This is a genomic window from Kitasatospora sp. NPDC059673, from assembly GCF_042734215.1.
Taxonomy (GTDB): Bacteria; Actinomycetota; Actinomycetes; order Streptomycetales; family Streptomycetaceae; genus Kitasatospora.
This window is the reverse complement of the sequence record NZ_JBHWEN010000005.1, coordinates 55356-280053: the sequence shown is the minus strand read 5'-3', so window position 1 is coordinate 280053 and position 224698 is coordinate 55356. Positions and strand designations below refer to the sequence as shown.

The 224698-nt window shown below is 73.2% G+C and carries 210 protein-coding genes, 1 tRNA gene and 3 pseudogenes (2 of these 214 only partly in view); 112 read left to right on the top strand and 102 right to left on the bottom strand.

Features of this window, described 5'->3' with window-relative positions:
* From ACFV18_RS09230 to ACFV18_RS09205, 6 genes are all read left to right on the top strand, one after another.
* On the top strand, positions 1-361 hold the end of the coding sequence (locus tag ACFV18_RS09230; RefSeq protein WP_380480899.1) for a globin domain-containing protein. The gene continues 977 nt to the left of window position 1, outside the view; only the last 361 of its 1338 coding nucleotides appear in the window; its start codon lies beyond the left edge, outside the window; its stop codon occupies positions 359-361.
* 191 nt (positions 362-552) lie between these two features.
* A complete protein-coding gene (locus ACFV18_RS09225) occupies positions 553-966 on the top strand; it encodes a hypothetical protein (RefSeq protein ID WP_380480897.1) in 414 nt (137 codons plus the stop codon).
* 499 nt (positions 967-1465) lie between these two features.
* Entirely contained in the window at positions 1466-3226 is a 1761-nt protein-coding gene (gene ctaD / locus ACFV18_RS09220) for a cytochrome c oxidase subunit I (protein ID WP_380480895.1), read from the top strand.
* A gap of 122 nt (positions 3227-3348) precedes the next feature.
* Entirely contained in the window at positions 3349-3876 is a 528-nt protein-coding gene (locus ACFV18_RS09215) for a hypothetical protein (RefSeq protein ID WP_380480893.1), read from the top strand.
* Between the two features lie 29 nt (positions 3877-3905).
* Positions 3906-4625, top strand: a complete 720-nt coding sequence (locus tag ACFV18_RS09210) for a sigma 54 modulation/S30EA ribosomal C-terminal domain-containing protein (protein WP_380480891.1) — start codon at positions 3906-3908, stop codon at positions 4623-4625.
* A gap of 137 nt (positions 4626-4762) precedes the next feature.
* Positions 4763-5527, top strand: a complete 765-nt coding sequence (locus tag ACFV18_RS09205; protein ID WP_380480889.1) for a sporulation protein — start codon at positions 4763-4765, stop codon at positions 5525-5527.
* Between the two features lie 30 nt (positions 5528-5557).
* On the opposite strand, the gene ACFV18_RS09200 is transcribed toward ACFV18_RS09205, so the two are convergent.
* The gene (locus tag ACFV18_RS09200; protein ID WP_380480887.1) at positions 5558-6730 is read right to left on the bottom strand and encodes a magnesium and cobalt transport protein CorA; all 1173 of its coding nucleotides are present in this window, start codon (positions 6728-6730) and stop codon (positions 5558-5560) included.
* A gap of 516 nt (positions 6731-7246) precedes the next feature.
* Positions 7247-8203, bottom strand: coding sequence for a helix-turn-helix transcriptional regulator (locus ACFV18_RS09195; protein ID WP_380480885.1), 957 nt, complete (start codon positions 8201-8203; stop codon positions 7247-7249).
* A 63-nt stretch (positions 8204-8266) separates the two neighbouring features.
* Here ACFV18_RS09195 and ACFV18_RS09190 point away from each other — a divergent pair, with 63 nt between their 5' ends.
* On the top strand, positions 8267-8656 hold the full coding sequence (locus ACFV18_RS09190) for a VOC family protein (protein WP_380480883.1): 390 nt from the start codon (positions 8267-8269) through the stop codon (positions 8654-8656).
* Between the two features lie 12 nt (positions 8657-8668).
* Here ACFV18_RS09190 and ACFV18_RS09185 read toward each other — a convergent pair whose 3' ends face one another.
* From ACFV18_RS09185 to ACFV18_RS09175, 3 genes are all read right to left on the bottom strand, one after another.
* The gene (locus tag ACFV18_RS09185; RefSeq protein ID WP_380480881.1) at positions 8669-10582 is read right to left on the bottom strand and encodes a serine hydrolase domain-containing protein; all 1914 of its coding nucleotides are present in this window, start codon (positions 10580-10582) and stop codon (positions 8669-8671) included.
* Between the two features lie 151 nt (positions 10583-10733).
* A complete protein-coding gene (locus ACFV18_RS09180) occupies positions 10734-11045 on the bottom strand; it encodes a hypothetical protein (RefSeq protein ID WP_380480879.1) in 312 nt (103 codons plus the stop codon).
* A 93-nt stretch (positions 11046-11138) separates the two neighbouring features.
* Positions 11139-11558, bottom strand: coding sequence for a hypothetical protein (locus ACFV18_RS09175; protein WP_380480878.1), 420 nt, complete (start codon positions 11556-11558; stop codon positions 11139-11141).
* A 9-nt stretch (positions 11559-11567) separates the two neighbouring features.
* Here ACFV18_RS09175 and ACFV18_RS09170 point away from each other — a divergent pair, with 9 nt between their 5' ends.
* Complete coding sequence (locus ACFV18_RS09170) at positions 11568-13238, top strand: sensor histidine kinase (RefSeq protein WP_380480876.1); 1671 nt, start codon at positions 11568-11570, stop codon at positions 13236-13238.
* A gap of 32 nt (positions 13239-13270) precedes the next feature.
* On the opposite strand, the gene ACFV18_RS09165 is transcribed toward ACFV18_RS09170, so the two are convergent.
* On the bottom strand, positions 13271-13957 hold the full coding sequence (locus ACFV18_RS09165) for an aspartate/glutamate racemase family protein (protein ID WP_380480874.1): 687 nt from the start codon (positions 13955-13957) through the stop codon (positions 13271-13273).
* Positions 13958-14135: 178 nt separating this feature from the next.
* Here ACFV18_RS09165 and ACFV18_RS09160 point away from each other — a divergent pair, with 178 nt between their 5' ends.
* A complete protein-coding gene (locus tag ACFV18_RS09160; protein ID WP_380480872.1) occupies positions 14136-14891 on the top strand; it encodes a beta-glucanase in 756 nt (251 codons plus the stop codon).
* 76 nt (positions 14892-14967) lie between these two features.
* Here ACFV18_RS09160 and ACFV18_RS09155 read toward each other — a convergent pair whose 3' ends face one another.
* Positions 14968-15591: a DNA-binding response regulator gene (locus ACFV18_RS09155; protein ID WP_380480870.1), complete on the bottom strand. Its 624-nt coding sequence runs from the start codon at positions 15589-15591 to the stop codon at positions 14968-14970.
* A gap of 178 nt (positions 15592-15769) precedes the next feature.
* Between ACFV18_RS09155 and ACFV18_RS09150 the strand changes: the two genes are divergently transcribed.
* A complete protein-coding gene (locus tag ACFV18_RS09150; RefSeq protein WP_380480868.1) occupies positions 15770-15976 on the top strand; it encodes a DUF6011 domain-containing protein in 207 nt (68 codons plus the stop codon).
* Here the strand turns inward: ACFV18_RS09150 and ACFV18_RS09145 are convergent.
* Positions 15945-16784, bottom strand: coding sequence for an adenosylcobinamide amidohydrolase (locus ACFV18_RS09145; RefSeq protein ID WP_380480964.1), 840 nt, complete (start codon positions 16782-16784; stop codon positions 15945-15947). The two genes, ACFV18_RS09150 and ACFV18_RS09145, sit on opposite strands and share 32 nt — an antisense overlap.
* Before the next feature lie 124 nt (positions 16785-16908).
* On the opposite strand from ACFV18_RS09145, the gene ACFV18_RS09140 reads away from it, so the two are divergent.
* The 3 genes from ACFV18_RS09140 (at position 16909) to ACFV18_RS09130 (ending at position 18810) form a co-directional block, all read left to right on the top strand.
* Positions 16909-17577, top strand: a complete 669-nt coding sequence (locus ACFV18_RS09140; RefSeq protein ID WP_380480866.1) for a TetR family transcriptional regulator — start codon at positions 16909-16911, stop codon at positions 17575-17577.
* Between the two features lie 300 nt (positions 17578-17877).
* Entirely contained in the window at positions 17878-18078 is a 201-nt protein-coding gene (locus ACFV18_RS09135) for a DUF1918 domain-containing protein (RefSeq protein WP_380480864.1), read from the top strand.
* Positions 18079-18114: 36 nt separating this feature from the next.
* Entirely contained in the window at positions 18115-18810 is a 696-nt protein-coding gene (locus ACFV18_RS09130) for a DedA family protein (RefSeq protein ID WP_380480862.1), read from the top strand.
* Positions 18811-19015: 205 nt separating this feature from the next.
* Here the strand turns inward: ACFV18_RS09130 and ACFV18_RS09125 are convergent, their stop codons facing one another.
* Together ACFV18_RS09125 and ACFV18_RS09120 are read right to left on the bottom strand one after the other, a co-directional pair.
* Positions 19016-19759 carry a PIG-L deacetylase family protein gene (locus ACFV18_RS09125; protein ID WP_380480860.1) on the bottom strand — a complete coding sequence of 248 codons (744 nt, stop codon included), beginning with the start codon at positions 19757-19759 and terminating at the stop codon, positions 19016-19018.
* A 32-nt stretch (positions 19760-19791) separates the two neighbouring features.
* Positions 19792-20448, bottom strand: a complete 657-nt coding sequence (locus tag ACFV18_RS09120) for an NADPH-dependent F420 reductase (protein ID WP_380480858.1) — start codon at positions 20446-20448, stop codon at positions 19792-19794.
* 242 nt (positions 20449-20690) lie between these two features.
* Between ACFV18_RS09120 and ACFV18_RS09115 the strand changes: the two genes are divergently transcribed.
* The 3 genes from ACFV18_RS09115 to ACFV18_RS09105 all read left to right on the top strand — a co-directional run bounded on the left by ACFV18_RS09115 (position 20691) and on the right by ACFV18_RS09105 (position 23075).
* A complete protein-coding gene (locus ACFV18_RS09115; RefSeq protein ID WP_380480856.1) occupies positions 20691-21623 on the top strand; it encodes a DNRLRE domain-containing protein in 933 nt (310 codons plus the stop codon).
* A gap of 141 nt (positions 21624-21764) precedes the next feature.
* The gene (locus tag ACFV18_RS09110) at positions 21765-22166 is read left to right on the top strand and encodes a hypothetical protein (protein ID WP_380480854.1); all 402 of its coding nucleotides are present in this window, start codon (positions 21765-21767) and stop codon (positions 22164-22166) included.
* Between the two features lie 405 nt (positions 22167-22571).
* Positions 22572-23075 (top strand): hypothetical protein, encoded by a 504-nt coding sequence (locus ACFV18_RS09105; RefSeq protein WP_380480852.1) that lies wholly within the window; start codon positions 22572-22574, stop codon positions 23073-23075.
* Positions 23076-23089: 14 nt separating this feature from the next.
* Here ACFV18_RS09105 and ACFV18_RS09100 read toward each other — a convergent pair whose 3' ends face one another.
* The 3 genes from ACFV18_RS09100 to ACFV18_RS09090 form a co-directional block, all read right to left on the bottom strand.
* A complete protein-coding gene (locus ACFV18_RS09100) occupies positions 23090-23683 on the bottom strand; it encodes a hypothetical protein (RefSeq protein WP_380480850.1) in 594 nt (197 codons plus the stop codon).
* Between the two features lie 78 nt (positions 23684-23761).
* Complete coding sequence (locus tag ACFV18_RS09095) at positions 23762-23974, bottom strand: hypothetical protein (RefSeq protein ID WP_380480848.1); 213 nt, start codon at positions 23972-23974, stop codon at positions 23762-23764.
* A gap of 86 nt (positions 23975-24060) precedes the next feature.
* Positions 24061-24573, bottom strand: coding sequence for a DinB family protein (locus ACFV18_RS09090; protein ID WP_380480846.1), 513 nt, complete (start codon positions 24571-24573; stop codon positions 24061-24063).
* 240 nt (positions 24574-24813) lie between these two features.
* Between ACFV18_RS09090 and ACFV18_RS09085 the strand changes: the two genes are divergently transcribed.
* Positions 24814-25467, top strand: coding sequence for a DUF1707 domain-containing protein (locus tag ACFV18_RS09085; protein ID WP_380480844.1), 654 nt, complete (start codon positions 24814-24816; stop codon positions 25465-25467).
* Between the two features lie 344 nt (positions 25468-25811).
* Here the strand turns inward: ACFV18_RS09085 and ACFV18_RS09080 are convergent, their stop codons facing one another.
* Complete coding sequence (locus ACFV18_RS09080) at positions 25812-26246, bottom strand: MarR family winged helix-turn-helix transcriptional regulator (protein ID WP_380480842.1); 435 nt, start codon at positions 26244-26246, stop codon at positions 25812-25814.
* A 66-nt stretch (positions 26247-26312) separates the two neighbouring features.
* Here ACFV18_RS09080 and ACFV18_RS09075 point away from each other — a divergent pair, with 66 nt between their 5' ends.
* The gene (locus tag ACFV18_RS09075; RefSeq protein ID WP_380480840.1) at positions 26313-26717 is read left to right on the top strand and encodes a VOC family protein; all 405 of its coding nucleotides are present in this window, start codon (positions 26313-26315) and stop codon (positions 26715-26717) included.
* 29 nt (positions 26718-26746) lie between these two features.
* Complete coding sequence (locus ACFV18_RS09070) at positions 26747-27376, top strand: DUF6629 family protein (protein WP_380480838.1); 630 nt, start codon at positions 26747-26749, stop codon at positions 27374-27376.
* 400 nt (positions 27377-27776) lie between these two features.
* Here the strand turns inward: ACFV18_RS09070 and ACFV18_RS09065 are convergent, their stop codons facing one another.
* Complete coding sequence (locus ACFV18_RS09065; RefSeq protein ID WP_380480836.1) at positions 27777-28451, bottom strand: polysaccharide deacetylase family protein; 675 nt, start codon at positions 28449-28451, stop codon at positions 27777-27779.
* Positions 28452-28816: 365 nt separating this feature from the next.
* Here ACFV18_RS09065 and ACFV18_RS09060 point away from each other — a divergent pair, with 365 nt between their 5' ends.
* Entirely contained in the window at positions 28817-29920 is a 1104-nt protein-coding gene (locus ACFV18_RS09060; protein WP_380480834.1) for a calcium:proton antiporter, read from the top strand.
* A 79-nt stretch (positions 29921-29999) separates the two neighbouring features.
* Here the strand turns inward: ACFV18_RS09060 and ACFV18_RS09055 are convergent.
* The 3 genes and pseudogenes from ACFV18_RS09055 to ACFV18_RS09045 all read right to left on the bottom strand — a co-directional run.
* Positions 30000-30068 (bottom strand): annotated as a pseudogene (locus ACFV18_RS09055) (hypothetical protein); the annotation flags it as partial.
* A 72-nt stretch (positions 30069-30140) separates the two neighbouring features.
* Positions 30141-31982 (bottom strand): glutamine--fructose-6-phosphate transaminase (isomerizing), encoded by a 1842-nt coding sequence (gene glmS / locus ACFV18_RS09050; protein WP_380480832.1) that lies wholly within the window; start codon positions 31980-31982, stop codon positions 30141-30143.
* Positions 31983-32029: 47 nt separating this feature from the next.
* Positions 32030-32335: a hypothetical protein gene (locus tag ACFV18_RS09045; protein ID WP_380480830.1), complete on the bottom strand. Its 306-nt coding sequence runs from the start codon at positions 32333-32335 to the stop codon at positions 32030-32032.
* A gap of 68 nt (positions 32336-32403) precedes the next feature.
* Between ACFV18_RS09045 and ACFV18_RS09040 the strand changes: the two genes are divergently transcribed.
* The 10 genes from ACFV18_RS09040 to ACFV18_RS08995 all read left to right on the top strand — a co-directional run bounded on the left by ACFV18_RS09040 (position 32404) and on the right by ACFV18_RS08995 (position 44850).
* Positions 32404-33492 (top strand): winged helix DNA-binding domain-containing protein, encoded by a 1089-nt coding sequence (locus tag ACFV18_RS09040; RefSeq protein WP_380480828.1) that lies wholly within the window; start codon positions 32404-32406, stop codon positions 33490-33492.
* 192 nt (positions 33493-33684) lie between these two features.
* Complete coding sequence (locus ACFV18_RS09035) at positions 33685-34293, top strand: hypothetical protein (protein ID WP_380480826.1); 609 nt, start codon at positions 33685-33687, stop codon at positions 34291-34293.
* A gap of 199 nt (positions 34294-34492) precedes the next feature.
* The gene (locus ACFV18_RS09030) at positions 34493-35599 is read left to right on the top strand and encodes a hypothetical protein (protein ID WP_380480824.1); all 1107 of its coding nucleotides are present in this window, start codon (positions 34493-34495) and stop codon (positions 35597-35599) included.
* 205 nt (positions 35600-35804) lie between these two features.
* The gene (locus ACFV18_RS09025; RefSeq protein WP_380480822.1) at positions 35805-37244 is read left to right on the top strand and encodes a pyridoxal phosphate-dependent decarboxylase family protein; all 1440 of its coding nucleotides are present in this window, start codon (positions 35805-35807) and stop codon (positions 37242-37244) included.
* 106 nt (positions 37245-37350) lie between these two features.
* Entirely contained in the window at positions 37351-38694 is a 1344-nt protein-coding gene (locus tag ACFV18_RS09020; protein ID WP_380480820.1) for a GNAT family N-acetyltransferase, read from the top strand.
* A gap of 208 nt (positions 38695-38902) precedes the next feature.
* A complete protein-coding gene (locus ACFV18_RS09015) occupies positions 38903-40159 on the top strand; it encodes a MurT ligase domain-containing protein (protein ID WP_380480818.1) in 1257 nt (418 codons plus the stop codon).
* Positions 40160-40464: 305 nt separating this feature from the next.
* On the top strand, positions 40465-41193 hold the full coding sequence (locus ACFV18_RS09010) for a type 1 glutamine amidotransferase (RefSeq protein WP_380480962.1): 729 nt from the start codon (positions 40465-40467) through the stop codon (positions 41191-41193).
* Positions 41194-41470: 277 nt separating this feature from the next.
* Positions 41471-42496, top strand: a complete 1026-nt coding sequence (locus ACFV18_RS09005) for a 6-phosphofructokinase (protein WP_380480816.1) — start codon at positions 41471-41473, stop codon at positions 42494-42496.
* Between the two features lie 72 nt (positions 42497-42568).
* Complete coding sequence (locus ACFV18_RS09000; protein ID WP_380480814.1) at positions 42569-43561, top strand: 2-hydroxyacid dehydrogenase; 993 nt, start codon at positions 42569-42571, stop codon at positions 43559-43561.
* A 335-nt stretch (positions 43562-43896) separates the two neighbouring features.
* Positions 43897-44850: a cytochrome c oxidase assembly protein gene (locus tag ACFV18_RS08995; RefSeq protein WP_380480959.1), complete on the top strand. Its 954-nt coding sequence runs from the start codon at positions 43897-43899 to the stop codon at positions 44848-44850.
* Positions 44851-44946: 96 nt separating this feature from the next.
* On the opposite strand, the gene ACFV18_RS08990 is transcribed toward ACFV18_RS08995, so the two are convergent.
* On the bottom strand, positions 44947-46260 hold the full coding sequence (locus ACFV18_RS08990; RefSeq protein ID WP_380480812.1) for a DUF2254 domain-containing protein: 1314 nt from the start codon (positions 46258-46260) through the stop codon (positions 44947-44949).
* 1011 nt (positions 46261-47271) lie between these two features.
* Here ACFV18_RS08990 and ACFV18_RS08985 point away from each other — a divergent pair.
* Entirely contained in the window at positions 47272-48702 is a 1431-nt protein-coding gene (locus ACFV18_RS08985; RefSeq protein ID WP_380480810.1) for a DUF2252 domain-containing protein, read from the top strand.
* A gap of 11 nt (positions 48703-48713) precedes the next feature.
* Here the strand turns inward: ACFV18_RS08985 and ACFV18_RS08980 are convergent, their stop codons facing one another.
* The 3 genes from ACFV18_RS08980 to ACFV18_RS08970 all read right to left on the bottom strand — a co-directional run bounded on the left by ACFV18_RS08980 (position 48714) and on the right by ACFV18_RS08970 (position 50889).
* The gene (locus ACFV18_RS08980) at positions 48714-49739 is read right to left on the bottom strand and encodes a TIGR03617 family F420-dependent LLM class oxidoreductase (RefSeq protein ID WP_380480808.1); all 1026 of its coding nucleotides are present in this window, start codon (positions 49737-49739) and stop codon (positions 48714-48716) included.
* Positions 49740-49884: 145 nt separating this feature from the next.
* Positions 49885-50508 (bottom strand): hypothetical protein, encoded by a 624-nt coding sequence (locus ACFV18_RS08975; protein WP_380480807.1) that lies wholly within the window; start codon positions 50506-50508, stop codon positions 49885-49887.
* 171 nt (positions 50509-50679) lie between these two features.
* Positions 50680-50889 (bottom strand): SDR family NAD(P)-dependent oxidoreductase, encoded by a 210-nt coding sequence (locus tag ACFV18_RS08970; protein WP_380480805.1) that lies wholly within the window; start codon positions 50887-50889, stop codon positions 50680-50682.
* A 69-nt stretch (positions 50890-50958) separates the two neighbouring features.
* Between ACFV18_RS08970 and ACFV18_RS08965 the strand changes: the two genes are divergently transcribed.
* Positions 50959-51492: a MarR family winged helix-turn-helix transcriptional regulator gene (locus ACFV18_RS08965; RefSeq protein WP_380480803.1), complete on the top strand. Its 534-nt coding sequence runs from the start codon at positions 50959-50961 to the stop codon at positions 51490-51492.
* 72 nt (positions 51493-51564) lie between these two features.
* Here ACFV18_RS08965 and ACFV18_RS08960 read toward each other — a convergent pair whose 3' ends face one another.
* Positions 51565-52800, bottom strand: a complete 1236-nt coding sequence (locus ACFV18_RS08960; protein ID WP_380480801.1) for a serine hydrolase domain-containing protein — start codon at positions 52798-52800, stop codon at positions 51565-51567.
* Positions 52801-52913: 113 nt separating this feature from the next.
* On the opposite strand from ACFV18_RS08960, the gene ACFV18_RS08955 reads away from it, so the two are divergent.
* The 4 genes from ACFV18_RS08955 to ACFV18_RS08940 all read left to right on the top strand — a co-directional run bounded on the left by ACFV18_RS08955 (position 52914) and on the right by ACFV18_RS08940 (position 57882).
* Positions 52914-54068, top strand: a complete 1155-nt coding sequence (locus ACFV18_RS08955; RefSeq protein WP_380480799.1) for a sensor histidine kinase — start codon at positions 52914-52916, stop codon at positions 54066-54068.
* Positions 54056-54700 carry a LuxR C-terminal-related transcriptional regulator gene (locus ACFV18_RS08950; RefSeq protein WP_380480797.1) on the top strand — a complete coding sequence of 215 codons (645 nt, stop codon included), beginning with the start codon at positions 54056-54058 and terminating at the stop codon, positions 54698-54700. Before ACFV18_RS08955 ends, ACFV18_RS08950 begins: the two co-directional genes overlap by 13 nt.
* A gap of 702 nt (positions 54701-55402) precedes the next feature.
* Positions 55403-56224 (top strand): alpha/beta fold hydrolase, encoded by an 822-nt coding sequence (locus ACFV18_RS08945; RefSeq protein ID WP_380480795.1) that lies wholly within the window; start codon positions 55403-55405, stop codon positions 56222-56224.
* A 791-nt stretch (positions 56225-57015) separates the two neighbouring features.
* Positions 57016-57882, top strand: a complete 867-nt coding sequence (locus tag ACFV18_RS08940; protein WP_380480793.1) for a helix-turn-helix transcriptional regulator — start codon at positions 57016-57018, stop codon at positions 57880-57882.
* Positions 57883-58271: 389 nt separating this feature from the next.
* On the opposite strand, the gene ACFV18_RS08935 is transcribed toward ACFV18_RS08940, so the two are convergent.
* The 3 genes from ACFV18_RS08935 to ACFV18_RS08925 form a co-directional block, all read right to left on the bottom strand.
* Positions 58272-59786 carry an IPT/TIG domain-containing protein gene (locus ACFV18_RS08935; RefSeq protein WP_380480791.1) on the bottom strand — a complete coding sequence of 505 codons (1515 nt, stop codon included), beginning with the start codon at positions 59784-59786 and terminating at the stop codon, positions 58272-58274.
* Between the two features lie 209 nt (positions 59787-59995).
* Positions 59996-60559 (bottom strand): hypothetical protein, encoded by a 564-nt coding sequence (locus tag ACFV18_RS08930; protein WP_380480789.1) that lies wholly within the window; start codon positions 60557-60559, stop codon positions 59996-59998.
* A 437-nt stretch (positions 60560-60996) separates the two neighbouring features.
* Entirely contained in the window at positions 60997-61647 is a 651-nt protein-coding gene (locus ACFV18_RS08925; protein ID WP_380480788.1) for a class I SAM-dependent methyltransferase, read from the bottom strand.
* Positions 61648-62223: 576 nt separating this feature from the next.
* Here ACFV18_RS08925 and ACFV18_RS08920 point away from each other — a divergent pair.
* Positions 62224-63399: a hypothetical protein gene (locus tag ACFV18_RS08920; protein ID WP_380480787.1), complete on the top strand. Its 1176-nt coding sequence runs from the start codon at positions 62224-62226 to the stop codon at positions 63397-63399.
* Between the two features lie 8 nt (positions 63400-63407).
* Here ACFV18_RS08920 and ACFV18_RS08915 read toward each other — a convergent pair whose 3' ends face one another.
* Positions 63408-63968, bottom strand: a complete 561-nt coding sequence (locus ACFV18_RS08915) for a TetR/AcrR family transcriptional regulator (protein WP_380480786.1) — start codon at positions 63966-63968, stop codon at positions 63408-63410.
* Positions 63969-64056: 88 nt separating this feature from the next.
* On the opposite strand from ACFV18_RS08915, the gene ACFV18_RS08910 reads away from it, so the two are divergent.
* Positions 64057-65451: an FAD-dependent monooxygenase gene (locus ACFV18_RS08910; protein ID WP_380480784.1), complete on the top strand. Its 1395-nt coding sequence runs from the start codon at positions 64057-64059 to the stop codon at positions 65449-65451.
* 284 nt (positions 65452-65735) lie between these two features.
* Here ACFV18_RS08910 and ACFV18_RS08905 read toward each other — a convergent pair whose 3' ends face one another.
* Together ACFV18_RS08905 and ACFV18_RS08900 are read right to left on the bottom strand one after the other, a co-directional pair.
* Complete coding sequence (locus ACFV18_RS08905) at positions 65736-66356, bottom strand: GNAT family N-acetyltransferase (RefSeq protein ID WP_380480782.1); 621 nt, start codon at positions 66354-66356, stop codon at positions 65736-65738.
* Positions 66357-66503: 147 nt separating this feature from the next.
* Positions 66504-67235: a Clp protease N-terminal domain-containing protein gene (locus ACFV18_RS08900; RefSeq protein ID WP_380480780.1), complete on the bottom strand. Its 732-nt coding sequence runs from the start codon at positions 67233-67235 to the stop codon at positions 66504-66506.
* 203 nt (positions 67236-67438) lie between these two features.
* Between ACFV18_RS08900 and sph the strand changes: the two genes are divergently transcribed.
* On the top strand, positions 67439-68416 hold the full coding sequence (sph, locus tag ACFV18_RS08895; RefSeq protein WP_380480778.1) for a sphingomyelin phosphodiesterase: 978 nt from the start codon (positions 67439-67441) through the stop codon (positions 68414-68416).
* Between the two features lie 131 nt (positions 68417-68547).
* On the opposite strand, the gene ACFV18_RS08890 is transcribed toward sph, so the two are convergent.
* Positions 68548-68961, bottom strand: a complete 414-nt coding sequence (locus tag ACFV18_RS08890; RefSeq protein WP_380480777.1) for a VOC family protein — start codon at positions 68959-68961, stop codon at positions 68548-68550.
* 10 nt (positions 68962-68971) lie between these two features.
* A complete protein-coding gene (locus ACFV18_RS08885; protein WP_380480957.1) occupies positions 68972-69394 on the bottom strand; it encodes a helix-turn-helix transcriptional regulator in 423 nt (140 codons plus the stop codon).
* Between the two features lie 230 nt (positions 69395-69624).
* Between ACFV18_RS08885 and ACFV18_RS08880 the strand changes: the two genes are divergently transcribed.
* Together ACFV18_RS08880 and ACFV18_RS08875 are read left to right on the top strand one after the other, a co-directional pair.
* Positions 69625-69695: transfer RNA gene (locus ACFV18_RS08880), tRNA-Cys, on the top strand.
* Between the two features lie 72 nt (positions 69696-69767).
* Complete coding sequence (locus tag ACFV18_RS08875) at positions 69768-71165, top strand: NADP-dependent succinic semialdehyde dehydrogenase (RefSeq protein ID WP_380480775.1); 1398 nt, start codon at positions 69768-69770, stop codon at positions 71163-71165.
* A gap of 120 nt (positions 71166-71285) precedes the next feature.
* On the opposite strand, the gene ACFV18_RS08870 is transcribed toward ACFV18_RS08875, so the two are convergent.
* Positions 71286-71549 carry a hypothetical protein gene (locus ACFV18_RS08870; RefSeq protein ID WP_380480773.1) on the bottom strand — a complete coding sequence of 88 codons (264 nt, stop codon included), beginning with the start codon at positions 71547-71549 and terminating at the stop codon, positions 71286-71288.
* Between the two features lie 123 nt (positions 71550-71672).
* Here ACFV18_RS08870 and ACFV18_RS08865 point away from each other — a divergent pair, with 123 nt between their 5' ends.
* The 7 genes from ACFV18_RS08865 to ACFV18_RS08835 all read left to right on the top strand — a co-directional run bounded on the left by ACFV18_RS08865 (position 71673) and on the right by ACFV18_RS08835 (position 79561).
* Positions 71673-72311 (top strand): cupin domain-containing protein, encoded by a 639-nt coding sequence (locus tag ACFV18_RS08865; RefSeq protein ID WP_380480771.1) that lies wholly within the window; start codon positions 71673-71675, stop codon positions 72309-72311.
* A gap of 211 nt (positions 72312-72522) precedes the next feature.
* On the top strand, positions 72523-73644 hold the full coding sequence (locus ACFV18_RS08860) for a hypothetical protein (RefSeq protein WP_380480770.1): 1122 nt from the start codon (positions 72523-72525) through the stop codon (positions 73642-73644).
* Positions 73641-74774 carry a hypothetical protein gene (locus ACFV18_RS08855; RefSeq protein ID WP_380480768.1) on the top strand — a complete coding sequence of 378 codons (1134 nt, stop codon included), beginning with the start codon at positions 73641-73643 and terminating at the stop codon, positions 74772-74774. Before ACFV18_RS08860 ends, ACFV18_RS08855 begins: the two co-directional genes overlap by 4 nt.
* Entirely contained in the window at positions 74771-75604 is an 834-nt protein-coding gene (locus tag ACFV18_RS08850) for a hypothetical protein (RefSeq protein ID WP_380480766.1), read from the top strand. Before ACFV18_RS08855 ends, ACFV18_RS08850 begins: the two co-directional genes overlap by 4 nt.
* Positions 75605-75623: 19 nt before the next feature.
* Positions 75624-76211 (top strand): hypothetical protein, encoded by a 588-nt coding sequence (locus tag ACFV18_RS08845; protein WP_380480764.1) that lies wholly within the window; start codon positions 75624-75626, stop codon positions 76209-76211.
* Positions 76204-78021 (top strand): asparagine synthetase B family protein, encoded by a 1818-nt coding sequence (locus ACFV18_RS08840; protein WP_380480762.1) that lies wholly within the window; start codon positions 76204-76206, stop codon positions 78019-78021. The genes ACFV18_RS08845 and ACFV18_RS08840 overlap by 8 nt, the downstream gene beginning before the upstream one ends.
* 217 nt (positions 78022-78238) lie before the next feature.
* Entirely contained in the window at positions 78239-79561 is a 1323-nt protein-coding gene (locus ACFV18_RS08835; RefSeq protein ID WP_380480760.1) for an aldehyde dehydrogenase family protein, read from the top strand.
* 48 nt (positions 79562-79609) lie between these two features.
* Here ACFV18_RS08835 and ACFV18_RS08830 read toward each other — a convergent pair whose 3' ends face one another.
* Positions 79610-80599, bottom strand: coding sequence for an alpha/beta fold hydrolase (locus ACFV18_RS08830; protein ID WP_380480758.1), 990 nt, complete (start codon positions 80597-80599; stop codon positions 79610-79612).
* 140 nt (positions 80600-80739) lie between these two features.
* Here ACFV18_RS08830 and ACFV18_RS08825 point away from each other — a divergent pair, with 140 nt between their 5' ends.
* The gene (locus tag ACFV18_RS08825) at positions 80740-81354 is read left to right on the top strand and encodes a helix-turn-helix domain-containing protein (protein ID WP_380480756.1); all 615 of its coding nucleotides are present in this window, start codon (positions 80740-80742) and stop codon (positions 81352-81354) included.
* A 137-nt stretch (positions 81355-81491) separates the two neighbouring features.
* On the opposite strand, the gene ACFV18_RS08820 is transcribed toward ACFV18_RS08825, so the two are convergent.
* The gene (locus ACFV18_RS08820; protein ID WP_380480754.1) at positions 81492-82013 is read right to left on the bottom strand and encodes a hypothetical protein; all 522 of its coding nucleotides are present in this window, start codon (positions 82011-82013) and stop codon (positions 81492-81494) included.
* A gap of 310 nt (positions 82014-82323) precedes the next feature.
* Between ACFV18_RS08820 and ACFV18_RS08815 the strand changes: the two genes are divergently transcribed.
* Positions 82324-83211 carry a helix-turn-helix domain-containing protein gene (locus ACFV18_RS08815; RefSeq protein ID WP_380480752.1) on the top strand — a complete coding sequence of 296 codons (888 nt, stop codon included), beginning with the start codon at positions 82324-82326 and terminating at the stop codon, positions 83209-83211.
* A 292-nt stretch (positions 83212-83503) separates the two neighbouring features.
* Here ACFV18_RS08815 and ACFV18_RS08810 read toward each other — a convergent pair whose 3' ends face one another.
* Positions 83504-84049, bottom strand: a complete 546-nt coding sequence (locus tag ACFV18_RS08810) for an AAA family ATPase (RefSeq protein WP_380480750.1) — start codon at positions 84047-84049, stop codon at positions 83504-83506.
* A gap of 150 nt (positions 84050-84199) precedes the next feature.
* Between ACFV18_RS08810 and ACFV18_RS08805 the strand changes: the two genes are divergently transcribed.
* From ACFV18_RS08805 to ACFV18_RS08785, 5 genes are all read left to right on the top strand, one after another.
* Positions 84200-85216 (top strand): ATP-dependent DNA ligase, encoded by a 1017-nt coding sequence (locus tag ACFV18_RS08805; RefSeq protein ID WP_380480749.1) that lies wholly within the window; start codon positions 84200-84202, stop codon positions 85214-85216.
* A 132-nt stretch (positions 85217-85348) separates the two neighbouring features.
* A complete protein-coding gene (locus ACFV18_RS08800) occupies positions 85349-85537 on the top strand; it encodes a YegP family protein (RefSeq protein ID WP_380480747.1) in 189 nt (62 codons plus the stop codon).
* A gap of 293 nt (positions 85538-85830) precedes the next feature.
* Entirely contained in the window at positions 85831-86934 is a 1104-nt protein-coding gene (locus ACFV18_RS08795; RefSeq protein WP_380480745.1) for an NUDIX domain-containing protein, read from the top strand.
* Between the two features lie 49 nt (positions 86935-86983).
* Positions 86984-87436: a DUF6188 family protein gene (locus ACFV18_RS08790; protein WP_380480743.1), complete on the top strand. Its 453-nt coding sequence runs from the start codon at positions 86984-86986 to the stop codon at positions 87434-87436.
* 47 nt (positions 87437-87483) lie between these two features.
* Positions 87484-88248 carry an HAD hydrolase family protein gene (locus tag ACFV18_RS08785; RefSeq protein WP_380480741.1) on the top strand — a complete coding sequence of 255 codons (765 nt, stop codon included), beginning with the start codon at positions 87484-87486 and terminating at the stop codon, positions 88246-88248.
* Positions 88249-88351: 103 nt separating this feature from the next.
* Here ACFV18_RS08785 and ACFV18_RS08780 read toward each other — a convergent pair whose 3' ends face one another.
* Both ACFV18_RS08780 and ACFV18_RS08775 read right to left on the bottom strand, forming a co-directional pair.
* Complete coding sequence (locus ACFV18_RS08780) at positions 88352-89050, bottom strand: response regulator (protein WP_380480739.1); 699 nt, start codon at positions 89048-89050, stop codon at positions 88352-88354.
* On the bottom strand, positions 89047-90321 hold the full coding sequence (locus tag ACFV18_RS08775) for a sensor histidine kinase (protein ID WP_380480737.1): 1275 nt from the start codon (positions 90319-90321) through the stop codon (positions 89047-89049). The genes ACFV18_RS08780 and ACFV18_RS08775 overlap by 4 nt, the downstream gene beginning before the upstream one ends.
* 164 nt (positions 90322-90485) lie before the next feature.
* Here ACFV18_RS08775 and ACFV18_RS08770 point away from each other — a divergent pair, with 164 nt between their 5' ends.
* The 6 genes from ACFV18_RS08770 (at position 90486) to ACFV18_RS08745 (ending at position 95825) form a co-directional block, all read left to right on the top strand.
* On the top strand, positions 90486-92105 hold the full coding sequence (locus ACFV18_RS08770; RefSeq protein ID WP_380480735.1) for a serine hydrolase domain-containing protein: 1620 nt from the start codon (positions 90486-90488) through the stop codon (positions 92103-92105).
* Positions 92106-92229: 124 nt separating this feature from the next.
* Complete coding sequence (locus ACFV18_RS08765; protein ID WP_380480733.1) at positions 92230-93432, top strand: DUF5685 family protein; 1203 nt, start codon at positions 92230-92232, stop codon at positions 93430-93432.
* A 32-nt stretch (positions 93433-93464) separates the two neighbouring features.
* Entirely contained in the window at positions 93465-93992 is a 528-nt protein-coding gene (locus tag ACFV18_RS08760; RefSeq protein ID WP_380480731.1) for a GNAT family N-acetyltransferase, read from the top strand.
* Between the two features lie 71 nt (positions 93993-94063).
* Complete coding sequence (locus ACFV18_RS08755; protein ID WP_380480729.1) at positions 94064-94630, top strand: class I SAM-dependent methyltransferase; 567 nt, start codon at positions 94064-94066, stop codon at positions 94628-94630.
* Between the two features lie 34 nt (positions 94631-94664).
* Entirely contained in the window at positions 94665-94823 is a 159-nt protein-coding gene (locus ACFV18_RS08750; protein ID WP_380480727.1) for a hypothetical protein, read from the top strand.
* 96 nt (positions 94824-94919) lie between these two features.
* Positions 94920-95825: a DUF4232 domain-containing protein gene (locus tag ACFV18_RS08745; RefSeq protein ID WP_380480725.1), complete on the top strand. Its 906-nt coding sequence runs from the start codon at positions 94920-94922 to the stop codon at positions 95823-95825.
* Positions 95826-96193: 368 nt separating this feature from the next.
* Here the strand turns inward: ACFV18_RS08745 and ACFV18_RS08740 are convergent, their stop codons facing one another.
* Positions 96194-98077, bottom strand: a complete 1884-nt coding sequence (locus tag ACFV18_RS08740; RefSeq protein WP_380480954.1) for an amino acid transporter — start codon at positions 98075-98077, stop codon at positions 96194-96196.
* A 510-nt stretch (positions 98078-98587) separates the two neighbouring features.
* Here ACFV18_RS08740 and ACFV18_RS08735 point away from each other — a divergent pair.
* The 5 genes from ACFV18_RS08735 (at position 98588) to ACFV18_RS08715 (ending at position 106182) form a co-directional block, all read left to right on the top strand.
* The gene (locus tag ACFV18_RS08735) at positions 98588-99262 is read left to right on the top strand and encodes a response regulator (protein WP_380480723.1); all 675 of its coding nucleotides are present in this window, start codon (positions 98588-98590) and stop codon (positions 99260-99262) included.
* 101 nt (positions 99263-99363) lie between these two features.
* Entirely contained in the window at positions 99364-103044 is a 3681-nt protein-coding gene (locus tag ACFV18_RS08730) for a DUF4132 domain-containing protein (RefSeq protein ID WP_380480721.1), read from the top strand.
* A gap of 210 nt (positions 103045-103254) precedes the next feature.
* Positions 103255-104175: an amidohydrolase family protein gene (locus ACFV18_RS08725; protein ID WP_380480951.1), complete on the top strand. Its 921-nt coding sequence runs from the start codon at positions 103255-103257 to the stop codon at positions 104173-104175.
* A 97-nt stretch (positions 104176-104272) separates the two neighbouring features.
* Entirely contained in the window at positions 104273-105493 is a 1221-nt protein-coding gene (locus ACFV18_RS08720) for a sensor histidine kinase (protein ID WP_380480719.1), read from the top strand.
* Entirely contained in the window at positions 105490-106182 is a 693-nt protein-coding gene (locus ACFV18_RS08715; protein ID WP_380480717.1) for a response regulator, read from the top strand. Before ACFV18_RS08720 ends, ACFV18_RS08715 begins: the two co-directional genes overlap by 4 nt.
* A 31-nt stretch (positions 106183-106213) precedes the next feature.
* Here the strand turns inward: ACFV18_RS08715 and ACFV18_RS08710 are convergent, their stop codons facing one another.
* The 3 genes from ACFV18_RS08710 to ACFV18_RS08700 all read right to left on the bottom strand — a co-directional run bounded on the left by ACFV18_RS08710 (position 106214) and on the right by ACFV18_RS08700 (position 110078).
* Entirely contained in the window at positions 106214-107389 is a 1176-nt protein-coding gene (locus ACFV18_RS08710; protein ID WP_380480715.1) for an alpha/beta hydrolase family protein, read from the bottom strand.
* A gap of 152 nt (positions 107390-107541) precedes the next feature.
* Positions 107542-109014, bottom strand: coding sequence for an RICIN domain-containing protein (locus ACFV18_RS08705; protein ID WP_380480713.1), 1473 nt, complete (start codon positions 109012-109014; stop codon positions 107542-107544).
* 173 nt (positions 109015-109187) lie between these two features.
* Positions 109188-110078: an NAD(P)-dependent oxidoreductase gene (locus ACFV18_RS08700; RefSeq protein WP_380480711.1), complete on the bottom strand. Its 891-nt coding sequence runs from the start codon at positions 110076-110078 to the stop codon at positions 109188-109190.
* A 96-nt stretch (positions 110079-110174) separates the two neighbouring features.
* On the opposite strand from ACFV18_RS08700, the gene ACFV18_RS08695 reads away from it, so the two are divergent.
* A complete protein-coding gene (locus ACFV18_RS08695) occupies positions 110175-110534 on the top strand; it encodes a winged helix-turn-helix transcriptional regulator (protein ID WP_380480709.1) in 360 nt (119 codons plus the stop codon).
* Positions 110535-110601: 67 nt separating this feature from the next.
* Here ACFV18_RS08695 and ACFV18_RS08690 read toward each other — a convergent pair whose 3' ends face one another.
* The 3 genes from ACFV18_RS08690 to ACFV18_RS08680 form a co-directional block, all read right to left on the bottom strand.
* On the bottom strand, positions 110602-112314 hold the full coding sequence (locus ACFV18_RS08690) for a GAF domain-containing protein (protein ID WP_380480707.1): 1713 nt from the start codon (positions 112312-112314) through the stop codon (positions 110602-110604).
* 145 nt (positions 112315-112459) lie between these two features.
* Positions 112460-113239 (bottom strand): RimK family alpha-L-glutamate ligase, encoded by a 780-nt coding sequence (locus tag ACFV18_RS08685; RefSeq protein WP_380480705.1) that lies wholly within the window; start codon positions 113237-113239, stop codon positions 112460-112462.
* Complete coding sequence (locus ACFV18_RS08680) at positions 113236-114120, bottom strand: RimK family alpha-L-glutamate ligase (RefSeq protein WP_380480703.1); 885 nt, start codon at positions 114118-114120, stop codon at positions 113236-113238. The genes ACFV18_RS08685 and ACFV18_RS08680 overlap by 4 nt, the downstream gene beginning before the upstream one ends.
* Positions 114121-114334: 214 nt before the next feature.
* On the opposite strand from ACFV18_RS08680, the gene ACFV18_RS08675 reads away from it, so the two are divergent.
* The 3 genes from ACFV18_RS08675 (at position 114335) to ACFV18_RS08665 (ending at position 116343) form a co-directional block, all read left to right on the top strand.
* Entirely contained in the window at positions 114335-115042 is a 708-nt protein-coding gene (locus ACFV18_RS08675; RefSeq protein WP_380480701.1) for an AAA family ATPase, read from the top strand.
* 53 nt (positions 115043-115095) lie between these two features.
* Entirely contained in the window at positions 115096-115914 is an 819-nt protein-coding gene (locus ACFV18_RS08670) for a hypothetical protein (protein ID WP_380480699.1), read from the top strand.
* A gap of 123 nt (positions 115915-116037) precedes the next feature.
* Positions 116038-116343, top strand: coding sequence for a hypothetical protein (locus tag ACFV18_RS08665; protein WP_380480698.1), 306 nt, complete (start codon positions 116038-116040; stop codon positions 116341-116343).
* On the opposite strand, the gene ACFV18_RS08660 is transcribed toward ACFV18_RS08665, so the two are convergent.
* Both ACFV18_RS08660 and ACFV18_RS08655 read right to left on the bottom strand, forming a co-directional pair.
* Entirely contained in the window at positions 116315-117949 is a 1635-nt protein-coding gene (locus tag ACFV18_RS08660) for a sensor histidine kinase (RefSeq protein ID WP_380480697.1), read from the bottom strand. The genes ACFV18_RS08665 and ACFV18_RS08660 overlap by 29 nt on opposite strands.
* Positions 117950-118299: 350 nt before the next feature.
* Complete coding sequence (locus ACFV18_RS08655; protein WP_380480696.1) at positions 118300-119490, bottom strand: methyltransferase domain-containing protein; 1191 nt, start codon at positions 119488-119490, stop codon at positions 118300-118302.
* Positions 119491-119840: 350 nt separating this feature from the next.
* On the opposite strand from ACFV18_RS08655, the gene ACFV18_RS08650 reads away from it, so the two are divergent.
* Positions 119841-120800: a polysaccharide deacetylase family protein gene (locus ACFV18_RS08650; RefSeq protein WP_380480694.1), complete on the top strand. Its 960-nt coding sequence runs from the start codon at positions 119841-119843 to the stop codon at positions 120798-120800.
* A 42-nt stretch (positions 120801-120842) separates the two neighbouring features.
* On the opposite strand, the gene ACFV18_RS08645 is transcribed toward ACFV18_RS08650, so the two are convergent.
* Genes ACFV18_RS08645 through ACFV18_RS08635 form a run of 3 tightly spaced genes read right to left on the bottom strand, consistent with a single transcriptional unit; the run spans position 120843 to position 123800 of the window.
* Entirely contained in the window at positions 120843-121490 is a 648-nt protein-coding gene (locus ACFV18_RS08645; protein ID WP_380480692.1) for a response regulator, read from the bottom strand.
* On the bottom strand, positions 121480-122787 hold the full coding sequence (locus ACFV18_RS08640; RefSeq protein ID WP_380480690.1) for a sensor histidine kinase: 1308 nt from the start codon (positions 122785-122787) through the stop codon (positions 121480-121482). The genes ACFV18_RS08645 and ACFV18_RS08640 overlap by 11 nt, the downstream gene beginning before the upstream one ends.
* Positions 122784-123800 (bottom strand): hypothetical protein, encoded by a 1017-nt coding sequence (locus ACFV18_RS08635; RefSeq protein ID WP_380480688.1) that lies wholly within the window; start codon positions 123798-123800, stop codon positions 122784-122786. Before ACFV18_RS08635 ends, ACFV18_RS08640 begins: the two co-directional genes overlap by 4 nt.
* A 152-nt stretch (positions 123801-123952) precedes the next feature.
* Here ACFV18_RS08635 and ACFV18_RS08630 point away from each other — a divergent pair, with 152 nt between their 5' ends.
* Together ACFV18_RS08630 and ACFV18_RS08625 are read left to right on the top strand one after the other, a co-directional pair.
* A complete protein-coding gene (locus tag ACFV18_RS08630; protein WP_380480686.1) occupies positions 123953-125041 on the top strand; it encodes a YihY/virulence factor BrkB family protein in 1089 nt (362 codons plus the stop codon).
* A 185-nt stretch (positions 125042-125226) separates the two neighbouring features.
* The gene (locus ACFV18_RS08625) at positions 125227-125583 is read left to right on the top strand and encodes an immunity 51 family protein (protein ID WP_380480685.1); all 357 of its coding nucleotides are present in this window, start codon (positions 125227-125229) and stop codon (positions 125581-125583) included.
* Positions 125584-125685: 102 nt separating this feature from the next.
* On the opposite strand, the gene ACFV18_RS08620 is transcribed toward ACFV18_RS08625, so the two are convergent.
* The 4 genes from ACFV18_RS08620 to ACFV18_RS08605 all read right to left on the bottom strand — a co-directional run bounded on the left by ACFV18_RS08620 (position 125686) and on the right by ACFV18_RS08605 (position 129739).
* On the bottom strand, positions 125686-126099 hold the full coding sequence (locus ACFV18_RS08620) for a transglycosylase family protein (protein ID WP_380480683.1): 414 nt from the start codon (positions 126097-126099) through the stop codon (positions 125686-125688).
* A gap of 661 nt (positions 126100-126760) precedes the next feature.
* A complete protein-coding gene (gene map / locus ACFV18_RS08615) occupies positions 126761-127528 on the bottom strand; it encodes a type I methionyl aminopeptidase (protein ID WP_380480681.1) in 768 nt (255 codons plus the stop codon).
* 385 nt (positions 127529-127913) lie between these two features.
* Complete coding sequence (locus ACFV18_RS08610; protein ID WP_380480679.1) at positions 127914-129005, bottom strand: CU044_5270 family protein; 1092 nt, start codon at positions 129003-129005, stop codon at positions 127914-127916.
* Positions 129002-129739, bottom strand: coding sequence for an RNA polymerase sigma factor (locus ACFV18_RS08605; RefSeq protein WP_380480677.1), 738 nt, complete (start codon positions 129737-129739; stop codon positions 129002-129004). Before ACFV18_RS08605 ends, ACFV18_RS08610 begins: the two co-directional genes overlap by 4 nt.
* 147 nt (positions 129740-129886) lie before the next feature.
* Here ACFV18_RS08605 and ACFV18_RS08600 point away from each other — a divergent pair, with 147 nt between their 5' ends.
* On the top strand, positions 129887-131485 hold the full coding sequence (locus tag ACFV18_RS08600; RefSeq protein WP_380480675.1) for a serine protease: 1599 nt from the start codon (positions 129887-129889) through the stop codon (positions 131483-131485).
* 364 nt (positions 131486-131849) lie between these two features.
* Here ACFV18_RS08600 and ACFV18_RS08595 read toward each other — a convergent pair whose 3' ends face one another.
* Positions 131850-132410, bottom strand: a complete 561-nt coding sequence (locus ACFV18_RS08595; protein ID WP_380480674.1) for a TetR/AcrR family transcriptional regulator — start codon at positions 132408-132410, stop codon at positions 131850-131852.
* 116 nt (positions 132411-132526) lie between these two features.
* On the opposite strand from ACFV18_RS08595, the gene ACFV18_RS08590 reads away from it, so the two are divergent.
* Both ACFV18_RS08590 and ACFV18_RS08585 read left to right on the top strand, forming a co-directional pair.
* Complete coding sequence (locus tag ACFV18_RS08590; protein ID WP_380480672.1) at positions 132527-132982, top strand: DUF1348 family protein; 456 nt, start codon at positions 132527-132529, stop codon at positions 132980-132982.
* A 164-nt stretch (positions 132983-133146) separates the two neighbouring features.
* Positions 133147-133419, top strand: a complete 273-nt coding sequence (locus ACFV18_RS08585; protein WP_380480670.1) for a helix-turn-helix domain-containing protein — start codon at positions 133147-133149, stop codon at positions 133417-133419.
* 123 nt (positions 133420-133542) lie between these two features.
* Here the strand turns inward: ACFV18_RS08585 and ACFV18_RS08580 are convergent, their stop codons facing one another.
* From ACFV18_RS08580 to ACFV18_RS08565, 4 genes are all read right to left on the bottom strand, one after another.
* Entirely contained in the window at positions 133543-134199 is a 657-nt protein-coding gene (locus tag ACFV18_RS08580) for a class I SAM-dependent methyltransferase (RefSeq protein ID WP_380480668.1), read from the bottom strand.
* Positions 134200-134313: 114 nt separating this feature from the next.
* The gene (locus tag ACFV18_RS08575; RefSeq protein ID WP_380480666.1) at positions 134314-134769 is read right to left on the bottom strand and encodes a hypothetical protein; all 456 of its coding nucleotides are present in this window, start codon (positions 134767-134769) and stop codon (positions 134314-134316) included.
* A gap of 248 nt (positions 134770-135017) precedes the next feature.
* Entirely contained in the window at positions 135018-135374 is a 357-nt protein-coding gene (locus ACFV18_RS08570; protein WP_380480665.1) for a hypothetical protein, read from the bottom strand.
* A 237-nt stretch (positions 135375-135611) separates the two neighbouring features.
* Positions 135612-136163: an aminoglycoside phosphotransferase family protein gene (locus ACFV18_RS08565; protein WP_380480663.1), complete on the bottom strand. Its 552-nt coding sequence runs from the start codon at positions 136161-136163 to the stop codon at positions 135612-135614.
* Positions 136164-136263: 100 nt separating this feature from the next.
* On the opposite strand from ACFV18_RS08565, the gene ACFV18_RS08560 reads away from it, so the two are divergent.
* Positions 136264-136446, top strand: a complete 183-nt coding sequence (locus ACFV18_RS08560; RefSeq protein ID WP_380480661.1) for a hypothetical protein — start codon at positions 136264-136266, stop codon at positions 136444-136446.
* A gap of 40 nt (positions 136447-136486) precedes the next feature.
* Here ACFV18_RS08560 and ACFV18_RS08555 read toward each other — a convergent pair whose 3' ends face one another.
* The 3 genes from ACFV18_RS08555 to ACFV18_RS08545 form a co-directional block, all read right to left on the bottom strand.
* Complete coding sequence (locus tag ACFV18_RS08555) at positions 136487-137986, bottom strand: carboxylesterase/lipase family protein (RefSeq protein ID WP_380480659.1); 1500 nt, start codon at positions 137984-137986, stop codon at positions 136487-136489.
* A gap of 101 nt (positions 137987-138087) precedes the next feature.
* Entirely contained in the window at positions 138088-138690 is a 603-nt protein-coding gene (locus ACFV18_RS08550; protein WP_380480657.1) for a LysE family transporter, read from the bottom strand.
* Between the two features lie 125 nt (positions 138691-138815).
* A complete protein-coding gene (locus tag ACFV18_RS08545; RefSeq protein WP_380480655.1) occupies positions 138816-139115 on the bottom strand; it encodes a hypothetical protein in 300 nt (99 codons plus the stop codon).
* Between the two features lie 163 nt (positions 139116-139278).
* Between ACFV18_RS08545 and ACFV18_RS08540 the strand changes: the two genes are divergently transcribed.
* Both ACFV18_RS08540 and ACFV18_RS08535 read left to right on the top strand, forming a co-directional pair.
* A complete protein-coding gene (locus tag ACFV18_RS08540; RefSeq protein ID WP_380480653.1) occupies positions 139279-140538 on the top strand; it encodes an SLC13 family permease in 1260 nt (419 codons plus the stop codon).
* A 288-nt stretch (positions 140539-140826) separates the two neighbouring features.
* Positions 140827-142464, top strand: a complete 1638-nt coding sequence (locus ACFV18_RS08535; protein ID WP_380480652.1) for a sigma-70 family RNA polymerase sigma factor — start codon at positions 140827-140829, stop codon at positions 142462-142464.
* Positions 142465-142604: 140 nt separating this feature from the next.
* Here ACFV18_RS08535 and ACFV18_RS08530 read toward each other — a convergent pair whose 3' ends face one another.
* Positions 142605-143042 carry an STAS domain-containing protein gene (locus tag ACFV18_RS08530; RefSeq protein WP_380480650.1) on the bottom strand — a complete coding sequence of 146 codons (438 nt, stop codon included), beginning with the start codon at positions 143040-143042 and terminating at the stop codon, positions 142605-142607.
* A gap of 287 nt (positions 143043-143329) precedes the next feature.
* Here ACFV18_RS08530 and ACFV18_RS08525 point away from each other — a divergent pair, with 287 nt between their 5' ends.
* On the top strand, positions 143330-144133 hold the full coding sequence (locus ACFV18_RS08525) for a VOC family protein (protein WP_380480648.1): 804 nt from the start codon (positions 143330-143332) through the stop codon (positions 144131-144133).
* Positions 144134-144140: 7 nt separating this feature from the next.
* On the opposite strand, the gene ACFV18_RS08520 is transcribed toward ACFV18_RS08525, so the two are convergent.
* Positions 144141-145493 carry a cryptochrome/photolyase family protein gene (locus ACFV18_RS08520; protein ID WP_380480646.1) on the bottom strand — a complete coding sequence of 451 codons (1353 nt, stop codon included), beginning with the start codon at positions 145491-145493 and terminating at the stop codon, positions 144141-144143.
* Between the two features lie 200 nt (positions 145494-145693).
* Between ACFV18_RS08520 and ACFV18_RS08515 the strand changes: the two genes are divergently transcribed.
* The 3 genes from ACFV18_RS08515 to ACFV18_RS08505 all read left to right on the top strand — a co-directional run bounded on the left by ACFV18_RS08515 (position 145694) and on the right by ACFV18_RS08505 (position 147763).
* On the top strand, positions 145694-146347 hold the full coding sequence (locus tag ACFV18_RS08515; RefSeq protein WP_380480644.1) for a DUF5701 family protein: 654 nt from the start codon (positions 145694-145696) through the stop codon (positions 146345-146347).
* Between the two features lie 109 nt (positions 146348-146456).
* Positions 146457-147398, top strand: coding sequence for a threonine/serine dehydratase (locus ACFV18_RS08510; RefSeq protein ID WP_380480642.1), 942 nt, complete (start codon positions 146457-146459; stop codon positions 147396-147398).
* On the top strand, positions 147362-147763 hold the full coding sequence (locus ACFV18_RS08505) for a hypothetical protein (protein WP_380480640.1): 402 nt from the start codon (positions 147362-147364) through the stop codon (positions 147761-147763). Before ACFV18_RS08510 ends, ACFV18_RS08505 begins: the two co-directional genes overlap by 37 nt.
* Before the next feature lie 43 nt (positions 147764-147806).
* Here ACFV18_RS08505 and ACFV18_RS08500 read toward each other — a convergent pair whose 3' ends face one another.
* Genes ACFV18_RS08500 through ACFV18_RS08490 form a run of 3 tightly spaced genes read right to left on the bottom strand, consistent with a single transcriptional unit; the run spans position 147807 to position 150423 of the window.
* Entirely contained in the window at positions 147807-149222 is a 1416-nt protein-coding gene (locus tag ACFV18_RS08500; protein WP_380480639.1) for a tetratricopeptide repeat protein, read from the bottom strand.
* A gap of 44 nt (positions 149223-149266) precedes the next feature.
* A complete protein-coding gene (locus ACFV18_RS08495) occupies positions 149267-149746 on the bottom strand; it encodes a DUF3291 domain-containing protein (protein WP_380480637.1) in 480 nt (159 codons plus the stop codon).
* A gap of 32 nt (positions 149747-149778) precedes the next feature.
* Complete coding sequence (locus ACFV18_RS08490; protein WP_380480635.1) at positions 149779-150423, bottom strand: helix-turn-helix transcriptional regulator; 645 nt, start codon at positions 150421-150423, stop codon at positions 149779-149781.
* A gap of 160 nt (positions 150424-150583) precedes the next feature.
* Between ACFV18_RS08490 and ACFV18_RS08485 the strand changes: the two genes are divergently transcribed.
* Positions 150584-150829, top strand: coding sequence for a hypothetical protein (locus ACFV18_RS08485; RefSeq protein ID WP_380480633.1), 246 nt, complete (start codon positions 150584-150586; stop codon positions 150827-150829).
* Between the two features lie 393 nt (positions 150830-151222).
* Here the strand turns inward: ACFV18_RS08485 and ACFV18_RS08480 are convergent, their stop codons facing one another.
* Together ACFV18_RS08480 and ACFV18_RS08475 are read right to left on the bottom strand one after the other, a co-directional pair.
* Positions 151223-151882, bottom strand: coding sequence for a zinc ribbon domain-containing protein (locus ACFV18_RS08480; RefSeq protein ID WP_380480631.1), 660 nt, complete (start codon positions 151880-151882; stop codon positions 151223-151225).
* 108 nt (positions 151883-151990) lie between these two features.
* Positions 151991-153331, bottom strand: coding sequence for an NAD(P)/FAD-dependent oxidoreductase (locus ACFV18_RS08475; protein ID WP_380480629.1), 1341 nt, complete (start codon positions 153329-153331; stop codon positions 151991-151993).
* Between the two features lie 359 nt (positions 153332-153690).
* Here ACFV18_RS08475 and ACFV18_RS08470 point away from each other — a divergent pair, with 359 nt between their 5' ends.
* The gene (locus ACFV18_RS08470; protein WP_380480627.1) at positions 153691-155388 is read left to right on the top strand and encodes a TROVE domain-containing protein; all 1698 of its coding nucleotides are present in this window, start codon (positions 153691-153693) and stop codon (positions 155386-155388) included.
* A gap of 57 nt (positions 155389-155445) precedes the next feature.
* Here the strand turns inward: ACFV18_RS08470 and ACFV18_RS08465 are convergent, their stop codons facing one another.
* From ACFV18_RS08465 to ACFV18_RS08445, 5 genes are all read right to left on the bottom strand, one after another.
* On the bottom strand, positions 155446-156384 hold the full coding sequence (locus ACFV18_RS08465; RefSeq protein WP_380480626.1) for a CehA/McbA family metallohydrolase: 939 nt from the start codon (positions 156382-156384) through the stop codon (positions 155446-155448).
* Positions 156385-156440: 56 nt separating this feature from the next.
* Positions 156441-156911 carry an NUDIX domain-containing protein gene (locus ACFV18_RS08460; protein WP_380480624.1) on the bottom strand — a complete coding sequence of 157 codons (471 nt, stop codon included), beginning with the start codon at positions 156909-156911 and terminating at the stop codon, positions 156441-156443.
* 251 nt (positions 156912-157162) lie between these two features.
* Positions 157163-159382 carry an NADP-dependent isocitrate dehydrogenase gene (locus ACFV18_RS08455; RefSeq protein WP_380480622.1) on the bottom strand — a complete coding sequence of 740 codons (2220 nt, stop codon included), beginning with the start codon at positions 159380-159382 and terminating at the stop codon, positions 157163-157165.
* A 101-nt stretch (positions 159383-159483) separates the two neighbouring features.
* Positions 159484-160986, bottom strand: a complete 1503-nt coding sequence (locus ACFV18_RS08450) for an SDR family oxidoreductase (protein WP_380480620.1) — start codon at positions 160984-160986, stop codon at positions 159484-159486.
* A gap of 112 nt (positions 160987-161098) precedes the next feature.
* Positions 161099-161695 carry a CGNR zinc finger domain-containing protein gene (locus tag ACFV18_RS08445; RefSeq protein WP_380480618.1) on the bottom strand — a complete coding sequence of 199 codons (597 nt, stop codon included), beginning with the start codon at positions 161693-161695 and terminating at the stop codon, positions 161099-161101.
* A gap of 104 nt (positions 161696-161799) precedes the next feature.
* Between ACFV18_RS08445 and ACFV18_RS08440 the strand changes: the two genes are divergently transcribed.
* A complete protein-coding gene (locus ACFV18_RS08440; RefSeq protein WP_380480616.1) occupies positions 161800-163191 on the top strand; it encodes an MFS transporter in 1392 nt (463 codons plus the stop codon).
* Positions 163192-163230: 39 nt separating this feature from the next.
* Here the strand turns inward: ACFV18_RS08440 and ACFV18_RS08435 are convergent, their stop codons facing one another.
* Positions 163231-163923: a pyridoxamine 5'-phosphate oxidase family protein gene (locus tag ACFV18_RS08435; RefSeq protein WP_380480615.1), complete on the bottom strand. Its 693-nt coding sequence runs from the start codon at positions 163921-163923 to the stop codon at positions 163231-163233.
* 244 nt (positions 163924-164167) lie between these two features.
* Between ACFV18_RS08435 and ACFV18_RS08430 the strand changes: the two genes are divergently transcribed.
* Both ACFV18_RS08430 and ACFV18_RS08425 read left to right on the top strand, forming a co-directional pair.
* Positions 164168-165031 (top strand): universal stress protein, encoded by an 864-nt coding sequence (locus ACFV18_RS08430; protein ID WP_380480613.1) that lies wholly within the window; start codon positions 164168-164170, stop codon positions 165029-165031.
* A gap of 141 nt (positions 165032-165172) precedes the next feature.
* Positions 165173-165748: a DUF4240 domain-containing protein gene (locus tag ACFV18_RS08425; RefSeq protein ID WP_380480611.1), complete on the top strand. Its 576-nt coding sequence runs from the start codon at positions 165173-165175 to the stop codon at positions 165746-165748.
* Positions 165749-165776: 28 nt separating this feature from the next.
* Here the strand turns inward: ACFV18_RS08425 and ACFV18_RS08420 are convergent, their stop codons facing one another.
* Positions 165777-167450: a PP2C family protein-serine/threonine phosphatase gene (locus ACFV18_RS08420; protein WP_380480609.1), complete on the bottom strand. Its 1674-nt coding sequence runs from the start codon at positions 167448-167450 to the stop codon at positions 165777-165779.
* Between the two features lie 201 nt (positions 167451-167651).
* Between ACFV18_RS08420 and ACFV18_RS08415 the strand changes: the two genes are divergently transcribed.
* The 8 genes and pseudogenes from ACFV18_RS08415 (at position 167652) to ACFV18_RS08380 (ending at position 175224) form a co-directional block, all read left to right on the top strand.
* Positions 167652-168704: a TerD family protein gene (locus ACFV18_RS08415; protein ID WP_380480607.1), complete on the top strand. Its 1053-nt coding sequence runs from the start codon at positions 167652-167654 to the stop codon at positions 168702-168704.
* 178 nt (positions 168705-168882) lie between these two features.
* Positions 168883-169716: a hypothetical protein gene (locus ACFV18_RS08410; protein WP_380480605.1), complete on the top strand. Its 834-nt coding sequence runs from the start codon at positions 168883-168885 to the stop codon at positions 169714-169716.
* Positions 169717-169892: 176 nt separating this feature from the next.
* Complete coding sequence (locus tag ACFV18_RS08405) at positions 169893-170204, top strand: response regulator transcription factor (RefSeq protein ID WP_380480603.1); 312 nt, start codon at positions 169893-169895, stop codon at positions 170202-170204.
* A gap of 66 nt (positions 170205-170270) precedes the next feature.
* Complete coding sequence (locus ACFV18_RS08400; protein ID WP_380480602.1) at positions 170271-170642, top strand: WXG100 family type VII secretion target; 372 nt, start codon at positions 170271-170273, stop codon at positions 170640-170642.
* Positions 170643-170645: 3 nt separating this feature from the next.
* Complete coding sequence (locus tag ACFV18_RS08395; protein WP_380480601.1) at positions 170646-172826, top strand: DUF6571 family protein; 2181 nt, start codon at positions 170646-170648, stop codon at positions 172824-172826.
* The gene (locus ACFV18_RS08390) at positions 172823-173929 is read left to right on the top strand and encodes a hypothetical protein (RefSeq protein WP_380480600.1); all 1107 of its coding nucleotides are present in this window, start codon (positions 172823-172825) and stop codon (positions 173927-173929) included. The genes ACFV18_RS08395 and ACFV18_RS08390 overlap by 4 nt, the downstream gene beginning before the upstream one ends.
* Before the next feature lie 277 nt (positions 173930-174206).
* Positions 174207-174704: pseudogene (locus ACFV18_RS08385) on the top strand (substrate-binding domain-containing protein); the annotation flags it as partial.
* A 127-nt stretch (positions 174705-174831) separates the two neighbouring features.
* Entirely contained in the window at positions 174832-175224 is a 393-nt protein-coding gene (locus ACFV18_RS08380; RefSeq protein WP_380480969.1) for a hypothetical protein, read from the top strand.
* A gap of 120 nt (positions 175225-175344) precedes the next feature.
* On the opposite strand, the gene ACFV18_RS08375 is transcribed toward ACFV18_RS08380, so the two are convergent.
* Together ACFV18_RS08375 and ACFV18_RS08370 are read right to left on the bottom strand one after the other, a co-directional pair.
* Positions 175345-175632, bottom strand: a complete 288-nt coding sequence (locus ACFV18_RS08375) for a DNA-binding protein (protein ID WP_380480599.1) — start codon at positions 175630-175632, stop codon at positions 175345-175347.
* A 127-nt stretch (positions 175633-175759) separates the two neighbouring features.
* On the bottom strand, positions 175760-175975 hold the full coding sequence (locus tag ACFV18_RS08370; protein WP_380480597.1) for a hypothetical protein: 216 nt from the start codon (positions 175973-175975) through the stop codon (positions 175760-175762).
* 140 nt (positions 175976-176115) lie between these two features.
* Here ACFV18_RS08370 and ACFV18_RS08365 point away from each other — a divergent pair, with 140 nt between their 5' ends.
* Genes ACFV18_RS08365 through ACFV18_RS08355 form a run of 3 tightly spaced genes read left to right on the top strand, consistent with a single transcriptional unit; the run spans position 176116 to position 178065 of the window.
* Positions 176116-176535: a GntR family transcriptional regulator gene (locus tag ACFV18_RS08365; RefSeq protein WP_380480595.1), complete on the top strand. Its 420-nt coding sequence runs from the start codon at positions 176116-176118 to the stop codon at positions 176533-176535.
* A complete protein-coding gene (locus ACFV18_RS08360) occupies positions 176525-177403 on the top strand; it encodes an ABC transporter ATP-binding protein (RefSeq protein WP_380480593.1) in 879 nt (292 codons plus the stop codon). Before ACFV18_RS08365 ends, ACFV18_RS08360 begins: the two co-directional genes overlap by 11 nt.
* Complete coding sequence (locus tag ACFV18_RS08355; protein WP_380480591.1) at positions 177400-178065, top strand: ABC-2 transporter permease; 666 nt, start codon at positions 177400-177402, stop codon at positions 178063-178065. Before ACFV18_RS08360 ends, ACFV18_RS08355 begins: the two co-directional genes overlap by 4 nt.
* A gap of 31 nt (positions 178066-178096) precedes the next feature.
* Here ACFV18_RS08355 and ACFV18_RS08350 read toward each other — a convergent pair.
* From ACFV18_RS08350 to ACFV18_RS08335, 4 genes and pseudogenes are all read right to left on the bottom strand, one after another.
* Positions 178097-179118 (bottom strand): annotated as a pseudogene (locus ACFV18_RS08350) (LLM class flavin-dependent oxidoreductase).
* A 295-nt stretch (positions 179119-179413) separates the two neighbouring features.
* Positions 179414-180847 carry a dihydrolipoyl dehydrogenase family protein gene (locus ACFV18_RS08345; RefSeq protein ID WP_380480590.1) on the bottom strand — a complete coding sequence of 478 codons (1434 nt, stop codon included), beginning with the start codon at positions 180845-180847 and terminating at the stop codon, positions 179414-179416.
* A gap of 121 nt (positions 180848-180968) precedes the next feature.
* Positions 180969-181565, bottom strand: coding sequence for a hypothetical protein (locus ACFV18_RS08340; protein ID WP_380480588.1), 597 nt, complete (start codon positions 181563-181565; stop codon positions 180969-180971).
* Positions 181566-181705: 140 nt separating this feature from the next.
* The gene (locus ACFV18_RS08335) at positions 181706-182728 is read right to left on the bottom strand and encodes an ArsR/SmtB family transcription factor (RefSeq protein ID WP_380480586.1); all 1023 of its coding nucleotides are present in this window, start codon (positions 182726-182728) and stop codon (positions 181706-181708) included.
* A gap of 249 nt (positions 182729-182977) precedes the next feature.
* On the opposite strand from ACFV18_RS08335, the gene ACFV18_RS08330 reads away from it, so the two are divergent.
* Both ACFV18_RS08330 and ACFV18_RS08325 read left to right on the top strand, forming a co-directional pair.
* Complete coding sequence (locus ACFV18_RS08330) at positions 182978-183250, top strand: hypothetical protein (RefSeq protein WP_380480584.1); 273 nt, start codon at positions 182978-182980, stop codon at positions 183248-183250.
* A 495-nt stretch (positions 183251-183745) separates the two neighbouring features.
* A complete protein-coding gene (locus ACFV18_RS08325) occupies positions 183746-184039 on the top strand; it encodes a hypothetical protein (protein WP_380480583.1) in 294 nt (97 codons plus the stop codon).
* Between the two features lie 92 nt (positions 184040-184131).
* Here ACFV18_RS08325 and ACFV18_RS08320 read toward each other — a convergent pair whose 3' ends face one another.
* The 16 genes from ACFV18_RS08320 to ACFV18_RS08245 form a co-directional block, all read right to left on the bottom strand.
* A complete protein-coding gene (locus ACFV18_RS08320) occupies positions 184132-184977 on the bottom strand; it encodes a hypothetical protein (RefSeq protein WP_380480581.1) in 846 nt (281 codons plus the stop codon).
* On the bottom strand, positions 184977-189536 hold the full coding sequence (locus tag ACFV18_RS08315; RefSeq protein ID WP_380480579.1) for an AAA domain-containing protein: 4560 nt from the start codon (positions 189534-189536) through the stop codon (positions 184977-184979). The genes ACFV18_RS08320 and ACFV18_RS08315 overlap by 1 nt, the downstream gene beginning before the upstream one ends.
* A gap of 160 nt (positions 189537-189696) precedes the next feature.
* Entirely contained in the window at positions 189697-190128 is a 432-nt protein-coding gene (locus ACFV18_RS08310) for an SsgA family sporulation/cell division regulator (RefSeq protein WP_380480577.1), read from the bottom strand.
* 215 nt (positions 190129-190343) lie between these two features.
* A complete protein-coding gene (locus ACFV18_RS08305; RefSeq protein WP_380480575.1) occupies positions 190344-190895 on the bottom strand; it encodes a YceI family protein in 552 nt (183 codons plus the stop codon).
* 146 nt (positions 190896-191041) lie between these two features.
* Positions 191042-191980, bottom strand: a complete 939-nt coding sequence (locus ACFV18_RS08300; protein WP_380480573.1) for an ATP-binding cassette domain-containing protein — start codon at positions 191978-191980, stop codon at positions 191042-191044.
* A 49-nt stretch (positions 191981-192029) separates the two neighbouring features.
* Positions 192030-192920, bottom strand: a complete 891-nt coding sequence (locus tag ACFV18_RS08295; RefSeq protein ID WP_380480571.1) for a sortase — start codon at positions 192918-192920, stop codon at positions 192030-192032.
* A gap of 65 nt (positions 192921-192985) precedes the next feature.
* Positions 192986-194662: a substrate-binding domain-containing protein gene (locus ACFV18_RS08290; RefSeq protein ID WP_380480569.1), complete on the bottom strand. Its 1677-nt coding sequence runs from the start codon at positions 194660-194662 to the stop codon at positions 192986-192988.
* Positions 194663-194706: 44 nt separating this feature from the next.
* A complete protein-coding gene (gene pstA, locus ACFV18_RS08285) occupies positions 194707-195888 on the bottom strand; it encodes a phosphate ABC transporter permease PstA (protein ID WP_380480567.1) in 1182 nt (393 codons plus the stop codon).
* Positions 195889-195919: 31 nt separating this feature from the next.
* The gene (pstC, locus tag ACFV18_RS08280; protein ID WP_380480565.1) at positions 195920-196930 is read right to left on the bottom strand and encodes a phosphate ABC transporter permease subunit PstC; all 1011 of its coding nucleotides are present in this window, start codon (positions 196928-196930) and stop codon (positions 195920-195922) included.
* A gap of 203 nt (positions 196931-197133) precedes the next feature.
* Positions 197134-199611, bottom strand: a complete 2478-nt coding sequence (locus ACFV18_RS08275; RefSeq protein WP_380480563.1) for a hypothetical protein — start codon at positions 199609-199611, stop codon at positions 197134-197136.
* 292 nt (positions 199612-199903) lie between these two features.
* On the bottom strand, positions 199904-200488 hold the full coding sequence (locus ACFV18_RS08270) for a hypothetical protein (protein WP_380480561.1): 585 nt from the start codon (positions 200486-200488) through the stop codon (positions 199904-199906).
* Between the two features lie 178 nt (positions 200489-200666).
* Entirely contained in the window at positions 200667-201686 is a 1020-nt protein-coding gene (locus ACFV18_RS08265; RefSeq protein ID WP_380480559.1) for a substrate-binding domain-containing protein, read from the bottom strand.
* 354 nt (positions 201687-202040) lie between these two features.
* The gene (locus ACFV18_RS08260) at positions 202041-202421 is read right to left on the bottom strand and encodes a hypothetical protein (RefSeq protein ID WP_380480557.1); all 381 of its coding nucleotides are present in this window, start codon (positions 202419-202421) and stop codon (positions 202041-202043) included.
* Complete coding sequence (locus tag ACFV18_RS08255) at positions 202418-202771, bottom strand: DUF1508 domain-containing protein (protein ID WP_380480555.1); 354 nt, start codon at positions 202769-202771, stop codon at positions 202418-202420. Before ACFV18_RS08255 ends, ACFV18_RS08260 begins: the two co-directional genes overlap by 4 nt.
* Positions 202772-203312: 541 nt before the next feature.
* On the bottom strand, positions 203313-204110 hold the full coding sequence (locus tag ACFV18_RS08250; RefSeq protein ID WP_380480553.1) for a maleylpyruvate isomerase family mycothiol-dependent enzyme: 798 nt from the start codon (positions 204108-204110) through the stop codon (positions 203313-203315).
* 259 nt (positions 204111-204369) lie between these two features.
* The gene (locus ACFV18_RS08245; protein ID WP_380480552.1) at positions 204370-204897 is read right to left on the bottom strand and encodes a hypothetical protein; all 528 of its coding nucleotides are present in this window, start codon (positions 204895-204897) and stop codon (positions 204370-204372) included.
* Positions 204898-205139: 242 nt separating this feature from the next.
* Between ACFV18_RS08245 and ACFV18_RS08240 the strand changes: the two genes are divergently transcribed.
* Both ACFV18_RS08240 and ACFV18_RS08235 read left to right on the top strand, forming a co-directional pair.
* Positions 205140-206201, top strand: coding sequence for a sensor histidine kinase (locus ACFV18_RS08240; RefSeq protein ID WP_380480551.1), 1062 nt, complete (start codon positions 205140-205142; stop codon positions 206199-206201).
* Positions 206198-206842 carry a response regulator gene (locus ACFV18_RS08235; RefSeq protein ID WP_380480549.1) on the top strand — a complete coding sequence of 215 codons (645 nt, stop codon included), beginning with the start codon at positions 206198-206200 and terminating at the stop codon, positions 206840-206842. The genes ACFV18_RS08240 and ACFV18_RS08235 overlap by 4 nt, the downstream gene beginning before the upstream one ends.
* A 61-nt stretch (positions 206843-206903) precedes the next feature.
* Here ACFV18_RS08235 and ACFV18_RS08230 read toward each other — a convergent pair whose 3' ends face one another.
* Together ACFV18_RS08230 and ACFV18_RS08225 are read right to left on the bottom strand one after the other, a co-directional pair.
* Positions 206904-207524 carry a hypothetical protein gene (locus ACFV18_RS08230; RefSeq protein ID WP_380480547.1) on the bottom strand — a complete coding sequence of 207 codons (621 nt, stop codon included), beginning with the start codon at positions 207522-207524 and terminating at the stop codon, positions 206904-206906.
* Positions 207525-208030: 506 nt separating this feature from the next.
* Positions 208031-208900, bottom strand: a complete 870-nt coding sequence (locus ACFV18_RS08225; RefSeq protein WP_380480545.1) for a hypothetical protein — start codon at positions 208898-208900, stop codon at positions 208031-208033.
* A 406-nt stretch (positions 208901-209306) separates the two neighbouring features.
* On the opposite strand from ACFV18_RS08225, the gene ACFV18_RS08220 reads away from it, so the two are divergent.
* The 4 genes from ACFV18_RS08220 to lanL all read left to right on the top strand — a co-directional run bounded on the left by ACFV18_RS08220 (position 209307) and on the right by lanL (position 215074).
* The gene (locus ACFV18_RS08220) at positions 209307-209795 is read left to right on the top strand and encodes a tyrosine protein phosphatase (RefSeq protein WP_380480543.1); all 489 of its coding nucleotides are present in this window, start codon (positions 209307-209309) and stop codon (positions 209793-209795) included.
* Between the two features lie 164 nt (positions 209796-209959).
* Positions 209960-212215: an MMPL family transporter gene (locus ACFV18_RS08215; protein WP_380480541.1), complete on the top strand. Its 2256-nt coding sequence runs from the start codon at positions 209960-209962 to the stop codon at positions 212213-212215.
* Positions 212216-212411: 196 nt separating this feature from the next.
* Entirely contained in the window at positions 212412-212573 is a 162-nt protein-coding gene (locus ACFV18_RS08210; RefSeq protein ID WP_198520389.1) for an SflA family class IV lanthipeptide, read from the top strand.
* A 2-nt stretch (positions 212574-212575) separates the two neighbouring features.
* A complete protein-coding gene (gene lanL / locus ACFV18_RS08205) occupies positions 212576-215074 on the top strand; it encodes a class IV lanthionine synthetase LanL (RefSeq protein ID WP_380480539.1) in 2499 nt (832 codons plus the stop codon).
* 128 nt (positions 215075-215202) lie between these two features.
* On the opposite strand, the gene ACFV18_RS08200 is transcribed toward lanL, so the two are convergent.
* Entirely contained in the window at positions 215203-216480 is a 1278-nt protein-coding gene (locus ACFV18_RS08200) for a glycoside hydrolase family 3 C-terminal domain-containing protein (protein ID WP_380480537.1), read from the bottom strand.
* Positions 216481-216808: 328 nt separating this feature from the next.
* Here ACFV18_RS08200 and ACFV18_RS08195 point away from each other — a divergent pair, with 328 nt between their 5' ends.
* From ACFV18_RS08195 to ACFV18_RS08180, 4 genes are all read left to right on the top strand, one after another.
* Positions 216809-217150, top strand: a complete 342-nt coding sequence (locus tag ACFV18_RS08195) for a hypothetical protein (protein WP_380480535.1) — start codon at positions 216809-216811, stop codon at positions 217148-217150.
* 342 nt (positions 217151-217492) lie between these two features.
* Positions 217493-219451: an ATP-binding cassette domain-containing protein gene (locus ACFV18_RS08190; protein ID WP_380480533.1), complete on the top strand. Its 1959-nt coding sequence runs from the start codon at positions 217493-217495 to the stop codon at positions 219449-219451.
* A 274-nt stretch (positions 219452-219725) separates the two neighbouring features.
* A complete protein-coding gene (locus tag ACFV18_RS08185; RefSeq protein WP_380480531.1) occupies positions 219726-221549 on the top strand; it encodes a putative Ig domain-containing protein in 1824 nt (607 codons plus the stop codon).
* 82 nt (positions 221550-221631) lie between these two features.
* Positions 221632-222300, top strand: a complete 669-nt coding sequence (locus tag ACFV18_RS08180) for a class F sortase (RefSeq protein WP_380480529.1) — start codon at positions 221632-221634, stop codon at positions 222298-222300.
* 114 nt (positions 222301-222414) lie between these two features.
* On the opposite strand, the gene ACFV18_RS08175 is transcribed toward ACFV18_RS08180, so the two are convergent.
* Both ACFV18_RS08175 and snpA read right to left on the bottom strand, forming a co-directional pair.
* The gene (locus ACFV18_RS08175; RefSeq protein ID WP_380480527.1) at positions 222415-223350 is read right to left on the bottom strand and encodes a ferritin family protein; all 936 of its coding nucleotides are present in this window, start codon (positions 223348-223350) and stop codon (positions 222415-222417) included.
* Between the two features lie 255 nt (positions 223351-223605).
* Positions 223606-224235: a snapalysin gene (snpA, locus tag ACFV18_RS08170; RefSeq protein WP_380480525.1), complete on the bottom strand. Its 630-nt coding sequence runs from the start codon at positions 224233-224235 to the stop codon at positions 223606-223608.
* Positions 224236-224454: 219 nt separating this feature from the next.
* Here snpA and ACFV18_RS08165 point away from each other — a divergent pair, with 219 nt between their 5' ends.
* On the top strand, positions 224455-224698 hold the 5' portion of the coding sequence (locus tag ACFV18_RS08165; protein ID WP_380480523.1) for a LysR family transcriptional regulator. It continues 740 nt past the right edge of the window; the window shows 244 of its 984 coding nt (coding positions 1-244); it begins with the start codon at positions 224455-224457; the stop codon falls past the right edge of the window.

Genomic DNA, 224698 nt, shown 5'->3' with positions numbered 1-224698 from the left:
GGTGGGCGGCGGGACGGGGCTGGCGCCGATGAAGGCGCTGGCGGAGGAGTTCGCGGTGGCGCACCGGGCGCGTGGCCGCCGGGTGCGGCTGGTGGTCGCGGCGCGCGGCCGCGAGGAGCTGTACGACTGGCCTTCGCTGGTCGAACTCGCCGCCAACCGTTCCTGGTTGGAGCTGACGCCGGTGCTCGGACCGGACCTGGAGGGACTGGCGGCCCTGCTCCGCGGCCATCAGAGCGTGCCGGGGCTGGCGCTGCTCAGCGGCCCGCCGAGGATGGTCGCCGGGGCGCGTTCGCTGCTGCTGGACGCGGGTGTGCCGGACGACCGGATCCGCTACGACGGCGTGGCCGCCGCCGCGCGCTGACCGCCCGCAGGCGGCCGGTCAGCGCCACCGGGCCGCCATCAGGCCCCGGCGGACGGGGCCGTTCGGCCCTTCCGCCGCCGTTTCCGACTTGGGGACAGTGACACCCAGGTCAACAGGTCAGCGTTGTCTGTGTCCGGCCCGCATTCGGCGGGCCGGTCGGGTTGGGCGTGGGTGCCCGGAGAGGCCGAGCGATGGAAACCGACGAGGTCATGCTGGCTGTCCGGCTCACCACCGCGGACCGGACGCTGCTGCGGCGTCTGGCACACGGGCACCGCGGCGATGTGTCCGAGGTGGTGGCGGACGCCCTGCTGGACGTACTGCCCGCCGTGCTCACCGGCGGCACGCCCCAACTCGCCGACGAGCTGCGCCGGTTCGCGCCCTGCGCGGTGACGGTGTGGCTGCCGCCGGAGCTGGCCGAGCTGCTGCCCGCGCTGGCCGACCGGATGACGGACCTGAGCGGCGTCCGCCCGGGCACCCCGTGCGCGGCGCTGGGCGCGGCGGTCCGGCTGTGGCTGCGCCAGGACCCGGCCCTGCTGATGGCCGGCCTGCGCACGCTGCACGGCGCGGACGCCCGCCACCAGCACCACCATGCGGTCGCGGCCTGACGGCCCGTCCACCCACCTGCGGCGAACTGTCCGCTTCCCCCTGCGCACCCGACGGGCGTCCCTGCGACGCCCGTTCGCGTCCCCGCAGCACCGGCGCCCCGCTCGGCACCTCTCGGCATCCCTCGGCACCCCTCGACGCCCCGTCCCCTCAGCGTAGGGACGGCGCGCATTCGCGCTCTCCCGGCGCCGCGACCTGGTGGCCCGTCAGTCCCTGCCGTCCCCGGGCCGTTCGGCTCGGAGGGGCCCGTGGACCGGGGACGTCGGGCCGCCGGGGGCGGGACCATCGGCCCTGGGACCGCGACCCGTCCACGAACGAGCATGGATCGCCGCCGCTCGGCGAAGGTGCTCCACTCCCCGGAAGCACCCCGCGGACCGGGTGGTCCGGCATTGCGCCGCCGCCCGGTCGCGGGCGTCGCGTCGTCCGTCTCCTGTCATGGCGGGTGACGGCCCGTCGGGCGGTGGCGCCACCAGGTTCGGCAAGGACGAAGGAGGGCGGCCGATGGCTGCCATCGAGGCGAGTCGGGGGGCGGCCGAGGCCGCTCCACGACGCACACCGGGCAGCGCGATAGTGCGGATGCTCACCACAACCGATCACAAGACGATCGGCACGATGTATCTGGTCAGCGCATTCGCGTTCTTCCTGATCGGCGGCGTGCTGGCGTTGGTGATGCGGGCGGAGCTGGCCCGCCCGGGGACGCAGATCCTCTCCAACGAGCAGTTCAACCAGGCGTTCACCATGCACGGCTCGGTCATGCTGCTGCTGTTCGCGATGCCGCTGTTCACCGGTTTCGCGAACTGGATCATGCCGCTGCAGATCGGCGCGCCCGACGTGGCGTTCCCGCGGCTGAACATGCTGTCGTACTGGATGTTCATGTTCGGCTCGCTGATCGCGGCGGCCGGCTTCCTCACCCCGCAGGGCGCGGCCGACTTCGGCTGGTTCGCCTATGCGCCGCTGTCCGACGCCATCCACTCCCCCGGCGTCGGCGCCGACATGTGGATCATGGGCGTGGCGTTCAGCGGCTTCGGCAGCGTGCTGGGCGCGGTCAACTTCATCACCACGATCATCTGCATGCGCGCGCCCGGCATGACCATGTTCCGGATGTCGATCTTCGCCTGGAACGTGCTGCTGACCTCGCTGCTCGTGCTGATGGTCTTCCCGGTGCTGGCGGCCGCGCTGCTCGCCCTGGAGATGGACCGCAAGTTCGGGTCCCACGTCTTCGACCCGATGAACGGCGGGCCGATGCTGTGGCAGCACCTGTTCTGGTTCTTCGGCCACCCCGAGGTGTACATCCTGGCGCTGCCGTTCTTCGGCATCGTCTCGGAGATCGTCCCGGTGTTCAGCCGTAAGCCGATGTTCGGTTACTCGGGCCTGATCGCCGCCACCATCGCGATCGCCGGCCTGTCGGTGACGGTGTGGGCGCACCACATGTACGTCACCGGCCAAGTGCTGCTGCCGTTCTTCTCGTTCATGACCTTCCTGATCGCCGTTCCGACAGGTGTGAAGTTCTTCAACTGGGTCGGCACCATGTGGAAGGGCTCACTGTCCTTCGAGACACCGATGCTGTGGGCGACGGGCTTCCTCGTCACCTTCATGTTCGGCGGTCTGACGGGCGTTCTGCTGGCCGCGCCGGTGCTGGACTTCCACGTCTCCGACTCGTACTTCGTGGTCGCGCACTTCCACTACACGCTGTTCGGCACCGTGGTGTACGCGATGTTCGCGGGCTTCCACTTCTGGTGGCCGAAGTTCACCGGCAAGATGCTGGACGAGCGCCTCGGCAAGATCACCTTCTGGACGCTCACCATCGGCTTCCACCTCACCTTCCTGGTCCAGCACTGGCTGGGCGCCCAGGGCATGCCGCGCCGCTACGCCGACTACCTGGCCGCGGACGGCTTCACCACCCTCAACATGATCTCGACCATCGGCTCGTTCCTGCTCGGCCTGTCGATCCTGCCGTTCCTCTACAACGTCTGGAAGACCGCCAAGTACGCGCCCAAGGTCGAGGCCGACGACCCGTGGGGCTGGGGCCGTTCGCTGGAGTGGGCGACCTCCTGCCCGCCGCCGCGGCACAACTTCAGCAAGCTGCCGAAGGTCCGCTCGGAGTCCCCGGCGTTCGACCTGCACCACCCGGACATCGCCGCCGCCGACTACATCGACAACCACGGCAAGCCGGCACCGCACCTCGGCGACGTCACCCCGGCCCGGTTCGACCTGCCGGAGCGCGAACGCAAGCGGCTCACCACGTCCTCCTCCGAGGACTGACCGTTCCGCCCGCCGCCGGCCCGTCCCCGGGCTGACGGACCCACGACCGCCGTCCCCGCCCCGCCGTATCTCCCGGTCCGGGCGGGGCGGGGACGGCACCCCTCAGCTCTGGAGGACCCGCCATGGCCCACCCCGTCCTGGCCCTCGGCACCGCCGCACTCACCGCCGCCGGCAGCGCCTGGTACCTGCCCGCGCTGCTCGACCTGCGGGCCGGCGCGGACCGCCCGCGCGCCGCCCGCCTGGCCGCCACCGGCTGCCTGCTCTGGTGGTGCGGACTGGCCGCGGCCGCGATCCTGCTCACCACCCCGCTCAGCTGGCACATCCCGGTCGGAGCGGCCCTCACCGGTGCCCTGTCGGGTGCGGCGCTGCGGGTCCTCGCCGCAGCCGAGCGGCGCGCCGACCGGCGCGAGCAGGACCGTGCCTGGGGCTCCCTGCCGTACGACCTGCCCTCCGTCCGCGGCGTGCGTCCCTCCGCCGCGACCGTCGGCTGGGTCACGGGCGGACTCGCCGTGGCCGCCGCGACCGCCGCCGCGACCCTGCTGGCGGGACGCCCGGGGCCGGCCGGTTCCGCCGTGGTCACTGTCGCCGGGTCGGTCGGACTGTGCCTGCTGATCCTGCTGGTCGCCCTGAACCGCACCCGCCCGCACTGAACCCCTTCTCCCCCGAAGGAAGGATCGCCATGGACGTCGCCGAGTCGATCACCCTGCACCCGGCCGGCCTGCCGGGCGAGGCGGCCGCTCTCGCCAGGGCCCGGGTCGCCACCGTCGCGCAGGACGCCTCCGCCCTGGTCGAGGCCGTCCGGATCCGCCTGACCGGCGCACCGGGGCGGGTACTCGCCCAGGTCAACGCCGAGGTGGACGGGCGCCGGGTCCGGGTCCAGCTGGCCGCGCGCGGCATCGGCGAGGCCGCCGACCGGCTCGCCGAGGGGCTGCGCCAGCGCATCCGCACCGTCTCCGCCAGCTGGCGGCCGCGGCCCTGGCCCGCCGCGGGCGACCGCGCGGTCGGTGTTCCGGCGACCGGCACCGAGCACATCGTCCGGATCAAGTCGGCGCCGCTGGTGTGGTGTTCGCCCGACGCGGCGGTCCGCACCCTGGACGCCATGGACTACGACATCCACCTGTTCACCGACCCGGCCACCGAGACCGACGCGGTCGTCCACCGAGTGGGCCCCACCGGCTACCGCCTGGCCCGCACCCTCCCCGCCGCACCCCCGGCGCGCCCCGCCACCCCCCTCACCCTCAGCCCCCACCCGGCCCCGCAGCTGAGCGACCGCCAGGCCGCCACCCGCCTCACCGCCGCCGAACTCCCCTACCTCTTCTTCACCGACCCCGTCACCCGCCGCGGCCGCCTCCTCTACCGCCGCCTCGACGGAGACCTGGCACTGGTCGTCCCGGCCTGAAACCCGGCCGAGACCCCGGCCCGCACCACGTCCAGTACTGCCCGGGCTGGCAGCTCTGACGGTCCGTGCGATGGCAAAGCGCAGGCAAAGTACGATGGTTGCCGTTCGAGACCCGACTCTGTGAGGAGTGCCCCCGGATGGTGTTCAAGCGACTTCTCGGTGCCCTGGGCGTCGGCGGGCCCACCGTCGACACGGTGCTGTCCACCCCGTCCGTCCAGCCCGGCGGCATCGTGCACGGCCAGGTCAACCTGGCCGGCGGCGAGCGCGACGCCGAGATCAACGGCATCACGCTCGGGCTGGTCGCCCGGGTCGAGGTCGAACACGAGGACGGCGAGAGCCACACCGTCCAGGAGTTCACCCGGGCGCAGGTCTGCGGCCCGCTGCGGCTGGCCGCCGGGGAGCGGCGCGCCGTCCCGTTCGCGCTGCCGGTGCCGTGGGAGACGCCGCTGACGGCGGTCGGGGGCCACCACCTGGCGGGCATGGCGCTCGGTGTCCGCACCGATGTGGACATCGCCGGTCAGCTGGACCGGGGGGACAGCGACCCGCTCACGGTGGAGCCGCTGCCGGTGCAGCAGCGGGTGCTGGAGGCGCTGGCCGCGCTCGGCTTCCACTTCCACCGGGCCGACCTGGAGGCTGGCCGGATCCACGGCACCGGCCAAACGCTGCCGTTCTACCAGGAGATCGAGTACAAGGCGGCGCCGCAGTTCGCCCGGCGGTGCAACGAGATCGAGCTGTCCTTCGTCACCGCGCCCCACCAGGTCGAGGTGGTGCTGGAGTTCGACAAGCGCGGCATGTTCCACAGCGGCGACTCGGTGCGCACGTTCCGGCTGGACCACGCCTTGGGTCAGCACGACCTGACCGGCACGGTGGACGGCTGGATCCGCGGCGTCCTCGGCCACTAGAAACCGCCGCCCGGGCCCGGGCCTTCGGAGCTACAGCCAGTCGCGCTTCTTGAAGATGAGGTAGAGGCTGCCGCAGACCAGGCCCATCAGGCCGATCGCGAAGGGGTAGCCGAAGGCCCAGTGGAGTTCCGGCATTTCGTCGAAGTTCATGCCGTAGACGGTGCCGATGAGGGTGGGGGCGAACAGGATCGCGGCCCAGGAGGAGATCTTCTTGATCTCGTCGTTCTGGGCGTGGCCGGCCTCGGCGAGTTGCTTCATCTCCTCGTTCTGGCGCTGGGAGACCAGGGTGGCGTTGACGGTGAGGATGTTCTGGAGCATCTGCCGGAAGCCGTCGACCCGTTCGGCGGCGTAGGTGGCGTGGTCGGCGACGTCGCGGAGGTAGCGCTGGAGTTCCTCGTCGGTGCCGTACTTCTGGAAGCCGGCCTCGAGGGCGCGCATGATCTCCAGCAGGGGGCCGGTGGCGCGCTGGAGTTCGATGACCTCGCGGGAGAGCTCGTAGATGCGGCGGGAGACCCGGGGGTCGCCGCCGAAGACCTCGGTCTCGATCTCGTCGATGTCGTGCTGGAGGCCCGCGATGACGGGGGCGTAGCCGTCGACGACGGCGTCCAGGACGGCGTAGAGGACGGCTTCGGGGCCGAGGGCGAGCAGCTCGGGGTCGGCTTCGAGGCGGCCGCGGATCATCGAGAGGTCGGGCGACTGGGAGTGCCGGACGGTGAGGACGAAGTCGGGGCCGACGAAGAGGTGGATCTCGCCGAAGTCGACCTCCTCGACGTCGTCGAGGTAGCGGGCGGCGCGCAGCACGACGAACAGGGTGTCGCCGTAGCGTTCCAGCTTGGGGCGCTGGTGGGCGACGATGGCGTCCTCGATGGCGAGTTCGTGGAGGTCGAACTTCTCGGCGGCCTCCAGGAGTTGGGACTCGGCGGGGCGGAAGAGGCCGATCCAGGCCATGGTGCCGGGCTTGCCGGGGAGTTCGCGGTAGATCTCGGCGAGGCTGCCGGGGGTCTCTATCCGGCGGCCGTCGCGGTAGACGGCGGCGTCGACGACGGAGCGTTCCAGCGTGACGGGCCCCTGGTCGTCGGCGTTCTGGTCGGAGCGCGGGTCCATGGAGTGTTCGGGGGCCGCGGAGTGGTCGGTGACGAGCCGGGGGCTGCGGCTGAAGGGTCGCTTGCTCGCGCGCACGGCGCGCACACGCCAGTCGGACATGGCGGGTACCTCCACGGGTCTGGGTCCGTCACGCCCGCACGGTGGCGGGGGACGGCCGGCCCCGGGTGGCCCGTCCGCACGGCAGGGCCGGGGAACGCGGGGCGTTCAGCGGGCGATGCGCGGGCGGGGGTTCCGGTGGCCGGGAACGGGTGAGAACTTCCCGGAGCGGGGCCGACTTCGGCCCGGACTACTGCACTCCACGGCTCTCACCTCCTCACCTTCCGGACGCACCCCGGCGTCGCGACCGCCGCCAGTCTAGCCCCGCACTCCCCCACCCACCGGCCCCGGGGGACACCCGCCCGGCCTCCCGGGCCCCGCCGGGCACGCCGCGGCCCGGCCACGCGGGCGCGTGTCCGGGCCGTGCGGAAGAGCGTCAGGCGTCGGCGGGCAGCGGGGCGGCGGGGCCGACCAGGCCGACGGCGCGCAGGTCGGGTGCCGGAACGCGGCGGGGACGGTCTCGTTCAGCGCGGCGGTGTCCTCGGCGATGCGGCTGGGCCGGCTCGCGCCGGGCGTGGATCAACCCGGCGCGTTGTCCTCCAGGAGTTCTTGGGTGCGCCGCAGCAGCGCCTGCCGCACCTCCTCCGGTGCCAGCACCCGCAGGGGTGTCGCGAGGCCGAGCAGGTACCTGGCGAGGCCGTCCGCGTCGGGGCCGCCGATCTCGGCGATGGTGGCGTCGGGGCCGTCCGAACGGTGGGTGCCGACGCTGGGCGGGATCAGCCGCAGCGCCCGGTCGAGCGGCAGCGGGAGCCGGATCGTCACGTGGAGCGGGTAGGTGGCGCGTCCGAGGGAGTCGGCGACCAGCAGCGCCGGGTCGGGCGGGTCGCCGAGTTCCACCGGGTGTCCGGTGGGGCGGATCCGACCGACCCGGTCGGCCCGGAAGGTCCGCCACTCGCCGCGCGCCACGTCCCGGGCGACGAAGTACCACCGGCGCCCGGTGCTGACCAGCCGGTACGGATCGACCTCCCGGACGGTGGCCTTCCCGTCCCGGTCGCGGTACGAGAGGCGGCTGCGCTCGCCCCGCCGGCACGCGGCGGCCAGCTCCAGCAACCGGCCGGGCGCGAGCGGCGGTTCGCCCGGCCTGGGGGTGTGCGCCAGGGCGGCGTCCAGTTCGCCCAGCCGGTCCGCGATGCGCGGCGGCAGGACCTGCCGCAGCTTCAGCAGCGCCGACAGCGCGGCCTGATCGCCTCCGAGTGCGCCGCTGAGCGCGGCCTCGCGCAGCCCGACGGCCACCGCGAGCGCCTCCTCCTCGTCGAGGATCAGCGGCGGGACCCGTGCCCCGGCGCGCAGCCGGTAGCCGCCCCACGGGCCCGCGTCGGACTCGACGCCGTAGCCGAGGTCCCGGAGCCGGGCGATGTCCCGCCGCACCGTGCGGTCGGTGACGGCCAGCCGCTCGGCCAGTTCGCCGCAGGTCCACGAGGGCCGGGTGGACAGCAGGGAGACCAGGCGCAGCAGCCGGGCGGAGGTGGTGAGCACGCCCCGAAGTGTGCCGCACGACCAGGACCGAACCTGTCCTGGTCCGGTCGTAGCGTCTCCCCCATGAGCACCGGAACCACTGAGAACACCTCCGCGATCCGCTATTCCGCTGTCACCTTCGACTGCGCGGACCCGGCCGAACTGGCCCGCTTCTACGGCGACGCGCTCGGCCTGCCCGTCGTGTACTCCACCGACGGGTTCGTCCTGCTCGGCCAGGAGGGCGCGGCCGGCCTCGGGTTCAACCGGGTCGCCGACCACCGCCCGCCCTCCTGGCCGGACGAGTCCGGGGCGAAGCAGGCGCACCTCGAACTGGGCGTCGACGACCTGGACGCCGCGCAGGCCCGGCTGGTCCGACTGGGCGCCGTCGTCCCCGAGTTCCAGCCGGACCCGGACCGCTGGCGGGTGCTGCTGGACCCGGCCGGCCACCCGTTCTGCCTCTCCTGCCTGGTCTGAGCGCGGCCCCGGTCAGCTCAGCAGGGCACCCAACGGGCCGGCGATCAGGTGGTACTGGGCGAGGAAGGCCGTGAACGCGCAGCAGGCCAGCGCGGTCGCGGTCATCGCGAGGCGGCCGGGCAGGCGCCACCAGTGGCGCAGCCAGCCGGCCACCGCGCCGGCGGTGACCGCGAGGGCGGCGAGCGGGAAGGCCGCGCCCCACCAGGTGGGAGCGAGGGCGAGCGGGGTGCCCAGCGGGACGGCCTCCATCATGGCGTTGCCGTCGGAGACCAGGGCCAGCAGTGCGGTGAGGAATCCGGCGGCGAGCAGCCCGGCGAGGGCGGCCGCGGCGCGGGCGGCCTGTGCGGGTCGCGGGTGGGCGGGGCGCCGGCGCAGTCGGCGGCCGAGCGCGGTGGCGGGGACGGCGACGGCCGCGCCCAGCAGCACGGTCAGGGCCACGCCGAGCACGGCCAGGCGCGGGCCGGGCCGATTCCGCCAGGTCAGTGCCCGGTAGGCGGTGGACGGGTTGTCGGAGGAGGTCAACACCCCGTTGCGGAACGCGATTTCGGCCTGCCCGTCGCGTTCCCGGTAGCGGCCGTCCCCGAGCGGCAGCCAGTGCTGTTCGGGGTGCCGGGGGTCGAGCGCGAGGCCTTCGGTGCGCAGGCCGCTGCCCTCGGGGGTGACGGTGACCGAGCCGAACAGTTCCTCGGTGCGCATCAGGCTGTCCCGGCTGACGCGGGCGGCGCGGTACGCCCCGGCGACCTTCCCGGCCTCCGCCGCACTCCCCGGACTTCCGCCTCCCGCAGGCGGCTTCGCGCCGGGGAGGGCGTCGACCACGGCGCGGATCAATTCCTTGCCGTCCCAGTTCGCGGTGCCGTCCACGCCGTCGCCGTTGTACACCACGTAGATGCCGAGGCCCTGTTCGGGCAGCACCAGCAGATTGCCGTGGAAGCCGGGCAGGTCGCCGTCCTTGAACCAGCCGGTGAAGCCGTCGCGGGTCCAGCCCTCGTAGGCGTAGCCCATGCCAGGCAGTGCGGGGTCCTGCCGGTAGTGGATGCTCTGCATCAGGCGGCCGGCGGCGTCGGGGGCGAGTTGGGCGCGCAGCCAGCGGGCCATGTCGGCGGCGGTGGTGAGCCCGCCGGGGCCGCTGGGCGTCCACGGGCCGTACTGGCCGTGCTCCTCCACCCAGCCGTCCGCGCCCTCGGGCCGGTAGCCGTGGGCGGGTTGCAGGCCGTCGGGGTGCGGTTGGGCGAACGAGGTCCGGCCCATGCCGAGCGGGTCGAGGACGCGGGTGCGCAGCTGCTCGGCGAACGGGCGGCCACTGACGCGTTCGACCACCAGCCCGGCGAGGGCGGCGCCGTAGTTGTCGTACGCGACGACACTCCCGGGCGGGCGGACCCGGGCCGGGCGGTGCGCGGCGAGGCTGTCGGCCAGGCTGGAAATCCCCTGCGGCGTGGCGGAGTTGACGCCGACCAGGTCGCTGTCGAAGCCGGCGGTGTGGGTGAGCAGGTGGTCGGTGGTGACGGGGTGTCCGGGGAAGCTGTCGGGGATCCGGTTGGCGGGTGGCAGGTAGCGGTTGACGTCGGCGCCGGGGTCGAGCTGTCCGTCCGTGATCAGCTGGGCGGCGGCCTGGGCGGTGAACAGTTTGGCCAGCGACCCGAGGTAGAAGCCGGTGCGGTCCGGGTCCACGGGCGTGCCGGCGGCAATGTCGGCGACGCCGTAGCCCCGGGTGAACACGCCCCCGTCGGCGCTCACCACGGCGACGGCGGCACCCGGTATCCGGTCACGGCTCAGCTGCGCCGTCACCGTCCGGTCGATCAGCCCCGCCGGCGCGGCGGGTGCGACGGGAGCGGCGGGCGTGGGTGCGGCGGCGGGCAGCAGCGCGGCGGCGGGCAGCAGCGCGGCGGCAAGGGCGAGACCGAGGACGGCGGTTCGGCGACTGATCATGCGTCAACGATCGTCCCCGGCCCGGTGGCCGGTGCAGTGCCTGACGCACCTCTCGGCATGCATTCTGCACATCCCCCACCTGCGGGGCGCACCCCTACAGGACGCACCCCGCCGCACCGGGGTGGCAGAAGGCGCCCGTCCTGCTGGAAGTTCAGATCCCGCCGAACAGAACACAGGTCTTGTGCGGCGACTCGCCGATCCACCTCAAGCACGGGAGCTCGGGTCCGTCCTCACCGTCGTTCCTGAAGTCGTCGCGGCTGCGGAACTCGGTCACGATCCGGTCCCCCTCGACGCGCGAGACCCCGACCTGCTTCCTGAAGTCCACTTTCAGCACGTCGGTCTCAGCGGCCAGGCACTCGATGGCATACCTTTTCGAGACTTCCGGGTGCTTCGCGAACACTGCGGCCACGTCCTCGAAGAACTCCGGGTCCCGTCGCGGCCCACACTTGGCCTTGTGAGTCATGGCGACCTCCTACGTCTCCGTCCTCTCAACTCCGGCTTCTCCCCGGCTGCCCAGCCCGCACCCCACCGGGGCACGCCCGGTCCATCGGGAGTTTCAGACCTTGCAGTAGACGGCACAGGTCTTGTGCGGCGACTCGCCGATCCACTCGCAGCACGCGGGTTCGTCCTCACCGCCGTCGATGAAGTCCTCGCGGCTGCGGAACTCGGTCACGATCCGGTCCCCCTCGATGCGCGAGACCCCGACCTGCTTCGTGAAGTCCACTTTCAGCACCTCGACCTCAGTGGCCAGGCACCGCACGGCATATCTCCTGGAGGAATCCGGGTGCTTCGCGAACACCGCGTCCAGCTCCCTGAAGAACTCCGGGTCCCGTTCCGGCCCGCACTGGGCCTTGTGAGTCATGGCGACCTCCTCGACTCCGTGCCTCCATTCCAGCCTCTCGCCGAACCCGCACCGGCGCGCGCCGCGCCGTCCACCCGCCGCCCGGGGCGCGATCCGGATGATCAACTCGGGCACAATGGCCGGGTGTTCGGGGGAACGAAGGACGAGGACGAGGGCCTGCCCGGCCCGGTGGTGCTGTCACTGGTGCTGCTGGGCGCGATGTTCGGGATGGCCGCGCCGGCCGACGGCGGCTGGTGGCCGGCGCCCGCCGCGCTGGTGGCCCTGGCGGTGCAGGCGGTGCACTGCCTGCCGTGGACGACCCGGCTGCGCGGGGCGTGGACGCTGGCCGCCCAACTGCTGCTCGCCCCCTGGTCGGGCGTGCCGGGGTTCGCCGCCGCGTCGGTGCTGCTGCTGGTCCGCCGGCCGGTGCGCTGGGTGCTGTTCGCCCTGGTGGTGGCGGGCGCGGCGGCCCTCGCGGGGGACGGCGGCTACCGGGCGGCGAACGGCGCGAGCAACGCGCTCGCCCAGGGCCTGACGGTGTACGCGCTCACCCGGCTGTTCCACCTGTACGCCGAACTCCACGCCGCGCGTGACCAGTTGGCGGCCGCGCAGGTCGCGTCGGAGCGGCAGCGCGCGGCCCGCGAACTGCACGCCGCGATCGGCGTCCCGCTGGCGGCGATCCTGCGACTGGCCGCCGACGGGGACGCCGCCGCCGTCGCGGCCACCGCCCGCCGCGCCGCCGCCCGGGTCCGCGCGACGCCCGAACCGCCGCATCCCACGCCCGCGCCGGACGGCCCGATGCCGGCGCCGGTGCTGCCGATCCTGGTCGCCGTCCACCTCGGCTACCTGGCGGTCGGCGTCTTCTCCCTCACCGGCCTCGACCTCAATCCGCTCCAACTCTCCTTCGCGCTGGGGGCGTTGACTCTTGTCACCGGCCTCCAGATCCACCACTCGCTCCCCCGCCCACCGGGCATCCGCCCGCCGGGCCACCAGTGGACGTGGGCACTCCAGTGCATCCTCGCGATCGCGGTGCTGTTCGGGCCGGACGGCCCGCACCCGCAACTGCTCGCCTTCGCCGCCGCGTCCGCGCTGGTCCTGCTGCCGCCCGCCGCCGGCTGGCCCGCGTTCGGCGCGGCCGTGCTCACGGCCGGGACGGTGAGCGGGACGGCGGCCGTGGACGTGGTCACCATCGCGCTGGTCTACTACGGCCTGACGCTGCTCACCACCCTGGTGCACCGGGTCCGCGAGGCCCGCCGGGCACTGGCCGAACTGGCCGTCGCCCGCGAACGGCGACGGATCGCCCGAGACGTCCACGACCTGCTCGGCTCCGGCCTGACCGCCATCGCCGTCACCGCCGAACTCGCCCTCCGCGAACGAAACCCCGGCCACCTGCCGCGAGCCGCCGCACTCGCCGAACGCACCCTCACCGAGCTGCGCGCCATCCCCGCCGACCACACCGAACTCGACCTCGACCGCGAACTCGTCTCCGCCCAGGCCCTGTTGGCCGCCGCCGGAATCGACCTCCGGCTCACCGGCACCCCCGACACCACCCCCGCCACCGCCCGCCCCCTCCTCGCGGCCGTCCTGCGCGAGGGCATCACCAACCTCCTCCGCCACAGCCGGGCCACCCACTGCACCCTCACCCTCCACCCCACCGGCCTCCGCCTCACCAACAACCACCCCCACCCCGGCCCCCACCACCCCGGCCACGGCACCCCCAACCTCACCACCCGCGCCACCCCCCACCACGCCACCCTCACCACCGGCCCCCACCCCCCGAACCACTGGACGCTGGCCGTCACCCTCCCGACCTGACGGCGCGCGAACACCGTCGTAGGTCAGGTGGTTCAGATCGCCGCCGCCACCGCCGCCGCCGCGTGGATCCGGGTGGTGGGAAAGACCGGCACCGGGCTGTCCTCGGCGCCGATGAGCAGTTCGATCTCCGTGCAGCCGAGGATCACCCCCTGCGCCCCGGCCGCCACCAGGTCGGCGATGACCTTCCGGTACGCCTCGCGGGACTCCTGCCGGACCACGCCCATGCACAGTTCCTGGTAGATCACCCGGTGCACCAGCTCCCGCCCGGCCGCGTCGGGCACGATCACGTCGAGTCCGTGCCCGGCCAGGCGGTCCCGGTAGAAGTCCTGCTCCATGGTGAAGGCGGTGCCGAGCAGCCCGACCCGCCGAACTCCCGCCGCCCGTACGGCTTCCGCGGTGGCGTCGCCGAGGTGCAGCAGCGGGATGCCGATCGCCGCGGCGACCTGATCCGCGACCTTGTGCATGGTGTTGGTGCAGATCAGCAGCAGGTCCGCGCCGCCCGCCTCGACGGACTGCGCGGCGGCCGCGAGCAGTTCGCCCGCCGCCTGCCACTGCCCGGTGGCCTGGAGTTGCTCGATCTCCGCGAAGTCCACGGAGTGCAGCACGCACTTGGCGGAGTGCAGCCCGCCGAGCCGTTCCCGGGTGAGCTCGTTGAGCAGCCGGTAGTACTCCGCCGTGGATTCCCAACTCATGCCGCCGAGCAGCCCGATCGTCTTCATCGTGTCACTCTGCCACACCCCGGCCGGCCCGCCGGCCCCACGCCCGCCTGCCCCGCGCCCGCGCACGCCCCCTCGCCGGAGCTCGCACCTCAGTGCGCCGGTGGGTCGGGCGATCGGAGAACGTTTTCGCCGGGAATGCCCCTGGATGAACCAATCGCACGACCCGGGAGAGTGTCCGGTGACCGAAGTGATCCCCCCGAACGGCAGCCCCACCGACCCCACCGCATCTGAACCCGCCGGGCCCGTGGTCGTCTTCGACGCACCGTTCTCGGACCGCTCGCAGTGGGCGGCCGGCACCTCCTCCGCGTACCCGCCCGACGGGCGCAACAGCGGCGACAACAAGCTGGACCACCTGGTGCCGGGCTTCGGTCCGGACGGCGACACCTTCACGGCGGTGCGCGAGAACCCGTTCAGCTGGCGGACGCCGCTGGTGACCACCGAGAACACCCAAGGCGGCTTCGAACTCCGGCCGGAGGACGTACTGGAGGCACAGTGCCTGCTGACGGCCACCCAGGGCACCTGGCCGGCGATCTGGACGTGGGGGCGCGACCTCGGCGGGGGCCGTTCCCAGCCGGGGCACGGCGAGGTGGACGTGCTGGAGTACCACCCGGACCACCCGCGGATGCTGGAGCTGAGCAACCACGTCAACCCGGGCAACCCGGCCTACCTCGACGGGCTCGTCACCCCGGGCACCTGGTTCACCGTCAGCTGCCGCTTCGGCACCCACTCGGTGGTCTGGTCGGTCGACGGCCGGGAGGTGCACGCGGACGGCCAGGGCGTCGGCACCGACTGGTGGGCCTGGATCATCGTCAACCTGTCCGTTTCGGCCGGCCAGTGGGGCCACCTGCGCCCCCGCCCCGACGTCCGCCGGATCTCCTGGCAGGTCCGGGGCCTGCGCGTGCTGCGCGACAGCCCGTCGCCCACAGCGCTCTGACGGACAGCCGGCCGCCCGGGCGGTTCTCCGCGCGGCCACTGCGCACACCGCTCCTGAACACCCGCGACCCACCGTGCTACCGGGCGACCCCGGCGGGCAGCCAGCCGGCCTCGCGGGCGATCCGGACGGCGTCCAGGCGGGTCCGGGCGTCGAGCTTGACCTGGGCGGCGGCAAGGTAGTTGCGGACGGTTCCGGCCGACAGGTGCAGGCGCTTGGCGATCTCCTGCGGCTCGCAGCCGTCCGCCGCCAGCGCGAGCGCCTGCGCCTCGCGCTCGGTGAGCGGGCTGGCGGGGGCGGTGAGGGCGCGGGCGGCGAGTTCGGGGTCGATCGCGGTGCCGCCGGCCGCGACCGTCCGGATCGCTTCGGCGAGCCGCTCCGGCGGGGCGTCCTTCGGCATGAACCCGGTCGCCCCGGCGGCGAGCGCCGCCCGCAGCACCTCCGGCCGCCGGTGCGCCGTCAGGATCAACACCCCGCAGCCGGGCAGCCGTTCACGCAGCGCGGCCGCGTTCGTCAGGCCGTCCGTCCCGGGCATGTCGACGTCCAGCACGGCGACGTCGGGCCGGTGGGCGAGGGCAACGGGGAGGACGTGGTCGCCGTGCCCGGTGTCGGCCACCACCTCGATGTCACCGGCGTCGGAGAGCAACGCCCGCAGGGCGCCGCGCACCAGGTGCATGTCCTCGGCCAGCAGCACTCTCACCATGGCGTCCCGATTCCCCCCGTCGGCGCGAAGCGCCCAGAATACCCGCGCCGCAGCTGACGCCCCGCCGGGCCGCCCAACGGCCCGCTGCCAGCTGAGAACGGGAGGTCGGACGGGAGGTCGGACCCCGTTTTCCGGCCCCCGTCGCACGGCCGCCGGACCGGAATGATGAACTGGAGGGATGAGCACCGACCTGAAAACCATCGAGCCACCGCTGCCCGGGACAGCCGTCGAGCGCCGTCCCGCCCCGGTCGTCCGGTGCCGTCGGTGCCACCGGCCGCTGCGTTCCCCCGAGTCCCGGTGGGAGAAACTCGGCAAGCACTGCGCCGACGAACCCGAGCGCACCCGGGTCTACGTCATCGACCAGGACCAGCTCCCCGGCACCTGACAGCCCCTCCCCCGGAAAGCGTCAGCACATCCGCGAGCTCGCAGCCCGGACCCGTCGCCGGGTGCACCGGCGGCCCGTCCCACTCCGCGCGGCGCTCGCGCTCCCGCACCGCGCCCTCGAACACCGCCGCGCGCACCGCCCGCGCCAACCGCGCCCCCCAGTACGAGCGCGGGCCGCCGAACGGCTCGACGGCCTCACCGGCCACCGGCGTCCGCACGGCCACGCAGATCGCGTCCGACGGGGTGCCCGAACAGTCGTGACCGGCCTCCAGCAGGGCCTGCACCTTCGCCTCGGTGGCCGTCGCCAGCAGGTTCACCAGCCCGGCGTCCGCCACCGCCGCCGGGACCACCGCCAGCACGTTGATCGTCCCGGGGACGTAGGAAGCCTTGGCGGACACCGGAGTTGACGAACCGTCAGATTCGGCTTCGCCGGGCGCGGCCGCCCAGGTCGGTACGCCGATCCCGGTGGTGACCACGGCCGTCACGCCGCCGTCCTCCGCCCAGCTGCAGGCGTCCACCTCCGCGGCCGTCATCAGGCCCACGCCGGGGCCCACCAGGCCCTGCGCGGCGGCGAGTTCGGCCAGGTGCGCGTCCGGGTCGAGGCGCCCGTACCCGGCGCGGACCTGCGCGTTGAGGACCCAGTGGCGCTCGCCCAGGCCGCCGCCGAGCACCCCGGAGCTGACCATCCGCCAACCCGGGCCGGCCCGCCACACCAACAGGTGCCGGCAGCCGCCGTCCTCGATCCGCCCGGCCCGCTGCACCGTCACCGGCCGCCCGTCCACGCCCGCCACCTCCACCACCCGCTCCAACACCACCCGCTCCGGACCGGGGGAACGTTCCCGTCCGCCGTCGAACGGCCACCCAATCACACCGCCCCGCCGACCTGGCACGGGGATTGGCCGCGACGCGACCCGATGCGGCAGAGTGTCCGCCATGACCGCGCAGCCCTCCGCCCCCGTCTCCGCCTCCCGCGCCCCGGCGGCCGGCACCCGCCGCCGCCCGGTGCAGCAGCGCAGCCAGGAGCGGTACGAGCGGCTGCTGGACGCGTGCGCGGGCCTGCTCGACGAGGTCGGCCCGGCGGGGCTGACCACCAAGGAGGTCGCGCTGCGCGCCGAGGTGCCGATCGGCACCCTGTACCAGTTCTTCTCCGGCAAGGAAGGCCTGCTCGCCGCGCTCGCCGAACGCAACCTGGCGTGCTTCCTGGACGGCCTGGCCCGCCGGGTGGACGCCGCCGGACGACCGGGCGTCGCCGAGTTCACCGACCTCGCGGTCGAGGAGTTCGTGACGATGAAGCGCACCCTCCCCGGTTTCGGCCACCTCGACTTCGGCCTGGTCGACGCCGTCCCCGTCGAGATCGACGACCTGCACCTGCTGGACGCCGAGCTCGACAACAACGCGGCCGTCGCCCTGCGCCTGCGCACCATCAGCGGCGAACTGTTCGCCGCGCCCGGCTACGCCCTCGCCCTGCGGGTCGCCATGGAGTGCGCCGACGCCGTGCTCAAGCTCGCCTTCCGCGCCGACCCGGACGGCGACCCGCAGCTGATCGCCGAATGCAAGCGCCTGGTCCGCAGCTACCTCGCCACCCCGCCGGCCGCCGGCTGAGCCGCGGGCCCGAGCGCCCTCGTCACCCTTCGACCGCGTGGCCCGGTGACCACGCCGCCCTTCGCCGCCGCCGTCCTTCGACCGCGCCGCCCGGTGACCGCGCCGCCCCGCACGGGCCAGCCCCGCACGGCCCGGCGCCACGTGGGCGCACCGCCGCACCCGGACCCGCCACCCTGTGACCGCGCCGCCGCACACCGTGGGCTGACCGGTTCCGCCATTGCACGGCCCGGAGCGCCGCCGCACAGTGGAATCAGGGGCTCGCCCCCGTCCCACCGGTACCGCCGAACCGCAGGAGCAGCGATGCAAGCCACAGTGGGAGACCACGTTCACATGTACAGCAGGTCGGTCGGCATGCACGACCGCAGGGGCGAGATCGTCGAGGTGCGCGGCACCGACGGCGAACCGCCGTACCTGGTCCGCTTCGAGGACGGCCACTCCGGCCTCGTCTACCCCGGCCCCGACTGCGTCGTCGAGCACCGGCTCGCCGAGGAGCAGCGCTGATCCCGGGCCACGGCCCGGTGGGAGGAACGGTCCGCCTTGCCCCCGCCCCTGCCGGGCCCACTGGCCCAGCTCGCCCCGCTGCTGGACGACTACGGCTATCTGGCGGTCGGCGTCCTGGTATTCCTCGACAACTGCCTGATCCCGGTGCCCGGCCAGACCATCCTGGTGCTGGCCGCCGTGTACGCGGGCGCGGGGCGGCTCTCGTTGCCGGTGGTGCTGACCGTCGCGGTGCTGGCCGCGTTCGCCGGTAACGCCCTGGCCTACCTGATCGGCCGCACCGGCGGCCTGGCATTCGTCCACCGCTGGGGGCGCTATCTGCGGCTCACGCCGGAACGGATGGCCCGCGCCGAGGACTTCTTCCGCCGCCGCGGCACCCTGGTGGTCACCGGCGCCCGCTTCGTGGACGGGCTTCGCCAGACCAACGGCGTGGTCGCCGGCACCACCGAGATGCCGTTGCGGCGCTACCTGCCCGCCAACGCGGCGGGCGCCGCGCTGTGGGCGGGCGTCTGGGCGATGGTCGGTTACTTCTCGGGCAGCAACATCACCGTCCTGTACCGGCAGGCCGTCCGCTACCAGGTTCTGCTGCTGGTCTCCGTCCTTGCCGTGCTCGCCCTGCTCGCGACCCGCGCCTGGCTGCGCCACCGCCGCCGCCCACCACAGGACACCGCGGGCCGGATCCCGCACCAGGACAACGGCGAGGACGTCCCGGCCGACGGCAACGGCCACCGCTGACACGCCCTCGGACGTACTCCGGTGCGGGTGGACGCCCTGCTCGCCGTACTCCGCCGCCACCCCTGCGTAGCCATCGTGCTCCCGAAACCGGGCGCGCCACCGCCCTGACCGACTTCAACCCCGGCCTGCTGACCACCTCACTGGACCTGCTCCCGGCAGGACCCCACCCACAGCGACCCGGCCCAGGACGACCCGGCCCCGGGGCTCAGCGGAACGTGATCACCTCGAAGGACGCGGCGAAGGCGGTACCGAGCCGGCTCCCGGCGGCGCGGCCCATGGACTCCAGGAACTCGGCGGCGTTGGCCATCTGCCCGCCCAGGCCCTCCAGGTAGGCACGGTGGGCCTCCAGCGAGGCGACCCCGGCAGCAAACGTTTCGGTGGTGTCGACGGCGTGCTGCCCGTCCGGTGAGCCGGCCGCCCAGAGCTGGCGGACGCCGTTCCACGGCCGGTGGCCCTCGGCCGTGAGCTCGCGGAACACCCAGCGGTTCCCGGCGTCCCGCACCGCGTCCAGCGCGGCCCGGCCGACGGCGATGTGGTCGGCCTGGTTGGGGAACACGCCGCCGTAGGTGTCGCGGAAGTTGGTGGTGATCACAATGTCGGGGCGGTGCCGGCGGATCGCCCGGGCCAGGTCACGGCGTAGTGGCAGCCCGTACTCGACGATGCCGTCCGGGTAGCCGAGGAACTCGACGGTGTCGACGCCGACCACGGCCGCGGACTCGACCTGTTCGCGTTCGCGTATCGGCCGGCACTGCGCGGGCTCCAGGCTGTCGATGCCGGCCTCACCGCTGGTGACCATCAGGTAGCTGACGCGTTTGCCCTGGCCGGTCCAGCGGGCGACGGCGGCGGCCGCGCCGTACTCCATGTCGTCGGGGTGGGCGACGATCGCGAGGGCGCTGTCCCAGTCCTCGTCCAGCGGGAGGTACGGGGGCTGCTCGGCGGGGGTGCTCATGGTGGCGCCTTCCTTGTTCGGTCCCGACCGGCTCAGTTCGCGGTGCGGATCGAGTAGTTGAAGTCGGCGTGGCCGAAGTGCCGCATCAGCCGCATCCAGAACGGCATCAGCATCTCCATCCCCCGGGCGGCGTCGATCCCGCCGAGGTCGAGGATCCGCTCGGCGGGCCAGCCGAACTCGCCGAGCAGCGCCGTGACCTGCGCCTTGGCCTCGGCGTCCTGGCCGGCCACGAACAGCTGGTGCTCACCCGGAACCCGGCTGGGCTCCACCATCACGGTCACGGTCACGGTGTTGAGCGCCTTCACCACCCGGGTTTCGGGCAGGGCCCGCTGCAACTGCTCCCCCACGCTGTCGTCGTTGACCGGGTCGAGGGTCATCTCCCCGGTCGGCGAGAACACCAGCGGGTTCGAGACGTCCAGCAGGACCTTCCCGGCGAGGTTCTCCGCACCGGCGAGCTCCACGGCGGCGAGCGCGACGGTACCGGCCGTGGCGTTGATGACGAGCTCGCCGAACGCGGCGGCGTCCGCGAAGGTCCCGGCCCGGCCGCGCGGGCCGTTGCGCTCCGCCCAGTCGATGGCGGCGGCGTTGTCCTTGCTGCGCGACCCGAGCGTGACCTCGTGGCCCAGGGCGACCAGCTTGGCGCCGAGCGTCTGGCCGACCGTACCGGTACCGATGATTCCGATCCGCATTGCTACTCCGTCCCCGTCTGTCCGACCGGCTCGTTTCTGTCCGACCGGCCCGTCCAGGACCGGCCCACAAGCCGAACGCACCTTACCCGAGCCGCCACTGACACACAGTCAGTCAGCCTCCCCCATCTCTCCAGGCACGCTCACCCCCCGCCCACTACCATGCGACTCCCACCGCCCCCACGCCACCCGCACCGCCCGCACCCGCGCGCGCCACCGCATGCGCAAACCCGCACTCCGGAGGGGTGGAAAGCGCTTACCAACTGGGTGTCCGACCCGTTGACGCCCCAACGGGAAAGCGCTTACCGCCCGCACCCGGAAAACGCTTTCCCAGTCCCCGCCCCGCACCCACTCCCCTCCCGGAGGCGTCGTGTCCTGCCTGCCCTTCGGGCAACGCCGGCCCGATCACCGCCTCGGCGCCGTGCTCGGTGCTGGTCCGCGAGTCGGGCGGCACCGTGAGCATCTCGGTGGCCGACCCGTCCCGCACCGTCGCCACGGTGCGGGTGACGGTGGCCCGCCCGGGCTACGTCACGGCGGACCCGGCGACCGGTGTCACGGTGCTCGCCACCGGCCCCTCGGTCCAACTGCTCGCGGAACTCGGCGGCACCCAGAGCGCCGCCCGCACCGTGACACTGCGCACCTCGGGCCCGGCGGCGGCCGCGAACGCGGTCCTGCTGGCCCCGGTGCAGGACACCTACGTACGGGACGGCTCGTACGCCGACACCAACTACGGAACGGCCACCATCCTGACGGTGAAGAACACCAACACCTCGGGCTCCGGCTTCTCCCGGCGGGCACTATTCGCCTTCGACACCTCGCAGTTGACGGGCAAGGTACGGCGTGCGGTGCTCTGGGTGCGCGGCGTCGTCGCGGACTCGGGCGGCACCGAAACGGACCTCCAGGCCTTCGCCACCGCGCCCGGCGCCTGGCAGGAGACAGCCGCCACCTGGAACCGCTGCCCCGCCTGCTGCCCCGCCCCGGGTGCCGCCCTCGGCACGGGCCGGATCTCCACCGCCGCCGACTGGGTGGCCCTGGACGTCACCGCCGCCGTCACCGCCGACCCGGCACTCACCCTGACAGTCGGCCGGCCCGCGGGCCGGGTGGGCCTGGCGGTCAACCTCAACAGCCGCGAGAACGCCGCCTGTCCGCCCGTCCTCCAGGTGGTCACCACGGGCTGACCGGGCACCGATGTTGACGTCTAACTCCGTGCCCCATACGCGGAGTTGCGAAACGAACAAGTGGGCGCACCGTCCCCTGTTCCAGTGAATTCCCGGATGCTCTGTTGTCGACCGATCCGCCCGGCTCCTACCGTCGATTCCATGGCAATACGTTGGCGTTCTGTCACCCGCATCGCCGCAGTCGCGGCGACCGCCACCGGCGTCCTCACCCTCGCAGCGGCCCCGGCCGGCGCGTTCTCCCAGTCCTTCGGCAGCGGCTCCTACCACGCCAGTAAGGACTTCACCCCCTCCTCGGGCAGCATCAGGATCGGCGGAAAGGGCTGCGCCGGCGGCGCGGCCCGCAGTTTCTACGTCCAACTCGTCCGGACCCACAACAGCTCCAAGGTCTTCTCCAGCTACAGCTACGGCGCGGATGGCCGAAGCCACACCGACCCGCGCCACATCGCCGTGAACACCGGAACCTCCTACTACCTCCGCTGGTTCGGCAAGGACAACGGCGGCCACAACGCCTCCGCCCCCTGCGCATCCGCCTACACCGCGTAACCCCACCACCCCACCGCCCCACCTCCCCACGGCCGGCCCCGGCTCCTCGACCCCGGGACCGGCCGTGAGCTTCAACTGCCTGGAAACGCCCCCGACTTCGAGGCGAAGCCGCACGACGCCACTGAGCGCCCACACCCTGACGTCCACCACCGCGCGCCTGCGCACACCGCCCAGCCGCTTGCCTCAACTAACCGGCAGAACCCGCAACTTCGAGGCAATGCAATGTCACCCCCTCCTACCCCACGACACCTCTGACCCGCCCGGGCCCGACTGTGAACATGCCCACCCCCCGGTCACGACGCGTCCGCCCCTGCGCGGCCGCTTCCACCGCGCACCCCACCCACGGCCGGCCCGATTCCCTCGGCGCCAGGGCCGACCGTTTGCTTCAACTTCCCGGAGGAACCCGTGACTTCGAGGAGCGTTCTGGTCGCCTTCTCCTGCCTCACCGCACTACTGACCGCCTGCGCCCCGACCCGCGCCACCGCGCCACCGACCGTGGACATCTCCGCGGCCCCCGTCGCGCTGATCGGCGAAGGCACCCAGGACGGAGTCCCCTGGCGGGTGGACCTGGTGTCCGTCGGGGGCGAGCTCTGCACTCAGGCCACCGTCGCCGGACACCCGGCCGGCAGCGGCTGCGACCCGCCCGTCTCCCGCGCGGCCCCGCTCAACGTCGCCCTGGACGCCTTCGACCCCCGCGTCCTACTCATCTACGGCGCAGCCGACCCCACCGTCGCCCACCTCACCGCCAGCCCCCCGCAACCCGTCCCCCTCACCCGCCCCCACAACGGCCGGGCCTTCTTCGCCTACGCCGTGGTCCCCGGTACAGCCGTGGACCTGGCCGCCTTCGACGCCGACGGGCGGCAGCTCTGGTCGGCAGCCGAAAAGATCCGCGACTTCGAGGCACCCTGACGCCCCACCCCCCACTATCGGGGCGCGACGAGCCGCCGGTGCCGACAGGCACGCTTCTGCCACCGCCGGACGCACCGCAACGCCAACCCGAACACCGTCCCGACGCCCACCGGAGCTTCGGCGAACACCACGATCGTCAACCCCGTCCGAACCCCGTCCGGAAACACCGGAACGACACCCCCGGCCGCCGCCGCAAAGATCGCCTCCCCCAGCAGGAAGACCGCGGCCGTACTCCCCGAACTCACCAACGGCAGCCACGTCTTGAGATACCCGAGGTGGACGCCGAGCAGAAATCCGCTCCCCACCATCACGACGAGCAGTATCGGCGGGGCACCCATGACCCCGGCCATCGCCGGAACGAAGTAGGCCAACGCCGTGAACGCGCCCAGGCCGTCGACCAGCAGTGCAGATGATCGCGATTGCGAGGCCGCCTGCTCGCACCACCCGACTACGGGGTGGACCACACGCTGGTCGACCCGCCGAGCGGCGAGTGCATCAGCTTCGGCCTCCCCGCGAGCGGCGCAGACAACGAGACGGACAGCACGGCGACCGTCTACGAGAACACCGGCTGCAGCGGCACCCCCCCTGGACATGCTTCCGCCCAACACCGGAATGTCCTGGGCTCCGTCCGCCCCAACGCTGTCCGATTCAACTTCCTCCAGTACCCCGGCTGTAGACCGTTGTCCTCATGGCTGTACGGCGGCCCGGCGGCGGCGGTAGTGGGAGTTGCGGGCGCGGGCCTGGTGTCGCCGCCGCCACTGTGACCAGCGGAAGCGGTGTCCGCGGCTGCGGATCGGACTGATCCACGTGGTGAACAGCCCCGGCGCCCCGACGGGTGATCCGCAGCAGCCGCTGCCCTCGTCGTTGTCGATCTCGCGCACGCGTACACGTTCAGCCACCCGAGCACCCTGACACGGCGCGCCGCCGGGCACGGAACCCGGCGGCGCGTCACCTCACAACAGGCCGGACACCAACTGATCCGGTGTCATACGCCGGTGGTGCCGTCGATGCGCTCCCGGAGCAGGTCGGCGTGGCCGTTGTGACGGGCGTACTCCTCGATCATGTGGACGTAGATCCAGCGGAGGTTGACGTCCTGCTCCATGAAGCGGCCGGTATCGGTCAGAGCTCGGTCGGCACAGAGCTCGCGGGCGCGGGCGATCTCCGCGTGCCAGGTGGCGAGAGCGTCGTGCAAGGTGGCGCCCTGGGCCAGTTCGAAGCCGCCGTCGGGGGCATTCGGGTCGGCCTGCGGGTCGTAGATGGGCGGGGCCTGTTCTCCGGCAAATACTCGGCGGAACCAGTTCCGCTCCACCTCCGCCATGTGCTGGACGAGGCCGGTCAATGTGAAGCCGGACGGTGGCACGGACGCGACGGCGGCCTGCTCATCATCCAGGCCCTCGCACTTCATGGCGAGGGTGACGCGGTGAAAGTCGAGCCAGCTTTCGAGCGTGGTGTGCTCGTCGGCGTTCAGGGGCGGCAAGGGGCGTTCGATGGCGCTCATCGGTCGATTATCGCAGCAGCCGAAGCCGCCGACAGGCAGAACCTCCGACACCTCGACCGCACCCCGACCACCCAACGCCCGTACGCACACCGCCGGTTGACGCACAGCCAGCCACTCTCCGAACAACCTTGGCGGAAACACATATCGCGATATAGCGTGTCTCTGTCGCGTCGCCGCGCCCCGACGCGGGAAGACCCATGCAGACCCTCGTAGCCTTTCGCCAAGCTCAGGACAGGAAGTATGCCCGGAGAGATCTCGCCCGCTGGGAAGCCCACCAGCCTCAGCGCCCGGCCCGAGCTGCGGGCCTCGCACGCGGACCGGGACCGGGTGGCCGACATTCTGCGGGTTGCGGCAGGCGACGGCCGGCTGACGGCGGCCGAGCTCGACGAGCGTCTGGAGGTCGCGCTCTCGGCGCGGACGATCGGCGAACTGGCCGTGCTCACCGCCGACTTGCCGACCGCCTCGCTCTCGGTCGATGGGGTGGCGGCGGAGGTCAAGGATGTCCTGCGGATCGAGCAGAAGTGGAGTCCGGTCAAGCGGGTGGGGCGCTGGGTGGTGCCGCGACGGCTGGTACTCGACGTGGAGTGGTGCGACGTGACACTCGACTTCACGCAGGCGGTGATCACGCAGGACACCCTGCAGATCGATGTGGACATGCGCGGCAAGACCCTGACGCTGATCGTCGCACCGGGCGTGGTGGTCGACACCGACGGCCTGACGCTGGAGTTCAGCAGGGTCAGGAACCGCCAGACTCCGGACCCGGCCACGCCGACCACGCTGCGGGTGGAGCTGGTCGGCCGGAAGAACTTCGGTCGCGTCGTCGTCCGCCACCCCCGGAGGACGACCGACCGGTGGCGGTCGAGGAGGCACCCGGCCCTGCCCGCCGGCAACTGAACGCGCCTCGCACGGGCCGTAGTTCGACCCGCGGGACGAGAAGGATGAGAAGGGCAAGAAGGACGACAGAGCCCGACCCGCGCCACCCAGGCCCCTGCGGACGCCGAGTCGGACCGGCCACTCGAGCGTCTCCACCGGCGCAAGACGCACCCGCCCCCTGTCGGGGAACGCGAACGCAGTCACCCGACCGGCATACTCCCCCACCCCAGGAACGCACACCGCGCGAGCGCGAACCCGGCACCCGCCACGAACGCCAACCCAAGCGCCCCCGGCCCCCGATGGTCGAGGGTGGTCGAGCAACCGCCCGGGGCATGGGCCGGCAACGTATCGCCCCCGCAACGGAGTTACCGGTGCAACCGCAGCAACAGGCCGTGCAGGGTGGCGCGTTCAGTGACAGTCAGCGGCGCGAGGACGGTGTCCTGGACGCCCCGCGCCAGGGCGTCGAGTTCGGCGAGGCGGGTGGCTCCGGCGGGGGTGAGGGTGAGGGTGAGGCGGCGGCGGTCAGCGGGGTCACGGGTGCGGTCGAGCCAGCCGGCGGCGGCCAGTTGGTCGGCGGCCTTGGCGAGGTCGCTGGGGTCGAGGCGCAGGCGGGTGGCGAGGTCGCGCTGGGTGTGCGGGCCGAAATCGGCGAGGGCGGCGAGGGCCGCGTGGTGGTAGAGCCGCAGTCCGTCGGCGGCGAGGAGTTCGGCGAGGCGGTTGCGGGCGTCCTTGCCGACCCTGGAGAGCAGGTAAGTCGTCAACTCCAGGAGCGCAGGCGGGGTTTCATGCGGGTCAACCATGCCGAACATGGTAGGTGCCGCCCTATAGTGGGTCGGGACCCACGATTTCGTTCCGGAAGGATTCCCGTGGACGCACTCCACCCCCGCCTGCTGGTCGCCGAGTTCGCCGCCTGCTTCGCCTTCTACGACGCCGTCCTGCCCCCGCTGCTCGGCGCCCACCTGGTCAAGGGCACCGACGCCGGGCCGTACGCGCACTGGGATGTGGATGACCAGGCCGTGCTGGTGCTGTTCGACCGGGCGGCGATGGCCGCCACCCTCGGCACCGCCCCGGCGCCCTCCGACGTTCCCCCGGCCGACACCGGCATGTTCGTCTGCCGGGTGGCGGACGTGGACGCGGCGTTCGCGCTCTGTCTGGCCCACGGCGGGACGGCCGTGCTGCCGCCGACCGACCGGCCGGAGTGGGGGCCGACGCTGCGCAGCGCCCACCTGCGCGACCCGCAGGGCACGCTGATCGAGCTTCAGTCGTACTGATCGCAGCGGCCGATCAGTACGCTGGCGGGGTGTGCTGGAGCGCCGGGGCCGATCTGCTCGTCGGCAGCGCCGTCTCGGCGGTCGGGGTCGCCACGGTGCTGCACGCGAAGACGGGACGTCAACTTCCGCTGGCTGCACTGCCGTTGTTGCTCGGCGTGCACCAGCTGGTGGAGGCGGGCGTCTGGTCGGGCTGGGCGTGGGCCCGCACGGTGTGGGCGGTCATCGCGCTGCCGCTGCTGCCGGTGTACGTGCCGGCGGCGGTGTGGTGCGCGACCCGCCGCCGCTCGGCGGCCTGGTTCACCGCGCTGGGCGCGGCCGTCGCCGTCCCACTGGCCGTCGCCCTGGCCCGGCACCCCGTCACGGCGCACGCGCACGGCCGCACCCTCGACTACGCGGTGGGCGTCCCGGCCGGAGGCCTGCTGCTGGCGGGCTACCTGGCCGCCACCGTGGGCGCGCTGCTCTGTTCGGGCGACCACCGCCTGCGGCGCCTCGGCGCGGTGCTCGGTGTGGGGGCGCTCGTCTGCGGCGTGCTGTGGCGGCTGGCTTTCATCTCCACCTGGTGCGCGCTGGCGGCCATCGCCTCCGTCCTGCTGTACGACTGGGCCCGCCACGCCCGCATCAACCCCGGCGTCAACTCCCGCCAGCAGCCGCGTCGCTGAGCGCCAGAGCGTCCGGCGCCGAGCCCCGGGCAGGGGGCGGGGTGGAGCACGCCGCGCACCGTGCGACCGGCGTCGATCAGCAGGGTGTTACGCGTGAGCCGCGAGGCGCAGCGCGGCGCTGGGGAGGGGGGAGTGATGCTTTGATGGGCAGTGAACGCGGCCTGCTGGTCGGGGCGTTGGGTGGAGACGCCGTGGACGGTGGCGCCGGGAGCGGGGCGGGGCTGCTGCCGTTCATGCTCGGCAGCGCAGGGTTCGCGGCGGGCGTTGAGGTGCTGAGCATCCCGAACCCGATGCACCGCCGGTCCACCGTCCCCACCGCGTTGCTGCCCCGGGTGGTGGCGACGGTCCGCTTCGTCGCCTGGGGCCGCGATCCCGACCGGCGCGCGCCCCGACCTTCCGCTCAGTCCGACAGTCGGACGAATCGGCGGCCCGCGTCCAGCAGCCGGGGCAGCGCCTGCGCGTAGCCGGGGCCGGTGCCCGCGTCGGGGTGGTTGAAGTGGCTGATCACCACGGCCCCGGGCGGGGCAGCTGCCACCGTCTGCGCCACCTGCGCGGCGCTGAACGTCGCCCCGCCGTCGCCGTTGACCGCGAACCCGGCCACCCGCTCGCCGAGTTCGCCCACGATCCGCACCGCGACGTCGTCGTAGTGCGCTGTCCCGGACCGGAACCAGCGCGGCGGCTTCCCGAGCAGCCCGGCCAGTTTCACCTCGTTGTCCGCGACCTCCCGGTAGGCGTCTTCGGCGTCGGCGGTGCCGGTGATGCCGTACGCCGAGCGGCCGGTGACGGACAGTGGGCGGTGCGCGGTGCCGTGGTTGCCGAGTTCGAACAGCGGGTCGGCGGCCAGTTCACCGAACGGCCCGGGGTTGGCGTCGATCCACCGGGCGTTCAGAAACAGCGTGGCGGGCACCCGGTGCCGGCGCAGCGTGTCGATCAGCGCCGTGTCGTAGCCGTTCCCGCCGGGCCCGCCGCAGGCGTCGAAGGTCAGCGCCAGCGCCCCGTCCGGCACCTCCGCCACCACCCCGGGCAGGTCGGTCCCCCATCGGGTGGGCCGCTCCCCCGCGTACCGGGCGAGCACCTCCTCCCGGCTCGGCGGCGCAAACGTTGCGGAAGCAGACGCGGAAGCAGCAGCAGAAGCGGGCGAGGACAAGACGGCCGTCTCAGGAACCACCGGACTCGCCGAACCCACCGAACCCACCGGACCCCCCGACCCCCCCGAACCCACCGAACCCACCGGACCCCCCGACCCCCCCGAACCCGCCGAACCCCCCGGCCGCGCCGACACCGATCGCGCGCACCCCGTCGCGAGTCCTAGCGCCGCTGTCAGTACCGTCCGCCGTCCGACCATTCCGCTGCTCCTCACTGTTCGTCACCGTCCGCCGTGGCCGCCGCCACGAGTGTCACTTCCGGGCCCGACAGGTGCCATCTGCGAAGCTCGGCCGTATGGCTCCCTCCCAGCGACCGCAGTATCTCCAGTGGACGACCGTCGCCCCGGTGATGGCGTTCATGCTGCTCCTGGCGACCTGGCACCGTGACCTGCGGTGGCCGGTGGTGGCGCTGGTGGCGTGCTTCCTGGCGGTGTCGGTGGTGGCGGCCGTGCACCACGCGGAGCTGATCGCGCATCGGGTCGGCGAGCCGTTCGGCTCACTGGTGCTGGCGGTCGCGGTCACCATCATCGAGGTGGCGCTGATCGTGACGCTGATGGCGGGCGGCGGCGACAAGACCGCGGGCCTGGCCCGGGACACCGTGTTCGCCGCCGTGATGATCACCTGCAACGGGATCCTCGGCCTGTCCATCCTGGTCGGCGCGTTGAAGTGCCGGGTGGCGGTGTTCAACGCGGAGGGCACCGGCGCGGCGTTCGGCGCGATCGCCACCCTGGCGACGCTGAGTCTGGTGCTGCCGACGTTCACCACCTCCACGCCGGGCCCGGTGTTCTCGCCTACCCAGCTGGTGTTCGCGGCGACCGCCTCGGTGGTGATCTACGGGCTGTTCGTCTCCACCCTGACGGTCCGGCACCGCGACTACTTCCTGCCCGTCACCCCGGCGGGCGAGGTGCTCGACCCGATGGACGAGCACTCCGAACCGCCGACCCTGAAGGCGACGCTGGTCAGCGTGGCGCTGCTGTCCGTCGCTCTGGTCTCGGTGGTCGGGCTGGCGAAGGGCGTTTCGCCGACCATCGAGCGCGGGGTGGAGTCGGCGGGCCTGCCGAACGCGGTGGTGGGTGTGGTGATCGCGCTGATGGTGCTGCTGCCGGAGTCGATCGCCGCCGTCCGGGCGGCGGTCCGCAACCGGGTGCAGATCAGCCTCAACCTGGCGCTCGGCTCGGCACTCGCCTCGATCGGCCTGACCATTCCGGCCGTCGCGATCGCCTCCACCTGGCTGAGCGGGCCGCTCGAACTCGGCCTCGGCGCCAATCACATGATCCTGCTGGCGCTGACGGTGGCCGTCGGCACCCTCACCGTCATCCCGAAGCGCGCGACCCTGCTCCAGGGCGGCGTGCACCTGACGATCCTCGGCGCCTACCTGGTCCTCGCCGTCAGCCCGTGAGCCGCTGGCCCGTGAACTGACAACCCGCGAGCCGACAGCCCGCGAGCCATCAGCCCCTGAACTGACAACCCGCGAGCCATCAGCCCCTGAACTGACAACCCGCGAGCCGACAGCCCCTGAACTGACAACCCGTGAACCGCCAGCCCGCGAGCCGACAGAACTGACGTCCCGCAAGCCCACAACCCGTGAGCCGACAGCGAGGGACCCAGGAGGACCCCCGTCACTCCACGGTGACGCTCTTGGCCAGGTTGCGCGGCTTGTCCACATCCCGGTCGAGGGCCACCGCGGCGTGGTAGGCCAGCAGTTGGAGCGGGATGTTGAGCAGCAGCGGGTCGAGTTCCGGCTCGCTCTTCGGGACCACCACGCAGTGGTCGGCCAGCTTCGCCTCGATCGGCCGGTGTGCGATGGCCAGCACCCGCCCGGAGCGGGCCTTGATCTCGCCGAGCGTGGTGAGGTTCTTGTCGAGCAGTTCGTCGTCCGGCACCAGCGCGACGGCCGGCAGTTCGGGGCTGATCAGCGCCAGCGGGCCGTGCTTCAACTCGGAGGCGGGGTACGCCTCGGCGTGCACGTAGGAGATCTCCTTGAGCTTCTGCGCGCCCTCCCGGGCCACGGGGTAGCCGCGCACCCGACCGATGAACATCATGCCCTGGCTCTCGGCGTACTCGGCGGCGAGCTTCTCGATCTCCTTCTCCTGCCCGAGGATCTCGCGGATCTGCTCGGGCAGCGCCTTCAGCGCGCCCACGATCCGCCGGCCGTCGGCGGGCGACAGGTCGTGGATCCGGCCGAAGTGCAGCGCCAGCAGCGCGAACGCCACCACGGTGGAGGTGAACGCCTTGGTGGAGGCGACCGAGATTTCGGGCCCGGCGTGCAGGTAGATGCCGCCGTCGCACTCGCGGGCGATCGCCGAGCCGACGGTGTTCACCACACCCAGCACCCGGCCGCCCTTGCGCTTGATCTCCTGCACCGCCGCCAGCGTGTCGTAGGTCTCGCCGGACTGGCTGACCGCCACGTACAGGGTGTCCGCCTCGATCACCGGGTTGCGGTAGCGGAACTCGGAGGCCGGTTCGGAGTGCGCGGGGATCCGGGCCAGTTCTTCGAGCAGCTGCGCGCCCATCTCGCCCGCGTAGTACGCCGAACCGCAGCCGAGGATCTTCACCCGGCGGATCTCCCGCAGCTCGCGGGCGTCCAGGTTCAGCCCGCCCAGGTGCGCGGTGGAGAACCGCTCGTCGAGCCGGCCGGACAGCGTGCGCTCGACGGCGCCGGGCTGCTCGTGGATCTCCTTCAGCAGGTAGTGCGCGTACCCGCCGGTGTCGTAGGAGCCGATCTCCCAGTCCACGGTGGACGGCTGCCGGGTGACGGTCCGGGCGTCCTCGGTGAAGGTCCGGAAGCCGTCGGCGCGCACCGTCGCCAGCTCGCCGTCCTCCAGGTGCACCACCTGGCGGGTGTAGCGGACCAGCGCGGAGACGTCGGACGCGGCGAACATCTCCTTCTCGCCGATGCCGAGCACGATCGGGCTGCCGTTGCGGGCCACCACGATCCGGTCGGCCTGCTCGGCGTCGAGCACGGCGATGCCGTAGGTGCCGATCACCAGCTTCAGCGCGGCCCGTACCGCGTCCTCCAGCTCGCCGCCGTCGGCGCGGTGCGCGGCGATCAGGTGGGCCAGCACTTCGGTGTCGGTCTCCGAGCGGAACACCGCGCCGTCCGCCGCCAGCTTGGCGCGCAGCTCGTCGGCGTTCTCGATGATGCCGTTGTGCACCACCGCGATCCGGCCCTCGTTGTCGGTGTGGGGGTGCGCGTTCGCGTCCGAGGGCACGCCGTGGGTCGCCCAGCGGGTGTGGCCGATGCCGACGCTGCCCTTGAACCGGGCCGGCAGCGCGGCCGCCAGGTCGGCGACCCGGCCCTTGACCTTGCACACCTTCAACTTCGCGGGGACGGACTTGGTGGCGGGGGCGACGACCGCCACGCCCGCCGAGTCGTATCCGCGGTATTCCAGCCGCTGCAGGCCCTCCAGCAGGAACGGGGACGCGTCCTTGGGGCCGATGTAGGCCACGATTCCGCACATGACGTGAACTCCTGGTGTTTTCGAGGGTTGTCGTGGACCGGGCCCGATCAGCCGTAGACCATCCGCCGCAGCTGACGCACCGACAGCTGCGGCGCGGCCACCCGGCGGGCGGCCAGCTCCGCCGTGAGGCGGGCGAAGATCCGATCGTTGGTCAGGCCCCTGGCCTGCAACTCACCGTGACGGCGGCGCACGTACTCCTCCGTGGTCTCGGAGAAGTACGCCAGCACCTCCGCGACGACCCGCGACGCCTCCCCGGGGGCCAGCGAAGTGGTCCGGGCGAGGTGGGCGAGCAGGTCCTCATGAGGGTGCGGTGAGACAGGCACGATCGGGGAGCCTAGGCGTGAAGTGTTCATTTGCCAAAGATCTTGCCCGATTTCGGGCAGGACGGCGAGCCGATGCACCCCGCGAGTAGGGTGACGGCATGCGCGCACTGGACGACGATCAGGTACGGGCCCTGCGCTCCAGGGGGCAGGGCATCGGCGGCGGCGTCACCTTCCCGACCGCCGCCGAGGCTGTCGAACGGGTGGTCGGCGTCCAGGCCCAGGACGCCCGGGCCGGCCTGGTCGGCATCGGGGTCAGGACCCGCGATCTCACCGCCGCCGACGTCCGGCCGGCCCTGGAGGAGGACCGCACCCTGGTCCGGAGCTGGTTCCTGCGCGGCACCCTGCACACCGTCACCAGCGCCGACCTGCGCTGGCTGCTCGCCCTGCTCGGGCCGCACTTCCTGCGCCTGAGCGCCCGCCGCCTCCGCGAACTGGGCCTCGACGAGGCCCTGTGCGACCGGGCCGAGACGGTGATCACGAACACCCTGGCCACCCACGGCCCCTCCACCCGCGCCGAGTTGACCGGGCACCTCGCCACGGCCGGCCTCCCGGCGCAAGGCCAGGCGCCGTTCCACCTGATCCGCCGGGCCGCGCTGCGCGGCCGGATCTGCTTCGGCCCCGACCGCGACGGCGACGCCACCTACGTCGTGCTCGCCGACTGGCTGCCGGACGCCCCCGAGGGCCCCGCCGGCGACGGAGCCGTCACGGAGCTGGCCCGCCGCTACCTGCGCGCCCACGGGCCGGCCGCGCCCGAGGACTTCGCGGGCTGGTCCGGCCTGCCCGTCACGGCCGCCCGGCGCGCCTGGCGGGCCCTCGACACGTCCGGCGAACTGCTGCACGTCCGGGTCCGCGACCAGGACTGCGCGCTCCCCGCCGACCGGGCCGCCGAACTCGACCTCGCCCCGCCGCCCGCCCCCGACGTGCGGCTGCTGCCCGCGTACGACAACTACCTGGTCGGCTACCGCTCCACGGCGCTGTCCGTCCCGGCCGCCCACGAGAAGCGGATCCGCCCCGGCGGCGGCCAGATCCACGCCGCCGTCCTCGCCGACGGGCTCGCCCGCGGCACCTGGTCCTGGCGCCGCGGCCGGGCCGACGTCACCCTCTTCGACCCCTCCCCCACCCCCGCCCTCGCCGAGGGCATCGCGACCGCCTCCGCCGAGCTGTCCCGCTTCCTGCGAGCCGGCTGACCTGCCGGAACTCGCCGAAGAACGGCCCGCCGCCGACCGGGAGGCGCCCCGTCGTGTGCGGCTCGATCGAGTCGCGGAGCAGGCGGCCGAACCCGCGAAGAGTCTCCCGGTCGGACGACACCGCCGCCGTTGCCGTACAGTGCGCGCCCACACCAGTCCGGCCGCCCGACTACGCGTCAGAGGACCTGCCCCATGCGCACATTGAGCCTTCCGCCGGCCCCCCGGTGGGCGGTCGCGGCACTCGCCCCGCTGGCCCTGATCGGCCTCGGGGTGCTGTCCGCGAATCCGGACTACGCGTACATCGGCGATCCCGCCCGGCTGGCGGTGCTGGCGGGCGCGATCCTCGCCCTGGCGGCGCTCCGGGTCGGCTGGCCACGGGTCGTCGCGGGCATGCTGGTCGGGCTCCCCCTGCTCGTCCTCCCACCCGCGATGTACGAGACCGAGATCCTGCAACTGCGCGGCGAAAAAACCGACCTCGTCGTGGTGGCGGCGCCGCCCGGCGCCGACCTTCCCTGCGTGCTCCGCCGGGCGGACGGCGGAGCGCTGCCGCACGACGTGTACGAGTACGCCGGCTGCGTGCCGCCGTCGGAGCCGCAGCCCTTCCCGTACCTGGTGGACCCGGCCGGCTGGGTGCGCCCGCAGTTCAACGAGGGGAACGATCTCTTCGGGCCGGAGGTCCTCCCGATCGCGCTGACGGTTCTCGTCGGGCTCTGGGCCTTCGTCGTGCTCGGCACCGGCCGCCACCCGTCGGTGAACCGCCGGCAGCATCCGGACGCAACCGATCGCCTCCCTGACGCGTAGTCATTCCAGACGGCCGAACGGGTGGGCGGGGACCCACTCGGGTGGGGGGCCGTCACTGAAGGACGGTGTGCGGGCGGTGCTCGGGTGATCACGGCCGGGCGCCTGCATCCATCGGCGGTGTCCGGGCGGGGGTTTCCGGCGGTCACCCCGCAGGATGGGCCGCGTACTGTCCGTGTCGATCACAGGGGGACCGTCCGTCATGCAACCGCGTGTGTTCGCCGTCGTCACCGCCGTCCTGCTGGCCGCGCTCGGCCTCGGGTCGGTCCTGGTCACCGACTGGACGCCCAAGCCCGCCTCCGCCGCCGCCTCCCCCGCCGACCCGGCCGGCCGCACCGCCACCGCGCCCGGCGCCGCCTCGCCCTCCCCCACCGGCGACCCAGCGGTGTGGACCCGCTCCACGCTGCGCAACAAGCTGATGGCCGAGATGGACGCCAACGACCCCGGCGTCGCCCTCGCCGACCTGGACAAGATCACCAAGGACAAGCCGTACACCGTACGGTTCTGCCACCCCATCGCGCACGAACTCGGACACGCCGCCGTGAAGCGCTACCACCAGGACTTCCAGAAGGTCATCTCCTTCCCCCACGAGACCTGCGCGGCCGGCTACCTGCACGGCGCGGTCGAGGAGATGCTCGCCAACTCCCAGGACCCGCAGCACGACATCCTCACCCTGTGCGCCCCGTCCAACACCGGCCCCTGCATCCACGGCGTCGGCCACGGCATCATGTTCGTCACCAAGCAGGACATCCCCGGCGCCCGCGCCCTGTGCGACAAGTTCCCCTCCCAGAACCGCCGCATCACCTGCTCCGAGGGCGTCTTCATGCAGCTCTTCGCCCCCGACGAGGAGGACGAGAAGGCCAAGGCCAACCTCCCCGCGGACAAGCTCGCCGCCGACCCCCTGTACCCCTGCCCCGAGCAGCCCGCCCTCTACCAGTCCGCGTGCTTCTTCTACGCCCCCACCTACTTCCTCTCCTCGCACGACTACGCCAACCATCCCGAGGTGTTCTCCCAGGCCCTCCAGTGGTGCCTGAACGCGAAGGCCAGCGGCGGCGAGAACGACTGCTCCCGAGGCGTGGGCTCGCGCACCATGAAGTACAACCTGGACCGCGAGGACTGGGCGGCGCAGCAGTGCGCCACCGCGAAGGACGCCTGGCAGCGCAAGGCCTGCGCGCAGGGGCTGGTCAGCTACTACACCGTCAACTACACGGACAACGGCGCCGCCGGGCGCCTGTGCAGCAAGATCACCGACAAGGAGATCCAGGGCTACTGCCGCTCGGCGGGCGGGCTTTCGAGCACCCTGGACTGAAAACGCTCCGGGTATGGAGAGCACCACCAGGGGCGCGGGGAACTGCGCGACAAGCGCTCACCACGTCCGCAAGGGCGCGATCAAGTGCAGGTCATTGTCCTGCGTCGCGATCTTGCGGCTGGATGCCTTCCGCTTCGCGCAGTTCCCCGCGCCCCCGGTGGTGCTCTCCCTGTTCTCGTACCCGCCTGCTCTACCCTCCCCTCCCATGAACGACGACTTCAGAACTGCCGCTCAGGCGGCCGCGCGGCTGGTGGCCGACTTTCTCGACGAGTTGCCGTCGAAGCCGGTGTGGCAGCCGATGGACCCGGCGAAGCGGTCCGCGCTGCTGGAGCTGGAGCTGCCGGAGGGCGGGGCGGGGTTCGCGGAGCTGCTGGAGATCGTCGAGCGGAAGATCATGCCGCACCCGATGGGCAACGGGAACCCGCGGTTCTTCGGGTGGGTGAATTCCTCGCCGCAGCCCGCAGGGATTCTCGCCGCTCTCGCCGCGTCCGCGATGAATCCGAGCTCGGCGGGTGGTGATCACGCCGATGTGCACCTGGAGCGGGCCGTGGTGCGGTGGATGGCCGAGCTGGTGGGGTTCCCGCATCCGGCGGGTGGCGGTCTGCTGACCTCGGGTGCCTCGATGGCGACCATCGTCTGTCTGGCGGCGGCCCGCAATCGTGCGGCGCGGCGGGCCGGTCGGGACGTCCGGGAGGACGGGCTCGCGGGGCTGCCGCCGCTGGTGGGGTACGTCACCGGCGAGGCGCACAGCTGTGTGCGCAAGGCCGCTGAGCTGCTCGGTCTCGGGTCGAAGCACCTGCGGGTGGTGGAGTCGGACGCCGGGGGCCACCTGCGCCTGGACGGCCTGGAGGCGGCGATCGCGGAGGACCGCGCGGCGGGCCGGGTGCCGTTCCTGGTGGTGGCGTCGGCGGGGACGGTCGGTACGGGCGCCGTCGACCCGTTCGAGCCGATCGCCGATCTCGCGGCCCGCGAGGGGCTGTGGTTCCACATCGACGGCGCGTACGGGGCGTTCGGGGTGCTGGATCCGCAGATCGCGCACCGTTACGCGGGGCTCGATCGGGCCGACTCCCTCGCGCTGGATCCGCACAAGTGGCTGGGTGTGCCGGTGGACTGCGGCTGCGCGCTGGTGCGGGACGCGCAGGAGTTGCGTGGCACGTTCAGCCTGGTGCCGTCGTACTTGCGGGACGAGGGCGCGGGCGCACTCGGCTGGTTCTCGGAGTACGGCACGGAGCAGACCCGGCCGTTCCGTTCGCTGAAGGTGTGGGCGTCGATCGCGCATCGCGGCCGCTCGGGGGTGGCCCGGGACATCGCGCACTGCACGGGGCAGGCCCGCCGGCTCGGCGAGTGGGTCGGGCAGGATCCGGAGTTGGAGCTGCTGGCGCCGGTCGAGACGTCGATCGTGGCGTTCCGCTACCGCCCGTCCGGCCTCGGCGAGGAGGAGACCCAGCGGCTCAACTCCCTTCTGCCGGTGGCGATCCAGCAACGCGGCCGGGTGTTCGTGACCGGCGCGGTGTACCGGGGGCGGGAGATGCTGCGGGCGTGCCTGCTGAACTCCTCGACCACGGATGCGGATCTGCGGCTGCTGCTGGACGAGGTGAAATCGGCCGGTGCGGAACTCCTGGACCGGGGCCGCACGTCCAAGTGATCGCGGGAGCGGATCAGCGCCGATCCGACGGGGGCCCGCGCAGACATTAACCGTCGGGTCACGGGGGGTTCGTGATCGTGAAACAGCGGAGCGCCACCATTCAGGCATGGATGACATGGCGTACACCCACAGAACCGCGAATCAGCAGCGTCGCAGCCACCGTTGGCGCCGGGAGACGGTCGAGCTCGCGGCGGTGTTCGCCGCAGTCGCGGCCGCCGACCTGGTCGCCAATGTGGTGGTGCACGGGCACGACGGGCCGGTGCTGCTGCTCGCCTCCGCCGGGGCGCTGCTCGCCACGGCGCTGTTTCGCGGCTGGCTCGCGCACCGGCACCCGCCGGGTCGGGACGCCCTCGCACCACCGGGCGGGCCCGAGGTGACGTCCCCGGAGGAGCCGACAACATTGTGGCGGCTGCGGACCAGCGTCGCGGACGCGCCGGGCAGTCTGGCCCGGGTGTGCGCCGCGCTGGCGGAGCGGCGGGTGAACATCGTCTCGATGCAGGCGCACCCGCTGCCGGACTGCACGGTGGACGAGTTCATCGTCCGGGCGCCCGCCGCGCTGAGCCGGGCGGAGCTGGTGGCGGCGGTCGCGGCGGGCGGCGGCCGGGAGATCTGGACCGACCGGGCGGACGCCCACGAGCTGGTGGACGTGCCCCGGCAGGTGCTGGCGCTGGCCACCCGGACCGCGCTGGACGCGGCGGAGCTGCCGCTCGCACTGCGGCAGTTGTTCGGGCGGGCGGCGATCCGCCAGTACCCGGGGCGGGGCGCTTCGGCGCAGCCCGGCGCGGACGGGCACCTGATGCGGCTGCCGCTGCCGAACGGGGACCTGTTGGAGCTGTCCCGGCCGAATCTGCCGTTCACGCCGACCGAGTTCGCCCGGGCCCGGGCGCTGGTGGAACTGGACGCCGTGCTGGGCTCGCGGGTGCCGCAGGTCGAGGCGCGGATCAGCCGTCCGGCGGGGGACGACCTGACGGTGCGCCGGGCCACGCCGGCCGACCGGGGCGCGGCGGTGGCGATGCACGCCCGGTGCTCGCCGGAGTCGCTGCGGCGGCGCTACCACGGGCCGGTGAAGGACGCCGACCGCTACCTGGACCATCTGTTGGACCCGCGGCACGGGCAGACTCTCGCGGTGGAGACCGCGCAGGGCCGGCTGGTGGCGCTGGCGCACCTGATGTGGGACGACGAGGGCGCGGAGATCGCGCTGCTGGTGGAGGACGCCTGGCAGCGTCGCGGCCTGGGCGTGGACCTGGTGCGGCGGATGGCGGCGCTGGCGCTGGAGGCGGGCGTGGGCACGGTGTACGCGGTGACCACGGCGGCGAACACCGGGTTGATCGCGACCATGCGCCGGCTGTCGGCGCCGCTGGACTTCCAGGTGGAGGACGGCACGGTGGTGATCACCGCGCACCTGTTGGAGGCGGCGGAGAAACTGCCCGCGCCGTGGGCGGCCCGCTGACGGCCCATCGGGCCCGGCGGGCCCGGCAGCGGGGCGTCCCGTTCCGTTGCCGGGCCCGTCGCGGCGCGGTCAGTCCGGGTCCGGCGCGGGCCGGTAAGTCGCCCCTGCTCAAGTGTGCGGGCGGGAGTCGGTAGGCTGAGTCCGTCCCTGCCGCCCGTGGGTCGCCGAACGGCCCGGGCGGTGCCGCAGCAAGGAGGAACCCCTGAGCATGCCAGGCACCGATTCGGAAGCCGCGCGCGACGCCTCGCTGCCCGCCCGCGCAAAGATCGCCGTGACGGCCGGCAAGATGGCGGCCGCGCTGTCCCAGAAGGCCGGACGCGGCAGCGGGTCGGTGATCGGCGGCAAGGTGGCGCTCAAGCTCGACCCCGATCTGTTGAAGACCCTCGCCGAGCACCTGGACGTGGTGCTGGTCAGCGCCACGAACGGCAAGACCACCACGACCCGGCTGATCGCCGAGGCCCTGCGGGCGGCCGGCCCGGTGGTCTCCAACGCGCTGGGCGCGAACATGCCGGCCGGTATCACGGCGGCGCTCGCGGGCGGCACCGACGCCAGGTTCGGCGTCATCGAGGTGGACGAGAAGTACCTGCCGATGGTCGCCCGGGACACCCGTCCGAAGGCCATAGCGCTGCTGAACCTCTCCCGTGACCAGCTCGACCGCGCGGCCGAGACCCGCATGATGGCCGAGAAGTGGCGCGAGGGTCTGAAGGACACCGAGGCCGTGATCATCGCCAACGCGGACGACCCGCTGGTGACCTGGGCCGCCTCGTCCTGCAAGAAGGTGGTCTGGGTGGCCGCCGGGCAGGCGTGGAAGGAGGACGCCTGGTCGTGCCCCTCGTGCGGCGGTGTGATGCAGCGTCCGGGTGACGACTGGTTCTGCGGTGAGTGCGGTTTCCGCCGCCCGAACCCGCACTGGGCGCTGCAGGGCACCCACGTGATCGACCCGCACCGCGGTGCCTGGCCGATCCAGCTCCAGCTGCCGGGCCGCGCCAACCTGGCCAACGCGACCAGCTCGGCGGCGGTCGCCGCGGTGTTCGGCGTGGCCCCGCAGGTCGCGCTGCAGCGCATGCAGTCGGTGGCCGCGGTGGCCGGCCGCTACGACGTGGTGCAGTACCGCGGCCGGGACATCCGGCTGCTGCTGGCGAAGAACCCGGCCGGCTGGCTGGAGACCTTCTCGCTGATCGACGGGCCGCCCGCGCCGGTGATCCTGTCGGTGAACGCGATGGACGCCGACGGCACCGACACCTCCTGGCTGTGGGACGTCGACTACGAGCGCCTGGCCGGTCATCCGATCTTCGTGATGGGCCAGCGCAAGCTCGACCTGGCGGTCCGCCTGGAGGTCGCCGGCCTGCAGTTCCAGGTCGTCGACTCGCTCGCCCAGGCGGTGGACGCGGCCCCCGAGGGCCGGATCGAGGCGATCGCCAACTACACGGCGTTCCAGCAGCTGCGCAAGGCCGTGGTGGCCTGATGAGCGACCAGTCCTATCAGCAGTACGGCCAGCAGCCGTACGGCGGGCAGCAGTTCGACGAGCACCAGCAGTACGGCGAGCAGCAGCAGTACGACCAGCACCAGCAGTACGGGCAGCAGCCGTACGGCGGTCAGTCGTACGGCGAGCCGCAGTACGACCAGCAGCACGGCCAGCAGCAGCAGTACGACCAGCAGCCGTACGGTGAGCAGCAGTTCGCCGGGCGGCAGCGGGGGTTCGAGGAGCCGCAGCAGCAGTACGGGGGCGGTGCGCCGGAGGCGGCGCCGCAGTACGGGAGGTCTTCGAGGATGAGCGAGAGCAGCCTGCGGGTGGTCTGGGTGTACCCGGACCTGCTGTCCACGTACGGCGACCGCGGCAACGCCCTGGTGGTGGAGCGGCGGGCGCAGCAGCGCGGCCTCGGGGTGCAGCGGATCGACGTGCGCTCCGACCAGTCGGTGCCGACCAGTGGTGACATCTACCTGATCGGTGGCGGTGAGGACCGTCCGCAGCGGCTGGCGGCGGAGCGGCTGCGCAATGACGGCGGGCTGGTCCGGGCGTCCGAGAACGGTGCGATCATCTTCTCGGTCTGTGCGGGTTTCCAGATCCTCGGCCACGAGTTCATCAACGACCTCGGCGAGCGCGAGGCGGGTCTGGGTCTGCTGGACGTGTGGACCACCCGCGGTGAGGGCGCGCGCTGTGTCGGCGACGTGCTGGCGGAGGTGAACCCGCAGCTGAACCTGCCGCAGCTGACCGGTTTCGAGAACCACCAGGGCGTCACGCACCTCGGCGAGGGCGTCAAGCCGTTCGCCACGGTGCAGGTCGGCCGGGGCAACGGCACCGGTGACGGCACCGAGGGCGCCTGGCGCGACACCGTGTTCGGCACCTACCTGCACGGCCCGGTGATGGCCCGCAACCCCGGCGTCGCCGACATGCTGATCAAGCTGGCGCTGGACGTCAACGCGCTGCCGCCGGCCGACACCACCTGGTACGACGCGCTGCGCACCGAGCGGATCGCCGCGGCGGCCCGCCCGGCGTAGCCGCCGGCCGTTGGCCCGGTGGACGGCTGACCGCCATGTGGTCAGCCGTCCCCGGTGGAACAACTTCATAGGAGAATGAGGAAGCCCGGGCGCAACACCCTCCTCGGCGGTCGGGTCGCAGTTACGTGTGGTGCGTCGAGGAAGCCGCCCCCGCGTCGGTTTCGGCCCGGCCGGACGCAGGAACCGTATGCTGTGCAGCAGGTCCGTTTCGGGCGCTATGTCCGATTCTCAACCACCAGTCCGGCCGTCCGAATCCTGCTCGGGAGTTGGCAAAGCAATGCGTATTGGTGTCCTGACCAGTGGCGGTGACTGCCCCGGCCTGAACGCCGTCATTCGTTCCGTGGTCCACCGGGGGGTGGTCGACCACGGCGACGAGATCATCGGGTTCGAGGACGGCTGGCGCGGTCTTCTGGAGGGCGTGCACCGCCCGCTGACCCTGGACTCGGTGAGCGGCATCCTCGCCCAGGGCGGCACGATCCTCGGCTCCTCCCGGGTCCAGCCGAGCCACCTGCGCGACGGTGTTGAGCGTGCCAAGCGGTACTGCGCGGACCTGGGCATCGACGCGGTGATCCCGATCGGCGGCGAGGGCACCCTGAAGGCCGCGAAGCTGATGAGCGACGCGGGCCTGCCGGTGGTCGGCGTGCCGAAGACCATCGACAACGACATCGCCTGCACCGACGTCACCTTCGGCTTCGACACCGCGGTGTCGGTGGCCACCGAGGCGCTCGACCGGCTGAAGACCACCGCCGAGTCGCACCAGCGGGTCATGGTGGTCGAGGTGATGGGCCGCCACACCGGCTGGATCGCCCTGAACGCGGGCATGGCGGCCGGTGCGCACGCCATCGTCGTCCCCGAACGCCCGTTCCACATCGACAAGTTGACCGAGGTGGTGCGCGAACGCTTCGACCGGCAGAAGAAGTTCGCGATCGTGGTGTGCGCCGAGGGCGCCAAGCCCGAACCCGGCACCATGCCGTGGGAGGAGGGCACCAAGGACATGTACGGCCACGAGCGGTTCACCGGCATCGCCACCCAGCTCTCCCGCGAACTGGAGTACCGCCTCGGCAAGGAGGCCCGCCCGGTGATCCTCGGCCACACCCAGCGCGGCGGCACCCCGACCGCCTACGACCGGGTGCTCGCCACCCGCTTCGGCTGGCACGCCGTGGAGGCCGCGCACAAGGGCGCGTTCGGCCAGATCACCGCACTGCAGGGCACCGACATCCGACTGGTGCCGCTCGGCGAGGCCGTCGCCGAGCTGAAGACGGTGCCGTCCGACCGCTACCTGGAGGCGGAGACCGTCATCTGACGGGCCCTCAACTCTCAAGCCGGGGGCGCGTCGTGGTTCACCGCGCGCGCCCCCGACGATAGCCTTCGCCGCATGGAGATCCTCGCGTACGGCGTCCAGTCCGACGAACGGCCGCTGCTCGAAGCCGCCCTGGCCGCGCACCGCCCGCGCCTGCTGGACGTCTTCCTCACCGCCGACACCGCCCCACTGGCCACCGGCTACCCCGTGGTCTCCAGCAGCGTCAACGACGAACTGACCGCCGAGACCCTGCGGTTGCTCGCCGCCGGCGGCACCCGGCTGATCGCCCAGCGCTCCACCGGCTTCAACAACATCGACCTCGACGCCGCCGCCGAACTCGGCCTCACCGTCGCCCGGGTCTCCTACTACTCCCCCTACTCGGTCGCCGAGCACGCCTGGACCCTGGCCCTGGCCGTCAACCGCCGGCTGATCCGATCCGTCAACCGGGCCCGCGAGTTCGACTTCCGGCTCGACGGCCTGATGGGCCGCGACATCCACGGCATGACGATCGGCGTGCTCGGCACCGGCAAGATCGGCGAGTGCTTCGCCCGGATCGCCGCCGGCTTCGGCACCAGCCTGCTCGGCTGGGACCTCACCCCCAATCCCGAGTGCGAGGCGCTCGGCATGCGCTACGTCGAGAAGGACGAACTGCTCGCCCACAGCGACATCGTCTCCCTGCACGTCCCACTGCTGGACGCCACCCACCACCTGATCGACCACGCCGCACTCGCCCGCATGAAGGACGACGCGATCCTGGTCAACTCCTCCCGCGGCGGCCTGGTCGACGCCGTCGCCCTGGTCGAGACCCTGCGCGCCGGACGCCTGGCCGGCGTCGGCCTGGACGTGTACGAGGAGGAGGCCAACGTTTTCTTCACCGACCGCTCCGGCCAGGGCATCGCCGACGACGTCCTGGCCCGCCTGATCAGCTTCCCGCAGGTCCTGGTCACCTCCCACCAGGCGTACTTCACCCGCACCGCCGTCGGCCAGATCATCGACGCCACCGCCCGCAACATCGACGACTTCACCGCGGGGCGCACCAACGAGAACACCCTCGTGCCAAGGAGCTGACCCGCCGCCGGGCGGGCACTGGTCCGAGGGCTTGGGCCTGGTGATGGCCGCGCTGGTGCTGGTGGTGGCGTTCGGGTCGTGGCGTTCGGGTCGTAGCGTTCGGGTCGCTGGTGGCGGCGGGGCTGCCGCTGCCCGGCCCCGCGCCCGGGTGAGCCGCCGTTGCCTGGCGAGCGGCGGCCGGACGGCTTCGTGGCGGGGGCCGCTGGCGGGCGCGCCGTAAGCGACGCCTAGGCTGGGTCCGAACGAAACCGACCAAACCGGACCCGCGTCGTCGCGCGGTGCCGGACGGCAATGGACGAAAGCGGGGCCGCCCGATGGGCGACGGCATGACGGGGATGCATCACCACGGCGGGGGCCCCCTGCCGCCGTTCAGTCTCTCCCGGGCGATGGAGTTGTCGCCGGACTGGCCGTACCTGATCTTCTGCGCGCTCGCCCTCGGCCTGTACCTGGCCGGGGCGATCCGGCTGTGGCGGCGCGGCGACAAGTGGCCGGTGAGCCGGGCGCTGTTCTGGACGGCCGGTGTCGGCACCGTGTTCATGGTCACCAACACCAAGCTCAACGACTACGGCATGGTGCTGTTCAGCGCCCACATGATGCAGCACATGGTGCTGTCCATGCTGTCCCCGATCCTGCTGCTGCTCGGCGCGCCGATCACGCTCACGCTGCGCTCGCTGCGGCCCGCCCGCAAGGGCAGCGGACGCGGCCCGCGCGAGCTGCTGGTCGCGCTGTTGCACAGCCGGCTGGTCCGGATCGTCTCGCACCCCGCGTACACCATCCCGATCTTCATCGCGAGCCTGTACGGGCTGTACTTCACGCCGCTGTTCGACTACCTCATGCAGTACCAGATCGGGCACGTGGCGATGATGCTGCACTTCCTCGCCGTCGGCATGCTGTTCTTCTGGCCGATCATGGGCGTCGACCCCGGCCCGCACCGCCCCGGCTTCGTGATGCGGATCCTCGAGCTGTTCATGGGCATGCCCTTCCACGCGTTCTTCGGCGTGGCCGTGATGATGGCCTCCGGGCAGTTGGTCAGCACCTTCACCGCCGAGATGGCCCCGCTCGGCACCGACCTGCACGCCGACCAGCAGCTCGCCGGCGGCATCACCTGGGCGTTCGGTGAGATCCCCACCGCGATCGTGCTGATCGCCCTCACTCTCCAGTGGGCCAAGTCCGAGGAACGGCAGGCCCGCCGCCGCGACCGGGCCGCCGACCGCGACGGCGACGCCGAGCTGGCGGCGTACAACCGGTACCTGGCCTCGCTGAACCGCAGCGCCGGGTCGGCCGGGTAACCGCTTTCCGTTTCCGTTTCCGTGGATCCGCCCTGGAGCTTCTCCCGGGCGGATCCTGCTTTTTGTTCTGGGGCCGGGGTGTCTCGGCTCAGCTTCTCAGCCGATGCCCTGGCGGTCGGGGCTGAGCGCGAAGACCCGGTTCTGCTCGTCCGGGACGGCCACGGCGACGGCCCGCTCCAGCAGGCGGCGCTGCGTCTGCAACGGGTCGCGCCGCGGCTCCGGGGTGATCCGCAGCAGGTCGTCCAGGGCGGCGGCGAGCCGGCGGGTGACCTGGGGCTGGCCGGCCCCGCAGATCCGGATCTCGGTGAACGCCAGGTCCACCGTCGCCTCCCAGCCCGGCACCGGCTGCACCAGCCGCACCGCGCCGTCGCGGTCCCGGTGGCGCAGCTCGCCCACCTGGTACGGGGCGAGGACGGCAAGCAGCTGATGGATCCGGTCGAGGGCCTGCACGGCGGTGGTGGGGTCGTTGACGGCCGGCGACAGGGCGCGGATGGCGATGTCGACGAGCTGGCGGAAGCCGAAGCTGAGGTCCTGGTGCATGGTGCGGTCCACACCGACGTTCAGCGCGGTGGTGATCCACCCCGGCCGGGGCGGGGTGCCACCGGACACCAGGACGGTCGGGGTGCCGGGCGCGATGAAGTCGCCGATCCGCGGCACCAGGTGCAGCACCGCCCCGTGCCGCCGGGCCACCCGCACCAGGCGGCGGATGTTGACGTCCCGCAGCACGCCGGCCCGGCCCTCGTGCAGCAGCGTCGGGCCCTGCGGCGCAGCGCCCGCTGCGGCAGCATTCGGGGCCAGCCAGCGGTAGGCCAGCAGGACCTGGAGCGACTCCCGGGTGATCCGGTCGATCATGTGCGGCACCCGCAGCAGCCGCATCGTCGCCTGCACGTACAGCACGAACAGCGCAAGGCTGAGCATCACCAGGGCCACCGCGACGATGGTCGAAACCACCGGGACGGAGACGGCGCGCGCCGGGTCGGTGGTGTCGTCGTAGCCCAGCTGCACCAGCAGGGTGAAGACGAACGTCGCCAGGCAGGTCGAGAACGTCGCCTTGGTCAGCCGGCTGCGCACGTACAGGCGCAGCACCCGGGGGCTCATCTGGCTGGCGCCCATCTGGAGCGCCACCAGGGAGATCGAGAACACCACGCCGATGAAGGTGAGCATCGCCGCGCTGACGGTGGACACCACGCTCTTGGCCGCGGTGGCGAAGGACTGCAGGTTCTCGGTGCCCTGGGTGGCCGCCGCCTCGAAGAACAGCTCCTGGTCGATCAGGTCGGTCAGCCCCGCCAGCAGCATCGCCCCCACACAGGCCACCAGCGGCGCGAACCAGAACGACTCCCGCAGGAGCTCCCGCAACGGCGACAACGCCCGATACCGCGGCCGGCGCCGCCCGCTGTGCTGCTCGCTCATCTCGCCAGGCTAGCCACGGCCGGGCCCCGCCCTCGGGAAGGACGCGGGTGGGCGGTGGATTCGGCCGCGGGCGCCGGTCGGGGGGTGGCACTGGCGCACGGTCGGGTGGTGCGGGCCGGGCCGGCGGACGGGCGGAGGGGCGGGTGGTGCGGGCGGACGGGCGGACAGGCGGACGGGCGGACGGGCGAACGGGCGAACGGACGATGTGGCGCTGCACGGTCCCGGTGCGGTGAGCGCCGTTGCTGCCTACCTCGCCGGGGTGAGCTCCGGCAGGGCCTGGACGGGCACGTTCGCCGTTTCCGACCAGGACGAAGGTGGCTGCCGCGGCCGCCAGGACGCCGAGGAGGGCGGCTGCCGCCCAGCGTGTCCGTGACTTCACCGCACCGCCCCGGCGGACCCGCTTGTTCTTGATGCTCACCACGCGGCGGGATGCTGACAGAACTCCAGTACGGTCTGCGGAAGTTGGCCTTCCCCTTGTTTGAGTTTCGGTCAACTTGTGGGAGATTCCGGCTAGTTGTCGGCTCAGCAGCCGGCCCAGCGGCCCCTCGGCCGGCGGGGTCGCACCGGAGCCTGCCCCCGGTCGTCGCCCGCCGCCGGCAGGCTGGTGTCGGCGGTGGATCGGCATGGTGTTCCGCTGCGCCGTTCCGTGACCTCACCATCGACGCCGGCGCGTACGACCCGCAGGCCGGCTCGCCGAGCCCCAGCCCGCCGGGCCGCCCCCGAGCGGTGCGCCGCAGGGTGCGCTCGTCTGCACCGGCAGTTCCGGTCTCGCCCGGGGCGCCACCCTCGGCACGCTGGTGGTCGGCACGGGCACGGCCTTCGTCCTGGCGAGCCGCCCTCGGCATGCCAGGCGCCGCTGGCGTACCCGAACCACCCCTGCGGGCCGGTGCACCCGCACCGGCCCGTAGGCGTGCGCGGTACGAGAGGCCGGATCCATCCGGTGCCGAGATGATCGGAGGTGGGTGCCCGCCGGGCGCCGGGGTGGGTGCGGTGAGCGTGAGGAGGCCTCTGATGGCACAGGAGTCGACCACGGCGCTCCGGGCCGTGCCGAATGCGACGCCCGAGGAGCGGGTGGCGCGCGGCAAGGAGGCCCGGCGGCGCGCTCCGCGTTCGAGCCACGCGGAGTTCCGGCCGGGGAAGAACCGGCCGGACCCGTTGAAGATCCTGGAGGCGCAGTCGGCGGTCCGGGTGCCGGAGCTGGTGCCGATCCGCTACGGCCGGATGACGGAGTCGCCGTTCCGGTTCTACCGGGGCGCCGCCGCGATCATGGCCTCGGACCTGGCCGGCTCGCCCGACTCCGGCATCCGGGCCCAGCTGTGCGGTGACGCCCACATGCTGAACTTCCGGCTTCTGGCCTCGCCGGAGCGTCAACTGCTGTTCGACATCAACGACTTCGACGAGACGCTGCCCGGCCCGTGGGAGTGGGACGTCAAGCGGCTGGCGGCCAGCCTGGTGATCGCCGGGCGGGCCAACGGCTTCGACGACCGGGTGCGGGCCGGCATCGTGCGGGCCTGCGTCCGCTCGTATCGCGAGTCGATGACCCGGTTCGCCGGAATGCGCAACCTCGACCTCTGGTACACCCGGATGGACGCCGAGCAACTCCAGGCGATGGCCACCGAACGCCTTCACAAGCACGGCCAAAAGACGCTCTCCCGCACCATGGCGAAGGCCCGAACCCGCGACAGCCTTCAGGTCTTCGACAAGCTCAGCCAGGTGGTCGACGGCGAGGTGCGGATCGCCCCCGACCCGCCGCTGCTCGTGCCCATCGCCGAACTGCTGCCGGACCTGGAACGCGCGGTGCTGGAGCAGGAGTTCCGCGGCCTGATCGAACGCTACGGCACCACCCTCGCCTCCGACCGGCGCACCCTGTTGCAGGACTTCCGGCTGGTGGACGTGGCCCGCAAGGTGGTCGGCGTCGGCAGCGTCGGCACCCGCTGCTGGATCTTCCTGCTGCTCGGCCGGGACGACCGGGACCCGCTGTTCCTCCAGGCGAAGGAGGCCGGCCCGTCCGTCCTGGCCGAGCACGTCGGCGCCAGCGAGTACCGCAACCAGGGCGAGCGGGTGGTGGCCGGCCAGCGGCTGATGCAGGCCTCCAGCGACATCTTCCTCGGCTGGGAGCGGGTGCTGGGCATCGACGGCAAGCGCCGCGACTTCTACGTCCGCCAACTGCGCGACTGGAAGGGCATCGTGGTCGCCGAGGAGCTGCTGCCGTCCGGCATGAAGGCCTTCGGCGAGGTCTGCGGTTTCACCCTGGCCCGCGCCCACGCCCGCTCCGGCGACCGGATCGCCATCGCCGCGTACCTGGGCACCAAGGACGTGTTCGACCGCGCGCTGGTGTCGTTCGCCGAGGCGTACGCCGACCGGAACGAACGCGACCACCAGGCGCTGGTCGATGCCGTCCGGGCCGGTCGGCTGCCCGCCGAGGAACTGCCGAGCCCCTAGGGCCGGACAGGCTAGCTTCCGACCGCGGCCGACAGGACGTCCAGCAGCGGGGCGGCGTCCGTCCCGTCCGGGCCGCTGAGGCAGAGGCGGTCGGCCAACTGGCCGTAGCGGTGGTGGAGTTCGCGGGCGACGGCGGTGGGCTCGCCGGTGAGGGCGAAGGTGTCGAGGACGGTGTCGTCGATCAGCCGGCCCATCTCCTCCCAGCGGCCGCGCACCGACAGGGGGTGGAGCTCGTCCTGCAGAGCGGCCCAGCCGTGGGTCTCCAGGACGGGACGGTAGGCGGGGGTGGAGGCGTAGAAGGCGAGGCGTTCGCGGACCAGGCGGAGGTTGGTGCGGTACTCGTCCTCGTCGCGGCCGGTGGCGACCAGCACGTTGGCGACCACCTCGAACGGGCGGGAGGTCCAAGGGGCGTTCTCCGCCTCGGACTTGGCGCGGGCGGCGCGGACGGCCGGCAGGACGGCGGCGGCCAGGTGCTGCGGCGAGCCGAACGGGTGGGCGAGGAACCCGTCCGCGACCGCCCCGGCGGTGGCCGTCATCAGTGGCCCGACGCCCGCCAGCAGCAGGGGCGGCGGCTGGTACGGGAGTGGCGCGGGTGCGAACACCGGGGTCATCAGGGTGTGCCGGTAGAACTCGCCGCGGAAGGCGAGGCGTTCGCCGGTCTGCCAGCTGTGCCAGATCGCCCGCACGGCCGCCAGGTACTCGTGCATCCGGGCCGCCGGGCGGTCCCAGGGCATGCCGAAGCGGCGCACGACGTGCGGCTTGATCTGCGTCCCGAGCCCGATCGCCGCCCGTCCGCCGGAGCTCTCGTGCAGGCCCCACGCCTCGTAGGCGAGCGTCATCGGGGTGCGGGCGAAGGCGATCGCCACGCCGGTGGCCAGGCCGATCCGCTCGGTCCGGTCGGCGGCCCGGGCCAGTTGCAGGAACGGGTTGTGCGAGGTCTCCGACAGCACGAACCGGCCCGCCCCGCGCTCCTCGGCGGCCCGGGCCAGGTCGGGCGCGGTGGCGGGCAACGGCGGTACGGCGAGATCGATCTGCATGGGCGGACGCTCCTGCGGGCGGTGCGGGGCTGTGACGCCCCGATGCTATGCGCGGCCGCCCGCGCCGCCCGTCGGCGGGCCGTCAGGACGGGAGGCGGCGGGCCCTCGGCGGGCTGACGGTGGGCGGGCGGCGGGCGGCGGGCCATCAGGACGGGAGGACGAACGGCGACGGGGTGACGAGGAAGGTCTGGCCGTGGGTGTCCACCTTCTCCTTCGCCTCGTCCGGGTCGCCGGGGTTGATGGAGAAGACCACGGCGGTGTCGCTCGCCGGATCGAACCACACCGTCACCTCGGGCCAGGCCTTCACCAGCACCTCGTTGAGCTCCGGGGCGGCCACCCAGGCGGCGTTGGTCGGCACGTACGGCGCGAGCGAGGCGGGCAGGCCGCCCGGCAGGTCGTCGGGCAGCGGCAGGCCGTAGGCCGGCAGGTCGTCGGCGGCGAAGGTGGGGGCGGCCACGGGGTCGCTGCGCCGGCCGTCGAGCAGACGCTTGACCTGGCCGGGCTTCAGGTGCAGGACCGCGTACAGCACATACGGCTGGTCCTGGTTCGGCAGTGACCGGGGATGAACGCCGGGCGCGTGTGTCACCCACTGCGCGCTCTCCAGCTCACCGAAGCGGTGGAACCGCCGCACCATCGGCTCCAGCTCGGTGCGCAGCCCGGTGGTCTGGGCTGCGTACTCGGCCTGCTTGTCGAACACAGTGCTCTCGGGGTCGCAGGCCGCCAAGGCGCCGAGGGTGGCGCCGAGAACGAGGAAAGCGCTTACCAACATCGTTCCTCGCCGCACTGCCCGTCCCCCTCGCTCGTGGGCGCCCCGGAAGCCGCCCCCTTTCCGCTTGTCGGCCCCCATGCTGGCCGACGGCACCGCGGTGATCATCGGCTCGGAGGATGAGCCGTCCGGCCCGGGTACGCCCGAGGGAGGAGAACGCCTGCCGACGGGCCGTCAGGTGGGCAGGACGAATGGGGACGGAGTCACGTAGAAGGTCTGGCTGTCGGCCGTCTTCGGTCCGGAAGCGCGCGGGGGCGGCTTCGGGGCTACCGTCTCGGGCCGGCGGCCGGTCAGGAGCACCTCGGCGCCGTCGGCGGCGAACCGGGCCGCGACGGCCCGGCCGATGCCGCTGCTTCCTCCGGCGACGAGCGCGGTGCGGGTCACGGTGTCCTTGCTCGATGACTGCTACGTTTAGACCTAAACATAGCCGAGAAGCCGGAGGCAACTCCCCAAATGCCCGAGCCGGCAGAGGACTTCGACCCGTCGGACGACGGCCGCTCGGCCGCCGCGATCGCCGCGGCCTGGCGGCGCGAACGCCCCGGCACCCCCACCGACTCGATCGGGATCGTCACCCCGGTCTGGCGGCTCGGGAAGCTGTTCGCCGACGACCGCAACCGCGTCCTGCGGGCGGCCGGGATCGACGCGGCCACCCTCGATCTGCTGTCCGTGCTGCGGCGTTCAGGCGCGCCGCACGAGCTGACCACCCGTGAGCTCGCCCGCCGGACGCTGGTCACCGCCGGCGCGATCTCGCAGCGGGTGGCCCGGGCCGAACGCGAGGGGATGGTGCGCCGCTCCCCCGCGCCGACCGGCGCCAGGGCCGTGCTGGTCACCCTCACCCCCGCGGGCCACGCGCTGGTCGAACGCTCGGTGGACGCCGTTCTCGGGCGCGAGGCCGAGCTGGTCACCGGCCTCTCCCCCGCCGAACGCGCCCGGCTCGCCGAGCTGCTCGACCGGCTGCTCACCGACCTCTACGGGCGCCTTGATTGACGGCCCCTCGCCCGGTATTGACGACCGTCACCTGCTTCTGCCGCCGCGCCGTTCCCGGTTCGGGCCAACCCCTCACTTGCCGCCGTCCTTCGCGTCGCAGAGCGCGTCGTCCACCAGCTTGTTCTCGGCCGCGGCGATCCGCACCACGTCCTCCGGGCCCGCGATCCGGACGCCCGACAGCGAGACCGTGACGGCCCGGCGGCCGTCGGCGGTGACGCCGGTGGCGGTGATCCAGCCGGAGTCGCCGCCCTCGTGGCCCCAGTACACGCCGCCGCAGGACAGCGGGCGGGAGAACAGGCCGAGTCCGTCGCGGGCGCCGGGCATCAGCTGTTCGAAGTCCTGGCCGACCGGCACGGTCTGCTGCATCAGCGCGAGTTGGGCGGGCGGCAGCAGGCGGCCGCCGAGCAGGCCCTGGAGGAAGCGGTCGAGGTCGGCGGTGGTGGAGATCAGGCCGGCCTCGCCGTTGGTGCCCGCGCCGACCTGCTCGGTGACGTCCACCAGCGGCCCGCCCTCCTGGAAGCGCTGGTAGGTGGCAGCGTGCGGCTGCGGCAGGGTCGGGTCGGTGCCCGGCCGGGAGGTGTGGTCGAGGCCGAGCGGGCGGACGATCCGCTCGCGCACCTCCTGGTGCCAGGGGTGTCCGGTGACCCGCTCGATCATCATGCCGAGCAGCACGTAACCGGTGTTGTCGTAGTTCCAGTTGGTGCCGGGCTTGAAGTCGGGCTGGTGGGCCATGGCCCGCGCGACGGTCTGCTGGGGCGTGACGGTGTCGTTGCGGTGCTTGCGGAAGTCCTCCTCGGAGGTGTAGTCCGGGTAGTCGTCGTGCAGGCCGCTGCGGTGCTGGAGCAGGTCGCGGACGGTGATCGCCCGCCCGTCGTTGCCATTGCCGGACACCACGCCGGGCAGCCGGCTCTCCACCGTGTCGTCCAGCGAGAGCTTGCCGTCGGCGACGAGTTGCAGGACCACGGTGGCAACAAAAGCCTTGGTCATGCTGGCGATCCGGAAGTACCCATTGGCGGGGACGGCCTGCCGGGAGGTCGTGTCGGCGACGCCGCCGACGGCGGTCACGTCCAGGCCGTCGGGGCCGCTCAGGCGGGCCTGCACCCCGGTGGCGCCGAGGGCGGTGAGGGCGTCGACGTTGCGCTGGAGTACGGGGTTCGTCCGGTGTCCGCCGTCGTGCCGCTTGACGGCGGCGTTCGCGCCCAGCAGGCCGGCGGTCAGCGCGCCCGCCCCGAGGACGGCCAGCAGCAGGGTGCGGCGGCGGGAGCGGCGGGGAGTGTCGAGGGGGGTGTCAATCGATGTGCTCGTCATGGTGGTTGACGCTAGGTGGGGCGGGGGTGCGCGGTCGGTACCCCGTACTGGTGGGAAATTGGTGCAGCTGGCTGTAGTGCCGGGCTCGGTGACGATGGCTCAGACTGTTCCGAATGAATGATCAACGGGGCGGCCGGCTGAGGGCGTTGTGGCGCGGCCTGGGGTATCTGCTGGGCAGTCTCGGCACGGGCGCGGCCACGCCGGCCGCGCTGCCGGTGCTGCTGGTGCCGCGGGTGGCGCGCGGCTGGGCGTCCTGGCACCGGCGGCGCGCGGACCGGCTGCTGCGCGCCGCGCCGTCCGGTCCGGTCCGGGTCGGCACCGGACGGGTGCTGCTGTGGGTCGCGGCGAACCTCGCCTGCGGCCTGGTGTTCGGGCTGCTCGCCGTCCTGTGCGCGGGCAACACGCTGACCACCGCCGTCACCGTCCCGCTGTGGTGGGCGCTGCCGCCCGGCACCCGCGCGGGCGGCTTCGCGGCCGGCGTCCCGCTGACCGGCTGGGGCACCGCGTTGACGCTGGGCACGGCGCAGGTGGCCGGGTTCGCCGCGCTGACGTACTTCGTGGTCCCGCCGCTGGCGCGGCTGCACGCCCGGCTCTGCGTGGCGCTGCTGTCGCCGTCGGCCGCCGAGCGGCTGGCCCTTCAGGTGGCGGCGCTGACCGAGACCCGGGTCGGCGCGATGAACGCGCACGGCGCGGAACTGCGGCGCATCGAACGGGACTTGCACGACGGCACGCAGGCCCGGCTGGTGTCGATCGCGATGCGGCTCGGGGTGGCGCGCGACCTGCTCGGCGAGGAACCGGCGGCCGTGGCCGGGCTCCTCGCGCAGGCGCAGCAGGGCACGGAGGACGCGATGGCGGAGCTGCGCGCGGTGATCCGGACGATCTACCCGCCGATCCTCGCCGACCGGGGCCTGACGGGGGCGCTGGCCGCGCTGGCCGCCGGGGCGGCGATCCACACCGACCTCGACACCGGGCCGCTCGGTTCCGTCCCGGCGGCGGTGGAGGCGGTGGCCTACTTCACCGTCGCCGAGGCGCTCACCAACGCCGCCAAGCACAGCGGGGCGGGCCGGGCGGGCGTTCAAGTACGCCGGAACGGCGACCGGTTGACGGTGCTGGTCACGGACGACGGAGTGGGCGGCGCGGACGCATCGCGCGGTACCGGCCTCGCCGGGATCCGGCACCGGGCGCTGGCGCTGGACGGCGCGGTGCACGTACACAGTCCGGTCGGCGGGCCGACCACGATCGAGGTGGAGTTGCCGTGCGGGTCGTGATCGCCGAGGACAACGTGCTGCTGTCCAGCGGGCTGGAACTCCTGCTGACCGCCAAGGGTTTCGAGGTCGCGGCGATCGCCGAGGACGCGCCCGGTTTCCTCGCCGCGGTCGACGAACACCGGCCGGACGTCACCATCGTCGACGTCCGCCTGCCGCCGGGCTTCCGCGACGAGGGCATCCGCGCGGCGATTCAGGCCCGCCGCCGGCACCCCGGCCTGCCGGTGCTGGTGCTCTCGCAGTACGTCGAGCGGCAGTACGCGGGCGAGTTGGTCTCGGACGGGCGCGGCGGCGTCGGCTACCTGCTCAAGGACCGGGTCGGCCGGGTCAGCGAATTCGTCGACGCCCTGCGCCGAGTGGCCGCCGGCGGAACGGTCATGGACCCCGAGGTGATCGGCCAGCTCCTCACCCGCCCCGCCCACGACCCCATCGCCGCCCTGACCCCCCGCGAACGCGAGGTGCTGGCGCTGATGGCCGAGGGCAAGGACAACGCCACCATCGCCGCCCGCCTGGTCATCACCGACAACGCCGTCCACAAACACATCGGCAACATCTTCACCAAGCTCGCCCTGTCGCCCACCGACAGCGGCCACCGCCGGGTCCGCGCCGTCCTGACCTACCTCAGCCACGACTAGCCCTGGCGGGGCCGCTCCGGGTACCTCCGTCGAGACGGGGGGGCAGGCCGGCTGCCGGACGGGGCGCCGGGGAGCGAGGCGCCTCCGGCGGGGAAACGGGGAGCCGGGCCGTTGGCGACAGCGGCCACCGCCGGGTCCGCGCCGTCCTGACCCACCTCAGCCACGACCAGCCCTGGCGGGGCCGGACGGGGGCACCTCCGGCGAGACGGGGGGCAGGCCTACTTGCCGGACGGGGCGCCGGGGAGCGAAGCGCCTCCGGCGGGGAAAACGGTAAGCCGGGCTATTGGCGACAGCGGCCACCGCCGGGTCCGCGCCGTCCTGACCCACCTCAGCCACGACCAGCCCTGGCGAGGCCGGACGGGGGCACCTCCGGCGAGACGGCGGGCAGGCCTACTTGCCGGACGGGGCGCCGGGGAGCGAAGCGCCTCCGGCGGGGAAAACGGGGAACCGGGCTACTGACGACAGCGGTTACCGCCGGACTCCGACCGCACCCACCGACCTCAACCACAGCTACCCGACTGAACGTCAGAGAGCGTCACAGCTGGGCGGCGGGCCTCGGGGCGGTGGTTGACGGTCCGTCATCTCCACCGCTGATCACAGTCGTTCGCTACTCGCCGGTGCCATTGATCAACATCGCCCCGCGTGGCATTGTCACCTCACACCCCGTGGCCGACCGGCCCCGTAGCGTTGGGAGATGAGCGGATGAGCACGCAGAGCCCGTGGACGGCCCGGACGGTGGCCGGTGGCGGAGTCGAACTGCACTGCCGTGACTGGGCGGGTGCGGCGGGCGCGCGGCCGGTGCTGATGCTGCACGGGCTGGCGGGGCATGCGGGCGAGTGGGATGTGCTGGCGGCCGCTCTCGCTCCGGCGCACCGGGTGGTGGCGGTGGACCAGCGTGGTCACGGCCGTTCCACCCGCCGCCCGGCGGATCTCGGGCGGGACGCGTTCGTGGCGGACGTGATCGCGGTCGCGGACGCGCTCGGCCTCGAACGTCCGTTGTTGGTGGGGCAGTCGCTGGGCGGGCACACCGCGCTGCTGGCGGCGGCCGCGCACCCGGGGCGGTTCGCCGGGGTGGTGCTGGTGGAGGCCGCCGCCGGGGCGTCACCGGACGCGCCGGCCGAGATCGGGCAGTTGCTGGAGGCATGGCCGGTGCCGTTCGCGCAGTACGCGTCGGCGGTGCGGTTCTTCGGTGGCGGCCCGCTCGGCGAGGCGTGGGCGAACGGCCTGGAGCAGCGCGCGGACGGCTGGTGGCCGCGCTTCGACCCGGAGGTGATGGTGGCGGCGCTGGCCGAGAACGCCGTCCGAGAGCGCTGGGACGACTGGGCGGGCGCGGCGCACTGCCCGGCACTGTTGGTGCTCGGCCAGCACGGCATCATCCCGGCTGCGGACGCCGACCGGATGCTGGCGCTGCGTCCGGACGTGCATGCGGCGAGCGTGCCGGGTGCGGGGCACGACGTCCACTTGGAGCATCCGGCCGAACTGCACCGTCTGGTGGCCGAGTTCCTGCACGGCCTGCCCGCCTGAGGCGGCGAGCGGGCCCCACCGGAGCAGTGCCGGTGGGGCCCGGGGATCGCGGGTGCCGGCGGCGAGCGCGGCGGAGGCGTGCTGCGGGATGACGTACGGGTCGCCGTTCTCCTGCCGGGTGAACGCCAGCGGGACGTTGCCGTGCTCGTCGGGCAGCACGGTGACGGCGGCGCGGCCGTCGGTGCCGGTGCCGACCTGCACCCGGTCGCCGGTGATCAGGGTGACGGTGTGCGGGAGGGCGCTCTGACGCTCCGTCAGGGTGGACCCGGGGTTTGCGGGCTGGGCGGCCCATGCCTGGTCGATCATGGTGAGCGTGCCGGTGGCGAGGATGCCCGCCGCCATCAGTGCCATCGCGCCGCGTATCCGCGCCGGCCGTGTCATGAACGCCTCCAGGTGTCGGGTTATGGCCGGTGAGCCTGGCAGAAAACGGGGCTGACCGGTCATGAGGTGGCCTGGCGGGTCACCGCCCGGCGGCAAACCGCCACTGGCCTGCGGCCGGCGTGGGGGCCTGTGCGCGGCAGGTGCGTGGGGGCCTGGGCGCGTGAGTGAGCGTGCGGGCCAGTGCGCGTTGTGCGTGCGGGCCTGGGCACGTGGGCGTGCAGGCCAGTGCATGCGGGCCTCGGCGCGTGGGCGTGCGGGCCAGTGCATGCAGGCCTCGGCGCGTGGGAGTGCGGCGAACGGAGCGCGGGTGCTGTCGGCGATAGGTCTGGACGAGCACGCGGAGCGGGTTTACACCCACCTGGTGGCCCACGGACCGGCGACGCGCCGAACTGGCCGCCCGCTGCGGCCCGTTGCCGATCGGCTCGCTCGAACTGCTCCAGGCCTGTGGGCTGGTGGCCCCTGGCGCCGGGCGCCGCTACACCGCCGCTCCCCCGGCGGTCGCCCTGGAGGCTCTGCTCACCGGCCAGCGGCACGCCCTGCGGAAGGCCGAGTTGACGGCGTCCACCCTCACCGAGGTCTACCGTTCGGCGACCGCCCGGGAGGGCCAGGCGCACCCCGACCTGATCGAGGTGGTGGCCGGGCGGGCCGCGATCAGTCACCGCGTCACGCAGTTGCAGGCCGGTGCGGAGCACGAAGTCCTCGCGCTGGTGACGGGCCGCCACCAGGTGGTTCCCGCCGACGAGACCGGCGCCGAGTCGGCGGCCGTCGAGCGCGGCGTCACCTACGGGGTGGTGCTGGAGCGCCGTGCCCTGGACGAACCGGGCGCCGCCCAGCCGCTGTTCGAGGCGATGGGCCGTCAGCAGCAGATCCGGGTGGTCGAACAGGTCCCCACCAAGCTGATCGTCGCGGACCGGGCGCTCGCCCTCGTCCCGCTCAGCGAGTCCGCGTCCGACCCGGTCGCCCTGGTGGTCCGCGCCCCGGCCCTGGTCACCGCCTTCACCGTCCTGTTCGAACAGACCTGGGAATGGGCCCACCCCCTCGGCCGCACCGGCCCCGCCCGCGCCGTCGGCCCTGTCCCCGCCGGCGACCCCGACGAGACCGACCGCCGCATCCTCGCCCTCCTCCTCTCCGGCGCCACCGACCCCGCCGTCGCCAAACAACTCAGCCTCGGCCTGCGCACCGTCCAACGCCGCATCAGCCGCCTCATGTCCCTCGCCCGCGCCGACACCCGCATCCAACTCGGCTGGCAGGCCCACCGCCGGGGCTGGGTGGACTGAGGCCGCCGCCTCCGCAGCACGGCCCGGCAGGATGGCCCGCAGGACGGACTGTTCGCAGTTGAAGCACGCGTAGGGCACCGCCGAGGACGCCCTGCGGGAGGGAAGGGTTCGTCTCCATCGGCGCGAGGCCGGCCACTACTTCTCCGCCGTGGGCGACTGGGAGCCCGGCGACCCGGCGGGTACCCCCCACCCGTTCCCTGCACGGGTGTTGTGCGACGCCGCCATCGAGGCCGGGCTCTCCGCCGTCGCGCTCGCACCTGTTCGGCGTGGCAACCTGCGGCGAGTGCGGCGCCGGGTTGTCGATCGCCCGGCAGGTCGGCGAGCGGTGCTGGGAGCCCGGTTCGCCCCGACCGTGGCCGGCCACCTGCCCGGCGCCTGCGGGAGCAGTCTCACAGTTCCTTGTAGGTGAACTCGGTCACCGGACCGGTCGGGGACGAGTAGCCGTTCGACAGCACGGTGACGTCGATGGTGTGGGGCTTGCCGGCGCCGGTGGTCGGGTCGGGTGCGGTGGCGACGATCTCGCTGGGCGCGCCGGTGCGCTTGACCTCGACGGACGGAGAACGGTTGTCGCCGAAGAAGACCTGGGCGTCGGAGGAGAAGTTGACGCCGGTGATGGTGACGGGGTGGCCCTTCCGGCCGCTGTCCGGAGCAAGGCCGGTGATCACCGCCGGGGCGGGGCCGTCGTAGGCGAACTGGCCGAAGGGAACGGCCGGCGAGGTGCCCAGGTTGGTGGTGACCCGGACGGCGACCACGCCGACGCCGGGAGGCGCGTAGACGCTGATCCCGAGGCCGTCGCTGCTGACGACCGGATCCTGGCACGGGACGGTGCCGAAGTCGACCGTCGTGCCCGCACCGAATCCGCTGCCCGCGATGGCGATCGCACTGCCGGCCTGGCCGGCGTTGCTGGAGATGGCCCGCACCACCGGGCCGGACAGCACATCGCGGGCACCGAGCAGACCCAGGTAGGTGGAGTTCGCGTGCTGAAAGGCGACTTGGCCCATGAAGTCCTGGAGCGTCTTCCTGACCATGGCATGGTTGTAGTCGCTCTTGTAGTCCGGGTGCAACAGGTGCGCCGTGCCCGGCTGGGCGTAGACGTGCGGACCCCGCAGGGCTGCGATCGCCGTGATCACCGCCTTGACGTCCTCGTTCGCCTCCGGGCCGGGCGGATGGGGGTACCACTTCTTGGCGTCGTCGAGACTCGTCCAGGCCTGCGGCACCAAGTCCCAGGCGTTGTAGTAACGCTCGTTGACGACCCAGTCGAGGAAGTCGACGTACGCCGCGAAGTCCTGGCCGCCGGCGGTGGGGGCGGCGAAGGTGCAGAGGCCGAACCGTGGGGTGGCACCCTGCCAGTGCTGCGCCCGGAGGTAGGGCGCGACCATGGTGGCGATGCAGCCGCCCAGACTGTGACCGATCACGTAGACGGTGGGCTTCGACTCAGTGCCCACAAACGCCTCGGCGAGCGCCTGCCGCAGGGTGACGCCTCCCGCGCTCATGGTGACGACCTGGGTGAACGCCTCCATCGCCCCCTTGGAGACGGCCACCGGGGCGGGCGGCGAGCCGGCGGCGGTGAACGGCACCACCGTGCCCACGTCGAGGTCCTCCAGCAGGTCGGTGACGTTGGCGACCGTGCCGCGCAGGACCACGGCGAACGCATTGGAGGAACGGCTCGCGGCCAGGTACGCCATGTTCGCGTTGTCCGGGCTCAGCGCCAGCCACCTCAGGACCCAGTCGTCCCCGGTCGCGAGGGAGGACTCGGCCAGCTGCTCGCTGACGCCCAGAAAGATCCGGCTCTGCTGCTCCGCCACCGTCTCGCCCGAGGGACGCGGCGTGGCCGCCGTCGCCGCGATCGCGGCCAGCGTCATGGCCGCCTGCGGCGTGATCGGTGTGCTCTGCTCCGTCGACATACCTGCTCCCTGGGAACGGATCGCCTCACCGGAACGGGAGGCCGTGTCCCTCTGGGTTCCGCCGGGGGCGTCCGGCGATGTGTCCGGGCCCGGGACGTCATGCCATCGGGCGTACGCCCTCGCGGCCCGGTCCCCGATGGTTTCGAGGGCCGGGCCGCGAGGGGCAGAGCCGGACGAGGAGTGAGGACGTGCGGGGAGCCCTGCGGTGGTCAGGGGCAGTGGACGGTGAAGGTGCCCTCGTGGGTGCCGGACACGTTGCTGCCCCAGTTGCCGAGAACGTCCTTCATCTGGACGCCGTAGTAGCTCCACACGTTCCAGCTGCCTTCCTGGCAGGGGTATCGATCGCTCTCCGATGCGGCCGCGCTCGAACCGGACGCGCCGGGAAAGGTGCCCTCGTACACCGTGCCGTCCGGTGCTGTGAGCTTGTAGTAGCTGGGCTCCCAGATCCGACAGCCATTGGGCGGCGCGGACCAGCCGATGATCTTCCACCAGCGGCATTCGGTCCACAGGCCCGCATAAACGTTCTTGGCGTCTCCGGCGTCGTACATGCACAGCCAGCTCTTCATCTCCCGCGTGTCGTCGGAGTTGGAGTCGATCCATTCCCCGGCGCAGTGCGGTTCATCGACCGATCGCGGCGCCGTGGTGACGGATGCGGGGACTGCCCGCACATATCGGTTCGGCGAAGTCGGGGCGGCGGTGGCGGTGGCCATCGGCACGAAAAACGCAGCCGCGGAGGCGGAAGCCACCAACCGCACCAGTCCAGCGAAACGCATAACGGCTCCTTTTCGCGAACGCCCACGAACGAGGGAAATCGGACCGGCCCTGAGCGATGTCGGAGTCCGAGGTGTCGCCCACCCAAAGCCCGAGCAAAGCCCTCACCTTGAGACCTCACCTTGAGACCTCACCTTGAGACCTCAAAGTGGCACCCCCCGCAGCCACCGGCAAGGCCGGTTCAGCGGCAGCCACCCGAAAGAGTGCGCCGTCGTGCCCGCCGCACTCACGTCGTTGACCAGCACATGGTGGACATGCCCTGCTGCGACCCGCCTGCCGCGAGCTGATTCCTGACTCGCGAGCTGATTCCCGGCTGGCGACCCGATTCCCGGCTGAGGCATCACGGCCGCGACCAACTACCCGGCAGCAGCTCGCTGCCGTCGCATCGGGGCCTGAACAGGGTTGGCCACGCGCGTGGTTGGCATCCGGAAACGGGCTGTCAGGACGCGACTTCGGCCAGCAGGGTCGCCTGCAGAAAGCGCTCTCCCGGGCCGGGTTGGCGCACGCTGCGCGCGGTCTCGGTGAGGCCGGCGGCGGTCAGGAGGGTGGCGAGGGTGTCCACGGGCCAGCGGTGGGCGGTGGTGACCTTGTGGTCGAAGGGGACGGGGTGGTCGGCGTCGCCGAGGCTCGGGTCGGCGGCGAAGAAGCCGAGCAGCAGACGGCCTCCCGGGGCCAGGACGCGGCGCAACTCGGCGAGGGCGTACGGGACTTCGGCGGGCGGCAGGTGGATCAGCGAGTAGCGGGCGAGCGCCGCGCCGAGGCTCGCGTCGGCGAACGGGAGGGACAGCAGGGAGCCGCGCACGAAACTCTCGCCGGGGTGGCGACGCCGGGCCTGGGCGAGCATCCCGGCCGACAGGTCGAGCCCGACGGCGCGCACACCGAGCCCGCCGAGCAGCGCCGTCGCCTCGCCCGGGCCGCAGCCGAGGTCGCCGACGGGAAGTCCGCGCCGGGTCACCGGCGGCGCCGAGACCAGCTCCCCGATCAACGCCAACTCGTCGTCCCGGCTGGCGAGTTCACCCGTGAACATGGTCGCGTACAGCTCCGCCACCACGTCGTACGCCTGCCCTACCCCGGCCTGGTGGTCCGTCATCCCTGCGCCTCCCGCTCTTCGAAAGCGCCCAGTCTGAACCCTCGCTCCGGATCCTGCCAACGAAGCACGGGGTCACCCGGAGTCGGCTCAAGTTCCGCGAAGCGGTCTCGACCTCGCACTCGGTCCCATTCGATCGACGCACCCGCCAGTCGGTGCGGACGAACAGCCCGGCCGCGCTTTGGGCGTCGGCCGTTCCCGGCGGGACCCCCGCACCTTGTTTCCGAGATCGAGCTGCGCCAGGGTCGTCAGGACGCGGCCCGTCCGTCCCGCTGGAGGGTGAAGTGCACGCCGGAGGGTGTCGAACGTCCGGCCGGCCCGCGCGAAAACCGATTGCCGGCGGGTGGTTGGGGGTGCTTAGACTCTGCCCGTGGCCGTCGTAGCGATCTCTCGCCGATTTACCGGCCCCCCGGCTCCCGATGGGTGCCGCTGGGGTCGGGTTTCGCCACGCCGTTAGCGCTGCGTCGCCGAGCAGATCGGCCGAGCCGGGCGGGGTTCGTCCCGGTCGGCGGCTCGTGCCCAGGGGCCGGGGGTGTGTGTTCCCCCTCAAAGTCCCCTGCTCAGGCCCGGAGGCCCGTCGTGTCCGCTCTGCCCGTCTCTTCCGTTCGTCCGCTGTCCGCCGATCAGCTCGCCCGCGATCTGGCCGTCCGCGATCTGACCGATCCGGCCGCCGGGCCGCACGCCGTGCAGCTGGTGGCGGATCGGGCCGCCGATGCGCTGGCCCGGCGCTGGGACTGCCCGGTGCGGGTGCATCGCGGGGAGCGGATCGTCACCGTCGCCGACAACTACGACCACCTCAACTACCGTACTGACGACGTCACTCGGGACTCCCGGTACACCCGCTACGTGGACGACCGGCGGATGCTGCGCAGCCACTCCAGCGCGCTCGTGCCCGGCGCGCTGCGTGCCCTGCGCGCCCTGCGCGATCTCGCAGCGGAACCGGCCGATCCCGCCGCCCCCGAGTCCGTCCTGCTGGTCTGCCCGGGCCTGGTGTACCGGCGCGACAGCATCGACCGGCTGCACACCGGCACCCCGCACCAGCTCGACCTCTGGTACCTGACCCGCCGCCAACTTCCCACCACGCCCGCCGACTTGACGGAGATGATCGCCGCCTTGGCCGACGCCCTGCTGCCGGGCGCGGAGTATCGCACCGAGGATCGCGTCCACCCGTACACGCTGGCGGGGCGGCAGTTGGACGTCAACCTCGGCGGCGAGTGGGTGGAGGTCGCCGAGTGCGGCCTCGCCCACCCCGGCGTGCTGGCCCGGGCCGGGCTGGGGCCGGAGTGGAGCGGGCTGGCGCTCGGGATGGGACTGGACCGGGTGCTGATGCTGATCAAGGGCATCCCGGACATCCGGATCCTGCGCTCCACCGACCCTGCGGTGACGGCCCAGTTGACCGATCTCGCCCCGTACCGTCCGGTCTCGGCGCTGCCGGCGATCCGCCGCGACCTGTCCATCGCCGTGGACCGCATCGACCTGGCGGAGGACCTCGGCGACCGCGTCCGCGACGCGCTCGGCGCGGACGCGGAGTGCGTGGAGACCGTCGAGATCCTCTCCACCACCCCGTGCCATGTCCTCCCCCCGCAGGCCCTGACCCGCCTCGGGGCCCGCCCCGACCAGCACAACCTGCTGGTCAAGGTGGTCCTGCGCCACCTCCACCGCACCCTCACCGACAGCGACGCCAACGCCCTGCGCGACCGGGTCTACGCCGCCCTGCACCAGGGCATCGCCCACCAGTGGGCGGTCAACTCCTGATCGGGAGCTCAGGGTCGCAGGGCCGCCGCGACCAGACCCTCCAGCGCCTCGCGCCGCAGGGTCTCGCCGCGCACCAGCCCGTCCAGCACCAGCCCGTCGAAGCCCGCCAACAGGGTGAGCGCGCGGTCCTCGACGTCGCGGACGCGGTGCGCGGCGAGGAACTGCCGGACGGCCTCCCGGCCGGTGTTCTCGCGAGGGATCAGGATCTCGCGCAGTTCCGGGTCGCGGACGCTCTCCAGCACGCAGGCGTACCGGGCCAGCGAGCGGCGGCGGCCCTCGCCGGTGAGCCGGCGGTGGGCGAGCAGCGCGAGGCCCTCGACCAGATCGGCGGCCGTACGCGGCGCGGGGGCCTGCGCGGCGGTCAACTCCAGCTCGTGCTGGTCGAGTTCGACCAGTCGGCGGACCAGTGCGGTGAGCAGCGCGGCACGGGTGCGGAAGTAGGCGGAGGTGGTGCCGTCGGGCAGAGCGGCCGCGCGGTCGACGGCGCGATGGGTGAGGCCGCGGATGCCCTGGTCGGCGAGGACGCCGAGGGCGGCGTCGGCGAGCAGGGTGCGTCGGTCGGTGGCCATGCCCTCATCTAACACCGCGCTGCGGGCAGCTCCCGTAAGCACCGTTACCGTTCCTTCTACATCTGTAGAAGGACTGGGGGTTTCGACGGTGCGCGGTACTGCGGCGGTGGTCGGTGGCGGGATCGGCGGGCTGGCGGCGGCACTCGGGCTGCGTCGGGTCGGCTGGGACGTGACGGTGCTGGAGCGTTCGGCGGTGCCGGACGATGCCGGGGCGGCGATCTCGCTGGCCGCGAACGGGCTGCGGGCGCTGGACGAACTCGGCGTCGGCGAGGCGGTCCGGGCCGCCTCGCACGGACAGTACCGGGGCGGCACCCGCCGACCGGACGGCCGCTGGCTGGCCCGGATGGACGGCGCGGCGCTGGAGCGCGCGGTGGGCAGCCCGATCGTCGGCATCACCCGCGCCGAACTGCACCGGCTGCTCCGGGCCGCACTGCCCGCCGAGGCACTGCTGATCGGCGTCCGCGCACTGACCGTCGAGCACGACGGGCCGGGGCGGGACGGGTCGGGGCACGACGGGCCAGGGCACGACAGGCCAGGGCAGGACGGACCGAGGCAGGACAGGCCAGGGTGGGACAGGCCAGGGTGGGACAGGCCGGGGCACGACGGGCCGGGGCGGGACAGGCCGGGGCACGACGGGTCGGGGCGGGACAGGCCGGGGCGGGACAGGCCGGGGCACGACGGGCCGGGGCGGGTCCGGGTTGGCTGCTCCGACGGCACGCGGTGCGCGGATCTGGTGGTCGCGGCGGACGGCGTCGGCAGCCGACTGCGCGGCCTGCTGTTGCCGGAGCACCCCGGCGCGGTGGCCACCGGCACGGCCGTGCTGCGCGCGATCACCGATCAACCGGTGGCGCTGGAGGGCGAGTTCGAGCTGACCTGGGGCCGCGGCGCGGAGTTCGGGCACATCGTGCTGCCGGACGGCCGGGCCGAGTGGCACGCCGTCCTTCCGCTGCCGCCCGGCACCCGGTTCGCGGATCCGCTGGCCGAGCTGCGCTCGCGGTTCGGCGGCTGGCACGAGCCGATCCCGGAGCTGCTCGCCGCCACCCGGCCGGACGCGGTACTCCACCACGACCTGCGCGAACTGCGCACCCCGTTAACGACGTTCACGGTCGGCCGGGTCGCGCTGCTCGGCGACGCGGCGCACGCGATGACCCCGCACCTGGGCCAGGGCGCGTGCCAGGCGCTGGAGGACGCCGTGACCCTCGCGGCCGCCGTCGCCGACGCGCCCGATCTGCCGTCCGCGCTCTCCCGGTACGACGCGACGCGCCGCCCGCGCGCCCAGGCCGTCGCCCGGGCGGCCCGACAGGCGGGCCGGATGGGACCGGGACTGTCGCACCCGCTCGCAGTGGCGGTCCGCAACTCCGCCATGCCGCTGATGCCCCCGGGGCCGACCCTCCGGGCAATCCTGCGCCACCACGTGTGGGAACCGCCCACCCTCAACCGGACGCCACCCCACCCCGGCGGCCCGGCGGCCCACCCTGCATAGCGGGACGCGGCACGGCAGAGCACGGCAGGACGCAGCATGACCAGGCACGGCATGGCAGGGCAGGGCCCGGTACGGCGGCGCGCGGCACAGCAAGGCACCGCATAGCAGGTCCCGCCATCGGGCACTCAGCAAACAACCGCACCCTCACCTGCCGCCCGCTCCAAGGAGGAACGCCCTGGCCCCGCAGAAAGCCCCGCCCGGCAAACCGACCGGCATGGGCGGCGCGCCCCCGCCGCCGACCGCGCTGGCCAATCCGCCGCCACTGAACGGTAAATGACGTTTCATCAGCGATAGCGGGCGACGCGTTCCCGGAGGGCGGCCTTGGTCTGTGGCCACTCGGTGTCGATGATCGAGAAGACTGCGGCGTCCCGCAGACCGCCGTCCTCGCCCGTCACCCATGAGCGGCTCGACTTCCGCAGCACGCCCTCGAACCGGGCACCGACGGCGGCGATCGCGGCCCGCGAACGGGCGTTGCGCGCATCGGTCTTGAGGTCCACCCGGGCCACGCCCAACCGCTCGAACGCGTGCTGGAACAGCAGCAGCTTCGCTTCCGCGTTGATGCCCGTCCCCTGTGCCGAGGCCGCCAGCCAGGTGAAGCCGACCTCCACGGCGAACAGTACGTCGGTGTCCGGCAGCGTCCGCGGCTCCCAGTACGCCGTCACCCCGACCGCCCGGCCGCTCGCCAGCGCGATCTGCGCGTACGGCGCGAGCCGCCCGTCCGCGGCCCGCGCGTGCTGCGCCTCGATGTACCCGGCCACCTCCTCAGCCCGCGGCACCCAGGTGAACCCGTAACTGTCCCGGGCTTCCTCCACCGCCCGCGCCAACTCCCCCGCGTGCCGCTGCTCCAGCGGCTCCAGCCGCACCAACTCGCCTTCCAGTACCGGCCCTTCGAGTCGGTATCCCATCCCGCCCCACCCTTCGCCCATCGCCCTGGTGAATCGCCAGCGAACCGCCCGCCGCGACCGGCCGTCAACCGGGTTTCGCCAGCCGGGACGGAACGGGACGACGGCGGGCCCGCCCTCGCGAGGGTGGGCCCGCCGGGGGGCGAACGGTCAGGCGTCGGGGGTGAGTTGGGCGAGGACGTCGAGGAGGGCGGCCTCGGTGGTGGGCTTGTCGAGGCCGAGGTCGGTGAGGATGCCGGTGCCGGCCTCGTGTTCGAGGAGGGCGAGCAGGAGGTGTTCGGTGCCGACGTAGTTGTGGCCGAGGCGCAGCGCCTCGCGCATGGTGAGTTCGAGGGCCTTCTTGGCGCCGGCGTCGTAGGGGACGAGTTCGGGGGCGTCCTCGACGGCGGGCGGGAGGGCGGCCCGGGCGGCGTCGCGGACGGTGTCCAGGGCGATGCCGCGGGTGGTGAGGTAGGCGGCGGCGAGGCCCTCGGGTTCGGCGAGCAGGCCGAGGACGAGGTGTTCGGGGCGGACCTCGTCGTTGTGGGCGTCCTTGGCGGCCTGGTGGGCGGCCATCACCACGTTGCGGGCGCGCGGGGTGAAGCGGTTGAAGCCCTGCGCGGTGTCGATCTCGGTGACCTCGCCGGGGTCCTTGGGGACGAAGCGCTTCTGGGCCGCCTGGCGGGTGACGCCCATGCTGCGGCCGATGTCGGTCCAGGACGCGCCGGAGCGGCGGGCCTGGTCGACGAAGTGGCCGATCAGGTGGTCGGCCACGTCGCCGAGGTGGTCGGCGACCAGGACGGCGTTGGAGAGCTGGTCGAGCGCTTCGGGGTACGACTTCTTGATGCCCTCGATCAGGTCGTCGAGCCGGATGGAGGGCTTTGCTCCAGAGGTGTCAGCCATGAGGCAACCCTAGGTTGACAGTTGAGGAGTGTCAACCGTCGGTTGACAGTCGCCGCACCGGCCGTTTTCTACCCGCCGGTAGGGGGTGTTTCGGTCGAGTTCACCCACCCGCCCCCCGGTGTCTTGTCCGCGTCACGAAGGCCCGAGTTGACTGCACAACACCGACTGCCCCACACCCGCCGCCCCACACCCCCGGAGCCTCCATGCCCGCCACCCGCACCACCCGCGTCGCCGCCGTACTCGCCGCTGCCGCAACGCTGTTGACCGTCCCTCAGGCCGCCGCTCACGCCGACGGCGCCCCGCTCACCGTCGCCCCGCTGAACGTGCTCACCTACAACACCTTCCTGATGAGCACCAACCTGTACCCGAACTGGGGCCAGTCCTACCGGGCCCAGGCCATCGCGGGCGCGGACTTCTTCCGGGGCCACGACGTGGTGGTGCTGCAGGAGGCGTTCGACAACGCCACCTCCGACGCGCTGGTGTCGAAGGCCTCGGCCGCGTACCCGTACCACACGCCCGTGGTCGGCCGCTCCACCAGCGGGTGGGACGCCACCTCCGGCAGCTACAGCAGCGCCACGCCCGAGGACGGCGGGGTGACGCTGCTCAGCAAGTGGCCGATCCTGCGCAAGGAGCAGTACGTGTTCAAGGACGCGTGCGGCTCGGACTGGTGGTCCAACAAGGGGTTCGTCTACGCGCAGATCGACGTGAACGGGCAGCGCACCCACGTGGTCGGCACCCACCTCCAGTCCACCGACTCCGGCTGCTCCAGCGGCCAGGCCGCCGATATCCGGGGCAGGCAGCTGCGCGCGATGAAGGCGTTCCTGGACGCCAAGCAGATCCCGGCGAGCGAGCCGATCGTGGTGGCCGGCGACCTGAACATCGACTCGCACGGCACCGAGTACCCGGCGCTGCTGTCCAACGGCAACCTGGCCCCGACCAGTACCCGTGACGGCTGGGCGAACTCCTTCGACACGGTCGACAACTCGATCGCCGCCTACCGCTACCCCGGCGAGCCCAAGGAGGACCTGGACTACGTCCTCTACCGGGCCGACCACGCCCGCCCGCAGCAGTACACCAACACCGTGCACCGCTTCCACAGCGCGCCGTGGACGGTCAGCAGCTGGGGCACCTCGTACACCTACACCGATCTTTCCGACCACTACCCGCTGATCGCCGGCTGACCGGTTCCGTCAACCTGCGTTGACCGGACGGGAAGCCGTCGGTACACGAATGGGCAAGCCGGTACGCATACGGACAGGTACGCGGGTGGGTGCCGCCCCAAGGGCTCCGGGCGGCACCCGTCCCACCGGAGTCAGCGGCGGGGCTGGGCGAAGCGGACCATGTTGCCCGCCGGGTCGCGGAACGCGCAGTCGCGCACCCCGTACGGCTGGTCCATCGGCTCCTGGAGCACGTCCGCGCCGGTGGCCCGGATCTGCTCGAAGGTCGCGTCGCAGTCGGCGGTACGGAAGTTGACGGCGCGCAGCAGGCCCTTGGCGAGGAGTTCGGCAGCGGCCTGCCGGTCGGCGTCGGTGGCGCCGGGGTCGGCGACGGGGGGTTCCAGCACCACCTCCACGTCGGGCTGGGAGGCCGAGCCGAGCGTCACCCAGCGCATTCCCTCGAAGCCGACGTCGTTGCGCACCTCCAGCCCGAGCGCGTCCCGGTAGAAGCCGAGCGCGGCCTCGTGGTCGTCAACGGCGATGAAGCACTGCGAAAGCTTGATGTCCATGCCCCCGACGCTACTGACCGGCGCCCGCTTCCGCTTCTCCGTTCCTGATCGGCTTCGCCGATCCGGCATTGGGCCGGCCCGTGTCGGTGCCGCGGATCGGGCGGGTGAGGTACATCGCCACGCACGCGGTGATGTGCTCGGCGGCGCTGTGGTCGCGGGCCCGGTAGGTGCTGGGGCTCTCGCCGACCAGTTCGGTGAAGCGGGTGCTGAACGACCCGAGCGAGGTGCAGCCGACGGCCATGCAGACCTCGGTGACGGACAGGTCGCCGCGCCGCAGCAGGGTCTTGGCGCGCTCGATCCGGCGGGTCATCAGGTAGCTGTACGGTGTCTCGCCGTACGCGGCGCGGAAGCTGCGCTGGAAGTGGCCGACCGACATCAGCGCGACCTTGGCCAGCGCCGCGACGTCCAGTGGTTCGGCGTAGTCGCGGTCCATGGTGTCGCGGGCCTTGCGGAGCCGCTTCAGGTCGTCGATCTGCACGCCGCCCAGGGTAGTCGCCGGGGCAGTCCGGCCGCCCGGCCGTCGATCAACTGGTGATCACACCGGGTACCCACCACACTGCCCCAACAGGCAGTCGATCTGGGCGAATTGCCCGACACTCCGGTGCGTCGCGGCGCAGGTCACGCGAGTCCCGCTGCTAGTTTCTGAGTCACGCGAGGGAGCCCGGTGGAGTGGCCGAGAGGCGAGGCAGCGGCTTGCAGGGCCGTCTACATAGGTTCGATTCCTGTCTCCACCTCCTCGCTCCCTCTTCGAGGTCCGCCACCCGCCCGGAAGGCCGGGCGGGATCCGAGGAGGGAGTGGATTCCCGATGCCCATCGCCACCGTCAATCCGGCCGACGGCCGTACCGTCGAGGTCTTCGATCCGCTGGACGAAGCAGGCGTGGAAGCCCGCTTGGCCCGCGCCCAGTCGGCCTTCGAGTCCTGGCGGCTGAGCGCGTTCCCGCAGCGCACCGAACTGATGCACCGGGCAGCCGAGTTGCTGGAGCAGAGCAACGAACAGGTCGCCCGCACCATGACCTTGGAGATGGGCAAGCCACTGGCCCAGGCCCGCGCCGAGGCCGCCAAATGCGCGAAGGCGATGCACTGGTACGCGGACCACGCACAGGCCCTGCTCGCCGACGAGCATCCGACGGCGGCCGACATCGCGGACTCCGGCGGCGCGTCGGCGTTCGTCCGCTACCGGCCGCTCGGCCCGGTGCTGGCGGTGATGCCGTGGAACTTCCCGTTCTGGCAGGTGATCCGCTTCGCCGCGCCCGCGCTGATGGCCGGCAACGTCGGCCTGCTGAAGCACGCCTCGAACGTGCCGCGCACGGCGCTCGCGCTGGAGGAACTGTTCGTCCTCGCCGGGTTCCCGCAGGGGTGCTTCCAGACGCTGCTGATCCCCTCGCGCGCGGTGGAGGCGGTGATCCGGGACGAGCGGGTGACGGCGGTGACGCTGACCGGCAGCGAGGGCGCGGGCCGCGCGGTGGCGGCGGCGGCGGGCGACGTGGTGAAGAAGACCGTCCTCGAACTGGGCGGCAGCGACCCGTTCCTGGTGCTGCCCTCGGCGGACGTACCGGCCGCGGTCGCGAAGGCGGTGACGGCCCGGGTGCAGAACAACGGCCAGTCCTGCATCGCGGCGAAGCGTTTCATCGTGCACGCCGACGTGTACGACCAGTTCCTGGCCGGCTTCACCGCCCGGATGCGGGAGTTGACCGTCGGCGACCCGATGGCGGAGGCCACCGAGGTCGGCCCCGTCGCCACCGAGCAGGGCCGCACCGACCTGGAGGAGCTGGTCTCCGACGCCGTCCGGCTCGGCGCGAGCGTCACCTGCGGCGGCGAGCGGCCGGACGATCCGGCGCTGGAAGGCGGCTGGTACTACCTCCCGACGGTGTTGACCGGCATCACGCCGCGCATGAAAATCCACCACGAGGAGGCGTTCGGCCCCGTCGCCACCGTGTACCGGGCCGCCGACCTGGACGAGGCGGTGGCGATCGCCAACGACTCACCGTTCGGCCTGAGTTCCAACGTCTGGACACGCGACGAGACCGACCGGGAGCGGTGCGTGCGCGACCTGCGAGCGGGCGGCGTGTTCTTCAACGGGATGACGGCCTCCCACCCGGCGTTCCCGTTCGGCGGGATCAAGCGTTCCGGCTACGGGCGGGAGTTGTCCGGTCACGGCATTCGCGAGTTCTGCAACATCACCACGGTGTGGTCCAGCAGCTGACGGACGGCTGAGCTGCGCGGCCCGGCCACTGACGGACGGCTGAGCTGCGCCGCCCGGCCACTGACGGGAAGTTGCACTGTGCGGTCCGGCAGCCGACGGCCGCCGGACCGACCGGTGTGGTCACGCCGCGTGGCGGGCGTGGTGGTGCGGGTGGGCGTGTTCGTAGCGGCCCCAGAACTGCGCGACGAAGGCCACGATGGTCGCGCCCCACACCACCGAGAACACGATCAGCAACCAGAGTTCGGTCACCTGCGGGGCGACCAGGGCCAGGCCCAGCGAGAGGGCCAGCAGGAACACCAGCGAAGAGTTGTGCTTATCGGTCAGCCAGGCGTATGTCCCCCGCACCGGACGGGGGCCCGAAGCTCCGGCAGCAGTCGCGGGCATGGCTCTCACCTCCGCAGAATTCAGCATTTGTTCGAGTATGCCGCTGGTCAGCGACCCCGGCAGCCCGGGTAGCATCACCGCGAGCACCGACGAGGGGGGTCGCGAGTGTCGATACGCGGGGGATTGCGCAGCCTGGAACGACAGGCGTCCGCACTGCCGGACGGCGCCGAGCTGTTCCGGCTGCGCCCGGACGGGCGGGTGCTGCGCGCCGATCGGTCGGGGGTGCGGGAGCTCGGTCCGCAGGACCCGGACAGCGGGCTCCTGCGTTTCATCGACGACCAGCAGTATGCGCACTATTTCATCGGCGACGCGGCGACCTCGCCGGAGCGCCCGTCGAACGCCACCTACAAGCTGGGCCTGGTCGCGCCGCACACCGCGTTCACCCCGCACGCGCACGGCGGTGAGCACCTGGTGCTGGCGCTCGGCCCGGCCTCCTGCGGGCTGTACGACGCGCGCCGCCGCCGGGTGGTGGCCGTCGATCTGGCGCCGGGCACGCTGATCCGGATCCCCGAGCTGATGCCGCACTCGTTCGGCAACCGCAGCGACAACCGTCTGGCGATCCTGGCCGCGAACACCGGCTACGGCATCGACCACGAGGACTACGCGATCACCGCCCAGGTCGCCGAGCAGCGTGGCGAGCAGGAACTGGCCGCCGCCCTACGGGAGGTGACGTCACGTCAGCGAGTAGGTACGGTGGGCGTGCGGGAGCGGCTGGCGCACCGGCTGCACCGGATCGCGGCGGCCCTGGAGGACTCCAGGTGACGCCGGTGCCGCTGAAGTCGCAGGCCACGCCCACCGGTTCACCGACATCGCCCGCTCCCCCCACTCCCCCTGCTTCGCCCGCCGTGCCTGCTTCGCCCGCTCCGCCCGCCTCACCCGCTTCGCCCGCTTCCCCTGCCTCCCTCCCCCGCTTCGCCCGCCTCGCCGACCAACTCTCCGATCGAGCACGCCCGATGACCCGGGAGAACGCCCGATGATCTGTCCGAACTGCCGGACCGACCGACGCCAGCGCGAACGCACCGGACACACCTGCTCGCATTGCGGGAAGAAGTTCGCGCTGGACCCGAAGGTGGAGCCGGGACGGCTGCACGACCTCAAGTTCCGCGAGCTGGTGGCCAAGGGCACCGGCGACGGCCTGCGGATCACCGTCGAGCAGCTGTACTGGCTCAACGAGCGCCGCCTGCACCGGTACCCGACCCACGACGAGCGCGACGGCAGCGTCGTGGGGGGCGCCGTGCTGGCGGTGGTCGCGGTGATCACCGGCTCGCTGACGATCGGGATCGGCGGTTTCGCCTGGTTCCTGCTGGGCCCGGTCACGGTAATCGCCGTGAGCCTGGCCGTGCAGCAGTTCGTGGGCGCGGGGCGGCTGCGGTCCGATGTCCCGATGCGGCCGCACGTGTCCTTGAGCGACTTCGAGCGGCGGGTGATCGGCCGCTGGCGGGAGGTCTACCGCGAGCTGCCGGCCGGGCTGGTGGAGCACCCTGCGGGCGGTTCGAAGCCGACGACGGTCAAGGCGCAGGCCGTGGTGCTGTGCGAACTCCCGGCCGTGGCGGCGTTCCTGCGCACCAACAACTTCGCGGAGCGCCACCGGGTGCTGCTGGTCGAGGAGTTGGCGAAGGTTCCGGCCGCTCTGCCGGTGGTGGTGCTGCGCGATCTGTCGCTGAAGGCGCTGGCCCGCACGGTGGCGGTCCGGGAGGAGTTGCCCGGGCGCCGGGTGGTGGACTGCGGGCTCGCGCCGCGCGCGGTGTTCGCACCGGCGAAGGCGGTGCGACTGCGCGACGACGCGGGGCAGCGTCGGGCGCCGTCGGCCCTGGGCGCCTCGACGGGCTGGCGACGGCTGGCCGACCGGGAACGCGACTGGCTGGCGAACGGCTGGTACTCGCCGCTGATCAGCCTGCCTCCGCCGAAGCTGTTCGCGCTGGTCGAGAAGGCCGTCGAACGGGCCACCACCGCCCCGGTACCTGTGGCGGAAACCCCCGCCGAGACCCGGCGGCGCGCCGAACGGCTCGGCTTCCTCAGCTGGCCGCAGGCCCTGCCCGCGCGGCGACCGGCCAACGACGCCCCGTCGGCCCGACCCACGGACGGTGCCCGGTGATCTGCCCGAACTGCCGGGAGAGCGTGGGCCGGCGCGCACGTCACGGACACCGTTGCTCGCACTGCGGTCGGACCTTCGCGCTGGACCCGAAGGAGGAGCCCGGTCGCCTGCACGACCTCAAGTTCCACGAGCTGGTGGCCAAGGGCACCGGCGGCCGCCTGCGGATCACCGTCGAGCAGCTGTACTGGCTCAACGAGCGTCGCCTGTACGGGTTTCCGGGCCCGAAGGAGCACCGCGCGCACCTCGTGAGCGGCACTGTCTGGGCCGGGTGCGCGCTGGCGGGCGGCTCGGTGGCGGTCGGTGTCGGCAGGCGCGCCTGGTTCCTCGCCGTGGGCCTGCTCGCGGTGGCCGCGGCCACGCGCGCGGTGCGGGAGTTCCATGGGGCGTGGCGTGCGCGGGCCGGGGCTCCGTTCCGTCCGCGGCTGTCGCCCCTCAGGTTCCAGCTCCAGGTGATCGACCGCTGGCGGGAGGTCTACTTCGGGCTGCCGGACGGGCTGTTGGAGCACCCGCCGACCGTGTCGAAGCCGGGCACCGTCGAGGCCCGGGCCGTGCTGCTGTGCGAACTCCCCTCCGTGGCGGGCTTCTTGCGCGCCAACGAGTTTGCCGAACGCCACCAGGTGCTGCTGGTCGAGGAGTTGGGAAGCGTCCCGGCCGCTCTGCCGGTGGCGGTGCTGCGTGACCTGTCGCTGTCGGCGCTGGCCCGCACGACGGAGATCCGGGCGGCGCTGCCCGGGCGCCGGGTGGTGGACTGCGGGCTCGCACCGCGCGCGGTGTTCGAGCCCGCGAAGGTGGTGCGTCTTCGCGGACTTGCGCCGCGCGTGGTGTTCGAGCCCGGGAAGGCGGTGCGACTTCGCGAAATGAGCCGGCCGCACCTTCCAACGGCGCTGGCGTCCGCACCGGGCTGGCAGCGGTTGGCCGCGCAGGAACGGGACTGGCTGATGGCCGGCTGGCGCTCGCCGTTGATCACCATGCCGCCGGCGAAGCTGTTCGCCCTGGTCGAGAAGGCCGTCGAACGGGCCACCACCGCCCCCGCACCTGCGGTGGAAACCCCCGCCGAGACCCGGCGGCGCGCCGAACGGCTCGGCTTCCTCACCTGGCCCCCGGCCGAGCCGAAGGGCGGCGCCCGATGACGAAGGGACGCGGGTTGACCCCGATACCCGACCGACTGCTCGACCGGGCCGTGCGGCGGGCCGCCGAGCGCTGCGCCCGCCCGGGCCAACTCGCCTTCACCGCACGGCAGTTGTACTACGAGACCGACCGGACGCTGCTCCCGCTGCACCGAGGCCCGCACCGGCTGCGCTACACCACCCGGCCACTGCTGTCGGCGGAGCGCTTCGCGGCCTCGCTCGCCCGGCAGCCCCAACTGCCCGTGCTGCCGGACCTGGTGGAGCCCCGTCCGCACCGGCCGGGACCGGAGGGCGACCTGTACGACTACGCGTTCCCCCGGCTGCTGGTCTGCCAGGATCCGGCGATCGCCGCGATGCTGCTGGCCAACCGCCTGCACCTGGAGGGGGCTTGCCCGATCCTCACCCCGGAGCGACTGCCGTTGGACGCCCGGCTGCTGGCCGCGCTGGAGCGGGCGGAGGGCGCGGTGGTGCACGTGCTGCACGACGCCTCGCCCGCCGGGCTGGAACTGTTCCTACGGGTGCGCGAACACGCCGGTCCCCGGCTGCGGGTGCGCACCACGGGCCTGCTGCCGCGCCACGCCGCCGCCCTGCATCTGGCCGCGCTCGCCGGTCAACCCCGGTGCGACGCGGACGACTTGCCGTCGGAGCTGCCGGCTGCGGAGCGGGCCTGGCTGGCCCGGGGCCGGGTCGCGGAGCTCGCGGCGGTCCGCCCGGCCCGGCTGCTGCGGACCGTGCTGCGCACCGTCCGTGGCGGCGGATTCGCCCCACCCGCCCGTCCGGCCGCGCCCACCCGGGCCCGCGACACCGGCTTCCTGACCTGGCCGACGCCCTGACCCCCGAGGACTCTGGACGATGACCCAGCCACCCGAAATCACCTACAGCGACGAGCTGTTGGCCGACGGCACGGTGCACCGCCGGTACTCCGACGGCCGCAGCGAATGGCGCAGCCGCGGCACCGACGGCCGGATCCACTGGCGCGACGACCGGGGCGACTCGGGCACCGACGAGCGGCTGGGCCGCGACCTGGTCAAGCGCTCCCACGCCGACGGCCGGACCGGCTACGGGCGCGACATCGGCTACGGCCGCACGGTATGGGGCCAGGGCCGCTACGTGCTGGTCAATCGGAGCTCGTTCCCGGGCCGGCTCGGTGTGGTCCTGGGCGCGCTCGGCCTGGGCGCGGGCATCGCGGCCGTCCAGTACGCGCCGGAGCTGCTGTCGGCCGACGAGGAGGAGGAGTTGCGCCGCCAGGCCGAACGCGCCCGCAGCTCGGGCGGTGACGGCGGCGGCGGTGACGGCAGCGGCGGTGAGGGGGGTGGCGACGACAGCGGCGGTTTCGACGACGGGTTCGACGACCACGGCGGCTTCGGCACGGCCGGGGACGGCGACGACGGAAGCGACCCGGCGGACGGCGGCGCATGGGACGGGGACGACTTTGGCTGAGTCGCACCGCCTGGCCGCGCCCGCGCCCGCACCCGCCGGGGCGCGGGCCCCGCACCGCCCGGCCCGCTACACCGTACTGTCGCTGCCCGTGGCCGGCCCCCGGCCGCCCGAACCCGGCCTGGTGGCAGGCCCGTTCGAGACGCAGGGCCGCTGCGTGTCGGCGGCCCTGCTCGCCGGGGTGCCCGGGTTCGCGGACGGCCCGTTCACCGTGGACGGCCGCACCGCCATCGGTGAAGTCACCCTGCACAACCGGGACGAGCTGCATGCCGCCCTGGCCGCGACCGGACAGCCCACCGAACCCGGGTGCTCCGACGGGGAGTTGCTGCTGCGCTGCTGGCTGGCGCTCGGCCCGGACGGCCTGCGGGCGGCGGACGGCATGTTCACCCTCGCGGTGCTGGACGGCCCGGACCTGGTGCTGATCCGCGACCACATGGGCGCCCGCACGGCCTTCCACTGCCGCACCCGCGACGGCGGCTGGGCGGCGTCCAGCTCGCTCCGGCATCTGCGTCAACGCCCGGACGTGGACACCGGGTTGGACCTCGGCGCCGTCCGCTCCTTCCTCACCTTCGCCTACCTGCCGGGCACCGAGACGCTGCTGCGCGGGGTGTCCGAGCTGCTGCCCGGCAAGGTGACCCGCCTGGGCGCGGACGGCTCGGTGCGCGTCGAGGAGTTCTGGGAACCGCAGGCAGGTTCGGCTCTCACTGAGCTGACGGATCGTCACTATGCCTCTGTCCTGCGCGAGTTGCTGGATCGGGCAGTGGCCCGGCGGCTGCCGGACGGGCAGGACGTGGCGGTCCTGCTGTCCGGCGGGGTGGACAGTTCGCTGGTGACGGCACTGGCCGCCAGGCTGCACGACCGGCCGGTGCACACCTACTCGATCAGCTTCGGCAACGAACTGCCCAACGAACTGGGCTACTCGGGACTGGTCGCGGCGCACTGCGGCACCCGGCACCGGGTCCTGACCGTACCCGGCGAGCAGGTCGCGGCCCGGCTTGCCGACACTGTCGCACTGCTCGACAGCCCCGTCGGCGATCCGCTGACCGTGCCGAACCTGATGCTCGCCGAGGCCGTCGCGGGCGACGGGCTGAGCGTGTCGCTCAACGGTGAGGGCGGCGACCCGGTGTTCGGCGGGCCGAAGAACCTGCCGATGCTGGTGTTCGAGCTGCTCCGCGACGATCCGTCCGAACAGGCCCGCGCCGATGCCTACTTGCACACCTATCGCAAGTGCTGGGAGGACCTGCCGGTACTGCTCACCGGCGAGGCACTGGCCGGACTCGACGCGCTCGGCCCGGCCGCGCACCCGCGCCGCCACGTCGCACCGTATCTGTCGGACCGCCGAATGCCGTCGCTGCTCGACCAGTTGCTGCACTGCAACCTGCGCACCAAGGGCGCGCATCACATCCTCACCAAGGTCGAACGGCTCACCGCCTCCCAGGGCATCCAGGGCCGCTCCCCCCTGTTCGACCGGCAGGTGGTGGAGCACGCGTTCACGACCCCGCCCGCGCTCAAACTCCGTGCCACCGAGGAGAAATGGATCCTCAAGGAGGCGGTGCGCGACCTGCTGCCCGACACCGTCACCTACCGCCCCAAGAGCGGAATGCGGGTACCCGTGCAGCAGTGGCTGCGCGGCCCGCTCAGCGAACACACCCTCGACCTGCTGCTCGGCCCCACCGCCCGCGCCCGCGGCCTGTTCCGGGCCGACACCGTGGAAACCTGGATGCGCGGCGGCGGACTGCTGCTGCCCCGCCAGGGCGGCAAGCTGTGGCTGCTGCTCACCCTCGAACTCTGGCTGCGCGCCTACGACTTGTGACCCATGGAGCACCACCGATGAATCCGCCCGAACCGCGTCCCGGCGCCCCCGCCGCACCTCCGACGCCACTCACCCGCCAGAGATGACGGCCGCCAGGGCCACCCGGCCGGCCCGGTGAACCCGCCAGTCCCGCGCCGGGGCGGCAAGCCGCGACTGCCGCTCACCCTCGAACTCTGGCTGCGCACCCACGACTTGTGACACCGACGGAGAACGCCCGATGAAACTGACCGACCCGCGCACCGGCGCGCCCCGCCGCACCCTCGACGCCGCCCGCCCGCCGGAGGTGGCCGCCGCCGTCGCCACCGCCAGGGCCGCCCGGCCCGCCTGGTCCGCGCTCACCCCGCGCGAACGGCACCGCCGGCTCGCCGCACTCGCCGACCTGATCGAGCGCCACGCGGACGACTACCTGGCCGCCGAATGCGCGGGCACCGGCAAGCCCGACGCCGAGGCGGCCGGTGAAATCGCCGAGGTCGCCGACCTGTTCCGGTTCTACGGCGGCGCGGTGCGGGCCGGCACCTCCCCCGCCGCGGGCGACTATCTGGCCGGGCACCAGAGTTGGGTCCGCTGGGAGCCGGTCGGCGTGGTCGCGGCCATCGTGCCGTGGAACTACCCGCTGCTGATGGCCGGTTGGCGCTGCGCCCCCGCCCTCGCGGCGGGCAACACGGTGGTCCTCAAGCCCGCCGAGACCACCCCCGACAGCGCGTTGCTGCTCGCCGAGCACGCCGAACAGGCCCTCGGGCCGGGCGTGTTGACCGCACTGCCGGGCGACCGGGAGACCGGCCGGCTGCTGGTCTCGGCCGGCTGCGACCTGATCGCCTTCACCGGCAGCCCCACCGCAGGCACCGACATCACCGCCCGCGCCGGCCTCACCCCCGTCAGCCTCGAACTCGGCGGCAACAGCCCGGTGTTGGTCCTGCCCGACGCGCCCGCCGACACCTGGCGGCAACTCGCCGCCGCCTGCACCTACAACGCCGGCCAGAGCTGCGCCGCCCCCGCCAGGGTCATCGTCCTCGACGAGACGTACCAGCACGCCGTGACCGCGCTCGCCGCCGCGATGGCCAAACGCCACGCCGGACGCGACTTCGGCCCGCTCAACAACCCCGACCAGGCGGCCCGTTACGACCGGATCGTGGCGCAGTCCGGCGCCCGCGTCGTCCACTCCGCCCCTGGCCGCACCGACGGACTGTGGCGGCCCGCGACCGTCCTCGCCGACCTGCCCGCCGACGACCCGGCCGTGGTCGAGGAGGTCTTCGGCCCGTTGCTCACCGTCCAACGCGCCGCCACCCTCGACCAGGCCGTCGCCCTCGCCGAGTCCGTCCCCCAGGCCCTCGCCGCCTCCGTCTGGACCACCGACCTCACCACCGGCCTCGCCCTCACCGACCGCCTCTCCGCCGGCGAAGTCTGGCTCAACTGCCACCTCGCCCAATCCGCCGAACTCCCCCACAGCGGCCGCCGGGGCAGCGGCGCGGGCACCGACCTGTCCACCCTGGCCCTGCGCGAATACCAGCGCCCCAAGACGGTGACGGCCCGCCTGACCTGACCGGACCGGCCCCGACGACAGCGGAGCCCGGACGGCACACCCGCCGGTTCAGTCCGGGAGGGCGGCGAGCCAGGCGGTCAGCAGCCGGTTGACCTCCTCGGGGCGCTCCTGCTGGATCCAGTGCCCGCAGCCGTCCAGGATGTGAGCGGAGGTCAGGGCGGGGAGGGTGGCCGGGTAGGCGTCGATCGCGTCGGCCATCCAGGTCGTGGAGGCGTCCAGGGCGCCGCCGATGAACAGGGACGGCTGTGTGATCGGGGCTCCGTCGTACGGGGCGAGGTCCTCCCAGTCACGGTCCATGGTGCGGTAGCGGTTGAGGGCCCCGGTCATGCCGGTGCGCTCGAACTCCCCGGCGTACACGTCGAGGTCGTCCTCGGTCAGCCAGGCGGGCAGCTTGCCGCCGGGGAAGCGGTCGCGCAGCCGGCCGCCGGCGCGGGTCACGAAGTGCGGGTCGGGCTCGCCCTGGGCGGGCATGGTGTCGGCGGACAGGGCCGCGTAGAAGCCCGCGAGCCAGCCCCGGAGGTCGGGCTCCATCTCTGCTTCGGCCCGGCCGGGCTCCTGGAAGTAGGAGACGTAGAACTCCTGGTCGCCGCCCATCTGCGCGAAGACCTCGGTAGGGCGGGGGCCGCCGGGCGGCGCGTAGGGGACGCTCAGCAGTCCGACGGCGCGGAAGATCTCGGGGTGGAGCAGGGCGGAGGCCGCCGCGATGCTGGAGCCCCAGTCGTGCCCGACGACCACCGCCTGCTCCTCGCCCAGGGCGCGCACCAGGGCGACGTTGTCCTCCACCAGGTCGAGCATCCGGTAGGCGTCCGTCGCGGCCGGCTTGGAGGAGCGGCCGTAGCCGCGTACGTCGAGCGCCACGGCCCGGTACCCCGCCGCCGCGAGGGCCGGGAGCTGGCGGCGCCAGGAGTACCAGGACTCGGGGAAGCCGTGGACGAGCAGGACCAGCGGTCCGGTGCCCTGTTCGACAAGGTGCAGGCGCCCGGCGGGTGCCTCGATGGTGCGGTGGCGCAGGTCGGCGGACGGCGCGGGCTGGTGCATCGCTTCTCCTCGGTTGACGGGCGGCCTCGGTTACCCGCCGATCATGCGGCGCGGCGGCCGCGCGACGCGAACACCCTTGCCATTCTGGCAAACTGGCAGGACAGGGTGGCGGAGACGGCACGGCCAAAGGGAGCGGGGCGATGGTGACGGACGACGGCACGGCCGAAACGCTGGCGGCCATGGGCCCCCGGCTGCGGACGGCGCGCGAGCAGCGCGGCGCCACACTCACCGGCGTCAGCCGCGCGACCGGCATCTCGCTGAGCACGCTGTCGCGGATCGAGACCGGCCGGCGCAAGCCCACCCTGGAGGTGCTGCTGCAGCTCGCGAAGGCGTACGACGTCTCCCTGGACGAGCTGGCCGGCACCGCACCCGCCGCGTCACCCGGACCGCGCACCCCGGTGCCGCGGCGTTCCGGCAACGACAAGGCGGTGCTACCGCTGACCAGGTACGTCGGGGGCCTGCACGCCCACAAGCACGTCCTGCCCGCCATCGACGCGCCGCCAACGCGGCCGCGGCAGACCTCCCACGACGGGTACGAATGGCTGTGCGTCCTGTACGGGCGGCTGTGGCTGGCGCTCGGCGAGCAGGACCTGGTGCTGAGCGCCGGCGACGTGGCCGAGTTCGACACCCGCACCGCCCACGGAGTCGCGAACGCCGGGCCCGGCGGACCGGTCGAATATCTGATCATGTTCGGACCCCAGGGGGAACGCCTACGATCGCGCACCCCGGCCCCCGACCGCCGGGCCGGGCCGTAGTGCGCGATCGCGTCGCCGAGCACGTTTTCCGATGTTCCAGGTAACTGCTGCCCCGATCCACTCGCGCCCCGCCGACTGCACAGCGGGTGGCGGGGGCGCGAGTGGCAGAGCGCGGTGCCGCGGTGGGGTGTTCTGCTCTACTGCCAGACCGGGGCGTCCATGACCAGGTTGCCGCTGGAGTCGAAGACGTACGCCCGCGCGGCAGTCACGTTCGTGCCGTCGATCATGTCGGTCCAGGGCGCTCCGGAACCGCTGTACCCGGAATAGGGCCAGTCGGTGCACGCCTCAACGAGGCTGCCGGTGTTGTCCGGCCCGGGGTAGCACATGAACTCCCGTGCGCCGTTGCTGTCGGTGGTCTGGATGTCGACGTACAGCCTGTACCCGGCGTTGCGGGCGGCCTGCGTCAGCTGAGCGGCCGACCAGTTGGCCTTGCAGCTGCTGGAGTAGTCGTTCCACACGGTCGCCAGCTGCACGCCGTCCCGGATGACGTAGGCCGTTTTCACGTCCGTGGCCCAGCAGCCGACCGCGCCGTGGTCCCGCCCGGCGCACGAGGACGCCCAGCAGCCGGCCGCCGAGGCGGTCGGCGCGGTGACCAGGAGGCCGGCGGTGGCGAGGGTGGTCGCCACGAGGACGCCCAGGATTCTCTTGGCGGTGCGCATGTCCTTCTCCTTCGGTTCGGTTGCTGTCCCGGCACCCGCTGCTCTGCCGGATGTCCGGCCGCAGCAGGCGGATGCCGGCGTCGGCTTTGCCTCCGGCCGCTGCTGCCGCGTGGCCGGTGGAGTGGAGTCATGACAGCAGCACCGGAGCGCGCGCGGCAGGGCCGGTGCGCGCCGGGTGAACAAAGGTGGACAATCCCGGGGACGTGACCTGGCGTGTTCCTCGGGGCCTGTCAGGAGACGCCGTTGACATGCGCGAACAACGCCAAACAATGGGACAGAGCACCCACTTCGAGGGCAGAGGGAGGGGCACGTGGCGCGCAGACAGACTCCGCTGGAGGGCACCGGCGCGGTGGTCCGGTTCGCCGAGCGCTTACGGGCCACCCGGGAGGAAGCCGGGTTGACCCTGCGCCAGCTGGCCAAGCGTTCGGGATTCTCCCCCACCACGCTGTCGATCGCCGAGGGTGGGAAGAAGATGCCCTCCTGGGACGTGACCGCCGCATTCGTCGCCGGCTGCGGTGTCACGGACACAGAACGCTGGCGAGGTCTGTGGGAGTCGGCACAGGACGGCGAGGCTCGACCCGCCCGGCCGGATACGGGAGACAACTCCGGTCCGGAGCCACCGAAGTGGGAACCGGAGAGCCCGGAGCCGACAGTCCTGGTACGGACCCGCTGGTGGCCGTTGATCGTGGCGGTTCTCTGCTCCTCTGTCCTCACCGCGACCGTGACCGTGCTGCTCGTACCGAACGACGCCGCCCCCAACCACGCGTCGCTCGCATCCAGTTACCCGCCCGGCAACGATCCCGTCCCGACCGAAGCATGCGGCGGGGAGGTGATCGGCTACGGCTGCCAGGGCAAGGAGCCGAACGAGACCCCGTGCTGGGGTGAAGGGGCACAGCGCGGAAAGATCACCGCGATCGTCAACGAGGGCCAGTCCGTGGGAAGCCTGGAGAACTGGTACTCGCCGAGATGCGGCACCAACTGGGCGACACTGCACATCCCGGCCGGCTGGCAGGGGCGGATCGAGATCGTCGCCCAGACCGACAAAGCATGCTTCCCCACCGACTGCCAGGCGCTGTACGGGAAAACGCCGCCGTTCTGGACCACCATGGTGTTCGGGATGAACAATCCGGTGAGCGCGCGCGGCTACGTTCAGTTCCCGAACGGGGAGATCAAGGAGTTCAGAGCCGAGACAACCTGACCGGACCGCACAGTGCCGCCTGGGGCTGATGGCAGCTCCGCTGTCAAAGGTCAAAGGCACCCCACCCCGAGCCGCTCCCGCGCCACGATGCCCCCACGTACCTGCACCGGGACGGCGGCGCTGCCGATTTCCGCGCAAGCCGGCGCACCGGCGGTCCGGTTCGGTGCGTGAATCGTCTCCCCCGTGCCCCCCCGGGTCCCCTCGCCGTGCGGCTGCCACCGGCCGGGTCGAGCCCACGGAGGAAGAACTGAACTGGCGGGCTGGCGAAGTGAATTGACGGGGCGGCTTGTCGTCAGCGGACAGCGCGGGCCAGCGCGGCGGCGATCAGGTCGGCGCGGGCGGGGACGGGCGCGGGCGGGACGTCGATCAGGTGGAAGCCGAAGTGCCGGTAACTGTCGCGGTGGACGCGCTCGAAGTCCAGTGAGGCGCGGTAGTCGATCCGCCGGGCGGCGGTGCGGGTGACGAATCCGATCGGGCGGATCAGGAACACCTCGCGCCGGTAGGCCCGGGTGTCGACGATCCGCTCCAGTTCGGCGGTGAGCGCGGGCGGCACGGGGCGGCCGAGGTACACGGCCAGGGCGTGGGTGCACACCGGCGAGCGGTCGAACAGCCGGTCGTGGCCGGGCGGCGGGGCGGGCCGCTGCCGGGCCTGTTGCAGGGCGAGCACCCGGTCCACGAAGCCATCCGCGGTCCACGGCTCCGGGTCGCCCGCGGCCTGCTCCCGGGCGATGACCTCGGTCGCGGCCTCGGGCACCACCTCGTGGCCGCGGGCGGCGAGTTCGCGCAGCACGGTGGTCTTTCCGGCGCCGGGCGCGCCCGTGAGGATCCAGCGGGCCATGACGAACGGTCAACTCCATTCGGTCTCCGGGCAGCAGCCGCAGCTGCTGGTTCGTCAGCGTAGCCTGCGGGGCCGCCGGGCGGGTGAGGGCCGGTTCGTGGGGAGCGGGCGAGGGGAACGGCTGGCGGGGTGAACGGTGGTGGCGGAGTGATGCTGGCGGTGTCAAGCACCCGGCGGGTGTTCGACGAGGGGTGGCTGCTGGAGCGGAAGTGGGACGGGATCCGGGCGCTGGCAGTGCGGGACGGGTCACGGGTGACCCTGCGATCGCGGACCGGACAGCAACTGGAAAGCGCTTACCCGGAGCTGGTGGCGGCGCTCGCCGCGCAGCCGGTGCCGCGCTTCGCGGTGGACGGCGAGATCGTCGCCTTCGAGGGCGGGCGGACCAGTTTCGCCCGGCTCCAGCAGCGGATGGGGCTGCACGATCCGGCACGCGCGCTGGCCAGCGGCGTCGCGGTCGAGTACGTGCTGTTCGACCTGCTGGCCCTGCAGGGGCACGACACCACGGGGCTGCCACTGCTGGACCGCAAGCAACTCCTCACCGAGGCAATCGAGTTCGAGCTGCCGCTGAGGTTCTCCGAGCACACCGCCGCCGAACCGGGCGTTCCCGTCCCGCTCTCCGAGGCGTGCGCGCACGGCTGGGAGGGCCTGATCGCCAAGCGCGCGGCCGGCCGGTACGTGGCCGCCCGGTCCGGCGACTGGCTCAAGCTCAAGTGCGAGCGCGGGCAGGAGTTCGTGGTCGGCGGCTGGACCGAACCGGCAGGCAGCCGCGAGGCGTTCGGCGCGCTGCTGCTCGGCTACCACGAGCGGGGCCAGGAGCGCGGCCAAGAACGCGGCCAAGAACGGGGCCAGGAACGGGGCCAGGAACGCGACCAGAAGCATGGCGCCGAACCCGGCCGACTGCGCTACGCGGGCAAGGTCGGCACCGGCTTCGACACCCGCACGCTGCGCGCCCTGCACCGCGTCCTGCTCCAACTCGCCTCCCCCGTCAGCCCGTTCGAGACCGCCGAGGAGGTACCGACGCGCACCTCGCACTGGGTGCGGCCCGAACTGGTGGTGCAGGTCGGCTTCACCGAGTGGACCCGCGACGGCCGGCTCCGCGCGCCCCGCTACCAGGGCGTGCGCACCGACCGCCCGGCCGCCGAGGTGGTCCGCGAGCCCCCGGCCTGACGCGCACGGCCCGACCCGCCCGACCCGCCGCCCATGCCGCTGCACCGGATGGCCGACCCGGCGCGCGACGCTCCCGGGCAGTCCGTACGGTGCCGTTGCGGGGGGCTACCCGAGCGAGAGGTATTCACTGGCATGGCTGGGAAGTTCGAACTGTACGTGGACGAGCAGGGCCTCCACCGCTTCCGTCTGAAGGCGAGCAACGGCTCGATCGTGGTGACCGGAGACCCGGAGGAGTCCCGCGAACAGTGCCTGAAGAGCATCGAGTCGATCCGGAAGCTCGCGCCGTACGCGCAGCTCCAGGAGACCGGCGCCAACGCGTGACCCGGACGGCGTGAGCGCAGCGCACGATCAATGCGGTCACAGCGCACGACCGGTATGTGCGCCGGGTACGAACGGCGTACGCGCCGGCCCGTGCAGCGCGAAACGCCCGCGAGACGACTGCGAGACGCCCGCGAAAACGCCGGTGCATCACAACGGGCCCGTACCCGGGGCCCCTGTGGCGAGCCTGTGACCGACCCGTCGGGTTGTCACGGGCTCGTCGCCACATCGGCTCCCCGGCCCGGCCCTGCGGCATGCTGGGGACGGCAGATGCGGACCGGGCAAGGGGGTTGGCGATGGCAGGGCGTGAACTGTTGGCGGCGGCAGGGGTGCTGTTCCCGGACGAGCAGGGCCGGGTGATGGTGGTCCGGGTGTCGTACCGGACCAAGCATCCGATCGAAGTGCCGGGCGGCGGCTGGGACGCGTCCGACCCGTCACCCCGGCACACCGCCGTCCGGGAGATCCAGGAGGAGTTGGGCATCACCCCGGTGCTGCGCGAACTCGCCTGCCTGGACTGGTCGCGGGACCACCACCGGCCGCCCATCGCGGCGTTCCTGTACTGGGCCGACCCGCTCACCGAGGCGCAGCGCGAGCAAATCCGCTTGGAGGCCGAGGAGTTGGACGCGCTGGTGTACCTGACGCCGGAGCAGCTGCTGTCGGCGCTGCCGCCGCTGCTGTCCCGGCGGGTCGGGTCGTGCGTACTGGCGCCGCGTTCGGCGGCGCCGTTGGAGCTCGCGGACGGCCGGCCGGTCGGGCACACCGCCCTGCACCTGCGTCCGTGGCCCGCCCCGGCGTACACCGGCCCGGCCGGGATCGCGGCGCTGCTGCCGCCCGGCGGTGACCGTCCCGCCCCGCCGCCGCCGATGGACCGGGACACGTACATCGCGAGCCGTCCGCGGATCCGGGCGAAGGCGCGGACGCTGTTCACGGACGAGCGCGGCCGGGTGCTGCTGGTGCGGTTGACGCCGTGGAACGGCGAGTCGGTGTGGGTGCTGCCCGGCGGCTCGATCGAGGCGGACCGCGAGCTGCCCCGGGAGGCCGCCCGGCGGGAGACCCTGGAGGAACTCGGCTGGCAGCACGAGCCCGGCCGGCTGCTGGCGATCGACTGGGTGCCCGGCTTCGGTGACGAACTCCCGCGCACCGTCCTGATGTTCGACGGTGGGACGGTGACCTCCGAGCAGCTGTCGGCGATCCGCCTGCAGGAGGAGGAACTCGCCGAGTGGGGGCTGTTCACTCCCGAGGAGGCGCAGCGGGTGCTGCTCCCGGCCACCGCGCAGCGGCTGGCGGCGTGCCTGGCCGTCCGTGACCTCCCGCCCGGCGCGGGCCCGGCCGAACTGGTGAACGGCGTACGGCAGTCGGGGTCGCCGCTGGTCGCCGAGCCGGGTGGGTCGCACGGGTAACGGCGGGCAGAATCGACGGTACGGACACGTGGTCGATCGGGAGGCAGCGATGGAACAGGCGGCGGGGCTGGGCCTGGACGGGTGCGTGGTGCGGTCGCTGGGCGGCGGCGACCGGCTGGTGCTCCATCTCGACGGCGGGTTGCTGCTGACGGTGCGCAATGACTTCCGGCTGCTGCGCGGTGCGAAGGTCGACCACTTCTACCCCGCGCTCGGCGTCACCGCGTCCGGTGCCCTCGGTGTGCTGGCCCACGCCACGGTCACTGGAGCCACCGTCACCCTCGCGGGGGGCCTGCGCCTCAGCTTCGACACCGGCCACATCCTGGCCGTCGCTCCCGACCCGGCCCCCGGCGTCCCCGTCCACCCCTGGCAGCTCGCCTCCCCCGCCGGCCCCCTGTTCACCGGCGGGCCCGACGGCGGGCCGGACGCTGGGCCCGACGGCGGGCCCGACGGCGGACCCGACAGCGGACAGGACGGCCGACCGGACGGCGGGCCGCCTGCTTGAGCGGGGGCGAGGTAGGCCGGAGGTAAAAGGCTCGTTAAGCTCCGACCATGATCATCTCTCCCGCCCGCACCACGGTCTTCGACATCGACGGCACGCTCTGCTTCGACGGGAGGACGATCGACACCCGGATCATGGACGCCCTCGACGCCTACGAGCGGGCCGGCCACGAGCTGGTCTTCGCCTCCGCCCGGCCGATCCGTGATCTGCTGCCCGTCCTCGAAGGGGCGTTCCCCGGCGCGACGCTGATCGGCGGCAACGGCAGCCTGGTCTCGGTCGGCGGGCGGGTCCGGACGCGCGCCGCGTTCTCGGTCGGGAAACTCGCCACGCTGCTGGCCGAGGCCGAACGGTTCAAGGCCGGCTACCTCGCCGACGGCCCGTGGGACTACGCCTACACCGGCCCGGCCGACCACCCGATCCTCGGCCGCATCGACCAGAACCGGGTGGCCCGCCGCGTCGAGATCGCCGAACTCCCGGCCGTGGTCAAGTTCCTGGTGGTCTCCGCGACCGACCTGCCCGCCCTCGCCGCGTCCTGCCGCGCCCTCGGGCTGTCCGTCAACCACCACCTCGACGAGGCGATCATCGACTTCGCCCCCGGCACCACCGACAAGCGCGAGGCCCTGGTCTCCCTGGGCATCGACCACTACAACGCCTTCGGCAACGACATCAACGACCTCTCCCTGCTCCGCGACGCCCACCACGCCGTCCGCGTCGGCACCCACCCGGCCCTCGACGGCATCGCCGCGGTGACGGTCGCCCCGCACCCGGAGGCCGTCGCCGCGGAGATCCTGCGCCTGGCGGCTGCCACCGCCTGAGGAAGGTGTGGGGGCGTGCGGTCGGCGGTCGGCAGCGCCGGTCTTCGCCGCACGCCGCACGCCGTCGCCGAGCGGCGTGCGGAGCCCCCGTCCTCGCGCGCGCTCACCCGCCCCACGGTTCCCGGTGGCCCGGCGGCCGTGGCGGCTCGTCCATGTGCCCGTGCTGGTAGGCCCAGGCGGCGAGCTCGACCCGGTTGCGGACGTCGAGCTTCAGCTGCGCGGCGGCGAGGTGCTTCTTGACCGTGCCGAGGGAGATGTACAGGCGTTCGGCGATCTCGGCGTTGGTGAGCCCCTCGGCGGCGGCCCGGACGGTCGTCAGCTCGCGCTCCGACAGCGGGTGCCGGCCCGAGGCGGGGAGCGGCGGGCGGACCCGGTGGGAGGTGAAGTGCCGCAGCAGGCGGACGGTGATCTGCGGGGAGACCATCGCCTCGCCGCGGGCGGCGGCGCGCACGGCCTCGATGAGCATGGTGGGGCCGGCGTCCTTGAGCAGGAAGCCGACCGCGCCGCCGTGCAGGGCCTCGTGCACGTACTCGTCGAGGTCGAAGGTGGTGACGACGATGACGCGCAACCGGTCCGGGACGCCGGGGCCGGCGAGTCGGCGGGTGACGTCGAGTCCGGTGATGCCGGGCATCCGAATGTCCAGCAGGCACACGTCGGGGCGGTGGTGCTCGGCCAGGCGCAGGGCCTCGATGCCGTCGTCGGCCTCGGCGACGACCTCGATGTCGGGTTCGGCGTCGAGGATGTAGCGGAAGCCGGTGCGGACCATGCGCTGGTCGTCGGCGAGCAGGACGCGGATGGTCATCGCAGCGCCACCCCGTCGATCGCCGGAGCCCGCCGCCCGGGCCGGTCCGCCGCACCGGGCCGGTCCGCCGCACCGGGCAGGTGGGCGGTGACGTGCCAGCCGGAGCCGGATGCGGCCGGTCCGGCGTGGAAGGTGCCGCCGAGCAGCTTGGCACGCTCGGCCATGCCGATCAGCCCGTAGCGGTCCCCGTAGCCTTCCCGGTAGCCGTCCCCGGCGGGGGTGCGGACGGGGCCGCGACCGTCGTCGTGAACGTCCAGGCGCAGCCACCCGCCCCCACCGTTGACCCGGACGGTGATCCTGGTGGCGCCGCGGGCGTGGCGGTCGGCGTTGGTGACGGCTTCCTGGGCGATCCGCAGGACGGCGGCGGCGATCTCGGCCGGTGCGCCGTCCAGTTCCTCCTCGCCGCTGACGGCGATCTCGGGGCGGTGGCCGTTGCCGGGCCGGGCGAGGGCGGTGAGCCGACGGGCCGGGGAGTCCGCGTCCTGGCGCGGGTGTTCGCCGTCGCGGAGCGCACCGACCAGGCGGCGCATGGCGGTCAGCGCGTCCGCCCCGGCGTGCTCGATGTCGGCCAGGGCGGTGCGCAGCAGTTCGGGGTCGCGGGCGGCGATGTGCTGGAGCGCCTGGGCCTGGACGACGATGCCGGTGACCTGGTGGGCGACGACGTCGTGGAGGTCCCGCGCGAGCGCGTTGCGTTCCTGGCGCACGGCGCGTTCGATGTGCCAGGCCCGGTGCTCCGCCCGCCAGCGCAGCAGCAGTCCGGGGCCGAGCAGCACCAGTACCAGCAGCGCGTTGTCCACGTCGTACGGCCCGCCGGCGCGCCCGGCGGCGGCCAGCAGGGCCGCGAAGGAGGCCAGCGCCGTGCCCGCGATCACCGGCGGCCGGCACCGGCGGGCGACCAGCGGGAGCAGCAGGGCGAGGGCGAGCGCCTCGGTGAGGCCGATCGGCCGGTGGGCGGTGGGCAGCAGCCGGTAGCCGGCGGAGGCCGCGAACGAGACCAGCAGCGCCCCGGCGGCGGCTGCCGCCGTTCGCGTCCCGCCGCAACGGTGGGCGGGGAGCGGGCGCAGTGCCCAGAGGACGAGCGATCCCATCGCGGCGCCGGAGACCAGGAACAGCGCGTCGCCGACGGGTCCCGGGCGCATGCCCCACCAGCGGTCGAGGTCGGTGAGCAGCGCCGGCAGCAGGGCGACCGCGACGAGGAGGGCCGGCAACGGGCGGGCGGCGGTGCCCTCGCGGACGGGAGCGGACGGACTGGCTGCCGGTCGGTTGTGCATGCCGCCACCGTACGCGTGGGCGAAGGCGCCGGGGGTGGCCGATCGGCTACTTCGAAGCGGGCCGGTCGGCTGCTGCGTCACCCCGCTGACCTGGGTGAACGTGAAGCTCGTCAATCCGCGGCCCGGTCCGCCGGCCGCCGCCCGCACCTCCTGGAGGAATCCCCGTGCCCCTGCCCGGAACCACCCCGCGCCCTCCCGGCAAGGCCTCCGGTGACGTCGGCCCCGACGGCGTCCGTCCCCGGCCCGCCGGGCTCGGCACAGCCGCGCGTTGGACGGTCGTCGCCGCCGTCGTCGCCGCGCTGGCCGCCTTCGCCGCCGGCCCGCGCAGCGCGCCGATCGCCGCCCACCGCAGTGGTGACGCGGCGTTGGCCGAGCGGGTCGCCGGTCTGCTGCCGGACGGCCAGGGAGCGGGCGGCTCGGTGGGTGTCTCGGTCGCGGTCGTCGATCACGGCACCGTCACCAGGGCCGCGCTGGGCACCACCGACGGCTCGACCCCGGTCACCCCGGACACCGCGTTCGAGACCGGCTCGGCGCAGAAGGTGCTCACCGCGAGCCTGCTCGGCAGCCTCCTGGACGCCGGGAGGATCAGGCTCACCGACACCGTCGGCGCCCTGTGGCCCGAGTACTCCTTCGCCGATCCGGCGGTGGCCGGCATCACCGTCGGGCAACTCGCCACCCACACCGCCGGCCTGCCGTCCTTCCCGGCCGACGGCCCGCGCTTCCCGCTCGCGATGGCCGGCTATCTGCTGGGCGGCAACGGCTACTCGCTGCTCCAGGACCCGGTGCGCGCGCTCGCCGGCCTGACCGGCTCCGGGCCCGGGCCGGACACCGCGTTCTCCTACTCCAACCTCGGCTACGCCGTCCTCGGCGAGACCCTCGCCAAGGTGGACGGCCGCGACTACCCGACCGCGCTGCGCGAGCGCGTCCTCGCCCCGCTCGGCATGGACCGCACCACCGTCCGCACCGCCCCCGGCACTCCGGACCGGGCTGCTCTCCCGTTCCACACCGCCGGCACACCGGTCGTACCGTGGACCAACCCCGGCTGGGCGGCGGTCGGCACCGGCACCTGGACCACCAGCGCCGACCTCGCTGCCTTCCTGGCCGCCAACGCCGCCCCGAACCCGCCCACCGCGCTCGCCCTCACCCACACCCCGCACGCCGCCGTCGCCGACTACGCCGACCGCGACGGGCACATCGGCCTGGGCTGGCAGCTCTGGAACGCCGGTGGCACGACCGTCCGCTGGCACAACGGACTGACCAACGGCTCCCGCGCGTTCGTCGCCCACACCACCGACCAGCGCGCGGTGGTGGTCCTCACCAACTCCACCCGCACACCGGCCGAGCGGATCGGCTTCGCCCTGCTCGGCGTCGATGCCCCCGAGTTCGAGGAGCCCCAAACCCCGCACCCCGTCCTGCTCGCCGCCACCGGACTGCTCGCGGCCGGCGCGCCCGCGCTCGCCCTGCTCGGCGTGGTGCGGCCCCGCCGCGCCCGCTTCTCCCGCCCCCTGGACCGTCTCAAGGCCGTCTCTCTGCCGCTGACCGCCGCCACCTGCTGGCTGCTGGCCCTGCGCAGCGGCGAGTGGGGGCACGTCCCGGGCGTCCTGTGCGCGATCGGCGCGGGGCTGGTGGCAGCCACGGCCGCCGAGTCCGTCCGTCGCTGGCCCGCCCTGCCGACGGCCCGGGGCCGGTACCCGTGGCTGCGTGCCCTCACCTTCGCGCTGCCCGTCCTGCCGCTGGCCGTGCTGTTCTGCACGACGGCGGTGATCACCGTCAACCTGCCCTGAACGGCGCCGGGCTGCGCTGCAGTTCACCGTCCCGCCCGCGCGCCTCGAAACCTTCGGGCGTGCGGGTGCGTCACTAGGATGGCCGCTGATCGGGGCGGGTTGGGCAAGGTAGGGGGCGGGTTCATTGTTCGGCATCATCAGGCCGTGTCGGCACCGGTTGTCGGAGCGGCTGCACGCGTCGTGGCTGGCGCACCTGTGCGGCCTGTGTCTGGCATTGCGGGACGATCACGGGCAGTTGGCGCGGACGGCGACCAACTACGACGGCCTGGTGATATCCGTGCTGGTCGAGGCGCAGTCGCCGCGCGCCGCCGCGCGCCGGACGGCGGGGCCGTGCCCGCTGCGCGGGATGCGGACGGCGCCGGTGGCGCGCGGCGAGGGGGCGCGGCTGGCGGCGGCGGTCTCCTTGGCGCTGGCGTCGGTGAAGATCCGTGACCATGTGCTGGACGGGGACGGGGTGTTCGCGCGCCGGCCGGTCGCGGCGGGGGCGCGGCGAATGACCCGGCGCTGGGAGCGGCAGAGCACGGGCAGCGCGGCGGCGGTCGGGTTCGACACGGGGGTGCTGCTGGCGGCGGCCGGGCGGCAGGAGGAGGCGGAGCGGCTGGTGACGGCGGGCGGTCCGCTGCTGCTGGCGACCGCGCCGACCGAGGAGGCGACGGCGGCGGCGTTCGCGCACACGGCGGTCCTGGCGGGCCGTCCGGGCAACGCGGCGGCGCTGGCCGAGGCGGGCCGGCTGTTCGGACGGCTGGCGCACCTGCTGGACGCGGCCGAGGACCGGCAACAGGACGAGGCGCAGGGCCTGTGGAATCCGCTGACGGTGTCGGGTACCTCGCAGGAGGAGGCGCGGCGGCTGTGCCGGGACGCCGTGCACGGCATCAAACTCGCCCTGGCGGAGGTCGAGTTCACCGATCGGGCGCTGGTGCACCGGCTGCTGGCGCACGAGACCGGCGAGGCGGTGGACCGGGTGTTCGGCCGCACCGGACACGCGTGCGCGCACGCCGCGGCGCCGGGGACGGGCCCCGAGGCGCCGGTGAATCCGGACGCACCTCCGGGGCCGGAGAGGCCGCTGGAGCCGCAGAAGCCGCGCCGGGACACGATCGTGGGGTGCGCGGTCTGGCTGACCATGGCCTGCACGTGCCAGCTGCTGTGCTGCGAGCACGACAACCCGTTCTCCCGGGAGCGCCAGAAGGGGTTCTGTCAGCGCAACTGCAGTTCCTGCTGCGACTGTTGTGACTGCTGCAACGGCTGCGACCCGGACTGCTGCCAGTGCTGCAGCGGGTGCGACGACGGCTGTTGCAGTGGGTGCGACTGCGGGTGCGACTGTTCGTAGGCATGGAGGATCGAGAACGCGTGGAGCACATCATGGGTGACACCCCGGAGTTCGCGGCAGCGACCGAGCTCACCGGCTGGGGCTGGCCGGACGTCCTGGCCCTGGGCGGCGGCGCGGCCGACCCGTTCGAGACCACCTCGCTCGGCGTGACGTGGCGGCCCAAGGACCGGCACTTCGGCGTGTGGCACGAGGGCCGGGTGGTCGCGCACGCCGGGTTGGCGGTGGGCGCGGTGGAGGCCGGCGGGCAGCGCTTCGACGTCGCGGGCGTCGGCGGCGTCATCGTCGCCCCGGCCCTGCGCGGCCACGGCCTGGCCCGCCTCGCCGTCGCCGGGGTGCTGGACGCCGCCCGGGTCGACGGCCTGGACCGGGCGCTGCTGTTCTGCCTGCCGAGTCGCGCCCCGCTCTACCTCCGCCTCGGCTTTCTGCCCCTGCCCGAGCCGGTGACGGCCGACCAGCCCACCGGCCCGGCGCCCGTCCCGCTCGGCGCGATGTGGAAGCCGCTGACACCCGGGGCCGGGTGGCCCGACGGGCCGGTCCGGCTGCACTCGCTGCCCATGTGAGCGGCCGGGGCCGAGGTGGCCGGGCGGCGGTGATTCGCCGACGGGGCACGGCAGTTGGTCACTGGCCTACGGTGCCGGGCAGGAACGCGGACGACTGGCCGGCGGACACCCGGACCTCCTACGACACCGTCGCGGTCGACTACGCCGACCGCCTGCGCGGGGTTCTGGCCGGGGCGCCGTACCTTCGAGCCGCCCTGGCCCTGTTCGCCGACCTGGTGCGCGCCGCCAGGGGCGGGCCGGTGGGGGCAAGCCGGGGGGGGCGGGCCGGTGGGGCGGGCCGGTGGGGCGGGCCGGTGGGGGGCGGGCCGGTGGGGGGCGGGCCGGTGGCGGACGTGGGCTGCGGCCCCGGGCACGTCACCGACCGCCTGCGCGAGTTGGGGCTCGACGTCTTCGGGATCGACCTGCCGCCCGGGATGATCGAGGTGGCTCCGGCGCGAGCACCCCGGCCTGCGGTTCGAGGTGGGCTCGATGACGGACCTCGCCTCGCGGACGCCTCGGTCGCCGGACTGCTCGCCTTCTGGTCCCTGATCCGCCTCCCCGACGAGGCGGTCCCCGCCGTCCTGGACCGGTTCCGCGGGTGCTGCGCCCCGGCGGACCACTGCTGCTCGGCTTCCACGTCGGCATCGGGTCGCGCCTGAAGACGCAGGGCTACGGCGGTCACCCGATGCGGGCATGCGGGTCCACGTCCACCGCCGCTCGCCCGAGCAGGTGGCCGCGTGGCTGCGCGAGGCCGGGTTCACGGTGGAGGCCCACCTGCTGACCGACCCCGACGCGAGCGTGCCGGGGGCGATCCTGTTCGCGCGCCGTCCGGCCCACGGTGGCGGGAAATAAGCCTTCGGCCGTGAACCGACGACCGTTGCAAGGCTGTTGCCCACGCTGTGACAGGCGTCACGGGCCGGGCGGCCCGTGACGTGATCGACTCGTCGAATGTCTGCTTCCGCCGTGCGCCCCGCTGCCCTCTTCCTCACCGCCGCCGCCTTGCTCGCGGGCTGCGGAACGGTGACGGCCGGCGGCGGCGGGCCGGCCGCGCCGTCGGCGAGCGCGGGGCCGTGCGGGGTGCCGGTGGAGAGGCCGCTGGAGGGGTGGGTCCGGGACGGGGTGCGGATTCTCGCGGTGAACGACGCCTGCGCGGAGTTCGAGGTGACCAACGCGGGCAGCGAAACCGCGGACTTCTCGGTGCTGTTCGGGTGGACGGGCGTCGGCCAGCGGCTGCACACCAGCCCGACCGGCACGGTGCCGGCGGTACCGCCGGGCGCGACCGTCCGGGGCCGGGTCGAGCAGGGCACCCCGAACCCGGCGCGCGCCAACGCGTCCCAGCCGCCGATCATCCCGAACGTGAAGATCAGCCAGGTGCGCAGCGTCCCGACAGCCGAGGCGCCGTCGAAGGCCGGGCCGTGCCCGGCGTCGGGGGTGCGGCTGTACGCGGACCAGGGCGATTCGGCGATGGGGCTGCGGGTGATGGGCCTGCACCTCGTGAACTGCGGAACCTCGCCGGTGACGGTGAACGGCTACCCGCAGGTGCAGGCGCTGGACGAGAAGCACCGGCCGGTGGACGCCCTGCAGGTGCTCAAGGGCGGCGCGGCGATCGCGACCGGCACCGGCGCGGACACGCCGCCGCAGCGGATCACGCTGCGGACGGGCGAGGGCGCGCAGGCCATGGTGGTGTGGCGCAACACCAACGACAACCTCGCGATGGATCCGGTGAACGCCCCGTACCTGCGGGTCCGCGCGACGCCCGACGCGGCGCCGGTGATGGTGACCCCGGAGCTGGACCTCGGCACCACCGGCCGGCTCGGCGTCGGCGCGTGGGTACAGGAGAGCGTCACCTCCTGAGCGGCCCGGCGCCCGGCGCCCGCACGGCACGCCCGCCCGAGCGCCTCGGAAAGCGCTTGCCAGAGCCAACCGGAAACCGCTTTCCCGCCGCCCCCGGAAAGCGTCTTCCACCCCCACCCCCGACGCGGCGCCGGTGATGGTGACCCCAGAGCTGGACCTCGGCACCACCGGCCGACTCGGCGTCGGCGCGTGGGTACAGGAGAGCGTCACCTCCTGAGCGGCCCGGCGCCCGCCGCCCGCACGGCACGCCCGCCCGAGCGCCTCGGAAAGCGCTTGCCGGAGCCAACCGGAAACCGCTTTCCCGCCGCCCCCAGAAAGCGCTTTCCACCCCGGCCCCCGGCCCGCTCCGCCGCCGAAACCCGCTACCGCTACCCGACGTGCACGCGCGGCCGCCGGCTGCGGTCGGGCTCGGCCTCGCGCAGCACCTCGCGGGTGACGGGTGCGACCTCGCCCTGACCGAACAGGAAGAACCGCAGGAACTGGGCGAACGGGCTGCCCTCGGTCCACTCGAAGTAGATGTGCGGGAGCTGGCCGGTGGTGTCGCGCACGTGCAGCAGTATCGCCGCGAGCGCGTTCGGCACGCTGGAGTGTTCGAGCGTCAGCACCCGGTAGCGATCGTGCAGCACCTCGCCGTGGACCTTCAGTTCGGCCTCGAAGTCGGACGGATCGAGCACCGTGACCTCGACGAACACCAGGTCGTCCTCGGCCGGGATGTCGTTGTCGGCGCGGATCTGGTGCACCTTGTCGCGGTACTCGGTGAGGTCGCGGGTGGAAGGCTTGGTGGCGATGAAGCGGATCGTGCGGTGCGCGGTGTCCCGCACGAAGCGTTCCGCGACCTCGTCCAGCTGGACGTCGGTGACCCGCAGTTCGAAGGCCCGGGCGAGCCGGGAGGCGAGCGAGACCAGCACGATGCCGGCGATGAAGCAGGCGCCGATCTTCACGCCGTCGGGGCGTTCGGCGATGTTGATGATGGTGGTGTAGACGAACACCGCGGCGATGATCGCGAAGCCGATGGTCCACTTGTGCTGCCGAGCGGCCCGGGCGGCGATGGTGACGGCGATCGCCGCGGAGGTGATCAGCACCAGCACGCCGGTGGCGTACGCACCGCCCTGCTTGTCGACATTGGCGTCGAACAGCCAGGTGACCAGGAAGGCGATCGCGGTGAGCACCAGCACCATCGGGCGCACCGCGCGGGCCCAGTGCGGGGCCATGCCGTAGCGCGGCAGGTAGCGGGGCATCAGGTTGAGCAGTCCGGCCATCGCGGACGCGCCGGCGAACCACAGGATGGCGATGGTGGACAGGTCGTAGACCGAGCCGAACGCGTTGCCCAGGTAGTGGTGGGCCAGGTACGCGAGGGCGCGGCCGTTGGCGGGGCCGCCGGCCTTGAAGTCGTCGGCGGGGATCAGCAGCGTGGTGATGAAGCTGGTGGTGATCAGGAAGCAGCTCATGATCACGGCGGCGGTGGTGAGCAGCTTGCGGGCGCCGCGGATGCGTCCGGTCGGCCGGTCCTCGGTGTCCTCGGGGTCGCCCTCGATGTGCGGCATCACCGCGACACCGGTCTCGAAGCCGGACAGGCCGAGCGCGAGCTTGGGGAAGACCACCAGGGCGACGCCGATCATCACGATCGGGTTGCCGTGTTCCGCGCTGAGGGCGTGCGTCCAGTCGGTGATCACGGACGGGGCGGTGACGACGTGCCACAGGCCGACCGCGACCACCACCACGTTCAGTGCCAGGTAGACCGCGACCAGCACGACCGCGACGCCGATCGCCTCGCTGAAGCCCTTCAGGAAGACGCCGCCGAGCAGTGCGATCAGCAGCAGCGTGATCAGCACTTGGTGGCCGCTGAGCGCGCTGGTCAGGTGCGGGTTCTCCACCAGGTGGGCGGTGGCGTCGGCGGCGGACAGCGTGATGGTGATCAGGAAGTCGGTGGCGGCGAAGCCGAGCAGCGCCAGGACGAACAGCTTGCCCTTCCAGAACGACAGCAGCCGTTCCAGCATCGCGATCGAGCCTTCGCCGTGCGGGCTCTCCTGGGCGACCCGCCGATAGACGGGCAGCGCGCCGAGCAGGGTGACGGCGACCAGCACGATGGTGGCGATCGGGGAGAGCAGCCCGGCGGCGAGGGCGGCGATGCCGGGCTGGTAGCCGAGGGTGGAGAAGTAGTCCAGGCCGGTCAGGCACATCACCCGCCACCAGCGCTGCCCGTGCTGCTGGTCGGTGGCCTGGGCGTGCGGGCCGGGGTGCTGCTTGGCCATGTCCGACAGGCCTTCCAGCAGCCAGGCCCGCAGGCGCTCGCGCGCCGAGCCGGTGTCCGCGGGGGCGGAATCGACCACTGTGCTGCTCCTGTCGCGAGGTCGGATGCCCCGGGCCGCCGGACGATCCGGCCCACCGGGCGGACTCCCACGTCAATGTAGGTCACCTCCGCCACCGTCCAGGGCAGGCTGGAGCGTAACGTCCCCCATCTGCCCAGGTCGGCACCGGTCCCGGCTGCTTGACGTCCCGTTGGGGCGGCCTTGACGCGCTGTTTGCCCGGCCGGTCGGATACGAAGCGGGGCGGCCGCCACCGCTCCCCCGTCGCCCGCCGGACGACACCCGACCGTTCGAGCACCTGCGGAGGTCGGCTGTCAAGGGCCGAGCGGCCCTGGTTCGGGGCCGGTCGGAGGCAGAGGCGCCTGTCGGTCTGCGGGTACGGTTTGGCAGACTGCAGGGTGTCTGCGTCCGGACGCCGGTCCGGACGTCCGCGATGCGCGAGGAGAGTTGCTGCCATGTCCGAGGGTTCGGCACCGATCAGGGTGTTCCTGCTGGACGACCACGAGGTGGTCCGGCGCGGGGTGCACGACCTGCTGGACTCCGAGCCCGACCTGGAGGTGGTCGGCGAGGCCGGCACGGTCGAACAGGCTCTGGCCCGGGTGCCCGCGCTGCGCCCGGACGTCGCGGTCCTCGACATGCGGCTGCCCGACGGCGACGGGGTGTCCGTGTGCCGCGAGTTGCGTTCACGGATGCCGCAACTCGCCTGCCTGATGCTCACCTCCTTCGACGACGAGGAGGCGCTGCTCGACTCGATCATGGCGGGCGCGGCCGGCTACGTGCTCAAGCAGATCAGCGGCACCGACCTGGTCACCGCGATCCGCACCGTCGCCTCCGGCCAGTCCATGCTCGACCCGGGCGCGGCGACCCGGCTGATGGCCCGCCTGCGCGGCGAGGCCCCGACGCCCGCCCCCGACTTCCCCAACCTGACCGATCGGGAGCGGGAGATCCTGGCGCTGATCGGCGAGGGCCTCACCAACCGGCAGATCGGCGAGCGGGTGTTCCTCGCCGAGAAGACCGTCAAGAACCACATCTCCCGCCTGCTGGCCAAGCTCGGTGTGGAGCGCCGGGTGCAGGCCGCGGTGATCGCCACCCAGACCCTGACCGCGCACTCCTCGGAGCGCGGCGCCTGATTCCCCTGTGGTTCCGCGCCACCACGGGTGCTGTCGGGGCCGCTCGCTAGGGTTCCCTCCGGGTGGCCGGACGATCATGGCGGCCGCCCGGAGCCATCGGCATGTCTGGAGGGGCAGTGCGGTACTGGGAGTTGGTCGGGGACGGCTCGTCGAAGTTCTGGGAGGCCGCGACCGAGGGCGCGTCCGTGCGGGTCCGCTACGGTCGGATCGGCACCGAGGGGCGCGTCCAGGTCAAGGAGCTCGCGGACCCGGCTGCCGCCGAGGCGCACCTCGCGAAGCAGATCGCCGAGAAGGAGCGCAAGGGCTACCGCGAGACCGCAGGCGTTGACACCCCGACCGCCCCGCCTGCCGGGCCGAACGCCGAAGCCGCCGTCGAACTCGCCGCCGAGGACACCGGTGCCGCCGGTGCCGCCGAGCTTGCCGGTAACACCGGTGCCGCCGAGTTCGCCGAACTGCCGGACGAGGACGCCTTCGTGCTGCCGGAGTCCTGGTACCCGCTGGTGGTGCCGCGCCGCGGTGGCGGGGTGCCGGGCGGGCCGGCCCGGGCGGTGGTGGACGCGGCGGCGGCCGAGGAGTTGGAGTCGCTGCGGATCGCCAGGAACGAGACCCGGATCGAGCAGGTGCTCACGGGCCCCCGGTCGGAGGCGCACCTGGTGCGGGCCGCCCGCGCGCACATGGACGGGGTGCCGGACGCGATCGGGGCGGCCGCGGTGGCGGCGATGTTGCGCGAGACCTGGCAGAAGGGCGGCTTCCAGGAGGTGCTGGACTCCTGGATCGCCCGCTTCGGCCTGGGTTTCGCGGCCCGCGCCACGGTGGCCGCCTTCGAGTTCGACGAGGGCTGCGCCCGGCCGAACCAGTACCGCAACGCCCTGGTCTCGGAGGGCCCGGACTACCGCGACCTGCGTGCGGCGGAGTTCGCGTTCGCGCTGGCGCAGGGAGTGCGGCGGGCGCTGGCGTCGGCCGAGGACGCCGAATACCGTTGTGCGCTGGCCGAGTTGGCGGAGTGCCGGACCACCTGGGAGCGCCGGGTGGTGACCGCGTTCCTCGCCCCGGAGGTGCCTGGCTGGGTGGACGAGTGCCTGGCCGACTCCCGGAAGTGCCGTGGGGACAGCGATCTGCACCGCTCCCTGCTGCTGCATTCGGTGGGTACGGCGGAGCAGGTCGCACGGCTCTGGCAGCATCGGGTGCGGGCCTGGACGGAGTGGACGACAGGCCAGCTGGCCACTCTCGCGGACGGGGTGGGCACGGCGTGCGTGCCGTTGTTCGGACACGCGCTGGGGGCCCAGTACGACAACGACCGGGTGCGTGAACTGTCGCTGTTGATGGCCGAGTTCCCCGGCGACGAGGCGTTCCGGATGCTGCTCGACCGGATCGAGGTCCGGCACGTCCGGCCTGCCCTGCTGCACGCCATGCGCCGCTTCCCGGTGCGCGCGGTACGGCTGCTGGCGGAGTTCGCCCAGCAGCGGACCGGCGCGGAGGCCGCGGCCGCGCGGCAGTTGCTGGTCAGTCAACTCGGCGCGCTCCGTCCGCAGTTGCCCGAGGTTTTGGCCCGACTCGGCGCCGACACCGCTGAGTTCGTCGGCTCGCTGGACGTCGCCCGGCAGCACCTGCCGGAGGCGGCACCGGCCGCGTTGCCGGAGCTGCTGACCTCGCCGCCGTGGGCGCGTCCGCGTCCGGCCCGCAAGCCGAAGGTGCTGACCGGGATCACCGCCGAGGACGCCGCCCAACTGCTGTGGGAGGACGGCGAGTCGGAGCAGTGGCGGGAGGGCAGGCAGGCCCCGTGGACTTTCGGTGCGGGCTTCGACTGGGCCGCCGAGGCGAGGATCCGGCTGACGGAGGCCGGTGGTCTCTGGTACGGCGCGGAGCTGCTGAGGCACGGCCCCGAGGAGATCGTGGGCCCGTACCTGGAGGGGTGGCGGCCCGCCGAGTACTGGAACGCGGCGCAGTCGCTGCGTCCGGTGGTGGCCAGGTTCGGCCTGGCCGCGCTGCCGTTGCTGCGCGACGGCGCGCTCGCTCAGCCTGGGCATGTGGTGCCGTTGCTGCTGCCGTTCCGGGACGTCACCGTGGCCGGGGTGATGGCGGATGCGCTGGTCCGCCTCAAGTCGCACCGGGCGACGGCCCGTTCGTGGTTCGCCCGGCACGGCGTCGAGGGTGCGCTGCTGCTGGTGCCGAACGCGGTCGGCAAGGCCGGCCGGGCCCGGGTGGCCGCCGAGAACGCGCTGCGGCTGGTCGCGGCGCAGCAGGGCGCGGACGTCCTGCTGGTGGCGGTGACGAATCGTTTCGGCGAGGGGGTGGCGGCCGTGGTGGCGGAGTCGCTGAGCGCGGATCCGCTGGTCAACGCGCTGCCCGCGCGGATGCCGGAGTTCCCGCAGTGGCTGCTGCTCGGTGCGCTGCCGCAGTTGGTGCTGCGTTCCGGTGAGGCGCTGCCGCAGCCGGCGGTGCGCAACGTGGTCACGATGATGGCGCTGTCGAAGCTGCGTGACCCGTACCCGGGTCTGCCGCTGGTGGCGCAGTTGCTGCGGCCGGAGTCGGCGGCGGAGTTCGGGTGGGCGCTGTTCGAGGAGTGGCGGCAGGCGGGGATGCCTGCCGCGGACAGTTGGGCGCTGTTCGTGCTGGGCGAGTGGGGCGACGACGGGACGGCGCGCCGGCTGGCTCCGGTGCTGCGCGAGTGGCCGGGTGCCGGTGCGCACCACCGCGCGGTGGAGGGTCTGGAGGTGCTGGCGGCGATCGGCAGCGATGTCGCGTTGATGCAGTTGCACGGCATCGCGCAGCGGGTGAAGTTCAAGGCGCTGAAGTCGCGGGCGCAGGAGAAGGTCGCCGAGATCGCGCAGGCGCTGGGTCTGACGGGCGAGCAGCTCGGCGACCGGCTGGTGCCGGATCTGGGGCTGGACGCGAACGGCACGACGGTCATCGACTACGGTGCGCGGACGTTCACGGTCGGGTTCGACGAGCAGCTGCGTCCGTTCGTGCTGGACGCGGACGGCAAGCGCCGAAAGGATCTGCCCGCGCCCGGCGCGAAGGACGACCCGGAGCTCGCGCCCGCCGAGCGCAAGCGTTTCGCCGCGCTGAAGAAGGACGTCCGGACGCTGGCCGGCGATCAGATCCACCGTCTCGAAGCCGCGATGGTCGCCGGACGGACCTGGACGGCGGCCGAGTTCCGCACGCTGCTGGTCGATCACCCGCTGCTTCGGCACCTGTCCCGCCGGCTGCTCTGGAGCACTGCGGAAACCGCTTTCCGGGTCGCCGGGGACGGCACCTTCGCCGACGTCCACGACAAGGCGTTCACGCTCCCCGAGGACGCTGTCGTCCGCCTCGCCCACCCCCTGCACCTCGGCGCCGATCTGCCCGTCTGGGTGGAGCTCTTCGCCGAGCACGAGCTGCTCCAGCCGTTCCGCCAGCTCGCCCGCCCGACGGCCGTGCTGACGGCGGAGGAGGCCGCGGGGCACCGGCTGCACCGCTTCGAGGGGGCGAAGGTGCCGGTGGGCCGCCTGCTGGGCATGACCAAGCGCGGCTGGCAGCGCGGCACGCCCGAGGACGCGGGGGTGGAGCGCTGGTTCCACAAGCCGCTGCCGAACGGCCGGCACCTGGTGATCGCCCTCGAACCGGGTATCTGGGTCGGCGTGGTGACGGAGTTCCCCGAGCAGACCCTCCGCACGGTGTGGCTGGACACCAGGGCGCACGACTACTGGCCCGGCCGTGAGCACCGCGAGCGGTTCGCCGAGCTGGACGCCCTCACCGCCTCCGAACTCCTCGCCGACCTGGAGGAACTGACCGCCGGCTAGGGCCTGTCCGGTCCCAGCGCCGTCCGCCCTGGACCTGCGCCCGTTGCTGCCCGAGAATCGACAGCGGCAGAAACACCAGTGGCCACACCGGCACCGGGCGCAACGGCAGCACCGGGGCCGCGGCGCCGGGCCGCGCCCGGTCACCTGCTGGTCAAGAGAGAGGCAGCCCACGTGAGTTCAGCGCACGAGCCCGGCACCGTCGAGCCCGAGATCGTCGAGCCCGAGATCGTCGAACCCGGAGCCGTCGAACCCGGCCGCGAGGAGGCGGCCGAGGTGCGGCGGTTCTGGGCCGGGCTCGGGCTGCCCGGGCTGATCGACGTCCACACCCATTTCATGCCCGAGCGGGTGCTGCGCAAGGTGTGGGAGTACTTCGACGCCAATGGGCCGCTGATCGGCGGGCTGGCCTGGCCGATCACCTACCGCGCCGAGGAGGCCGAACGCACCGCCGTGCTGCGGGAGTTCGGCGTCCGGGCGTTCACCTCGATGCTCTACCCGCACAAGCCGGGCATGGCCCGGTGGCTGAACGACTGGGCCGTTGACTTCGCCCGCCGCACCCCGGACTGCCTGCACACCGCCACGCTCTACCCCGAACCGGACACCGGGGAGTACGTCCGCGAGGCGCTCGACGCGGGGGCTCGGGTGTTCAAGGCCCATGTGCAGGTCGGGGACTACGATCCGGCGGACGAGCAACTCCGCTCCGCGTGGGGCATGTTGGCCGAGGCGGGCGTTCCGGTGGTGATGCACTGCGGTTCCGGACCGGCGCCCGGCCGCTTCACCGGCCCCGAGTCGGCCGCCCGGGTGCTCGCCCGGCACCCCCGACTGCGGCTGATCGTCGCCCACTTGGGCATGCCCGAGTACGAAGCCTTCCTCGGCCTCGCCGAGCGGTACCCGCAGGTGCACCTCGACACCACCATGGCGTTCACCGACTTCACCGAGAGCTTCATGCCCTTCCCCCAACGCGCCCTGCCCCGGCTCGCCGACCTCGGTGACCGCGTCCTGCTCGGCACCGACTTCCCGAACATCCCGTACCCCTACCTGCATCAACTCCGCGCCCTGGAACGGCTGGAGCTCGGATCCGACTGGCTGCGGGCGGTCTGCCACGACAACGCCGCCAAGCTGTTCGCTCTCTGACCGCCGCCCCCTGCCACCGCCTGCCACCGCCGTCCGTCTGTGGGTGTATGCCTGCGGGCGGACGACCGGCGGCGGGGGTGCTGGCTACCATCCCCGCATGCACCGCACGCACCACACGAATCCGGATCTGCCGCGCGCGCCGTGGCTGAGGCGACTGCCGTCGGGCGCCTGGACGGCACTGGGCTGGTGCGCCACCGTCCCGCTCGCGCTGCTGCTCTTCTTCTCGACAACGTATCAGCTGACGCCACCACTCGAATCCCGCGGCCCGGTCGCCTTGTTGACGCTCGGGATCCGGGCGGCGCTGGCCGTGTTGCTGGCGCTGGCGGCCGGCTGGGCCCGGCGGTGGCCGGTGCAGGTGTTCGGGGTGCTGCTGGCCGAGTCGGCGCTGGTGGCGCTGCTGGGCGCCCAGCCGTGGCCGCTCTTCATGGCGATGAACGTCCTGGTCGGGTACCTGGCGGCAACCCGCCCCCGCCGGACGTCCGCGCTCGCCGCCGTCGCCGAACTCGTGTTCTGGCTGGGCGAGTCGGCGCCGGTGAAGCTCCACACGGTGGAGGCCGGCGAGCTCGCGAGCACCACCGCGGCGTTCGCGGCGAGCATCGCGATCCCGTGGGCGATCGGCAACTCGATACGCCAGCAACGCCGTTACAGCCAGGACCTTCGTGCCTACGCCGCCCGCCAGGCGATCACCGTCGAACGGCTGCGGATCGCCCGGGAGTTGCACGACGTGGTGGCCCACAGCATCGGCGTCATCGCGATCCAGGCCGGTGCGGCGAGCCTGGTCCTGGACGTGGAGCCGGCCGGGGCGCGCCGGGCCCTGGACACCATCGAGGCCACCAGCCGCGAGACGCTGTCCGGCCTGCGCCGGATGCTGGTCTCCCTGCGCCAGGCCGAGACCGGCGAGGATCCCTCGATCGCCGTACCACTCGCGGGACTTGAGGCCGTCGGCCGCCTGACGGAGACGATGGCGCAGGCCGGCGTCGAGGTGGACGTACAGTGGCGGGGACGGCCGCGCCCGCTGCCGCCCGAGATCGACTTGGCCGCCTTCCGGATCGTCCAGGAGTCGGTCACCAATGTGCTGCGGCACTCGGGCGCCGACCGCTGTGAGGTCCACATCGCTTACGGGGAGCAGGAATTGGCCATCGAGGTGCTCGACGGGGGCCGCGGCCGCACAACCGGTGGCCACACCGGCGGCCACACCGGCGGCAGTGGCTTGGGAATCGCCGGGATGCGCGAGCGGGTCGCCCTGCTGAACGGCCGGTTCAGCGCCAACTCCCGCCCCGAGGGCGGCTTCCGGGTCGCCGCGAGGCTGCCCGCATGACGGCCGCCGAAGCGGCCGCCGCACCGATCCGGGTGCTGCTGGCCGACGACCAGGAACTGGTGCGCGCCGGGCTCGGCATGGCCATCGCCCACTCCCCCGGTCTGGAGCTCGCGGGCGAGGCGGCCGGCGGCGCCGAGGCCGTCCGGCGGGTGCGGGAGCTCCGTCCCGATGTCGTGGTGATGGACATCCGGATGCCCGGCATGGACGGCATCGAAGCCACCCGGCTGCTCACCGCGGGTACGGGCGCGGCCGACCCGCCGGTGCGGGTACTGATGCTGACCACCTTCGACGACGACGAGAACGTCTACGCCGCGCTGCGGGCCGGTGCGAGTGGCTTCCTGGTCAAGGACATGGCGTTGACGGACATCCTCGCGGCGATCCGGGTGGTCGCCGCCGGCGACGCGCTGATCGCGCCGAGCGTCACCCGTCGCCTGATCGCCGACCTCACGGCCCGGCCCGCCCCGGCCGAGCCGAAGCGCAGCCTCCGGGGGATCACCGAGCGCGAGCACGAGGTCCTGACCCTGGTCGGTCGCGGCCTGTCCAATGCCGAGATCGCCGAGCGGCTGTTCATCGCCCCCGCCACCGCCAAGACCCATGTCGCCCGCCTGCTGGCCAAGTTGGACGCCCGCGACCGCGTCCACCTGGTCATCGCCGCCTACGACGCGGGCCTGGTGTCCCCGTCCGGCTGAGCCCACCGGACGGGGACACCGGCCTTCTGTGTCACGGGAGTTGGACGGTCACCTCCGGCTGGTCCGGGGACGGCCCGTCCAGCAGCGGCTGCGGCTTCCCCTTCAACTGCTGGTCGAAGAAGGCGCCGAGGTACGTCCGGGTGATCGCCAGTCCGCGCCCGGGGTCGATCGCCCCGGGAGTGGCGGGCAGGCCCGCGGCCCGCGCGAGCAGCAGGAGGTCGCTGAAGGTGCCGTGCTCGGCTCCGGCGACGGTCAGCCGGCGCTTCCAGCCGTCCAGGCGGGACCAGGCCTCGTCCCAGCTGGGGTCCATGCCCGGGGCCTCGTCGGAGCCGGCGCCGAACAGCAGGAACGGCCGCCCGTCGAGTCCGCCGGCCGGGACGGGCGCGAAGAAGGTGCCGTCCATGTTCACCCCCGCCCGCACCCGGCGATCGGCGGCCATGGTCAGGGCGGCGGCGTCACCCCCGATGGAGTGCCCGGCCATGCCGATCCGCCGGTGGTCGATCAGGTGGGCGCGCGCCCAGGGCGACTCGTCCGAGGTCAGCCGGTCGATGACGAACGAGGCGTCCTTCGCCCGGCTCTCGGCGATGGCCGCCGGACCGCCCTGCGGGGGCTGGTCGCAGATGGCGCAGGCGAGCGTCCGGCCGTCGGGGAAGGTCACGCCCGAGGACTCGTAGGTGTGGTCGATCAGCGCGACCACGTACCCGCGACTGGCCAGGTCCTCGGCGATGCTGGTGAACGCCGCCCGGGGGAAGGTGAAGCCGGGCGAGAGCAGCACCAGCGGGAAACGCCCGGCCGCCGACCGCGCGCCGGCCCGCGCCCAGGTGCCGACAGCGGCCACCTCCTCGGGCGCGATGCCCCCACCCGGGGCCTTCATCGCCAGCAGCAGCCGGGCCTCCTCGGTGCTCATGTACGGCGCGGGCCCCCCGCTCCCCGCCCGGGCCGGGTAGTACATCGACACCATCAACTCCCGCGCCCCCGCCGACGGCACCCACGGATCCTGCCGGTTGCGGTCGACCAGGTGCAGCAGGTCCCGCCCGACCGCGTACGGCCCGGTCGGGCGGGGCAAGGAGGCCGCGAAGGCGGCCGCCGCGGGGGCAGCGGCCGAGGTCGGCGAACCGGCGGCGAGAGCGGGGGCCGCAGCAGCAATCGGCAGCGGCAGGACAAGAGCGAGCGCGGCGGTCACAGCCACGCGGCGAAGACTGGTCATGTCCCCGAACCTAGGCTGCGGACACCCCGCTTGACGTCCGCTCGGAAGCGGACCACCCCGTCCCCTCCCGGGCGGAGCACCCCGTCCCCTCCCGGGCGGACCCGCCCTCCGCCCCCGGGCGGACAGCACTTGGCCGCCGGGGTCCGGACCTGTCAGGCGAAGACCGTGTCCTGGGTCGTCGCCAGGCGGGCCCGGTCGGTGTGGGCGTTGATCCAGTCGGTGATGTTCTTGACGGCCTGGTCGGTGTCGCCGGAGCGCTGGTAGTCGTTGAACTTGTAGCCGGCGATGAGGCCGTCCACGCCCGCCTCGCCGAGCAGGCGGGCGGCGCATGCGGCGGCGCCGGAGGAGGAGCCGATGGTCCAGGAGAAGACGCCGGTCAGGTAGCCGGCGTCGCGGGTCGCCGTGCTCTGTTTCAGGCCGGCGACCTTGTCGCTGCCCTCGTTGTCACAGGTGCCGACGGCGGTGGCGAAGATCGCGGAGCCGTCGTCGACGAGGCGGTGCTGGAAGGTGACGCCGCCGCCGTTGTAGGAGAAGGCGATGCTGGCGTCCTGGTACGTTCCGGTGACCATCACGCCCTCGGACGGGGTGAGGTCCCGCTTGAGGTCGTCCCAGAGTGTGCGCTTGTCGTTGTCCCAGGTCACCTCGTAGATCACCTGGATGCCGTTGGCCACCAGTTTGTCCCGGGCGAGCGCCTTCAGCGTGCCGAGGTCCCGGTTCTCGGGGTTCTTGATGTCGACCCAGGCCAGGGTGAGGTTGCGTCCGGCGCGGCGCTGGGCGGCCATCTCGTCGAAGATCGCCGAGACTCGTTTGCGGTCCAGGTTGCCGCTGTCGACGTTCTCGGAGGCGGGGTTGCCGACGTCGCAGGCCACCCATTCCCAGTTGTCGACGAAGCAGCCGCCGTACGCGTGGTTCGCGGCGTCGACCTCGATGGCGTTGTATCCGGCGTCCAGCGCCGGGCCGACCCGGTCGACGGAGTTGAGGTTGTGCGCGATCGCGTAGATGGGGCGCAGCCGGGAGCCCGGCCAGGGCTGGACGGCCTGGCGGCCGAGCCGCTGGGCGGGGCTGTCGTCGCAGCCCCGGATCTGCAGGGGGTTGCCGAAGCGGAAGTCCGCGTTCGGGACGTCCAGACATGTCCCGCTGCCCGCGTTGACCAGCTGCCGGCCACCGGAGGGCGAGGGTTCGTCCCGCCAGATCTGTGCGGGGGTGCCGTTGCAGTCCCACTGCCAGACGGCGGTGCCGTCCACCGAGGCGCCCCACTTGACGTCCAGGCACTTGCCCGTGCCGATGTTCACCCAGGACACCCCGTTCCCGACGGGTCGCGAGATCCAGCGCTGGGGGCCGGAGTTGTTGCACCCCCAGATCTGGATCGCGCTCCCGGTGACCGGTGACCCGTTGGGAACGTCCACGCACCAGCCGCCGAGTGTCAACGACTCCGGGTAGGCGTACGGCAGTTGTCTCGGCGTCGGCGGTGTCCCCGAGCCGCCGGGGGGCGGCGTCTCGATGCAGGAGGGCGGCGGCTCGGGTGCGTCGCACGGGTTGATCGCGTGTGCGGCGGGCGCGGCGACCAGCAGCGAAGCCGCCAGCGTCAGCAGTGACGCGACCGCGATCGGAAGTTTGCGTGACATCGGGCCTCTTTTCACGGACGGCGGGACGGCAGGTGTGCCATGTCCCGGTTTGAGCACCGACCGTAGGTTCGCCCGGTTGCCACCGACTTGCCGCCCGCTCAACGGGCACCTCGGCCCGCCCGCTCAACGGACACCTCGGCCCGCCCCCGCCACCGCCCCCCACCCCCGGACGGTCAGCGTGTCAGCAGGTCGATCACGCCCGTCAGGTCCTCCTCGCCGCTGCCCACGGCCAGCCGGCGGCGCATCAACTCGAAGTAGGGGGCGAGGAGTTCGGGGCTGACGCCCTGCTCCTGCGCGGTGGCCAGGAAGGTCGGGGTGCCGGCGACCTGCATGGCGATGGTGGAGACGACGCCGGTGGTGTAGTCGCCGGTGCGCAGGTTTTCGGCGGTCTGGTGGACGGAGGGGGCCATCGCGGTGAGCCAGCCGGCCAGCAGGGGGGCGAGGGTGGTGGGGTCGATGTTCTCCTTGCGGATCAGGGCGAAGGCGTGTGCGGCCCCGGCGAGCATGCCGTACATGGCGCTGAGCAGGGCGACGTCGTGCAGGGCGGCGAAGCCCGGGTCCTCGCCGACGTAGGTGGTGGCGAGCGGGACGGCGAGGGCCGGCCGGTGCCGGTCGAACAGGTCGTGCGAGCCGCTGTAGAAGACGTAGCCGCCGGCCTGTGGGACGCCGACCATCGGGGGGACGGCCATGATCCCGCCGTCCAGGTAGCGGGCGCCGCGTTCGCGGGCCCACTCGGCGCGGGCGCGGGCCTGGGCGGGGGTGCTGGTGGTGAGGTTGACCACGTCCCGGCCGGTCAGGTCGGTCCCGGCCAGGACGTCGCCGACCGAGGTGTCGTCCAGCAGGCAGACGACGATCAGGGTGTTCGCGGCGACCGCCTCGGCGGCGCTCCCGGCGACCTTCGCGCCCTCGCCGGCGAGGGCTTCGGCTCGGGCCGGGGTGCGGTTCCAGACGGTGAGCGGGTGCCCGGCGGCAAGCCAGGTGCGGGCCAGCGCGGTGCCCATGGTGCCGAGCCCGAGCAGGGTCATGGGGGCGGCGGCGGTGTTCTCAACAGTGTTCTGTGCCATGCCGATTAGGCTGGTCCAGGACCCGGAAGTGATCAAGTACGCACTTGGCAGTGGGTGCTTACCCCGGGGTGAGTGAGCAGGTCAGAAGGGTGGAACATGACGACGCTGAACCGGCCGGGCACGCCGGAGGGACACGTCTGCGGGATCGACGCCGCGATGGAGGTGATCGGCGGCAAGTGGAAGGTGCTGATCCTGTGGGCGCTCCACGAGCAACCCTGCTGCCGCTTCGGCGAGTTGCGCCGGCTGCTGCCGGGGATCACCGAGAAGGTGCTGGCTTCCCATCTGCGGGAACTGGAGACGGACGGCGTGGTGCGCCGGGTCTCCTACGACGAGGTCCCGCCCCGGGTCGAATACTCCCTCACCGAGGACGGCGCCCGCCTCAACGACGCCCTCCAGCCCCTGGCCGCGTGGGCACGCGACCGGCAGACCGAACGCGCCCTCCGGCCGCTGCCCTAGGGTCTGCCCGACCGGCCTTCGCGCCCGGCCGGGTTGTCGGCGGTGCGCGAAGGCGCGGCGAGGGGTCTCAGTGACTCAGTGGGGCCGTCCAGTTGAGGGTGGTGCCGCCGGTGTCGGGGGCCGTGACGGTGAGGGTGCCGCCGAGGGAACGGGCGCGTTCCTCGAGGTTGCGCAGGCCGCTGCGGCGGCCCTGGGCGGGGATGCCGACGCCGTCGTCCTGGACGGTGAGGACGACCTGGCTGCCGGTGGCCTGGAGGGCGACCTCGACGCGGCCGGCCTTGGCGTGCCGGGCGGCGTTGCTGAGCGCCTCGTTGAGGACGGCCACCAGGTGGTCGGCGACGGCGGGCGGGACGTCGGTGTCGAGCAGGCCTTCCATGCTCAGGCGGGGGGCGAAGCCGAGCGCGGAGTGGGCCTGTTCGACCACGTGGACGGCGCGGGCGCGCAGGCCCTGTCCGACGCCTGCCTCGCGGACCCGCAGCCCGAAGATCGTCGAACGGATGATCTTGATGGTCTCGTCCAGGTCGCCGACCGCCCGCAGCACCCGGTCGGAGGCCCCGGGGTGGTCGATGAAGCGGGCGGCGCTCTGCAGCGTCATGCCGGTGGCGAACAGGCGCTGGATGGCCAGGTCGTGCAGGTCGCGGGCGATCCGGTCGCGATCTTCCAGGACGGCCAACTGCTCGGCGTCGCGCCGCCGTTCGGCGAGCTCCAGGGCCAGCGCGGCCTGGTCGGCGAAGGCCAGCAGCGGCTCGATCTCGCGCTCGGTGAACTCCGGTTCGCCGCTCGCTCGCACCAGCAGCAGCACGCCCTCGGTGTGGCCCTCGGCGCGCCCCAGCGGCACCGCGACGGCCGGGCCGAGGCCCGCGTACCGGTCCGCCCGGGCGGGGAAGCGCGGGTCCTCGGCGAGCACGTTCGACGTCACCGGCGCGCCCTGGACGCAGGCCGCGCCCGAGATGGTGCCCTCCAGCGGGACGTCCGCGCCGACCCGGCCGGCCAGGTCGCCGCCGAGGGAGAGCTCAATGTGCAGGCCGCCTCCGTCGGGCAGCACGGTGAGCACGTCGGCCTGCCGGGCGCCGCTGATGTCGCAGGCCCGCTGGGCGATCAGCTCGACCACCTGGGTGCGGGAGCTGCCGGACAGCAGGCGGCGGTTGATCTCGGCGGTGGCGGTCAGCCAGCGCTGCCGGCGCTGCGCCTCCTCGTACAGGCGGGCGTTGTCGATGGCCACGCCCGCCGCGACGGCGAGGGTGGCGATCACCGATTCGTCGTCGTCGTCGAACCCGGCGGCGCCGCGCTTGTCGGTCAGGTAGATGTTGCCGAACACCTCGTCGCGGACCCGGACCGGCAGGCCCAGGAAGGTGCGCATCTCGGGGTGGTGGGTGGGGCAGCCGGTGGACGCCGGGTGCTCGCGCAGGTCGTCCAGGCGCAGCGGTTCGGGGTTGCGGATGAGTTCGCCGAGCAGGCCCTTGCCGGTCGGGTAGGGGCCGATCCTGGCGATCTCCTCGTCGCTGAGGCCGACGGTGAGGAACTGCGACAGGGTGTCGCCGTCGGCGCCGATCACGCCGAGCGCCGCGTACTTGGCGTCGGCGAGGACGGCCGCCGCCTCGACGATCCGGCGCAGCACCTGGGTGAGCTCCAGCTCCCGGCCGACCGAGAGCACCGCCTCCAGCAGGCTGTGCACCCGGTCCCGGGTGCCGCGTGCCACATCGATCCGGGCCTGAAGTTCGGCCAGCAGCTCGTCCAGCCGAAGCTGGGGAAGCCGCGACCGCGGTTCCTCCTCGCGCACTGCGTTCCTCCTCGTCCGTTGGCCCTGTTCGCCGCCCGATTCTCGCAGATCGGGCGGCGGGGGTGCACCGACGGGGTCGCCCGGAGCATCGCGACCGGGCAGGTGCCGGGGTGGAACCGGGCCGTGGCGGGCCCGCGTTCGCAGGTCAGCCGGGTGCGGCGGCGCGGGCGGCGCGGGCAACGAGCGCGGTGCGGACAGCCAGTGCTGCCAGTGCCTCCGGCGCGCCCGCCTGGTGGCGGATGCCGGGGAAGGCGTTGACGTCGACGGCGATCGGGCCGTCGGGCCCGTCCAGCAGGTCAATGCCGTACACGTCGAGGCCGAACGCGGGCCCGGCGGCCAGGGCGAGGGCGCTCTCCTCGGGTCCGGGGGTCCAGGGGCGGCGGGCGGGGCCGCCGGGGTGGAGTTCGGAGCGGCGCTGTTCGGCGAACAGGTGCCCGTCGATCACCCACAGTTTGCGGTCCCAGCCGTCGCCGGCCACGGGCCGCTGGGTGATGACCGGTTCGTGCGGCCACCGGGCGATCAGTGCCCGCCACTGTTCGGCGGTGTCGGCGCGGGCCACCAGGTCTTCGCGCCGGCTGTGCCGGCTCTTCACCACCACCGGCCCGGCCCAGGTGAGTTCGCCGAGTGCGCCGTCCGCGACGGTGGGTGCGAACGGCAGGCCGGCCCGGCGGGCGCGCTGTTCCATCGCCGCCCGGTCCTGGCAGAACGCGGTGGCGGCGGCCGAGTTGAGCACGGGTGTGCCGGCCTGCTCGTAGCGGCGGGCGGCCTGGAGCGCGGCGGCGCCGCGCGCCTTGAGCATCAGCAGGTCCGCGTCCTGGCCGGCCGGCACCGTCGAGTGGCCCGCCGCGGCAAGGAGTTCGCGGGTGGCGGCGAGCAGCGGGTGGTCCGGGTCGCGGGCCAGGACCGCGATGCGCAGCGCCGTCACCGGGCGGCCGGGGCGGGCGCCGGGGCGGGGGCGGGGGCGAGCAGTGTGTCGGCCTCGGGGGTCGGCCAGGACGAGCCGGTGCGGGCCAGGCGGACCACGGCGTCGGCCACCCGCTCGACGGCGTGCGGTACTTGCCGGAAGCTCGGGAAGTCGTTGATGTCGACGACGGTGGGTCCGTCCGGTCCGAGCAGTACGTCGAGGCCGTACAGGTCGAGGCCGAAGACCTCGCCGACCTGCGCGGCGAGTGCGGCGACCTCGCGCGGCAGCGGGACGGGCCGTTCGGTGGCGGGCCGGTGCGGGTGCAGCGGCGAGGTGCGCTGGGTGGCGAAGAACTCGCCGCCCGCGCAGTACACCTTGAGGTCGAGTCCGTCGTTGGCGACGTACGGTTGCGCGATCAGCAGGCCCCCGCCGTCGGGCCCGGCCAGTTCGGCGAGCTGGGAGGGGTGCTGGACGAGGTGGACGGCGCGCCCGGAGGAGCCGTCGGCGGGCTTGACCACCAGCGGGTAGTGCCGCTCGGGTATCGCGGCGAACACGGCCGGGTCGGCCGCGGCCCAGGTGCGCGGCATCGGCAGGCCGTGCAGGGCGGCGACCACGGCGGTCTGCGCCTTGTCGCGGACCGGCCGGATCGCCCGGGCGTCGTTGACGGTGGTCAGTCCGGCCGCGGCGGCGGATTCCAGCAGTCCGAGGCCGGGCCCGCCGGAGACGGTCTTCAGCACCCACGCGTCGTGCGTGCCGCTGCGTATCAGCCGGGCGAGGTCGAGCAGTTCGGCGCCGGGGCGCAGTACGTCCACCCGGTGGCCGGCTGCCCGCAGGTGGTGGACCACCTCCAGCGGCATCCCGTCGTGGCGGTAGTGCTCCTCGACCAGGAAGCAGAACCTCATCTGTGCCCACCCATTCCCCTCTGTCCCCCCGCGCGCGTGCCGGGAGGCCGTTCGCATCTGTCCACCCTGCCACGGATCTTTGTTCGGAAAACGCGCAGGGTGTACGGGAACGGCCACAGACACGTCACAGGCGCATTTCCGCAGGTCTGGAACCCAACGCCAGGGGCATGACGTTGACATGACGTTCATTTGGCACACTCTTGAGGGGGACCGTGTGCATCCATTGCTGCGTCCGCACGCCCGGCACGACCTGACGGACCGGCCGGCGCCGACCGTGCTGGCCTACCCGGCGCTCGACGTTCTGGTGGTCTCGGGCCTGCCCGGCAGCGGCAAGAGCACCTTGATGGCGCGCTGCGCCCGGGCCCGGGTGATCGACTCCCAGCACACCCGGCAGCGTTTCGCCGCCGCCCTGCCCGGCGTCCCGTACGCCCTGTACCGGCCGCTGGTCCGCGCCGCCCACTATCTGCGGCTGCGGGCCGCGCTGCGGGCCGGCGGGCCGCTGGTGGTGCACGACTGCGGGGCGCTGCCGTGGGTGCGCCGGGCCATCGCCCGTACCGCGCACCGTCAGGGCCGGCACCTGCACCTGCTGCTGTTGGACGCCACGCCCGCGCAGGCCGCGGACGGCCAGCGGCGGCGCGGCCGCCGGGTGTCCCGGTACGCGTTCGCCCGCCACCGCCGGGCCGGCGCCGCGCTGCGTGCCCTGGCCTCGGCGGACGGGCCGCTGCCGCCGGGGGTGGCCTCGGTGGTGCTGCTGCCGCGCGCGTCGGCGGCCCGGCTGACCGCCATCGAGTTCACCGCGCCGCACGGCCGGGCCACCGTCCGGCCGGTGAACGCGCAGGTGGCGGCGGGTCGGCGGGTGCCCGCGCCGCAGCTCGCGGCGGCCTCGGCCCGGACGGCGGCGGGCGCTGCGGCGAACGGCTGAGCCGCCCCGCGCGTCGCCCGCCGCCCCGCCGCGTGCTGGCTAGTCTCCGGGCCATGCGCACCCCCTCCCCCTCCCCCCGGCCGCAACGCGGCCCGCAGGCACGGCGGATCGCCGACCGGCTGTCCGTGCAGTTCCGCGTCCCGATCGAGCCGCAGTACGAACAGGCCGGGCACCGCTGGACGTTGCGCTGGTACGACGGGCCGACCGTCACCGCGGTGCGCTGCGCGCTGGAGCGGCTGTTCCCGGACGGGGACCGGTTCGCGGTGCGGCGCGATCTGACCACCCGGGCGCTGGTGCTGGCCGCGATCCGGGAGACCCGGGCGGGGGCGATGCACCGCTCGGTGGGCAGTTGGGGCCAGCGCTACCACTTGGAGCAGTTGCTCGCCGAGCAGGAGCATCCGGACCGGACCGCCGATCCGCGCGAAGCGGCCATGCTGGAGCGGCTGTTGGCGGCCGCCTCGACCGCCGCCGCGCGTGGCAGCAGCGCGCCCGACCTGGCCCGCGCGTTCGACCTGGTGGCCCGCGACGGCGTCGCCTGGCTGCTGCCCGAGCACCGTTTGGCGGGGCCGGCCGACCAGGACGCCCTCGCGCTGAGCCCGCTGGAGTACCTGACGTCCCGCTACGCGACGGGCGTGCACCGCGCCGCCTGGGAGACGGCGCTCGCCACCCTGCCGCTGCGCGCCGCCGTCACCGCGGCACACCAGGATCCGGAGCCCGACCCGGACGCGGCCCGCGCCGCCCTCACCCTGCTGCCCGCGCTGCGCGCCCAGGCCTGCGCGGAACTCGACGCCGTCGAGGCCCGGTTGGCCGCCGTCGTCGGCTCCGGCAGCGTGTCGACCCCTATTCTGCCTGCTCACGAGCGCTCGCGGTAGGACCGGGCACACACGCGTTTTTCCTTGTCCGGGCGGTTCGTTCGGGCGCAGACTCGTCCGCATTCCCCCTTCGGACGAGTTGATGGGAGTCGTGTGTCCGTACACGTCGATCAGGAAATGGCCATGCGTGCCCGGGTGTTGCTGGCCGGCAGCGAACCCCCCACCCCGTGGCAGGCCTACCGGGCGCACCGCCTGCTGGCCCTGGACAACCCCCGGGTGCACCTGCCGAAGCTGGCCCTCGCGGCCGTCGAACTGACCCGCCACCACCCGGTGCTGCTCCACCGGGACCTCCAACTGCGGCTGTTGGACGAGGCCTTGGAGGCGGCGGACGCCATCGCCCCCGAGGATCCGTTCCGGGCGCAGGCGCTGACCCGGATCCGTCACGAGCACGCGAAGCGACTCAAGGAGCTGGGGATTGCGAGGAGTTGATGCTCGCACCGGACGTGGGCCGCCCCGTCTGCGAGGTCTGGAAGTGCTGCTTCTCCAGCAGCAGGCCGTCCTTGAAGCAGAACCGGACCACGTCCTGGCCGTCTCCGGTGCCGACCCGCACGTCGCCCGCGAACCAGCGGCAGTGCGCGCCGTCCGGCACCGGCGGGCCGTACTTCTTGAAGTCGCCGGTCAGGAAGTCGCTGCCGACCGGCAGCCGGGCGTTCACCGTGCCCTCGGACTGGCCTTCCTCGATCGAGTCGTACAGCTTGGTCGACACGGTGGCGTCGCGCATCGAGCTGATGAACACCAGCACCCCGATCGTGGCGACCACCCCGACCACGCCCAGCACCGCGACCGCGCCGAGTGCGCAGCCCATCGCGGGGCTCCGGCGGCGCTTCTCGGGGCCGATCAACTGACCGGCCAGTTCGCGCAGTTCCTCCTCCTCGGGGATCGCCGCCAGCGCCCCGTCCGAGGTGTACGGGAGTCGACCGCTCAGCCGGAATCCGCCGTCCGGCCGGGCGGTCGCCTGTATCGCCCCGCCCAGCAGCCGGGCCCGCTCGCGCAGGCCGGTCAGGCCCTGGCCGCCGGAGACCGCCGCCGTCGCGTCCCCGCCGGGCCCGTTCACCACCTCCACGATCACGGAGTCCCGTTCGAAGCGCACCGTCACCACGATCAGCGCGCCCGGGGCGTGCTTGTGCGCGTTCGTCAGGCCCTCCTGGGCGATCCGGTACGCGGCGTGGCCGGTGGCCGCGGCGAGTTCGCGCGGCGTGCCCTCGTGCCGCAGTTCCACGTTCGCGCCCGCCGCCTGCGAGGTCTCCGCCAGCCGGTCTATCGCGTCCACGCCGCCGGCCGCCGGCAGCGAGTCGTCCCGCAGCAGGCCCACCACCTGGCGCAGCTCGTGCATCGCGCCGGTCGCGGCCTGCCGCAGCACCCCGACGGCCTCGCGCTGCCGCTCGCCGAGCGTGCGGTCCACCTCCAGCGCGCCGGTGTGCACGGCGATCAGCGCGAGCTGGTGGCCGAGGCTGTCGTGCATGTCCTGGGCGATCCGGTGGCGTTCGCGCAGCCGCGCCTGATGCGCGATCATCACGCGTTCGCGGACCAGCTGCTCGTTGCGCTCGCGCAGGCTGTCCAGCAGCGCGGTGCGCTGCGCCCGGTACCGGCCGAACAGTGCGGGCAGCACGCCCACCAGCAGGTAGCCGACCACGCAGATGCCGAGCAGCGCGGGCAGCGGGAAGTGGTCGCGGCGGTACTGCAGCACGCCCGCCGCGAAGTTCAGCACGAAGCCGATCGTGAAGACCGCCGGCGCGTACCAGGGCTTGGTGATCCGGCGGCCCGCCGAGTAGCCCGCCGCGACCAGCAGCGGCAGGAAGCCGCTCGGCCCGCCGGCACCCGCCGCCGACAGCACCAGCACCGTCCCCGGCAACCCCCGCCGCAACAGGAACAGCACTCCCGCCGCACCCACCACCAGCCCCGACGGCCACCCCCCGCTGTCCGCCCGCTGAAACAGCGCGGCCAGCCCGCACACCACGAGCCCGCCCAGCACCTCCCGGGCCACCGCCCGCCACGACCAGGGCCCCGGCACCGCCCGCTCCACCCACTCACGCATCACCCTCAGACCCTAGCGGCCCCACACCCGCCGACCGATCCCGCCTCCGGCCGACGAGAGGACCGGCGGCGCCGGACAGCGCTCCACCGACGACGGGGGCTACAAGTGGGGCCGACGCCACCGCCGGTACCGGGCCGTCACGCCCGCCAACGACACGCGACCCGCGAGCAGCGCCCAGGTACCGGCCGACGCCGGGGCCCGCACGAGTCACACCGCAACCGCTGCCGGGGCCGGGCGGCGCACCAGCGGCGTCCGAGCCGGGGTCGCACCGGGCCAACGGGGCCGGAACCCGGGCCGCGACAGCGGGCGCGCGAGCCGCGCCGAAGCCACCGCCGGGCCGTCACGCGCCTCTACGAGCTCACCACCGGCGCGCGACCCGGGCCGCCGGCCGGCCAGCGGGGGCCGGTGTGCGGGTCGTTCGCCCAGGCGTACTGCTCGGTGGGGGTGCGGGTGAGGCCGTAGTCGTATACGCCGGGCCGGCCGGCGGTCTCCCACTCGGTCCAGGCGGTTTCGAGTTCGTCGGCGAGGCGGCGTGGTCCGCCCTGGGTGGTCCAGGCGCCGCCGGTGGGGCGGGCGGAGAGGACGGCCCAGGAGGTGTGGCCGTCGGTGATCCACGCGCTGGTGCCGTCCTGGTCGTGGCCGGTGTGCACGGTCAGCTCGGGGAGGGCGACGCGCAGGGCGAAGCCCAGCCCCCACGGGTCGGCGAGCCGGGCCGGGTCACGGTGGGTGGCCCCGGTGGCGCCGGGCTCCGAGGCTCGCCGGATGTCGGCGAACGTCCCTTGCCGGATGTCGGCGAACGTCCGTTGCCGGAGGGCGTGTTGGGTGCGGGTGGGCATGAACCGGGCCAGGCCCTGCATCCAGCCGGTGGCGGACTTGCCGTCCTCGGCGACGGTGAGCGCGACGTGGCCGAGGCGGCCCCAGGGGGTGACGATCCGCCCGCCGGGGGCGGTCTGTTCGATCCAGGCCCAGGGGATCTGCTCGACGGCGTAGGTGGCGATCACCCGGTCGAACGGAGGGCGGCCGGGTGCGCCCAAGTCGCCGTCGCCGGTGAGGACGTGGACCTCCAGGCCCGCGGCGGCCAGCCGACTCGCGGCGGCGGCCGCGAGCGCCGGGTCCGCCTCGACACTGACCACCTGGCCCGGTCCGGCGCGGCGGGCCAGCAGCGCCGCGTTCCAGCCGCTGCCGGTGCCGAGTTCGAGGACGCGGTGCCCGGGCTCCAGCCGGAGGCTGTCCGCCATGTCGGCGACCACGGCCTGGCAGGACAGGCTCGACGTGGGCAGGCCGTCACCGAGTTTCGTCACCGCCGCCTCGTCCGGGGAGCGGTACAACTCCCCCGCCCAGCCCGCCGGATCGACGGCCCGGTCCACCGGCGCCCACGCCCGGCCGTCCCACCGCCACAGCCGCCGCGGCGCGAACCCGTCCCGGGGCAGTGCCGCCATCGCGTCCCGCACCCACGGCGCTCCCTCGGGCCATGCCCCGCGTTCCGCCATCACCCGGTCGAGCCGCGACCGGTACGAGGGCAGGTCCAATTCCTCGGCCACCGCCGCTACTTGCGCCGCTTGCCGGTACCGGGCGGCGGGGGCGGCACCTGTCCGTCCGAGTTTCCGGGGGGCGGGGTGCCCTGGCCCGGGTCCGGCGCGGGCTTCTCGTGCTCACCCATCGCGACCACTCCTCCCCTGACGACGGTCGCCGCGCACGCGGCGAGGACCCCATCTTCCCGTCGGCCCGTTCCCGCCGACAGGGCGCGCCGGGGTCGTACGGGGGCGTACGACCCGCGCGGGCGCCCACCTGGCGGTGGCGGCTGCCACGGCGTGTCGAACGGGCGGCGCAGGTGCGCCGGCCGGGTGAGGAGCCGATTACCCACCGTGCAAAGCGGGGATCACCGGCCGGTATGCCGACGAAGATCCGTGGCCGCCGGTCCTCGCGCCGCCGCCACCTCGCCACCCTCACCGCGCTCGCCTCCCTCGGCGCTCTCGCCACCGGCTGCAGCTCCCCGCACACCCGGGACGGCACCGGAACCCAGGCCGCCCCCGCCGCACCGCCCGCCGCCGCTCAGCCCGCCGCCGCCGTCCCGCAGGGCGCGGCCGGGCAGGAGATGAACAGTCAACTGGCCGCCGCCGAACATAAGTCGAGGCAACAGGAGGCGGCGCTCACCGCCGCCCGGCACTGGGGCCTGGCCGCCCTCCCGCTGACGGCGCCCGCCGCGCCCGCCGAGAAGCCGGAGCTGACCGCAGGGCCGTACGTGCTGCTCGCCGACGGCCTGCCGCCGGTGGTCCACCGCGTCCCCACCGAGGACAAGGTGGTGTTCCTGACCGTGGACGACGGCGCCGAGAAGGACCCGGAGTTCGCCCAGATGGCCGCCGAGCTGGACGTGCCGCTGTCCGTGTTCGTCTCCGACTACCTGGCGCGCTCCGACTACGGCTACTTCCGCGCCATGACCCAGCGCGGGGTGGCCGTCAACAACCACACCATCACCCACCCCGACCTGCGCCGCCTCGACGCCGACGCGCTGCGCCGCGAGATCTGCGGCCAGCAGGACCGCCTGGAGGAGGAGATCGGCACCCGCCCCTACCTGTTCCGCCCCCCGTACGGCGAGTACACCGACGCCGCCCTGCGCACCGCCGCCTCCTGCGGCGTCACGGCCGTCCCCCTGTGGACCGAGGAGGCCTTCCCCGACCACCTCGAATACCGCTACTCGGGCCAGAAGCTCCACTCCGGCGACATCATCCTCACCCACTTCCGCGCCCCGGCCCCGGGCTGGAAGGGCACCATGTCCGACATGCTCCGCCGCGTCGTCGACACCGCCACCGCCGAGGGCTTCGCCATCGGCCGCCTGGAGGACTACCTCTGACCGCGCCCCGGCCGCGGCAACCCCGACGCCCGAACGCGGTGGTCAGGGCGCGACGAAGCCGGAACGGTAGGCGAGGACCACGGCGTGGGTGCGGTTGCGGGCGCCGAGCTTGGTGAGGATGTTCGCGACGTGGGTCTTGACGGTCTCCGCGCCGAGGAACAGCGACCTGGCGATCTCCGCGTTGCCGAGGCCGGCGGCCATCAGGCGCAGCACCTCCTGTTCGCGGTCGGAGAGCGGGTGCGCGAACGGGGTGGCCTCGCGGCGGTGACGCAGTGCCAGGTCGCGTACGGAGTCGGGGAACATCAGGGTGTCGCCGAACGCGGCCAGCCGGACGGCCTGCACGATGGCTTCCGGCCGTGAGCGTTTGAGCAGGAAGCCCGCAGCGCCGGCGAGGAGGGCGTCGTGGACGCTGTCGTCGTTCTCGAAGGTGGTGATCACCACGACCCGCGGGGCGGGGACGACGGTGTCGAGGATCCGCCGGGCGGCCTGGATGCCGTCGAGGGCGGGCATCCGGACGTCGGTGAGCACCACGTCGGGTGTCAGGGCGCGGGCGAGTGCGAGGGCCTGGGCGCCGCTCTCGGCCTCGCCGACCACCTCGATGTCGGGTTCGGCGGACAGGATCACGGCCAGGCCGGAACGCACCAGCGGTTCGTCGTCGGCGATCAGTACCCGGATGGGCTCAGCACTCACAGGTCCCCTCCGGGGCGGTCGGTGGTTGCGCGGCGGGGCGGGCCGGGCCGAGGGCCCCGCCGAGGGTCAGTGGCAGCCGGGCGGTCACCTGCCAGTGGCTGCCGACCGGTCCGAACTCGGCGTGGCCGCCGACGAGTTGGGCGCGTTCGGCGATGCCTCGGGTGCCCCGGCCGCCGCGGCGGGTGGGGCGGCGCGGCGCGGGCAGCGGGTTGGAGACCCGCAGGCGCAGCTCCCCCGCGGTGGCCTCGATCGTCACGTCCACGGGTGAACCGGCCGCGTGGCGGAGGGCGTTGGTGAGGGCCTCCTGGACGATGCGGTAGGCCTCGCGGGAGACCACGGCGGGCGTGGGGTCGAGGTCGCCGACGGTGAGTGTGACGGGTGAGCCGGTGGCGCGGGCGGAGTCCGCGAGGTGGTGGACGTCGCGCAGGTCGGGTTGGGGGGTGCGGCCGGGGCTCTCCTCGCGGAGCAGGCCGAGGACGTGGTCGAGTTCGTCGGCGGCCGACCGGGCGGCTTCCTCGATGGCGGCGAGGGCGCTGCGGGCGAACGCCGGGTCGCGGTCGAGGATCCGGCCGGCGGCTGCGGCCTGGAGCGTCACCACACCCAGTGCGTGGCCGACGGAGTCGTGCAACTCCCGTGCGAGCCGGTTGCGTTCGGCGAGGCGGGCACTGTGGCGTTCGGCCTCGGCGAGCTTCTCTGCGGCGGACGGTCCGAGCAGGGCGGGTGCCGAGCGTTCCAGGAGCAGGCCGGTCGCCCAGGCGGCCGTCGGCATCAGCGCCGCGAGCAGCAGGCCGGCGGCCGGGCCGAGCCAGGCCGGTACCGCGCCCAGCCACCCGGGGGCCTGGTCCAGGAACGGACGTACGGCCAGTAGCGCCACGACGGCTGGCGGGATTGCCAGCGTGGCCCCGGAGAGGGGCGCGCCGAGTCCGAGGTGCAGCACGGCCCAGGCGGCGGTCCGTCCGCGCGAGGCGGTCCGGTCGTCCGGGCCCTCCGCCCACGTCCCGGCCGGAAGCAGCGTCCGGACGATCGCGGACTCGAGTTGCCGGATGAACGGGAGGGCCGCGGCGGTCGCGGCGACCAGCGGCAGCGCGGCCAGGTAGGCCAGGAACTGGACCAGCAGTGCCCGGCCCAGCGAGGTCTGCGGGACCACCCGGTCGAGGGTGATCCCGAGGACGATGTTCGTGACGAACCAGAACGGCGTCATCATCGCGCCGCCCAGGATCAGCAGCGCCCAGCGCCGCAGGGCCGCCCGGCCGAGCAGGGCCTGGGCGGTCCGGCGGAGCTCCCCCCGTAGCGTCACGCCCGGATCATCCCACCCCGGTCGCCGCCGTCCTCGGACGCCCCCTGCCCGGCCGGTGCGGCGGCCTGAACCACCATCAGGGCCAGTACTGTCGCGAGCACCGCGCCCGTCAGGGTCTGGAACCCGCCGAGGAGTGCCAGGCCGCGCATGTCCGAGCCATCGTTCAGCGGGGTGTGCAGGGAGGAGGTGACCAGCCAGAAGAACCCCCAGCCGAAGGCCGTGCCGGTGCCCACCCAGGCCATGACCAGCAGCCGGAGGGCAGGCCGGCCGTCCTGCCGCTGCCGGGTCACCGCCAGCATGCCGACCAGGCCGGCCAGGATGATCAGGGCGTACCCGCTGTCGATGATCAGGGACTGGCTCGCCGTGCGGGTGTCGCCGGGGCGCAGGGCGTGGCTGCCGAACGCCCAGGACAGTTGGATGCCGACCGGGATCAGGCCGAACGCGGCGACCCCGGCCGCGATCAGCCGCCGCGCGCCGGCGGCCGGGCCGAGGGGCAGGTCGCGCAGGCGCAGCGCGAACACGCCGGCCCAGCGTTCCCGGGCGTGCAGGACGAACCCGGCGACCAGTCCGACGGCCTGGAGGCCGAACCCGCCGTAGACCATGGCGTACACCCAGCCGTCGATGGTGTCCTGGTCCGGGCTGCCGGAGGAGGAGAAGCCGTCGGTGAACGCGCCGACCACGGCCGCGACGGGCACCACCAGGGCGATCGGCGCGAGCAGTCCGGTGGCCACCCACATCGGCAGGATCAGCAGCCAGCCGGGGACCCGCCGCCCCCACGGGCGGGCCAGGGCGAGGGCGAGCGCGGCCGCGATCGCGTCCATGCCGAGCGTCGCCAGGTTGGCGCCGATCATGCTGCCGCTGTGCATGCCGTCGCCGTGCACGCCGATGCTGCTGCCCGCGACCCAGGCGATCTTCAGTGCCAGGTAGGGCAGCGTGGCGGCGATCGTCCCCACGCAGATGACCGTCCGCAGGCGGTCCCGGCGGGTGCTGGCCAGGAGGTTCGGTGTCGTCATGGCTCCGACGATCGCAATCGCCCGGGGTGCGTCGATTCCCCCGGACAGGGGACTTGGCTCCCCCGTTCGGGGGAGCGTGGCCCGGCTGCGGGTGACGGTTCGCGCCGGTCCGCGATAGGTGCGGGGATGCCGACCAGCGAGGAGGACCGCCCGTGAATCCGATCGAACGCGCGCTGCGTGCCGTCGACCGCACCCAGCAGCGGCACGGGCCGCCGGCCGTGGTGTTCGGCGTGATCAAGAAGTACGGCGACGACCGGGGCGGTCTGCTGGCCGCGCTGATCACCTACTACGGCTTCGTGTCCCTGATCCCGCTGCTGCTCCTGCTCTCCACCGTGCTGGGCTTCGTGCTGCACGGTCATCCGGGGGCGCAGGAGGCGGTGGTCAACTCCGCGCTGGCCGATTTTCCGATCATCGGCAACCAGTTGCGGGAGAACGTGCACTCGGTGCAGGGCAGTGGGCTGGCGCTGGTGATCGGCGTCCTCGGCCTGCTGTACGGCGCGCTGGGCATCGCGCAGGTCCTCCAGCACACCATGGCCGAGGTGTGGAACGTCCCCGGCGTGCGGCGGCCCGGCTACTGGCCGCGGCTGGCACGCAGCCTGGCCCTGTTCGGTGCGCTGGGCCTCGGCCTGGTGGTGACCACGGCGGCCGCGGCGCTGGTCAGCACCACGCTTGCGGGCACCCTCGCCCGGGTCGGCGGGCTGCTGCTGTCGGCGGTGCTGAACACCGCGGTGTTCGCGGCCTGCCTGCGGGTCCTCACGCCGAAGGAGGTGCCGACCCGCCAGCTGCTGCCGGGCAGCCTGGTGGCGGGCCCGCTGTTCACCGTCCTGCAGGCGTTCGGCGCGGTGCTGGTGGCGCATCAACTGCGGCACGCCACCGCCGTGTACGGCTTCTTCGCGACGGTCATCGGCCTGCTGTCCTGGCTGTACCTGGCGTCGCAGATCACCGTGTACGCGTCCGAGACGAACGTGGTGCTGGCCCGGCGGCTGTGGCCGCGTTCGCTGCTCCAGCCGCCGCTGACCGGCCCGGACCAGGAGGTGCTGGAGTCGCTGGCCCGCCAGGAGGAACGCCGCCCCGAGCAGCGCGTGGCGGTCGATTTCGTCCCGCCCGAAGCCGAACCGGAGGGGGACGAGCCCGAGCCGGAGGAGGACGAGCCCGAGCCGGAGAAGGGGCCGAAGGGGGACGGCGGACCCGCGCCGGAGAAGGGGCCGGACGAGGAACAGGGCCCCGAGGAGCGGCGGTAGCCTCCCATCGCCGAACCGGCCCCGGAGGTGTTCCGCCGCCCGGCCGCCCGCGCGCTGGCCGACCGGATGGCGGAGCTTGCCAAGTGACCGGCCGACTACGGCAGTTGGCGACTCGCGCACCGGCTGACCGTGCCGATCCGTCCCCTCCCGCGTGAGTGTCGGTGGCCGCCGATACCGTCCGGTCCATGACTGATCGTGAGACGTACGCCCCGCTGTCGTTCTTCGAGTACGACCACCGACCCGGCTCGTACTGCCTGCTGCTGTCGGACGACCGGATGGTCGCGGTGGACGAGGTGTTCGAGGCCGCCGGGCAGCCGAACGGCGGCTACAGCTGGGAGGCGGTGGCCCGCTCCGCGGTGCGCTCGCGCGCGCCGCACCTGGAGGGCCGGTTCCGCTACGACCCGGAGGCCGGCATGTTCGTGGCGTACGGCGAGGACGCGGCGGCGCTGCGCGAACTCGGCGCGCTGCTGTCCGGCGCGTTCCACGACCGGCCGACGCTGCGCGAGCTGATCGACGCCGCCGAGCCCGACTGGTTCGACTGAGCGCCGCGCACCCCACGAACACGCGCGCACGCCGACGGCCGCCCCTCCCGAGGTGGGGGGCGGCCGTCGGCGTGTGCGGATGCGGCGATCGTGCTCAGTGCGTCACTTGGTCAGACCGGCCTTGACGGAGCACACCGGCCAGGCGCCGGGGCCCTGGTTGGCGAGCACCTTCTCGGCGATCTCGATCTGCTGCGCCTTGGTGGCCTGGTTGGCCTGCGGGGCGTAGGCGGTGCCACCGAACGCGGCCCAGGTGGAGGAGGTGAACTGCAGGCCGCCGTAGAAGCCGTTGCCGGTGTTGATCGACCAGTTGCCGCTCGACTCGCACTGCGCGACCTTGTCCCAGGTGGACGCGTCGGCGGCGTGGGCCGAGGTTGCCGTGACGAGTCCGGCCACCGGCAGAACGGCCACCGCGGCGCCCACCACAATGGCGGCACGGACGCGCTTGCGGGTACGGCTGCCCTTCTCGGCGGTGGTGGCGGCGGTCGTGGCGGCGGCGGTCTCGTTACGGAAGATCATGCGAATCCTTTCGGCTGCCCCGGGCAGGCAAGGCGGAACCAGGACCCCTGACGGGCCTGCTGTTTCGCGCTTGTTGATCGGACGGTGTCGTCGTTGGCCGACGTGCTCTCCGTCGCGGTCACCCTGCCCGTGCGGTGCGGCTCGGTGGCCGCTCCGGGGCGTTGGTGTCGGGTGATCCCGGGTAGTGCGCCCTGCACTGGTTACGAAGCTACGGGCGTCCGGGCCGATGTCCAAGCATTCGAAGGTCTGCGCAGGTCAGAGCCGCGTTACCGGCGGTATATCGGGGTTTTGCGCCGCCTCCGCCCGCGATTTCCCGGGCCCGGCCGGCGTGTGCTGTGACCGGCCTCACCGGCTTTGGACCACCTCTCCCGAGGCGCCGCACACACCGCGCACTCGACCGGTGACCGCGCGCCGACCACCCGCCCTTCCGCGTATGGGCCGGGCCACAGCGGTCACGACCGGCTCGTCTCACGGTCACCGACCGTGGCCGAATCGACGCCCCCGGGACGGCCCCGCGACTTCCCCGGGGCAACCCCAGGACGACCCCGGGGCGACCCCAGGACGACCCCGGGGCGGCCCCAGGACGACCCCGGGGCGACCCCAGGACGACCCCGGGGCAGCGACCCCAGGACGACCCCGGGGCAGCGACCCCAGGACGGTCTCAGGACAGCGCGGTGAGCACCCGCGGCCCGTCCTCGGTGATCGCCACGGTGTGCTCGGAGTGCGCGCCGCGCGAGCCGTCCGCCGATCGCAGCGTCCAGCCGTCCCGGTCCACCCGCAGCTCCGCCGTCCCCGCGCACCACCACGGCTCCAGCGCCAGCGTCAGCCCCGGGCGCAGTTCCAGGCCGCGCCCCGCCCGCCCGACGTTGGCGACGTGCGGGTCCTCGTGCATGGTGCGGCCCAGGCCGTGACCGCCGAAGTCGGTGTTGATCCGGTAGCCCGCCCCGTGGCCGACCTTGGCGATGGCCGCCGACAGGTCGCCGATCCGGTTGCCGGGCACCGCCGCGGCGATCGCCGCGTCCAGCGCGGCCCGGGTGGAGTCGATCAGGCGGACGTCCTGCTCGGCGGCCGCGCCCGCGACGACGGTGACGGCGGAGTCGGCGACCCAACCGTCGATCGACACCGCGAAGTCCAGGCTGATCACGTCCCCGTCGCGCAGCACATAGGGGTGCGGCTGCCCGTGCAGCACCGCGTCGTTCACGGACAGGCAGATCACGTTGCGGAACGGCCCGCGGCCGAACGACGGCGCGTAGTCCCAGTAGCAGGAGACCGCGCCACGCTTCTCGACCAGCTTCCGGGCCCGGCGCTCCAGGTCCATCACCTCACGGCCGGGCTCGACCATCCCCGACAGCTCGGCCAGTGTCTCGGCCACGAACCTGCCGGTGACGGCCATCTTCTCGATCGCCTGCGGCGTCTTGTACTCGATCACGACACGCTCCCTGCACAGCGGCAGCGCCGCCCGCTCCATGAGGCTGCCGGTATTTGAATACCGGCGGGACGGGGACACCCTAGCAGCAGAACGGTATTTAAATACCGCTTGGGGATCCGCTCTCCAGCCTGTGACCGTGATCGATACCTTGCGAACGAGAACTGCATGTCCCGGCCGCGACCACCGCCTTCCACCTCGGGGGCGGTGGCCGGACCATCCACCGGCCGACCGAAGCTGGAGATCGCGCTCCACACCGACAGCGGGGCCTGGAACGCCACCGCGCCCAGGTCACCGTCCGCTGATCCGGTCGTTCGGCCCATCCGCCGGCCCGGGAGTCGGGTGAGTCGAGGACGGCGCGGAGCCGGTCAGTCGGCTGCCGGCCGCATCACCGGCCCGTTGAGGGGAGTTGGCCGACGCGGTCGACGGCGGCCTTCGCGAGGACCGCCGAGGTGCCGACCACCGTCCCGGCCGGCCCTGCCTCGCCGGCCTCGGCGAGGACCGTTCGCTCGCCGAGGAACGCGTACGTGGTCCGGTCGAAGACCCACTGAGTCTGCTGCCCGTGCGCCGTACGCGCCACGGCGACGCCTTCGCGTCCGGCGGCGTCGACGGCCGAGGCAACCTCCGTGACCCCCGGAATCCGCCCGGCGGCCCGGTAGAGCGCGGCGCTGACCTGCGGCGGCGCCCAGGTCTCGGCCAGCAGGTCGCCGATCGCCGTGAACGCCCGCTGGTCCGGGTCCTGGCCCTCGCCGCGGGTCTGTTCCCTGATCAGCTTCAGCAGGGCGTCCGGGTCGGTGGGCAGCGAGGCGACGTACGCGTTGGTCGCTTCACCGATCGACGGACCGTTCCCGCGCGGGGTGTCGGGCCCGGCGGTCTCCCCCGGCCGGTCGAGGTGGCGGACCGGGCCGTTCTCGCGGAGCCGGGTGTCGGGCCCGCCCTCCTCGCGCAGCAGACCGGGGCGGCTGCCGTCGGCGGACAGCCAGACCTGCCGGGTGTGTACGGGAGCCATGGTCACGGGACCGCCCGCCGTACTCTGAGCCGCGTAGGCGACCCTGCTCTCGACGTAGACGAACTGGTCGGCGCGGACCGTCGACTGCTCCGCTCCGGCGGCGAGCGCGATGTGGTCGAGCAGCTGTACCGCGCGGGAGGTGTCGGCGGCGCCACCCCCGGTCACCGCCGCGCGGTCGTGCCCGGCCGAACCCCCAAGGTCCACCGTCACGACGCCGACGACCGCGAGGGCGCAGGCGAGCGCCGGCACCGCGATCCGGACCGGACGCCGGTACCGGGCCGGACGCCGGGTGGCGCCGCCCCGCGGTTCGGCGGACGCGGCGGCCCTGCGCAACACCTCCCGTCTCAGCAGCAGTTGACGATCCGTGTCCAGGCCGGGCACCGCCGGCGGGGGCAGCAGTTCGGCGAGTTCGCGGCGCTCGTCCTGCGCGGAGGACGGACACTGCGTATCGCGCCGTGGGGTGGCGTTCATCCGTGGCTCTCCTGGATCGACTGGATCGAGTGGATCGACGGCCGGAGCGCGGGGATGCGGCCCGGTACGGGCAGGGCGGTGACGGCGGAAGGGGTCCGCCCCTCCGCCGCGGGGGGCCTTCCGGTTCCTGTGTGCCGGTGCCGCGCCGGCAGGACGCGGGCCTCGGCCCTGGCCCTGGCCTTGGCTTCGGCCTTGGCCTGGGCCCTGGCTTCCGCCTCGGCGAGTTCACGCAGTCGGGCCCGGGCCCGGGAGAGCCGCGAGCGGACAGTGCCGACCGGCGTGCCGAGCGCCTCGGCCGCGCTCGCGTAGTCCAGCCCGGCCCACACCACGAGGGTGAAGACCTCCCGGTCGCGGCGCCGGAGCCGGGCGAGCGCGCGGTGCGCGGCACGCAGGTGCTCGACGTCCGCGAGGTGCGCGACCAGGTCGTCGGCGAAGTCCGGGACCGAGCCGCGTTCCGGGATCCGGGCGAGCGCGATGTCACGGCGCCGGCGGGCCCGGGCGGTGCGGCGCATGATGTTGGTCGCGATCCCCAGCAGCCACGGGCGCAGCCCGTCACCGTCGGGGTGCAGTTGCTCCCGGCCCCGCCACGCCTCCAGGAAGGTCGTCGAGACGACGTCCTCGGCCTCCGCCCAGTCGCCCGTCACGCGGAGGGCGTAGCGGTACAACACCTGGGCGTGCTCGTCGTACAGCTCGCCCAGGACGTCGGGATCGCCGCGGCGAAGACGCGTTCTCATGAGTGCTTCCACGCTCTGCCCTGCCCGGTCCGCCGCCCCGGTTCCGGTGACCTGTGTCACAGGCGCCGCCGCACCCCCGGGGGCCGCCCCGCTCCGGATGTGGTCCAGCTCACAGGAACTCCGGAGCCGGTCCGACCAGTGCAGAGCATGACCACAACTTCTGCCCCCCGCTCCGTCCCTCGTTCCGTTCCCCGCCGCAGCGCCCTCCGGGCCCTGGCCGTCGCCGTCGCCCTGGTCGGCACCTCGACTCCCGCCTTCGGCAGCGCGGCCTTCGCCGCGGAGCCGCAGACGTACACCCTCACCATCAAGCACGTGGACCGCGCCGGCCAACCGGCCACGAAGTTCCGCACCCATGTCGCCGGGGTCTTCAAGGACGGCGGCGAGGAGTTCCTCGAGCAGCAGGACACCTCCGGCGTCACCACCGTGCGGCTGCCCAAGGGCCGGTACCTGCTGGACAGCACCCTGAGCTCGATCCAGGGGGCGAACGGCACGATCGGGACGGACTGGATCGTCCAGCCGCGCCTCGACCTCGACCGGGACACCACCGTCACCGTCGACGCGCGGACCACCGTCCCCGTCGACGTCCGCCCCCCGGACGGCTCCGCGAGCTTCGTGCACGGTTCGACGGTCGTCGAGGTCACACACAACGGTGTCACCAGGAGCGGCAATGTCGTCAACGGGTCGCCGAACCTGCGCGTGGCCCACCTTGGGCCCGAGACCGAAGCCGGGGCGCTGAAGCAGTGGATCGACGTCAACTGGAAGACCGACACCGTCAACTACGCGCTCGGCCGGACCTTCACCGGCACCCGCGCGCTGACCGGGCTCACCCGGCACTACTCCGCGCAGGAGCTGGCCACCCTGAACATCCGTAGCGCCGTCGGGCCGGGCAGCACGGGAACCACGCACTTCAGCCTCCTGCCGACCGACGGAGCGTCCCTCGGCGTCTCCCGGTCCATGCCGACACCCGGCACCGCCACCTTCCTCGTCGCACCCGAGCGCGGCACCTGGGACATCAGCTTCACCGTCCCCCGCGCCGACGGCACCGCGCCGAACTCCTACACCGCCGACCGCATCGCCGTACGGGCCGGGGCCACGACCACCCAGACCTTCGACGGCCCGGTCTTCGGCCCCGCGCTCACCGACCGTCCCGCCGTCTCACGCGACGGCGACCGAATCACCGCGAACGTCCCGCTGCTCGCCGACGGCGACGGCCACGCACCGTGGAGCCCGTCGTTCGACACCGCGTACACGTCGCTGTACCGCGACGGCCTGCTGGTCGGCGCCGCGTCCGACGCACCCGGACGCGGCGAGTTCACCGTGCCCTCGGGCAAGGCCTCGTACCGCCTGTCCACCACGGTGACCCGCAAGGCCGCGGCCGGCGCGACCACCCGCGTGAACGCGTTGTGGACCTTCGCCTCGGCCACCACCACCGGGCCGACCGCGCTCCCGGTGAGCGTCGTGCGGTTCTCTCCCGAGCTCAGCCCGGCCGGCACCGCGGTGGCCGGCAGTGCGCTCCGGATTCCGGTCACCGTGCAGGGAGCCGCCGCGGACGGACGCACCCGCTCGCTGACCGTCTCGGCCTCCACCGACGGCGGCGCCTCGTGGACCCGCCTCCCGCTCGAAGCGGGCGCGGTGACGGTCCAGAACCCGTCGGCCGGCACCGGTGTCTCCCTGCGCGCCGAGCTGACCGACGCCGACGGCAACACCCTCGACCAGACCATCACCGACGCCTACCGCACCCAGTGACCCCGTCGGCCGCCTGAGGCCCCTCCGGGAACCGCCCGGAACCGCCGGGCCGGGCCGGCCTCGCACGGCGCGGATCGCACATGGTTCACGGGTGGCCGGACCACTTCCCCGGTCCGGCCGCCCGTTGCGGCATCGCCGACCACGCCCACGCCTACTCGTTCATCGCCACGAACGAGCAGCTGGACCTGAAGGAGGAGATCGCGGCGGCGGAGCGGGAGTTCCGCCGCCGGACCAGGATCGAGGACCTGTTCCGCGACACCGCCCACGGCGCCGGCCTGAACCACCTTCCCTCCGCCTCCCACGCGGTCAATAGAAGTCGAAACCCCAAGTCACACCGGGCAGGCTCGCAAACCATCGATCGCCGTCACACCAGCAGCGCCTCGACAGCGGCACGCGCCTGTCGGGCCGGGGCGTCGGTGCCGGTGATCGCGGCGGTGACGATGGCGCCCTCGGCGAGCAGTTGCACGGGCGCGGGGTCGGCGAGGCCGGCGGCGGCGCACCAGTCGGCCAGCTGCCGGTGGAAGGCGTCCTTGTGGGAGCGCACCTCGGCGAGCACTGCCGGGGAGGCCGGGCCCATCTCACCGAAGGCATTGATCCAGGCGCAGCCCCGGAAGCCCGGTTCGGCGCACCATCCGGCCAGCCAGTCGAACGCGGCCAGCAGCCGGGCCTGCGGATCGGCTTGCGCCTCGGCGGCGGCGACCAGTCGCCCGCGCCAGCGCACGTCCCGGCGGCGCAGCACCGCCACCACCAGGTCGTCCTTGGTGGGGTGGAAGCGGTAGATGCGTTTCAGCGGGAGCCCGGAGGCGGCCCGCACCTCGTCCATGCCGACAGCGCGAATGCCCTTCTCGTAGAACAGCGCTTCGGCGGCGTCCAGCAGCTTTTCGCGGTCCTGCCGGGTCTGCTCTTCGGTGAGCGGGGCGGGCATCGGCGCACTCCTGCGGGGGATTGACGTGGAGAACGGTCGTTCCCTAGCCTAGCGCCCGACAAGGGTGGAGAACGATCATTCTCCACCTGCCCGCATCCGCCCCAGGAGGCCACCCCATGACCGAGGGCCGCCCGCCCTTCCCGCCGTTCACCCGCGACAGCGCACTCGCCAAGGTCCGGGCCGCCGAGGACGCCTGGAACAGCCGCGACCCGCAGCGCGTCGCCCTCGCCTACACACCCGACTCGGTGTGGCGCAACCGCGACACCTTCCTCACCGGCCGCACCGAGATCGTCGCCTTCCTCACCGCCAAGTGGGACCGCGAACACGAGTACGCGCTGCGCAAGAACCTGTGGGCGTTCGACGGCGACCGGATCGCCGTCCGCTTCCAGTACGAGTGGCACGACGACGAGGGCCAGTGGTGGCGCAGCCACGGCAACGAACTGTGGGAGTTCGACCCGAACGGCCTGATGCGGCGGCGTGAAGCCAGCATCGACGACGTCCGGATCGACGCCGCCGACCGCCGCATCCTCGGCCCCCGGCAGGACGACGAACCCGAGCTCCCGGTGCGCTGACCCCCGCCGCCACCCCGGGCCGCTACCGGGCGGGGCGACGGCGGGCCACCGCACCCTTGGCCCCGGCAAGGCGACGAGCCCGAGCTGCCGGGGCGCGCGCCTCCCGGTGTCCCCGATTCCCGGGCGGGGCGACGGCGGGCCGCCGTGTTCAGTAGCGTGGCGGCATGGTGCGAGTCCCCCTCACTCCCGAGCAGATCGAAGCCGGCCGGCGCCTGGGCGCGCTGTTCCGCGAGACCAGGGCCGGCCGCGACCCGGTCGCCGTCGCCCAGAGCGCCGGCATCTCCCCCGAGACCCTCCGCAAGATCGAGATGGGCCGCCTCCCCAGCCCCGGCTTCGGCACCGTGGTCGGCCTGTGCGCCGCGCTGGACGTCCCGCTGGACGACGCCGCCCAGGTCTGGCTGGGCGTGGTCACCGACGACCGGCGCGCCGCGGGCTGACCTGGGCCGCCTCGTGCGGCCGTCGGCACCGCATACCTCTTGCCCGGAACCGGACTGCCAGAGCTGGGGACCTGCCCAGGACGGCGCACCTCTCGCCCAGGCTGCCGCGATCGGGAACCCGCCTCAGACCGTCGCCAGCACCGCGTACCGCTCGTCCGACACGGGCCCGCCCCACAGTTCGGCGTCCTGCGACAGCGGCTCCACTCGCAGCTCGCGCACCAACGGCCGTACCGCACGGGCCAGTTCGTCCGCGGTCGCGCCACCTGCCCAGGGCAGCCCCTCCGCGCCGGGCACGTACGGCTCCGGCTCCGCGCCCGCCTCGCGCCACCGGCCCTCGATCAGGACCAGCCGACCGCCCGGGCGCAGCAGGGTCGTCCAGTGGTGCAGCGCCGCCTCCGGGTCGGGCAGCGTCCACAGCAGGTGCCGGCAGAGCACCGCGTCGAACCGCTCCTCCCCGACGGGCGGCCGCGACGCGTCCCCCACCATGAAGTGCCCGGTCAGCCCCACCCCCGCCAGCTTCGCCCGGGCCCGCTCCACCATCCCCGCCGCCAGGTCCACCCCGGTCACCCGGTGCCCGGCCTCCGCCAGCAGCCGCGACAGCGACCCCGTCCCGCATCCGGCGTCCAGCACCTCCAGCGGCCCACTGGGCACCCACCCTGCCAACTTCCGTACCCACGCCCGCCGCGTGGTCTCGGCCCCCAACCCGTGATCGGGCTCCTGGTCGAAGGCGGGAGCGGCGTCGTTCCAGTACTCGGCGATGGCGTGCAGGCGAGTGTCCATCCGAGCACCCTCCCATCGGCCGCCGACATCCTGCGGCTCGACCGGCCCATCAACGTCCGTTTCCCTCGTCCGGGTTGCGCCCAGCCCGGGCTGCGGGCGTCCGAACGCCGAAGGTCAGGGTGAACCGAACAGGCTTTCTGTGCACCGAAGTTCGAGCCGCCGGGTGTCGGCTTCGATGTTCGCCGTCGTCTGCCCGGGATCGCCGCTCGCCGGGCCGTCCAGGCGGAGGCTCAACTCCCGGAACTCCTCCGCCAGCCTGAGGATCACCGGCCGGACATACGGGTCCGCCGCCGAACTCGCGGACTGCAACGCGCCGTTCGCTGCCCGCGCCGCAACGGCCTGCCCCGCACTGCCCGTCCCCACCGCCGCCGCTCGGTACGCGTCCAGTGCCCGCTGTGCCTCGCCGCAGCCCGCCGGTGCGGGAAGGTGGGAGGCGGACTGCCCGGGCTCCGGGGGCGGCACCGCCGGATCGCGCTCGGTACCGTGCGGGACGAACAGAACCAGACCGGCGAGCAGGGCGGCGGCGGCAGCGAGCCCCAGCCCGGGCGCCAAGCGAACGCGTCGGCGCATCACGGCCGCCGTTTGGTCCGGGCCCGCCCAGATGGCCGTCCGGAACTGCGCCGTCGGGCGCAGAACAACGAACCCGGCCTTCCGCGTCGGCGCGTCCGCCGTACGATCTGCTCCGCCGGTCGGCCCGACTCCGACAAGCGACGCCAAGTACCTTCGCCACCAGGGCACTTCGGGCCCGAGTCGAGGGCGGAACGGCACCGTCGTCCGCCCCTCGGCAGTGAGCGAGTCCAGGTAACGACGTCCGAAGCTCATGACCCGGCCTCCCCCGGCCGCCCCGGCACCGGAACGGACTCCAACTCCCCGGATTCCGGTGGCTCTTCACCCCTCGTGACGGCCTGCGCCGAGGTGAACGACCCGATCTGCCGCAACAACGCGGGCGCCGAGGCCCCGGCCGCCACCGCCGCGTACAGTCCGGTGATCTGGGAGTGCAACAGCCACCCCGTGACCGCCCCCAGCGCTATCCGGCTCAGTCCGGCAGCCAAGTCCGCCGAGAAGTCGACGTAATGACGCAACGGCGGCATCCGCCGCCGCCTCTCCTGCCGTGCCCGATGCCGCGCCGCCTGCCACGCCAGCAACCGCCCATTGGCGACCACCAGTTCGACCAACGCTCCCCCGACGCCGCCATACCCGGCCGCGTGAGCCCAGTCCAACTCCGGTCCTCCCCAGACAGGTTGATTCTCCGCCAGCGAGCATCCTGCATCCCCCACCCGCAGTTCAAGACGCACCGGGTGCAAAGTGACTCAGCACCCGCTCCCGTTCCGGCCCGGCCGTCTCCCCGTTCCGGTCAGGTAACCGGCGTGAGTATTCGCTCCGCCCGGCCTGTACTCCGCAGACCCATGGACTCATGCCTGCGTGCTCAGCAACTGCGCGATCCGGCCGGTGACTTCGACCAGCCAGCCGGGGTCGCCGTGTTCCCGCCCCCAGTGGGCAGCGCTCACCGCGCGGGCCTCGTCCCAGCGGCGGACCCGGTCGTGGTCGAGTTCGGCGGCGTCCGCGTAGATCGCGAGTCGGCGCAGCACCGCCCGGCGCAGGTCGCCTGCGGCGAGCAGGTCGTCAAATCGGCTGCGGAGCACGGTGATTGCGTCGTAGGCAGGGTCGCCGACGTAGCCCTTGGGGTCGATGGCCAGCCAGGGTTCGCGCTCGGCGCGCAGGATGTTGCCGAGGTGCAGGTCGCCGTGGACGAGCGTGTCGGGCTGGTCGGTTCCGAGTTCGCGGACGGTGGCGATCCCGGCGTCCACCACCTGGCGCGGCAGCGGCCGGGGCAGCCGGTCGGCGTCCGCACGGAGGTCGGCCGCCCACTGTTCGCCACGGTCGCTGAGCCGTGGCAGACCGGGCGGTGCGGCCACCGCCAGTCTGTGGGTGAGGCGGCCGGCAATGGCGACGGCTTCCTCCACGGCGACGTCCCGGTGCTCGGCGAGGGTGCGCCGGTCGGCCGGCCCGCTCCAGCAGCATCGCGAACCGGGCGTCGTCGCGCCGGAGCAATCGCACCGCACCGTGACCGCCCCAGACGGCGAACGCGTCCGCCTCGTAGGCGTTGCCGGGGTGCGGGAACGAGACCTTCAGCACGGCCGACTCCTGAGGGTCCTCGCCGACCTGGCCGAGGCCGAACCGGACCCGCGCCGGCGCGAGTTCCTGAAGTCCTTCCCCTTCTCCTCCGGCCTGGTCGAGGAGCCCTGACGAAATGGCCCCCTGGGGAGTGGTGGCGCCGGCGCGGTGATCAGCGCAGGTCCGTCCACAGGAGGCGCTCAGGGCCGGCCGGGTCGAGGTGGATGGTGGGGGCGGTGGCGTTCAGGCGCATGACGGAGCGGTCGGGGAGGTAGGGGGGCCAGGGCGGGAGCAGGCTGGTGGTGGGGTGGCCGTGGTGGGCGAAGGTGGTCCAGGCGGTACGGATCCGCTCGGAGAGCAAGGGCTGGTCGGGGGTGTTCATCAGCGGGTCGTGCAGGTTGCCGAAGACGGGGCCGAGTTCGGCCATGTGGCAGGCGCCGAGGGCGCCGTTCAGGGCCGGGGAGGGCTGGGTGAACTCGTAGAAGTAGGTGTCGGCGCCGTGGGCGGCGCGGGCCTCGGCGATGCGGATCGCGGGCAGGCGGTAGCCGTGGTCGGTCATCACGGCCGAGAACAGGTCGGCGGCGTCGGCGTCCGGTCGGTGCGAGGCGTAGGCGGCGCGCGCGGCGACGGGGTCGAGGCCGAGGTCGGCGAGGAAGCCGTGCAGGAAGCCGTCGTTGATACGGTCGGCCATGCCGAGCGGGACGAGGAACAGGCGGAACTCCTCGGCGGTGACGCCGGTGAGCAGGTCGAGGTGGCGGCCCGCGCCGGCGGCGATGGCGTCGATGGGGCGTTCGGGGAGCGTCGCGGTGCCGGTGACCGGCAGGACGGTGGTGCCGCCGCCTGCGGACTCGCCCCACTGGGCCGGTTCGGTGCTGCGGGCGATCTCCTGGGCGAGTCGGCTGTTGGCGGCGGCCAACTCCGCAGGCGGGACGGCGGCGAGGGCTTCGACGGTGCACTCGGCGCCGGCGAGTTCGGCCAGCCGTGCGGTGATGCGGCGCCCGATCTCGGGGGTGTGGGCGTGGTGTCCGGCGCCGCTCTGGGTGATGGCCCGGCGGAACAGACCCTCGGCGCGGGGCATCGTCATGAGCGCGGTGATGCCGATCGCTCCGGCGGACTGCCCGAAGACGGTGACGTTGCCGGGGTCGCCGCCGAACGCGGCGATGTCGCGCACCCACTCCAGCGCGGCGATCTGGTCCAACAGGCCGAGGTTGGCGGTGCCGTCGGGCAGCAGCAGGAAGCCCTCCGCGCCGAGCCGGTAGTTCAGGGTGACGCAGACGACGCCGTCCCGGGCGAGGACGGAGCCGTCGTAGGTGGGCAGCGAGCCGGACCCGTTGCGGAAGGCGCCGCCGTGGATCCACACCATGACGGGCAGCCCCTCACCGGAGCAACTCGGCGACGGCGTCCAGACGTTGAGGTTGAGGCAGTCCTCGCCCTGCGGGCCGGCCTCCACCAGAAGCCCGGCCATCGCCGGGGCGTAGCCGGGTTGCGGGGCACTCGGGCCGGGGACGAGCGCGTCGCGGACGCCGCCCCACGGCTCGGGGGCCACCGGCGGTCGCATCCGGTTGGCGCCGAACGGCGGTGCGGCGTAAGGGATTCCCAGGAAGGACGCGGTGCCGTCGTGGAGGCGGCCGCGGACCTGGCCGTGGCGGGTGCTGACTGTGGCGTTGCTCATCGGAAGTCCGGTTTCGGAAGGGCTCGGGATGGTTCGGGCGCTTCGAGCCTTCCGCCCGCTCACCATGGCCGCAACCGAATTCCCTGTGCCCGGCGCCCGGTTCAGCCGCTGAACGCCAGCCGCAGGGCCAGCACCGCGACCAGCCCGTAGCCCGCCGCGTACGTGGAGCGCCGCACCCGGGGTCCGAGCTTCGCGCCGGCGAAGGCGCCCGCCGCGGCGAGGACGTGCTGCCAGACGAGCGAGGCCAGGAAGACACCGGCCACGAAGGCGGTGGCGCCGGACCGGGCGTCGGTGCCGCGGGCGGCGATCAGGGCGGTGAAGTAGAGGGCGGTGGTCGGGTTGACGAGGGTCAGCAGGGCGAAGCGGACGAACGCGCGGGCCGCGCTGCCGGGCGACGGGGCCTCGGTGGGTTCGGCGGTGCGGCGAAGGCCGAGCAGGCCGTGGACGGCGATCGCGCCGAGCAGCAGGGCGGAGACGGCGTGCACCGCGCTCTCGTGTCCGGCGAGCAGGTGGGCGACCCGGGGGCCGGCCAGTACGGCGACCGTCGCGTACGCGCCGTCCACCGCCGCGACCGCCGTCGCCCCGCCGGCGGCGGGGGCCCAGCCCCGGCGGCCCTCCTGGAGCAGCAGGACCCCGACCGCGCCGAGCGGCACCGCCACTCCGAGCCCCGCCACCACACCTTCGAGCGCCGCGCCTGTCGTCATCCCCCCACAATGGCGGCCGAACCCGCCCACCCGCACCGGTTTTTCGCTCCGCCGACGGTCAACTCGCGTCCCCGAAGCGCCTCTTCACTCCCCGTACAGTCAACGCCCGTGGCAGCAGGACGAGTTCACTCGGTCCGCACGCAGCCCGCTCCCCCGCGCCGCTGGTGCGCGGCCCGCCGCGCGAGCACCGAGCGGTAGGAGAGCAGGGACAGCACCGAGTCCGCCGACAGCACGGACGCGGCGCTGCGCCAGGAGCCCACCGACAGCACCGAGAACGACGAGCCGACGCTGCCGAGCGACAGCGCCGAGCCCACCGAGCCGATCGACAGCACGGAGTACGCCGACCCGATCGACAGGAACGACCCCACCGATCCGATCGAGAATCCCGCGTCCAGCGCCCTGCGCCACCCGTCCCGGCAGTCCATCACGGCCCGTCCTCCGCACCCGAAGCGAACAACTGAATTTGTCCGACCAGTCATACCCGATAGGCGGGCTGCTCGGCACCGCGAGGCACCTGCTTGGATGGGGGCCGGTCGCCCGACGGGCGTAGGCCGAGGATCGGAACATCGCAGGTCGGAAGGGGTAGGCATGGGCACGGTGGGCGCCGAGATCCTGTCGTTGGGGTTGCTGGGCGTCGTGCTGGTGAGTGCGGTGCGGCGACCGTTCGGGTGGCCGGAGGCGGTGGTGGCGGTTCCGGCGGCGGGGCTGCTGGTGGCGGTCGGCGCGGTGTCCCCGGCGGCGGCATGGGGCGAGCTGGGGCGGCTCGGGCCGGTGGTGGGGTTCCTGGCGGCGGTCCTGGTACTGGCCCAACTCTGCGACGACGAGGGGCTGTTCGAGGCGTGCGGCCGCTGGATGGCGAGCGCGTCGGGCGGCCGGCCGGTGCGGCTGCTGGGGCAGGTGTTCGGGGTGGCGGCGGTGGTGACGGCGGTACTCAGCCTGGACGCCACGGTGGTGCTGCTGACGCCCGTGGTGGCGGCGACGGCAGGTGTCCTCGCGGTCCGGGCCCGGCCGCACGTGTACGCGTGCGGGCACCTGGCCAACACCGCGTCGCTGCTGCTGCCGGTGTCGAACCTGACCAATCTGCTCGCGTTCACCGCCAGCGGCCTGACCTTCGGCCGGTTCACCGCACTGATGGCGCTGCCGTGGCTGGGCGCCGTCGGCGTCGAGTATCTGCTGCTGCGCCGTTTCTTCGCCGCCGAGCTCGCCGTTCCTGCTGCTCTCCCCGCGCCCGCCGATCGCCCCCGGCTGCCCCGGTTCGCGCTGCTGACGGTGGCCGGCACGCTGGCCGGTTTCGTGGTGGCCTCCGCGCTCGGCGTCTCCCCGGTGTGGGCGGCGGCGCTCGGCGCGACGGTGCTGGCGGTCCGCGCGTTGGCGGCGGGACGGACCGACGCCCGCCGGATCGTGCAGGCGGCGGCACTGCCGTTCCTGGCGTTCGTGCTGGCGCTGGGCGTGGTGGTGAAGGCGGTGGTGGACAACGGGCTGGCCGGGTGGCTGGCCGCGCTGGTCCCGTCCGGCGGTTCGCTGCCGACACTGTTCGCGCTGGCGGGCCTGGCCGCGCTGCTCGCGAACCTGGTGAACAACCTGCCCGCCACGCTGCTGCTCGTCCCGCTCGCCGCACCGTCCGGCCCGGGCGCCGTGCTGGCCGTGCTGCTGGGCGTCAACCTCGGCCCCAACCTGACGTACGCCGGCTCGCTCGCCACCCTGCTGTGGCGGCGCATCGTGCAGGACCGGGCGATCGACGACGGCGGCCTGCGCACCTTCACCCGCCTCGGCGCGATCACCACCCCGGCCACCCTCGCCACCGCCGTCCTGGCGCTCTGGGCCTCCCTCCGCCTGCTCGGCACCTGACCCGGCCGGGGCGCCTGACCTGCCGCCTCTCGAACAGCCACCCGCGCGCAGCCGAACGGCTGAACGCCCGGGCGGCCCGGATGAAAACCTCACGGGCCCGCCCGGCCCTCCGGCACCGCCCGTCGGGCAGGTCATAGGGTCGTTTCGGCCCACGTCGGGGAGCTCCCCCGCACGTCGGGAAAATCTCCCCGCACTTTTCCGTTATCCGCCGACCGCCGGTGGATCTCCGATGGTGTGAGGGCACGACGCGAGAACACGAGGACGGGCCGGGCTGTGGACAGTGGGCAGGTGACGACGCTGGTCGGCCGGGCGCAGCACGGTGACCGGCAGGCGGTGGCGGAGCTGGTGGGGGGTCACCTGCCGCTGGTGTACAACGTGGTGGGCCGGGCGCTGTCGGGGCATCCGGACACCGACGACGTGGTCCAGGAGACCATGCTGCGGGCGGTGGACGGGCTGCCGGGGCTGCGGGATCCCGGCGGCTTCCGCAGCTGGCTGGTGGCGATCGCGCTGAACCAGGTGCGTCGCCGGTTCCGCGACGAGGGCGACCAGGGCGACGGGGGCGCGGCGCGGGCGGTGCCGGACGCGGCGGCGGTCGCGGATCCGGCCGCCGATTTCGTCGGGCTGACGATCGTCCGGTTGGGGCTGTCGGAGCAGCGGCGGGAGGTCGCGGAGGCGACCCGCTGGCTGGACGAGGGCGACCGGGATCTGCTGGCGCTGTGGTGGCTGGAGGCGGCGGGCGAGCTGTCGCGGGCGGAGTTGGCGGCGGCGCTGGAGGTGTCGCCGCAGCACGCGGCGGTGCGGGTGCAGCGGATGAAGGGTCAGTTGGAGGCGGCCCGGATGGCGGTGCGGGCGCTGGGCGCGGTGCCGGGGTGCGCGTGGTTGGCGGAGCTCACGGCGGGTTGGGACGGTGTACCGGGCGCGTTGTGGCGCAAGCGGATCGGCCGTCATGTGCGCGAGTGCGCGGTGTGCGGGGAGCAGCGGCGCGGGCTGATGCCGGCCGAGGGGCTGCTGGCGGGCCTGGCGATGGTGCCGGTGCCGGACGGCTTGGCGGCCCTGCCGAGGATGGAGCCCACGGGTGCGGCCGGCTCGGCTGAATCGGCTGGCTCGGCTGGCTCACCCCGCTCGGCCGGCTCGGCCGGCTCGGCGCACAACGCGTCCTCGCACCGGCGGGTGTCCCGGAAGGAGTCGCACCGGGCGGGCGCCCGGCACGGCCGTCGGGCGGCGCCTCGCCGGGGGCCGGGGCGGGGCCGGTTGCTGGTGGGCGGCGGGGTGGTGACGGTCGCGGCGGGGCTGCTGGTGGCGGTGCTCCTGCCGGGCTCCTCGCCGACGGCGGACGGCCCGGACGCGCAGCAGCCGCCAGTGGTGGCCGGTGCGGAGCATGTGGAGGCGCTGGCCGATCCGGCGGTCGGCACCGCGCCGTCCGCGAGCGCCTCGCCGTCCGCGTCGGCGTCACCCTCGGCGTCGGCGTCGGCGTCCGGAAAGGCGACGGTCCCGGCCCGGCCCTCGTCGCGGGCGCTCGCGCCGTCGGCCGGGAAGCGTACGGGGGATCTCGGGCAGCAGGTGCTGGATCTGGTCAACGCCCAACGTGCGCAGGCGGGTTGTCCGGCGGTGTCGGCGAACGGGCAGCTGGCGGACGCGGCGCAGGAGCAGTCGGACGACATGGCGGAGCGCTCGTTCTTCGACCACACCAACCCGGACGGCGACGGCCCGGCGGAGCGGATCGACGCCGCCGGTTACGAGTGGAGCGGCTGGGGCGAGAACATCGCGCGCGGTCAGAACGACCCGGCGGCGGTGATGGCCAGCTGGATGAACAGCCCGAGCCACCGGGCGAACATCCTGAACTGCACGTTCACCGAGCTGGGCGTGGGGGTGCACCAGGGCGCGGGTGGGCCCTGGTGGACACAGGATTTCGGTACTCCGAGCTGATGCCTCGCCGCTGTGGATACCGCAGCCGTCGCCGTTGACGCTGCGGGCTGTCCACTGCCGGACGGGTGCGGGTCCGGCCATCCGACGGGCGGGTGCGGGTCCGGCCGTCACCGTTGACGGCCTCCCGCGCGCCGGGCGGGTCAGTCGGCGGCGGCGCGGCTGCCCCCGCGCGGGCGCGGGACGGCGTCGGCGTCGGCGCTCATGGCCGGCGCGCTCTCGCCCATCGCCGCCGCGCGCAGGTCGGCGAGGGCGTCGTCGACCGAGTCGTGGACGTCGAAGATCCGTTGGATGCCGAAGAGTTGGAGGATCTTGCGGGTGTGGGTCTCGGGGCCGGGGAGGACCAGCCGGAGCCGGCCGCCGCGGGAGGACAGCATGCGACGGGTCGCGACCAGGACGGCGAAGCCGGTGGAGTCGCAGAAGTCGACCCGGCTGATGTCCACCACCATCCGCAGGCAGCCTTCGGTGACCAGTCGCTGGAGGCGCTCGCGAAGTGCGGAGACTCCGCTGATGTCCACCTCTCCGGCGACCTGGACGACCGTCCAGCCGTATCGCTCCCCGTAGCTCACGCTCAGTGCCACTCTGGTGCCTTTCTCTGGGATCGCTGGGGGTATGCGGCCTCTGCCCGATTCCTGCGGCCCGAACCCTGTTCCGGGTGACGATTTCGCGGCCAGCGGGAGGAATTTCCGCGAAATGTCATGGCGCGGCTCCGTTCGACGGTCGAATTCGTTGCTCCACCCGACGATCTGCACAGGATTTCCTCCGCTTGGCGGTACCGGGACGGCTGCCCACCCGTCCGGGCCGGGACGCGCCGGGCGGGGGCCGGTGACAGGCTGGGGAGAGAAGTGCCCGGCGAAGGGAGACCATCATGATCACCACCGATTTCGTGCCCGGTTCACCGTGCTGGCTCGACCTGGGCGCGCCGGACGTGTCCACCGCCGGGGACTTCTACGGGGCGGTGCTGGGTTGGGAGTTCAAGCCGCTGGAGGGCACCGACGGCACGTTCGGGCTGGCCACCTCGGGCGGTCGCACGGCCGCCGGGATCGGGCTGCTCACCGAGCGCGGCGCCCGTTCGGCGTGGATGGTGTACTTCTTCACCCCGGACGTCCACGAGACCGCCGCCTCCGTGCTGCGGGCGGGCGGCACGGTCCGGCTGGAGCCGCAGGACGCGGACGGCTGGGCGTCGATCGCGCAGTTCAGCGACCCGCTGGGCGGCCAGTTCGCGGCGTGGACGCCGGGCCGGGCGCGCGGTCTGGAGACGACGGACGACCCGGGCGCGCTGTGCTGGACGGAGCTGTACACCACGGACGCCTCGGCGGCGCTGGCGTTCTACGAGACGGTGTTCGGCTGGCAGCGCGAGGACATGCCGATGCCGGGCGGCGGGGACACCACCTACACCATCGTCACCCCGGCCGGGCAGCCCTCGGAGCGGATGCACGGCGGCGTGCTGCAGGTGCCGCCGGAGCAGCTGGCCGTGTCCCGGGGCGTGCCGTCCTGGCACCCGGTGTTCACGGTCACCGACTGCGACGCGGCCGCCACCACCGTGCGCAGCAAGGGCGGAGAGGTGTTGATGGGCCCCTCGGACGCGCCCGGCATCGGACGGATGGCGGTGTGCGTGGACGGCGCGGGCGCGGACTTCGTGCTGATGACCCCGGCGCCGCGCACCTCCTGACGCACAGTCAATTCCCTTTGAGATCCGCCTCCTTGGCGAGCCCGCGCGCCTCGCGCAGCCGGTGTCCGGTGCTGCCGGGCGCGATCAGCGGGGCCGGATAGCCGACGGGGCGATGACGGGCCTGCCAGGGGCGGTGGATCGACCGACCGGGCAGCTCGGCGAGTTCGGGCACCCAGCGGCGGACGTATGCGCCCTCGGGGTCGTAACGGTCGGCCTGGGCAAGCGGGTTGAGGACCCGGTTGGGCCGGGTGTCGGTGCCGGTACCGGCGACCCACTGCCAGTTCAGCTGGTTGTTGGCCACGTCGCCGTCAACCAGGTGGTGGAGGAAGTGCCGGGCGCCGAGCCGCCAGTCCAGGTACAGGGACTTGGCCAGGAAGCTCGCGGTGAGCAGCCGCGCCCGGTTGTGCATCCAGCCGGTCTCGGCGAGCTGCCGCATCCCGGCGTCGATGATCGGGAACCCGGTGCGGCCCTGCCGCCAGGCGGTGAGTTCGGCCTCGTCGGTGCGCCAACTGTCGTGCCGGGTACGGTAGTCGGCGTGTGCGGCGGCGGGGCGGGCGGCCAGTACCTGGTGGTGGAAGTCGCGCCACACCAGCTGCCGGACGAACGCCTCGGCGCCCGCCCCGCCGCGCCGCTCGGCGAGGTGGACGAGTTCGTTCGCGGACAGGCAGCCGAAGTGCAGGTACGGCGACAGGTGCGAGGTGCCGTCGGCGGCGAGGTCGTCGTGCAGCTGCGCGTACTGGGCGGTGTGCCAGTGCTGCCAGGCCCGGCGGGCGGCGCGCTCGCCGGGCTCGGGCAGGCCGCGGGCGGTGGGCTTCGCGGTTTCAACTGCCTTGCCGTGCAGGCCTTTCGGGGTGTTCAGGGTGTGCGGCGCGGGCAGCGGGGTGCGGCGGCCGGCCTGCTGCCAGGCCCGGTGGTACGGGGTGAACACCGCGTAGTGGTCGCGTCCCGCGGGTGTCACCGCACCGGGTGGCACGGCCGTCAGCGATCCCTCGTGCACCCGCAGGCGCTCGCCGAGCGCGCGGCGCAGACGCTGTTCGCGCCGCCGGGCGTAGGCGCTGACTCCGGCGGCGACGTGCACGCTCCGCGCGCCGAGTTCGGCGGCCAGTCGGGCCGTCTGTTCGGCGGTGTCGCCCTCGCGCACCAGCAGCCGGCCGCCCGCGCGGCGCAGCGAGGCGTCCAGGTCGGTGAGGCAACCGGCCAGGAACGCCCGGCGGTTGGGCGCGTCGAAGCCGGCGGCGGCGATCGCCGGGTCGGTGACGAACAGTGGCACCACCTGGTCGGCGGCGGTGCGGGCGGCGTGCAGGGCGGGGTTGTCGTGCATGCGCAGGTCCTGGGTGAACAGGACGACGGCGAGGGTCATTTCGGGGCGCGGCTTCCGTACTCGGGCCCGGCGGTGGGGCGTTGGGGATGCGCGGGCCTGGGGCGGGCCGCGGGGGACGGGCCGTCCCCGTCTCCTCATCGGCGGCCGCACCGGTTTGGATGAGTGTCCCCGGTGCGGGAACATCTCGGCGGCGGGTCTCGTTCACCCGAGGTCCCGCTGCCTCACTGCTCAGGAGCGTCGTGCCCGAAACTGCGTCCGCCGTCCTTCCGTCCCTCACTGTGCAGGCCGAACGGCTGATCGAGCTGGGGGTGCACGAGCTCGCCGGCCTGTCCGCCGCCGAACTCCGCGCCTTCGCCGAGGCCGCCGGCGCCACCCCGTCCGGCGAAGGCGCCCTGCTCGCCGTCCACCCGGACCGCGCACCCGCTTCCGTACTCGCACCGTTGCTGCGCCGCGACGACAAGCCGGGCTTCGTCGTGGTCGACATGCCCGACGTGGACGACTTCGCCCCGCTCGACACGGTGGCGCTGCCCGACGGCCCGCTCTACCTGCTCACCGGCGTCGACCGGGGCGACCGGATGGCCAACTGGAGCCCGGACGAGGCGCTGCCCGCCCTCACCGGCGAGGCCCGCACCCCGCTGCTGCTCACCGAGGGCATCCACTGGGTGCTCCAGCAGCCCGCCGCGCTGGAACGCAACCGCTGCTTCATGACCATCGGCTCCCGGCTGCGCAAACCGAACGGCGCGTTGGACGCCCGTACCCCGGCGATCTGGATCAGCAACGGCACGGGGCGGGACGGCCGTGAGCGCCGCAACGCCCCGAAGGTCGGCTGGTGTTGGGCGGGCAACCGGCACACCTGGCTGGGCTTCGGGTCCGCGACGGGCCGCCACCGGTAGCAACGGCGAAAAGCGCGGCGGGTCGGGTCGGGAGTCCCAGTACCGTCGGGTCCGAACGGCGCGGGCCCCCGACCGGCCCGCGCGCCCTCGACGCGACAGGAGTGACAGCGTGCACCAGCTCACGTACGGCGACATCAAGGCGGCCGGCGAGCGGATCGCCGGGCGGGTCCGGCCCGTCGCGGTGGCCCCGCTCGATCTTCCCGACGGGGGCGGGGAGGTCTGGGCGGCGCTCGAACTCCTGCAGCACACCGGGTCGTTCAAGGCCCGGGGCGCACAGAACTTCCTGCGGGCGCACCGCGAGGCCGGCACGCTCCCCGACCCGGGCGTGACCATCGCCTCCGGTGGCAACGCGGGCCTGGCGTGCGCCTGGGCGGCGCAGCAACTGGGCGTCCGGGCCACGGTGTTCGTGCCGGAGACCGCGCCGGCGGTGAAGGTGGCCCGGCTGCGCGGCTACGGCGCCGAAGTGCGGCAGGTGGGCAGCGAGTACGCGCAGGCGCTGGCGGCCTGCGAGGAGTACGCGGCGTCCTCCGGCGCGCTGGCCTCGCACGCCTACGACCACCCGCTGATCGCCGCCGGCGCGGGCACCCTGCTGGACGAGATCCGCCGTCAACTCCCGCAGCTGGACACGGTGGTGGTGTCCGTCGGCGGTGGCGGCCTGTTCGCGGGCGTGGCCACGGCGGCCCGCGAGCACGGGGTGCGGACCGTCGCCGTCGAGCCGGAGGGTTCGCAGGCGCTGCACGCCGCGATGGCCGCGGGCCGCCCGGTGGATGTCGCCGTCGATTCGGTCGCCGCCGACGCGCTCGGTGCCCGGCGGGCCTCCGCGACCGCCCTGTGGGCCACCGGGCAGGACGGCGTCCGCACCGTTCTCGTCCCCGACAGCGAGATCGTCCGGGCCCGTCAACTCCTGTGGGGCGGCTACCGGTTGGCCGTCGAGCATGCTGCCTCGACGGCGCTGGCCGCGCTCACCGGCGGCGCGTACCGGCCCGCCGAGGGCGAGCGGGTGTGCGTGGTGCTGTGCGGGGCGAACACGGACCCGGGCACGCTCGGCTGAGGACGCGTGGCGCGCTGTCGGAGGGCGGCCAGTTCTTCGCCCGGCTGCGCTCCGACGGCACCCTGCTGGACGCCTTCCGTGCCGCGCTCGACACCGGCCGCGCCCCCGAGGACCTGGTGCCGTTCGAGACCGAGCCCGAGGAGAGCTGGGAGGAGGGCCTCGCCACCGTCGAGCACCCCGGCCTGCGTGCCCACCTCGCCCACTTCCTCACCGACGGCGAGGAGGGCCTGATGCCGATGGTCGAGGACGCCCCGGCCTGGGGCCTCGACGCGTACGGCTGCGCGCCGGTGATGGGCTGGCAGGACGGCTTCGGCCAACTCGACCTGGCCGTCCTCCGCCTGAGCCCGCCGGTCGCCGGCACCTGATTCCCCCCAGGGAACCACCACCTCCCGGCGGGGCGGCCGCAGGTCAGTCCGTCGCGGCGTCACGGTCCTGGGCGGCCAGCAGGCGGTCGAACAGCAGATCCATGTCGCTGGGGTCGGCCCGCCGACGCTCCTCGGCCCGCCGGCGCGCGACGGACACCGGGGGAAGGGCGGCGATGGCCTCCTCGGCCCGGCCCTGCTCGATCAGGAGCTCCGCCAGCCTCTGGGGCGCGAAGGTCTCGGCCGACGAGCGCAGCAGCTCGACGGCTTCCTCCACGCACCCGTTCCTGGCCAGCAGCCGTGCGGTCTCGCAGTCCCGCTCGCCGCACTCCTCCACGGTCAGCGCCTTGGCCTCCGCGACGGCCTGGTCCAGGCGGCCGGCCTCCGCCAGCAGCCGGAGCCTGGTGGGCCGCAACCACCAGAGGTGTTCCTGGACGTAGGAGGCGCTGCGTTCGTCCAGGAGCTCCAGCGCCCGTTCCGGCCGGCCGTCCTCGACCAGCAGCTGGGTGATCAGGTCGAGCTGGTTCCAGCCGCCGTCGTACTCGAAGGTGGGCCGCCCCACCTCGACGGCCTCGTCGATCCGCCCCTGCCGGCTCAACAGGCCGATCAGGCTGATGCGGTGGGTGTCGTGGCCGGTGATCTCGAGGAACTCGCGCAGCACGACCTCGGCCTCCTGCGCCCGGCCCGCGTCCTCCAGTGCCTTCGCGTAGTGCCCCAGGACGGCGGAGGCCTTCGCACCGGTGCCCAGGATCCGGAGTTCCTCGATCCGCCCGTGCCGCGCGAGCAGTTCGGCGTAGCAGGTGAGCGTGTTCTGACTCAGGTACCGGCCCGCTGCCACGTCCGCCCCGAGGGTCCGGATCGCCTCGTCCGCGCGGCCGGTGCGTTCCAGGACGCGGGCCCGGAGTTCCTGGGCGTTCCAGGGCTCGTGACGGTGGTCGCGGTTCGCCCCGCACTGTCCGGCCGCCTCGGCCAGCGGGTCGAGCAGTTCCAGGACCTGCTCGTCGCGGCCCTGTCCCTCCGTCAGATCGACCAGGGTCTCCACCAGCCACCAGTCGCGCAGGTGTGGGACGAGCACCTCGATCGCGTCGTCCACCCGCCCGGCCCGGGCCAGCATCAGGGCGAACTCCCGCCACTCGCGCCCGTCCTGGACGTCCGCGGCCGGCCGGACCAGCGCCAGGGCTTCCTCGGTCCGGCCCCACTGGAACAGCACGTCCGCCAACAGCACCACCGCAGGCTTCCAGCCCGTGGCGGCGAACGGTTCGACGGCCGTGCACGCCCCGTCGAAGTCCCCCACCGCGCACAGCTCGCGCACCGCCACCACGGCACAGAACCACTCGCCGCGCTCGGCCGCCGCCCGGATCACCAGATCCAGGCGTCCGAGCCCGACCAACCGCTCGGCCATCGCCGGGGGCACCCCGCCGGCATGGGACCTCTCCTGCCATTCAAGATCGTCGATGTTCACGGCCGGAGCATAGGAGTTCGCTCCGACAGCGCCCCGGCCCACCGTCAGAGCTGCGCGGCCGTCACCTGGGCGGCCGGTGCCGGGTGGCGGTCGCGGAAGGTGAACGCGTCCGGGCCGGTGCCGTGGTCGCGGATGCGGGCGATCCGCCCCATCGCCTCGGTGAGGCTCGGGCGGTGGCCGGCCGGCACCCACCACAGCGCCTGGTGCGGGCCGTCGGGGCGCTCGAACCACTCCCGGCGGCGGCTCAGCACCCGCAGGTGGTCACTGCGGAACGCGTATTCCCACAGCGCTTCGACCGACTCCCACACCGAGCAGTTGATCTGGAACCGCTCGTCGGCCACCTCGGGGAAGGCGGCCACCGCCTCCGCGTCCGCGTCGTCCACCAGCCGCCAGACGAACCCGGGGCTGCGCTCGGCGAGCGCGTTCATCTCGCCGATCTGACCGATGAAGTCCGCGACCTGCGGGTCGGTGGGCGGCGCGAGAAGGCGGCCGACGTTGATCTGCGCGAGCTGAAAACCGGTCATGGGACAAGCATGGCGCGGCCCACGATGTAACGTCAACGAATTTTGTTTTTAGAAAGCGCCACGCAGCAGCCGCCCGCGCACGCCTCCATCCTCGGCGCCCACTGCTCCCCCGCCAGACCGCCCAGCAGCGCCAGGTTCATCCCGCACACCAGCCCCGGGAACTCCTCCGCCAGCGCGTGGAACGGGCAGTTGCGCAGCCGCAGCACCTCGCCGTCCCAGAACGGCGCGTACCCGCGCGCCCGCAGCACCTCCTCCAGGTCCGCCCCCGACCCGGCCGCGTCCGGATCCGCCGCGCCCGCGGCCTTCGCCGCCGCCTGCAACTCCCGGTCCAGCCCCGCCCGCTCCACCGTCTCCGCGAGCAGCCGGCCCGCCGCGTCGTACGAACGCGGCGGCACCGACACCGCGAACTCCCCCTCCGCCCGCCGGTACAGCTTCGCCGGCCGCCCCGCGCCCGGGCCGGTCCGCCCCGAGAGCCGCCGGTACGACACCGCCAGCAGCCCCGCCTCGACCAGCTTGTCCAGGTGGAACGCCGCCAGCGACCGGGAGATCCCCGCCGCCTCCGCCGCCGCGTCCCGCCCCACCTCCTCCGGCGCCGCCGCCACATGCCAGTACAGCCGGCGCCGCACCGGATCGCCCAGCGCGCCCAGCGCCGCGTACGAGTCGTCCTCAGAAGCCATCCACCGAGTCTATGACCAATGGTCGTATCCGAAAGACCCCCCGGTGGCGCGAATCACTGCCCGCACCGGCCACCTTGCGCCAGGCTCCGGGATTCCCCGCCACCACTATCTACACCTCTGTAGAGTGATCTCCCCCGATCGGACTCGAAGGAGGCCCACCGTGCTCCCTCCGCAGCTGCAGACCGACCCCACCTGGTCCCCGCCGGAACCCGAAGTCCGCCCCGCCTACCAACCCGTCGAAGTCCGCCTCGACGACACTGCCACCTGGACCCTCGGCCGGATCAACGCCTGGTGGCATGCCCCCGACGGCACCCCCTGGTGCCGCCTGCGCCTCATCGGCGCGGTGCCGCTCTGGTGTCCGTACGACCCGGAACGGATCCTGCTCCTGCCCACGAACGGCACCTGACGGGCTCACCCGGCGCCGACCGCCGGTTCCTCGTCCGCCACCACCGGGTCCACCGGTCCACCAGCAGCGGGACGGGTTCCGGGGCGACCCGCGCGAACTCCTCGACCGGCAACAGCCCCCGGGGCACGGACCACGACGGGCCGCGGTTCCTGCGAGTGCCCGGCCCCGGCAGGTGGAGTCCGTCAGCTCGTCGTTCCCGAACTCCCGCAGCAGTGCGGCCGCTTCCTCCGTCCGTCCGTCCTTCACCGGCCTCTCGGCGGCCGCGTGGCACACTCTCCGACGGTCCTCAGGATCCGCGACTTCACCCGCCGACCGCTGTCGGCGGCCGCCCCACGGCCCGGCCGCCGCGCACCCGGCCGGGCCTGACGGGCAGTCGGGCGGTAGGTCGGGCGGTCAGCGGCGTGTGCCGCAGCTGGGGCAGAACGCGGAGTTGGCGGGCAACTCGGCGTGGCACGAGGTGCATTGCGGGGGTTGGGCGAGGCGGAAGCCGCAGGACGGGCAGAACGGGGTGCCGTGGGTGTCGGCACTGCACTGCGGGCAGACCAGCTGGCGCGCGGCGGTGACGTCGAACTGCTGGGCCTGGGACTGGCCGTGCCGGTACGCGTTCTCGACCACGGCGTCGTTGAGGCCGCGCTGCTGGGCGGCGACGGCCTCGGCGGCGGTGTCGGGCGCGCAGCCCAGGCACAGGCCCTGGGCGGCGCTCCAGCAGCGTTCGCAGACGTAGTGGGTGCAGCGGGCGCAGCGGTTGAAGTGCTGCTGCGCGTTGGTGACGGCGCGCTGGAACGCGGCGTCCCGGCCGCTGCCCCAACTGGCGCCGGCCAGGCCGTCGGCGGCGTTGGTGAGGCCGTTGGAGGCGTTGCCGCCGATCAGGCTCCACGCGGCGCTGACGCCCTTGTTGATCCAGCTCGCGGCCTGCCCGGTGCGGAACGGCTCGAACGGTGAGCGCCAGGTGTCGTAGCAGCGCGAGCAGGAGAACTCGAACTGGAATCCCGCGCCGGTGCCGTGCTGCTCGCTCAGGTCGCGGTAGTTGTTGCTGAAGTAGATCTCACTCATGGCCGCCGCCATACCCCCACACTTCTCACATGTTCGCCGCAGTCACACAGGCTCCCACACGGATGTGCGGAGCCGGAACCGGGCCCTTATCGGGATGCTGACGGTGCGTCAACGACCGAACAGGACCGGTCCCAGCACGGAGGGACGGAGCAGTGTGCTCGGCGGTTCCACCATGGCGGTGACGTGGCCGAACGCGGCGGAGACGGTGGCGTCGGTGGTGGCGCGGGTCAGCAGGCGGTCGAGGAAGCGGTGCTGGAGGCGGATCACGGGGCCGCGCGGGCCGCCGGTGGTGCCGGGGAAGCGGACGTCCTCGCCGGCGGCCATCACCCACGGGTTCTTGGCGGTGGCGGCGATCGCCCGGCGGGCCTCGCGGACGGTGGCGGGCCCGAGTCCGCCGCGCCGGCGGGCGGCCTCGCGCAGGGCGCGGGCACCGAGCGCGGCGACGGAGATGCCCTGCCCGTAGACCGGGTTGAAGGTGCAGGAGGCGTCGCCGAGGGCGAGGAACCCGAGCGGGTCGATGCGTTCGTGCTTGCGCCGGACGCTCGGCCCGGGCACGAACCCGCGTGCGGGGCCCACGGGTTGGGCACTTGCGACGGCCTCCGCGATGGCGGGGTCGCGGAGTTGGCCGAGCTGCTTCTCGAACTCCTCGGGCTGGATGGACGGTTCGAAGCCGCGCATGCCACCGATGCCGACGATCCAGCGATTTCCCTCGACGGGCAGCAGGACGCCGAACCGGCCGTGCTCGGGGGCGTGGGTCTGCACGTAGACGGCGGGCTGGTCCTCGCGGCCGGGCGGCCGGTGGTAGAACCGGCTGGCGTAGGCGACACCGGTGTCCACCCGCTCCACGGGGGTGGTCGGGAAGCCGAGGTCGATCAGCCACCGCCCGGAACGGGTGCCGCGCCCGGCGGCGTCGATCACCAGCTCGGCGGACAGTTCGGTGACGGGGGCGCCGTCCCGGCCGCGTTCACGCAGCTGCACCCCGGTGACGCCGTGCCGGGTGCCGAGCAGGCCGACCACCTCGGTGCCCTCCAGGATCTCGATCGCCGGCTCGCTGCGCACCCGTTGCAGCACCGTGTGGTCGAGCAGCGGGCGGCTGCAACTGAGCATCGCCAGCCCACTGTCGTACGAGGCGAGTCGCCCCACCGGGGTGAGCCACCGCAGCCCACCGGGGACGGGCACCAACTCGGCGCCCGCGGCGAGCAGTTCGGCCCGCGCACCGGGCATCAGCTCGTCGATGGTGCGGTGCCCGGCCTCCAGCAGCAGGTGCCCGTGCCGGGCCTGCGGCACGCCCGCCCGGAAGTCCACCCCGTCCGGGTAGCGGTCGCGTTCGACCACCACCACCCGCCGCGCGACCCCGCGCAACGCCCACGCGGCCAGACACCCGGCCAGCCCGCCACCGATCACCACCGCCGTACCGCGGTCCCCGACCGCCCTCCCCGCAGGACTCATGCCCCGTACAGTAGGCGACCCGCCCCGCACCGTCACCGGTGCGGACACACCCGCTCGCCGGGCGCAGCGCCCCGGACCGACCTTGACGGCACATCGGCCGGGCTGGGGGCGGTCGGCCCGACGGCACATCGACCGGACGACAAATTCGGATGACAGCGCCGCGCGCGCCGTCTACGGTGTCCCCCGGACGCCTCCCGATGCGCTGGGTCTTCCGGTTACTTCCTGACAATGACGCACCGGCACCCGCTTCGATCACGGGGGGCGTTCCTCGGCCCGCCGCTGTCCGGCCCGCTGCTTCGCGCCGGCCGCGCCCCGGCCTGTCTTCCTTCGGCACACCCACCCACCTGGGGGATTTCTGCATGGCCCGCTTCAACCGTCAGCGCAGCAAGGCCGAGACCAGGGCGGAAATCCGCACCGAGACACCGGAATTGTTCGCAGGCGGGGCCAGTGGGGCATTGGTGATGCACGGGCAGTGGCCGGTCGCCCCGCGGGCCGTGCAGGCGCCGCCCGCGCCGCCCGCGCCGCCGCAGGTCGTTCCGCCGCTGGTCAACCACCAGGGCGGGCACGGGTGGCAGCGCGATCCCCGGTCGGAACTGTTCGTGCTCGCCGTGACGCACTTCTCCGGCCAGCACACCTTCTACGAGAGCGCCGACAGCCGCGAGGCGCGCTTCACCTCGCTGGTGCGCCGCTTCGCGCTGGAGGACCCGGAGTGGACGCTGGGCCTGCTGCGCTGGCTGCGCACCGAGGCCCACATCCGGTCCGCCGCGCTCGCCGGCGCGGTCGAGTTCGCCCGGGCCAGGACGGAGGCCAAGGCCCCCGGCCTCTCCCGGCAGGCCGTCGATGCGGTGCTCCAACGCCCGGACGAGCCGGGCGAGTTCCTCGCCCTCTGGACGGCCAGGTACGGCCGCCGGATTCCCCAGCCGGTCCGCCGGGGGCTCGGCGACGCGGTGCGCCGCCTGTACACCGGCCGGGCCCTGCTCAAGTACGACACCCCCTCGCACGCCTTCCGCTTCGCCGACGTGCTGGAACTCGTCCACCCCGCCCCCGCCGCCGACCGGCCCTGGCAGGGCGAGCTGTTCCGCTACGCCCTGGACCGCCGCCACCGCCCCCGGCACGCTCTCCCGCCCGCCACCGAGCCGATGCTGACGGCCCACCACCGGCTGCTCGCCGTACCGGTCGCGGATCGCCGCGCCCTGCTGGACGAACCGGACGCCGCCGACACGCTTGCCGCTGCCGGAATGACCTGGGAGGCGCTGGCGGGCTGGCTGCAGGGCCCGATGGACGCGGCGGCCTGGGAGGCGGCCGTCCCGTCCATGGGCCCGATGGCCCTGGTGCGCAACCTGCGCAACTTCGACCGGGCCGGGATCGACGACCGGGCCGTGGCCGAGGTCGCCGCACGGATCTCCGACCCGGCCGGGGTCGCCCGGTCCCGCCAGTTCCCGTTCCGCTTCCTGGCCGCCCACCGCGCGGCCCGCTCCGCCCACTGGGCGGACGCCCTGGAGGCGGCGCTCGGCCACTCGCTGGCCAACGTCCCGGCGCTGCCCGGCCGGACGCTGATCCTGGTGGACCGCTCCGGGTCGATGTTCTACGTCCCCGAAACCGGCACCTCCCTCACCAGGGCGGACGCGGCGGCGGTGTTCGGCAGCGCGCTCGCGCTGCGCGCCGAACAGGCCGACCTGATCGAGTTCGGCACCGGCAGCCGCAACGTGCCACCGGCACCGGACGGCTCGCTGCTGCGCACCGTCGACCGCTTCCACAACCTGGGCGGCACCGACACCGCGGGCGCGGTGGCCAGGCGTTACCAGGGCCACGACCGCGTGGTGGTGATCACCGACGAGCAGCCGCACTACTCCGGGGCAGCCGACCCGTTCGCCCCGATCCCGCCCGAAGTCCCGGTGTACACCTGGAACTTGGGCGGCTACCAGTTCGGTCACGCCCCGACCGGCCCGCACCGCCACCTCTTCGGCGGCCTCTCGGACGCCGCCTTCCGGCTGGTGCCGCTGCTGGAGGCCGGCGGGCTCGACCGGTGGCCGTGGGAGTCGCCGACCACCGGCTGATCGACCGCACTGGGCGCAGCCGGGGAAGAACCGGGGTGGCGAGAGCGGCCTCCAAGGTCAGGACAGCAGGATCGGATTGGTCAGCGCCGCCATCCGCCCGTCCGGGTGCCGGACCTCGACCCGCACGAAGGACGTCCCGGCGGCGCCCACGACCCGTCCGGTCTCCCAGTCCGCCTTGCCGCGTTCAGTGTGCACACGCACCCGCGGGTCGGGGACACCGGCCAGCCGCAGACGCAGCTCGACGGGGCGGCCGCCAGTGGCCAGGCGCTCGCCGACGCCGGCCCGGCGGCCGTCCGCCTCGGCGGTGAACTCCAGCTCCACGGCGGCGGATTCGGCGATCCAACTGCGCCCGGCACGCAGTGCGGCGAGGATCGCCGGGGTGCTGAGCTCCTCGGCGTACACCACGGTCTGCGGGGTGCCGAGCTGGCCCGCCAGATGGGTGTCGCTGTTGCCGAGGGCGGGCTGCCAGTGACCGGCGTGCACACCGGCGGCCAGGCGGCGGCCCCATTCGGCGTGCGCGGCTTCGTTGTCGGCGTTCCACGGCCGGTCCGAGGTCCACTCGCCGTTCCACACCTCGACCGTGTCGAAACTCTCCAGCGGGAACATCAAGTCCCCACCGGGGTACGGCGCGTGGGGGTGCGCGGCGACGCACAGCCCGCCCGCCGCCCGCACCTCGCGCAGCGCCCGGCGGAACGCCTCTTCGCCCACCCGGTGCTGCCAGTCGACGAGTTGGCCGGGTCGCAGTCCGAGCGCCAGCCAGTGGCCGGTGCGGGTGGTGACTTCCTGACCGGGCAGGATCAGCAGGTCGTCGCCACCGATGCCGTCCCAAGCGCCGGGCTGGGCAGCGCAGTTGTGTTCGGTGACGGCCAGGAAATCCAGCCCGGCGGCGCGGGCCGCCGCTGCCAGTTCGGCGGGGGTGAGCTCCCCGTCCGAATGCACCGAGTGCACGTGGCAGTCACCCCGGTACCAGCCCGGTCCGCGCGTCCGTCCGCCCATCATCCACCTCCCCCGCCGTCAACGGCATTGCGCGGCAAGGGAGTTCCGCCGGGGGATCAGCCCAGGGCGAACCACGGGGACGGGGCATCCTCCAGCGCCTTGCCGAGCAGGAAGGTGTCGTTCGCGGACAGCGGCGGCAGCGCGTCCAGCGGGAACCACTCGACGGCGAGGGATTCGTCGTCGTTGACGTGCGCGGTGCCGGCCAGGAAGCGGCAGCGGAAGGCGACGTTGAGGAACTGGACGTGGTCGCCGTTGGCGCAGACGGACGCGGGGAGGGTGTGCACGCTGGTGATCCGCTCGGGGCGGACGCTGACGCCGGTCTCCTCCCGCACCTCGCGCACCACCGCGTCGGCGGGCTGCTCGCCGGGTTCCATGATGCCGTGCAGCAGCGCCCAACGGCCGCTGTCGGAGCGCCGGTTGAGCAGGATCCTGCCTTCCTGAACGACCACCGCGGTGACGCCGGACAGCCACAGCGGGGCGTGTCCGATGTGCTCGCGCAGGTCGAGGATGAACTTCGGGGTCGCCATGCCCGCACCCTAGGCAGCGGCACGACGGGGAGGCAACCACTGTCCGCACCGTGTCCGGGGCCGCCGGAACGCGGAACGCTGCCCGCCACCTCGCCTGCGGCCGAAGCCCTGGATGCGGAATTCCCAAGCGGAGAAGTAGTAGTACGGCGCCGCCGAACGCGCGGCGCGCCGCCGAAACGCGCGGTGCGCCGCCGCCGACCCCCCGCGAAGGGGCCGACGACGGCGCACCGGCGTCAGAATTCGACGTGGCGTCAGGCCAGCGTGGCGAGCGCGTCGTTGAAGGTCTTCGACGGGCGCATCACGGCGGCGGCCTTGGCCGGGTCGGGCTGGTAGTAGCCGCCGAGCTCGGCGTGCTGGCCCTGGACGGCGATCAGCTCGTCGACGATGGTCTGCTCGTGCTCGGCGAGGGACTTCGCGAGCGGGGCGAACGCGGCGGCGAGCGCGGCGTTCTCGCTCTGGGCGGCCAGCTCCTGGGCCCAGTACATGGCCAGGTAGAAGTGGCTGCCGCGGTTGTCGATGCCGCCGAGGCGACGCGACGGCGACTTGTCCTCGTTGAGGAAGGTGCCGGTGGCGCGGTCCAGGGTGTCGGCCAGGACCTTCGCGCCGGCGTTGCCGGTGGTGGTGGCCAGGTGCTCGAAGGAGGCGGCCAGCGCGAAGAACTCGCCGAGCGAGTCCCAGCGCAGGTAGTTCTCCTTGACCAGCTGCTGGACGTGCTTCGGGGCGGAGCCGCCGGCGCCGGTCTCGAACAGGCCGCCGCCCGCCATCAGCGGGACGACCGACAGCATCTTGGCGCTGGTGCCCAGCTCCAGGATCGGGAACAGGTCGGTCAGGTAGTCGCGCAGCACGTTGCCGGTGACCGAGATGGTGTTCTCGCCGCGGCGGATGCGCTCCAGGGAGAGCTTGGTGGCCTCGACCGGGGAGAGGATCTGGATGTCCAGGCCCTCGGTGTCGTGCTCGGGGAGGTAGGTCTTGATCTTCTCGATCAGCACGGCGTCGTGCGCACGGTTCGGGTCCAGCCAGAACACGGCCGGGTCGCCGGTGGCGCGGGCGCGGGTGACGGCCAGCTTGACCCAGTCCTGGATCGGCAGGTCCTTGGTCTGGCAGGCGCGGAAGATGTCGCCCGGCTGGACGGCCTGCTCCAGCACGGTCTCGCCGTTGGTGTCGACCAGGCGGACGGTGCCGGCGGCGCCGATCTCGAAGGTCTTGTCGTGGCTGCCGTACTCCTCGGCGGCCTGGGCCATCAGGCCGACGTTCGGGACGGAGCCCATGGTGGCCGGGTCCAGCGCGCCGTGGGCGCGGCAGTCGTCGATGACGGCCTGGTAGACGCCCGCGTAGGAGCTGTCCGGCAGCACGGCGAGGGTGTCGGCCTCCTGGCCGTCCGGGCCCCACATGTGGCCGGAGGTGCGGATCATGGCCGGCATCGAGGCGTCCACGATGACGTCGCTGGGGACGTGCAGGTTGGTGATGCCCTTGTCGGAGTCGACCATGGCGAGGGCCGGGCCGTCGGCGATCTCGGCGTCGAAGGAGGCCTTGATCTCGGCGCCGTTGGCGAGCTTGTCCAGGCCGGCCAGGATGCCGCCGAGGCCGTTGTTCGGGTTCAGACCGGCAGCGGCCAGGTCGCCGCCGAACGCGGCGAAGGTCTTCGGGAAGAAGCTGCGCACCACGTGGCCGAACATGATCGGGTCGGAGACCTTCATCATGGTGGCCTTGAGGTGCACCGAGAACAGCACGCCCTCGGCCTTGGCGCGGGCGACCTGCGCGGCCAGGAACTCGTTCAGCGCGGCGGCGCGCATCACGGAGGCGTCGACGACCTCGCCGGCCAGCACCGGGACCTTCTCGCGCAGCACGGTGACGGCGCCGTCCTCGGCGACCAGCTCGATGCGCAGCGCGCCGTCGGCGGCGATCACGGCGGACTTCTCGGTGGAGGCGAAGTCGTTGACGCCCATGGTGGCGACGTTGGTCTTGGAGTCGGCCGACCAGGCACCCATGCGGTGCGGGTGGGTCTTGGCGTAGTTCTTCACCGACAGCGGGGCGCGGCGGTCGGAGTTGCCCTCGCGCAGCACCGGGTTGACGGCGGAGCCCTTGACCTTGTCGTAGCGGGCGCGGATGTCGCGCTCCTCGTCGGTCTTCGGCTCGTCCGGGTACTCCGGCAGCGCGTAGCCCTGGGCCTGCAGCTCGGCGATGGCCGCCTTCAGCTGCGGCATGGAGGCCGAGATGTTCGGCAGCTTGATGATGTTCGCGCCGGGGGTCTTGGCCAGCTCGCCCAGCTCGGCGAGGGCGTCCGCGATGCGCTGGTCCTCCTGGAGGTACTCCGGGAAGACGGCGATGATCCGACCGGCCAGCGAGATGTCACGGGTCTCCACGCTCACACCTGCGGTGGCGGCGTAGGCCTGGACAACCGGCAGGAAGGAGTACGTGGCGAGGGCGGGGGCCTCGTCCGTGTGGGTGTAGATGATGGTCGAGTCAGTCACCGTAGCTCCAGCTTCCACGTCTGCAACGTCTTGACGTCAAGATATCTCGACTCGGGGGCATCTCCGCAACCAACCCCCCGCGCGGGGTCCGTCCCCAGGTCTCAGTGCGCCTTCGCGCGGGCGGCTTCGGCACGGGCCGCGGCCTGTGCGCGGGCGGCGATGTTGCGTGCCATTCCACCGAACACCACGGCGTGGAACGGCGCGACCGACCACCAGTACGCCTGGCCGGGCAGGCCGTGCGGGTGGAACAGGGCGCGCTGGTGGTAACGCGCGCCCTCGCCCTCGGGGGTGACGGTGAGTTCCAGCCAGGCCAGACCCGGCAGGCGCATCTCGGCGCGCAGCCGCAGCAGCCGGCCGGGTTCGATCTCCTCGACCCGCCAGAAGTCCAGCGAATCGCCGACCCGCAGCCGCCCGGGCGAGCGGCGCCCGCGCCGCAGCCCGACGCCGCCCGCCAGCCGGTCCAGCGCGCCGCGCACCCACCAGGCCAGCGGGAACGAGTACCAGCCGTGCTCGCCGCCGATCCCCTCGACCACCTGCCACAACGCCTGCGGCGGGGCGTCGGCGTACCGCTCCCGGACGTCCTGGTACAGGCTGCCGCCGGCCCAGTCCGGGTCGGTCGGCAGCGGGTCGCTGGGCGCGCCCGGCAGCGAGGCGGAGGACCAGCGGGTGGCGACCTCGTCGTCGCGGATCCGGCGCAGCGCGAGTTCGACGGCCCGGTCGAAACCGATCGCGCCACCCGGCGGATCCGGAATCCACCGGGCGAGGTCACGCTCGCCGCACACCACCTCGTACCGCAGCGACTCGACCAGCGGCCGGGCCAGCGCGCCGGGGACGGGCGTCACCAGGCCGACCCACCGCGCGGACAGACCGGGCGAGAGCACAGGCACCGCGACGATCAGCCGGCGCCGCAGGCCCGCCACGCGGGTGTAGCGCTGCATCATCGCGCGGTACGTGAGCACCTCCGGCCCGCCGATGTCGAACACCCGGTCGGTGTCCGGCCCGTCCGGCAGACCGGCCGCGCCGACCAGGCACCGCAGCACGTCACGCACCGCGATCGGCTGGATCCGGGTGTCCACCCAGCGCGGCGTGACCATCACGGGCAGCCGCTCGGTCAGGTACCGCAGCACCTCGAAGGACGCCGAACCGGACCCGATCACCACCGCCGCCCGCAGCTCCGTGACGGCCACCCCGCCCTCGCGCAGCGCCCGGCCGGTGGCCACCCGGGACCGCAGGTGCGGCGAGAGCTGCGCCTGCGGCACGTCCGGTGGCACCAGTCCGCCGAGGTAGACGATCCGCCGCACCCCGGCCCGGGACGCCGCCCACCCGAACGCGCGGGCGGCCTCCCGGTCCACGGCTTCGAAGTCCGGCCCGGTGCCGAGCGAATGCACCAGGTAGTACGCGACGTCGATGCCGTCCAGCGGCCCGTCGAGCGTCTCGGGCCGGGTGACGTCCCCCGCGACGGCCTCCACCGCGCCCCGCCACGGGTAGTCACGCAGCCGCGCGGGCTCCCGCACCAGACAGCGCACCCGATGGCCGGCGGCCAGCAGTTCGGGCACCAGCCGCCCACCGAGATACCCCGTCGCCCCCGTCACCAGACACCGCACCGCCACCGCCTCCCGTCCCCAGCGTCACATGATCGACCGAAGCATGCTGGCCGGCCGTGCCATGCCCGGCAGAACCGGGCGAAGGAAGCTCCCGCGCTCCGCAGCCCGCGCGTCAGCTCGGCGTGGCGCGGGCGCGGCGATGGGCGGCGACACGTTCGCGGGTGGCGCAGCGGCGGGAGCAGTAGCGGCGCTCGATGCCGCTGCCCTGGGTGAGGTACACGTTCCGGCAGCGGGATGCGGCGCAGCTCCCGCCGGGCGGACGGCCACGCTCCCACAGCAGGACGGCGAGGGCCAGACAGGACGAGGCGATCAGCCACTCGTCCCACGGGGCGTCGTCCGCGTGGTCGAGGTGGGGGTGCCAGCCGGTGGCGCCGCCGTGGGTGGTGAGCCGCAGCGGGCCGGTGTGTTCGCGCAGCAGCCGGTTGAGGGCGGCGGCCGCGCGGTCGGTGTCGGGCGCGAGGAACACCTCCCGCAGCCGGTCGGTGGCGGTGCGCAGCGCGGCCACGTCCTCGGCGGTGAGATCGACGGGCTCGGGTTCGCCGTGGGCGCGCAGGATCGCGGCGAGCTCGGCCGGGCCGGGGGCGTGGTCGGCGTGGTCGGCGGCGAAGGCGTTGATCAGCGCGGTGGCGCGGGCCGCCGAGGTCAGGACGGAGGGCCGTAGCGGCGGGTCGGCGGGCGATGTGGTCGACACCTCGGCAATGTAACGCATCTTGTCGAGTTTTCCGTTACCGACGTAGCGTCCGGCGAGTGATCAGGAGTTCTTTCCTCGGACGGTGTCTGGCGGGGGCCGCGGTGGCCCGAACGGGTGACGAAATGTCGGGGCCCGCCCTGCTGCTGGCGGGTTTCGCCGCAGCGGGCTCGACGGGCGAGGCATCGGCCCTGCTGGCAGCCCTGACCGCCGCATCGGCCCTCGGCGGCCCCCTGCTCGGCGTCCGCCTGGACCGCGCCCGCCACCCCGGCCGGCTGCTCGCCCGGGCACTCGCGCTGTACGCGGCGGGCCTCCTCGCCGTCCTCGCCTCCCTGGGCCACCTCCCGCTGCCCGCCGTCCTGGCCCTCGCTGCCGCGACCGGCCTGCTCGGCCCCGCCCTGTCCGGCGGCTGGACGGCCCAACTCCCCCACGTCGCACCACCCGACCGACTCCCCCGCGCCAACGCCCTCGACGCCATGACGTACGACGTGGCAGCCCTCGCCGGCCCGGCCCTGGCCGGCGTGCTCGCGGCCGCCTGCGGGGCGGACGCGGCGGTGCTGCTCGCGGCAGCCCTGATCGCCACCGCCCTCCCGGCGGCCTGGACACTGCCGGGCCGGCCCGAGACCCGGTCGGATGACAATGCCGCCCGAACGGACCGGGACGCGTCGGACCGGGACGCGTCGGACCGGGACGCGTCGGACCGGGACGCGTCGGACCGGGACAGAGCCCGCCCGGGCCAGGGCGCCCCGCCAGGCCAGGACGACGCCCGCCCGCACCGGCGCGCTGCCCGCTCGCGCCGCAGCCGCGCCCGCTCGGGCCAGGACGCCGCCACATCCCGGGACGATGCCTCGCACCGCGACGCTTCCCGCTCCGACCGGAACACCGGGCCGGGCCCGGACCACACCCGACCCGGCCGGAGACCCGTCTCGGTGCGATCCGAACTCGCCTCCGGCCTACGGGCGTTGACGTCCCGCCCGGCGCTGGCCCGGGCGACTCTCAGCTCGGTCGGCGCCTGCGCGGGCCAGGGCATGCTGGCGGCCTGCCTGCCGTTGCTGGGCGAACGCACGCTGGGCGGCGCGAGCCGCGGCCCGCTGCTGCTGACCTGCACGGCGGTGGCCGCCCTGCTGACGAACGCGGCACTCGCCCGACGCCCCCACCTGCTCGCGCCGGACGCGGCGGTCCGCATCGGCGCGCTCGTGCAGGCGGCCGCACTGGCCCTGGCCGCGACCGGAGCGAACGGTCGGCCATGGGTGCTGCTCCTGGCGGCCACGCTGGCGGGCCTCGGCGACGGGCCGCTGCTGACCGGCCTGTTCGCCGTCCGTCACCGCGAGGCACCCGCCCACCTGCGGGGCCAGATCTTCACCACCGGCGCCAGCCTCAAGATCACCGCCTTCGCCCTGGGCACCGCCCTGGCCGGCCCGATCGCCACCCACTCCGCCCCCACGGCACTCGTCCTCGCCGCCGCGCTGACAGCCGCCACGACGCTGCGCCACCGCCCCCACCGCACCCGGGCCTGACCTCCCGTCACCGGCTCACCCTCGCGGTGGGCGCCTTCGTCATCTGGCCGACGCAGTCCTGATCGTCCGTCCGGTGACAGTCCCGGGCGTCAGGCGGACCCAGCGGCCATGGGCGGGGGGCTGGGGCAGCTCGGCGAGGAGGGCGAGGTCGGTGACGTATTCGAGGGCGCCGGTCATCAGGACGCTCCAGCCCTCGTGGAGCTTCGGGTCGGTGCGGTCCACCTCGAACGCGGCCTCGCGGTTCGCGTCGGGGGCGAGGGCACCGTCGGGGTTGGTGCGGTAGAGGATCGTCCGGTCGTGCACCAGGTATCCGACCGGTCGCACCACGGGGCCGTCGGGGCCGGTGCGGGCGAGGCGGCCGAGGCCGCCGGGGCCGAGGCGGGTCCAGCATTCGGGGACGGTCAGTTCGCCCAGGAGCGGTGGTCCGACCAGTGGGGCGCTGTCCGCGTCGGGCGCGGCGGCGTGCAGGCGTTCCTCGGGGCGGCCGGAGACGAGTTCCTGGTACTCCAGGCCGAGGACCGCCGCCAGCCGGAGCAGCGCAGGCCGGTCGAAGTCGCAGCCGAGGTCCAGCACCCGGCGCAGGTAGGCGATCGACATGCCGGCCCTGGTCGCGGCCTGCGCCTCGGTGAGCCCGAGGTCGGCGAGGCGGTCGGCGAAACGCCGGACGAGCTCGGCCGGTGTCGCGGGCACGGCCGGCGTCGCGGGCGTGGCAGGTGCGTGTTCGTCGGTCACTTCGGTCACCTCCCTGCTGGTGGCTGGTGGCGGTAGCTCCATGGTGCGCGCCGGGGGCCCGCTCCGGCACAGGAGTTGGGCCCGTTCGGGCCCACCTCGGTGCCCCGCTGCGCCGAAGGGACCAACGGCCCACTCGGGCGGGCCCGGCGACCCATGGCGAGCCCCCGGGGCTGGGGGAAGAGTGGTCAACGACTCCCGAGGCGGGCGACAGGGCCCGCGGGGATTCGAACAGGGAGGCACCGCCATGAATCGTCCCGTTCTCGCCGCCGTGGACGCGTCCGTCCGCAGCCGGGCCGCCGCTCAGTGGGCCGCGCAGGAGGCCGCCCGGCGGGGAGCGCCGCTGCGCCTGCTGCACGCCTGGCCGTACATGGGCCGGAAGGTCAACGACCTGGTCAAGATCGACGAGCTGGAGGTGGGCGCGCAGAACATGCTGGGCGACCTCACCCAGGAGCTCGCCGCCGCGTACCCGGGAGTGGCGGTCTCCTCCGAGCTGGTGCCGGACGCGGCGATCGACGGTCTGACGGCCGCCGCCGAGCAGGGCCAGCTGCTGGTGATCGGGACCCGGGGTCTGGGCGGGTTCCACGGGCTGCTGGTCGGTTCGGTGAGTCTGGGCGTGGCCGGCCGGTCGAAGACGCCGGTGGTACTGGTCCGCGAGGGCGGTCCCGCGCCGGAGTCGCCCGAGCCGGAGGTGACGGTCGGCTTCGACGCGCTCGAACCGGCGGACGCCGTCCTGGAGTTCGCGTTCGAGGAGGCGCAGCTGCGCGGTGCCCGGGTGCGGGTGGTGCACGGCTGGGAGCTGCCGCCGACCTACGGGTACGCGGGCTGGGTCCCGGTGGAGTCCGAGCGCCAGGAGCTCGGTGCGCTGGCCGTCGGCATGGTCGCGGACGCGGTCGCGCCGTGGCGGGAGAAGTACCCGCGCACCCTGGTGCTGGAGGACGTCCGGACCGGCGGCGGTGCGGCCGCGCTGGTGGAGGCGTCCGCGCAGTCGGACCTGGTGGTGGTGGGTCGCCGTACCCGCGCCCTCAACCTCGGCCCGAAGCTCGGCTCGGTCGCGCACGCGGTGATCCACCACGCGCAGGCCCCGGTGGCGGTCGTCCCGCACGACTGACGCCCCCTCAAGCCCCCGGTTCCTCCCCCGGACCGGGTCGCCAGGCCGCCCCGTCACCGCCCACCGCCTCCGGGTGGCGACGGGGCGGCCACATGGCTTCGGGCCCGTGCGCTGTCGCACCCGGCGGGCAGGCTGACCGCCATGGACAACGACGAGTTCTGGCAGCTGATCGACTCCGCCCGGGCGGTGGCCACGCCCGAGGTCCCGTTCGAGCGGGCGCTGGTGGACGTTCTGGCCGCCCGCCCGGAGGCGGAGATCCTGCGTTTCGAGGTCTGCTTCGAGCGCCTGCATCACGCCCTGTACCGGTGGGACGTCTGGGCGGCGGCGTACCTGATCGGCGGCGGCTGCTCCGACGACTCCTTCATGGACTTCCGGGCCGGCGTGATCGCCGAGGGCCGCGCCTGGTACGAGAAGGTGCTGGCCGGGCCGGACGTGATCGCCGAACACCCGGCGGCGGCCGGTGAGAACCGCTTCGACGCGGAGGACGTGTTCTTCAACGAGGCCGTCAACTACGGTGCGTCGTACGCCTTCGAGCGCCGCACCGGCGACCGGGCCGCCTTCCACCGGGCCTACGAACGCCACCGCGCCGAGCAGGGCCTCAGCCGGGTACCCGCCACCGACCGGGACGCGGGCATGGGCGAGTCGTTCGACTTCGACGACGACGCCGAGATGCACCGCCGCCTGCCCCGCCTGGCCGCGCTCTATCTCGTCGACTGACCGGCCGCGCAGGGGATTTGATCGCCCGTCAGCGGTCGAAGCGGAACGCCAGCAGCGTCGCGTCGTCCTCCGACAGCGGGCCGGACATGTCGCGGACCACGGCGTCCACCAGGTCCTGCAGGGTGGGCTCCGCGGCGTGCGCCTCGACGGCCGCGCGGAGGGCGGCGAGGCGCAGGTCGAGATCCTGGTCGCGGCGTTCGACCAGGCCGTCGGTGTAGAACAGCACCGTGTCGCCGGGCCGGACGTGCGTTTCGACGGCCCGGTAGGCGACCACCGGCAGCACGCCGAACGGCGGGCCGACCTCGGCGGGCAGCAGGCCGGCGCGGCCGTCGCGCAGCAGGACCGGCGGCGGGTGGCCGGCGCAGATCCAGCGCAGCAGGCGCCGGTCGGGGTAGTAGCGGGAGACGATCGCGGTGGCGGTGGATTCGTCGCTGTCGTCGCAGGCGATCCGGTTGAGCCAGCCGCCGAGGGACTCCACCAGGGCGCCGGTGAACGCCAGTCCGGCCAGCGCGTGCCGCAGCATGGACATCAGCGCGACCGCGTCCAGCCCGTGCCCACGGGCGTCCCCGACCGCCAACAGGGCACGCCCGTCGGGCAGTTGGCGGACCTTGAACCAGTCGCCGCCGACCGGACCCTCGGCCGGGCGGTAGGCGACGGCGGAGGTGACGCCGAGGCCGACCAGGGTCGCGGAGCGCGGCTGCAGCGCGTCCTGGAGGCGCTTGACCACGGTGTGCTCGGCGTCGGCGCGGCGGGCCTGGCGCTCGGTCTCCTCCTGCTGCTCGCGCAGTCGGCGCTGGCTCTCGTACAGCTCGGTGACGTCCTGCAGGACGGCCCGCAGGCCCTCGATCGGGCCGTTCTCCTCGCGGACCACCTCGGCCACCAGCCGGATCCGGCGGGGGCGGCCGACGCCGTACAGCTCGGTGAGCACGTCGATGTCGGCGCCGGTGGTGAGCAGCTGGTTCAGTGCGCGGTACAGCGCGGGGCGGGCGGTCTCGGTGACCCGGGACAGCAGCTGCGGGACGCTCAGCGTGACGGTGTCGGGGGTGCGGCCGAGCAGCACGGCCAGGCCGGGCGAGATGTCGAGCCGCCCGTCGCGCAGGCTCCACTCGGCCCAGCCGACCCGGGCGATCCGCTGCGCGGCCCGGGCCACCTCCTCGGTCCGGTCGTCGGTCCACAGCAGCAGCAGGCGGCGGCCGAGCCGGTGCACGGTGAGCCGTTCCCGGCGGCTGCGGGCGGCGCCGTCCGGGCCCGCGCCGTCCCACCGCACCGGCAGGCCGCGCGCGGCGTGCCCGGTGCGCAGCACCTCCTCGACGGCCTCGGCGACCGGCTCCGTCCACAGCCCCGGGTACGCCTCCCGCAGCGAGACGCCGTGCCCGGTGGCGGCCTGCCCGGACAGCTGCTCCGGGTGGTGCGGGTGCCGAACGACGGCCTCGTTGGCGATCACCACCGCCAGGTCGAGCACGGCGCCGTCGGCGTCCCGGACGGGCTCGGCGAGCACGGCCGCCTGCGGGACGGCGTCCAGCAGGCGGTACAGGTCCTGCTCCGGCGGGCGGGCCAGGTCCGGATCCAGCGCGGCATCGGGGACGAGCGGTGGCGGCCCGGAGGCGAGCTCGGGCGAACGGCCCGGGTGCTCCTCGCGCAGCCGGCGGACGGTGCGGCGCAGCGCCTCGCCCCAGTCGGCCTGCCCGGCTCGCCCGTCCAACCCGCGCCCCTCTCCGCTCGGCGTTCCCTGCCACTGTTCCGGCCCGCCGCACCGCCCGACGACCGCACCGGCCCGGACGGGTGACCCCGCCACCCGGCCGGATCGACACTACGTCACCACCCGTCGGCGGGCCCGGGAACCAGCGGTTCCCACGGGGCGTTGTCGGCACGGAACGATCTTCGGTAAAAGTGGAGGATTCGCATGTCAACGGCCTTGGCCAAGGGAGCCAACGTTCCCGTGCTCCGGGACGGCAAGGGCTCTGCGACCGTCCTGGTCGGCCTCGGGTGGCAGGCCGCCGGCGAATACGACCTGGACGCGAACGCGCTGCTGTGCGACGCCGACGGGAAGGCGCTTTCCGACCAGCACTTCGTCTTCTTCAACAACCTCACCAGCCCCGACGGAGCCGTCACCCACCTCGGCGACCCGGGCGACGGCACCGACCGCGAGCGGCTGAGCGTCGACCTGAACGCGGTCGAGGAGCGGGTGCAGCGGATCGTCTTCACGGTGGCGATCTACCAGGCCGACGAGCGCCGCCAGGCCTTCGGCTCGGTGCGCGGCGCGTACGTCCGCGTGGCGGACGCGGCGGGCGGCGGCGAGCTGGCCCGCTACGAGCTCGGCCCCGAACTGACCACCGAGACCGCCGTCGTCTTCGGCGAGCTCTACCGGCACGGCGGCGGCTGGAAGTTCCGCGCCATCGGCCAGGGTTACGCCTCCGGGCTGGCCGGCATCGCCACCGACTTCGGCGTCGCGGTCCTGGCCCCGGCACCGGCCGCTGCTCCGGCTGCTCCTGCGGTTCCGCCGATGCCTGCCGCCGCGCCTGCGCCGCTTCCCGTACCCACCGTGGCGGTGCCTGTTCCCGTCCTGCCCGAGACGACCTCCGGAGGCTCCCCGGTGACCTGCTTCTTCGACCCCGCGCACGGCCCCGGCAGCACGGCCGTCCTCTGGTCCCCGCAGTGGGGCGTCCCGCGCCAGATCCAGGCCTGCGGCGCCTGCGCCCAGCGCGTCCAGACCACCCCGCCGCCGTACTACACCGCCCCCGCCGCCGCCGGTTACCCGCAGCAGCAGGGCTACGCCCAGCCCGGCCACCCCCAGCAGGGCGGCTACCCGCCCGAGCAGCAGCAGGGCGGCCGCCGCTTCGGCACCGGCGCGCTGATCGGCGCGGGTGCGGCCGGCCTGGTCGGCGGCGCGCTGCTGGCCGAGGCGTTCGACGACGACAGCCCGGACGTGATCGTCAACAACTACTACGAGGACTGACCCCGTCCCGCCTGCGCCCCGGCCACTCACCCCGGCCGGGGCGCAGTCGCGTCCCCGCGCTTGGCCGGAGCGGTGCGCACAGCATCGACAAATTGCTTTCCGGGCCGGGCGGGAAAGGGTGTATGAATCTTGCGCCCACACGAACCGTGGGCCGAGAACAAAGGGGGGTTTCCGCCCTATGCGGAAGAACGTCTTCAAGCGCGCCACCGCCGCCCTGCTCGGCGCCGCCGTCATCGCCCTCGCGGCACCCGTCGGCACCGCCGCGGCGACGCCACCGGCCTCGGAGAGCACGAACCTGCTGAGCGGTCAGAAGCTCGTGCCGGGGCAGAGCATGATCAGTGGCGAGTCCGAGCTGGTGATGCAGCAGGACGGCAACCTGGTGCTCTACCTGGACGGCGACAACGGCCACCGCGGCCCGGTGCTGTGGGCCAGTGGCACCTACGGCAACCCGGGCGCGTACGCCTACATGCAGCCCGACGGCAACCTCGTGATCTACCGCCAGGGCGGCGGCCCGGACTCCGGCGGCGCCCTGTGGAGCACCGGGACGTGGGGCCACCCGGGCTCGAACGCCGCTCTGCTGAACGGCTGGCTGGGAGTCTCCGGTGCGAACTTGTACTGGTACAGCCACACCGGACCCGGCCCCTTCGCCGGCACTTTGAAGGACACGCTCGGCCCGGATCGCACAACTCTGGCGTCCGGCACCTGGCTCGAGTCGAACTCGGTCTGGCTGATCATGCAGACCGACGGGAACCTGGTGCTCTACCGCAAGCGCGACGGCGCCGCGCTGTGGTCCACCGGAACCTACGGCCACCCGGAGACGGACGCGTTCCTCTCGGACAGGCCAAGCTACGGTGCCGTGTGGCTCTCCGACATCCACACCGGCACGACCTGGTCCCTCCCGGTCGCCGGCCAGGCCGGCAACTACGCAAAGCTGCAGGACGACGGCAACTTCGTCCTCTACAGCAGCGACGGCACCGCACGGTGGAGCACCGGCACCTGGGGCAACTGGTAACCGGTAGCCCCTCCCCGGAGTGCGCCGGCTCCGACGCCCCACTCCCGCCCCCCCTGCGCCCCGGCCCCCTCGGCCGGGGCGCAAAACAACCCCTTCGTCTCACTCGCCTGCGCACTCATCTGCTGGCGACGCCTCAACACCCACGACCAGTGACCGTGTTACGAGTTCCAAGGGAGATGGCTGACGCGCCGCAGACGCGCGAAGCAGCCTCGAATTCCCCCCCCCCCGGCCGCCCCACGTTCTTCCCGCGCGAGGCTGAAACCCTCCAGCTCCTCGCCGAGGGCCTCTCCAGCCGGCAGATCTCCAAGCGCCCCTCCATCAGCGAAGCCACCGCGAAAACCCACCCGGTGCACATCCAGGACAAGCTCGGCGTCAACTCCCGCACCTCCGCCATCGCGGCCGGATCGCCATCCGGGCCGATCCGCGCCGTGGAGCGCCGAGTTCGCACTTGGTCACCCGTTGACGATCCCTTGACCGAGACTTGGTAGGGTGCTGACCGAGCCGTCACGGGGGAGATCGGAACGGCCACTCGCAGTAATCCACATGGGGGGAACATGGGGGAATTCACAGCCGCTGCCCGGGCCGGAACCGGCGGCGCACACATACCGGATCTTCCGCCGGGCACGCTCAGGGTGTCCCCGGACGAGATGCGTTCCTGGGCCGCGTCCGCCCTGGAGATCGGGACGTCCTTCCGCACGGCGGGTTCGACCGTCGACGGGGAAACCACCGATGCGTACGTGACGCTGTCGGGCTGGCTCAGCGGCCCGGCTCTGCGGGAGCGCTCGATCCGCTGGGACGATCAGGAGAGCACCCTCGGCAACCTGCTCGCCGACGTCGCCGACCGGCTGCGGCGCACCGCCGACAACTACAGCGCTGCCGAGACCGCCGCGCAGAACCACGTCGCCGCCGCGCGCGGGGGGTGGTGACGGATGCTCACCTTCGAGGCCGTGACGGAGGCCAGGCTCGACCGGGTGACCGCGGCGGCCGAGGCGTGGGGCGCGCTGCGCAACCGCTACCTCGGACTGCACGACCAGTTGATGCAGCAGGTGGTGAACCGGATGGCGGCCGGTTGGGAGGGCAGCGCCGCCACCCAGGCGCAGGCCCGGGTGGGCCGGGCCGCCGACCAGCTGAACGCCGCGGCCGAGGAGGCGGCGGACCTCGCCGCGCTGCTGAACGACGCGGCGGGCGAGTTCCGCGACGCGCAGAACCGGCTGCGGAAACTGGTCGAGGAGGAGGCCCCCGCCGACCAGCTGCGGATCACGGCCGCCGGCGAGGTCGTCGACGTGCATCCCGAACTCGACGCGACGCAGCAGTCGGACGGTTTTCCGACCGGCCTGCTGCCGGCCCGCCAGCAGGCCGTCATGCTGATGACCGCAAAGATCAACGCCGTGCTGGCGCAAGCCACCCAGGCCGACCAGGCCACCGCCTGGGCGCTCGCGCAGGACCCGAACGGGGCGCGGGACCACAGCTTCAACGCCGACGGGTTCAACGACCTCGACCAGGCCAGGGCCGCCGAACGCGATCTCGCGGAGGCGCTCGACCTGGCCCGCAAGGGCGGGAAGCTGTCGCCGGCCGAACTCGCCAGGCTCAACGCCCTGTTGGAGGCCCGCAAGGGCGATCAGGCGTTCGCGGAGGGGTTCGCCACCGGCCTGGGCGCGCGCGGCACCATGGAGTTCTGGCGGAGCGTCAACGACCCCGTCCAGTACGGCGATCCGTTCGGAGGCCCACTCGGCGCCCAGGTGCCCGGTCGGGCGGAAACGATGGCGAAGCTCCAGGCCTCCCTGGGCGAGACCCTCGGCACGGCCACCCAGAGCCACAGTCAGGCGATGGGCGACTGGAAGAAGGAGATGATCGGACTCGGCCCCGAACGGATGGCGGGCGGCGGCTACGACCCGAACGGGTTCCAGCTGATGGGCAGTCTGATGCGCACCGGCGAGTACGACAGCGGTTTCCTCAACGAGTTCGGCACCGCGCTGGTCGACGCCGAGCGGAGCGCGGGCAAGGGCGTCACCACCGGGTACGTGTGGCAGCTCGACGGCGCCGCGAACTGGGACCACCTCGCCGAGCGCGGCACCAGCGCCGACCCGATGGCGGGATTCGCCGTCGCCCTCGGCAACAACCCGGACGCGGCGACCACCTTCCTCGACCCCGGCCCGGGCGGCACCAACGACCATCTCAAGTACCTCCTCAAGGACCGCGAGTGGCCCCTCGACGGGGGGAAGGGGATATTCCACGCGACCTCCGGCCCGCTCGGGCCCGCCCTCGAAGCGGCCGCCACCGGCGACCCGGCCGGCCAGGCCGACGGCGACCGCCGGCACACCGAGGCCCAGGCCCGGGTGGCCCAGGCGACCCTGTTCGCGGTCGATCCCGAGGCCGGCGAGGAGAAGCTGCCCGGCGGCCTCGAAGGCCCGATCGCCAACATGCTCGCGGACTACGTGGACGACACCCATGCGGCGTTCGGCAGCGTCGACGACAAGCAGCCCGGCGGCGCGGTGAACGGGTCCGTGTACACCACACCGGACGGCTCCTCGCACATCGCGGTCAACCAGGGCACCCTGATCCGGGTGATGCGCGGCGCGGCGGAGGACCCCGACGCGTACGCCGTGCTGCACACCGCAGAGACCCGCAAGGTGTCCGAGGTGCTGCAGGACATCCCGCCGGGCGCGAGCGATACCCAGCAGCGCGACCAGATCCAGCAGAGCGCCGCCGCCCTGTCGGTGTACGACGCGATCCGGGACGATATCCGGTACGACAAACGCGACGACGACAACGACGCCGTCGAGTGGGACGCCAAGGTGGTGCAGAGCGTCGTGGCGGTGGCCGACATTCCGGCCGGGCCGGCCAAGGACGTCATCGACCCGCTGACGGACACCTGGCTGACCTCGGTCGTGAACGACAGCAAGAAGGCGAACGACAACAAGGCGCTGGCCGAGGTGGGCCGACAGGACCTGGAGGCGAAGGGCCAGCTCAAGCTCCAGATCGGCGAGTGGGCCAGACAGCGTGGTGAGGATGCAGACGGATCGTCCGTCAACGTGCTGCAGCGCGAGGCCGAGAACACCCGCGACAATTCTTACAGGTTCGCCATCGAAGCGCTGAGGGGCCACTCATGACGCCGGATCAGTTCAGCGTTCCGGTCCCGCCGATGCCTGCTGTCCCGCCGATGCCGCCGGGCCGGCCGGTGGTGGGGCGGAACCGGCGGCGGTGGGCTTGGCTCGGGGCGGTGCTGCTCGTGGTGGGGGCGCCGACCGGGTGGTACTTCGGCGGCGGGTACGACCGGTGGCAGGACGGGCGTTCGCTGCAAGGGCTGTGCGGGGGAACGGTGGACACCGCCGAGGTGAAGGACCTGCTCGACGGGGCAGGACGGTTGCGCGGCTACGAGATATCTCCGGTCGGGTGGCTCGCCAACTGCGGGCTGATGGCACCGGACCGGTACGGGACGCTCTCGGTCGACGTCGCCTGGGACGTGCCGAGGGCGTACAGCGCCATGTCCAAGCTACGGCGCACCCGCGCGGTCCGGTCCGAGGGCGTGCCGGTGGTACCCGTAGGCGCAGGGTGGGCAGGGGTGATGTCGGCCGGCGGGGACGGCCGGGAAGACCTGGTGCTGGCACTGTCCTGCACCGGGAAGGAAGCCGGCCGGCAGCTGATCGTCAGCCTGACCGCCGACCCGACACGGGATCCCGACGGCCCGAAGGACGATTTCGCGTCGGCCGAGCAACGCGCCCGGCTGGGCCGGATCGGCGCCCGGACCGCGCAGCGGGCCAACGACATCTGGGGCTGCGGAGCCCAGCTCGGCGGGAAAGTCGAGCAGGTGCCGGGCCGGGCGGACATCGTGACCGTCCAGCCGGGCAAGGCGAACGGCACCTGCGCCGGGGTCGCCGGGCTGGTTCGCGAGAGCCCGGCCGACGGCACCGCACCGATCGAGGACTGTGCCGTCCTGATGCCCGACGATCCCAAGACCGTGGGCCTGCGGCTGTCCGCCTACTACCCTCCCTTTGCCTACCAGGCCAGGGACGGCGTCGGTCTGGATCGGGGGTCGGCCGAGCCGGGGGTTGACGGAAGCCTCAGCTGGGCGACCGCGAAGTGCCCCGGTGGCACTGCCGTGTACCTGGGGAACCGCCTCGCACCGATGGACGCCTCGGCGCGGGATGCCCTCGCCGCGTTCGCCCGGCACTCCGCCGAGCGCCACGGCTGCTCGGCACCGGCGCTGCCCTGACGCCCGTCACCCGGACGCCCGGCCTCTGCCACACCGCGCGGCGAGGCGGGCCTCCGGCGTGCGGGGCCGGGGAGGGATGGTCAGGTCATCGCCAAAATCCACCCCACCTCGGCCATCCATGTTCGGGCTTCGACCGCCGTCTGCCGACGCGCCGCGGCCCCGGCGTCGGTGCTGCGCGGGCTCTTGATGGTGCACCGACCAGCACCTGCGGTGCGGACACCGATGGCCCCGGGCGGGTGGCCACGGCATCCCCCGTTCCGCGTCAGGAAGGGCGGCCGTGTTGCCCGTTCACCCGCTCCCCCGTCCCAGCGGTGCCCCGGCTCCTGACCGGCCGGATCCGGGCGGCCCGCTGCCCGGGCTGTTGCAGGCGGCGGGCGTGCCGGTGGTCGCGCTGGGGCGGCCGCCGCAGTCGCAGCGCCTGGCACACGTGGACGCCGACAGCCTGCGCGGGGCCCGCGCCGCCGTCCGTCTGCCGCACCGGGCCGGACGCCGACGGATCGCCACCATCGCGGGGCCACCCGACACCGCCGCCGGCGCCGACCGCCTGGCCGGTTACCGCCACGCCCTGCTCGACCACGGCGACCCGGCCCGCTGCGCCGTCGCGTACGGCGATTTCGGATCCCGCTCCGGCAAGCACGCGATGCTCCGGCCGCTCGCCACCTCCGATGCGACGGCCGTGGGCGCCCTGCGTGCGCTGCACCGGCTGGGGCGGCGCGTCCCGGGCGACGTCGCCCTGGTCGGCTTCGACGGCTCCCCCGCCGCCGCCACCGCCCGCCCCGGCCTGACCACCGTCCGCCAGCCCGTCGAGGACCTCGGCGCCCGGGCCGCGCACCTGCGATCATGGGCGGCCGGACCAAGTGCACGCAGAGAACAAGTGCACGCAGAGAAAAACGGGGGTGGAGATGAGCGAGACCTGGCGGGGGCTCCAGCCGTTGCGGGTGGCGCCCGGGTGGGTGATCGACATGAACAGCCTTTACGCCGTGGACCCGTCACCGGAGACCATGGAGTGGTTCTACGGATCCGTGCTGGTGAGCGGCCACCTGGTGCGCGACGGGCTGTGCTTCGACGTGCGCTGGGAGCCGGAGGGGGATCCCGAGGGGCGCTACGAGGTCGACTTCCTCGTCCTCGCCGGGTTCAAACGAAAGGGGGTCCCGGCCGGAGTGCACACCTACCTCGGCAGCTGGACCACCCGGAGCCGGCCCGAACTCGTCACGGCCCTGGAGGAGTTCATGTTCACCCGGAAGCCGCCCGCCGACCTCACGCCGCCCCCGCCGGACACCGCAAGCACCAACTGATCAACCCCGGCGAGGCCGGTCAGCCGCAGGCTTAGCCGAGCAGCCACAGAGGCCGGTCAGCCGTCGGCACTTTGATCGATCGGTCGGCTTCCAGTGACCCAGATCGGTCGAGATGGAACGTCAGAACGAACCAGCGATGTCCTTGAGCAGGCGCAGGACTTTACGCCAGCGGGGAGCGGTGGCGCGCCAGTGCTTCTCGGCTTCCACACTGGCCCGGGTGACGGCCACCTCCCCGTCGGTGGTACAGACCGGGTCGATGCGGCGGATGTTGGCCATCAGAGAGTTGAGGTGGAACTCCCCGATCCCCAGACAGGAAGCTGCTTCCTCCCGGGTCATCCACTCACCGCCGTGCGGGAGTTGGCGATAGCCGAACGGTATCTGCGGGAGGCCGTCTATCCAGGTCTTCACGCAGGCATTGTCCTCGATGGCGCACGGGGCCGACGCCCGGCCGGCCGCAACTCTCACGCAGGTCGAGATCGAGTGACAGAGACCCTGCACCGGTCAAGATCACTCGACAAACAGTCGAGATCACCTGTCAAGGGACATTCGCGACGGAGGACGCCAGCTGCACGGCGACGCCGCCCACGGCGTACTCCCACGTCCATCCCGCCGTCCCGGCCACCAGGTCGAACAGCGCCTGCCAGTCCTCCGCCGAGGTGCCCGGCACGGACACTTCGGGCAGCGCACCCATCAGGTCGGGGTCGAAGAACTCCTGGACGTCGTCCCACCGCAGATCCGGTATCCCCCGCATCCCGCGCATCCCGCACATCGCGCGCATCCCGCCATGCTGCCCGACGGTGGCAAATGTCGTGAACTCCCGCCCACTCATACTGTCCTGACTGTCTATAGTGTCCATGAACAGTATGAGACGAGGCGAAGGGGGCCGCCACCATGCGCGTGGTGTTGTCGAACAGTTCCGGGGTTCCGCTGTATCAGCAGATCAAGGACCAGATCGGCCTCGCCGTACTGTCGGGGGAGCTCACCGAGGGCACCGCGCTGCCGTCCGTCCGCGCGCTGGCGCGCGACTTGCGGATAAGCATCATCACCACCGGCCGGGCCTACGCGGAGCTGTCGGCGGACGGGTTCATCACCACCGTCCCCGGCAAGGGCGCGTTCGTGCTGCCGCTGGATTCGGCGCTGGTGCGGGAGCAGTTGCTGCGGCAGGTGGAGGACGGGTTGCAGGCGGCGCTGGACGCGGCGGGGCGGGCGGGGCTCGGACGGGAGGACCTGATCCGGATGCTGGACGGGCTGATCGAGGCCGGGCCGGAGCCCGCGCACGAAGGGGCGAGGGAGGCGGCCGGTGCCCAGTGAACTCGCCTTCGCCCTGCGCGGCGTGAACGCCGCCACCGGCCCCGGCTTCGCGCTGCGCGACGTGAGTTTCGAGCTGCCGACGGGGTACGTGATGGGGCTGATCGGCGCGAACGGCGCCGGCAAGACCACCACCATCCGCTGCCTGCTGGGCATGCGCGGGATCGACAGCGGCGAGATCGAGCTGCTCGGCCAACGAGTGCCGGGGCCGGTCGAGTTGCGGCAGGACGTCGGGGTGGTGCTCGACCACTCCTACCTGGTGGGCGAGTGGCGGCTCGCCGAGGTCGAGCGCACGCTGCGCCCGTTCTACAACCGCTGGGACGGCGACCGGTGGCGGCGCTTACTCGACGAGTTCGGCCTCGATCTGCGGGCACGGGTCAAGGACCTGTCGCGCGGCATGTCGATGAAGCTGATGATCGCGGTCGCACTGTCGCACCGGGCGCGGCTGCTGGTGCTGGACGAGCCGACCAGCGGGCTGGATCCGGTGGCCCGGGACGAACTGGTCGGCATCATCGGAGAGTTTCTGCTCGACGAAGGACACAGTGTGCTCTTCTCCACGCACATCACGACCGATCTTGACCGGATCGGCGACCATGTGACGATCATTCACGGCGGCCAGATCATCCGTGCAGGGACTAAAGACGAGATCCTGGACGCCTACCGGGTGGTGCGCGGCGGGCCGGACGACCTGACCGGCCTGATCGGCGTCGAACTGATCGGCGCCCGCCGGACGGCGACCGGCGCCGAGGCGCTGGTGCACACCGAGGAGGCCGACCTGCTCGGCCGCGACGTGCTGGTCGAGGCACCCACCCTGGAGCAGATCGCCGTCCACATCGGCGCCCCGGCGAGGACCGGCGGGGTGACGCGATGACCGCCGTGGCCCGGGTGGCCGTGCTGCACCTGCGCACGGTCGCCCCGTACCGGACCCAGGGGCTGCTGGTGTTCGGCGTGATGGTTCTGGTGCTGGCCCGCGAACCGGTCCGGCTGTTGCCGGTCTTGGCCATCCTGCTGGCACCGCTGATCGCCGTGCACCCGTTCGTGGTGGCCGACCGGTCGGGGCTGGAGACGCTGTACGCGGTGCTGCCGGTACCGCGCCGCACCGTGCTGCTGGGGCACTACGTCTGGGCGCTGGCCGGGTTCGTCGCCACCCTCGGCGCGGGCACGGCGGCGGCCCTGCTGCTCGCCCGTGTGGAGGACGCACCGCTCGCCACGCGCGACGTGCTGATGGTGCTGACGCTGTGCTGGGCGCTGTTCGCCGTCAACATCGCGATCCAGTTCCCGCTGCTGATCCGCTTCGGCTACGCCCGGGTCAGCGTGCTGGGCACCACACTGCCGCTGGTCCTGGTGATGCTGGCCGTGGTCCGGCTGCACCTGACGCTCGAAACCGTCCGCCCCTGGCTCCCCCTCCTCTGGCCGGCCGGCCTCGCCGCCGTCGTTCTCTCCGCGCTGGTGGCCGCCCGCCTGCCCGAGCCCCGGCCCCGGCCCCGGCCCCGACGAGTGCCGAACGACCCCGCGCCACCGGCTGACGGGTGAGCGGATGCGCCCAACTCATCGGCTCTGGTGGTCAGTTGGCGGCCGGGCGCCAGCCGAGGAGTGGGCCAAGGCGGGTGGCGAGGTCGGTGAGGATCTGGGTGTAGTCCTCGGGCTCGAAGGTGAACGGGAGCGCGAACGCCACCTCGTCCACCTCGCGGAACGCGGCGTGCGCGTACAGGAGTTCGGCGAGCTGTTCGGAGGCGCCGACCAGGTCGGGGGCGAACAGCAGCCGGGCGGGGCCCTGCGGGGTGAGGGTGCGGGCGTGTCGGGACGCCGCGTACGCGCGGTACTTGGCGCGTTGGGCGGGGGTGGCGCTGTCGGTGGGAATCACCACCAGGCCCTGCGAGACCCGGGCCCGTTCGCCGTCGGGGTGTGCGGCCCGGAAGGCGCGGATCTGGGCGAGTTGGTTGCCGGTGAACCCCTCGCCACCCTCGGCCCGCACCACGCTGCTGGTGAGCAGGTGGAGTCCGTGCTGCCCGGCCCAGCGGGCGGAGCGCAGGCTGCCGCCGCCGTACCAGACCCGCCCGGCCAGGCCGGGACGTGCGGCTGGACCCGTTCCGAGTACGACTCGATGCCCTCGGTGCCGCGGAACGCGCTGGCCGCGTCGCCGCGCAGCAGGCCGAGCAGCCGTTCGACCCGGCCGTAGCCGAAGTCCTCCCGCTCGGCAGAGTCGGGGTACAGCGCGTCCTTCACGTCCTCGTAGTGCGCGGGGACGCCGACGCTGACACCGGGGTTGAGCCGTCCCCCGGACAGCACATCGACGGTCGCCAGGTCCTCGGCGTACCGCAGCGGGTTCTCCCAGCCGAGCGGGGTGACGGCGGTGCCGAGGACGATCCGGCGGGTGCGCTGGGTGGCGGCGGCGAGCACGGCGAGCGGCGAGGAGATGCCGTACTGGAGGTGCCGGTGGCGCAACCAGGCGCTGTCGAAGCCGAGTTGCTCGCCACGTTCGATCAGCCGCAGGGTGGCTTCGTGGCCCTCGGCGGGCCGGTGCTCGTCGAACAGTCCGATGGTCAGAAAACCCAGCGAACGCAGTGGCCGGTCGGGGGTGGGCACCGGGGTTCCTCCTCGCACGGGCGACGGCCCCGCACGGCCGCCCGTCCCGCTCCCGCCACGCTCACACAGCGGGAGCGGAGCGATCAACGGACGGCGGGTGATTGTGACGCGACGTCACCCCGCCGCAATGGCGCGCAATCCTCCCGCCGTCGCGCCGACCATCCCGCCGTCCCGCCGACCATCCCGTCGTCCCGCCGACCCCACGCACCCGCAATGCCGTCACCGGACCGCCGACCGACCGACCCGCGCTCCGTCCGCAACGCACAGGTCGGTTGGGCGATCGGCGCAGCTGATCTCAGCCCCGGTACGTCTCCAGCAGGCGCAGCCAGACCTCGCTGATCGTTGGGTAGGCGGGGACGGCGTGCCAGAGGCGGGAGAGCGGGACTTCGCCGGCGATGGCGACGGTCGCGGAGTGCAGGAGTTCGGCGACGCCAGGGCCGACGAAGGTGACGCCGACCAGGGTTTCCTTGTCGAGGTCGACGACGGCGCGGGCGCGGCCCGGGTAGCCGTCGGCGTAGAGCGAGGCGCCGGCCACGTTGCCGAGGTCGTAGTCGACGGCGCGCACGCGCAGGCCCGCGTCCTCGGCCTGGCGCCGGCTGAGGCCGACGGCGGCGACCTCGGGGTCGGTGAAGACGACCTGCGGGACGGCGGCGTGGTCGGCGGTGGCGACGCTGCGGCCCCAGGGGGTGAGGTCGAGGGGGCGGTCGGCGGCGCGGTCGGCGATCACCTGCCCGAAGACCCGGCCCTGGTACTTGCCCTGATGGGTGAGCAGGGCACGGTGGTTGACGTCGCCGGCGGCGTACAGCCAGCCGCCGGGGACGTCGGTGGCGAGGCCGGTGTCGTCGGTGGTGATCCAGTCGCCGGGGGTGAGGCCGACGGTGTCCAGGCCGAGGTCGGCGGTGTTGGGGACGCGTCCGGTGGCGAACAGGGCTTCGTCGGCGGGCAGTCGGGTGCCGTCGGAGAGGTCAAGGGTGACTGTGCCGTCCTCGGCGCGGTGCACGGCGGTGGTGGAGACGCCGAGCCGGACGTCCACTCCGGCTGCCCGCAGGCCGTCCGCGACCAGCTGTCCGGCGAAGTCCTCGGTGCGGTCGAGCAGCCTGTCGCCGCGTACCAGCAGGGTGACCTCGCTGCCCAACGCCCGCCAGGCGGTGGCCATTTCGACCGCGACGACGCCGCCGCCGACCACCGCGAGCCGCCCTGGGACGCTGCTCGCGGAGGTCGCTTCCCGGCTGGTCCACACCTTGGCCTCGGCAAGGCCGGGCAGCGGGGGCAGGGCGGCCCGGGTGCCGGTGCACACGGCGACGGCGTGCCGTGCGGTGAGGGTGCGCGAGCCGCCGTCGGAGGTCTGGACGGTGACCCGCCGTTCGCCGTCGAGCCGCCCGTGGCCGCGGACCAGCTCGATGCCGACGGAGGCCAGCCAGCCGGCCTGCCCGTCGTCCTTCCAGTGCGAGGCGAACTCGTCCCGCCGCTTCAGCACCGCCCCCGCGTCGAGTTGCCCGCCGACGGCTTCCCGCGTCCCGGCCAGCCGCCGGGCGTCGGCGAGCGCGGCAACGGGCCGCAGCAGCGCCTTGCTGGGCATGCACGCCCAGTACGAGCATTCCCCGCCGACGAGTTCACTCTCCACGATCGCCACGCTCAGCCCACCGGCCCGCGCCCGATCCGCCAGGTTCTCCCCCGTCGGCCCCGCCCCGAGCACCACCAGGTCGTAGCTGTCGCCGTCAGCACCCATCAGCAGCCGCCCTCCCGCATCCGTCGTCCGTGTCGCATGGTCGGGGACGCCCGGTGGCGCCCCCGTCAGCCCATTCGTACACCACGGGCCTTTCAGGGGGGTGCCAACGTGGCCAAGTGACCTATCGCGGCGTCGTCCTCGGCTCGCTCGGCCGACCGCTGGCGGGGTCCAGGGTGAAGACCGCGATCTCCCTCTCCGACGTCACGGTGATCTGGTTCGGCCCGGACCATTCGGCGCCCTTGAACCAGCCGCGCTTGTCGCGCTCGCTCCACACCCCCAGATCCCAGTGCCGGGCGGACCAGCCGCTGCCGGTCAGCACCTGTACCTCGTAGACCGGGTCGATCGAGGCGGTGATGTCGGTCACGGCCAGCACCCGGCCCGAATGCTCCGGATCGGGCTCCCGGACGACGTTCCGCCCCTCCCCGCTGAAGACGAACGACACCAACGCGAGCGGCACCCCGACAAAGATGAGCGCCACCAACCCGATCGCGCAGCCGACTTGGGACACCCAGGTGCGGAATTCCAGTTCGACCACCAGCGAGATCACGACCAGCACGACCGCGACCCCGATCAGCGGCACCGGGTGGTTGAGCCAGTGCGCGACCTCCACCAGCCCACCCGAGGAGGAGGCTTGGAGCCCCGGAAGGTACGCCACGGCCGACACCAACGCCAGACCCCTCAGCCCCCACGCGATCTGTCTGCGCCGCGCCGCCGTCATCCGTCCCCCTGGTGATCGTTTTGGCGGACTGTACTACGGGTCGGCCCCACGGCAGCGCGGCGGGCCGGTGTGGCTTCGCGGCGCCCGGGAGGGGCGAGTTGACGGGGCCGCCCACCGGCCCCGGGCGAGCCTCCGGACGATCAGGCCCGGAGGTGATGGCCGTTGAGCAAGGCGCTGCCGAGCGGGGTGAGCGCGTGCAGGACGGCGCTGCCGCGTCTGGTGGTGGTGATCAGGTCGGCCTTGCGCAGGACGGAGGCGTGCTCGCTCGCGGTGGGCAGTGACGCGCAAATGCGCTCGGCGAGCTTCCCGGTGGTGCACGGGCCTTCGCCGATGGCGTGCAGGACCTGGGCCCGGGTGCGGCCCAGCAGTGCGGACAACGCGCTGTCGATGCCGTGCCGGGCCGTCGCCAGCAGCGTGGCGGCGTCGGACACGCCGCGCATGACGGGGAGGAAGAGCAGGACAGGCGCCTGTTCGTCGAGCGCGTCCGTGTAGGTGATCGGCCTGGTCTGGCAGAACGCGGACGGGACCAGTAACAGGCCCCGCCCCTTCAGGTTGACGGTACCCGTGACAGCACCCCTGCCGATCTCCAGCGTCGGCGGTTTCCAGCGGAACTCCGGCGGCAGTCCGGCAAGCATCGCCTCGGGTCCGTCCTGGGCGAGCCTGAGGGCATGGGTGGTCTGCTCGGCCCGCAGACGGGACAGGATCCGCTGCCAGTGCGGGGCCACGGCGATGCGGTGGACGTCGCGGAGCAACACCAGTAGCTCCTCGCGGTCCCCCCGGTCGTGCGCGATGTCGCCCCACGTCACACCCGCCCAGGGAGCCGTGCAGCGTGAGTAGCGGGCCCGGGACTCGACGGCCCCCTCGAGTTCGGCACGCAACAGCTCCGCCGGAGCCGCACGCAGCGCCTCGATCCCCTCCTCGACGGAAGGTGCGGCGCCGGTGACGGTGAACAGGTCCACGACGGTTTCCCGGAAGAGGGACGAGGCCGGATGGACGAGGGAGGAGGAGCGGGCGTGGACCTCCTGTCGCCATGCGCCGAACATCGCCCGGCTGCCCGGCTGGTGCAGAGTCGTCAGCGCGAGGAACGTCTCGCCGAGCGGGCCCCAGGTCGCCGCTATCCGCGTCCTGGCGAGGTCCTGCGGGGTGAACGTGATGCGTAGCACGTGAGGCTCTCCCGGGTTCGGTTCGGACGCCCACCTTCCCGGGGCCCATCGTCCCCGGTCGCCCGCGAATGCTTCAAGTAGGCCTCCTCACAGGGCATTTCGGCGACGCCCGAAAGGGCTGGGGCGACGCCCACCGGCACCCTCAGGATGGATTCCGAGGGCGGCGGGCCGGGGGGCCACGAGACACCGGTGGTTCCCCCGGGGGAGGCCCGGCCGCCCGAAACCGAGAAACCACCTATGGAGGCTTTCATGCGTATTCGTCGTACCCTCGCGGCCACCGCTGTCGGCGCCGCGCTCGCTCTGGGCGCCGCGGCCGCGCCGGCCATGGCGGCCACGCCCGCCCCCGCCTCGTCGGGGTCCGCCGTCCAGGTCGTGTACACCTGGCAGTACACCGGCGAGTACTACTCGGCCAAGGCGACCTGCGACGCCCGCGCCTCGTACTTCCTGAAGGCGTCCAACGTGAAGTACTACCGGTGCGTCCTCGTGAACGGCCTCTGGGCCGGCCAGGTCTACGCCTACTGATCGAACGCAGGGCGTGCCCGGTGGCGGTCGGGCCTACCGCGAAGGCCTCGCCACCGGGCGCCTCCCGCAGCGTGGGGAGTTCGCGTCCTTCTCGCCCGAACTGGAGGAGGACGCGCCGACGCCCCGGCTCTGCGCGCCCCAGGTGCACCCGGCCCCGGCCGAGTCCGCCGACTGCTGCTCGCCGGCATCGAACCGGACCTCGCCAGGTGCCCGTCAGGCCGGTGCCGGGGTCGCGACGACAGGCGCGCCGTCGAGTCGGCCGGTGCGGGCGAGGTGGTGGAGGGCGGGGGCGCAGAGCAGGCCGGTCGCGGCGAGGGTCAGCCAGGGGACGAACAGGGTGCCGTGCCGGACGGAGTGGTCCCATCCGCCGGGCTGGTCAACGGCCTACTGCTAGCCTCATCCACCTGTCCCCGCCAGGGCTCCCGAACGCCCGCCGGGACCGCCTCGGATCCGTGCGCGGGGCCGCCCTTCCCCAACGCCCCGGAGGAGACCCCCATGACCAAGCCGCCCGTCCTCCCCCCGCTCAACCGCACCAGCGCCACGGGCGGCCGCTTCGGCCAGCTCAACGGCTGGCAGCTCGCCCTCACCCTCCTCCCCCTCGCCCTCCTTTTCGCCGGCGGCGCGATCGGCGGAGTCATCGGCGCACTCGCCGCACTCGGCAACGCCGCGATCGCCAAGAAGAACCTGTCCACGCCGGTCAAGGCCCTGAGCATGATCGGTGTCGTCCTCGCCAGCGGCGTCGTCTTCCTGGTGGCGGCCGCGCTGATGGCCGCCGCGCTCGGCAAGTGAGGGCCGGTCAGGCTGCCTGACGAGCCGAGGAGCCTCGAACGGGTGGCCTCGCCCCTCGCGACTGCCACCCGTTCCTCCACCGACCGTGATGCCTACCGGCCGGACACCGAGGCGGCGAGATCGTTGAGGGCGGCGTTGACCACCTGCCAGCCGATGCCGAGGGTGTCCCGGTCGGGTCGGCTCGACTCGCCGGCCTCGGCGGCGGGGTGGACGAAGTTGCGATAGCGGCGCAGCACGTGGCTGAACTTCTGGGCGTCGGCGTCGAGCCAGCCGGCCTTGTGGCACACGTCGATGAGCATCTCGAACCTGACGTTCCGTTCGGAGTTGTTGCCCAGCAGGGACCGGTCGCGTTCCAGAATCACCTGGAGCAGGACGCCTTCCAGCAGGCTGCCGAGCATCACCAGGGCCGCCACATGCGCGCCGTTGGCGTAGCAGGTGCGGGCCTCGTCCAGGCGGCGTTGGAGCAGCAGAGCCATTTTGGGGTCGGCGACGATGTCGGTCATCGCGGCCTTGAGCTCGGAGGCGCCGTACTCGGAGGGGTGGGCGAGGGCCGGATCGCAGGGCAGCAGGCGGGGGCCGCCACCGCTGCTCTCCAGGCGGTAGCCCTCGTGGATGAGGAAGGAGTTGACGGCGGTGACCACGTCAGCCAGCAGTTCCGGCTCGTCCAGGTATTCGCGGGCGTCGGCCAGCCGCAGCAGGACCTTCTCGATCTCGGCGGGCTGCTCACGCCGGCCCATCAGCAGTTCGAGGGCCCACTCGCGGCGGAACTGGCCTTCGTATTCGGGGACGTCCTGCCAGCCGGCACGGCGCAGGAATCCGGCGATCTCGTAGCCCCGGCGGTAGTAGAGGTCGTCCTCGCCGGTGACCACCCGGGCAAGTTCGGTGACGGTCTTCTCGTCGAGCAGCGGGCTGTCGGGCAGGGGGTGTGCGGCGGTCATCATTTTCCTTCGGTGTCGTTGATGGTGTCGGTGCTGTCGGCGGCGCCGGCCTCCTCCTCGGCCTGTTCGTCGCCCGGTTCGGGCAGCAGCAGCGGCGACCAGGGCTCGTCCACGGTGGTGGGGCGGCTCTGGTGGTAGTTGGCGGGCCGGATGCCCTGGCGGTCGAGTTCCTGCCACAGGCCGGCCAGCGCCTGCTCGGGGTCGAAGCGGAACTCGCTCTCGGGGATGCGCCAGAACCTCCAGCCGACGCGCTGGAGTTCGCGGTCGCGCTGCTGGTCGTGGCGCAGCTGTTCGAGCGTGGAGTGGTAGCGGTCGCCGTCGCACTCGACGCCGAGCCGGCCTCGGGCGCCGACCACTACCAGGTCGATTCGCTTGTTGCCGGCGGGGTACTGCGGGACGACGTGGTAGCCGCGTTCCTTGATCCGCAGGTAGACCTGCTGTTCGAACAGCGAGTCGAAGTGCTTGCACGGCACGTCGGGCAGCACGACGCCGATCTCGTCCAGTTCGGCGAGCGCGGCGGGCGGGTTCTGCATGTAGGAGAGCAGGTTGAGCCGCAGGTCGCCGGGCTTCAACTGGTCCGGCGGGACGGAGTAGAACAGCCGCATCTGGTCCTGGGCCCGGCTGGCGGCCACGTTGTAGGCCTGCTGTTCACTGCGCAGCCCACCGGCGATCTTGCGGACCTTGTCGACCACCATGGACAGCAGGATGACGTGGCGTTCGTCGCCCTGGAACATCGCGGCGGTGCCGACCCGGATGTCGTGCTTCTCCCGCACGGGTGCGGGGATCCGTTGCTGAATCAGCTGTTCCAGCAGTTTCACCTGGCCGCCGAAGCCGCCCTGCAGCACGATGACACCCATGGTCCGGCCCTCGTAGGCGGGGTCGGCGGTGAGTTCGGCCAGGCAGTCGACGATCGCCTCGGCCTCCTTGCGGTTGCGGATCCGGTGGTCGCGCCCCTCGGCGACGCCGTCGGCGACGTAGTGCGTCAGTAGCGGGTCGAGCCGGTCGCCGCCGTACTGGCGCAGCGGGATCAGCCCGGGCGGGGTGTAGAAGGTGGCGGAGGACCAGCCGATGATCTCCGGCATGCAGCGGAAGTGTTCCTGGAGCCGGATGGTGGACGGGAAGAACGTGGACAGCAGTTGGTAGAGGTTCGAGTGCGGCATGTACAGCTGCCTCAAGTGCCGCGGCACGTCCGGGAGGTGGGCGCTCAGGCGGTCCTGGATCTGCTGGGTGCGGCCGTAGCCGGTGACCGGCGGGGTGCACTGCTTGTCGTCGCCGACCACGATGATCCGGGGCGCCAGCCAGAGCAGGAACAGGGCGTCCATGCCGGCCTGGCTGGCCTCGTCGACGATCACCACGTCGAACGCGTCCTGGTGGGGCTCGATCATTTCGGCGACCCGGGAAATCGGCATCACCCAGGCGGGAACGGCGCCCTGTGCGACCTGCATGGCGCTGCGTGCGGCAGCTCCGAAGTGGGCGGCGCTCTTGCCGGTGCCCCTTCCGTAGGAAGCCATGTGGGAGCGGTACGCCTGGAGGGCGGATCGCTGTTCGTTGGTCATCCGCTCCAGGCAGTGCAGGCGGCCCTTGGCGGCGGCCAGGTCACCGGTCAGCTGCTCCAATTTCGCTTCGTGTTCCGTGAGTTCGGCGTCCAGGCGCTGTTCCCGGCCGGGGGCGCGCTCGTCCTCGACGAACCGGCGGGCACCGGCCCAGGCCCAGGCCTCGTCGAGGCGGGCGAGTCGCTGCGGCCATTCGGCGTCGAGGCACTCGTCGGCGAGCCGGCCCGCCAGGGCGGGGGACGCGGCGGCGAGCGCGTCGAGCAGTTGGGTGCAGCGCTGGCCGCGTTGCTGCCGGGTGTGGGCGGCGGCGTAGGCGTCGAGTTCTTTGGTGTAGCGGTCGAGGTCGTGGTCGGCGACGGCCTGCGCCATGGCCAGTGATTCGGGGGTGGGGGGTGAGCCGTCGGTGGGCGCGCGCAGCGACCGTTCCCACCCGGCCAGCCGTTCGGTGGCCTCCTCGGCGCGTTGCCGACCGGACATCGCGGTGACCGCGGAGGTGAAGTCCTGCCAGGACTGGGGGTTTGTCAGGTCGAGGAACACCGAGCGGCCGACGAGCAGTTCGTCGATCCGTTCGCGCAGCCCGCCGAAGCCGGTGATCGCGGCAAGGTGGCGGTAGCGTTCCTGGAGGTCGGCGAGGCGCACCTCGAGTGGACCGTCGTCGAGCGGCGCGCCGGCCTGGGTCCAGCGGACGGCGACGGTGGCCAGGGTCAGGTGGGCGCGCAGGTGGGCGAGGACGGCGTCGAGGTCGGCGGCGTCGGCGGGCGCCCGGCCGTCGATCCGGCAGTCGGCCAGCAGGCCTTCGGCCTCGCGCAGCGCCCTGGGGGCGAACAGTCCGCGCAGGGTCCGTGATCCGGCGAGGTGTCTGCGCAGTTCGGGGACGGCGTCGGCGATCCGGTTGGCCTGTTCGGCGCTGAGGCCGGACGGCAGGGTGACGGTGCGGACGCCGACGGCGGCCAGTGCGGCGGCGGTTTCGACGAGGACGGGTTCGGCTTCGGCGACCCGCTCCCACAGGACGTGGCGGCGGCGGGCCAGCCGGTCGGTCAGGGCGCGCGCGGTCCAGTCGGCCTCGCCCCACTGGCGGGCGTCCCAGGGCACTGCGAGGCGGTGCAGCAGACCGCGTCCGGCACCGAGCAGGGCGACCAGGTGGTCGGTGGTGGGGGTGTCGAGGGCGGCGAGCCTGGTGCGCAGGGCGGCGGCCTCGGCGGAGAGGCCGGCGACGGCCGGCTGGGCGTCGGCGATCGCGGTGGCGATCTGGCCGGGGGTGGGCAGCAGGCCCGGTGCGGTCGGCAGCGGGCCGGCGGACCAGTCTGCGGCGCCTTCCCGGAGCAGCACCAGCAGTTCTTCGGCTTCGACGGGGGTGAGCGGCGGCCTGGCGGGCGCATGGTCGGAGAGGCTGCCGATCCAGGACAGCCCGGGTGCGGCGTCCTGGACGCGCTGCACGATCGCGGCGAGGGTGCCGAAGTAGCCGGGTGCCACCTCCGGGTGCTGGTAGAGCTCGGCCTCCCGCAGCGCGATGATCTTCTCGGTGAGGAGTTTCTGCCTGCTCTGCAGCTCCTGCCTGCTCCGGGTCAACCGGCGGATCTCGTCGCGCAGTTGGGCCGGGTCGCCGGAGGCGGCCTGGTCGCTGAGCGCGTTGACGGTCCGTTCGAGTTCACTGGCGCTGTCCTGCCGGGCGCCGGACAGCAGCAGGACGCACAGGTCGCGTACGGCGGGCGGCAGTTTGTCGCGCAGCACGGTCAGGGCGTGGTCGCGGGCGCTGGTGACCAGGACCCGCTGGCCCTGGGCGAGCAGGGCACTGAGCAGGTTGGCGATGGTGTGGGTCTTGCCGGTGCCGGGCGGGCCCTGGACCACCACGCCGGTGTCGCGCTGCAGGCGGTCCAGGACGGCGCGCTGCTGGGCGTTGGTCTTGAGCGGGAACAGCGGCTCTTCCTCGAACAGGCCCCGGGTGGGGGTGTCGGCCCACGCGGCCCGTTCCTGGGGGTTGAGGGTAATCACCAACTGGGCGAGCCCGAGCGGAGCTTGACGCTCCGACACCACGGACTGGGCGATCCGCTCGTAGCAGCGCAGTACCGCGTTGCGGTCGAGCGGGCGCAGCATCAGCGCGGGCGCGAAGGTCAGCCGCACACTCGCGTCGGGCGCGGCCGGGGACCGCCAGCCCGCGTTGAAGGACACCGGTCGTGGCAGGACGAGTTCCTGCCAGCGGGTGAGGCACTCCAGGGCGGCCTCGCCGAGCGGGTGAACGGGGTTGGCGGAGAGTTCCTCGGCGAGCGCGGTGGAGCGCTCCTGCACCAGGCCGTCCTCGCTGTCCAGGAAGTCCTGGTCCTCCAGGCGCATTTCGCCGTCCGTGGTGAGGTGGACGGTGATGCGGGCGGTGCGCTTGTCGATGTGGGTGACGGCGCGGCGGGTGAACACGTGCCGGTGCAGGGCGGTGCCACGCGGTTCACTCCAGGTCAACAGGCCGGTGCCGAGGACCAGTTCCATCTGATCGTCCTGCTGCACCAGGCGCTGGTGCCAGCGGTAGACGGTCTCGTACAGCGCGCGCAGCGGCCGATCGGCCCGCTCGCGTTCGGCCCACCGGCGCCAGCGGCTCAGCCAGTTGCCGTACGCGCGCAGCACCTCGTCGGCCTCCGCGCGCTCCACCGTCGCGCCGGTGTCCTGCCACAGCTCGACAACGGCGCCGGCGCGTTCGGGGCCGCTCTCGGCGAGCGGCGGGTCGCCGCCGTCGGGATCCTCGCAGTCCTGCTCGTCGAGCCAGCCGCGCAGTTCGGCGGGCACATCGGGCGGAGCGCTCTGCGGCACGTGGTCGAGCACCAGCAGCGCCCGGTCCGGCTGGTCGGTCGGCCGCGCGATCGCGGCGGGTAGGTCACTCAGCCACAACTGCTCCCAGGAACGCGTGTCCCGGGCCCGCTGCGTCCCGCTCTGCACCACGTCGCGCAGGAATCCGAGCAGCGCGGCGGTCTGTCCGATGACCTCCGGATTCCGCGCATGCAGCCGTTGAACGTCCACCATTCTCCCCTCGGTCGGTGACGAACGTTCCAGGATGGCCATGAACGTTCTCGCCGGGGGCAGTTGACGACAGAGTGGCTTGATCCACACCCCGTCATGGCTTGGACACGATGCGTTTCCGACAGTTACCCGTCGCCTCCGGGCCGCAGGGCGGCGGGCGGCGTCACGGGTGGTCCGTTGTCAGTGGCGGGTGCGGGCCCGGGAAGAGGGGGGACGGGTCTGTGGGGGCGGGTTGGTGGGTGGGTTCGGCGCCTGGGGGGACGAGGGTGTGGGTGGCGGTGAGGAATTCGGTGAGGGGGGCGGTGGGGGCGAGGACGGTGGCGCGGGTGCCGTCGGCGCCGCGGAAGGCGAGGCGGAGGCGGCCGTTGGGCCAGGGGCGGATGCGGACGGCGCCGTTGCCGGCGGGGCCGGTGAGGCCGGTGGCGAGGAGGTCGCGGGCGATCAGCCAGGTGACGCCGCCGTCGGGGGATCCGTCGGGGAAGGTGAGGCGGACGGCGTAGGGGTCGAGGGTGTGGTAGCCGCAGATCATGAGGCGCCGCCCCCCGGTCGGGCCGAACACGTGGACGGGCAGGTGGCGTTCGACGCACGTGCGCATCAGGCGGGTCTCCTCGTTCCGATGTCCGCAACCGCCTTCCCCGGCTGGGGTGTTGTATGCGTCCGAAGGACGGACGGGCGGGGCAGACATGGTACGGCGCGGGTGGGCCGCCCCGAGGGTGGTGGGGCTGCGTGGCGCCGGAGCGAACGAGCTGCCGACCGCAGCGGGAAAGCGGTTTCCCGCTGCGGCGAGGGGCAACGGAGGTTGACGGAACGTCAAGCCTGCTTGATGGCCGAGATGTCGAACTCCAGCACCACCTTGTCGCCGACCAGCACGCCGCCGCCCTCCAGGGCGGCGTTCCAGGTGACGCCGAAGTCCTTGCGGCTGATCGTCACCGAGCCCTCCAGGCCGACCCGCAGGTTGCCGTACGGGTCGACCGCGTTGCCGGTGTACTCGAAGTCGATGCTGACCGGCCGGGTGGTCTCCTTGATGGTGAGGTCGCCGGTGACCCGGTACTCGGTGTCGGACTTCGGCTCGACGGATGTGGTGCGGAAGGTGATCTCGGGGAACTTCGGGGCGTCCAGGAAGTCGTTGGTGCGCAGGTGCTGGTCGCGCTGCTCGACCCCGGTGTCGATGCTCTCGGTCTTGATGACCAACTGGCCGGTGGAGCGCGCCGGGTCGGCGCCGTCCAGGTGCGCGGTGCCCTCGAACTGGTGGAAGGCGCCGCGCACTTTGGTGACCATGGCGTGGCGGGCGACGAAGCCGATCCGGGTGTGGGCGGGGTCGAGGACGTAGTCCCCGGTGAGCTCGGGCAGGCTGACGGTCATGGTCTGCGCTCTCTCCTCGTGACGTACGGCGGGGCGCCGCGGAGGCTGCTCGCCCCGGCCGCGCCCGTCCACGCTAGGGGTTTCCGCCGCCCGACCCGGATGTGACACACCGTCACCCAGGGCCGGAGCGGCCGCGCCTCCCGGGCTCAGCCGAAGCGGCCGTTGACGTAGTCCGCGGTGCGCGGGTCGGCCGGGTCGGTGAACAGGCGCTCGGTGGGGCCCGCTTCGACGATTCGGCCGGGGGTGTCGTGGGAGGCGAGGAAGAACGCGCAGGACTGCGAAACCCGCTGCGCCTGCTGCATGTTGTGGGTGACGATGACGATGGTCAGGCGGTGGCGCAGTTCGGCGATGGTCTCCTCGATGCGGCGGGTGGAGGTCGGGTCGAGGGCCGAACAGGGTTCGTCCATCAGCAGGATCTCCGGGGAGACCGCGAGCGAGCGGGCGATGCACAGGCGTTGCTGCTGGCCGCCGGAGAGTGCGCCGCCGGGGGTGCCGAGCCGGCTGCTGACCTCGGCCCACAGTCCGGCCTGGCGCAGGCTTGACTCCACCAGGTGGTCGCGTTCGTCCCGGCTCGCCTTGATGCCGGCCAGCTTCAGCCCGCTGATCACGTTGTCGTACAACGACATGGCGGGGAACGGGTTGGGCCGCTGGAACACCATGCCGATCCGGCGCCGGACCTCGGCGGGACGGCGGCCGGTGGCGTACACGTCCTCGCCGTCGAGCAGCACCTCGCCGGCCAGCGCCGCGCCGCGCACCATCTCGTGCATCCGGTTGAGGATCCGCAGGTAGGTGGACTTGCCGCAGCCGGACGGCCCGATCAGCGCGGTGATCTCACCGGCCCGCATCTGCAACGAGACCCGCTCCAGCACCTTGCGCTGCCCGAACCACGCGGTCAGGTCCCGGGTCTCCAGCCCGGAGAGCGCACCGGACGGGCCGGCGCCAGGCACGGCGGGCACGGCGGGCACGGCGGACGCGCCGGGCACAGCGGGAGCGCCGGTCACAGCAGGCAGCGGAACCGTCGGCGGGTCGGTCGGCGCCGTCTCGAACTCGGCTGCGGCGTGCGGGGGTTGTTCGGTCTCGGTCATGGGCGGGCAGGTCCTCTCCGGCGAGCGGGCAGTACAGAAGCACGAGGGGTCAGTAGACGTTGGGCAGTAGGGCGGCGGCGTTCTCGTAGACCGCCCACAGCAGCGCGGCGGCGACCGGCGTGAAGCACAGGTAGGTCGCGCTGCGCCGCCAGTGCCGGGCCGTCACGCCGGCGCCGACGACGGCCAACAGCAGCGCCAGCGACCAGAGTTGGAGCGCGGACAGGGCGCCCTTGTCGGCGGCCAGCGCCTTGTCCGTGGGTGCGGCGGCGGGGCGGCGCGCGCCGAGTGGCTGCGGTTCGCCGTCGAGGCGGGCGCCGATCAGCACGGTGCTGCCGGGGATCCAGTCGGAGTCCCCGGTGACCAGCACCAGCCGGTTGGGCGCGGTGTCCCGGATCGGGTGCTCGCCGTCGCCGGACGCGTTGACGGTGTAGTGGAAGCTGCCCTGGCCGGTGGTCACATCGATGCCGTCGCCGGTCTGCAGCCCACCGAGTCCGGCGAACGGGGCGCCGAACGCGGTGGAACGTCCGAACAGCACGGCCACGCCGGGCTGTCCGGGCAGCACGGTGTCGCGGCGGTGGCCGGGCCCGCGCATCAGGTCGCGGCCACTGGTGCCCTCCACCACCACGGCCTGGTGCAGCCCCAGCGCGGGAATGTCCAGCACGGCCAGCGGCGCACCGTCGGCAGTCGGCCCGGTGGGCGCGGTGGCCTTGCCGAGCTGGTCGCGCAAGGTGGCGTACGCGGTGGACTGGTGGCGCGCCTCCTGCAGCCCGGAGAGCGCGAACAGGTAGCCCACGAAGCCGAGCAGCAGCATGGCGGCGAGCGTCACCGACCAGGCGACGGCCAGCAGCCGGCGCCGCCCTCGGCCGGGTTCGGCGGAACTACCGGCTCCGGAGGGCGAGTTCTGTGCTGTGCAGGGCCGCTCCAGGGCGGTCGCGGTCATCCCGGTCTCCTCGGGTGCGCTGCCAACGGGACGGGGGGCCAGGCCGGTTGAGGCGTTCAACGAGCTCACCGGGGCCCCGCCGCGGTGTTGCGCCGCCGCCACCAGGCAGCCAGCAGCGGCGGGACGGTGACCACTCCGAGCAGTTCGAGCGCGGTGAGGGTGGACAACAGCCAGTCCTGCGGGCGGCCCCCGAGCGCGACCACCGCCCCGGGCGCGTTTCCACCCGAACTGCCGCCGCCGGAGCCGGAGTTGTCAATGATCTCGCCGGTCTGCGGATCGACCGCCTGCGGCCCGGCCCCACCACCACCGGTCCCGGCCGCACCGGAGCCCCCGCCGTTGCCACCGCCTCCGTTGCCCGAACCGCCGTTGCCGCCACCGGAGTTCTTGCCACCGGCCGCGTTCACGGCCTGGCCGTTCTGCACGGTGCAGTCCAGCGGGCTGCCCTTCTTGTCGCAGGGGGTGGGCTGCGGGGCGTTCTTCAGCACGATCAGCTGGCCCGACGAATCGAAGGTCGGGTTGGGGCAGTTGGAGAGGGTGTTCGGGTCGACGGGGCTGGCGTTCCCGGGAATGTGCTGGGTCTGGAGCAGCCCGCCGCGCACCAGGTTGCGCGGGATCGGCGAGTACCCGAGCTCGTCGGCCTCGCGCTGGCCGCCGCACAGCACGTATGCCAGGTAGCGGCTGAGCGCGCTGCCCTTCGCGTCGTTGAACTTCGGCGTCACCGGCAGCGAGGAGCCGGCCCGCGGCACGATCAGGTAGCTGTAGGAGGAGATCGGGTACGAACGCGGGTCGTCGTTGGTGTAGACGCCGTCGAGGTTCTGCTGCAGGTAGTCGGGGTCGCTGGAGGAGGTGCTGTCGTCCACGCCGCGGATCTTCGCGGCGGTCAGCGCGACCGCGACGTTCGAGGCGGTCGGCAGGGTGTAGTACCCGGCCGGGTTGAGCACCTTGACGACGGGCCAGCCGCTGCGCTTGGCGAACGCGTACTCGTCGTAGCCGATCGCGCCGATGCCGGTCGGCGACTGGACGTAGTTCGCCACCACGTCGGAGCCGTTCTGCGCGGTCATCCGGCCCGCCGCCGGGAAGAACTCGGTGTAGTCGCCGCAGCTGACGCCGTTGACCTGGGTGCAGTAGGCGTCCCACTCGCTCTTGTGGGTGTGCTCCATCCAGCGGGTGAACTGGGCGCTGGCGCCCGAGCCGTCGGAGCGCACGACCGGGGTGATCGGGATCTTCGGCAGCGCCCGGCCGTAGTCGGCGGTGATTTTCGGGTCGTCCCAGGAGGTGATCTTGTTGGTGAAGATCCCGACGATGGTGTCGGGGGACAGCCGCAGGTCGGTGACCTTCTTGCCGCCGACCTCCAGGTGGTACATCAGCGCGGTGCCGCCGGCGGTGACCGGCACGTACGAGTAGGCGTACACCGGATTCTCCGCCTGCCCCTGGCCGTTGGTGGCCCCGCCGCTGTTGACGCCCGTGTCGGGCTTGGAGCGGAACGGCACGTCGGAGGCGGTGAAGTCGTCCTGGCCGATCGACCACTGGACGCGGCCGGCGGCCGAGCCGTTCCCGGTGAAGTCGATCTCGATGCCCATCGGTTGGACGTCGCGCCGCCACTGGTCGATGGCCGGCCCGGCCCAGCTGGAGCCGTCCGCCTTGAGTGAGGTGGAGGCGTGCGCGGGCGTCGCGCCGAGCAGCACGGCGGGCAGAGCGAGTGCGGCGGCGAGCAGCGCCGACGTCAGATGACGGAGTCGCACGGGATGGGTCTTCCTTCTCATGCCAATGGTGATGTGACGGGCCATCAGTTCACCGCCTGGGCAAGCGCGTTGTCTCCGGCAGTCGGTGCGGCGGTGCGGTTCCGGCGCAGCGGGCGGCGGGTGCGCCGGTCGGTGGGGGTGCGGTGGCGGCCCAGGACGCGGGCGGTGACGAACAGGATCAGCACCACGGCCATCAGGGTGAGCCCGCCGGCGAACGCCCGGGCCACCATGTCGGGGTAGGGCTGCTTGACGTAGTTCCAGACGAACAACGGCAGGCTGGTCTGGTTGCCGTGGAAGGCGTCCAGGTTGAGCCGGGTGGTGAAGCCGGCGGTGAGCAGCACCGGGCTGGTCTCGCCGACGCCGCGGGCCATGCCGAGCACGACGGCGGTGGTCAGTCCGGGCCGGGCGGTGGGCAGCACCACGTGCCACACGGTGCGCCACTGGCTGGCGCCGAGCGCGTAGGACGCCTCCTTGAGGGTGCCGGGGACGAGCCGGACGACGACCTCGGCGGCGCGGGTGACGATCGGCATCATCATCACGGTGAGCGCGAGGGACGCCGCGAAGCCGCTCTTCTCGACGCCGAGGGTGAGGACGACCACGCCGAGGACGAACAGTCCGGCGACGATCGACGGCAGCGCGGTCATCGCCTCGACCAGTACCCGCACGGGCTTGACCAGGCGGGCGCCGCGCCGGGTGTTTCCGGCCTCGACCAGGAAGACCGCGGTGAGGACGCCGAGCGGCACCGAGAACAGGGTGGCCATGCCGAGTTGTTCGAGCGAGCCGACCACGGCGTGCAGGCAGCCGCCGGAGGTGATCGGGTCGAGCGCGGCGGTGCTGCGCATGGTCTCGGTGAAGAAGTTCAGGTGCCGGGCGGCGTCCAGGCCGCGGTACAGCACGTAGCCGATCTGGTCGGCGATGACGGCGACCACCAGCAGGCCGGAGCTCCAGGCGAGCGCGGTGGCGAGGCGTTCGCGGACCGTCAGGGCGTCCCACTGGAGGCGTCCGGCGATCGCGTAGAGGGCGAGGAACAGCAGGTACCAGCAGAGCAGGAAGCCGAACGCGCCGCTGAACGGCAGGACGCGTTCGTACAGCAGCCAGTCCAGCGCGAGCGAGCCGGCGCCGGCGGCGGCCATGGTGAGGACTTCCTCGCGGGTCACGCCGCCGAGGCGGATCCGCTGCTGCTCGGGAGCATCTGAACTTCCTGTGCCGTCAATTGTCTTTTCCATCACGGGTGTTGTCATCTGCGCGGCCCTCCGGTCAGTCCGAGGTCGAGGCGCCGGACCGGGACCGGCTGATGATGAACCCGGCGGCCACGTTGACCAGCAGGGTGAGGGCGAAGAGCACCAGTCCGGCGGCCATCAGCGCGGACAGCGAGAGGTTGTCGGACTCGCTGAAGCGCAGCGCGATCAGCGAGGAGATCGAGTTGCCGCCGTTCTCCAGGACGTGCCAGGAGAGCCGGAACACCGGCGAGATGATCAGCGCGACGGCGATGGTCTCGCCCATCGCGCGACCGAAACCGAGCATCACGGCGCCGATCACGCCGCCCCGCCCGAACGGCAGCACCACGGTGCGGACCATGCCCCAGCGGGTGGAGCCGAGCGCGTACGCGCCCTCGCGTTCGCCGGCGGGGGCCTGCGAGAACACCTCGCGGCTGAGTGAGGTGATGATCGGAATGATCATCAGGGAGACCACGGTGCCGGCGATGAACGTGGACGAGGTGTAGGAGGTGGCGATCTCGCCGGTACGCACCTCCAGGAACGGCAGCGCCCCGCCGAGGTGGACGGCCAGCCAGCGGCACAGGCCGACGATCCGCGGCTGCAGGAAGAACAGCCCCCACAGGCCGTAGACGATGCTGGGGATGGCGGCCATCAGGTCGACCAGCGAGATCAGCATGGGACGCAGGCGGACGGGCGCGTACTCGGAGATGAACAGCGCGGCGGTGAGCGCGACCGGCACCGCGATGCACAGGGCGATCACGGCGATCAGGAGGCCGTCGGGCAGCACCGCGGCGATGCCGAAGGAGTGCGCAGCGGTGCGCCAGCGCTGCTCGGTGAGGAAGGACCAGCCGACGGCGTTCAGTGCCTCGGTGCCGCGCAGCAGCAGGAAGAACGCGATCAGGCCCATCAGCGCGAAGACGGACAGGCCGGCGGCGCGCAGCAGGCCGCGGAAGGCCCGGTCGGCGGGCGAGGCGGGGGCGCTGATCGGTCGGGGCCGGTCGGCCTCGGGTGGTGGGACACGGGTTTCCGTCGGCTGGACGGCGGCGGTCATGGTGTCAACTCTCCGCGCGGTGAGGGTTCGTGGGGCGGGACGTCGGTGCGGGCCGTCGCGGGCCGGGCGGGCGCGCGGGGCGCCCGCCCGACGGAGCGGATCGGCAGCGGACCGGGGACGGATCTCGGCAGCGGACCGGCAGCGCATTGGCAGCGGACCCGGGCCGGATCTCGGCACCGGACCGGCAGCGGACCGGGGACGGGTCAGCGGCCGAACAGGCGGGCGCGGATCCGGCCGGCCCTGCGGCGCAGTTCGGCGCCGGCGGGGGTGCCGCCCAGCAGCAGCGCGGCGGGTCCGCCGACCAGCAGGACGGCGCCGGTGGCGAGGATCACGGGCAGCAGCAGCCGGGCGAGGCCGGCCCGGTCGGCGGCGGACTGGCCGACGGACTTGGCGCCGAGCGTGGGTGCGGTGCTGCCGCCGGGCTTGGCGCTGCTGCCGGGGCCGGCCGTCTCGCTCGGGGCGCCGCCTCCTGGGGCGCCGTCGGCGAGGTACGAACCGCCGCCACCGCCACCGGAGTTACCGCCTCCGCCTCCCGAACCATCGCCGCCACCGGTGGAGTTTCCGCCGTCGCCCTTGCCGCCGGGCGCGGTCTGGTTGCCGGGCAGGGCACTGTCCTGGGCGGCGACGTGTCCGGCCGCGGCCTTCGCCGCCTTGACCTGACTGTCCGTCAGATCGGCGAATCCGGCGGCGAGTTGGCCGGGCTGGCGGCCGTAGATCTGGCCCTGGCCCGGGTCGGTGACGGTGCGCAGGAAGCGGGCGACCGCGCCGGCCTTGTCCTCGGACAGTCCGTGGGTGGGCACCATGGCGTACTGGACCATGGTCAGCGGGTAGGCCTTGCTGTCCTTGGCGTACGCCGAGTCGGCTTCGCCGTACGGCAGTTGCTGGGTGCCGGTGGCGGCGTCGAGCGGCATGTCGGCGACGGCGGCCTGCATGGCGCCGATCGTCGGGGCGGTGAAGCCACCTGCGGGGTTGGGGAGTTGGGCCTCGGGCAGGCTCATCGCCTGGGCCTGGCCGGCGTCCATGACGGCGAACAGGGCGCGCTTGCCGTTGTCCTGGTTGATGCACTTGGCGTGCTGGCCCTGGACTTCGTCGGGGTTCAGGCAGGACGGCCGGACCTCAAGGGTCATCCGCAGCACCTGGCCGAGTCCGCCGAGCACCGGGTTCCACTCGTACTGCTTCCAGTTGTTCTTCCCGGAGAAGTCCTGGGGCTGGAAGGATTCGACCGGGAATCCGGGGTAACTGGAGCGCAGGTACTTGGTGTTGAGGTGCGCGCCCCACGGGTCGGCGGCGCCCTGGAGGAACTCGGCGGCGTCCGGGTCGGCGGCGATCCAGGTGGTCAGTCGGGTGACCAGGTCGGTGGTGCCGCCGACCACGATCGGGGCGGTGGCGGCGAAGGTGCCACCGGCCAGGCAGCCGGGCCAGGTCGGGCCGTTGCCGCCGCTGGGGTTGAGCTTCAGGAACTCGGGGTCGGCGAACACGCACATCGGGTTGCCCTTGACGCTGTCGGTTTCGTCGTCGGTGCCGAGCCGGTAGCTCTGGGTCAGCATCTTGGCCAGCAGCCGCTGGTTGAGTTTCATGCTGCGGATCTGCCGGTGGCTGTCGCCGTCGTCAACCAGGAAGACCACCGAGATCGCGCTGTTGGCAAGCGGCGCGTACGTGTACGGGCGGCTCGCCGGGTTGCGGTCGGGGATCGAGGTGAGTGCGATGTCGGCGCCGGAGCCGCCGAGGAAGGCCGACCGGGCCTGCGGCTCGCCGCCGCCCGAGGTGTACTGCACGGTCAGCGGGTTGTTGCCCTGGCACAGGCCGGTCCGCCACTGCTGGACGGCACGGTCGGCCATCTCCAGGCCGATCGCGGAGAAGTCGGCGTTCCTGGCCGCGCAGGCCGCCGGGGTGGGGCCGAAGTCCAGCGGCACCACGACGTGGTTCGCCCAGGCGCAGGCCTCGCCGCTGGCCCAGCGCTTGCCGCCGGTGTTCTCCACGGCCACCACGTTGTCGCTGGCGGTGTTGAACAGGCCGTCGGAGTCGGCCGAGTGGTCCTCGCAGTTGATCTCGCCGGTCGGGAACTGGTAGGCGCCGATCGAGTCGCCGCCGTAGTTCGCCTCGATCACCAGCGAGCACTTGTGCTTGGGGTCGCAGCCCAGGGTCTGGCTCTGCTGCGCGGTCCACACCTCGATGTCCGCCTCGCCGCTGCCGTCCGGGCGGGTGGCCGCGATCGCCATGTTGGACGGGAACTCGGGCGTGTTGGTGCCGGGCGCGGGCCGCTCCTGCTGGAAGCCCTTGGCCGGGTCGGCGTTGTACAGGCTGGAGCCGTAGCAGTCGGTGATCTTCGGCTCCTCGCCCCGGCACTGGTAGATCCGCACCGGGTAGCGGGCGACCTTGTCGAAGCCGGAGTTCCCGTGCGGGTTCAGCACCACCGGGACGGGCTGGAAGTCGGCGTCCACGGTCGGCGTGAATCCGCTCCAACTGACGTGCAGCACCTGGTTCCCGAGGCCGCTGGTCGGCGTGACGGTGACGGAGCCGCGCGGCCCGCTCGTCCAGGTGAACGGGTCCCAGCGCGGCGGCCCGGGCACGGTCGTTCCGGCGGCGGCCTGCGCCTGCTGGACGCCCGTCCCGCCGAGCGGCAGCAGCACGGCGGCGGCGCCCAGCGTCCAGGTCAGGACGGCCGCCAACCAGGCCTGCAACGGGCGCGATCCGGTTCTGGGCCCTGACGGGCGGACTCTCATCGGCACAGCACCTCCGGCGACGGGCGCACCGGAGCAGGCACGCACGGATGACAGGGAGCGGAGCGGCGACGTTCGGCGGCTCCGACGATATTCGGCCATTCACGTCTGACCGGATGCTGTCCACCAGGTGTACGAGACCCCAATTGGTGCTCGAATCAAGAGAACTGACGTGCCATCAGCTCCCAAGCCACGTACCGCCCGACCCTGGTGGGGTGAGCGGTACGTGCGGTGCGTGGCTCTGACGAATACGTCAGGAGGCGGGCGTGTAGGCCACCGTGAAGGATCCGACGCTCTGGCCCGCGGTGAAGAAGGAGGTACGCAGCTTGCCGTCCAGGTACTGCGCGCCGGCCGGGTCGAGGGTCAGCGAGGAGGCGGACAGGTTCTGCGTGGTGCCGCTCTTGGTGACCACGGTCTCGCCGGCCGGGTCGAACAGCGCGACCGGGGTGGTGGAGCCGTCCGGGACGCCCGTGACCTGCCAGTTGTCGACGGAGAACGCCAGCTGGCGGAAGGCGACCGCGCTACCGGTCCGCGCGTCGACGAACAGCAGGCCGCCGCCGAACTGGATGTTCCCGTAGAACTGGGCGAGGTTGCCGGAGCCGTCGGTGACGGGGAAGCTCGCCGACAGGCCGGTGCTCGCGTCGTACCCGGCGGTCGCGGTGGGCAGCGGCACGGCCACGATGCCCGCCTGCGCGGCCTGCTGGAAGAACGCGTTGCTCTCGCGGATCACCGCGTTGCCGGCGGCCGGCGCGGCCGAGGCGGTGGTCGCGGAGGCGGCGGTGGCGGCGAGCGCGAGGCCGGCGGCAGCGGCGGCGATCCGGGCGAACGTGCGGGACATCGTGGCTCCTTCAAGCTGAGTGCGGGGTGCGGGGTGCTCGGTACGGAGTGCTCGGTACGGGGTGCTCGGTGCGGGGTGCTCGGTGCGGGTCGGTTGTACACAGCGGGTGCGCCGCTACGGGCCGCCGCCCGTCCCGGTGAGTGCGGGACGGGCGGCGACGGTGGAGCACAGGGGAACGTCAGTGGATGATCGCGCCGCAGCCGGCGCCCGGCAGGGGCAGGAAGCCGTAGCTGATGATGTCGGCGCGGCCGGTCGCGCCACAGATCCAGCCGGTGGGGCTGAAGATGGCGCGCAGCGCGGTGCCCTGGGTGGTGGTGGCGGTGTAGTCGCCGTCCCGCAGCACGTTGAACAGGACGCGGCCGTAGCTGCCGCCGGCGAAAACGGGGCTCAGGGTGTTGGTCGAGGTCAGCGGCGCGACGCCGTTGACGCTGCGCAGGGTCAGGTTGCCGCGGTTGTCGGTGCTGGAGGTGTGGCCGTTCAGCTGGCCCACGTAGTGGCCGACGGAGTACGGGAAGATGGCACCGGGGTCGGTCAGCCGCGAGTCGGTGCCCTCGTTCTCCTCCGGGCCGCTGGTGACGCAGGTGCCGGGGGTGATGTTGCCGATGGCCTGCAGGAAGAACGAGCGGGTGCCGGAGCCGCTCTGCGGCAGGTACGGCTTGATGGCGCCGGAGCCGCCGCCGAGCTGCGACCAGTCGGTCTTGACGCAGGTGTAGATGTCGACCAGGTTCAGGGTGGTCAGGTTCGCCGGGGCGAGACCGCCGGTCGGGGCGGACCAGGTGACCGCGTCCTTGGCGAAGGCGACGAAGTCGAAGTTCGCCGGGTCGGTGGGCTGGGCGGCGCGGGAGGAACGGGCGAAGTCCAGGGTGAGGTTGTTCGTGGTGTTCAGCGTATTGATGCCGGCGCTCGAACCGTTCGGGCGGGGAATCGAGTTGCCGCCGGCCTTCGGGACGATGGTGGGAGAGCCGGTGGCGTCCCAGCTGTACAGGCGCGGCGTGGTGGTGTCGGTGGCCGGCAGGGTCGCGTTGTAGTCGGTGGAGAACTGGCTGAACAGCGCCTGCGTGGTGTCCGAGCCCGCGCCGACGATGTCCTTCGCGGCGGGGAGAGCGGCGGGGTCCGCCATGGCGGGAACGGTGGCAACAGTCGTCAGGGCGGCGGTGAACGCAACGGCCGCGAGCGCCTTGGCAGCGGTGTGACGCATGGTCCTCTTCCTCCGAGGGGGATCGTGCCTCGCTGGACCGGACCTGGCGGGGTCCGGCACCGGGGAGCTCCGCGGCTTCCCGGCGGAGCGATCCTCGCCGCCGCCGACGGCCGTCGGGAAGCCTCTCCCCACTCCCCCGCCCTGCCGTCCGCCCGCACCGCCGTGCCACAACTTCCCTGCTCACAAAGCCACTTGAGCCACCACCACGATTCCTCCCCGCCATGGACACGTTCTTCTCCAGGTGTGCTCACGGGGGCACCTCGGCCATCTCCGCTTCACCCCCGCACCACCGACACCGCCCGGACGTGCACGAACCCCTCGGACAGTCGGAAGCCCGCTACTGCGTCCCTCGACTCACCAGGGGTTCCCGGACGTTCGCCACATCCGCTGGACGTGCTCGACGCCCTGCAGGAACCCGGCCACGCTCTGCCGGCACTGGTCGCGCCGCAGATAACCCCGGGCGCTGCGGGCCACCGCCTCGCCGCCACCCGCCCCGGCCCGGGTGCTGCGGGCCGGCAGGTACGCGGTCCAGGTCCACTGCCGGTCCTCGCGCTGGCTGAGCACGAACCGCAGCGCCGCCCGCTCGGCGAGCAACTCGGCGACGCCGGACGCCAGTTCCCGCTCCGAACGGTAGCCCCGGACGGCCGCTGCCAGCCGCCGCCCGTTGGCGGCGACCAGCGACCACCCGGCCCGCCCGTCCGCACCGCGCACCGGCACCAGCCGCGGGCCGCTCACCGCCCGGCCCCGGGCGCGGCGGCCTCGGACATCCGGGCCAGCAGCGCCATGAACCGCCGGAACGCGTTCTGGCAGGTCGCGTAACGCTCGTACGCCCGGCTGGACTTGACCAGCGGATTGCCCCGCACCCCCGGCACCACCCAAGTCCACCCCGGCCCGCCCCGGACATGGGTGATCCGCGCCACCAACGCCGGTCCCAGCGCCACCAGTTCGGCGAACGCCCGCTCCGCGTCCCCGGCCGAGTCGTAGACGGACGAGGACACCGCCACCACCCGCCCGTTCAACGCCTTCAACTGCCACTGGAACCGTCCGTTCGCCGCCCGCTCCGTGAACAGACCCTCCCCGCGCACCGCCCGCCACCCCCCGGGTCTCCACCGGCCCGAGACCGCCCTCGGCCACAGCACCGCATGCCCCGCCCGCCCCGCACACACACACGAAACCGGACGCACATCGTCACGCTGCGAACGCTATGGGTGCACGGACAACGCCCGAAAGCGGAATCCCTCCCGAGCTGCCTCTGTTCGCCCCGAAGTTCTCCCTTGTTAATGCGCGACCGGTTAATGCGCGACCGGCCCGGTGGCCGCGGAATGCCCCGGCACGTGACAGCATCGTCCCGCTGCGGTTCGCCCTGCTGCACCCCAACGCCAAGGGCCAGACCAACGCGGCCACCTTGGTCGAGGACGCCATCCTCGGCGGCTGAGCAACGGCCGGTGCGGACGGACGCTCCCGCCCCCTCGGGAACAGCGGCGCCCCGCCCGTCACCCGACCCGGGCTTCGGACGGGTCGTCGCCCCCTACGGCCGGACGGCGCCGGGGGCAGCCCGACGCGCCTACCTCGTGCAGGTCGCCGCCGCCCCGGCGAAGTGACCGGGGCGGCCGGCTCCGCTGCGTCCTACTCCTCCGGCTCCCAGGCGCGGAGCAGGCCGAACAGCTCGGCGTCCCCTTCGACGCGCAGGGAGTCGAGCGGGATGCGGTCGTAACAGAAGAGGACCAGCTCGGCGGCCGTGCCGTGGACGGCGACGCCGGCCGGGTCAAGGTCCTGGCCGGCGGTGCTGCCGGGCGCGGGGATGCTGGTGGTGCGTGCGCCGTCGGCATCCACAGTGAGGCGCCAGGAGCGGCCCTCGGTGGCGTGGAAGTCAAAGGTGGTGGGCTCGTGCGGCCAGGCGCTCGGCGTCGCACAGCAGCTGAACAGGAACTCCTCGACGCCGTCGAGCGCGACCTCGGCCGGCAGCGGATCCGGGTCGCCGAGGGTGAGCTGGACGTCGTAGGTGTGCACGGCGGTCTCCTGGACCCGGTGCCGGGCCACCCCACCGGAGCTGTGCGGCGACTGCAACGGGCTCCACCACGCCCAGCAACCGCTCTCCGGGCCCGCCTCCCGCAGGGCGCCCAGCAGCAGCTCCGTCGATGCGGCCAGCCAGTCCAGCAGCGCCTCGCGCTCCGTCGGCACCTCCAGGGCGGCGCGCACGGCGGTGGCCTCGGCCGGGGGAGCGCCGGCGGGCCCGGCGCCGACGACGGCGGCCCAGAACCGGTCTCCTCCGCCCAGGTGCTTCACCAGATCGAACAGCGTCCAGTCGGGGCAGGTCGGCACCTGCACGTCGAGGCTGGGCGCGGCGGCGACCGCGGCACGGAAGGCGGCCGACCGCTCGTCGATCAGTCGCAGCAAGTCGGGGAGCTCAAGAGTCTTTTGCACGCCGGATTTCTATCACCGCGCTGCGGTCACCGGACAGCAATTATTGCCGTGCCCGGGCCCTGGTGACTGCGGGCCGACCGGGAGTCCAGCACCGCCGCCGCTGCGACAGCAGTGGATCGGTCACCACCCATTGCGCATCCGTCAACTCCGAGCCACAGCAAGGCTTGCACGAACAGCCACACACTCTCCGCGGAAAGCTCCAGCGCGGAGGTCACCACCCTTGCCTCACCCCGGAGTTGATCAATTGCCCCACGCTTTCTCAGGCTCGGGCGGCGAGGCGGGCCCGGCGGGCGTGGTCGATCGTCACTGCCGCCAGGAGGGGACCCCAGGCCACCAGGGGCAGGTAGCACAGGGTCATCACCGCGCCCGCGAGGCCGTGCGGCGAGTCCGGGTCGCTCATGTTGTGCTGCCACGGGCCCATGGCCGCGGACCAGGTCACCGCCGTGACCCCCAGCGCCCCCAGCCCGGCCGGAACCAGGGCCCCCCAGGCGGGGAGGGCCCGTCCGCCGAAGCCCGGCACCCAGCGGGGCACCCGCCGTCCCCACGGGCGGACCAGGCCCAGGGTCAGGAAGGCCAGCGCCTCCGCCAGTGCGCTCAGGGCCAGGACGTAGACGGTGCCCCAGCCGGGCATCCAGCGGCCGAACATCCGCTCCAGGTCGCCGTGGAAGCCCACCGGGAGGCCCACGCCCAGGGCCACCCGCCACAGGCCCGACGGCACCACCGACCAGGCCGCCGCCTGCGCCGCCCGCACGGCCCAGCGCGGTGCGGGTTCCAGGTTCTCGCTCACTGTTCGTCCTCTTCTCGTCTCCTGCCGGCCGACCGCCGGCCACCCCCAGGACTCTGCTGCCCTCCCCCACCACCCCGGCAGATGCCGAACGGCCAGTCCCCGAGCCCGGGATGTGCCGATCGGCACACCCACCCCCACCCCCGCGGCCCCTAGGGTGATCACATGAACGGGGACCAGGGGGCAGCCGCGTACCCGCGGGAGCGCTCCTTCAAAGCTCGGCAGGACCTGCCCGAGGCCACCGCATGAGCGGCGAACTCGCCTGGGGCGCAGCGGGGTTCACAGTCTCCGGCGCCGTGGCCGGGTGGTCGCTGTACCGGCCCCGGTGGACCGCGCCCGCTGCCGGGCTCTCGGTCGCGCTCAGCCTCGCGGCCGGGTGGGCCGGTCCGTACCGTGACGGGGCGCCCGCCGTCGGGCTGGCCGGGGTGGTCGAACTCGCCGCGCTGCTGGGGCTGGTGGCGCTCGCGGTCCGGCACGGGCGGCACCGGTCGGCGCTGTGGCCGGCGCTGGCCGCGTTCGGCTGGCCGATGCGCTTCGTCGGCTTCGAACCGCCGCTGTTCGCGTTCGGTGCCCTCGCGGTCGCCGCCGCCTGCGCGGTCGGCCGCTACCTGCACTCCCTCGACCGCCGGCGCGAGCAGGCCGTGGCCGCCGCCCGACACGCCCAGCGCCTCGAACTCGCCCACGACCTGCACGACTTCGTCGCCCACGACGTCAGCGGGATGGTCGCGCAGGCACAGGCCGGGACGGTGCTGGCCCAGCAGTCGCCCGAGCTCGCGGCCGCACTGTTCGCCCGGATCGAGCAGGCCGGGCAGCAGGCCCTCTCCTCGCTCGACCGCACCGTCGAACTGCTGCGCTCCCCCGACCAGCACGAGGACGGCTCAGGGCGACGGGCGCACGGCGGCCTGCACGAACTCCCGGAGCTGGCAGCCCGGTTCACCGCCACCGGCGGCCCGGCCGTCCAACTCGCCATCGCCCCGGGCCCGGTGGGGCGGGAGAGCGCCGCCACCGTCCACCGGATAGCCGTCGAGGCGCTCACCAACGTCCGCCGTCACGCCCCGACCGCCCGCACCGTCCGGATCGAACTCGCCCGCACCGGCGATCGGTTGGAGCTGCTCGTCCACAACGACGGCCCGTCCGCCGCCCGGCGTTCGCGACCGCGCAGCGGTCACGGCCTGGCGGGCCTCGCCGCCCGGGTCGAGGCCCTCGGCGGCACCTTCCGGGCCGGCCCCGTCCCGGACGGCTGGCAGATCAGCGCCACCTTCCCGCAAGCCCCGACCGCCCCGACCCCTCTCCCGGAGACCCCGTGACCATCCGGATCCTGCTCGCCGACGACCACGAGGACATCCGCACCGCATACCGGATCATCCTCGACGCCCAGCCCGACATGCAGGTCGTCGCCGACGCCGCCGACGGCCGCACCGCGCTCCAACTCGCCCGCCGAATACGGCCGGACGTCGTCCTCGCCGACATCCGCATGCCGCACCTCGACGGCCTGGACCTCACCTACCAGCTGGCCGGGCCGGACGTCGCCGACCCGCTCCGGGTGGTCGTCGTCACCACCTTCGACCTCGACGAGTACGTCCACACGGCGCTCCGCAACGGGGCCACCGGCTTCCTGCTCAAGCGCTCCAGCCCCGCCCTGCTGGCGGAGGCGATTCGCGCCGCGATGGCCGGAGACACCCTGATCAGCCCGCAGTTGACGCTCCGGCTGCTGCGGCACTACGCCCCGCCGGAACCGTCCCAGCAGGCCCCGCGCGAGGCGCTCAGCCCGCGCGAGCGGCAGATCGCCGAACTCGTCTCGGACGGTGCGACCAACGCCGAGATCGCGGCCGATCTGTTCCTCTCCCCCGGCACCGTCAAGAACCACCTGGCCAACATCCAGCGCAAACTCGCCACCCGCAACCGCGTCGGCATCGCCGCCTGGGCCCTGGCCCACCACCGCCACTGACCGGCGCTGACCGCGACTGACCGCCACTGGCCGCCGCGACGCACTCCGCGCACGGCCGAGCTCAGTCGAACAGCTTCACCCCGTCCGAGGTGAGGGCCCAGTCGCCGAGCAGGTTCTCGCCGATCCGCACCGCGTACAGCACGCCGTGCGCCCCGAAGTGGAACGCGGCAACGGGCGCGTCGCGGTCCTCGCTCGCGTAACCGAAGGTCTTCGGGGCGTCCGGCGCGGGGTCGCCGTACACCACCGAAGGCTCGCCGAACTCGCTGATCACATCCGCCAGTTGACGGCGGTCCTCGGCCCAGTCCAGGACGCGGTCGAGCAGCCCCCGCAGCTCCTCGCCGCCCAGCGCCCGGTCCAGTCGCAGCCAGCCCCGCCGGTGGGCGTCCTCGCCGTACTGCGAGGCGACCAGCGGCGCGTCCGCCTCGCCGAAGCCGCCGCGCAGCAGGGTGGAGACGTTGCGGGCGTTGGTGTCGGCGATCCAGGCCGTGCCGCGCTCACCGTTCAGCGCATCGAGCAGCTCGACCACGGTCGCCGTGCCACCGAAGAGTTCGGGGCGCCGAACGGCGTCGTTGAGCGAGTCGAGCAGCTCGGCCCGCCGGGTCTCGGTCAGCGGCAACCGGTCCTCGCCGGCGGCGATCGGAGCGACGGGAGGACAGGGGGCGGCGACGGGGGAGGAACTCATGAGGTCAAGTGTGCCGGGTCGCCGACCATTCGACGGCAACGGGGCGGCCCGACCGCCGCCAGTGGCCCAGTTCCCGTACGTGGACGACGAGTTCGGACGCACCGGTGTGGCGGACACGCGCCACCCCAGAACCTTCCGCACCGCAAGAGATCCCGCCCAGGGCGGTCGCCCGCCCCGTCGCACCTGCTCCTGCCCGCCGGACCAACAACACCTGCCGTCGCGCCCGGCGCTTCGCCCCTGGCCCGCGCCCTTTCGCGCCACACAGCCTGGTAGTACGCGGACGTCTCATCACCGTAACAGCGGAACTCGCAACTGGCGGCGGCCAGTTCGGCGTCGCCAGCCCCGCCGGTGAGGCCGACACGAACGACCGTCCGGAAATCCTCCCGCAACAGTTCCCGGAAGGGCCGGCCGTATTCGGTGAGAGTTCGTACCCCATCGTGGCCCGCGCCCGCAGCTGAGCGCCACCCCGGCCGGGGCGACGCTCAGCAACCGTTCACGGAAGGGAGTTACTGCCCAAAGGTCCCCGTGGACCAGATCGCCCCACCCGTGCTCGGGCTCCCGCCGCGCTTGTAGATGACGAAGTTGCCGTCGTCCTGGAGCAGCGCGTACGCACCGGGGCTCCACGAGGTGCCGGTGGCCCAGATCGCGTCGGTCAGATGGGCGGCCGGCTTGTAGAGCACCAGGTTGCCGTCCTCCTGCATGCGCAGCATGGCGCCGTCGTGGCCCCAGGTGCCGGAGGACCAGATCGCCTTGTCGTCGCGCTTGCGGTACATCACGATGTTCCCGTCCCGCTGGATGACCAGCCAGACCGAGGCGGACTGCGCCCACGAGCCCGAGGTGATCAGCCCCGGCGAGCTCGGAATGTCCGGGCAGAAGGCGGACGGCATCTCGAAGGTGCTGGTGCTCCACCCCTGGCCCCAGGTGTCCACGTGGACCACGGCACCCGGGTAGAGCCTCAGGACGGCTCCGTTCTGCCCCCAGGTGTTGGAGGACCAGAGCGCGCCGCCGGTCTCCGCACTGCCGCCGGCCTGGTACACCACGAAGTTGCTGTCCCGCTGCAGGACGGCGTACGCGCCGGGGTGGCCCGAGGTGCCGCTGCTCCAGATCACGTGCTTCGGACCGCCCGTGGAGTTGAGCAGGTAGAGCACCAGGTTGCCGTCGGCCTCCATCACCAGGCTGGACTCGTTGTCCTTGCCGACCAGGCTGTCACCCGACCGCAGTTCGCGCCCCTGATAGAACTCGACCGCGCCCGGGTACGGGTCGGTCGGCAGCGTGCACTTGGGCGTCGGCGGCACCGGGTCGGCCGCCTGGGCGGTCGGCACCAGGCCGACCATGGCAGCGGCGGCCAGCAGGCCGGCCGCCGCAGTACGGATCACGCTTCGGCGCATGATCTCCCCCCTCGAAGATGTGCTCCAGGAACTTCGACCGCGAAGATAACACGCACCAAGATGACGCAATGCCACTCCCCAGCAGAGGCAAAATCCTTCGCCGCACGAACAGGCCGCCGACGCACCGGGGGCGCTTCACCCACAACCGGCCCACAACAGATGGTGCTATCTTCGACAACCGTCGAACGCGCGCGGGCCATATCGCGCGCCTCCACCCGTCCTTGCCGAGCAAGCCCGGCCGCCCGCCGTTCCGGCGCGCCCACGCCGTTCTGGCGCTCCCCCGCCGTTCTGGCGCTCCTTCGCAAACGGGTCCACCGCCGCAGCGGCATCTCCGGCCCCAGCCCCCGCCCGGCCTCAACCACCGCCCCCGTCAACCCGAAAGGGAACCCCACGCATGCGCCCCACCCTGTTCACCGTCGAACGGCCCGGCCCCGGCCGCCTGAGCACCATGGCCCGGCCGCGCGGCGGCGACTGGCTGGCCGAGGAGTTGGCGGCGCTCGCCGCCGCCGGAGTCACGGACCTGGTCAGCGCCCTGACGCCGCCGGAGTGCGCCGAACTCGGGCTCAGCGCCGAACCGGAGCTCGCCGTCGCGGCCGGACTCCACTTCCACAGCCTGCCGATTCCGGACTTCACCACTCCCACCCACTCCCAAGTCCGCCCGAAGCTGGACGAGTTGACCACCCTCCTCCGAGCGGGCGCCCACCTGGTGATCCACTGCCGCGCCGGTATCGGCCGGTCCTCCCTGCTCGCGGCGTCCACCCTGATCCTCGACGGACTCGACGCCGACACCGCCTGGGCACGCATCGCCCACGCCCGCGGCCTCCCCGTCCCGGACACCACCGAACAGCGCGCCTGGACCGACGAGCTGACGCCCGCGCCCTGACGCCTCAAACCCTGACCCGCACCCCGACGCCCGCACCCTGACACCCGCGCCCCGACCTGGCGTTCGGGTGGTTCACCCGTGTCGCGCCACAGGCGCACTCGCGGGCAGACCGGGCCCGCCTACCGTCTGAAGCTCCGATCACTGTACGTGGTGACGGTGGACCCATGGGAGGGACGATGCCCGCGTCGGAGGACCGGTCCGAGCCCCGTTCGGCAGCTCCGCGCCGGGGGTTGCTGTGGTGGGTGGGCACGTGGTGTGCGCGGCATTCGGTGGTGGTGATCGTCGGGTGGCTGCTGGTGCTTGCGGGCGTGCAGGTCGCCAACCGGACCGTAGGCGGTGCGTATTCGGACGATTTCTCCTTGCCCGGTACGCAGGCCCAGAACGGCCGCGAGGTGCTTCAGGCGCACGAACCGTCCGCGGGCGGGACGAGCGCGCAGGTGGTGCTGCACGACGACCAGCCGCTGACGGACTTCCAGGCCCAGGTGAACCAGGCGGTGACGTCCCTCCAGCACCTGCCGCACGTGCTGTCCGCACAGGATCCGTGGCCGCCGCCGGGGCAGGGCGCGCCGCCCGGCGGCCCGCTCTCCTCGGACGGGCGTACGGCGTACATCACGGTGCGCTTCGATGCCAATCCGGCCACCTTCGGCACCGGTTATCTGTCGCAGGTGGACGCCGCGGTGGCGCCGCTGCGGCAGGCGGGGGTGCAGGTCGAGTACGGCGGTCCGCTGGGCGAGTTGGCGCGGCCGGCGCCGGACGACCGGGTGAGCGAGCTGATCGGGTTCGCGGTGGCGGTGCTGGTGCTGATGGTCGGTTTCGGCAGCGTGATCGCGGCGGGACTACCCCTGGTCAGCGCGCTGGTCGCGGTGGTGGTGGGCCTCGGGCTGCTGGGTCTGCTGGCGGCGCTGAGCACGTTCGCGACGGTCGCGCCGACACTCGCCACGATGATCGGACTGGGCGTCGGCATCGACTACGCGCTGTTCCTGCTGACCCGTCACCGGCAGAACCTGATGAACGGTGCGGACCCGCCGACGGCGGCGGGCCACGCGGTGGCGACCAGCGGCCGGGCGGTGCTGATCTCCGGCTGCGCGGTGGCGATCGCGCTGGCGGGGCTGTCGGTGTCGGGCATCGCGTTCATGGCGAAGCTGGGCCTCGCCGCGGGTGTCACGGTGGTGACGGCGGTGTGCGGCGCGCTGACGCTGCTGCCCGCGATGATGGGGCTGATCGGCCGCCGGATGGATCGTTTCACCGTGCGCACGCCGGTCGCCGAGGGCACCGGTCCCGACGACGCGTCGGCGACGGGTCTGTGGCACCGCTACGCGCGGCGGGTCGAGCGCCGTCCGTGGTGGTACCTGGCGGCGGGGCTGGCGACGGTGCTGATCCTGGCGGTGCCGCTGCCGTCGATCCAGCTCGGGCACATCGACGACGGGGCGGACCCGGTGTCGTTCACCGACCGGCGGGCGTTCGACCTGATGTCCGCCGCGTTCGGGCCCGGCTCCAACGGGCCGCTCACGGTGGTGGTCGATCAGACGGCGGTCCCGGCCGCCGACCGTCCCGCGCTCGCGTCGTCCGTGCAGCAGGCGCTGACGAGCGTGCCGAACACGGCGAGCACCGCGCCGTGGCAGACCAGCGGCGACGGTGACGTGCTGTTCACCACCGTCACTCCGGCGCAGGCCCCGCAGGACGAGGCCACCACCGACCTGGTCGGCCACCTGGCGGACACCGTGCTGCCGAACGCCGTCCGGGGGACGGCCGCCGCCACGTACGTCACCGGCACCACGGCGGCGCAGGTGGACTTCCTGAATCTGGTGGCGAGCCGGCTGCTGCCGATCATCGCGGTGGTCGTCGCGCTCGCCTTTCTGATCATCCTGCTGGTGTTCCGGGCGCCGCTGGTCGCGTTGAAGGCGGCGATCCTCAACCTGGTGTCGATCGCCGCCTCGTACGGGGTGCTGGTCGCGGTGTTCCAGTGGGGCTGGGGCGGGCCGGCGCTCGGGGTGTCGGGCAAGGTCCCGATCGAGAGTTACGTGCCGATGATGATGTTCGCGATCGTGTTCGGCCTCAGCATGGACTACGAGGTGTTCCTGCTCTCCCGGGTGCACGAGCGCTGGCTGGTGACGGGCGACAGCCGGGGCGCGGTGGCGCATGCGCTGGAGACCACGGCCCGGGTGATCACCTGCGCCGCACTGATCATGGTGAGCGTGTTCGCGGCGTTCATCGTCAGCGACAACGTGGTGATCAAGATGATGGGCCTCGGCCTGGCCGTCAGCGTGCTGATCGACGCGACCGTGGTGCGGCTCCTGATGGTCCCCGCCGCGATGACGCTGCTCGGCGACGCCGCCTGGTGGACGCCCCGCCGACTGGACCGACTGCTTCCGCACATCGCTACCGAGGGTGACAACAGCGCACCGCCGCACGGAAGTTGATCTCGTCTCCCGATCCGATCGCCCACCCACCAATTGTGGCCGTCCTGTGAAATCGGTCCGCCCTGCCCTCTTGTCAGCTCCACCGAAGCTCCATACCTTCATGCTCCAGGACGTCGGCCCCACCGGGCCGCGCCGTCCTCGGCGTTCGCCGACCACCGGCGGCAGCCGGAGACACCACACGACCTGGAGGCGTCACATGCCCGTTGCCACCCTCACCGAGATCCGCGATGCCGGTCCGCTGCTGGTCGACGACGAGATCCTCGTCTTCGAGGACGACGACCGTGCCGACCACGACCCCACGGCCTGCCTGGCCGACCCGTGGGTGACCGCCACCACCCGCATCGCCTGCGACCGCTGACAGTGACCGCGCCCATCGCCGGCCGCCGCAGCTGGTCCGACGACATCTGGTCGTACCTGCACGATCCGCGGATGCCGGCGATGGAGCACGGCTGGAAGCTCCACATCTCCACCCGCCCCAGCACGCTGAACGCCGTCACCGCCCTCGTCCTGCCCGTGCTGGAGCGCCACGTCTGCCACGCCAAGTGGGCCCGCGACCCGGACACCCTGCGCACCCTCAACTCCGGTACCAAGAACGCCGCTTCGGTCGGCAAGGCACTCACGCTCTACCCCGCGCCGGACGAACTCCGGCCGCTGGCCGAAGCCTTGGTCACCGTACTGCGCGGACACCAGGGCCCGCAGATCGTCAGCGACCGCCGCCTCGACCCCGACGCCCCGGTGTACTACCGGTACGGCCCATTCACCGGCGAGTACCGCACCGGCCGCAGCGGACGCCTCGAATCCGTGATGACCGGCCCCGACGGCCGGGTCTTCGACGGCCTGGCAGCCACCGCCTACCGCTGCCCGCCCTGGGCCGAGGACCCGTTCGCGCCGCCCGCACCCACCGCCAACTCCGGTTTCGGCGGCGGCCGTTACCGCGTCACCGGCGGCATCACCCGCAAGCCGCAGGGCAACGTCTACCGCGCACTCGACCAGGCCACCGGCACCGCCGTGGTGGTCAAACAGGCCCGGGCGTACGTCGCCGAGGACGCGCAGGGCGCCGACACCCGCGACCGCCTGCGCCACGAGCGGGCCGTGCTCGACCTGCTCGCCGACGCCCCCGGCCTGCCCCGCGCGCTCGACTACTTCCGGCACCGCGACGACGAGTACCTGGTGATGACCAGCTGCGGCGACCGCGACCTTCGCCGCGACGTCCAGACCCACGGCCCTTACCGCGACGGCGAGTTGGGCCCACGTCGGCTGCTCACGCTGGGCCGCGAGCTGCTCCGGATCCTGGACGCCGTCCACCGGCACGGCGTGACCGTCCGCGACCTCAAGCCCAACAACGTGGTCCTCACCCCCGACGGGCACCCCCAGCTGATCGACTTCGGCACCAGCGCCGTCCACGGCACCGGCCCCGCCGGCTCCACCCCCGGCTACAGCGACCCCGTCGTCCTCCCCGGCCTCGCGGCCCAACCCGCCGACGACTACTACGGGTTGGGCATGACGCTGTACTTCGCCGCCACCGGCATGGACCCGGTGATCCTCGACTCCGACCCGGCCGTCAACCGCGAACGCACGCTCGCCGCCCTGGAGTTCGCCCTCCCCGGCCCGTCCCACCACCAAGTCCGCGCCCTGATCGCCGAGTTGACCGACCTCGACGCCACCGCCCGCACGACGGGCGCCGAGCACCTCCGCAAGGGCTCCCAACCACCCGCCGCCACACCGGAGTTCACACGCACCGGCCCGCGCCTGTCCCCCGATCGGCTCGCCGAGATCCTCGACCACACCGCCGCGTACTGCGTCGCCGAGGCCCGGCGGATCGCCGACCCCGAACTCTCCGCCCGCACCGCCGTCCCGACCCCCATCGACCTTTACAGCGGCAGCGCCGGCCTGGGCCTGGAACTCCTCCACCACCTCCACCGCCCGGGCGTCCGCGACGCCGTCACCGCGCTCGCCGACTGGACCTCACGCCAAAGCCGCACGCTGCCACCGGGGTTGTATTCCGGCCGCACCGGCGTCGATCTCTTCCTCACCGCCGCCGACCGGCCTCCCGCCACCACCATCGCCCTCCCCGCGCACGGCCCCGACGGCAGCGGCCCACCGGAGGCCGACCTGATCGACGGCGTCGCGGGCATCGGCCTCGGCCACCTCCTGCTGGCCCACCGCGACAACCGCCACGCCACCCGCCACCTCGCCGTCGCCGCCGCCTGCCACGACCTGCTCACCACCGGCCGCGCCCGCCTCACCCCCACCGCCGAGCCGCGCCCGGGCGACGCCGCCCTGTCCCAGGGGCTCGCCCACGGCGAAGCCGGGGTCGCGTACTTCCTCCTCGAGTACGCCCACACCACCGGCGATCCGGCCGCCCTGGAGCACGCCCACCGGGCCTGCGCGCAGCTCGCCGCCGCCACCCCCGCGATCCTCGCCGCCGCCAACCACCCTGCGGCCACCCGCCGTTACGGCTCCTGGTGCCGCGGCCTGGCCGGAATCGGCACCGTCCTGACCCGCGCCGCAGACCGGCTCGCCGACCCCGCCTACCGCGCCCTCGCCGAACAGTCCGCCCGCACCTGCCTGGCCATCGCCCCGCGCATGCCCCTGGTCACCCAGTGCTGCGGCCTGGCCGGCGTGGGCCACTTGATGCTCGAACTCGCCCCCACCGCCGAGGAGTTCCACGAGGCCGCCACCACCGTCGCCACCCTCCTCCTCACCCGCACCGCCGGCCCTCCGACCCGCCCCGTCTTCCCCGACCCCGGCCTCACCCACCCCGCCTTCCCCTACGCCACCGGCACCGCCGGCGTCCTCACCTTCCTCCGCCGCCTCGCCGACCCCACCGAGGCCGACGGCCCCGCACTGCTCCCCTGACGGACCGCACAACAGGCCGGTCGAAGTCCAAGAGGTGCTGCGGGACCGTCCGTCAGGTTCCGGCCCCACAGCACCAGTCCCTTTCCGCCCCCAGGCGCGAGGGCGGTAAGGGGGTCTGTGTCGCCCTGCTACTCGCCGGCCGGGGTGACCGTGACGGTGTGGCCGGGGTCGGCGGCGGAGGTCGCGATCCGCAGGGTGAACGGGCCGCTCTCGGTCGCCCAGGCGTGCGCCTCGGTGTCCCAGTGCTGGAACGCACGCGGGGCGATCTCGATGCGGGCGCGCACCCGCTCGCCCGCATCGGCGCGCACGACGGTGAACCCGACGAGCCAGGCAACCGGCCGTTCGATCGCCGACCCGGGCCGCGAAAGGTAGGCCTGCAGGACCTGCTTGCCGTGCCGCGCACCGGTGTTGACGACGTCCGCCTCGACCACCACCCGGTCGGCCGACACGCCGACGGCCGGTTCGCCGAACTGCCAGCTGGTGTAGCCGAGGCCGTGACCGAACGGCAGCGCGGGGGCGTTGCCGCCGTTCTGCTGCTGCTTGAGCCAGGCCCGGTAGCCGATGTGCAGGCCCTCGGTGTAGGCGAGTCGGCCGTCCTGCGGTTCGACGTCCCAGACGGGGACGTCCTGCTCGCGGGCGGGCCAGCTGGTGGGCAGTCGGCCGCCGGGCTCGCGGGCGCCGGTGAGGACGTCGGCGAGGGCGTCGCCGAACTCCTGGCCGGGGAACCAGGACAGCACGACGGCCGCTGCCTCCTCGAGCCACGGCATCACCACGGGGGAACCGGAGTTGACGACCACCACGGTGCGCGGGTTGGCCGCCAGGACCTGTCGGACCAGCTCGTCCTGGCCCTCGGGCAGGGCGAGGCCTGGACGGTCGAAGCCCTCGGACTCGATGGCCTCGGTGGTGCCGACGACCACCACGGCGAGGTCGCTGGTGGCGGCCGTCTCGACGGCCCGCCGGAGTTCCTCGGCGGGGTCGCCGAAGATGTCCTTGTAGCCGAGCTGGACCACACCGAGGGGGAAGTCTCCCATCGGCGCCGTCGTCCAGATCAGCCGCAGCCCGACCGTCCGACCGTGCGTCAGCTCCTGGGGGAACACCCGGGTCGGCGGGTTGAGGAGGGCGATGACCGGGTCGCCGCCGACGGGGGCGAGCGGTTCGGTGCTGACGCTCTCACCGTCGATCTCGAAGGTGAAGCCGCCGATGCCGGCGAAGCCGAGGTCGTGCCGGCCGTCGCGGTCAACGGTGAGGCGGGTGGTGATCTCGACGCGGGCGGCCTTGAGCAGGCGCGGGTCGCCAAGCCAGGCGAGGCGGCCGGAGGCGAAGTTCTTCTCACTGAACGCCGCGCCGTCCTGGTCGAGGTAGCGGACGCGGACGCCCTCCTCGCCGGTGACCGGGTCGGTGACCAAGTCCCGGGTTAAGGGGTGCAGTTCGCCGGTGGGCGGCAGGCCGGGCGCCTACCGGACGCGGTCCGTGCCGAAGGCCGAGCGCAGGCCGTCGAGCGGGGTGATCACACGGGCCGTCGGAGACCACGATGGAGCGCACGCCGAAGGCCGCGCGCAGGCCGTCGAGCGGGGTGATCACACGGGCCGTCGGAGACCACGATGGAGCGCAGGCCGACGGCCGGTTCCTCGTGCAGCGACCAGACGGAGGCGCCGGTCAGCAGCCGGACCTTCTGTTCCAGGGTGAGGCGCTCCAGCAGCGCAACGCGCCCTCCTCGACCTGGTCGTCGCCGAGTTGACCGCCCCCGCCCCCGACGAGAGCTCCCCCAGCGGCCGCCTGCTCGCGCTGCGCAACCGCCCCCGCTGGCAGGCCGCCGCCGAGATCGTCCTGATGTGCGAGGCCACCGTCCCGTCCCACCCGGCCCACGACCACATGGCCGCCCGCCTGGAGCACAGCCTCTCCACCGCCGCCCACCACCTCGAAGAAACGGGCCAGTTGAGCGGAGAAGCCGTCACCACCAGCGCCCAGTGGCTCGTCGCCCTCGCCCTCGGCGGCCTGATCGCCTGGCTCTACGAACCGGCCGACACCGACCTCGAAGCCCTCCTCACCGGCCCCCTCCCGCCCGCCACCCCCTGAGCCCCGTGAACCGAACTGCCGTCCGCGCCACGACCATCGGGTTCCTCGCCATCGTCCTGGCCGCGCGCTTCCCGGGCCGGACCACCGTCCACACGGAGAGCGCCTCCACCCCGCTGTAGCCGCCCGCTGCCCGCCCGGATGATCAACATCCACCAACTCGCCGGAGCCCGCGCAGATTTACCCGGATCGGGTGAGCCCGTCCGGGACACGCCCGACGCGCCGAACGCGCCCTGCCAGGATCGGGGCGCACCAACCGCACCCCGACACAGCGCGCCACCCGGCACCGCTGCCACCCGGCCATGCCCGCACCTGCCCCGCCCAGCCGTCGAACCAGGGAGCAACGTGACCGAGACCGCCCACCCGAACCCGCCCCGGGAAGCCGACGCCGAGCCCGAGGACAAGACCGAACTCCCCCAGCACGACGAGGAGTTGCGCTACCAGCACCCCGGCGACAAGCGGCAGCTCGTCGGCCAGTCCATCTCCACCGCCACCATGGTGCGCCGCCTGCCGCAGCTGATCCGCCGCGCCCTCCACCTCGCCTGGGCCGCCGACCGCCGCTCCACCGTCCTGCTCCTGCTCTGCCAGCTCGGCGCCGGCGTCTTCGGCGCACTCGCCCTGTACGCCACCACCGGCACCCTCGCCGCCCTGCTGCGCCCGGGCCCGGTCGCCGCCCATCTCCGGGACGCCGCACCGTCGTTGACGATCCTCACCGCGTCCGCCGCGCTGCGGGCGGTACTGGGCATCGCCGTGATGACGCTCTCGGGGAAGGTCGCACCGCGGATCAACCGGGACGCCGACATGGCGCTGATCGAGGCCGGGTGCTCGGCCGAACTCGCCGCCTACGACGAACCCCAGTACGCGGAGCGCTGGGAGGCCGCCGACCGGGGCGCGTCCACCACCCAGGACCTGCTGACCTCCGCACAGGACGTCATCGCCTCCACCGTCTCGCTGATCGCCGCCGCCGGTGTCCTCGCCACCCTGCACCCGCTGCTCGTGCCGTTCCTGCTGCTCGGCTCGGTGCCCACCGGCATCGCCGCGGTGCGCACCGCCCGCATCCACTACCTCGCCGCGATCACCACCGGCGACGAACGCCATGCCCTGCGGATCTACCGCTGGTACCTGATCGACAAGGGCCGGGCCGACCAGGTCCGCTCCGACCAGGTCCTGCCGTTCATGCTGGAGAAGTACCGCCAGGCCGAGGCCAGGATCGTCACCGTCACCGACCGTGCCGGACGCGAGGCGGCCCGGGTCTCGCTGCTCGCCGCGCTGGCCACCGGCGCCGGCGCGGCACTGATGTGGGGAGCCCTGCTCTACCTGGTCTCCACCGGCCGCATCGGCCTGGCCGCCGCCGGCTCCGCCACCTTCGCCCTGCGCACCGCCGCCGGCGGCATCCAGGGCATGGTCGGCAACGGCGCCCGGCTCTACCGGATGGGCCTCTACCTGGACGACTACTTCACCTTCCTGGACGAGGCCGGCGGCCACCGGATCGCCCGTGGCAGCGTCGTCCCCGGCCCGCCGAGGACGATCGAGGTCACCGGCCTGACCTACACCTACCCGGGCGAGCAGCAGGAACCGGCGCTGCGTGGCATCGACCTGACCCTGCGCCAGGGTGAGGTCGTCGCGGTGATCGGGCAGAACGGCTCCGGCAAGTCGACCCTGCTCAAGCTGCTCTCCGGCCTGTACCTGCCGCAGCCCGGCGGCGGGACGATCAGCTGGGACGGCGTCCCGATCGGGGACCTCGACGCCGACGGGCTGTTCCGCCAAGTGGCCCGCGTACCACAGGAGTTCGCTCGCTGGCCGCTGCAGGCCGCCGAGAACGTCCACCTCGGCCAGTACGACGGCGACCCGGCCCCCGCCGTCACCGCGGCCGCGGCCCTGACCGGGTTCGACGAGACCGTCGCCCGCCTGCGCTCCGGCTGGCGCACCCTGCTCGCCCAGGGCTGGCAGGGCGGCGCCGAACTCTCCGGCGGCGGCTGGCAACGCGGCGCCGTTTCCCGCGCCTTCTTCCGCACCGCCCGCCGCCCGGGCCTGCTCATCCTCGACGAGCCGACCTCCGACCTCGACCCCCGCGCCGAACACCGCATCCTGCACTCCCTGCGCAGCCTCGCGGCCGGCCGGATCACCCTCCTGGTCACCCACAACCTGGCCAACGCCCGCCTCGCCGACCGTGTCCTCGTCGTCGATCAGGGCCGCATCGTCCAGGCCGGCACCTGGAGCGAACTCGCCCACCACGACGGCCTGTTCCGCGAACTCCTCACTCTCCAGGCCGACCGCACCATCCCCGCCCAACGCCCCGCGTAGCCGACAGCGTCGCGGGCCCGTTCGCCGCCCTTCCCCGGGGCGGCGAACGGGTGATTGGCAGTCAGGGCCGCCAGGTGTCCGGGGTGTTGGCTTCTGACCGGATTGTCCGGGTCCTAGCCTCCTGGCGGGAGGTTGTCACATGATGATTATCAGAGCGTCACAATTCGGCACCACTGCCGTGTCTTCACGCCGGCATCCACGAGGACCGTGGTCCGGCCGGCGTCGCATGTTGAGCGCCGCCGTTGTCGGCGGGGCCGTTGTGGCGGGATCGCTGGTGTGGGCACCGTCCCCCGCCTCGGCCGCGACGGTGGACATCCGCACCGTCTGCACCGCCTCGACCACCTCGGGCACCACGATCACCCTGACCGGGGACTGCGCCACCACGGACAACCTCACGATCCCGGACGGGTACACCCTGGACGGCGCCGGTCACACGATCACCGCGACCGACAGTTCCCTGGCGTCCCCCCTGCTGGACGCGGTGGTGAGCAACGCCTCCGGCGCCACGACGATGACCATCGAGAACCTGACCGTCCAGGGCAACTACCTGCCCAGGGATCCGGCCGACTCCAGAACGAACGCGCCGTTCTTCGGCATCAGGTTCCTCTCCGCCTCGGGGTCGCTGTCGAACGTGACCGTCACCGGCATCACCCGGCACCAGACCTACAACTTCGGCCAGGGCATCATGGTCGACGCCACCAACGGCGGCCCGCAGACCGTGACGGTCACCGGTGTCACGGTGGCGGATTTCCAGAAGAACGGGTTGACCGCCAACGGCGAGGCAACCATGAACGTCACCGGCTCCACACTCGGCCCGCCGGACATGGCCATCCCCCTGCCCGCGCCGCCGGTCACCGGCAACATCGCGCAGAACTCGGTGCAGTACTTCAACTCCGGCGGCACCTTCACCGACAACACCGTGCTGACGTACACGGCCAACAACTCGGCGAGCAGCTCCACCGGGATGCTGCTGTTCACCGCGAACAACGTGACGGTCGATCACAACACGATCGCCGGCCCGAACGGTGCGGACGTCGGGATCAACGTCACAGGCGGCACGAACATCACCATCTCCTACAACAACATCACCCGATCGCCCATCCAGCCGCCCCTGCGTGACTTCTGGGGCATCGGCATCGCGGGCTACTCCGGCGCCGCCGCGAGCACCACGCTGATCTGCAACACCTTCTCCGGATGGAACGAAAACCTGTCCGGAGGCCTGACCCAGCCCCCGTGCATCATCACGCCGTTCCTGCACGACGGGACGGTGGGCGTCGGCTACACGGACGTGGTCGAGGCGACCACCCAGAACCCGAACCCCCAGCTCACCTGGACACTGGCCGCCGGTGAGCTCCCACCGGGGCTGACGCTGAACCCGGACGGAACGATCACCGGCACCCCCACCGCCGCGGGCAGCTACACCTTCACCGTCCAGGTCTCGGACCCCGTCGACGGCACCTCGACACGCGAGTACACCATCGTCATCAACCCGGCGGCTCCGGGCCTCTCGCTCGCCAAGACCGCGACCGCCACGGACGCGGACGGGCAGCCGATCACCGAGCTCACCGCGGCGGGCGACGTCGTGACCTACACCTTCGACGTACTCAACAGCGGCAACCTGCCACTGACCTCGCTGGCGATCAACGACGTCGACTTCTCCGGCACCGGACCATTCGGCCCGATCACCTGCGACCCCACCCCGCTGGGCGGCACCCTCGCCGCAGGAGCCTCCACCCGCTGCACCGCCCGCTACACCATCACCGAGGCCGACCTCACCACCGGCGCCCTGCGCAACACCGCCACCGCCTCCGGCCGGCTCCCCGACGGGGCCACACTCACCTCCCAGCCCGCCGGCACCGTTCTCCCGATCACCCCGAACACCCCCACCCCCTCGCCCAAGCCCACTCCCACCCACGAACCCACCCACAAGCCGTCCCGCGGCCCCCACCCCGAGGGCCCGTCCGTGGACACCGGCGGATCGCTGGCCGACCCGAACACCTCGTCACCGGCCTGGCCGATCACCGGCGCGGCAGCCCTCCTGCTGACCGCCACCGGACTGGCCACCCTCACCCTGCGGCGCAAGAGGCGCCGCCCCTGACCCGTCACGTCCAGTCCGTCCCCGCACCGCCCGCCGCCCCTCCGGGACCGGCGGGCGGTCCTGTCGAGGAGCAGCAACGCCCATGACCACGGACCGCCGCGCCGGGTGGCCGGTGCTGCTACTGACCGCCACCTCGCTCGCCCTGCTCGGCGGGTACGCCCTCACCCACCACGAGCCCGCCGCACCCGCGCGGCAGGTGGCGGGTGTGGACATGAACGGCAGACCCGTCCAACTCGACCCCGGCGCAGACCTGCCCCCCGAGCAGAAACAGCAGCAGGACGCGAAACCCGACGGCGCGGGCCGGTTCATCGTCCCCTCGGTCGGACTCGACGTGCCCCTGGGAAGCATGAACGAGGTCGGCGGCTCGGTCGTCCCCCCAGGTTTCACCGCCGCCTACCGCATCACCAACCTCGGCACCCCGACCGCCCCCGAAGCAGGCACCGTCTACGTGGCGATGCACTCCCTGCGCTGGGGCGCCCTCGGCCCCGGCAACTACCTCTTCGCCGCCGACACCGGCACCTCCAACGTCACCCCCGGCGCGGTCATCGACGCCGGCGGCACCCAGTACATCGTCGACCAGGCCACCACCATCCCCAAGGCCGACCTCCCGAACGCCACCGCCATCTGGTCCGACGTCCCCGGCCGCCTGGTCGTCCTCACCTGCCTCGAAAAGCCCGACAACACCCCGGCAGTCGACAACTTCGTCATCACCGCCCACCTCGCCCCGAACACCGCAACCGACCCGCGGTGACACGCCGCCTCCCACACGCCGAAGCGGCAGCCGGAGCACCGGCTGCCGCGATCCCCTATTTCGCCCCCGGGGCGCCCCTCGCGGGGAGCCGGGCGCACCGGCGGTGACCGGCGGTCAGCCGAGGTGGATGAGGGCCTCCTGGAACGCCCGGGCGTGGCCGGCCTCGTCACGGGAGTTGTGGCGGAACAGCTCGGCCGCGTCGAGGTCTCCCGCGGCCTCGGCCCGCCTCGCGAAGGTCGGATACATGGTCCACGCCTCGTAGTTCTCGCCGGCGATGCTCGTGCGCAGGTTGGTCCGGGTGTCCTTGACGAAGCCGCGCAGGACGGCTTCGCCGGCGAAGTGCTCGTGCAGCTCGACCGCTGCGGTGCCGGTGAACAGTTCGGCGACCCGCTCGTCGCCGGTCTGTGCCGCCTGCTCGGCGAAGACGGTGTAGCGGGCGAAGGCGAGCGCCTCGCCGTGCAGGGCGGTGTCGAGGTTCGCCAGGGTCCGGGCCGAGTGCACCTGCGGCGGGCCGGCGGGCACTGGGACCTGGTCGGCCTGGGGCGGGGCGGGAACCTGTCCCTCTCCGGTCTGCAGGACACGGAGCGCGGCCTTGAACGCCTGGTTGTGGGCGGCCTCGTCCTTGGCGATCTCCGCGAACAGCGCCGCCGCGTTCTGGTCGCCGTCCTGCTCGGCCTCCCGGGCGAACTGCGGATACATCGTGGTCGATTCGTAGGTCTCTCCCTCGATGGCAGCGGTGAGGTTGGCCGCCTCGTCGCCGATCACGCCCGCGAGCAGCGCTTCCTCGTGGAAGTGCTCGTGGAGTTCCACCTTGGCGGTGCGGCGGTAGAGGTCCGCGACGGCGGGCAGCTGCTCCCGGTCCGCCTGGTCGGCGTAGAAGGTGTAGGAGGCGTTTGCGAAGGCTTCGCCTTGCATCGAGGTCTGCAGGTCGGTGAGGGTCTGCGGCTGGAGCCGGTGGACGGACTGCGGGGCGGCGACGGCGGTGGACGGGACGCCGACGGCCAGCAGGCAGGTCCCGATCGCGAGCAGGTGACGGGCGGAAGGCAGCACGTTCTTCTCCCAGTGGGTGACGGGGTGGGGGCTGCTCGCATAAAAGCAGACGGATCGTCCACGATCGAGGTGTCTGCTCCGTTCGCCGTACACCCGGCCCCATCCCATCGGGCCCCTCCCGGCCGATACCCAACCTCCCGCCCGCAGGGCTGCCACTGACCCCCGCCGGCCCGGGTGGGCGACGGGGGTCCTGCGGTGCGGTGGTCGGACGCCTGCCCGGCCCGGGGCGGGGCCTGCGTCCCGGGCGGGCGGGGGTCAGCCGGCGACGGCCAGGCCGTACAGCCAGAGGTTGTTGACCCGGCTGCGCTCGGTGGCGTTCGGGTACGGGTTGGTGCAGGAGGTGCCGGGGCCGCCGCCGGACATCAGCTCGCTGCACGGGCCGGAGTAGTGGTCGGGCAGGCCGAGCACGTGGCCGGTCTCGTGGGCGGTGACGCGGACCGAGTTGTACTGCTGGTTCTGCGCGTAGTCGAGGAAGATGTAGCCGCGACCGTGGCCGTCGGTGGAGGCGTAGGAGCCTCGGGAGTCGTTGCCCTCGTAGTAGCGGAAGTCGGCGTTGGTGCCGGAGCGGAGCTGGACATTGGTGACCGAGGAGTTCCAGATCTGCGCGCTCTGGGATATGACGGTGCGGAAGCTCGGGGCCTGGCTGGCGTCGTAGGTGACGGTGACGGCCATCAGGTAGGGGTTGGCGGCCTGCTTGGCGCGGGCCGACTTCATCACGGCCTCGAAGAACGCCTTGTTGTTGGCTTCCTCGGAGGAGGTGGCGGCGATGCCCGCGGGCGGGGTGTAGCCCTGGGTGGTGGTGGCCGCGGCGGCGGGCACGGCGGCGGTGCCGGCCGCGAGGACCAGTCCGAGGGCAGCGGCGAGCACGGTCATGGAGCGGTTCATGTGGGGAACTCCATTTCGCGGGTCCCGGGGCCGCGGGGAGGCCGTCCGGGACGCGGTGACAAGGTGTTGCACCGAGCTTGGGGCAGGGCGGGCGGGGTGCGGAGATGGCAACCGGCGATAGCTCGGGGCAATAGTCGTGCGCAGCCCCCGGAGTGACGGCCCGTTGACAGAATTTGACATGCCCTTGGCATGTCATGGGTGCCTGGCTATGCTCCCGTGATGGAGCTCGACGTCCGACACCTGCGGGTGCTGTGCGCGATCGCGGACACCGGCAGCGTCCGAAAGGCCGCCCGTCGACTCGGCATGGCCCAGCCGTCGCTGACCACCCAACTGCACCGCATCGAACGGGCCATCGGCGGACGGCTGTTCACCCGCGAACGGACCGGCAGCCGCCCCACCGCCCTCGGCCACTCGGTGCTCTCCCGCGCCCGACCCGTGATCACCGAGATGGACGCCCTCGTCG

What these genes read in the sequence shown, in the direction of transcription:
- ACFV18_RS08740 (WP_380480954.1), bottom strand. Translation starts at nt 98,077, where the DNA reads ATGGCCAAGCAGCACCCCGGCCCGCACGCCCAGGCCACCGACCAGCAG.
- ACFV18_RS08935 (WP_380480791.1), bottom strand. Translation starts at nt 59,786, where the DNA reads ATGTCGACGGAGCAGAGCACACCGATCACGCCGCAGGCGGCCATGACG.
- ACFV18_RS08960 (WP_380480801.1), bottom strand. Translation starts at nt 52,800, where the DNA reads ATGACGAGCACATCGATTGACACCCCCCTCGACACTCCCCGCCGCTCC.
- ACFV18_RS08295 (WP_380480571.1), bottom strand. Translation starts at nt 192,920, where the DNA reads ATGACCGCGACCGCCCTGGAGCGGCCCTGCACAGCACAGAACTCGCCC.
- ACFV18_RS08575 (WP_380480666.1), bottom strand. Translation starts at nt 134,769, where the DNA reads ATGCGCCGACGCGTTCGCTTGGCGCCCGGGCTGGGGCTCGCTGCCGCC.
- ACFV18_RS08795 (WP_380480745.1), top strand. Translation starts at nt 85,831, where the DNA reads ATGGCAGGGCGTGAACTGTTGGCGGCGGCAGGGGTGCTGTTCCCGGAC.
- ACFV18_RS08900 (WP_380480780.1), bottom strand. Translation starts at nt 67,235, where the DNA reads ATGGCTGACACCTCTGGAGCAAAGCCCTCCATCCGGCTCGACGACCTG.
- ACFV18_RS09000 (WP_380480814.1), top strand. Translation starts at nt 42,569, where the DNA reads ATGGAGATCCTCGCGTACGGCGTCCAGTCCGACGAACGGCCGCTGCTC.
- ACFV18_RS08745 (WP_380480725.1), top strand. Translation starts at nt 94,920, where the DNA reads ATGTCTGCTTCCGCCGTGCGCCCCGCTGCCCTCTTCCTCACCGCCGCC.
- ACFV18_RS08470 (WP_380480627.1), top strand. Translation starts at nt 153,691, where the DNA reads ATGGCCCGCTTCAACCGTCAGCGCAGCAAGGCCGAGACCAGGGCGGAA.
- glmS (WP_380480832.1), bottom strand. Translation starts at nt 31,982, where the DNA reads ATGTGCGGAATCGTGGCCTACATCGGCCCCAAGGACGCGTCCCCGTTC.
- ACFV18_RS08590 (WP_380480672.1), top strand. Translation starts at nt 132,527, where the DNA reads ATGACCGAGGGCCGCCCGCCCTTCCCGCCGTTCACCCGCGACAGCGCA.
- ACFV18_RS09125 (WP_380480860.1), bottom strand. Translation starts at nt 19,759, where the DNA reads ATGAGCACCCCCGCCGAGCAGCCCCCGTACCTCCCGCTGGACGAGGAC.
- ACFV18_RS08995 (WP_380480959.1), top strand. Translation starts at nt 43,897, where the DNA reads ATGCATCACCACGGCGGGGGCCCCCTGCCGCCGTTCAGTCTCTCCCGG.
- ACFV18_RS08670 (WP_380480699.1), top strand. Translation starts at nt 115,096, where the DNA reads ATGCGCACCCCCTCCCCCTCCCCCCGGCCGCAACGCGGCCCGCAGGCA.
- ACFV18_RS08380 (WP_380480969.1), top strand. Translation starts at nt 174,832, where the DNA reads ATGAGCGAGACCTGGCGGGGGCTCCAGCCGTTGCGGGTGGCGCCCGGG.
- ACFV18_RS08465 (WP_380480626.1), bottom strand. Translation starts at nt 156,384, where the DNA reads ATGGGCGGACGGACGCGCGGACCGGGCTGGTACCGGGGTGACTGCCAC.
- ACFV18_RS08980 (WP_380480808.1), bottom strand. Translation starts at nt 49,739, where the DNA reads ATGCAGATCGATCTCGCCGTACCGCCGTTGCCCGCCACCGCGCCCGAC.
- ACFV18_RS08850 (WP_380480766.1), top strand. Translation starts at nt 74,771, where the DNA reads ATGACGAAGGGACGCGGGTTGACCCCGATACCCGACCGACTGCTCGAC.
- ACFV18_RS09060 (WP_380480834.1), top strand. Translation starts at nt 28,817, where the DNA reads ATGGCTCCCTCCCAGCGACCGCAGTATCTCCAGTGGACGACCGTCGCC.
- ACFV18_RS09025 (WP_380480822.1), top strand. Translation starts at nt 35,805, where the DNA reads ATGAACGACGACTTCAGAACTGCCGCTCAGGCGGCCGCGCGGCTGGTG.
- ACFV18_RS08735 (WP_380480723.1), top strand. Translation starts at nt 98,588, where the DNA reads ATGTCCGAGGGTTCGGCACCGATCAGGGTGTTCCTGCTGGACGACCAC.
- ACFV18_RS08810 (WP_380480750.1), bottom strand. Translation starts at nt 84,049, where the DNA reads ATGGCCCGCTGGATCCTCACGGGCGCGCCCGGCGCCGGAAAGACCACC.
- ACFV18_RS08595 (WP_380480674.1), bottom strand. Translation starts at nt 132,410, where the DNA reads ATGCCCGCCCCGCTCACCGAAGAGCAGACCCGGCAGGACCGCGAAAAG.
- snpA (WP_380480525.1), bottom strand. Translation starts at nt 224,235, where the DNA reads ATGAACCGCTCCATGACCGTGCTCGCCGCTGCCCTCGGACTGGTCCTC.
- ACFV18_RS08845 (WP_380480764.1), top strand. Translation starts at nt 75,624, where the DNA reads ATGACCCAGCCACCCGAAATCACCTACAGCGACGAGCTGTTGGCCGAC.
- ACFV18_RS09155 (WP_380480870.1), bottom strand. Translation starts at nt 15,591, where the DNA reads ATGGTGAGAGTGCTGCTGGCCGAGGACATGCACCTGGTGCGCGGCGCC.
- ACFV18_RS08775 (WP_380480737.1), bottom strand. Translation starts at nt 90,321, where the DNA reads ATGCACAACCGACCGGCAGCCAGTCCGTCCGCTCCCGTCCGCGAGGGC.
- ACFV18_RS08215 (WP_380480541.1), top strand. Translation starts at nt 209,960, where the DNA reads ATGGGAGGGACGATGCCCGCGTCGGAGGACCGGTCCGAGCCCCGTTCG.
- ACFV18_RS08750 (WP_380480727.1), top strand. Translation starts at nt 94,665, where the DNA reads ATGCGGGTCCACGTCCACCGCCGCTCGCCCGAGCAGGTGGCCGCGTGG.
- ACFV18_RS08480 (WP_380480631.1), bottom strand. Translation starts at nt 151,882, where the DNA reads ATGAGTGAGATCTACTTCAGCAACAACTACCGCGACCTGAGCGAGCAG.
- ACFV18_RS09225 (WP_380480897.1), top strand. Translation starts at nt 553, where the DNA reads ATGGAAACCGACGAGGTCATGCTGGCTGTCCGGCTCACCACCGCGGAC.
- ACFV18_RS08540 (WP_380480653.1), top strand. Translation starts at nt 139,279, where the DNA reads ATGGGCACGGTGGGCGCCGAGATCCTGTCGTTGGGGTTGCTGGGCGTC.
- ACFV18_RS09090 (WP_380480846.1), bottom strand. Translation starts at nt 24,573, where the DNA reads ATGAGCGCCATCGAACGCCCCTTGCCGCCCCTGAACGCCGACGAGCAC.
- ACFV18_RS09010 (WP_380480962.1), top strand. Translation starts at nt 40,465, where the DNA reads ATGAGCGAGAGCAGCCTGCGGGTGGTCTGGGTGTACCCGGACCTGCTG.
- ACFV18_RS08830 (WP_380480758.1), bottom strand. Translation starts at nt 80,599, where the DNA reads ATGCACCAGCCCGCGCCGTCCGCCGACCTGCGCCACCGCACCATCGAG.
- ACFV18_RS08180 (WP_380480529.1), top strand. Translation starts at nt 221,632, where the DNA reads ATGACCACGGACCGCCGCGCCGGGTGGCCGGTGCTGCTACTGACCGCC.
- ACFV18_RS08520 (WP_380480646.1), bottom strand. Translation starts at nt 145,493, where the DNA reads ATGACCCTCGCCGTCGTCCTGTTCACCCAGGACCTGCGCATGCACGAC.
- ACFV18_RS09165 (WP_380480874.1), bottom strand. Translation starts at nt 13,957, where the DNA reads ATGAAGACGATCGGGCTGCTCGGCGGCATGAGTTGGGAATCCACGGCG.
- ACFV18_RS08605 (WP_380480677.1), bottom strand. Translation starts at nt 129,739, where the DNA reads ATGAGAACGCGTCTTCGCCGCGGCGATCCCGACGTCCTGGGCGAGCTG.
- ACFV18_RS09215 (WP_380480893.1), top strand. Translation starts at nt 3,349, where the DNA reads ATGGCCCACCCCGTCCTGGCCCTCGGCACCGCCGCACTCACCGCCGCC.
- ACFV18_RS08585 (WP_380480670.1), top strand. Translation starts at nt 133,147, where the DNA reads ATGGTGCGAGTCCCCCTCACTCCCGAGCAGATCGAAGCCGGCCGGCGC.
- ACFV18_RS08820 (WP_380480754.1), bottom strand. Translation starts at nt 82,013, where the DNA reads ATGCGCACCGCCAAGAGAATCCTGGGCGTCCTCGTGGCGACCACCCTC.
- ACFV18_RS08440 (WP_380480616.1), top strand. Translation starts at nt 161,800, where the DNA reads ATGTCGGGGCCCGCCCTGCTGCTGGCGGGTTTCGCCGCAGCGGGCTCG.
- ACFV18_RS08785 (WP_380480741.1), top strand. Translation starts at nt 87,484, where the DNA reads ATGATCATCTCTCCCGCCCGCACCACGGTCTTCGACATCGACGGCACG.
- ACFV18_RS08990 (WP_380480812.1), bottom strand. Translation starts at nt 46,260, where the DNA reads ATGAGCGAGCAGCACAGCGGGCGGCGCCGGCCGCGGTATCGGGCGTTG.
- ACFV18_RS08885 (WP_380480957.1), bottom strand. Translation starts at nt 69,394, where the DNA reads ATGGACCGCGACTACGCCGAACCACTGGACGTCGCGGCGCTGGCCAAG.
- ACFV18_RS09110 (WP_380480854.1), top strand. Translation starts at nt 21,765, where the DNA reads ATGGCAATACGTTGGCGTTCTGTCACCCGCATCGCCGCAGTCGCGGCG.
- ACFV18_RS08490 (WP_380480635.1), bottom strand. Translation starts at nt 150,423, where the DNA reads ATGGCTTCTGAGGACGACTCGTACGCGGCGCTGGGCGCGCTGGGCGAT.
- ACFV18_RS08555 (WP_380480659.1), bottom strand. Translation starts at nt 137,986, where the DNA reads ATGAGCAACGCCACAGTCAGCACCCGCCACGGCCAGGTCCGCGGCCGC.
- ACFV18_RS08355 (WP_380480591.1), top strand. Translation starts at nt 177,400, where the DNA reads ATGACCGCCGTGGCCCGGGTGGCCGTGCTGCACCTGCGCACGGTCGCC.
- ACFV18_RS08710 (WP_380480715.1), bottom strand. Translation starts at nt 107,389, where the DNA reads ATGACCAGTCTTCGCCGCGTGGCTGTGACCGCCGCGCTCGCTCTTGTC.
- ACFV18_RS08305 (WP_380480575.1), bottom strand. Translation starts at nt 190,895, where the DNA reads ATGACCGTCAGCCTGCCCGAGCTCACCGGGGACTACGTCCTCGACCCC.
- ACFV18_RS09015 (WP_380480818.1), top strand. Translation starts at nt 38,903, where the DNA reads ATGCCAGGCACCGATTCGGAAGCCGCGCGCGACGCCTCGCTGCCCGCC.
- ACFV18_RS08430 (WP_380480613.1), top strand. Translation starts at nt 164,168, where the DNA reads ATGAATCGTCCCGTTCTCGCCGCCGTGGACGCGTCCGTCCGCAGCCGG.
- ACFV18_RS08550 (WP_380480657.1), bottom strand. Translation starts at nt 138,690, where the DNA reads ATGACGACAGGCGCGGCGCTCGAAGGTGTGGTGGCGGGGCTCGGAGTG.
- ACFV18_RS08395 (WP_380480601.1), top strand. Translation starts at nt 170,646, where the DNA reads ATGCTCACCTTCGAGGCCGTGACGGAGGCCAGGCTCGACCGGGTGACC.
- ACFV18_RS09135 (WP_380480864.1), top strand. Translation starts at nt 17,878, where the DNA reads ATGCAAGCCACAGTGGGAGACCACGTTCACATGTACAGCAGGTCGGTC.
- ACFV18_RS09180 (WP_380480879.1), bottom strand. Translation starts at nt 11,045, where the DNA reads ATGACTCACAAGGCCAAGTGTGGGCCGCGACGGGACCCGGAGTTCTTC.
- ACFV18_RS08405 (WP_380480603.1), top strand. Translation starts at nt 169,893, where the DNA reads ATGGCTGACGCGCCGCAGACGCGCGAAGCAGCCTCGAATTCCCCCCCC.
- pstA (WP_380480567.1), bottom strand. Translation starts at nt 195,888, where the DNA reads ATGGAAAAGACAATTGACGGCACAGGAAGTTCAGATGCTCCCGAGCAG.
- ACFV18_RS09120 (WP_380480858.1), bottom strand. Translation starts at nt 20,448, where the DNA reads ATGCGGATCGGAATCATCGGTACCGGTACGGTCGGCCAGACGCTCGGC.
- ACFV18_RS08415 (WP_380480607.1), top strand. Translation starts at nt 167,652, where the DNA reads ATGTCAACGGCCTTGGCCAAGGGAGCCAACGTTCCCGTGCTCCGGGAC.
- ctaD (WP_380480895.1), top strand. Translation starts at nt 1,466, where the DNA reads ATGGCTGCCATCGAGGCGAGTCGGGGGGCGGCCGAGGCCGCTCCACGA.
- ACFV18_RS08955 (WP_380480799.1), top strand. Translation starts at nt 52,914, where the DNA reads ATGAATGATCAACGGGGCGGCCGGCTGAGGGCGTTGTGGCGCGGCCTG.
- ACFV18_RS08625 (WP_380480685.1), top strand. Translation starts at nt 125,227, where the DNA reads ATGACTGATCGTGAGACGTACGCCCCGCTGTCGTTCTTCGAGTACGAC.
- ACFV18_RS08620 (WP_380480683.1), bottom strand. Translation starts at nt 126,099, where the DNA reads ATGATCTTCCGTAACGAGACCGCCGCCGCCACGACCGCCGCCACCACC.
- ACFV18_RS08230 (WP_380480547.1), bottom strand. Translation starts at nt 207,524, where the DNA reads ATGAGTTCCTCCCCCGTCGCCGCCCCCTGTCCTCCCGTCGCTCCGATC.
- ACFV18_RS09190 (WP_380480883.1), top strand. Translation starts at nt 8,267, where the DNA reads ATGAGCACCGGAACCACTGAGAACACCTCCGCGATCCGCTATTCCGCT.
- ACFV18_RS09005 (WP_380480816.1), top strand. Translation starts at nt 41,471, where the DNA reads ATGCGTATTGGTGTCCTGACCAGTGGCGGTGACTGCCCCGGCCTGAAC.
- ACFV18_RS08300 (WP_380480573.1), bottom strand. Translation starts at nt 191,980, where the DNA reads ATGACCGAGACCGAACAACCCCCGCACGCCGCAGCCGAGTTCGAGACG.
- ACFV18_RS08460 (WP_380480624.1), bottom strand. Translation starts at nt 156,911, where the DNA reads ATGGCGACCCCGAAGTTCATCCTCGACCTGCGCGAGCACATCGGACAC.
- ACFV18_RS09035 (WP_380480826.1), top strand. Translation starts at nt 33,685, where the DNA reads ATGCGCACATTGAGCCTTCCGCCGGCCCCCCGGTGGGCGGTCGCGGCA.
- ACFV18_RS09030 (WP_380480824.1), top strand. Translation starts at nt 34,493, where the DNA reads ATGCAACCGCGTGTGTTCGCCGTCGTCACCGCCGTCCTGCTGGCCGCG.
- ACFV18_RS08860 (WP_380480770.1), top strand. Translation starts at nt 72,523, where the DNA reads ATGATCTGTCCGAACTGCCGGACCGACCGACGCCAGCGCGAACGCACC.
- ACFV18_RS09140 (WP_380480866.1), top strand. Translation starts at nt 16,909, where the DNA reads ATGACCGCGCAGCCCTCCGCCCCCGTCTCCGCCTCCCGCGCCCCGGCG.
- ACFV18_RS08325 (WP_380480583.1), top strand. Translation starts at nt 183,746, where the DNA reads ATGACCAAGCCGCCCGTCCTCCCCCCGCTCAACCGCACCAGCGCCACG.
- ACFV18_RS08330 (WP_380480584.1), top strand. Translation starts at nt 182,978, where the DNA reads ATGCGTATTCGTCGTACCCTCGCGGCCACCGCTGTCGGCGCCGCGCTC.
- pstC (WP_380480565.1), bottom strand. Translation starts at nt 196,930, where the DNA reads ATGACCGCCGCCGTCCAGCCGACGGAAACCCGTGTCCCACCACCCGAG.
- ACFV18_RS08790 (WP_380480743.1), top strand. Translation starts at nt 86,984, where the DNA reads ATGGAACAGGCGGCGGGGCTGGGCCTGGACGGGTGCGTGGTGCGGTCG.
- ACFV18_RS08915 (WP_380480786.1), bottom strand. Translation starts at nt 63,968, where the DNA reads ATGGCCACCGACCGACGCACCCTGCTCGCCGACGCCGCCCTCGGCGTC.
- ACFV18_RS08730 (WP_380480721.1), top strand. Translation starts at nt 99,364, where the DNA reads ATGTCTGGAGGGGCAGTGCGGTACTGGGAGTTGGTCGGGGACGGCTCG.
- ACFV18_RS08425 (WP_380480611.1), top strand. Translation starts at nt 165,173, where the DNA reads ATGGACAACGACGAGTTCTGGCAGCTGATCGACTCCGCCCGGGCGGTG.
- ACFV18_RS08400 (WP_380480602.1), top strand. Translation starts at nt 170,271, where the DNA reads ATGGGGGAATTCACAGCCGCTGCCCGGGCCGGAACCGGCGGCGCACAC.
- sph (WP_380480778.1), top strand. Translation starts at nt 67,439, where the DNA reads ATGCCCGCCACCCGCACCACCCGCGTCGCCGCCGTACTCGCCGCTGCC.
- ACFV18_RS08370 (WP_380480597.1), bottom strand. Translation starts at nt 175,975, where the DNA reads ATGCGGGGGATACCGGATCTGCGGTGGGACGACGTCCAGGAGTTCTTC.
- ACFV18_RS08240 (WP_380480551.1), top strand. Translation starts at nt 205,140, where the DNA reads ATGAGCGGCGAACTCGCCTGGGGCGCAGCGGGGTTCACAGTCTCCGGC.
- ACFV18_RS08925 (WP_380480788.1), bottom strand. Translation starts at nt 61,647, where the DNA reads ATGACGGACCACCAGGCCGGGGTAGGGCAGGCGTACGACGTGGTGGCG.
- ACFV18_RS08760 (WP_380480731.1), top strand. Translation starts at nt 93,465, where the DNA reads ATGGGTGACACCCCGGAGTTCGCGGCAGCGACCGAGCTCACCGGCTGG.
- ACFV18_RS08975 (WP_380480807.1), bottom strand. Translation starts at nt 50,508, where the DNA reads ATGTTGGTAAGCGCTTTCCTCGTTCTCGGCGCCACCCTCGGCGCCTTG.
- ACFV18_RS08345 (WP_380480590.1), bottom strand. Translation starts at nt 180,847, where the DNA reads ATGGGTGCTGACGGCGACAGCTACGACCTGGTGGTGCTCGGGGCGGGG.
- ACFV18_RS08905 (WP_380480782.1), bottom strand. Translation starts at nt 66,356, where the DNA reads ATGGGATACCGACTCGAAGGGCCGGTACTGGAAGGCGAGTTGGTGCGG.
- ACFV18_RS08445 (WP_380480618.1), bottom strand. Translation starts at nt 161,695, where the DNA reads ATGCGTTACATTGCCGAGGTGTCGACCACATCGCCCGCCGACCCGCCG.
- ACFV18_RS08890 (WP_380480777.1), bottom strand. Translation starts at nt 68,961, where the DNA reads ATGGACATCAAGCTTTCGCAGTGCTTCATCGCCGTTGACGACCACGAG.
- ACFV18_RS08210 (WP_198520389.1), top strand. Translation starts at nt 212,412, where the DNA reads ATGCCCGTTGCCACCCTCACCGAGATCCGCGATGCCGGTCCGCTGCTG.
- ACFV18_RS08580 (WP_380480668.1), bottom strand. Translation starts at nt 134,199, where the DNA reads ATGGACACTCGCCTGCACGCCATCGCCGAGTACTGGAACGACGCCGCT.
- ACFV18_RS08600 (WP_380480675.1), top strand. Translation starts at nt 129,887, where the DNA reads ATGACCACAACTTCTGCCCCCCGCTCCGTCCCTCGTTCCGTTCCCCGC.
- ACFV18_RS08545 (WP_380480655.1), bottom strand. Translation starts at nt 139,115, where the DNA reads ATGGACTGCCGGGACGGGTGGCGCAGGGCGCTGGACGCGGGATTCTCG.
- ACFV18_RS08365 (WP_380480595.1), top strand. Translation starts at nt 176,116, where the DNA reads ATGCGCGTGGTGTTGTCGAACAGTTCCGGGGTTCCGCTGTATCAGCAG.
- ACFV18_RS08695 (WP_380480709.1), top strand. Translation starts at nt 110,175, where the DNA reads ATGACGACGCTGAACCGGCCGGGCACGCCGGAGGGACACGTCTGCGGG.
- ACFV18_RS08665 (WP_380480698.1), top strand. Translation starts at nt 116,038, where the DNA reads ATGCGTGCCCGGGTGTTGCTGGCCGGCAGCGAACCCCCCACCCCGTGG.
- ACFV18_RS08660 (WP_380480697.1), bottom strand. Translation starts at nt 117,949, where the DNA reads ATGCGTGAGTGGGTGGAGCGGGCGGTGCCGGGGCCCTGGTCGTGGCGG.
- ACFV18_RS08965 (WP_380480803.1), top strand. Translation starts at nt 50,959, where the DNA reads ATGCCCGAGCCGGCAGAGGACTTCGACCCGTCGGACGACGGCCGCTCG.
- ACFV18_RS08310 (WP_380480577.1), bottom strand. Translation starts at nt 190,128, where the DNA reads ATGCGCACGTGCGTCGAACGCCACCTGCCCGTCCACGTGTTCGGCCCG.
- ACFV18_RS08805 (WP_380480749.1), top strand. Translation starts at nt 84,200, where the DNA reads ATGCTGGCGGTGTCAAGCACCCGGCGGGTGTTCGACGAGGGGTGGCTG.
- ACFV18_RS08930 (WP_380480789.1), bottom strand. Translation starts at nt 60,559, where the DNA reads ATGCGTTTCGCTGGACTGGTGCGGTTGGTGGCTTCCGCCTCCGCGGCT.
- ACFV18_RS08220 (WP_380480543.1), top strand. Translation starts at nt 209,307, where the DNA reads ATGCGCCCCACCCTGTTCACCGTCGAACGGCCCGGCCCCGGCCGCCTG.
- ACFV18_RS08870 (WP_380480773.1), bottom strand. Translation starts at nt 71,549, where the DNA reads ATGCCCGCGACTGCTGCCGGAGCTTCGGGCCCCCGTCCGGTGCGGGGG.
- ACFV18_RS08835 (WP_380480760.1), top strand. Translation starts at nt 78,239, where the DNA reads ATGAAACTGACCGACCCGCGCACCGGCGCGCCCCGCCGCACCCTCGAC.
- ACFV18_RS09185 (WP_380480881.1), bottom strand. Translation starts at nt 10,582, where the DNA reads ATGATCAGTCGCCGAACCGCCGTCCTCGGTCTCGCCCTTGCCGCCGCG.
- ACFV18_RS09210 (WP_380480891.1), top strand. Translation starts at nt 3,906, where the DNA reads ATGGACGTCGCCGAGTCGATCACCCTGCACCCGGCCGGCCTGCCGGGC.
- ACFV18_RS08680 (WP_380480703.1), bottom strand. Translation starts at nt 114,120, where the DNA reads ATGAGGTTCTGCTTCCTGGTCGAGGAGCACTACCGCCACGACGGGATG.
- ACFV18_RS09020 (WP_380480820.1), top strand. Translation starts at nt 37,351, where the DNA reads ATGGATGACATGGCGTACACCCACAGAACCGCGAATCAGCAGCGTCGC.
- ACFV18_RS08700 (WP_380480711.1), bottom strand. Translation starts at nt 110,078, where the DNA reads ATGGCACAGAACACTGTTGAGAACACCGCCGCCGCCCCCATGACCCTG.
- ACFV18_RS08800 (WP_380480747.1), top strand. Translation starts at nt 85,349, where the DNA reads ATGGCTGGGAAGTTCGAACTGTACGTGGACGAGCAGGGCCTCCACCGC.
- ACFV18_RS08715 (WP_380480717.1), top strand. Translation starts at nt 105,490, where the DNA reads ATGACGGCCGCCGAAGCGGCCGCCGCACCGATCCGGGTGCTGCTGGCC.
- ACFV18_RS09150 (WP_380480868.1), top strand. Translation starts at nt 15,770, where the DNA reads ATGAGCACCGACCTGAAAACCATCGAGCCACCGCTGCCCGGGACAGCC.
- ACFV18_RS08475 (WP_380480629.1), bottom strand. Translation starts at nt 153,331, where the DNA reads ATGAGTCCTGCGGGGAGGGCGGTCGGGGACCGCGGTACGGCGGTGGTG.
- ACFV18_RS08390 (WP_380480600.1), top strand. Translation starts at nt 172,823, where the DNA reads ATGACGCCGGATCAGTTCAGCGTTCCGGTCCCGCCGATGCCTGCTGTC.
- ACFV18_RS08495 (WP_380480637.1), bottom strand. Translation starts at nt 149,746, where the DNA reads ATGACCGGTTTTCAGCTCGCGCAGATCAACGTCGGCCGCCTTCTCGCG.
- ACFV18_RS08410 (WP_380480605.1), top strand. Translation starts at nt 168,883, where the DNA reads ATGCGGAAGAACGTCTTCAAGCGCGCCACCGCCGCCCTGCTCGGCGCC.
- ACFV18_RS08720 (WP_380480719.1), top strand. Translation starts at nt 104,273, where the DNA reads ATGCACCGCACGCACCACACGAATCCGGATCTGCCGCGCGCGCCGTGG.
- ACFV18_RS08945 (WP_380480795.1), top strand. Translation starts at nt 55,403, where the DNA reads ATGAGCACGCAGAGCCCGTGGACGGCCCGGACGGTGGCCGGTGGCGGA.
- ACFV18_RS09205 (WP_380480889.1), top strand. Translation starts at nt 4,763, where the DNA reads ATGGTGTTCAAGCGACTTCTCGGTGCCCTGGGCGTCGGCGGGCCCACC.
- ACFV18_RS08705 (WP_380480713.1), bottom strand. Translation starts at nt 109,014, where the DNA reads ATGTCACGCAAACTTCCGATCGCGGTCGCGTCACTGCTGACGCTGGCG.
- ACFV18_RS08985 (WP_380480810.1), top strand. Translation starts at nt 47,272, where the DNA reads ATGGCACAGGAGTCGACCACGGCGCTCCGGGCCGTGCCGAATGCGACG.
- ACFV18_RS09085 (WP_380480844.1), top strand. Translation starts at nt 24,814, where the DNA reads ATGCCCGGAGAGATCTCGCCCGCTGGGAAGCCCACCAGCCTCAGCGCC.
- ACFV18_RS08315 (WP_380480579.1), bottom strand. Translation starts at nt 189,536, where the DNA reads ATGGTGGACGTTCAACGGCTGCATGCGCGGAATCCGGAGGTCATCGGA.
- ACFV18_RS09040 (WP_380480828.1), top strand. Translation starts at nt 32,404, where the DNA reads ATGCGCGCACTGGACGACGATCAGGTACGGGCCCTGCGCTCCAGGGGG.
- ACFV18_RS08265 (WP_380480559.1), bottom strand. Translation starts at nt 201,686, where the DNA reads ATGCGTCACACCGCTGCCAAGGCGCTCGCGGCCGTTGCGTTCACCGCC.
- ACFV18_RS08635 (WP_380480688.1), bottom strand. Translation starts at nt 123,800, where the DNA reads ATGACGACACCGAACCTCCTGGCCAGCACCCGCCGGGACCGCCTGCGG.
- ACFV18_RS08320 (WP_380480581.1), bottom strand. Translation starts at nt 184,977, where the DNA reads ATGACCGCCGCACACCCCCTGCCCGACAGCCCGCTGCTCGACGAGAAG.
- ACFV18_RS08875 (WP_380480775.1), top strand. Translation starts at nt 69,768, where the DNA reads ATGCCCATCGCCACCGTCAATCCGGCCGACGGCCGTACCGTCGAGGTC.
- ACFV18_RS08270 (WP_380480561.1), bottom strand. Translation starts at nt 200,488, where the DNA reads ATGTCCCGCACGTTCGCCCGGATCGCCGCCGCTGCCGCCGGCCTCGCG.
- ACFV18_RS08650 (WP_380480694.1), top strand. Translation starts at nt 119,841, where the DNA reads ATGCCGACGAAGATCCGTGGCCGCCGGTCCTCGCGCCGCCGCCACCTC.
- ACFV18_RS08825 (WP_380480756.1), top strand. Translation starts at nt 80,740, where the DNA reads ATGGTGACGGACGACGGCACGGCCGAAACGCTGGCGGCCATGGGCCCC.
- ACFV18_RS08610 (WP_380480679.1), bottom strand. Translation starts at nt 129,005, where the DNA reads ATGAACGCCACCCCACGGCGCGATACGCAGTGTCCGTCCTCCGCGCAG.
- ACFV18_RS09080 (WP_380480842.1), bottom strand. Translation starts at nt 26,246, where the DNA reads ATGGTTGACCCGCATGAAACCCCGCCTGCGCTCCTGGAGTTGACGACT.
- ACFV18_RS08780 (WP_380480739.1), bottom strand. Translation starts at nt 89,050, where the DNA reads ATGACCATCCGCGTCCTGCTCGCCGACGACCAGCGCATGGTCCGCACC.
- ACFV18_RS09045 (WP_380480830.1), bottom strand. Translation starts at nt 32,335, where the DNA reads ATGAACACTTCACGCCTAGGCTCCCCGATCGTGCCTGTCTCACCGCAC.
- ACFV18_RS08525 (WP_380480648.1), top strand. Translation starts at nt 143,330, where the DNA reads ATGATCACCACCGATTTCGTGCCCGGTTCACCGTGCTGGCTCGACCTG.
- ACFV18_RS08340 (WP_380480588.1), bottom strand. Translation starts at nt 181,565, where the DNA reads ATGACGGCGGCGCGGCGCAGACAGATCGCGTGGGGGCTGAGGGGTCTG.
- ACFV18_RS09200 (WP_380480887.1), bottom strand. Translation starts at nt 6,730, where the DNA reads ATGTCCGACTGGCGTGTGCGCGCCGTGCGCGCGAGCAAGCGACCCTTC.